191 protein-coding genes, 10 tRNA genes and 5 pseudogenes (2 of these 206 running past the window's edge) are annotated in these 230,686 nt (G+C 60.0%); 121 read left to right on the top strand and 85 right to left on the bottom strand.

Going from position 1 to position 230,686, the window contains the following annotated elements:
* The 3 genes from LJ360_RS12660 to sthA all read left to right on the top strand — a co-directional run.
* A protein-coding gene (locus LJ360_RS12660) for an FAD:protein FMN transferase (RefSeq protein WP_264994146.1) crosses the window boundary here: on the top strand, positions 1 to 505 show its 3' end. Its footprint begins 533 nt before the window's first position; 505 of the gene's 1,038 nt are visible here — the last part of the coding sequence; the start codon falls outside the window, past its left edge; it ends in the stop codon at positions 503 to 505.
* Positions 506 to 517: 12 nt separating this feature from the next.
* Positions 518 to 760: a (Na+)-NQR maturation NqrM gene (gene nqrM / locus LJ360_RS12655; RefSeq protein WP_264994145.1), complete on the top strand. Its 243-nt coding sequence runs from the start codon at positions 518 to 520 to the stop codon at positions 758 to 760.
* A gap of 102 nt (positions 761 to 862) precedes the next feature.
* The gene (sthA, locus tag LJ360_RS12650) at positions 863 to 2,257 is read left to right on the top strand and encodes a Si-specific NAD(P)(+) transhydrogenase (protein WP_091848538.1); all 1,395 of its coding nucleotides are present in this window, start codon (positions 863 to 865) and stop codon (positions 2,255 to 2,257) included.
* Positions 2,258 to 2,309: 52 nt separating this feature from the next.
* Here sthA and LJ360_RS12645 read toward each other — a convergent pair whose 3' ends face one another.
* From LJ360_RS12645 to dusA, 5 genes are all read right to left on the bottom strand, one after another.
* Positions 2,310 to 3,101, bottom strand: coding sequence for a glycerophosphodiester phosphodiesterase (locus tag LJ360_RS12645; RefSeq protein ID WP_264994144.1), 792 nt, complete (start codon positions 3,099 to 3,101; stop codon positions 2,310 to 2,312).
* Positions 3,067 to 4,224: a 3-deoxy-7-phosphoheptulonate synthase gene (locus tag LJ360_RS12640; protein WP_264994143.1), complete on the bottom strand. Its 1,158-nt coding sequence runs from the start codon at positions 4,222 to 4,224 to the stop codon at positions 3,067 to 3,069. The genes LJ360_RS12645 and LJ360_RS12640 overlap by 35 nt, the downstream gene beginning before the upstream one ends.
* 73 nt (positions 4,225 to 4,297) lie before the next feature.
* Positions 4,298 to 4,756, bottom strand: coding sequence for a TerB family tellurite resistance protein (locus tag LJ360_RS12635; protein ID WP_264994142.1), 459 nt, complete (start codon positions 4,754 to 4,756; stop codon positions 4,298 to 4,300).
* Between the two features lie 18 nt (positions 4,757 to 4,774).
* Positions 4,775 to 5,740 carry a transaldolase gene (tal, locus tag LJ360_RS12630; protein WP_091848534.1) on the bottom strand — a complete coding sequence of 322 codons (966 nt, stop codon included), beginning with the start codon at positions 5,738 to 5,740 and terminating at the stop codon, positions 4,775 to 4,777.
* 186 nt (positions 5,741 to 5,926) lie between these two features.
* A complete protein-coding gene (dusA, locus tag LJ360_RS12625) occupies positions 5,927 to 6,886 on the bottom strand; it encodes a tRNA dihydrouridine(20/20a) synthase DusA (protein WP_264994141.1) in 960 nt (319 codons plus the stop codon).
* A 220-nt stretch (positions 6,887 to 7,106) separates the two neighbouring features.
* Between dusA and potA the strand changes: the two genes are divergently transcribed.
* From potA to LJ360_RS12600, 5 genes are all read left to right on the top strand, one after another.
* Positions 7,107 to 8,228 carry a spermidine/putrescine ABC transporter ATP-binding protein PotA gene (potA, locus tag LJ360_RS12620; RefSeq protein ID WP_264994140.1) on the top strand — a complete coding sequence of 374 codons (1,122 nt, stop codon included), beginning with the start codon at positions 7,107 to 7,109 and terminating at the stop codon, positions 8,226 to 8,228.
* Positions 8,221 to 9,081: a spermidine/putrescine ABC transporter permease PotB gene (potB, locus tag LJ360_RS12615; RefSeq protein ID WP_264994139.1), complete on the top strand. Its 861-nt coding sequence runs from the start codon at positions 8,221 to 8,223 to the stop codon at positions 9,079 to 9,081. The genes potA and potB overlap by 8 nt, the downstream gene beginning before the upstream one ends.
* On the top strand, positions 9,078 to 9,848 hold the full coding sequence (gene potC, locus LJ360_RS12610; protein ID WP_091848530.1) for a spermidine/putrescine ABC transporter permease PotC: 771 nt from the start codon (positions 9,078 to 9,080) through the stop codon (positions 9,846 to 9,848). Before potB ends, potC begins: the two co-directional genes overlap by 4 nt.
* Entirely contained in the window at positions 9,845 to 10,891 is a 1,047-nt protein-coding gene (locus tag LJ360_RS12605; RefSeq protein WP_264994138.1) for an extracellular solute-binding protein, read from the top strand. The genes potC and LJ360_RS12605 overlap by 4 nt, the downstream gene beginning before the upstream one ends.
* 107 nt (positions 10,892 to 10,998) lie before the next feature.
* The gene (locus tag LJ360_RS12600; RefSeq protein WP_264994137.1) at positions 10,999 to 11,922 is read left to right on the top strand and encodes an AEC family transporter; all 924 of its coding nucleotides are present in this window, start codon (positions 10,999 to 11,001) and stop codon (positions 11,920 to 11,922) included.
* Here the strand turns inward: LJ360_RS12600 and LJ360_RS12595 are convergent.
* Complete coding sequence (locus LJ360_RS12595; RefSeq protein ID WP_264994136.1) at positions 11,893 to 12,891, bottom strand: zinc ABC transporter substrate-binding protein; 999 nt, start codon at positions 12,889 to 12,891, stop codon at positions 11,893 to 11,895. The two genes, LJ360_RS12600 and LJ360_RS12595, sit on opposite strands and share 30 nt — an antisense overlap.
* Positions 12,892 to 13,067: 176 nt before the next feature.
* On the opposite strand from LJ360_RS12595, the gene gltX reads away from it, so the two are divergent.
* From gltX to LJ360_RS12580, 3 genes are all read left to right on the top strand, one after another.
* The gene (gene gltX / locus LJ360_RS12590) at positions 13,068 to 14,552 is read left to right on the top strand and encodes a glutamate--tRNA ligase (RefSeq protein ID WP_264994135.1); all 1,485 of its coding nucleotides are present in this window, start codon (positions 13,068 to 13,070) and stop codon (positions 14,550 to 14,552) included.
* Positions 14,553 to 14,664: 112 nt separating this feature from the next.
* Positions 14,665 to 14,740 (top strand) — tRNA-Ala (locus LJ360_RS12585).
* Positions 14,741 to 14,747: 7 nt separating this feature from the next.
* Positions 14,748 to 14,823, top strand: a tRNA-Glu gene (locus LJ360_RS12580).
* Between the two features lie 637 nt (positions 14,824 to 15,460).
* Here the strand turns inward: LJ360_RS12580 and LJ360_RS12575 are convergent.
* From LJ360_RS12575 to LJ360_RS12565, 3 genes are all read right to left on the bottom strand, one after another.
* A complete protein-coding gene (locus LJ360_RS12575; protein WP_264994134.1) occupies positions 15,461 to 16,309 on the bottom strand; it encodes a 6-pyruvoyl trahydropterin synthase family protein in 849 nt (282 codons plus the stop codon).
* 134 nt (positions 16,310 to 16,443) lie between these two features.
* Positions 16,444 to 17,457: a response regulator gene (locus tag LJ360_RS12570; protein WP_264994133.1), complete on the bottom strand. Its 1,014-nt coding sequence runs from the start codon at positions 17,455 to 17,457 to the stop codon at positions 16,444 to 16,446.
* Positions 17,458 to 17,559: 102 nt separating this feature from the next.
* Positions 17,560 to 18,033: a hypothetical protein gene (locus LJ360_RS12565; RefSeq protein WP_264994131.1), complete on the bottom strand. Its 474-nt coding sequence runs from the start codon at positions 18,031 to 18,033 to the stop codon at positions 17,560 to 17,562.
* Between the two features lie 255 nt (positions 18,034 to 18,288).
* On the opposite strand from LJ360_RS12565, the gene LJ360_RS12560 reads away from it, so the two are divergent.
* Complete coding sequence (locus LJ360_RS12560) at positions 18,289 to 21,213, top strand: insulinase family protein (protein WP_264994130.1); 2,925 nt, start codon at positions 18,289 to 18,291, stop codon at positions 21,211 to 21,213.
* An 89-nt stretch (positions 21,214 to 21,302) separates the two neighbouring features.
* Here the strand turns inward: LJ360_RS12560 and LJ360_RS12555 are convergent, their stop codons facing one another.
* Positions 21,303 to 22,118 (bottom strand): pyruvate, water dikinase regulatory protein, encoded by an 816-nt coding sequence (locus LJ360_RS12555; RefSeq protein ID WP_091848522.1) that lies wholly within the window; start codon positions 22,116 to 22,118, stop codon positions 21,303 to 21,305.
* 227 nt (positions 22,119 to 22,345) lie between these two features.
* Between LJ360_RS12555 and ppsA the strand changes: the two genes are divergently transcribed.
* The gene (gene ppsA / locus LJ360_RS12550) at positions 22,346 to 24,682 is read left to right on the top strand and encodes a phosphoenolpyruvate synthase (protein ID WP_413774426.1); all 2,337 of its coding nucleotides are present in this window, start codon (positions 22,346 to 22,348) and stop codon (positions 24,680 to 24,682) included.
* Between the two features lie 38 nt (positions 24,683 to 24,720).
* Positions 24,721 to 25,197, top strand: a complete 477-nt coding sequence (gene rraA / locus LJ360_RS12545; protein ID WP_091848520.1) for a ribonuclease E activity regulator RraA — start codon at positions 24,721 to 24,723, stop codon at positions 25,195 to 25,197.
* Between the two features lie 57 nt (positions 25,198 to 25,254).
* Here rraA and LJ360_RS12540 read toward each other — a convergent pair whose 3' ends face one another.
* The 3 genes from LJ360_RS12540 to LJ360_RS12530 form a co-directional block, all read right to left on the bottom strand.
* The gene (locus LJ360_RS12540) at positions 25,255 to 25,557 is read right to left on the bottom strand and encodes a PilZ domain-containing protein (RefSeq protein WP_245742400.1); all 303 of its coding nucleotides are present in this window, start codon (positions 25,555 to 25,557) and stop codon (positions 25,255 to 25,257) included.
* Positions 25,558 to 25,779: 222 nt separating this feature from the next.
* On the bottom strand, positions 25,780 to 26,487 hold the full coding sequence (locus LJ360_RS12535; RefSeq protein ID WP_091848519.1) for a TIGR04211 family SH3 domain-containing protein: 708 nt from the start codon (positions 26,485 to 26,487) through the stop codon (positions 25,780 to 25,782).
* Positions 26,488 to 26,671: 184 nt separating this feature from the next.
* On the bottom strand, positions 26,672 to 26,971 hold the full coding sequence (locus LJ360_RS12530; RefSeq protein ID WP_264994128.1) for a YciI family protein: 300 nt from the start codon (positions 26,969 to 26,971) through the stop codon (positions 26,672 to 26,674).
* A gap of 83 nt (positions 26,972 to 27,054) precedes the next feature.
* Between LJ360_RS12530 and LJ360_RS12525 the strand changes: the two genes are divergently transcribed.
* The gene (locus LJ360_RS12525; RefSeq protein ID WP_264994127.1) at positions 27,055 to 27,927 is read left to right on the top strand and encodes a PHP domain-containing protein; all 873 of its coding nucleotides are present in this window, start codon (positions 27,055 to 27,057) and stop codon (positions 27,925 to 27,927) included.
* Positions 27,928 to 27,956: 29 nt separating this feature from the next.
* Here LJ360_RS12525 and LJ360_RS12520 read toward each other — a convergent pair whose 3' ends face one another.
* Both LJ360_RS12520 and rne read right to left on the bottom strand, forming a co-directional pair.
* Entirely contained in the window at positions 27,957 to 28,496 is a 540-nt protein-coding gene (locus LJ360_RS12520; protein ID WP_091848516.1) for a YecA family protein, read from the bottom strand.
* A gap of 75 nt (positions 28,497 to 28,571) precedes the next feature.
* The gene (rne, locus tag LJ360_RS12515) at positions 28,572 to 31,937 is read right to left on the bottom strand and encodes a ribonuclease E (RefSeq protein WP_264994126.1); all 3,366 of its coding nucleotides are present in this window, start codon (positions 31,935 to 31,937) and stop codon (positions 28,572 to 28,574) included.
* Positions 31,938 to 32,767: 830 nt separating this feature from the next.
* Between rne and rluC the strand changes: the two are divergent.
* The 3 genes and pseudogenes from rluC to LJ360_RS12500 all read left to right on the top strand — a co-directional run bounded on the left by rluC (position 32,768) and on the right by LJ360_RS12500 (position 35,401).
* A pseudogene (rluC, locus tag LJ360_RS12510) lies at positions 32,768 to 33,662 on the top strand (23S rRNA pseudouridine(955/2504/2580) synthase RluC).
* Positions 33,663 to 33,684: 22 nt separating this feature from the next.
* Positions 33,685 to 34,332, top strand: coding sequence for an HAD family hydrolase (locus LJ360_RS12505; protein ID WP_091848513.1), 648 nt, complete (start codon positions 33,685 to 33,687; stop codon positions 34,330 to 34,332).
* Positions 34,333 to 34,372: 40 nt separating this feature from the next.
* On the top strand, positions 34,373 to 35,401 hold the full coding sequence (locus LJ360_RS12500; protein WP_264994125.1) for a S49 family peptidase: 1,029 nt from the start codon (positions 34,373 to 34,375) through the stop codon (positions 35,399 to 35,401).
* Here LJ360_RS12500 and LJ360_RS12495 read toward each other — a convergent pair.
* Positions 35,386 to 35,994, bottom strand: a complete 609-nt coding sequence (locus LJ360_RS12495; RefSeq protein ID WP_264994124.1) for a Maf family protein — start codon at positions 35,992 to 35,994, stop codon at positions 35,386 to 35,388. The two genes, LJ360_RS12500 and LJ360_RS12495, sit on opposite strands and share 16 nt — an antisense overlap.
* A gap of 193 nt (positions 35,995 to 36,187) precedes the next feature.
* On the opposite strand from LJ360_RS12495, the gene LJ360_RS12490 reads away from it, so the two are divergent.
* The 11 genes from LJ360_RS12490 (at position 36,188) to putP (ending at position 45,498) form a co-directional block, all read left to right on the top strand.
* A complete protein-coding gene (locus LJ360_RS12490) occupies positions 36,188 to 36,703 on the top strand; it encodes a YceD family protein (RefSeq protein ID WP_320108765.1) in 516 nt (171 codons plus the stop codon).
* Positions 36,704 to 36,758: 55 nt separating this feature from the next.
* Positions 36,759 to 36,938, top strand: coding sequence for a 50S ribosomal protein L32 (rpmF, locus tag LJ360_RS12485; protein WP_091848509.1), 180 nt, complete (start codon positions 36,759 to 36,761; stop codon positions 36,936 to 36,938).
* 57 nt (positions 36,939 to 36,995) lie between these two features.
* Entirely contained in the window at positions 36,996 to 37,997 is a 1,002-nt protein-coding gene (gene plsX / locus LJ360_RS12480; RefSeq protein WP_091848508.1) for a phosphate acyltransferase PlsX, read from the top strand.
* A gap of 120 nt (positions 37,998 to 38,117) precedes the next feature.
* On the top strand, positions 38,118 to 39,056 hold the full coding sequence (gene fabD, locus LJ360_RS12475) for an ACP S-malonyltransferase (RefSeq protein WP_091848507.1): 939 nt from the start codon (positions 38,118 to 38,120) through the stop codon (positions 39,054 to 39,056).
* Between the two features lie 62 nt (positions 39,057 to 39,118).
* On the top strand, positions 39,119 to 39,862 hold the full coding sequence (fabG, locus tag LJ360_RS12470) for a 3-oxoacyl-ACP reductase FabG (protein ID WP_091848506.1): 744 nt from the start codon (positions 39,119 to 39,121) through the stop codon (positions 39,860 to 39,862).
* Between the two features lie 121 nt (positions 39,863 to 39,983).
* Positions 39,984 to 40,217, top strand: a complete 234-nt coding sequence (gene acpP / locus LJ360_RS12465) for an acyl carrier protein (RefSeq protein WP_091848505.1) — start codon at positions 39,984 to 39,986, stop codon at positions 40,215 to 40,217.
* Between the two features lie 79 nt (positions 40,218 to 40,296).
* On the top strand, positions 40,297 to 41,130 hold the full coding sequence (locus LJ360_RS12460) for an aminotransferase class IV (protein WP_091848504.1): 834 nt from the start codon (positions 40,297 to 40,299) through the stop codon (positions 41,128 to 41,130).
* Complete coding sequence (gene mltG / locus LJ360_RS12455; protein ID WP_264994122.1) at positions 41,127 to 42,185, top strand: endolytic transglycosylase MltG; 1,059 nt, start codon at positions 41,127 to 41,129, stop codon at positions 42,183 to 42,185. Before LJ360_RS12460 ends, mltG begins: the two co-directional genes overlap by 4 nt.
* Positions 42,182 to 42,805, top strand: a complete 624-nt coding sequence (gene tmk, locus LJ360_RS12450) for a dTMP kinase (RefSeq protein WP_091848502.1) — start codon at positions 42,182 to 42,184, stop codon at positions 42,803 to 42,805. Before mltG ends, tmk begins: the two co-directional genes overlap by 4 nt.
* A 43-nt stretch (positions 42,806 to 42,848) precedes the next feature.
* The gene (locus LJ360_RS12445) at positions 42,849 to 43,622 is read left to right on the top strand and encodes a helix-turn-helix transcriptional regulator (RefSeq protein ID WP_264994121.1); all 774 of its coding nucleotides are present in this window, start codon (positions 42,849 to 42,851) and stop codon (positions 43,620 to 43,622) included.
* Between the two features lie 385 nt (positions 43,623 to 44,007).
* Positions 44,008 to 45,498 (top strand): sodium/proline symporter PutP, encoded by a 1,491-nt coding sequence (gene putP / locus LJ360_RS12440; protein WP_091848500.1) that lies wholly within the window; start codon positions 44,008 to 44,010, stop codon positions 45,496 to 45,498.
* A gap of 182 nt (positions 45,499 to 45,680) precedes the next feature.
* Here putP and LJ360_RS12435 read toward each other — a convergent pair whose 3' ends face one another.
* A complete protein-coding gene (locus tag LJ360_RS12435; protein ID WP_264994120.1) occupies positions 45,681 to 48,275 on the bottom strand; it encodes a bifunctional aconitate hydratase 2/2-methylisocitrate dehydratase in 2,595 nt (864 codons plus the stop codon).
* A 195-nt stretch (positions 48,276 to 48,470) separates the two neighbouring features.
* Here LJ360_RS12435 and LJ360_RS12430 point away from each other — a divergent pair, with 195 nt between their 5' ends.
* Positions 48,471 to 49,088 (top strand): tRNA-(ms[2]io[6]A)-hydroxylase, encoded by a 618-nt coding sequence (locus LJ360_RS12430; protein ID WP_264994119.1) that lies wholly within the window; start codon positions 48,471 to 48,473, stop codon positions 49,086 to 49,088.
* Between the two features lie 442 nt (positions 49,089 to 49,530).
* On the opposite strand, the gene LJ360_RS12425 is transcribed toward LJ360_RS12430, so the two are convergent.
* Positions 49,531 to 50,415 carry a LysR family transcriptional regulator gene (locus LJ360_RS12425; RefSeq protein WP_264994118.1) on the bottom strand — a complete coding sequence of 295 codons (885 nt, stop codon included), beginning with the start codon at positions 50,413 to 50,415 and terminating at the stop codon, positions 49,531 to 49,533.
* Between the two features lie 127 nt (positions 50,416 to 50,542).
* On the opposite strand from LJ360_RS12425, the pseudogene LJ360_RS12420 reads away from it, so the two are divergent.
* The 3 genes and pseudogenes from LJ360_RS12420 (at position 50,543) to LJ360_RS12410 (ending at position 53,286) form a co-directional block, all read left to right on the top strand.
* Positions 50,543 to 51,312, top strand: a pseudogene (locus LJ360_RS12420) (ferredoxin--NADP reductase).
* 188 nt (positions 51,313 to 51,500) lie between these two features.
* Positions 51,501 to 52,397: a sulfotransferase domain-containing protein gene (locus LJ360_RS12415; RefSeq protein ID WP_264994117.1), complete on the top strand. Its 897-nt coding sequence runs from the start codon at positions 51,501 to 51,503 to the stop codon at positions 52,395 to 52,397.
* A gap of 31 nt (positions 52,398 to 52,428) precedes the next feature.
* Positions 52,429 to 53,286: a hypothetical protein gene (locus LJ360_RS12410; protein ID WP_264994116.1), complete on the top strand. Its 858-nt coding sequence runs from the start codon at positions 52,429 to 52,431 to the stop codon at positions 53,284 to 53,286.
* 37 nt (positions 53,287 to 53,323) lie between these two features.
* Here the strand turns inward: LJ360_RS12410 and LJ360_RS12405 are convergent, their stop codons facing one another.
* Genes LJ360_RS12405 through LJ360_RS12390 form a run of 4 tightly spaced genes read right to left on the bottom strand, consistent with a single transcriptional unit; the run spans position 53,324 to position 58,240 of the window.
* On the bottom strand, positions 53,324 to 55,120 hold the full coding sequence (locus LJ360_RS12405; RefSeq protein WP_264994115.1) for a glycerophosphodiester phosphodiesterase: 1,797 nt from the start codon (positions 55,118 to 55,120) through the stop codon (positions 53,324 to 53,326).
* A complete protein-coding gene (locus LJ360_RS12400; protein WP_264994114.1) occupies positions 55,120 to 56,976 on the bottom strand; it encodes an LTA synthase family protein in 1,857 nt (618 codons plus the stop codon). The genes LJ360_RS12405 and LJ360_RS12400 overlap by 1 nt, the downstream gene beginning before the upstream one ends.
* A gap of 32 nt (positions 56,977 to 57,008) precedes the next feature.
* The gene (lpxH, locus tag LJ360_RS12395) at positions 57,009 to 57,734 is read right to left on the bottom strand and encodes a UDP-2,3-diacylglucosamine diphosphatase (protein WP_264994113.1); all 726 of its coding nucleotides are present in this window, start codon (positions 57,732 to 57,734) and stop codon (positions 57,009 to 57,011) included.
* Positions 57,731 to 58,240, bottom strand: a complete 510-nt coding sequence (locus LJ360_RS12390) for a peptidylprolyl isomerase (protein ID WP_091848490.1) — start codon at positions 58,238 to 58,240, stop codon at positions 57,731 to 57,733. The genes lpxH and LJ360_RS12390 overlap by 4 nt, the downstream gene beginning before the upstream one ends.
* A gap of 138 nt (positions 58,241 to 58,378) precedes the next feature.
* On the opposite strand from LJ360_RS12390, the gene LJ360_RS12385 reads away from it, so the two are divergent.
* The 3 genes from LJ360_RS12385 to LJ360_RS12375 all read left to right on the top strand — a co-directional run bounded on the left by LJ360_RS12385 (position 58,379) and on the right by LJ360_RS12375 (position 63,853).
* The gene (locus tag LJ360_RS12385; protein ID WP_091848489.1) at positions 58,379 to 60,055 is read left to right on the top strand and encodes a glutamine--tRNA ligase/YqeY domain fusion protein; all 1,677 of its coding nucleotides are present in this window, start codon (positions 58,379 to 58,381) and stop codon (positions 60,053 to 60,055) included.
* 75 nt (positions 60,056 to 60,130) lie between these two features.
* The gene (cysS, locus tag LJ360_RS12380) at positions 60,131 to 61,537 is read left to right on the top strand and encodes a cysteine--tRNA ligase (protein ID WP_245742399.1); all 1,407 of its coding nucleotides are present in this window, start codon (positions 60,131 to 60,133) and stop codon (positions 61,535 to 61,537) included.
* Between the two features lie 135 nt (positions 61,538 to 61,672).
* Positions 61,673 to 63,853 carry a malate synthase G gene (locus LJ360_RS12375; RefSeq protein ID WP_091848488.1) on the top strand — a complete coding sequence of 727 codons (2,181 nt, stop codon included), beginning with the start codon at positions 61,673 to 61,675 and terminating at the stop codon, positions 63,851 to 63,853.
* Positions 63,854 to 64,129: 276 nt separating this feature from the next.
* On the opposite strand, the gene folD is transcribed toward LJ360_RS12375, so the two are convergent.
* Positions 64,130 to 64,987 (bottom strand): bifunctional methylenetetrahydrofolate dehydrogenase/methenyltetrahydrofolate cyclohydrolase FolD, encoded by an 858-nt coding sequence (folD, locus tag LJ360_RS12370; protein ID WP_091848487.1) that lies wholly within the window; start codon positions 64,985 to 64,987, stop codon positions 64,130 to 64,132.
* A 192-nt stretch (positions 64,988 to 65,179) separates the two neighbouring features.
* On the opposite strand from folD, the gene LJ360_RS12365 reads away from it, so the two are divergent.
* The 4 genes from LJ360_RS12365 to LJ360_RS12350 all read left to right on the top strand — a co-directional run bounded on the left by LJ360_RS12365 (position 65,180) and on the right by LJ360_RS12350 (position 65,713).
* A tRNA-Pro gene (locus LJ360_RS12365) sits at positions 65,180 to 65,256 on the top strand.
* A 35-nt stretch (positions 65,257 to 65,291) separates the two neighbouring features.
* Positions 65,292 to 65,368: transfer RNA gene (locus tag LJ360_RS12360), tRNA-Arg, on the top strand.
* An 88-nt stretch (positions 65,369 to 65,456) separates the two neighbouring features.
* Positions 65,457 to 65,532, top strand: a tRNA-His gene (locus tag LJ360_RS12355).
* Between the two features lie 96 nt (positions 65,533 to 65,628).
* Positions 65,629 to 65,713, top strand: a tRNA-Leu gene (locus LJ360_RS12350).
* A 436-nt stretch (positions 65,714 to 66,149) separates the two neighbouring features.
* Here LJ360_RS12350 and LJ360_RS12345 read toward each other — a convergent pair.
* The 4 genes from LJ360_RS12345 to LJ360_RS12330 are packed head-to-tail and all read right to left on the bottom strand — an operon-like array spanning position 66,150 to position 69,821.
* Positions 66,150 to 66,497, bottom strand: a complete 348-nt coding sequence (locus LJ360_RS12345) for an AzlD domain-containing protein (protein ID WP_091848486.1) — start codon at positions 66,495 to 66,497, stop codon at positions 66,150 to 66,152.
* Positions 66,479 to 67,177: an AzlC family ABC transporter permease gene (locus LJ360_RS12340; RefSeq protein ID WP_091848485.1), complete on the bottom strand. Its 699-nt coding sequence runs from the start codon at positions 67,175 to 67,177 to the stop codon at positions 66,479 to 66,481. The genes LJ360_RS12345 and LJ360_RS12340 overlap by 19 nt, the downstream gene beginning before the upstream one ends.
* Positions 67,174 to 68,667, bottom strand: coding sequence for an amidase (locus LJ360_RS12335; protein ID WP_091848484.1), 1,494 nt, complete (start codon positions 68,665 to 68,667; stop codon positions 67,174 to 67,176). The genes LJ360_RS12340 and LJ360_RS12335 overlap by 4 nt, the downstream gene beginning before the upstream one ends.
* A complete protein-coding gene (locus LJ360_RS12330; protein ID WP_218144749.1) occupies positions 68,664 to 69,821 on the bottom strand; it encodes a ring-opening amidohydrolase in 1,158 nt (385 codons plus the stop codon). The genes LJ360_RS12335 and LJ360_RS12330 overlap by 4 nt, the downstream gene beginning before the upstream one ends.
* 111 nt (positions 69,822 to 69,932) lie before the next feature.
* Between LJ360_RS12330 and LJ360_RS12325 the strand changes: the two genes are divergently transcribed.
* Complete coding sequence (locus LJ360_RS12325; RefSeq protein ID WP_091848483.1) at positions 69,933 to 70,649, top strand: GntR family transcriptional regulator; 717 nt, start codon at positions 69,933 to 69,935, stop codon at positions 70,647 to 70,649.
* A 16-nt stretch (positions 70,650 to 70,665) separates the two neighbouring features.
* Here the strand turns inward: LJ360_RS12325 and LJ360_RS12320 are convergent, their stop codons facing one another.
* The 6 genes from LJ360_RS12320 to hpxZ all read right to left on the bottom strand — a co-directional run bounded on the left by LJ360_RS12320 (position 70,666) and on the right by hpxZ (position 75,714).
* Positions 70,666 to 71,925, bottom strand: a complete 1,260-nt coding sequence (locus tag LJ360_RS12320; RefSeq protein ID WP_264994112.1) for an FAD-dependent oxidoreductase — start codon at positions 71,923 to 71,925, stop codon at positions 70,666 to 70,668.
* Positions 71,925 to 72,692 (bottom strand): ABC transporter permease, encoded by a 768-nt coding sequence (locus LJ360_RS12315; protein ID WP_091848481.1) that lies wholly within the window; start codon positions 72,690 to 72,692, stop codon positions 71,925 to 71,927. Before LJ360_RS12315 ends, LJ360_RS12320 begins: the two co-directional genes overlap by 1 nt.
* Positions 72,689 to 73,549: an ABC transporter ATP-binding protein gene (locus LJ360_RS12310; RefSeq protein ID WP_218144748.1), complete on the bottom strand. Its 861-nt coding sequence runs from the start codon at positions 73,547 to 73,549 to the stop codon at positions 72,689 to 72,691. Before LJ360_RS12310 ends, LJ360_RS12315 begins: the two co-directional genes overlap by 4 nt.
* 4 nt (positions 73,550 to 73,553) lie before the next feature.
* A complete protein-coding gene (locus LJ360_RS12305; protein ID WP_091848480.1) occupies positions 73,554 to 74,558 on the bottom strand; it encodes an ABC transporter substrate-binding protein in 1,005 nt (334 codons plus the stop codon).
* A 4-nt stretch (positions 74,559 to 74,562) separates the two neighbouring features.
* Positions 74,563 to 75,048 (bottom strand): glyoxalase, encoded by a 486-nt coding sequence (locus tag LJ360_RS12300; RefSeq protein ID WP_091848479.1) that lies wholly within the window; start codon positions 75,046 to 75,048, stop codon positions 74,563 to 74,565.
* 288 nt (positions 75,049 to 75,336) lie between these two features.
* Entirely contained in the window at positions 75,337 to 75,714 is a 378-nt protein-coding gene (gene hpxZ / locus LJ360_RS12295; protein ID WP_091848478.1) for an oxalurate catabolism protein HpxZ, read from the bottom strand.
* A 338-nt stretch (positions 75,715 to 76,052) separates the two neighbouring features.
* Between hpxZ and tig the strand changes: the two genes are divergently transcribed.
* From tig to LJ360_RS12250, 9 genes and pseudogenes are all read left to right on the top strand, one after another.
* Positions 76,053 to 77,360 carry a trigger factor gene (gene tig / locus LJ360_RS12290; protein ID WP_264994111.1) on the top strand — a complete coding sequence of 436 codons (1,308 nt, stop codon included), beginning with the start codon at positions 76,053 to 76,055 and terminating at the stop codon, positions 77,358 to 77,360.
* Positions 77,361 to 77,472: 112 nt separating this feature from the next.
* Positions 77,473 to 78,108, top strand: coding sequence for an ATP-dependent Clp endopeptidase proteolytic subunit ClpP (clpP, locus tag LJ360_RS12285; protein WP_091848476.1), 636 nt, complete (start codon positions 77,473 to 77,475; stop codon positions 78,106 to 78,108).
* Positions 78,109 to 78,221: 113 nt separating this feature from the next.
* Positions 78,222 to 79,505, top strand: coding sequence for an ATP-dependent Clp protease ATP-binding subunit ClpX (gene clpX / locus LJ360_RS12280; RefSeq protein WP_264994110.1), 1,284 nt, complete (start codon positions 78,222 to 78,224; stop codon positions 79,503 to 79,505).
* Between the two features lie 198 nt (positions 79,506 to 79,703).
* A complete protein-coding gene (gene lon / locus LJ360_RS12275) occupies positions 79,704 to 82,118 on the top strand; it encodes an endopeptidase La (protein ID WP_264994109.1) in 2,415 nt (804 codons plus the stop codon).
* Between the two features lie 237 nt (positions 82,119 to 82,355).
* The gene (locus tag LJ360_RS12270; RefSeq protein ID WP_091848473.1) at positions 82,356 to 82,628 is read left to right on the top strand and encodes an HU family DNA-binding protein; all 273 of its coding nucleotides are present in this window, start codon (positions 82,356 to 82,358) and stop codon (positions 82,626 to 82,628) included.
* A 231-nt stretch (positions 82,629 to 82,859) separates the two neighbouring features.
* A complete protein-coding gene (locus LJ360_RS12265; RefSeq protein WP_264994108.1) occupies positions 82,860 to 84,707 on the top strand; it encodes a SurA N-terminal domain-containing protein in 1,848 nt (615 codons plus the stop codon).
* 254 nt (positions 84,708 to 84,961) lie between these two features.
* Positions 84,962 to 86,440: a glucose-6-phosphate dehydrogenase gene (gene zwf, locus LJ360_RS12260; protein ID WP_264994107.1), complete on the top strand. Its 1,479-nt coding sequence runs from the start codon at positions 84,962 to 84,964 to the stop codon at positions 86,438 to 86,440.
* Positions 86,427 to 87,146 (top strand): 6-phosphogluconolactonase, encoded by a 720-nt coding sequence (gene pgl / locus LJ360_RS12255; RefSeq protein WP_264994106.1) that lies wholly within the window; start codon positions 86,427 to 86,429, stop codon positions 87,144 to 87,146. The genes zwf and pgl overlap by 14 nt, the downstream gene beginning before the upstream one ends.
* Positions 87,147 to 87,174: 28 nt before the next feature.
* A pseudogene (locus LJ360_RS12250) lies at positions 87,175 to 87,830 on the top strand (bifunctional 4-hydroxy-2-oxoglutarate aldolase/2-dehydro-3-deoxy-phosphogluconate aldolase).
* 11 nt (positions 87,831 to 87,841) lie between these two features.
* On the opposite strand, the gene pyk reads toward LJ360_RS12250, so the two are convergent.
* Complete coding sequence (gene pyk, locus LJ360_RS12245) at positions 87,842 to 89,299, bottom strand: pyruvate kinase (RefSeq protein ID WP_091848468.1); 1,458 nt, start codon at positions 89,297 to 89,299, stop codon at positions 87,842 to 87,844.
* A gap of 94 nt (positions 89,300 to 89,393) precedes the next feature.
* Here pyk and edd point away from each other — a divergent pair, with 94 nt between their 5' ends.
* Entirely contained in the window at positions 89,394 to 91,217 is a 1,824-nt protein-coding gene (gene edd, locus LJ360_RS12240; protein WP_264994105.1) for a phosphogluconate dehydratase, read from the top strand.
* Positions 91,218 to 91,260: 43 nt separating this feature from the next.
* Positions 91,261 to 92,742: a glycerol kinase GlpK gene (gene glpK, locus LJ360_RS12235; protein WP_264994104.1), complete on the top strand. Its 1,482-nt coding sequence runs from the start codon at positions 91,261 to 91,263 to the stop codon at positions 92,740 to 92,742.
* Positions 92,743 to 92,764: 22 nt separating this feature from the next.
* On the opposite strand, the gene LJ360_RS12230 is transcribed toward glpK, so the two are convergent.
* The 4 genes from LJ360_RS12230 to LJ360_RS12215 all read right to left on the bottom strand — a co-directional run bounded on the left by LJ360_RS12230 (position 92,765) and on the right by LJ360_RS12215 (position 98,051).
* Complete coding sequence (locus LJ360_RS12230; RefSeq protein ID WP_091848465.1) at positions 92,765 to 94,015, bottom strand: ABC transporter substrate-binding protein; 1,251 nt, start codon at positions 94,013 to 94,015, stop codon at positions 92,765 to 92,767.
* 24 nt (positions 94,016 to 94,039) lie between these two features.
* Entirely contained in the window at positions 94,040 to 95,290 is a 1,251-nt protein-coding gene (locus tag LJ360_RS12225; protein ID WP_264994103.1) for an ABC transporter substrate-binding protein, read from the bottom strand.
* Between the two features lie 212 nt (positions 95,291 to 95,502).
* Positions 95,503 to 96,276 carry an SDR family NAD(P)-dependent oxidoreductase gene (locus tag LJ360_RS12220; protein WP_091848463.1) on the bottom strand — a complete coding sequence of 258 codons (774 nt, stop codon included), beginning with the start codon at positions 96,274 to 96,276 and terminating at the stop codon, positions 95,503 to 95,505.
* 17 nt (positions 96,277 to 96,293) lie between these two features.
* Positions 96,294 to 98,051, bottom strand: a complete 1,758-nt coding sequence (locus LJ360_RS12215) for a diguanylate cyclase domain-containing protein (protein WP_264994102.1) — start codon at positions 98,049 to 98,051, stop codon at positions 96,294 to 96,296.
* 171 nt (positions 98,052 to 98,222) lie between these two features.
* Between LJ360_RS12215 and LJ360_RS12210 the strand changes: the two genes are divergently transcribed.
* Both LJ360_RS12210 and LJ360_RS12205 read left to right on the top strand, forming a co-directional pair.
* Positions 98,223 to 98,552, top strand: coding sequence for a TraR/DksA family transcriptional regulator (locus LJ360_RS12210; RefSeq protein ID WP_091848461.1), 330 nt, complete (start codon positions 98,223 to 98,225; stop codon positions 98,550 to 98,552).
* Between the two features lie 100 nt (positions 98,553 to 98,652).
* A complete protein-coding gene (locus LJ360_RS12205; protein ID WP_413774363.1) occupies positions 98,653 to 100,107 on the top strand; it encodes an SLC13 family permease in 1,455 nt (484 codons plus the stop codon).
* Positions 100,108 to 100,157: 50 nt separating this feature from the next.
* Here LJ360_RS12205 and LJ360_RS12200 read toward each other — a convergent pair whose 3' ends face one another.
* The gene (locus LJ360_RS12200) at positions 100,158 to 101,177 is read right to left on the bottom strand and encodes a polysaccharide deacetylase family protein (RefSeq protein WP_091848460.1); all 1,020 of its coding nucleotides are present in this window, start codon (positions 101,175 to 101,177) and stop codon (positions 100,158 to 100,160) included.
* The gene (locus LJ360_RS12195) at positions 101,171 to 101,848 is read right to left on the bottom strand and encodes a DNA-J related domain-containing protein (protein ID WP_091848459.1); all 678 of its coding nucleotides are present in this window, start codon (positions 101,846 to 101,848) and stop codon (positions 101,171 to 101,173) included. Before LJ360_RS12195 ends, LJ360_RS12200 begins: the two co-directional genes overlap by 7 nt.
* A 186-nt stretch (positions 101,849 to 102,034) precedes the next feature.
* On the opposite strand from LJ360_RS12195, the gene ttcA reads away from it, so the two are divergent.
* A complete protein-coding gene (gene ttcA / locus LJ360_RS12190; protein WP_091848678.1) occupies positions 102,035 to 102,934 on the top strand; it encodes a tRNA 2-thiocytidine(32) synthetase TtcA in 900 nt (299 codons plus the stop codon).
* A gap of 25 nt (positions 102,935 to 102,959) precedes the next feature.
* Here the strand turns inward: ttcA and LJ360_RS12185 are convergent, their stop codons facing one another.
* The 9 genes and pseudogenes from LJ360_RS12185 to LJ360_RS12140 all read right to left on the bottom strand — a co-directional run bounded on the left by LJ360_RS12185 (position 102,960) and on the right by LJ360_RS12140 (position 115,439).
* Positions 102,960 to 103,712 carry a response regulator gene (locus tag LJ360_RS12185; RefSeq protein WP_264994101.1) on the bottom strand — a complete coding sequence of 251 codons (753 nt, stop codon included), beginning with the start codon at positions 103,710 to 103,712 and terminating at the stop codon, positions 102,960 to 102,962.
* A gap of 185 nt (positions 103,713 to 103,897) precedes the next feature.
* Positions 103,898 to 104,527, bottom strand: coding sequence for a sensor histidine kinase (locus LJ360_RS12180; RefSeq protein ID WP_264994100.1), 630 nt, complete (start codon positions 104,525 to 104,527; stop codon positions 103,898 to 103,900).
* Positions 104,528 to 104,605: 78 nt separating this feature from the next.
* The gene (locus LJ360_RS12175; RefSeq protein WP_264994099.1) at positions 104,606 to 106,258 is read right to left on the bottom strand and encodes a tetratricopeptide repeat-containing response regulator; all 1,653 of its coding nucleotides are present in this window, start codon (positions 106,256 to 106,258) and stop codon (positions 104,606 to 104,608) included.
* A pseudogene (locus LJ360_RS12165) lies at positions 106,255 to 109,766 on the bottom strand (NahK/ErcS family hybrid sensor histidine kinase/response regulator). Before LJ360_RS12165 ends, LJ360_RS12175 begins: the two are co-directional and overlap by 4 nt.
* A 26-nt stretch (positions 109,767 to 109,792) precedes the next feature.
* Positions 109,793 to 110,296 carry a hypothetical protein gene (locus LJ360_RS12160; RefSeq protein WP_091848454.1) on the bottom strand — a complete coding sequence of 168 codons (504 nt, stop codon included), beginning with the start codon at positions 110,294 to 110,296 and terminating at the stop codon, positions 109,793 to 109,795.
* A 151-nt stretch (positions 110,297 to 110,447) separates the two neighbouring features.
* The gene (locus LJ360_RS12155) at positions 110,448 to 112,217 is read right to left on the bottom strand and encodes a sodium:solute symporter family protein (RefSeq protein WP_091848453.1); all 1,770 of its coding nucleotides are present in this window, start codon (positions 112,215 to 112,217) and stop codon (positions 110,448 to 110,450) included.
* A 4-nt stretch (positions 112,218 to 112,221) separates the two neighbouring features.
* A complete protein-coding gene (locus LJ360_RS12150) occupies positions 112,222 to 112,488 on the bottom strand; it encodes a DUF4212 domain-containing protein (RefSeq protein WP_091848452.1) in 267 nt (88 codons plus the stop codon).
* Between the two features lie 317 nt (positions 112,489 to 112,805).
* Positions 112,806 to 113,513: a PolC-type DNA polymerase III gene (locus LJ360_RS12145; RefSeq protein WP_091848451.1), complete on the bottom strand. Its 708-nt coding sequence runs from the start codon at positions 113,511 to 113,513 to the stop codon at positions 112,806 to 112,808.
* Between the two features lie 12 nt (positions 113,514 to 113,525).
* A complete protein-coding gene (locus LJ360_RS12140) occupies positions 113,526 to 115,439 on the bottom strand; it encodes a putative nucleotidyltransferase substrate binding domain-containing protein (RefSeq protein WP_091848450.1) in 1,914 nt (637 codons plus the stop codon).
* Between the two features lie 175 nt (positions 115,440 to 115,614).
* On the opposite strand from LJ360_RS12140, the gene smrA reads away from it, so the two are divergent.
* The 6 genes from smrA to LJ360_RS12110 all read left to right on the top strand — a co-directional run bounded on the left by smrA (position 115,615) and on the right by LJ360_RS12110 (position 119,471).
* Positions 115,615 to 116,196, top strand: a complete 582-nt coding sequence (gene smrA, locus LJ360_RS12135; protein WP_264994096.1) for a DNA endonuclease SmrA — start codon at positions 115,615 to 115,617, stop codon at positions 116,194 to 116,196.
* A 43-nt stretch (positions 116,197 to 116,239) separates the two neighbouring features.
* Entirely contained in the window at positions 116,240 to 116,479 is a 240-nt protein-coding gene (locus LJ360_RS12130) for a membrane lipoprotein lipid attachment site-containing protein (RefSeq protein WP_091848448.1), read from the top strand.
* Positions 116,476 to 117,108: a methylthioribulose 1-phosphate dehydratase gene (locus tag LJ360_RS12125; protein WP_091848447.1), complete on the top strand. Its 633-nt coding sequence runs from the start codon at positions 116,476 to 116,478 to the stop codon at positions 117,106 to 117,108. Before LJ360_RS12130 ends, LJ360_RS12125 begins: the two co-directional genes overlap by 4 nt.
* A complete protein-coding gene (locus tag LJ360_RS12120; protein ID WP_091848446.1) occupies positions 117,105 to 117,662 on the top strand; it encodes a 1,2-dihydroxy-3-keto-5-methylthiopentene dioxygenase in 558 nt (185 codons plus the stop codon). The genes LJ360_RS12125 and LJ360_RS12120 overlap by 4 nt, the downstream gene beginning before the upstream one ends.
* Positions 117,662 to 118,360 (top strand): acireductone synthase, encoded by a 699-nt coding sequence (gene mtnC, locus LJ360_RS12115; RefSeq protein WP_091848445.1) that lies wholly within the window; start codon positions 117,662 to 117,664, stop codon positions 118,358 to 118,360. Before LJ360_RS12120 ends, mtnC begins: the two co-directional genes overlap by 1 nt.
* Before the next feature lie 64 nt (positions 118,361 to 118,424).
* Positions 118,425 to 119,471 carry a DUF3080 family protein gene (locus LJ360_RS12110; RefSeq protein ID WP_245742397.1) on the top strand — a complete coding sequence of 349 codons (1,047 nt, stop codon included), beginning with the start codon at positions 118,425 to 118,427 and terminating at the stop codon, positions 119,469 to 119,471.
* Between the two features lie 18 nt (positions 119,472 to 119,489).
* Here LJ360_RS12110 and LJ360_RS12105 read toward each other — a convergent pair whose 3' ends face one another.
* Genes LJ360_RS12105 through arsC form a run of 4 tightly spaced genes read right to left on the bottom strand, consistent with a single transcriptional unit; the run spans position 119,490 to position 122,675 of the window.
* On the bottom strand, positions 119,490 to 121,265 hold the full coding sequence (locus LJ360_RS12105) for a GspE/PulE family protein (RefSeq protein ID WP_264994095.1): 1,776 nt from the start codon (positions 121,263 to 121,265) through the stop codon (positions 119,490 to 119,492).
* 18 nt (positions 121,266 to 121,283) lie between these two features.
* The gene (locus LJ360_RS12100) at positions 121,284 to 121,634 is read right to left on the bottom strand and encodes a DUF2069 domain-containing protein (protein ID WP_091848442.1); all 351 of its coding nucleotides are present in this window, start codon (positions 121,632 to 121,634) and stop codon (positions 121,284 to 121,286) included.
* A gap of 39 nt (positions 121,635 to 121,673) precedes the next feature.
* Positions 121,674 to 122,279 carry an NAD(P)H:quinone oxidoreductase gene (gene wrbA / locus LJ360_RS12095; RefSeq protein WP_264994094.1) on the bottom strand — a complete coding sequence of 202 codons (606 nt, stop codon included), beginning with the start codon at positions 122,277 to 122,279 and terminating at the stop codon, positions 121,674 to 121,676.
* Between the two features lie 39 nt (positions 122,280 to 122,318).
* A complete protein-coding gene (gene arsC / locus LJ360_RS12090; protein ID WP_091848440.1) occupies positions 122,319 to 122,675 on the bottom strand; it encodes an arsenate reductase (glutaredoxin) in 357 nt (118 codons plus the stop codon).
* 81 nt (positions 122,676 to 122,756) lie between these two features.
* Here arsC and LJ360_RS12085 point away from each other — a divergent pair, with 81 nt between their 5' ends.
* From LJ360_RS12085 to rpoS, 17 genes and pseudogenes are all read left to right on the top strand, one after another.
* Positions 122,757 to 123,227, top strand: a complete 471-nt coding sequence (locus LJ360_RS12085) for a TlpA family protein disulfide reductase (protein WP_091848439.1) — start codon at positions 122,757 to 122,759, stop codon at positions 123,225 to 123,227.
* A gap of 65 nt (positions 123,228 to 123,292) precedes the next feature.
* Positions 123,293 to 126,322 (top strand): annotated as a pseudogene (gene dnaE, locus LJ360_RS12080) (DNA polymerase III subunit alpha); the annotation flags it as partial.
* Positions 126,305 to 126,772, top strand: coding sequence for an OB-fold nucleic acid binding domain-containing protein (locus LJ360_RS20040; RefSeq protein ID WP_413774425.1), 468 nt, complete (start codon positions 126,305 to 126,307; stop codon positions 126,770 to 126,772). The pseudogene dnaE and the gene LJ360_RS20040, both read left to right, overlap by 18 nt.
* Positions 126,773 to 126,972: 200 nt before the next feature.
* On the top strand, positions 126,973 to 127,926 hold the full coding sequence (gene accA / locus LJ360_RS12075; protein WP_091848437.1) for an acetyl-CoA carboxylase carboxyl transferase subunit alpha: 954 nt from the start codon (positions 126,973 to 126,975) through the stop codon (positions 127,924 to 127,926).
* Positions 127,910 to 129,229: a tRNA lysidine(34) synthetase TilS gene (gene tilS / locus LJ360_RS12070; protein WP_264994093.1), complete on the top strand. Its 1,320-nt coding sequence runs from the start codon at positions 127,910 to 127,912 to the stop codon at positions 129,227 to 129,229. The genes accA and tilS overlap by 17 nt, the downstream gene beginning before the upstream one ends.
* A gap of 104 nt (positions 129,230 to 129,333) precedes the next feature.
* Positions 129,334 to 130,959 (top strand): CTP synthase, encoded by a 1,626-nt coding sequence (locus LJ360_RS12065; RefSeq protein ID WP_264994092.1) that lies wholly within the window; start codon positions 129,334 to 129,336, stop codon positions 130,957 to 130,959.
* 35 nt (positions 130,960 to 130,994) lie between these two features.
* Positions 130,995 to 131,840: a 3-deoxy-8-phosphooctulonate synthase gene (gene kdsA, locus LJ360_RS12060; RefSeq protein WP_264994091.1), complete on the top strand. Its 846-nt coding sequence runs from the start codon at positions 130,995 to 130,997 to the stop codon at positions 131,838 to 131,840.
* A gap of 71 nt (positions 131,841 to 131,911) precedes the next feature.
* Positions 131,912 to 133,207, top strand: a complete 1,296-nt coding sequence (gene eno / locus LJ360_RS12055) for a phosphopyruvate hydratase (RefSeq protein ID WP_091848433.1) — start codon at positions 131,912 to 131,914, stop codon at positions 133,205 to 133,207.
* Between the two features lie 142 nt (positions 133,208 to 133,349).
* Positions 133,350 to 133,622: a septum formation initiator family protein gene (locus LJ360_RS12050; RefSeq protein ID WP_091848432.1), complete on the top strand. Its 273-nt coding sequence runs from the start codon at positions 133,350 to 133,352 to the stop codon at positions 133,620 to 133,622.
* A gap of 27 nt (positions 133,623 to 133,649) precedes the next feature.
* On the top strand, positions 133,650 to 134,360 hold the full coding sequence (ispD, locus tag LJ360_RS12045; protein ID WP_264994090.1) for a 2-C-methyl-D-erythritol 4-phosphate cytidylyltransferase: 711 nt from the start codon (positions 133,650 to 133,652) through the stop codon (positions 134,358 to 134,360).
* A gap of 24 nt (positions 134,361 to 134,384) precedes the next feature.
* Entirely contained in the window at positions 134,385 to 134,864 is a 480-nt protein-coding gene (gene ispF / locus LJ360_RS12040; RefSeq protein WP_264994089.1) for a 2-C-methyl-D-erythritol 2,4-cyclodiphosphate synthase, read from the top strand.
* Positions 134,861 to 135,907, top strand: a complete 1,047-nt coding sequence (gene truD, locus LJ360_RS12035; protein ID WP_091848429.1) for a tRNA pseudouridine(13) synthase TruD — start codon at positions 134,861 to 134,863, stop codon at positions 135,905 to 135,907. The genes ispF and truD overlap by 4 nt, the downstream gene beginning before the upstream one ends.
* 142 nt (positions 135,908 to 136,049) lie before the next feature.
* On the top strand, positions 136,050 to 136,799 hold the full coding sequence (gene surE, locus LJ360_RS12030) for a 5'/3'-nucleotidase SurE (protein WP_091848428.1): 750 nt from the start codon (positions 136,050 to 136,052) through the stop codon (positions 136,797 to 136,799).
* Positions 136,799 to 137,452 (top strand): protein-L-isoaspartate(D-aspartate) O-methyltransferase, encoded by a 654-nt coding sequence (locus LJ360_RS12025; RefSeq protein ID WP_413774362.1) that lies wholly within the window; start codon positions 136,799 to 136,801, stop codon positions 137,450 to 137,452. The genes surE and LJ360_RS12025 overlap by 1 nt, the downstream gene beginning before the upstream one ends.
* A 38-nt stretch (positions 137,453 to 137,490) precedes the next feature.
* Positions 137,491 to 138,405, top strand: coding sequence for a DUF368 domain-containing protein (locus tag LJ360_RS12020; RefSeq protein ID WP_320108802.1), 915 nt, complete (start codon positions 137,491 to 137,493; stop codon positions 138,403 to 138,405).
* A 333-nt stretch (positions 138,406 to 138,738) separates the two neighbouring features.
* Positions 138,739 to 139,491: a peptidoglycan DD-metalloendopeptidase family protein gene (locus LJ360_RS12015; protein ID WP_264996032.1), complete on the top strand. Its 753-nt coding sequence runs from the start codon at positions 138,739 to 138,741 to the stop codon at positions 139,489 to 139,491.
* Between the two features lie 287 nt (positions 139,492 to 139,778).
* Entirely contained in the window at positions 139,779 to 140,780 is a 1,002-nt protein-coding gene (rpoS, locus tag LJ360_RS12010) for an RNA polymerase sigma factor RpoS (protein ID WP_091848427.1), read from the top strand.
* A 165-nt stretch (positions 140,781 to 140,945) separates the two neighbouring features.
* Here the strand turns inward: rpoS and nth are convergent, their stop codons facing one another.
* The 8 genes from nth to metG are packed head-to-tail and all read right to left on the bottom strand — an operon-like array spanning position 140,946 to position 149,113.
* Complete coding sequence (gene nth / locus LJ360_RS12005; RefSeq protein WP_091848426.1) at positions 140,946 to 141,587, bottom strand: endonuclease III; 642 nt, start codon at positions 141,585 to 141,587, stop codon at positions 140,946 to 140,948.
* A 24-nt stretch (positions 141,588 to 141,611) separates the two neighbouring features.
* Positions 141,612 to 142,328, bottom strand: a complete 717-nt coding sequence (locus tag LJ360_RS12000) for an electron transport complex subunit E (RefSeq protein WP_264994088.1) — start codon at positions 142,326 to 142,328, stop codon at positions 141,612 to 141,614.
* Between the two features lies 1 nt (position 142,329).
* A complete protein-coding gene (gene rsxG / locus LJ360_RS11995) occupies positions 142,330 to 143,016 on the bottom strand; it encodes an electron transport complex subunit RsxG (RefSeq protein WP_264994087.1) in 687 nt (228 codons plus the stop codon).
* Between the two features lie 4 nt (positions 143,017 to 143,020).
* The gene (gene rsxD / locus LJ360_RS11990) at positions 143,021 to 144,067 is read right to left on the bottom strand and encodes an electron transport complex subunit RsxD (protein ID WP_264994086.1); all 1,047 of its coding nucleotides are present in this window, start codon (positions 144,065 to 144,067) and stop codon (positions 143,021 to 143,023) included.
* The gene (gene rsxC, locus LJ360_RS11985) at positions 144,064 to 145,866 is read right to left on the bottom strand and encodes an electron transport complex subunit RsxC (protein ID WP_264994085.1); all 1,803 of its coding nucleotides are present in this window, start codon (positions 145,864 to 145,866) and stop codon (positions 144,064 to 144,066) included. The genes rsxD and rsxC overlap by 4 nt, the downstream gene beginning before the upstream one ends.
* On the bottom strand, positions 145,866 to 146,444 hold the full coding sequence (gene rsxB / locus LJ360_RS11980) for an electron transport complex subunit RsxB (protein ID WP_091848421.1): 579 nt from the start codon (positions 146,442 to 146,444) through the stop codon (positions 145,866 to 145,868). Before rsxB ends, rsxC begins: the two co-directional genes overlap by 1 nt.
* A 14-nt stretch (positions 146,445 to 146,458) precedes the next feature.
* Entirely contained in the window at positions 146,459 to 147,040 is a 582-nt protein-coding gene (gene rsxA / locus LJ360_RS11975; protein WP_091848420.1) for an electron transport complex subunit RsxA, read from the bottom strand.
* Between the two features lie 33 nt (positions 147,041 to 147,073).
* Positions 147,074 to 149,113, bottom strand: a complete 2,040-nt coding sequence (metG, locus tag LJ360_RS11970; RefSeq protein ID WP_264994084.1) for a methionine--tRNA ligase — start codon at positions 149,111 to 149,113, stop codon at positions 147,074 to 147,076.
* A 161-nt stretch (positions 149,114 to 149,274) separates the two neighbouring features.
* On the opposite strand from metG, the gene apbC reads away from it, so the two are divergent.
* From apbC to LJ360_RS11950, 4 genes are all read left to right on the top strand, one after another.
* A complete protein-coding gene (gene apbC / locus LJ360_RS11965; protein WP_264994083.1) occupies positions 149,275 to 150,375 on the top strand; it encodes an iron-sulfur cluster carrier protein ApbC in 1,101 nt (366 codons plus the stop codon).
* A gap of 149 nt (positions 150,376 to 150,524) precedes the next feature.
* Positions 150,525 to 151,091 (top strand): dCTP deaminase, encoded by a 567-nt coding sequence (gene dcd, locus LJ360_RS11960; RefSeq protein ID WP_091848417.1) that lies wholly within the window; start codon positions 150,525 to 150,527, stop codon positions 151,089 to 151,091.
* 98 nt (positions 151,092 to 151,189) lie between these two features.
* Positions 151,190 to 151,804, top strand: a complete 615-nt coding sequence (locus LJ360_RS11955) for a YjaG family protein (RefSeq protein WP_264994082.1) — start codon at positions 151,190 to 151,192, stop codon at positions 151,802 to 151,804.
* A 37-nt stretch (positions 151,805 to 151,841) separates the two neighbouring features.
* Positions 151,842 to 153,107, top strand: coding sequence for a valine--pyruvate transaminase (locus LJ360_RS11950; RefSeq protein WP_091848415.1), 1,266 nt, complete (start codon positions 151,842 to 151,844; stop codon positions 153,105 to 153,107).
* 13 nt (positions 153,108 to 153,120) lie between these two features.
* Here LJ360_RS11950 and LJ360_RS11945 read toward each other — a convergent pair whose 3' ends face one another.
* The 3 genes from LJ360_RS11945 to purM form a co-directional block, all read right to left on the bottom strand.
* Complete coding sequence (locus LJ360_RS11945; RefSeq protein ID WP_245742396.1) at positions 153,121 to 153,879, bottom strand: DUF3108 domain-containing protein; 759 nt, start codon at positions 153,877 to 153,879, stop codon at positions 153,121 to 153,123.
* Between the two features lie 125 nt (positions 153,880 to 154,004).
* A complete protein-coding gene (gene purN / locus LJ360_RS11940) occupies positions 154,005 to 154,670 on the bottom strand; it encodes a phosphoribosylglycinamide formyltransferase (RefSeq protein ID WP_091848673.1) in 666 nt (221 codons plus the stop codon).
* Between the two features lie 5 nt (positions 154,671 to 154,675).
* Positions 154,676 to 155,740 (bottom strand): phosphoribosylformylglycinamidine cyclo-ligase, encoded by a 1,065-nt coding sequence (gene purM / locus LJ360_RS11935; protein WP_091848414.1) that lies wholly within the window; start codon positions 155,738 to 155,740, stop codon positions 154,676 to 154,678.
* A gap of 171 nt (positions 155,741 to 155,911) precedes the next feature.
* On the opposite strand from purM, the gene LJ360_RS11930 reads away from it, so the two are divergent.
* Genes LJ360_RS11930 through LJ360_RS11915 form a run of 4 tightly spaced genes read left to right on the top strand, consistent with a single transcriptional unit; the run spans position 155,912 to position 158,735 of the window.
* Complete coding sequence (locus LJ360_RS11930; RefSeq protein WP_264994081.1) at positions 155,912 to 157,069, top strand: DUF2066 domain-containing protein; 1,158 nt, start codon at positions 155,912 to 155,914, stop codon at positions 157,067 to 157,069.
* 27 nt (positions 157,070 to 157,096) lie between these two features.
* On the top strand, positions 157,097 to 157,651 hold the full coding sequence (locus LJ360_RS11925; RefSeq protein WP_264994080.1) for a CDP-alcohol phosphatidyltransferase family protein: 555 nt from the start codon (positions 157,097 to 157,099) through the stop codon (positions 157,649 to 157,651).
* Positions 157,648 to 158,343: a DnaA regulatory inactivator Hda gene (gene hda / locus LJ360_RS11920; RefSeq protein ID WP_091848411.1), complete on the top strand. Its 696-nt coding sequence runs from the start codon at positions 157,648 to 157,650 to the stop codon at positions 158,341 to 158,343. The genes LJ360_RS11925 and hda overlap by 4 nt, the downstream gene beginning before the upstream one ends.
* 56 nt (positions 158,344 to 158,399) lie before the next feature.
* Positions 158,400 to 158,735, top strand: a complete 336-nt coding sequence (locus LJ360_RS11915) for a YqcC family protein (protein WP_091848410.1) — start codon at positions 158,400 to 158,402, stop codon at positions 158,733 to 158,735.
* Here LJ360_RS11915 and LJ360_RS11910 read toward each other — a convergent pair.
* Both LJ360_RS11910 and nadC read right to left on the bottom strand, forming a co-directional pair.
* Entirely contained in the window at positions 158,722 to 160,800 is a 2,079-nt protein-coding gene (locus LJ360_RS11910) for a putative bifunctional diguanylate cyclase/phosphodiesterase (RefSeq protein ID WP_264994079.1), read from the bottom strand. The two genes, LJ360_RS11915 and LJ360_RS11910, sit on opposite strands and share 14 nt — an antisense overlap.
* Before the next feature lie 59 nt (positions 160,801 to 160,859).
* Complete coding sequence (gene nadC / locus LJ360_RS11905) at positions 160,860 to 161,738, bottom strand: carboxylating nicotinate-nucleotide diphosphorylase (protein WP_264994078.1); 879 nt, start codon at positions 161,736 to 161,738, stop codon at positions 160,860 to 160,862.
* Positions 161,739 to 162,030: 292 nt separating this feature from the next.
* On the opposite strand from nadC, the gene LJ360_RS11900 reads away from it, so the two are divergent.
* Positions 162,031 to 164,424, top strand: coding sequence for a DUF1631 domain-containing protein (locus LJ360_RS11900; protein ID WP_091848407.1), 2,394 nt, complete (start codon positions 162,031 to 162,033; stop codon positions 164,422 to 164,424).
* Between the two features lie 101 nt (positions 164,425 to 164,525).
* Entirely contained in the window at positions 164,526 to 165,104 is a 579-nt protein-coding gene (ampD, locus tag LJ360_RS11895; protein ID WP_177185960.1) for a 1,6-anhydro-N-acetylmuramyl-L-alanine amidase AmpD, read from the top strand.
* Between the two features lie 44 nt (positions 165,105 to 165,148).
* On the opposite strand, the gene LJ360_RS11890 is transcribed toward ampD, so the two are convergent.
* The 5 genes from LJ360_RS11890 to LJ360_RS11870 all read right to left on the bottom strand — a co-directional run bounded on the left by LJ360_RS11890 (position 165,149) and on the right by LJ360_RS11870 (position 172,032).
* The gene (locus tag LJ360_RS11890; RefSeq protein ID WP_264994077.1) at positions 165,149 to 165,706 is read right to left on the bottom strand and encodes a cob(I)yrinic acid a,c-diamide adenosyltransferase; all 558 of its coding nucleotides are present in this window, start codon (positions 165,704 to 165,706) and stop codon (positions 165,149 to 165,151) included.
* Between the two features lie 19 nt (positions 165,707 to 165,725).
* A complete protein-coding gene (locus LJ360_RS11885) occupies positions 165,726 to 166,682 on the bottom strand; it encodes a ketopantoate reductase family protein (protein WP_245742395.1) in 957 nt (318 codons plus the stop codon).
* Positions 166,683 to 169,535 (bottom strand): valine--tRNA ligase, encoded by a 2,853-nt coding sequence (locus LJ360_RS11880; RefSeq protein ID WP_264994076.1) that lies wholly within the window; start codon positions 169,533 to 169,535, stop codon positions 166,683 to 166,685.
* Positions 169,536 to 170,063: 528 nt separating this feature from the next.
* Positions 170,064 to 170,552 (bottom strand): DNA polymerase III subunit chi, encoded by a 489-nt coding sequence (locus tag LJ360_RS11875; RefSeq protein ID WP_264994075.1) that lies wholly within the window; start codon positions 170,550 to 170,552, stop codon positions 170,064 to 170,066.
* Positions 170,539 to 172,032 (bottom strand): leucyl aminopeptidase, encoded by a 1,494-nt coding sequence (locus LJ360_RS11870; protein WP_091848402.1) that lies wholly within the window; start codon positions 172,030 to 172,032, stop codon positions 170,539 to 170,541. The genes LJ360_RS11875 and LJ360_RS11870 overlap by 14 nt, the downstream gene beginning before the upstream one ends.
* A gap of 222 nt (positions 172,033 to 172,254) precedes the next feature.
* Between LJ360_RS11870 and lptF the strand changes: the two genes are divergently transcribed.
* The gene (gene lptF, locus LJ360_RS11865) at positions 172,255 to 173,364 is read left to right on the top strand and encodes an LPS export ABC transporter permease LptF (RefSeq protein ID WP_264994074.1); all 1,110 of its coding nucleotides are present in this window, start codon (positions 172,255 to 172,257) and stop codon (positions 173,362 to 173,364) included.
* On the top strand, positions 173,351 to 174,412 hold the full coding sequence (lptG, locus tag LJ360_RS11860) for an LPS export ABC transporter permease LptG (protein ID WP_091848400.1): 1,062 nt from the start codon (positions 173,351 to 173,353) through the stop codon (positions 174,410 to 174,412). The genes lptF and lptG overlap by 14 nt, the downstream gene beginning before the upstream one ends.
* Positions 174,413 to 174,420: 8 nt before the next feature.
* Here lptG and LJ360_RS11855 read toward each other — a convergent pair whose 3' ends face one another.
* Positions 174,421 to 174,963 carry an RDD family protein gene (locus LJ360_RS11855; protein ID WP_091848399.1) on the bottom strand — a complete coding sequence of 181 codons (543 nt, stop codon included), beginning with the start codon at positions 174,961 to 174,963 and terminating at the stop codon, positions 174,421 to 174,423.
* Between the two features lie 142 nt (positions 174,964 to 175,105).
* Here LJ360_RS11855 and alaS point away from each other — a divergent pair, with 142 nt between their 5' ends.
* The 8 genes from alaS to LJ360_RS11815 all read left to right on the top strand — a co-directional run bounded on the left by alaS (position 175,106) and on the right by LJ360_RS11815 (position 185,051).
* On the top strand, positions 175,106 to 177,736 hold the full coding sequence (gene alaS / locus LJ360_RS11850) for an alanine--tRNA ligase (RefSeq protein ID WP_264994073.1): 2,631 nt from the start codon (positions 175,106 to 175,108) through the stop codon (positions 177,734 to 177,736).
* A 192-nt stretch (positions 177,737 to 177,928) separates the two neighbouring features.
* A complete protein-coding gene (locus tag LJ360_RS11845; RefSeq protein ID WP_264994072.1) occupies positions 177,929 to 179,161 on the top strand; it encodes an aspartate kinase in 1,233 nt (410 codons plus the stop codon).
* A 184-nt stretch (positions 179,162 to 179,345) separates the two neighbouring features.
* Positions 179,346 to 179,546, top strand: coding sequence for a carbon storage regulator CsrA (csrA, locus tag LJ360_RS11840; protein ID WP_091848396.1), 201 nt, complete (start codon positions 179,346 to 179,348; stop codon positions 179,544 to 179,546).
* A gap of 172 nt (positions 179,547 to 179,718) precedes the next feature.
* Positions 179,719 to 179,808, top strand: a tRNA-Ser gene (locus LJ360_RS11835).
* Between the two features lie 162 nt (positions 179,809 to 179,970).
* A tRNA-Arg gene (locus LJ360_RS11830) sits at positions 179,971 to 180,047 on the top strand.
* Positions 180,048 to 180,361: 314 nt separating this feature from the next.
* Positions 180,362 to 180,438, top strand: a tRNA-Arg gene (locus LJ360_RS11825).
* 957 nt (positions 180,439 to 181,395) lie between these two features.
* A complete protein-coding gene (locus tag LJ360_RS11820) occupies positions 181,396 to 182,838 on the top strand; it encodes an alpha/beta hydrolase (RefSeq protein WP_264994071.1) in 1,443 nt (480 codons plus the stop codon).
* Between the two features lie 572 nt (positions 182,839 to 183,410).
* On the top strand, positions 183,411 to 185,051 hold the full coding sequence (locus tag LJ360_RS11815) for a choice-of-anchor F family protein (RefSeq protein WP_264994070.1): 1,641 nt from the start codon (positions 183,411 to 183,413) through the stop codon (positions 185,049 to 185,051).
* 76 nt (positions 185,052 to 185,127) lie between these two features.
* Here LJ360_RS11815 and LJ360_RS11810 read toward each other — a convergent pair whose 3' ends face one another.
* Entirely contained in the window at positions 185,128 to 185,574 is a 447-nt protein-coding gene (locus tag LJ360_RS11810) for a hypothetical protein (protein ID WP_264994069.1), read from the bottom strand.
* A gap of 178 nt (positions 185,575 to 185,752) precedes the next feature.
* Here LJ360_RS11810 and mrtJ point away from each other — a divergent pair, with 178 nt between their 5' ends.
* Positions 185,753 to 186,220, top strand: coding sequence for a JDVT-CTERM system glutamic-type intramembrane protease MrtJ (mrtJ, locus tag LJ360_RS11805; RefSeq protein WP_264994068.1), 468 nt, complete (start codon positions 185,753 to 185,755; stop codon positions 186,218 to 186,220).
* Between the two features lie 117 nt (positions 186,221 to 186,337).
* Here mrtJ and LJ360_RS11800 read toward each other — a convergent pair whose 3' ends face one another.
* Positions 186,338 to 186,877, bottom strand: a complete 540-nt coding sequence (locus LJ360_RS11800; protein WP_091848392.1) for a DUF2058 domain-containing protein — start codon at positions 186,875 to 186,877, stop codon at positions 186,338 to 186,340.
* Between the two features lie 101 nt (positions 186,878 to 186,978).
* Between LJ360_RS11800 and dbpA the strand changes: the two genes are divergently transcribed.
* From dbpA to LJ360_RS11780, 4 genes are all read left to right on the top strand, one after another.
* Positions 186,979 to 188,367, top strand: coding sequence for an ATP-dependent RNA helicase DbpA (gene dbpA / locus LJ360_RS11795; protein ID WP_264994067.1), 1,389 nt, complete (start codon positions 186,979 to 186,981; stop codon positions 188,365 to 188,367).
* A gap of 226 nt (positions 188,368 to 188,593) precedes the next feature.
* Complete coding sequence (locus LJ360_RS11790) at positions 188,594 to 188,845, top strand: OadG family protein (protein ID WP_091848390.1); 252 nt, start codon at positions 188,594 to 188,596, stop codon at positions 188,843 to 188,845.
* Positions 188,846 to 188,887: 42 nt separating this feature from the next.
* Positions 188,888 to 190,684 (top strand): sodium-extruding oxaloacetate decarboxylase subunit alpha, encoded by a 1,797-nt coding sequence (gene oadA, locus LJ360_RS11785; RefSeq protein WP_264994066.1) that lies wholly within the window; start codon positions 188,888 to 188,890, stop codon positions 190,682 to 190,684.
* Positions 190,685 to 190,697: 13 nt separating this feature from the next.
* Complete coding sequence (locus LJ360_RS11780) at positions 190,698 to 192,035, top strand: sodium ion-translocating decarboxylase subunit beta (protein WP_091848388.1); 1,338 nt, start codon at positions 190,698 to 190,700, stop codon at positions 192,033 to 192,035.
* 351 nt (positions 192,036 to 192,386) lie between these two features.
* Here the strand turns inward: LJ360_RS11780 and LJ360_RS11775 are convergent, their stop codons facing one another.
* The 5 genes from LJ360_RS11775 to LJ360_RS11755 all read right to left on the bottom strand — a co-directional run bounded on the left by LJ360_RS11775 (position 192,387) and on the right by LJ360_RS11755 (position 201,520).
* Positions 192,387 to 195,506 (bottom strand): error-prone DNA polymerase, encoded by a 3,120-nt coding sequence (locus LJ360_RS11775; RefSeq protein ID WP_264994065.1) that lies wholly within the window; start codon positions 195,504 to 195,506, stop codon positions 192,387 to 192,389.
* A gap of 11 nt (positions 195,507 to 195,517) precedes the next feature.
* Positions 195,518 to 196,930 carry a Y-family DNA polymerase gene (locus LJ360_RS11770; RefSeq protein ID WP_264994064.1) on the bottom strand — a complete coding sequence of 471 codons (1,413 nt, stop codon included), beginning with the start codon at positions 196,928 to 196,930 and terminating at the stop codon, positions 195,518 to 195,520.
* 3 nt (positions 196,931 to 196,933) lie between these two features.
* The gene (imuA, locus tag LJ360_RS11765; protein ID WP_264994063.1) at positions 196,934 to 197,626 is read right to left on the bottom strand and encodes a translesion DNA synthesis-associated protein ImuA; all 693 of its coding nucleotides are present in this window, start codon (positions 197,624 to 197,626) and stop codon (positions 196,934 to 196,936) included.
* Between the two features lie 95 nt (positions 197,627 to 197,721).
* Entirely contained in the window at positions 197,722 to 200,025 is a 2,304-nt protein-coding gene (locus tag LJ360_RS11760) for a putative bifunctional diguanylate cyclase/phosphodiesterase (RefSeq protein ID WP_264994062.1), read from the bottom strand.
* 16 nt (positions 200,026 to 200,041) lie between these two features.
* Positions 200,042 to 201,520: an ATPase domain-containing protein gene (locus LJ360_RS11755; protein ID WP_264994061.1), complete on the bottom strand. Its 1,479-nt coding sequence runs from the start codon at positions 201,518 to 201,520 to the stop codon at positions 200,042 to 200,044.
* Between the two features lie 189 nt (positions 201,521 to 201,709).
* On the opposite strand from LJ360_RS11755, the gene LJ360_RS11750 reads away from it, so the two are divergent.
* Complete coding sequence (locus LJ360_RS11750; protein WP_091848383.1) at positions 201,710 to 202,051, top strand: 4a-hydroxytetrahydrobiopterin dehydratase; 342 nt, start codon at positions 201,710 to 201,712, stop codon at positions 202,049 to 202,051.
* Between the two features lie 23 nt (positions 202,052 to 202,074).
* On the opposite strand, the gene LJ360_RS11745 is transcribed toward LJ360_RS11750, so the two are convergent.
* Positions 202,075 to 202,863: a universal stress protein gene (locus LJ360_RS11745; RefSeq protein ID WP_091848382.1), complete on the bottom strand. Its 789-nt coding sequence runs from the start codon at positions 202,861 to 202,863 to the stop codon at positions 202,075 to 202,077.
* Between the two features lie 45 nt (positions 202,864 to 202,908).
* Positions 202,909 to 203,769, bottom strand: a complete 861-nt coding sequence (locus LJ360_RS11740; protein WP_264994060.1) for an AraC family transcriptional regulator — start codon at positions 203,767 to 203,769, stop codon at positions 202,909 to 202,911.
* A gap of 341 nt (positions 203,770 to 204,110) precedes the next feature.
* Between LJ360_RS11740 and LJ360_RS11735 the strand changes: the two genes are divergently transcribed.
* Positions 204,111 to 207,185, top strand: a complete 3,075-nt coding sequence (locus LJ360_RS11735) for a YncE family protein (RefSeq protein WP_264994059.1) — start codon at positions 204,111 to 204,113, stop codon at positions 207,183 to 207,185.
* 77 nt (positions 207,186 to 207,262) lie between these two features.
* Here LJ360_RS11735 and LJ360_RS11730 read toward each other — a convergent pair whose 3' ends face one another.
* A complete protein-coding gene (locus LJ360_RS11730) occupies positions 207,263 to 208,009 on the bottom strand; it encodes a transporter substrate-binding domain-containing protein (RefSeq protein ID WP_143066551.1) in 747 nt (248 codons plus the stop codon).
* Positions 208,010 to 208,143: 134 nt separating this feature from the next.
* Here LJ360_RS11730 and LJ360_RS11725 point away from each other — a divergent pair, with 134 nt between their 5' ends.
* Entirely contained in the window at positions 208,144 to 208,575 is a 432-nt protein-coding gene (locus LJ360_RS11725; RefSeq protein WP_091848378.1) for an acyl-CoA thioesterase, read from the top strand.
* Here LJ360_RS11725 and ggt read toward each other — a convergent pair.
* A complete protein-coding gene (ggt, locus tag LJ360_RS11720) occupies positions 208,572 to 210,296 on the bottom strand; it encodes a gamma-glutamyltransferase (RefSeq protein WP_264994058.1) in 1,725 nt (574 codons plus the stop codon). The genes LJ360_RS11725 and ggt overlap by 4 nt on opposite strands.
* A 160-nt stretch (positions 210,297 to 210,456) precedes the next feature.
* On the opposite strand from ggt, the gene purU reads away from it, so the two are divergent.
* From purU to pyrF, 12 genes are all read left to right on the top strand, one after another.
* Complete coding sequence (gene purU, locus LJ360_RS11715) at positions 210,457 to 211,311, top strand: formyltetrahydrofolate deformylase (RefSeq protein ID WP_091848376.1); 855 nt, start codon at positions 210,457 to 210,459, stop codon at positions 211,309 to 211,311.
* Between the two features lie 84 nt (positions 211,312 to 211,395).
* Positions 211,396 to 214,014, top strand: a complete 2,619-nt coding sequence (gene gyrA, locus LJ360_RS11710) for a DNA gyrase subunit A (protein ID WP_264994057.1) — start codon at positions 211,396 to 211,398, stop codon at positions 214,012 to 214,014.
* Positions 214,007 to 215,089, top strand: coding sequence for a 3-phosphoserine/phosphohydroxythreonine transaminase (gene serC, locus LJ360_RS11705; protein ID WP_264994056.1), 1,083 nt, complete (start codon positions 214,007 to 214,009; stop codon positions 215,087 to 215,089). The genes gyrA and serC overlap by 8 nt, the downstream gene beginning before the upstream one ends.
* A 2-nt stretch (positions 215,090 to 215,091) precedes the next feature.
* Positions 215,092 to 216,189 (top strand): prephenate dehydratase, encoded by a 1,098-nt coding sequence (gene pheA / locus LJ360_RS11700; RefSeq protein WP_264994055.1) that lies wholly within the window; start codon positions 215,092 to 215,094, stop codon positions 216,187 to 216,189.
* A 56-nt stretch (positions 216,190 to 216,245) separates the two neighbouring features.
* Positions 216,246 to 217,367 (top strand): histidinol-phosphate transaminase, encoded by a 1,122-nt coding sequence (gene hisC / locus LJ360_RS11695; RefSeq protein WP_264994054.1) that lies wholly within the window; start codon positions 216,246 to 216,248, stop codon positions 217,365 to 217,367.
* The gene (locus tag LJ360_RS11690) at positions 217,357 to 219,606 is read left to right on the top strand and encodes a bifunctional prephenate dehydrogenase/3-phosphoshikimate 1-carboxyvinyltransferase (RefSeq protein ID WP_264994053.1); all 2,250 of its coding nucleotides are present in this window, start codon (positions 217,357 to 217,359) and stop codon (positions 219,604 to 219,606) included. The genes hisC and LJ360_RS11690 overlap by 11 nt, the downstream gene beginning before the upstream one ends.
* Positions 219,606 to 220,295 (top strand): (d)CMP kinase, encoded by a 690-nt coding sequence (cmk, locus tag LJ360_RS11685; RefSeq protein WP_091848371.1) that lies wholly within the window; start codon positions 219,606 to 219,608, stop codon positions 220,293 to 220,295. Before LJ360_RS11690 ends, cmk begins: the two co-directional genes overlap by 1 nt.
* A 173-nt stretch (positions 220,296 to 220,468) precedes the next feature.
* Positions 220,469 to 222,160, top strand: a complete 1,692-nt coding sequence (rpsA, locus tag LJ360_RS11680; RefSeq protein ID WP_091848370.1) for a 30S ribosomal protein S1 — start codon at positions 220,469 to 220,471, stop codon at positions 222,158 to 222,160.
* Between the two features lie 257 nt (positions 222,161 to 222,417).
* Complete coding sequence (locus LJ360_RS11675; protein WP_091848369.1) at positions 222,418 to 222,714, top strand: integration host factor subunit beta; 297 nt, start codon at positions 222,418 to 222,420, stop codon at positions 222,712 to 222,714.
* Positions 222,715 to 222,814: 100 nt separating this feature from the next.
* The gene (locus LJ360_RS11670) at positions 222,815 to 223,117 is read left to right on the top strand and encodes a LapA family protein (RefSeq protein WP_264994052.1); all 303 of its coding nucleotides are present in this window, start codon (positions 222,815 to 222,817) and stop codon (positions 223,115 to 223,117) included.
* On the top strand, positions 223,118 to 224,287 hold the full coding sequence (gene lapB / locus LJ360_RS11665; protein WP_091848367.1) for a lipopolysaccharide assembly protein LapB: 1,170 nt from the start codon (positions 223,118 to 223,120) through the stop codon (positions 224,285 to 224,287).
* Positions 224,288 to 224,366: 79 nt separating this feature from the next.
* Positions 224,367 to 225,071: an orotidine-5'-phosphate decarboxylase gene (gene pyrF / locus LJ360_RS11660; RefSeq protein WP_091848366.1), complete on the top strand. Its 705-nt coding sequence runs from the start codon at positions 224,367 to 224,369 to the stop codon at positions 225,069 to 225,071.
* 230 nt (positions 225,072 to 225,301) lie between these two features.
* Here pyrF and LJ360_RS11655 read toward each other — a convergent pair.
* Together LJ360_RS11655 and LJ360_RS11650 are read right to left on the bottom strand one after the other, a co-directional pair.
* A tRNA-Asn gene (locus LJ360_RS11655) sits at positions 225,302 to 225,377 on the bottom strand.
* A gap of 123 nt (positions 225,378 to 225,500) precedes the next feature.
* On the bottom strand, positions 225,501 to 226,685 hold the full coding sequence (locus tag LJ360_RS11650) for a pyridoxal phosphate-dependent aminotransferase (protein WP_264994051.1): 1,185 nt from the start codon (positions 226,683 to 226,685) through the stop codon (positions 225,501 to 225,503).
* A gap of 143 nt (positions 226,686 to 226,828) precedes the next feature.
* On the opposite strand from LJ360_RS11650, the gene uvrB reads away from it, so the two are divergent.
* The 3 genes from uvrB to LJ360_RS11635 form a co-directional block, all read left to right on the top strand.
* Positions 226,829 to 228,859, top strand: a complete 2,031-nt coding sequence (gene uvrB, locus LJ360_RS11645; protein WP_264994050.1) for an excinuclease ABC subunit UvrB — start codon at positions 226,829 to 226,831, stop codon at positions 228,857 to 228,859.
* A 119-nt stretch (positions 228,860 to 228,978) separates the two neighbouring features.
* Positions 228,979 to 229,782, top strand: a complete 804-nt coding sequence (locus tag LJ360_RS11640; protein WP_245742393.1) for a flagellar motor protein MotA — start codon at positions 228,979 to 228,981, stop codon at positions 229,780 to 229,782.
* Between the two features lie 6 nt (positions 229,783 to 229,788).
* Positions 229,789 to 230,686 carry the 5' portion of a peptidoglycan -binding protein gene (locus tag LJ360_RS11635; protein ID WP_264994049.1) on the top strand. Its footprint extends 170 nt past the window's final position, so only the first 898 of its 1,068 coding nucleotides appear in the window; the start codon lies at positions 229,789 to 229,791; the stop codon falls past the right edge of the window.

Raw genomic sequence — 230,686 nt, 5'->3', positions numbered from 1 at the left:
CGACCTCTCCGGCATTGCCAAGGGCTACGGGGTCGATGCGGTCGCCCGGTACCTTGAAAGTGAGGGTGTGGACCGGTACCTGGTAGAAATCGGGGGTGAGGTCAGGGTGAATGGGCGAAAGCCCGATGGATCTGCATGGCGGCTGGCGGTCGAGCAGCCGGACGTCCAGGGTCGGCAAGTAAACCGTGTCGTGGCCATGGACCGGAGTAGCATGGCAACATCCGGGGATTATCGTAACTATTACGAATCCAATGGCCAGCGATTTTCCCATACCATAGACCCTGCAACCGGACGGCCGGTTGGTCACAGGTTAGCCTCGGTAACGGTTATTCATGATTCATCGATGATGGCTGATGCCTGGGCCACAGCGTTTACCGTACTGGGGTTCGAGGAGGGTTATCGGCTGGCTTTGCAGGAAAACCTGGCGGTCTATTTTATCGTGCGTGAAGGTGAGGGGTTCGAAACCCGTTACACCCCTGCCTTTGCCACCTGGCTGATTGAGTGACTGGAGGTAGTCATGGGTACGTTCTTACTGGCGTTGTTGATTGTGGGCCTGCTGGTCGCCGCCATGTCCGTAGGGGTTATTTTCGGGCGCAAGCCCATCACCGGCACTTGTGGTGGTCTGGGCGCGGCGGGCATTACCGGGCCTTGCGAAATCTGTGGCGGTGATACCAGCAAGTGCGAGAACAGCGAAGAAGACCCGGCGAGCAACAACCTGGCCTATGACGCGGCAGACGCAGGCAAGCGTAGCGGGTCTTGATGCCGTACTGACATAACAAGAGGATCCCTGCTCCCGGTGGCCTGGGGTTGCCGGTGGGCTGTTTTTATTTTAACGACCACGCGATAAGGAGTGACCGTCCTGATGCCTGAACATCATTATGACGTCGTGGTGATTGGCGCAGGCCCCGCCGGAGAAGGTGCGGCCATGAATGCCACCAAGCATGGCAAGCGCGTTGCAATCATTGAAGACAAGCCCACTGTCGGGGGCAACTGCACCCACTGGGGCACCATTCCCTCCAAGGCCCTCAGGCACTCCGTCAAGCAAATCATTACGTTCAACACCAATCAGATGTTCCGGGACATCGGTGAGCCACGCTGGTTCTCCTTTCCCAGGGTCTTGCAGAATGCACAGAAGGTGATCGACAAGCAGGTCAAGCTTCGCACCCAGTTCTATTCCCGCAACCGGGTCAACCTGATCAATGGCCGGGCCTTTTTCCTGGACAAGAACCGGCTTGAGGTCCGCGGTGCCAAGACTTCAGAGGTGCTCAACTTCAAGCAGGCCATCATTGCCACGGGTTCAAGACCTTACATGCCACCGGATGTGAACTTCCGCCATCGCCGTATCTACAACAGCGACACCATTCTCAATCTGTCCCACACGCCACGCACGCTGATTATTTATGGCGCCGGGGTAATCGGTTCAGAGTATGCCTCCATTTTTGCGGGGCTTGGGGTCAAGGTTGATCTGATCAACCCGGGTAACCGCCTGCTGTCGTTCCTGGATGACGAAATTTCTGACGCTCTCAGCTACCACCTGCGAAACAACGGGGTACTGGTGCGCCATAACGAAGAGTACGAATCGGTGGACGGCGATGACCATGGGGTGGTGCTGTCGCTCAAGTCCGGCAAGAAGATCCGCGCGGATGCCTTCCTTTGGTGTAACGGACGCGCTGGTAACACCGACAACCTGGGGCTGGAAAACCTGGAGCTGGAGCCGAATAGCCGGGGCCAGCTGCAGGTGGATGAGCATTATCGTACCGCGGTTCCCAATATCTACGCTGCAGGCGATGTCATAGGCTGGCCCAGCCTGGCCAGCGCTGCCTATGACCAGGGCCGCTCTGCATCCTCGGACCTGGTCAAGGATGAGTACTTCCGGTTTGTGTCGGATGTGCCTACTGGTATCTACACCATTCCCGAAATCAGTTCCGTCGGCCCGACCGAGCGGGAGTTGACTGAGAAGAAAGTACCCTATGACGTGGGCCAGGCGTTCTTCAAGGACCTGGCGCGCGCGCAGATCACCGGCGAGAAAGTGGGCATGCTGAAGATCCTGTTCCACCGGGAGACCCGGGAAATCCTCGGTATTCACTGTTTCGGTGACCAGGCGGCCGAGATTGTTCACATCGGGCAGGCCATCATGAACCAGGAAGGGGAGGCCAATTCCCTGAACTATTTCATCAATACCACCTTTAACTACCCGACCATGGCGGAAGCCTACCGGGTAGCTGCCCTTAACGGCCTGAACCGGATTTTCGAATAAACCGGGGGCCGTACGGTCCGGATTCGGCTTGGGCCAGTGTGGCCTCGCCGGATCAGGCTGTCGTGGCGCCGTGTCCTTCCTCTTGCTCCGCCGTCGCCTCAGACGGTCGGGGTAGCCTCACCGCCCGGTTGTCGAAGTAGATCCGGGTGCTGGTGGGGAAGTCCGTGATAATGCTGTTCACGCCCATATCTTCCATGAGCAACATGTCGTGGATGCGGTTTACGGTCCAGACCGACACCTGCATATCATGCCGGTGCGCCTGGTTGACCATATCCGCTGAACATATCCGCCAGCTCGGAATCAGGTAACTGCACTCCAATCGCCGGGCCGTGAGGACAGGTCGGGGAAACCGCCGGCCTGCCACGTAACCCGTGTGAATTTTGCGGTTCCGTCGCTTGATCTGTTGCAGGAACCAGCCATCGGACGAGGTAACGACTACGGTTTCGAACAGCTTCCTGCGCTGAATCATCTCCGTTAGCCGGTTGCAGAGGATATTCAGCCGGTTGCGGCCATCCGGCTTGACTTCCAGTTGATAGTGGGCGACCTCGGGGCAGGCATCCAGTACTTGCTCCAGGGTGGGTACGCCCACCGGGTCCGGCCAGGGCACTGTGTTATTTCGGGCATCCAGCCGGGAAAGCTCGGCGACGCTCTGGTTGGCCACCTTGCCGGTCTTGCCGGTGGTGCGCTCAAGGGTCAGATCATGAATGACCACGGGGATACCGTCAGACGACAATTGCACGTCCAGTTCAAAGTGCCGGATTCCATGACGGTAGGCCGTGGTGAACCCGGCCAGAGTATTCTCCGGGGCTTCACCCCGGGCTCCGCGATGACCATAGATGATCATTTGCCCTGGCTTCTCCTGTGTTCCGGTAAAGCTGCTGGCGTTTCTTCCAGAGTTGGTGACATTCGCGGACGTCTTCAAGGTACGCAGGCAGCTCGTCCATCAATAGCGCCTGTGGGCCGTCGACCAGCGCTTTTTCCGGGCGCGGATGGAAGTCTACGAGCACCATGTTGGCACCGGCAACCACGCCCTGGGCGGTAGCGTGCATGACGTCGGGGATGCCATCCGGGGCCTTGTCTCGGCTACCGACGGAGTGGGATGGATCAATGCACACCGGCATACGGGTCAGCCGTTTCACGGTGGGCACATGGGCGAAGTCGACCATATTGCGATGGGGCTGGCCAGCGTCGGTTTTCATGCCGCGCAGGCAGAACACCACGTTGGCATTGCCCTCGCTGGCGAGGTATTCCGCCGCGTTCAGGGATTCGTTCAGGGTAATGCCGAAACCACGTTTAAGCAGTACCGGATAGGTTTTCTGGCGGCCGATGGCCTTGAGCAGCTCGAAGTTCTGGGTGTTACGGGTGCCCACCTGCAGCATGACGCCAGTAGGGCGCCCCAGTTTCTCCAGGCACTCGTCGATTTCCTCGATATGGCTTTCATGGGTAATTTCCATGGCCACCACACGGATATCGTGTTTGCCGGCGGTCTCGAATACCCAGGGCAGGCAGCTTTTGCCATGGCCCTGGAACGAGTAGGGGTTGGTGCGGGGTTTGTAGGCCCCCATGCGAGTGCAGTGCTGGCCCTGCTCACTCAGAGCCCGCATCATGATTTCCACGTGCTCGGGGGTATCCACCGCGCACAGGCCCGCGAACACGTTCAGGTTGTGCTGGCTGAATTCCACGCCGTTATAGGTGAATCCCGACTGGCGCTGGTCGTCCCGGTGCCGGCCCAGAATCCGGTAGTCATCGGAAATCCGGATAACCCGCTCCACTGCTGGCAGGGCTTCGATTTCGTCCTTGTCCAGGCTCTTGGTGTCGCCAAGCAGATAGATTTCGGTCAGTCGCTGACTGGCGCCTACCACTTCATGGACCTTGACCGCCACCCCGGGCAGTTGCTCAAGAAAGCTCATGGTCTGACGATAGCTGTCGCTGTCCAGCTGCGTGTCCGGATGGAGTATGGCGAGCATGTTGGTTCTCCTGAAGCAGGTAGACCCGGGCGACGCAGGGGCGGCCCGGGTTTTGAATGAGTGCAGCCGACGATCAGGCCGGCTCGTCACTGGCCCGGTGGCGGGCCTGCATGTATTCCCGATGATTAAGGTGCAGCAGTTCGGCCATCCGGCGAATCAGGTGTTCTTCGTACTTGTCGATACGGCCATCGGCCAGTGCTACCCGCCAGATACTTTCCAGAACCCGCTGCTTGGCATCCTGACTTAGCTGCTCGTTGAGCTGGCCGGTGAATTCATAGATCGAGGTGGAGTCATCGGCATGGTTCAGGGCGTCGTCGAGGATCTGCCGGGCCTCTTCCGGTGTCACCTGGTGAACCTTGACCGCACAGTCGACGATGGTTTCCAGCTCCCGTTCATCCTCGTGGTTGTCGATGCGGGAAAGCTGGACCATCAGTGCCGTGGCCGCCACTGCCAACTGGTGATGGTCAGGGTCGGCGGGTGCGCCCCTTGCACCGGTATCCGGAAACAACAATTGACGAAGTTGGTTGATCATCCAGCTATTGTCCTCCGGTCAGGCAGCCCGGGCGAGCTGACTGACCCTTTGTTCCAGTTCCACCTGGTCAGCGGCAAAGCGACGAATGCCCTCGGCCAGTTTCTCGGTCGCCATGGCGTCTTCGTTGGATTCCCAGCGGAACAGGTGTTCGTCGATAGCCATGGGCCGGTCCGCACTGTGGGCATTGTCTGGTGACAGTTGGCGGGGCAGCTCCCCGGTATCCTCCTTGAGTGCCTTCAGCAGGGCCGGGCTGATGGTCAGCCGGTCACAGCCGGCCAATTGCTCGATCTCACCGGTATTGCGGAAGCTGGCTCCCATAACCACGGTGTCGTAGCTATTGGCCTTGTAGTAATTATAGATACGGCTTACCGACAGCACACCGGGATCTTCTTCCGGGGCGAAGGCATCCCGGTCGCAGTGGGCCAGGTGCCAGTCCAGGATGCGGCCCACAAATGGTGAGATCAGGTAAGCCCCGGCGTCGGCGCAGGCTGCCGCCTGGACAAAGGAGAACAGCAGGGTCAGGTTGCAGTGGATGCCTTCCTTTTGCAGCTGCTCCGCTGCACGGATGCCCTCCCAGGTGGAAGCAATCTTGATCAGTATACGGCTGGTATCCACACCCTGACTGTCGTACAGCTCGACCAGGCGCCGGGCCTTGTCGATGGTGGCCCGGGTATCAAAGGACAGGCGGGCATCCACCTCGGTGGATACCACGCCGGGAATCAGGTCCAGTATCTGCTTGCCGGCCAGTACCGCCAGGGTATCGGTAGCCCAGCTCAGCTGTTCCTGGTCGGAGCCGCCCTGGCGGGCTGCGAAAGCAACCGCCTGGTCCAGCATGGGACGGTAGGCGTCTGAGCCTGCGGCCTTGAGCAACAGCGATGGATTGGTGGTGGCATCCTGTGGCCGCCACTCGGCGATGGCTTCCAGGTCACCGGTGTCGGCGACCACGGTGGTCATGGCTTTGAGTTGTTCAAGCTTGCTGATCATCGATGATTGTTCCTCGTGTCCCTGTTGTCGTCAGGCATGCTTCCTGTTGCGGCAAAGCGCGTGGGGCCTTCGGCAAAAACCGGGAAGGGCCGGAATCTGCTGGAAGGCTGTCGTCATATCGTTACGATAACCGGCTGGCGTGGCGGGAACAAGACAGCAAAGGCTTACCGGCTGGTCATGCAGAAGCTATGCAGGGTCTGGTTGAGGGAGAGGCTCCCGAACTTTGGCCAACGCATCAAGTACCACCTCTATGCCGCTGCCCGGACGATGGGCGTTCTCGCTGATATGTCGGCGGAACTGGCGCCCCCCGGGCTGGCCATGGAACAGGCCCATGATATGGCGGGTGATGTGACTGAGGTATACGCCTCGTTCCAGTTCTGCCTCAATAAACGGCAACATGGCCCTGAGGGCGTCGTGGCGACTGGACACGGAGGGCTCTTCGCCGAACAATTCAGGGTCAACACCGGCAAGCAGCCAGGGGTTGTGGTAGGCCTCCCGGCCGAGCATGACCCCGTCAGTGTGTTCAAGGTGCTGGTGACACTCCTCGAAGGTCTTGATTCCCCCGTTTATGATGATTTCCAGCTCCGGGTAGCGAGCCTTGAGGTCATACACCCACGGGTACTTGAGCGGCGGGATATCCCGGTTCTCCTTGGGGCTCAAGCCTTCCAGCACGGCAATGCGGGCATGGACAATAAAGGTCCGGCAGCCGGCCGCCGCCACGGTTTCCATGAAGTGGCAGAGATCTTCCCAGGACTCCCGCCCGTCGATACCGATCCGGTGTTTGACGGTGACCGGCAGGGAGGTGGCGGCGATCATGGACCGCACTCCGTCGGCGACCTTTTCCGGATGGCCCATCAGGCAGGCGCCGATCATGTTGTTCTGCACCCGGTCACTGGGGCAGCCGACGTTCAGGTTGACCTCGTTGAAGCCATACTCTTCCGCCAGGGCTGCGCATCGGGCCAGTTCGTCCGGGTCCCTGCCGCCCAGTTGCAGGGCAAGGGGATACTCCAGCGGGTCATGTTGCAGAAAACGGGCGGTATCGCCATGGATCAGGGCGCCGGTGGTGACCATCTCGGTATACAACAGTGCCCGCCGGCTCAGAATCCTGGCCAGGTAACGATAGTGGCGGGTGGTCCAGTCCATCATGGGTGCCACACAGAAGCGGCGGGACAAAGGAGCAGGGGACTTTAGAAGTGTCTCTGGCATAGACATGAACGTATGGCCTGATACAGCAGTGAATCTGGCAGGTATTGTACCTGAACCTACCATCGGCGATGTAGCAGAAACCCGTGAAAAAGCGCCTGTAGCCTTTGCCCGGGGGGGCATTTTCTGAAAAAATAGCCCGCTCATTTCAGGGGCGCTGCTGATGACACAGAAGACGCTGCTTTCTCTCCGAAATCTGGGCAAACAGTTCTCCGGCAAAACGGTGCTGGACTCCCTCGACCTGGATATCGCGGATGGCGAGTTCATCACACTGCTGGGGCCCTCAGGGTGCGGTAAAACCACCCTGTTGCGGTTGCTGGCTGGTTTTGAAATACCCGCCAGTGGCACCATTGAGCTCAACGGCACAGATATCACTGCCTTGCCGCCGGAGCAGCGACCTCTGAACACCGTTTTCCAGCACTATGCGCTGTTCCCTCATATGACGGTGTATGACAACGTCGCCTATGGCCTGAAGATGGAAAAACGGCCAAGGGACGAGATTCGCCAGCGGGTGGAGGATGCCCTCGCCATGGTGCAACTGGGTGACTTTGCCCGGCGCAAGCCCCACCAGCTTTCGGGCGGCCAGCAACAGCGGGTGGCCATCGCCCGGGCTGTGGTCAAGCGCCCGAAACTCCTGCTGCTGGATGAGCCGCTTTCAGCGCTGGATTACAAGCTGCGCCGGACCATGCAGATCGAACTCAAACGGCTGCAGCGGGAGCTGGGCATTACCTTCGTCTTCGTCACCCACGACCAGGAAGAAGCCCTGTCCATGTCAGACCGGGTTGTGGTGCTGCAATCGGGCAAGGTGCAGCAGAAGGGGACGCCGCGTGAAATCTACGAGCGCCCTGCCAACCTTTTCACCGCCCGCTTTGTTGGAGAAACCAATCTTTTCCCGGGTGTCCTGGAACAGGTGGATGAGCAGCGCATAACGGTGAACGTCTCCGGCTACCGGCGCACCATGAGGCGACCACGGTTCCCGGTTTCCGAAGGTCAGGGGGTGCATGTCCTGCTGCGACCAGAGGATATCCGGGTGCTGGAGCCGGACGCAGACCACGGCTTTGCCGGCAAGGTCGTGGAGCGCAACTATAAAGGCAGTACCCTGGACTCGGTGATTCACCTCGACGATGGCACCGAGGTGCTTGCCAGTGAGTTCTTCGACGAGGACGACCCCGCCTTTGACTACCGCCTGGGTGAGCCGGTTCGGGTCAGTTGGGTCGAGGGCTGGGAGTGGCTGCTGCCCCAGGAAGAAGTGCACGCTCCCGAGGACCAGGCAGCGAATGCTTAGGGGGTTGCGGCAACCCTTCCGGACCGGTGTGCTGGTACTGGTCTGGACTTGGCTGCTGGCACTGGTGTTGGCGCCCAACCTGCTGGTGATCGGTGCCAGTTTCCTGACCCGTGACCCGGGGACCTTCCTGTCGTTACCAGTGACGCTGGAGAATTATCGCAGTCTGCTTGACCCGCTGTACCTCGAGGTCTTCCTCCACTCCCTGTACATGGCCTCGGTAACGACCCTGGTTTGCCTGGTCATTGGTTACCCCTTCGCCTGGGCCCTGTCCCGGGTTGCAAAGGAGCGCCAGCTGCTGCTGATCTTCCTGCTGATCGTGCCCTTCTGGACCAACTCCCTGGTGCGTACCTACGCACTGAAACTACTGATGGCCACTAATGGACTGATCAATACCGGCTTGATGGAGATGGGGCTTATCGATGAGCCGCTGCGCATGCTGTATACCGAAGGCGCCGTTATCGTCGGCCTGGTCTATTTGCTGTTGCCGTTCATGATACTGCCCCTGTACTCGGTCTTTGATGACCTGCGCCGGGAGTTGCTGATGGCCTCCCACGACTTGGGGGCCGGGCGTTTCAGCACCTTTATCCATGTGGTGGTGCCCCTGACCCTGCCCGGCGTCCTGGCCGGTGTGATGCTGGTGCTTTTGCCGGCTATGGGGCTCTTCTTTGTCCCGGACATCCTGGGTGGTTCCCGTAACCTGCTGGTGGGCAATGTGATCAAGAACCAGTTCCTGGATGCCCGTGACTGGCCGTTCGGTGCCGCCGCTGCCATCATGCTTACCCTGGCCATGGCCCTGCTGTTGTTTACACACCGTCTCAGTCAGCGGCGCCTGGGTGAGGAGGCCGAGGTATGACTCGCTGGTTGCCAAGGGCCTACCTGGTGCTGGTGTACCTGGCCCTTTATATCCCCATCGGTGTGCTGGTGGTGTTTTCCTTCAATGATGGTCGCACCGGCTACCGCTGGGGTGGCTTCACCTGGCGCTGGTACGAGTCACTGTTCAGCAATGACGCCATGATGCAGGCCTTGTGGAATTCCCTGTGGCTCGCGGTATCGGCGGCCACCCTGTCGACCCTGATCGGTGCGCTGACGGCGCTGGCGCTGCACCGTTATCGGTTCCGGGGAAAGAAGGCCCTTCGGGGTATGCTGTTCGTGGTGATGATGTCGCCGGAGATTGTGCTGGCCATATCCCTGCTGTCGCTGTTCCTGCTGGTGGGGGTGCAACTGGGTTACTTCTCCCTGTTACTGGCGCACGTCACCTTCTGCCTGCCTTTTGTGGTGATTACTGTGATGGCCCGTCTCAGCGGCTTTGACGAAAGCTTGCCGGAAGCGGCCAGGGACCTGGGTGCCTCGGATTTCACCATGACCCGCACTGTGCTGCTGCCGGTGATCATGCCGGCGCTGCTGGCGGGCTGGCTGCTGGGCTTTACCCTCAGCCTGGACGATGTGGTGGTGAGCACCTTTGTTAGTGGCCCCGGATATGAAATCCTGCCGCTACGCATCTACTCTATGGTGCGAGTCGGCCTGAAACCCGAAGTGAATGCACTGGGTACGCTGTTGCTGGTGTTTTCACTGCTGATGCTTGTGTTGTCCCAATGGATTCTGATGAGGAGTAAACAATGAAGAAACTTGCCATTGCCGGTCTGGCAGCGGTCACCCTGGCAGGCTGCAGCGACCAGCAGGAAGAGGCGCAAGTGCTGAACCTGTACAACTGGTCAGAGTACATGCCGCAGGAAGTTCTGGACCGGTTCGAGGAAGAAACAGGCATCCAGGTGGTCTACACCACCTATGACAGTAACGAGGCCATGTATGCCCGCCTGAAGCTGCTGGATGACAGCAGCCAGTATGACCTTGCCGTGCCGTCCACTTACTATGTGAACAAGATGCGGAAGGAAGACCTGCTGATGGAAATCGACCACAGCCAGATCGAAGGTTTCGATAACCTGGATCCGGAGCTGGTCGACCAGAGCTTCGACAAGGACAACGCCTATTCCGTGCCTTACCTCTGGGGCACCACCGGCCTGGCCATCGACAGTGATGCGGTGGAAGAGGGCGAAGTAACCGGCTGGGCCGACCTGTGGGACCAGCAGTATGAAGGCCAGGTGATGCTGACGAACGACATGCGGGAAGTGTTCCATGTCGGCCTGCGCGTACTGGGTTACTCCGGTAACAGCACCAATCCGGAAGAAATCGAGGCTGCCTACGAAAAGCTCAGTGAGCTGATGCCGTCCGTTCGCACCTTCAACTCTGACGCGCCCCGTATGCCCTACCTGGAGGGTGAGACCGACATCGGCATGATCTGGAACGGCGAAGCCTTTATGGGCAAGGAAGATATGCCTTCACTGGAGTACATCTATCCTGAGGAAGGTGTCATCGTGTGGCTCGACAGTTTCGTGATCCCCAAAAATGCCGCCAATCCGGAAGCTGCCCATAAGTTCATCAGCTTTGTATTGCAGCCGGAGATCTCCGCGCTGATCAGCGAGGACATCGGCTACGCGACACCCAACCTGGCTGCCCGTGACCTGCTGCCGGAGGAAGTTGCCAGCAATCGCACCAGCTATCCCACCGCGGAAGACATGGAAAACGCCGAGTTCCAGGAGGACGTGGGGGATGAGGCCATGCAGATCTATAATCGTTACTGGGAACAGCTGAAAACCGGACGATAGGATCCGGCATCGGGGCAGGGTGCAAGGCCCGGCCCCAGTGCTCCCCGGGCAGACCCCGGGGAGCAATAATGATAGTATCCTCAGCTTTTCAGCCTTGAGGGACAGATATGTCAGTTGTGGTTCAGGCCCTGATACCGGTGTTTGTGCTGATCGTGATCGGGCACCTGTTCCGGCGCTGGCAGTTCCCCGGCGAGGGTTTCTGGATCCAGGCTGAACGCTTCACCTACTACGCCCTGTTTCCGGCCATGCTGATCTACAAGCTGGGACAGGCACGCCTCCCCGCGTCCGCCTACGGCGACATCCTGTTACTGATCGTCGCCATGCTGGTGGCCATGACGCTGATTCTCGTGTTGATCCAGCTGATCTGGCGCTGGCCGGGGCCTGTCTATTCTTCCGTGTTCCAGGGTGGTATCCGCTTCAATTCCTATGTGGGGCTGGCGGCGGCAGGTATGTTGCTGGGGGACGAGGGGATATCACTGATCGCGGTGGCCGTGGCGGTGAAGGTGCCGCTGCTGAACCTGCTGTGCATCCTGATGTTCTCGGTGACCTGTCGGCAGGGGAAGTTGCGCCTGGCACCAGTGATCAAGGCCATCGCCACCAACCCGCTGATTATCGGGTCGGTGATTGGCGTGATCTGGAGTTTCTTCCGTATCGGCTTTCATCCGGTGGTGGCCGGTATCCTGGCTCCGCTGAGCGACCTGGCACTGCCCATGGGTCTGATGTGCGTGGGTGCCGGGTTGCAACTGAAAGCCCTGCGTAATGCCTCGGCACCTTTCCTGGTGTCATCTTTCGCCAAGCTGGTGATCTTCCCGGTACTCACCCTGGGCCTGGCCATGCTGCTGGGTATGAGCGGCACCCTGGTGCAGGTCGCCATCCTGCTCGCGGCACTGCCCACCGCTACCTCATCCTACATCCTGGCTCGCCAACTGGGGGGCGACGCCCCCCTGATGGCCGCTATCATCAGCGGGCAGACCTTGTTGGGCATGGTTACCCTGCCGCTGTTACTCGGCGTTCTCTGGCAGGCAGCGTAGAACGGCATCTGCAAGGCTCTGCTGGAATTCCAGGTAACCTGTGGCGGTAGGCTCGATATCACCGGCCAGGGGATCCCAGGTGCTGATCGGTATCTCTACATCGGTCATCAACGACTCCCACCATTGCCGGTTGAACTGGGGTTCCGTCAGCAGACAGGGCTGGTCCGCCTGCTGCAACCGTTGCTGCACCTCTGCCAGGTGACGGGCACCCGGGCTACGCTCGGGACTGAGGGTCAGTACGCCGGCGATGGTCAGCCCGTAGTGCTCAGCGAAGCGACGGAAGGCATCATGGTAGGTGAACAGGTCCAGGTCCTTCGCCGGCTGCAGTTGTACACGGATAGCGGCCTCACGCTCTTTCAGCGCCACTTTGAAGTTCGCCAGGTTCCTGTCGACCTGCTCAGCATCGATGCCCTCAAGGTCTTCGATGCTGTGGGCGACCTTTCCTGCCATGTCCAGCGCCAGGGTCGGATCCAGCCAGATATGAGGGTCTTCGCCGTCGCCGTGGTCGTGACCATGACCGTGATCATGAGCGTCGGCGCTGTCGTGCTCTTGCCCATGCTCCGCTTCAGTATGGTCGCCCTGACGAACCTGGTCGTGATGCCCTCGGGCGTCATCGCCTGGTGAGTCGGCTCCCTGGGCCAGGGCCACACTCTGGTCGCGAAAATCCGGCCCCGTCAGCAAGCGTTCAAGGAAGCTCTCCATGCCCGGGCCAACCCAGAAAATCCGGTCAGCGGCGGCCAGTTGGCGGCGCTCGGAGGGACGTAGCTGGTAGGTGTGTGGGCTGGCACCGGCGGGCACCAGCGTGGAAACAGTCACCTGATCGCCCGCCACGGCCCTGACCAGTAGCTCGATCGGGGAGAGGGAGGCCACTATCTTCGGCTTTTCATCAGTGGCATGGGCAGTAACTGCCCCGAGGGTCAGAGCCGCCGACAGGCCGACTATCGGTAGTAAACGGGAGATCTGCTTCATGATGGAGACTTGCCCTGATCGTCTTAATGGAAATGTTATAATATTACATTAGGGGTGGAGTGGGAAGTTCCATATGCGTATGAACCCATAACGTCCTCAGCATTCATGGGATTTCCGTCGTGGCTCGGTATAATGGCGCCTTTTCATTCATTCACTGCGTCAGGCTGGATCCTTTAATGACTGTACGTACCCGAATTGCCCCGTCGCCCACCGGTGACCCCCATGTGGGCACAGCGTTTGTCGCCCTGTTCAACCTCTGCTTTGCTCGCCAGCACGGTGGCCAGTTTATCCTCCGCATCGAGGACACCGACCAGGCCCGCAGCACCGCCGAGTCGGAACAGGACATTCTCCGGGCACTGCGCTGGCTCGGTCTGGAATGGGACGAAGGTCCCGATGTGGGCGGCCCCCATGGCCCCTATCGCCAGTCCGAGCGCAAGGATTCCTATCGCCAGTACGCCATGGAACTGGTTGAGAAGGGCCATGCGTTCTACTGCTTCCGCACCCCGGAAGAACTCGACGCCATCCGTGAAGAGCGCAAGGCCCGGGGCGAAAACCCGGGTATCAAGGGCGACCTGGAATTGCCGGCAGACGAAGTGCAGAGTCGTCTGGATGCAGGCGAGCCCTATGTGATTCGTATGAAGGTGCCGGATGAAGGCGTCTGCAAGATTGACGATATGCTTCGTGGCGTGATCGAGATTGACTGGTCCCAGGTGGACTGCCAGATCCTGCTCAAGTCAGACGGCATGCCCACCTACCATCTGGCCAACGTGGTGGATGACCATCTGATGGGTATTACCCACGTGCTGCGGGGAGAGGAGTGGATCAACTCTGCGCCCAAACACCAGCTGCTGTATGAGTATTTTGGCTGGGATATGCCGGTGCTGTGTCACCTGCCACTGCTGCGTAACCCGGACAAGAGCAAGCTGTCCAAGCGCAAGAATCCCACCTCGATCAACTTCTACGAGCGTATGGGCTTCCTGCCGGAGGCAGTGACCAACTACCTGGGTCGAATGGGCTGGTCCATGCCGGATGAGCGTGAAAAGTTCACCCTGGACGAGATGATCGCGCACTTCGATATCAACCGGGTGTCCCTCGGCGGTCCGGTGTTTGATGTGGAGAAGCTGCGTTGGCTGAACGGCCTGTGGTTGCGGGAGGACGTTTCCGATGACCAGTTCGTGGAGCGCCTGCACCAGTGGTGGTTCAACGAAGATGCCCTGCGCGCCCTGGTGCCTCATGTAAAGGGCAGGGCGGAGGTGTTCTCTGATGTGGCGCCCATGGCTTCTTTCATGTTCTCCGGCATGCTGGAACTGACTCCGGAGGACTTTGCCCACAACAAGCTGGACGAAGGCCAGGTGAAGCGGGTGCTGCAGTTTGCCCTGTGGAAGCTGGAAGCCCAGCGTCACTGGAGCAAGGAAAATATCTTCGCGGACATCAAGGGTCTGGCCAAGGCTATGGAGCTGAAGATGGGCGACTTCATGTTCGCCATCTTCGTTGCGATTGCCGGTACGCCCAATTCCTGGTCGGTCATGGACTCCATGGCGCTGCTGGGTCCGGACATGACCCGTGCCCGTTTGCGCCATGCGCTGACTGTTCTGGGCGGTTTTTCCAAGAAGGAAACCAAGCGGGTGGAGAAGGAGTACGCTGCGCTGATCGCAGAATGAGCGATCTGGTGGTGTTTTGAACGGTCTGGACAGGGATGTCCAGAAAACTGAAAAAAATGCGTTTTAAGTGTTGACGCCCCCCGGGCGGATCCTTAATATACGCAGCCGTTGAGGGGCCATAGCTCAGCTGGGAGAGCGCAACACTGGCAGTGTTGAGGTCAGCGGTTCGATCCCGCTTGGCTCCACCAATTTCTAGTCCCCTTCGTCTAGTGGCCTAGGACTCCGCCCTTTCACGGCGGCAACAGGGGTTCGAACCCCCTAGGGGACGCCAATTTGGTAACACGGTTTAGTCCACCGGGTTATCAGCAAAAAACCGCCTTCGGGCGGTTTTTGTGTCTGCTTTCTTGTTTTCTGGTTTCTGGTTTCTGGTTTCTGGTTTTGGTCGGTTTTTCCGGCTGCACGGTTGGGGTTCTGGTTTAGGTGCCGGGGACCGGGGCCGGTGACATCTTTCAGGACACGCCCCGTGAATCCATCCATGGAGGGCTCCGTCGCGCCATCCTTGGCGCTCCAGGGTCCTGAAAGATGTCCCCAACCCCACTCCCTATGTACCTGCTCGATATCGCCGACACGTGTTGTTGGCACCTGAGCTTCGCAAAAATATTGGGCGCAGTGTTGGTTCTGGAACTAGACATAAACAGTCTTCACCTTGCGCAGATTGCCAGTAGACAGAGTTCTAGAAGTGGTTGTGTCGGTTTATCGTAGAGATATCAAAAAGCTTCGTAAGAGATGGGGTGGGAAGACTTTTCTGGACCCTGGAGCGCCAGGGATGGCGCGACGGAGCCCTACAGGGACGTACTTGCGAGGCGTGTCCAGAAAAGTCTTACCGCCTCAGCTCGACCACCCGGATACAGCAGGCTCCTAAATCAAATCAACAGGCCGCCTCCACAGTCAGAGTGGCAACTACCAACTCAGCGAACAGCAATAGCACCTTTCCCAACCCCCTCAAAAGCCCGCACGCGAACCTCATCAGTGGGATGTGACGCCTTGATCTGGTCAGCCAGGTAAGCGGCAATCAACTCAACGGTGGTATCGGTTTCCAGGAACCACACCCGCTGGCGGGGCAGGGTCAGCCGGAACTCACCCTGTTCGGCGTCGTAATGGAAACTCACATACTCGGTGCCATCCCCATCCGTCCAGCTCTGGCTCAGGTCTTCTCGGGTGCCGATGTAGATATCCTGCCACTGCCGAGCCCAGTGCTTCTCCAGCTCCGCGTCCCGCCGTCCGTTGATATCAATGCGGATCGGGGAACGGTGACCGTGGGCAATGCGTTGGCAGTTGCCAAGGTGCTTCTTCAGGCCATGGACGTAATGGTAATAGGCGCCCTCGATCAGTTCCTCCCGCAGGGTGACCTCAACATCCGTCACATTCGCCGGCAGCACAGCCTTCAGTTCCTGCTCCAACAGGCGCGCTACAGCGGATGGCACGACTTCCGTGTGGTCCAGGAATACTACGGACTGTTCCGGCCCCTCGTGGCGGATCTGGCTGCCGTCTGCCAGGGTCCAGGTGAGATGTCCGGGGCTGTCGCCCCGTGCAAGGCAACTTGCGCCGGCCGGTACCACGAGTCGGTGGTCTACCCGCTCGTCGATCACCCGTTTGATGGTGCGCTTCACGTTGCCGAAATCGAACACCATGCCCTGCTCATCCAGCTCGCCGCCCAGCACGATGTCGGCAATCCAGCTCTCGCCGACCAGGCCGCGGTGGTGGTCCAGGTAGGCAAAGTCGATAACGGTGAGGTTGTCGATAAACAGGTGATTCATGAAGGCATCCGGCAGGAAGACTGCGACCGTGGGTTGAGAACTGGTCGCATTCTATCAAAGTTCCGTACCGGTGGGTGAATGTGAAGGCGGCGTTCCCGGGTAGCAAATTCCGAAGTATGCAGGCCCCGGGCTGATTATATCGGCAGCAAGCCGTTCATCCAGGCAAGGCTCAGACCGACGACACCGAGACTCACCAGCAGGATGCCGAGATAAACGTTGCGGGCAGACTTGTGGCGACGGTCAGCTGCCAGCTCGTCCAGGTGTCGAGCCACTTGCTCCGCCTGATGGCGGGCGGCTTCCGTAGCCTGTTGCAGGGTGTCGGTCTGCAATGACTTCCAGAATTCCTGGTCCTGGTCACGCTGCCGGTCCAGTTCTTCGCGCAGGTGGGTGTTCCTGTCGGCAACCAGTGTTTCGATGGCCTTGACGGTGTCCCGCTGGTGTTGGCTGAGCAGCTTTTTCAGTAACTCGTTGACCTCCCGGGTCACCGTCTTTGCCACGGCTTTCTGGTGGACGTCCAGGATGGCTTCCAGGGCCGCCAGTTTTTCGTTGATCAGGGTTGTATTCAGGCTGTTGTGCTCGTCCATGCCCTGGCGGAGGTAGCCCACTTGCTCATCAAAGAGTTGGGTCAGGCGTTCGTGGAGCTGTTCACTGATCTGGGACTGGACTTCGGCCCGGGCCGCCATGGCGATCTGGTCTTCGGTCAGCAGGGGGATGTCCGGGTCGTTGGCCGGGGGTACCTGGCTTTCCTCGCTGACCGTTACCGGCTGGGCCTCGGGCATGGCCCGGAGTTTGTCGAGTACCCGAGTGACCCCATCCCGCTCAGGTGGCTTGGGCAGGATGACGTCCACGCCCATGGCACGGGCGGTTTGCTCGAACTCGGCGGATTTACCGGAGGTACACATCACGATGGGTATGTGGGCGGTGGCGGGATTGTTGCGGATGGCGCGGGCGGCCTCGACGCCGTTCATGCCCGGCATCAGATGGTCGATAAAGATTACGTCGGGGTGCTCACTGTTACTCAGCAGGTCCAGCGCCTCCTCGGCGGAGTTGGCAGTGCTGACCTCCATATTGCTGCCCTTGAGTAGCTTGCTGAGGGTAAAGCGGGCCACTTTTGAATCGTCCACCAGCAAGGCGTTCTTGATCTCCATCCGGATACTCTCCCCAGTCCGCTAACTTCTTGGGAGTGTATCCTGATACAGATACAAAAGTTTACAAAAAGACTTGGCTATTGTTGCCGAATCAAACCCTGTTCACACTTCGTCTGGTGGCACCAGTCCCTGGCTCTGTGACCAGGCCCGCATGTGAACGTCGGCCTCTTTCTGGAACGGCGAGCGAAACGGATTGATCACTACGTCGAACAGGAAGAAGAACAAACCGATCGACGCCCAGCCTGCGAGAACCGTACTGATCGAACGGGCCTGGACTTCCGGGTTTGCGGACACGAAGGCGTCCAGGTGGGGCAGCAGTGACTGCACCATCACTACAGGGTTGAATTCGGCCAGAACCAGGGGGACCCAGAAGGCCAGGATGATCGGAAAGAAACCGAACGACCAGGCGCCCCGCAGCAACAGATAACCAGCCAGGTTGCGCAGATACCGCTGGCGCAGGCCTGGGTTGCGGCGGGCCCGGGCGAGGTAGCGGCGCCGTTCACTGTGGTAGGCGCTGGCGTCCGGCATCCTGGGGCTGGTGGAGCGGAGGCTGCGCTCGGTAGATGTGTCGGTCATGATCATGGCTTACCTTGGTCTCTGGTTCTCCGGCGGATACCGCAAACCAGGCAGTGGCGGCATCAGGCATTTTGCGATATTCGTTCCGGGGGCGGGGTTTCAAAAGCTCCGCCTCGTCGCCATCATAGGTGAACTATTATCGGGGAAGTTCGCTCCCGGTCACAACTGGAGGTAGTCCTCCCGGTGACATCCACCGGCGTGTCGAGGATACCGTGATAAGCTACATAACACTATTTTGCCAGACAGGACGAATGCATGACCGTAACCAATGAGTCCATTGTACACCCGGCGTTCGAGCGCGTTCGCAGTCATCCCATTGCAGCCCTGAACCTCACCATGGAGGAGTATGTGCACCGCAAGACCGGCGCGCGGCACCTGCATATGGCTGCAGATAATGACGAGAATGTATTTTTCGTAGCCCTGCGTACCTTCCCAATGGACTCCACCGGTGTTGCCCATATCCTGGAACACACGGCGCTCTGTGGGAGCGAGCGTTACCCCGTGCGGGATCCGTTCTTCATGATGATCCGGCGTTCACTCAATACCTTTATGAACGCCTTCACCAGCAGTGACTGGACGGCCTATCCCTTTGCCAGCAAGAACCGCAAGGATTTCGACAATCTGCTGTCGGTATACCTGGACTCGGTGTTCTTTTCCAAACTGGATCCGCTGGATTTTGCCCAGGAAGGTCACCGCCTTGAATTCGAGACACCGGATGATCCCACCACGCCCCTGGTTTACCGTGGGGTCGTGTACAACGAGATGAAGGGTGCCATGAGTGCACCCACGTCCCAGTTGTGGCAGAACCTGTCCAGCCACCTGTTCCCCACCACCACCTACCACTACAACAGTGGTGGTGAGCCGGACCATATTGTCGACCTGAGCTACGACGACCTGGTGGCCTTCTATCGTCATCACTACCATCCCAGTAATGCGATTTTCTGCACATACGGCGACATTCCGGCCCGTGAGCACCATGAGCGATTCGAGGAGCTGGCCCTCGCCCGGTTCGATGCCCTGGAAGTGGACCTTCCGGTACGGGACGAGAAACGACTGTTCTCGCCATTGAGGGTGGAGCAGGGCTATGCCGTCAGCGCTGGTGAGTCAGTGGAACGCAAGACCCATCTGGTAATGGGCTGGCTGCTGGGGCACAGCTTCGACCTGCAGCAAAACCTGGAGGCCCAGTTGGTGGCCAGTGTATTGCTGGAAAACAGCGCCTCACCCCTGTTGCACGCCCTGGAAACCACAGACATTGCCGCGGCGCCATCGCCCATGTGCGGGCTGGAAGATTCCAACCGGGAAATGACGTTTGTCTGTGGCGTGGAGGGCTCTGAGCCGGAGCGCCGGGAAGACCTGGAAGCCCTGGTGGAAGGCGTCCTGGAAAAAGTTGCCTCGGAAGGAGTTCCCCGTGAACGCCTGGAAGCCATTCTTCACCAGCTGGAGCTGCATCAGCGGGAAATTGCCGGTGACAGCTTCCCCTATGGCCTTCAGCTGATCATGACCGCAATTTCTCCCATGGTTCATGGCGGCGACCCGGTGGAGCTACTGGACCTGGAGCCGGTACTGGAAGCCATGCGCGACAAGATCAGTGATCCGGACTATGTGCCGGGACTGATTCGTCGCCTGCTGATCGACAATCCCCATCGGGTAACGTTGACCCTGCGCCCGGACGACCAGCTGGAAGGTCGCCGTCAGCAGGCCGTACGCCAGGCCCTGGAGGCCCGCAAGGCCCAGCTGTCGGATGATGAGAAGCGGCAGATCGTGACCCGGGCCCAGGCCCTGGAAGCCCGTCAGCTGCAAAAGGACGATGACTCCATCCTGCCCAAGGTGGACCTTTCTGATGTGCCCCTGAAAATCCATGTCCCGGAGGGACGTAACCTGGAAGCCTTCCCGGCAGCCCTGTATGCCCAGGGAACCAATGGCCTGGTCTATGAACAGGCCATCTTCCAGTTGCCGGAGCTGTCCCAGGACGAGCTGCTTTTGCTGCCCCTGTACACCACCATTCTGACGGAAGTGGGCTGTGGCGACCTGGACTACCTGCGGATGCAGGACCGGATTTCAGCCTGTAGTGGCGGGATCGGTGCCAGCATCTCCGCCCGGGGCACCGTGGATGACGTGCAAAGTCTGAACGGTTATATGATCCTCAGCGGCAAGGCCCTGGCCCGTAATCGCAAGGCGCTCTCTGAGCTTTTGCGGGATGTCTATGACAACGCACGTTTTGATGAAAAAGGGCGTATCCGTGAGCTGGTGGCACAAATCCGTGCCCGCCGGGAGCAGGCCGTGACCGGCAGCGGTCATGGCCTGGCCATGGGGGCGGCATCCCAGGGGCATAGCCCCGGCGCCTGGCTTTCGTTCCGCCTGGCCGGCCTGGCAGGTATCAAGGGCACCAAGGAACTGGACGACCGCCTGGATGACAGCACAGCCCTGGATAAGCTGTGTAGTGACCTGGCCAGCCTGCATCAGAAGTTTCGCAGGCAAAAGCGACAGTTCCTGCTGGTGGCGGAAAGTGAGCACCTCGATGCCATGGCCGAGGGTGTGGCCGGACTGTGGCCCGAGGCTCCTGAAGTCAACGGTGAGCAGTGGCAGATGGAGCCGGTCAGCTATGACACCCGCGAGGCGTGGCTCACCTCTACCCAGGTCAACTTCTGCGCCCGTTCCTATCCCACCGTGGCTCCGGACCATCCGGATGCGGCAGCACTGACCGTGCTCGGTGGCTTCCTGCGCAATGGCTTCCTGCACCGGGCTATCCGTGAAAAGGGCGGCGCCTATGGCGGCGGAGCCGGCCAGGATAACGTCAACGGGACCTTCCGTTTCTTCTCCTACCGGGACCCGCGGCTGGTTGAGACCCTGGACGATTTCGATGCTTCACTGAAGTGGCTGGGAGCGGAGGCCCACGACCGGCAGTCCCTTGAAGAGGCTGTGCTGGGCGTGATCAGTCAGCTGGACAAACCCCGGTCTCCGGCCGGGGAGGCCCGTCACGCGTTCCATAGTCGTCTGTTCGGACGTACGCCGGAGCAGCAGGCCCGGTTCCGTGAGCGGGTGCTCTCGGTAACGGTGGAGGATCTGCAGCGGGTGGCACGGGACTGGCTGCGGCCGGATAAGGCCAGCACGGCGGTTATTACCAGCCACGACAACCGTGAAACGGTGGCAGGGCTCGGCCTGGACATCCGGGAACTGTAACTGCGACGCCCCCGTCCGGAGGAGTGTCCAGCAACAAAAAAGGGTGGCGGGGTCGTCTCGCTACCCTTTTTTGTTGCTGGACGGGTCTATCAGCGCAGTCGTTTCAGGCCGGTGGATACCATAATGCGAGTGGAGATTTCCTCGACAGAGTAGGCCGTAGTGTTCATGAAGGGAATCCGCTCCCGCCGGTACATGGTTTCTATTTCTTCCACCTCGTGCATGCACTGTTTGATGGACGAGTAACGGGAGTTGGGCCGGCGCTCGTTGCGAATCACTGCCAGGCGTTCAGGGTCGATGGTCAGGCCGAAGATCTTTTCCCGGTGGGATCGCAGTACCTCCGGCAGTTGCTGGTCGTCCAGGTCATCCTCGGTGATGGGATAATTGGCGGCTTTTACCCCATATTGCAGTGCCAGGTACAGGCAGGTGGGTGTCTTGCCGGAGCGCGATGCTCCGACCAGGATCAGGTCCGCCTCGTCGTAGTGGCGGGTACGGGCGCCGTCGTCGTTGTCCAGGGCGAAGTTGACAGCGTGGATCCGTTTCTCGTAGTTGCCCTCGTTATTGATCGAGTGGGACTTGCCCACGGTGTACGACGATGAGGCCTGCAGTTCCTGCTCCAGCGGGTCCAGGAATGTACCGAAGATGTCTACCATGAAGCCATCGGCCTCACTGATGATCGCCCGGATATCCTTTTTTACGATGGTATCGAACACCAGCGGACGCATGCCGTCTTCCCTTGAGGCCTTGTTGATGCGGTCGACCAGGGCCTCAGCGCGCTCCTGGTCATCCACGTAGGGAACCGTGACCCTTTCGAATTCGATTTTCTCGAACTGGGCCAGCAGACTGTTGCCGAGTGCCTCCGCGGTAAGGCCCGTGCCGTCAGAGATGAAGAAGACTGTGCGTTTCATGAGCAGAGGTTCCCTAGGTAATCTTCACAGGTTACAGTATGATACACGCCAAATTCGATAGTCGGGAGCAACCTTATCATCCCCGGGGCCCTGTCGTGGAGCCCTGTTCGCCCGTCAGGGGCATGATTTACAGGGGATGAGTGCTCCTCTATTCTTTGCAGTTTGCTCGACTGAACCAAGGGAGACGCGCTTTGGAAGATTACATTATCTGGTTTGAGAACCTGGGCATGTCAGATGTTGAGCGGGTGGGGGGAAAGAATGCCTCTCTCGGCGAAATGATCAGCAATCTGGCCAATGCCGGCGTGTCCGTACCAGGTGGATTTGCGACCACAGCCCATGCCTACCGGGAATTCCTGGCTAAGGACGGGCTGAGGGAGCGTATTGACGAAGCGCTGGATGCCCTTGATATCAATGACGTGAATGAGCTAGCCCGGGTTGGCGCGGATATCCGCCAGTGGGTACTGGAGCAACCGTTCCCAGCCGACCTGGAAAAGCATCTGGAACAGTCCTTCATCAAGCTCCAGGACGGCAACCGTAACCTGGCTGTCGCTGTGCGGTCCTCTGCCACGGCCGAAGACCTTCCCGATGCCTCGTTTGCCGGTCAGCAGGAAACCTTCCTGAACGTGGTTGGTTTCGAGCAGGTGAAAAAATCCGTCAAGGAAGTCTTTGCCTCCCTGTTTAACGACCGGGCCATTTCCTACCGGGTCCACCACGGCTTTGATCACAAGCTGGTGGCCCTGTCTGCAGGCATCCAGAAGATGGTTCGCAGTGAGACCGCCGCCAGCGGTGTCATGTTTACCCTGGACACCGAGTCCGGGTTCCGTGACGTGGTGTTTGTGACTGCTTCTTATGGGCTGGGCGAAACCGTGGTTCAGGGCGCTGTAAACCCGGACGAGTTCTATGTCCACAAACCGACCCTCGAAGCTGGTCGCCCGGCGGTACTGCGCCGTAACCTGGGTAGCAAGGCCATCAAGATGGTCTACTCAACTGACAAGGATTCCGATCATTTCGTCGATACGGTGAAGGTAGAGCAGGACGACCGCAACCGTTTCTGCATCAGCGATGCAGAGGTGACCGAGCTGGCCAAGCAGGCCATGATCATCGAGAAACACTACGATCGCCCCATGGACATCGAGTGGGCAAAGGACGGCGACGATGGCCGGATCTACATCGTCCAGGCCCGCCCGGAAACCGTCAAGAGCCGTGCGTCCGCCAACGTCATGGAGCGCTACCTGCTGAAAGAGCAGGGCAAGGTAATTGTTGAAGGCCGTAGTATTGGCCACAAGATTGGCAGCGGGGCCGTGCGTGTTGTAGACAGCATCAAGGATATGGACAAGGTCCAGCCAGGGGATGTGCTGGTCACCGACATGACGGACCCCGACTGGGAACCGGTGATGAAACGTGCCGCTGCGATCGTGACCGACCGTGGTGGGCGTACCTGTCACGCCGCGATTATCGCCCGTGAGCTGGGTATTCCTGCCGTCGTAGGCTGTGGCGATGCCACTGAGGTACTCAAGGACGGCCAGGCAGTGACGGTTTCCTGTGCAGAGGGCGACACCGGCCTGATCTATGAGGGCAGCCTGGACTTCGAACTGCGGGAGAATACCGTCGAGTCCATGCCGGCCATTCCGTTCAAGATCATGATGAACGTGGGCAACCCGGACCGGGCCTTTGATTTCCAGGCCCTGCCCAACGAGGGTGTGGGTCTCGCCCGGCTGGAGTTCATCATCAACCGGATGATTGGCGTACACCCCAAGGCGCTGCTGAACTATGACAGCCTGCCCCGGGATATTCGCCAGACCGTGGAGAAGCGCTTCTCCGGCTATGCGTCTCCCGTGGACTTCTACGTGGACAAGCTGGTTGAAGGTATTTCCACCCTGGCTGCCGCCTTCCATCCCAAGAAAGTGATCGTTCGCCTGTCGGACTTCAAGTCCAATGAATACGCCAACCTCATCGGTGGTACCCTGTACGAACCCGACGAGGAGAACCCCATGCTCGGTTTCCGGGGCGCGTCCCGCTACATTTCGGATACCTTCAGGGACTGCTTCGAACTGGAATGCCGTGCCCTGAAAAAAGTCCGTGACGAGATGGGCTTTACCAATGTGGAAATCATGGTGCCCTTCGTGCGCACGGTGGGTGAAGCCAGCCAGGTAGTGGACCTGCTCGCTGAGAACGGCCTCAAGCGGGGTGAGAATGACCTCCGCCTGATCATGATGTGCGAACTGCCGGCCAATGCACTACTGGCGGACCAGTTCCTGGAGCACTTTGATGGCTTCTCAATCGGTTCCAACGACCTCACCCAGCTGACCCTGGGGCTGGACCGGGATTCCGGCATCATTGCGCACCTGTTTGACGAGCGGAACGACGCGGTCAAGGCGCTGCTGTCCAATGCCATCCAGGCCTGCAAGCGTGCCGGCAAATACATTGGTATCTGTGGGCAGGGGCCATCGGACCATCCGGACCTGGCGAAGTGGCTGATGGATGAGGGCATAGACACCGTATCCCTTAACCCGGACTCGGTGCTGGACACCTGGTTTTTCCTGGCTGACGAATCCATTGACTGATACCGGCCTTAGAGGCTTGGGATAAGGAGACCGACAACGTGGACATCGTAACCCCCGATATTTGTGATGATCATCCCGAAGTCCAGGTGGTGGAGCCTGGCTTTCGTAACTTTGGCGGCGTCGATGCTTTTGGCGGTGAAGTGGTCACAGTGAAATGCTTCGAGGACAACTCCATCGTCAAGGAGCAGGTGGCCAAGCCAGGTAACGGCTGCGTCATGGTGGTCGACGGTGGTGGTTCGAAGCGGGCGGCCCTGCTGGGCGATATGCTGGCCGAGAAAGCTGCTGCCAATGGTTGGGCCGGGCTGATTATCTACGGTTGTATCCGTGATGTGGACGTTATCGGCAAGACTGAGTTGGGTGTCCAGGCGCTGGGGACACATCCCCGCAAGACTGAAAAGAAGGGCATTGGCGACCTGAATGTGCCAGTCACCTTCGGGGGCGTTACCTTCCATCCCGGGCAGTACGTCTATGCTGATAACAACGGCATCGTTGTATCAGAGACAAAACTGGGCTAAGCGCGGTTACTGCTGACTTCAAGAAAGCCCCGGTGGTTTACCATCGGGGCTTTCTTGTCAGTGGCTGACCCTCTCGATTACGACACCGAGCAGGAAAGCATCTCCGCTAGGCTCCGTGCGCAATACCCGAACCTCGGTCTCGAACGGCGGGAACTGATCACTGGTAGCCGGCAACAGGGTGTGCAGCACTGCGCCTTCAGGAATAAAGTCAGCGACCTGCAGTTGCATGCCTGTGCCACTAAGGTCGCGGCAAATCCCCGTGAATGAACGACCTTCACCGTCGGTAATCTGGATTTCAGAGTTTACCTGCATCCGGTGGAAATCGCGCTTTTCCGAGTAATCCCTCATGGTGATCGACATGACTAACTTTCCCTCTCTGGTCACGAAGGCTGTGGATTGGTCAGCCCCCTGTAAGTCCTTTTAGTGGTTATGCGTCGATTGGTCAAAGAATCTGACGTCATAACCACCATATAGAACCATAGATTTAGTGCCGGGAGAGTGAACGGATCCCCAGATCTGGTGCGTTGGAAGACTGTACGTAACACGACCGAATCCGGGGGGAGGATAATGGCCTGAGATGTATCAGGCCCAGGTGTCGTTCTTCTTGCTGGGTTTCAGCCAGGGCAACACAACGGCGAGGAACATACCCAGAATCAACAGACCAGCGCCCAGTAACATGAAATCGGACTCCTTGCGGGCTTCAAGGCGTTCGACTTCAGCAGTGAGCACTTCGACTTCGTTCTTCAGCTTCTGATTGCTCTCCTGAAGTTCCCGGTTGCGGCGGTCGAGGTTGAGGGCATTGGCGGATACTGAACGGATGTCTTCCAGTTCGGTGGTCACTTCGTCCACACGCTGCTGCAGTTGTTCCTCACGGGACGACAGTTCATCACGTTCTCCGGAGACCTCGCTCATGCGATCCTGGAGTTCCTGCAACTGGTTGCGGGCCTGCTCCAGCTCACGGTTGGCCGCCTCCAGTCGATCCCTGGCGATGGGCTGGTTGGTGAGGTAGCGAGTGGGTACCCAGCCTTCGATACCCTGACTTGTCCGTATTTTGCTGTAGCCGGAGTCCTCGGACTGTTCCAGCAGGGTTACAGCGGTTCCGCTGCGAAGGCCATTGTGGAGAATGCGGAACTGGGTGCCCTGACCGCTACGCACGGGTGCGTAAAGGGTATCATCTATATAGACAGTTCTGGCGTGGGCCAGGCTGCTGGCCAACAGCAATACCACCAGAGGTAGTACAAGCAGTCGAAGACCGACGAATGCGCGGGAAGAAGTTACAGCTCGAGCCATCACAGGGTTATTCCTGGCAGTTGGGGGTCCGGATCAGTGTGGTTCCGCCGATAAGGTGATCGTCCGGAAGTCGATCAGCTGCCCTCGGTCGCTTAGCCGGCAATTTTGTCATATCGTTACTGTTGATCAAGTCGTTGGCTATTACAAAATGCTCATGGAGTCCGGGGCGCGACCTGGTCCGCAGTCAGGGCAGAACGGCCTTGAACGGTTTGACGGTGACTGTGTGATAGACACCGGCCTCTACGTAGGGGTCTGCGTCGGCCCAGTTCCTGGCATCCTCCAGGGAATCGAACTCCGCGATCACCAGGCTGCCAGTAAATCCGGCTTCACCGGGTTCCGGTGTATCGAGTGCCGGGTGGGGGCCGGCGACCAGCAGGCGGCCCTCATCCCGCAGGGACTCCAGGCGTGCCAGGTGCGCCGGGCGAGCCTCGGCGCGCAACGGCAGGCTGTGTTCGATGTCTTCGCTAATGATGGCGTAGTACATAGAGTTGTCGTCCTCGTGAATTCCAGGTCTGCGGGAACGTGTTAGACTGGCGTTCAACGCTTTGAACCCGCTCAGGATAATTCGTGACTATACCCCAGGCCAGCCGCTATTGCATTGATCTCCATTGTCACAGTACCGCTTCTGATGGGGCCCTCAGTCCGGTGGACCTGGTTGCCCGCGCGGTTGAGCAGGGGGTCACGCACCTTGCACTTACCGACCATGACACCCTGGACGGAACCGGCGAGGCCCGGGAGGCGGCTTTGCAGCAGAATCTCGTCCTTATCAACGGTATCGAATTGTCCTGTGTCTGGCGAAAGCATACGATCCACGTGGTTGGGTTGGACATGAGAGAGGGCGACGCTGGCTTCGCTGCGCAGGTGGCTAACCAGCAGGCGAATCGGTGGAAGCGGGCCGCGGCCATTGCGGACAAGCTGGTCAGGCACGTCGCTGGCTGTGAACGCGCGGTTCTTGACCAGGCGACTACGCTGGCCGGCGGCGATGTCCCGGGTCGGCCGCATTTTGCCCGGGCACTGGTGGAAGCGGGCCTGGTGAAGGACCAGGCCCAGGCTTTCCGCAAGTATCTGGGTAGTGGCAAGCCAGGGGACGTCAAAGCCTTCTGGCCAGAGCTTGAAGAAGTCGTTCAGTGGATTACCGGGGCGGGTGGTATCGCAGTACTGGCCCATCCCCGTAAATACAAGCTGACCGCGACCCGGTTGCGGGCCCTGGTAGCTGACTTCATGGATGCGGGGGGAGAAGCAATCGAGGTGGTAACTTCCGGTCAGTCCAGTGGTGATCTTGGCTTTCTCGCCGAACTGTGCCGCAGGCATTCGCTACTGGCATCTCAGGGCAGTGATTTTCACTTTCCCGGTGCCAGCTGGTGCGAACTGGGACGTATCCCGCCCCTGCCTGATGGTCTTGTGCCGGTCTGGGAGCGGTTCCGGTCACCCCCTCAGTAATGGGCCTTGCGGCTCGTTACTGATTTTGGTCAGTCCGGGGCGTGAAAGTGAAGGTAGAGGTCCGTAAGTGCGTCAGGTAGCGCTTCAGCCATCTGTTGCGCTACCTTTTCGTCCTCCCGGGCCTTGCGGAAGTCCTCGTCATCAAACAGGCCAGACAGGGTCAGCATGGGCACCAGCAGTTCTGCTGTGCCGGCTTCGTCGTCCTGTAACCACTCATCTTCATACTCGAGGAAACTGTCCACAAAGCCGGCACACCAGTTTTCCAGCGCATTCATGGGGTCGCCATCTTCCGGCTCCGGGAGCTCCAGGGCTTGTCCCATATCGAGGGAGTGGGCGAGTCCCCGGGACAGCTGCTCGGTGAGGCGAGTGAACGCCTCAGGCACATCGGCCGGCGACACCGATTCCTGGCCGGTGGCGAGGCGGAATATCTCGGGGGTATCCAGTGGTCTGGGGCCCACTACACTGGCGCAGACCACCCCATGCAGCCCGAAGAAGTCCAGTGACTCCTCTCCCCAGGGTTCTGCGAAGAGGATGTCTTCCAGTACTTCGATTTCGTCGTTATTCAGCATTCAACGGCTCCTGGCACAAGGCCATGGTGAGGTATCACGGATACACCCGTGGTGTATCCGTGAGTCTTGCAACGCTTACTGTTCGGAGCTGTCAGCCCCGCCGCTGTCCCCGGCAGAGGGGTTGCCTTCAGACGCCTCGGCCTTCCTGGCGGCCTCCGCTGCCTTCCGGCGCTTGCGCACTTCCCGCGGGTCATTATAGGCACGGCCTGGCGTTACCGGAATCTGTGGCTCGGCCTTGCCATCCGCACTTCCGGTGGCCTCGTCTTTGCCACGGGGCCCGGCCTTGTCGCTTTCGCTGGCAGTCGCTTCGCCCTTGCCCTTATCGGCGGGCTCATTGGTCGCTTCTGCGGCCTGGTCAGTCGCTTTAGCCGGCTCGGCCGGTGTCGCAGGCGCCGCTGTTTCGGACTCGGCCGGCCTGGCTGCTTCGGGCTGCTCAGCGGTTGTGCCTTCCAAGGCGTTGGCGGCGGCTGGGGCAGCTTCGTCCGACGTTCTCATGCTGGTGGAAGAAGGTGTGTCGGACTTTTCCGGCCCTGCCTCAACTTGCTTGTCCGTTCCGGGACCCTTTTCCGCCGTTGGCTCCTGTTCGGTAGTAGTACCGGTTGGCGCAGCTGCTTCCGTTGCAGGCTTCTCAGCCCCGGCTTCAGACTGGGTGCTGCTTTCACTGTCGTTGGCGTTCTCAGTGGCTGCAGAAACCGTTGCTGCAGTCGCAGCAACCTTTGAACCGGCCCTGGCCCCGGGCGTCGACTCCCGGGTTTGAGCGCCGGTATCCGCGCTGGCCTGCTCAGCTGCGCCCCCTTCCTGGTTGTCGCGTTCGTCTTTGCCACCACTACGAGGTTTGCGACCACGGGTACGGCCTTTGCCAGACGACTTCTCGTCACGGGCTTCGCCAGTGGATTCACCATCAGCCCCTGCGGCGGTATCAGCAGCCGTTGCCTGGTCAGTTCCAGTCGGCTTCTCCGCTTTCTCCTCAGACTCTTGAGCCTTGGAAGCTGCCTGAGCGGCGGGCGTGCCCTTGGCTTCGCCCTCTGGTTTCGGCTCGGATGAGGCGGGCGATTTTTCCGCTATCTTTGCGCTCTCTGTCCTGGCGCCGGCTGCCTTTGCGTTTGGTCCGGTTTCACGGTCAGCAAGCTCGCTCTGATGCTTTTCAGTGCGCGCGGCCTTGCGGCTGGAGGGAGTGCTTTCCGGAGCATCAGCAGGTGAACCGTCACGGTTGCGGTTCCGGCGGGCTCGCTTGGGCCGGGAAGGTTTACTGTCCTGGGATTTCTCCTGGACGTTGTCCCGTGCCTTGTCTGCAGGCTTTTCCTCGCCCTTGCTTTCAGGCTGAACCTGGCGATCCTGGGGTTTTCCCCCTTTGTCGTCGTCCTTGGCCCTGGTGCCTTTCTGGCCCTGGCCGCCGCGGCGGCTGTCCGGCCTGGAGCTGTCTTTCTGGGTACTATCCCGGTTGTCGGAGCGGGACTGGCTGTCTTGCTGATTCTGCCGGTTGTCGCCGGAGCGCCGGTTGCGACCACCACGGTTGCTGCGGCTACGGCCACTACGGTCGTCTTCGCGGCCCTGGCCGGACTGGTCGCGGCGTTCGCCGCCCTGACGATTGTCCGGTGTGCTGCGATCATCGCGGGCTACCCGTGTCTTGCGGCGGTCCTGGCGGCCCGGCTGGTTACGGTTACTGCCGGAGCCCTGGGCACCTTGCTGGCCGGCCCGGCTTGCTGTCTCATCAGCGGCCTCTGCACCGAAGAAACTGGCAAGCTTGCGGGACAGCTTGCGGAACATGCCTTCCTCGGCAGGCTCTTCGGCTTTTGCGCTGGCCGTGGGTGCTGCAGGCGTTGGGGCAGGGGCCGCGGGGCGAATGGATTTAACGGCCGCCTCTTCCCGGGGCGGTGCCTCGCGGGTGACATGTACTTCTGCCTGTTCTTCTTCCTGGGCAGCGTACTCTTCGGCCATTCTGTAACTGGTCACCTTCTCGCCGGCTTCGTCGTCTCGAACCCGCAGGATCTCGAAATGGGGCGTTTCCATATGGGCGGCCGGTACAACCAGGATTTCCACCTGCTGCCGGGCCTCGATGTCTGCCAGTTGCTTGCGCTTTTCGTTCAGCAGGAAGGTGGCGACGGAAACCGGCACTACGGCACGTACTTCACCGGTCTTGTCCTTGGATGCTTCCTCGAAGATGAGGCGCATGATGCTCAGGGCCAGCGATTCAATGCCGCGAATGGTGCCCTGGCCGCTGCAGCGGGGGCAGACTTCACTGCGGGTCTCGCCCAGGGACGGGCGCAGGCGCTGCCGTGACATTTCCAGCAGGCCGAAACGGGAGATCTTGCCCACCTGTACCCGTGCCCGGTCCAGCTCAAGTGCCTGGCGCATACGCTGTTCCACTTCCCGCTGGTTGCGGGCGGGAGTCATGTCAATGAAATCGATAACGATCAGGCCGCCCATATCCCGCAGACGGAGCTGGCGGGCGATTTCGTCGGCCGCTTCCAGGTTGGTCTGGAGGGCGGTTTCCTCGATATCCTGGCCCTTGGTGGCCCGGGAGGAGTTGATATCGATGGAGACCAGTGCTTCGGTAGGATCAATCACGATGGAGCCGCCGGAAGGAAGCTTCACTTCCCGCTGGAACGCGGTCTCGATCTGGGCTTCGATCTGGTAGCGGCTGAACAGTGGAATTTCGTCTTCGTAAAGCTTGATCTTGTTTTCGAAGGTGGGCATCACCTGGCGTACGAAGCCGAGCACGTTCTCGTAGACTTCCGCCGAGTCGATGAGCACTTCACCAATGTCCTGGCGCAGGTAATCCCGCACCGCCCGGATAATCACGTTGCTTTCCTGGTGCAGCAGGCGCGGTGCCTTATGCTCCTTGGCAGCCCCGGTAATGGCTTCCCAGGTGGCGACCAGGTAGTTGAGGTCCCATTGCAGCTCTTCAGCGGTGCGGCCTATGCCGGCGGTGCGGACGATGATGCCCATGGACTTGGGTACGTCCACCTCATTCAGTGCTTCCTTGAGTTGGGCCCGCTCTTCGCCCTCGATGCGGCGGGAGATGCCGCCTGCACGTGGGTTGTTGGGCATCAGGACCAGGTAGCGGCCGGCGAGGGAGATAAACGTGGTGAGGGCGGCGCCCTTGTTGCCGCGCTCCTCCTTGTCGACCTGGATGATCACTTCCTGGCCTTCGGAGACAACTTCCTTGATGTTGATCTTGCCTTCGATCTGCCCGGGGGGCTTGCGGAAGTATTCCTTGGAGATTTCCTTCAGGGGCAGGAAGCCGTGGCGGTCGGCGCCAAAGTCAACGAATGCCGCCTCAAGGCTGGGCTCGACCCGGGTGATGCGGCCCTTGTAGATGTTGGCTTTTTTCTGTTCGCGGGTGGAGGATTCGATATCGAGGTCAAACAGCCGCTGGCCATCAACCAGCGCGACGCGCAACTCTTCGGGGTGAGTTGCATTAATGAGCATTCTTTTCATGGAAAAGACGATTCCTGTCAATTAGTTAGACAGAAAACCGCGGGTCATCGCGAAGCGCAGCTGCCGGCGGCCGGGCAAACCCGGTTCCGGCGGGGGTCAGGCCTGTAAGGCCGGCCTGTGTCCCGGTCCTTTCAGGTCACTGCATACGCTCTTCCTGTGGTTTGACAGGGAAGGGCGGTATGGAGTCAGTCTCTGTGGACGCATGCTACGTATCTTTCGGTTCACACGGGTACCTGGGTCTCACGTCGTATTGGTCAGCTGACGGCCCGGCCCTGCGTGGTGGTAAAAATCTTCGCGTTACCCGCAGGGTTTCCTGCGTGGTTACTGTCATGTGCCCGGTCTGAACCTGTGAAACTCCGCGTACACGGTTTCCGGTACTGGAGCAGGTGGCTTGCCTTGTCCTGGCGCGCGCTCCGGGCCTGGCTTTGCCAGGATGCCCGACCGGCTGATAGCCTGGCTCGATCGGGTTGCGGGTGCTGGTCTGCCTGGCAGCTATGACTGCCGAGAGGACACCCGGGTTTCTCTGTCTGCTTCTGCCGTGTTGGTTGCCCGCGGGAATGCCCGGTTGTCAGGGCTTCGGGCATTCAAACTCCCGGTCAGTCTCTGTATACTTTCACCGCTCCGGCGGTCGGCGTGTTGGCCGGGCCGTAGACAAACGGAAAAGCATGCCGGAATATAGCAGTAAAGCCTCGTATCATCAATCCCGCATCCTTCAGGAATCAGCCCCTTCTATGGCGTCACCAAAGCGTAGTCAGTCCACGGTTTCCCGGCAGCGCCCGGGGGCGGCCGGCGTCTCCGCAGGTGTGCAATGGATAACGGTCGATCCGGATATGGCCGGCCAGCGGCTGGACAATTTTTTGATGGCCCGGTTGCGCGGCGTGCCCAAGGGCAAGATATACCGCATCGTGCGCAAGGGTGAGGTGCGGGTGAACAAGGGGCGCGTGCGCCCGGACACCCGCCTGAAAGCGGGTGATGAGGTGCGTATCCCTCCGGTGGTCCGGCCTGAGAAGCCGGTCAGCGCCGTCCCGGGACCGCGTACAGGCGGTGATGGAAAACGCAGTGGTCTTCGAGAACGACGACCTGCTGGTTGTCAATAAACCCTCGGGCATTGCCGTACATGGTGGCAGTGGTCTCAGTTTTGGTCTCATCGAAGTGCTCAGGGCGGCGCGCCCGGACGCCCGTTTCCTGGAGCTTGTCCATCGCCTGGACCGGGATACTTCCGGGTTGGTGATGATCGCCCGAAAGCGTTCTGCGTTGCGTTTCCTGCAGGATGAGCTGCGCCACCGCCAGGTTCGTAAGCATTACCATGCCCTTGTCAGTGGACATTGGCCTGCCTCTGTCACCGAGGTGAGTGAGCCCCTGCTGCGTTACGAGATGCCCAACGGCGAGCGGCGGGTGAAGGTCGATCCCGAAGGCAAGCCTTCCCTGACCCGTTATCGTGTTCTCGACACCTGGCAGGGTTATAGCCTGGTGGAGGCGTCCCCGGTGACCGGGAGAACCCATCAGATTCGTGTCCATTGTGCCTGTACCGGTCATCCGATTGCCGGCGATGACAAGTATATGGATGCGGCCGGCCTGCGTGCTTTCCGTAGTATGGGCGGAAATCGCCTGATGCTTCATGCCCGGGCATTGGAGTTCCGTTTGCCGGGTGCGGGCGAATGGCTTCGCCTTGAGGCGCCCTACGATGAGGCGTTCCGTCAGGTGCTGGCGAAACTGGCCGGCTGAAGTAGTCAGGAGATGAGCGGTTATGACCTATAAGGTGGTGATATTCGACTGGGATGGAACGCTGGTCGACTCAGTGGAGCATATCGCGGGCAGCCTGCACCAGGCAGCCGTTGAGCTGGGTTTTCCCGCCAGGGAGCGGGAGGCTTATCGGGACATTATCGGTCTCGGCATGGTCGAGGCCCTGGAGGCGCTGTACCCGGGTATCTCCCGGGAAGAAATGCAGGCCATCCGTGAGGGTTATGCCCGTTATTTCTTTGCCAGGAAAACCATGCCGCAGAATGTGTTTGACGGGATGGCGGAAGTGGTTGCTGATCTCAAGCTGGATAGCCGCCTGGTGGCGGTGGCCACCGGGAAAAGCCGCCGGGGTCTCGACCCGGCCCTGATATCCAGTGGGCTCGGGCCACACTTTGACGTCACCCGCTGCGCTGACGAGACCCGGTCAAAACCGGATCCGCGGATGCTGGTGGAAATCCTGGAGCATTTCGAAGTTGAGCCCTCCGACGCAGTCATGGTTGGTGACACCCGTTATGATCTGGACATGGCGCGTCGTATCCGCATGCCTGCCATCGGGGTGGAGTGGGGTGTCCACAAGCGGGACGAGCTCGGCAAATATGATCCGGTCTGCGTCGCTACCAGTGTGACGGAGCTTCGCGAGGCGCTGGGTCTGTAATCTCAGGGGCCAGTGACCACATCAGGCAAAGGGGTAATACATGTCAGAATGGAATTCGTCGGGAGACTGGAATGGTCCCACCCAGCGCAGGGCCGGGAGTGAACCAGCGCCGCAGGCGCCTGAGGCTGGCTCCGGGGCTGTCGACTCCCGCGTGCTGGAAAAGCTGGTCGGTGCCCTGACTGCAGAACAGCGCCGGAGCCGGCGGTGGGGTATCTTTTTCAAGCTGCTGACGTTTGCCTATCTGATTGCGTTGCTGTTCCTGTTCCGGGCGCCCCTCACCGGAGGGATCGACAGCGGCAAGGCGTCGGCTCATACCGCGGTTGTCGAGGTTACCGGTGCCATCGCTTCGGATACCCATGCCAGCGCCGATAACCTGGTCGGGGCGCTCCGGCGTGCCTTTGAGGCGGAGAACAGCCGTGCTGTCGTGCTTCGCATCAACAGCCCGGGTGGCAGCCCGGTACAGGCCGGCTATGTCTATGATGAGATTGTGCGGCTGCGGGACGCCTATCCGGACAAAAAGGTGTACGCAGTAATCAGTGATATTGGTGCGTCCGGTGCCTACTATATAGCGGCAGCTGCCGACGAGATCTACGCCAACCGGGCCAGCCTGGTGGGTTCTATTGGTGTGGTTTCCGGCGGATTTGGCTTTACCGGGCTGATGGATAAGGCCGGCGTCGAGCGGCGGCTCTACACCGCCGGCGAGAACAAGGCTTTCCTTGACCCGTTCTCACCGGAGCAGCCGCAGGAGGTGGCCTTCTGGGAGAGTGTCCTGGAAAACACCCATGACCAGTTCATCGACTATGTCCGCAAGGGGCGTGGCGATCGCCTGGCGGAGGATGAGCGCCTGTTCAGTGGCCTGGTGTGGACGGGTGAACAGGCTGTGGGCCTTGGCCTGGTTGACGGGCTCGGCAGTACATCCTGGGTGGCTCGGGAGTTGGTGGGTGCCGAGGAAATCGTGGACTATACCCCGCAGCCATCGCCTTTCCGCCAGTTTACCGATGCCCTGGGTGTCTCTATTGTCAGCGCGCTTCGCACGGAAATGGTGGGCTCCCGCTACGACCTGCGCTGATGCGCGAGGATATTGACGCCCGATGCCTTCAGCAGGTCGGTCAATGCCATCAGTGGCAGGCCGACCAGGGTATTGGGGTCCCGCCCTTCAAGCCGGTCGAAGAGGACAATGCCCAGCCCCTCCATCTGGAAGCTGCCAGCACACTGGTAGGGCTGCTCAGCTTGCAGGTATTGGTCGATCTCTTCCCCGGTCAAGGTCCTGAAATGCACGTAAAAGGGTTCGCAGAGACTCTCGGTTTGACCTGAGCGCGTGTCGTGCAGGGCCAGCCCGGTATAGAAGGTGACGATCCTGCCGCTGCATCTGGCCAGCTGTTCACAGGCGTTTTCATGATTGCCGGGTTTGCCCAGGATGGTGCCGTCGTCCAGCGTGGCCACCTGGTCTGAGCCGATAATCAGGTGTGCCGGGAAGCTGGCGGAGAGGGCCATCGCCTTGGCCCTGGCCAGGCGCTCTACCAGCTCTGGACCGGTTTCCCCGGGTAGCGGGGTTTCGTCAATATCTGGCGAGGCGCACTCAAAGGGAACGCCGAGGCGTTCCAGCAGGGCTCTGCGCCAGGGTGAAGATGAGGCCAGTACCAGCGGCGGGGTCGGTTCCATAGTAGGGCTCCTCATGGACAGGTCCTGAACCTTATCGGTTTGCACAAGCCCGGTCCATGTGCGCAGTTTCCGTGATCCGGGCCCGTTATGGTGGTGGTGATGCAAGGAAGTCTTTGACAGGGCGCTGCTGCGTCCCTAAAATTGCGCGCCTATGTCAAACGCCGAGTTGCCCAGGTCTGTCGACCCACATCGCATGGCGGAAACCGGAGCCGAGCTTACGGGAACCATTCCCCTGGCGGAGCTGACCCGTTTCCGGGATGCGGTATTGGCTGTTCCCGAGGGCGGTGTTTGCAGGGTACACCTGGTGTTCAGCGCTGACAGTCAGCGTCGCCGCATTGTCCGCGGCGAACTGGAAGCGGATGTTGAACTCCAGTGCCAGCGCTGTATGGGGAGCATGGGCAAGGCCCTGAGATCGTCCTTCGAGCTGGGGCTCGTGTCCACTGATGAGCGGGCCCGGCAGTTACCTGCCGAACTGGAACCCTTCATTACTGGAGAGGATTCAGCGGACCTCTGGCCCCTGGTGGAAGACGAATTGCTGCTGGCTTTGCCGTCCTATCCGCTTCACGAGCGCGAGGAGTGCCCGGCAACATCGGAACTGGAGGCCCTGGAGCCCGGTTCCGGCGAAGATGACAAGGCAGGGGCTGAATCCGGCGAACATCGCGAAAACCCTTTCAAGGTGCTGGAAGGGTTAAAGAAAACCAGACACTAGCATTTATTTTCACGTGCCCGAGTGCACACACAGTTAAAAGGTCAGGAGTACAGTCATGGCTGTCCAGCAAAACCGAAAAACCCGCTCCAAGCGCGGCATGCGTCGCTCTCACGACGCCCTGAGCAAACCGACCCTGTCTACCGATACGACCACCGGTGAAATTCATCGTCGTCACCACGTGTCTCCGGACGGGTTTTATCGTGGCAAGCAGGTCATCGAAGCTCGCGACGAGTGAGTGTGATGTCGGGGCGCCCTGAACGGCATTCCGGCTCATGCACGGTGAGATAGACTGGTGACTTCAGTAACACTTGCGATCGATGCCATGAGCGGTGATCGTGGTCCTGAAGTTGCCGTAGCGGCAGCCCTCGAGGCTGTTGCAGAAAACGAGGCCTTGACGCTGATCCTGGTGGGAAACCAGGCACAGCTCAAGGCCTTGTTGCATTCCGGCCATCCGCGTATCCGGGTAGAGCCCGCAGCGGATGTGGTGCGCATGAATGAACGACCCTCCCATGCGTTACGCCACAAGCAGAATGCCTCCATGGCTGTTGCCTTGCGCCTGGTTCGCGATGGTGACGCACAGGGCTGCGTAAGTGCTGGTAATACCGGTGCCCTTATGGCGTTTGGTCGCTCGTACCTCAAAATGTATCCGGGTATCGAGCGACCGGCTATCACCAAGCTTATTCCTTCGTTGCGTGGTCAGTGCCATGTGCTGGATCTGGGGGCCAATGTCGACGCCTCCGCCGAAAACCTCTACCAGTTTGCCCTGATGGGCTCTTTGATGGCATCGGCCGTCAGCGGTATACCAGAGCCCAGGGTGGCCCTCCTGAACGTCGGAGAAGAGGAGATCAAGGGCAACGAACAGGTCAGGCTCGCCTCCCATATGCTGGCGCAGTGCGAGACCCTGAACTATATCGGGTACGTTGAAGGCAGTGACTTGTTCCGCGACGTGGCGGATGTGGTGGTGTGCGACGGCTTTGTTGGCAATGTTGCACTGAAAACCGGCGAGGGGGTTGCCGGACTGTTGATCGAGTTACTTGAGCAGGCCTTTACCCGCGGCCTGTACAGTCGTCTGGTGGGCTTTCTTGCCAAGCCCATTATCGGTCGCCTGCTGCGGGATATGGATCCCACCCGCCACAATGGCGCCAGTTTGTTGGGATTGCAGGGTGTGGTGATCAAAAGCCACGGTAACGCCAATGAGCTGGCCATGAAGGCCGCTATTCGCCAGGCTGTACGGGAGGTGCAACTGGAAGTGCCCCGCCGCATCAACGAACGGCTGGACGACCTGGTGTTGTAACACCTGCGGTGAGAGTCCTGTAAGTCGACGCTCGTCACGGTGCCTTCATGGTCCTGGCAGGCGATTGCTTGTACTATTGGCTAATCTTACTGAACCACCAACCACGGTAAAATTTTCGTCATGAAAACAGCTTTTATATTTCCGGGACAAGGGTCTCAGTCAGTGGGTATGCTCAAGGCCGCGTCTGACGCCTGGCCGGTGGTCGAGCAGACCTTCACCGAAGCCTCCAATGTGTTGGGGTATGACCTGTGGGAGCTTTGCCAGAATGGCCCGGCGGAAGAACTTAACCAGACCATGGTGACCCAGCCGGCCCTGCTTACCGCCAGCATCGCCCTGTGGCGTCAGTGGTTTATTGCCGGTGGCCCCGAGCCTGACTACCTGGCAGGCCATAGCCTTGGCGAGTACAGTGCCCTGGTGGCGGCTGAAAGCCTCGATTTTTCCGATGCAATTCGCCTGGTTCGCCTGCGCGGCGAGTTGATGCAGACTGCGGTACCATCCGGTGAGGGCAGCATGGCGGCCATTCTCGGCCTGGATGACGAGCAGGTTATTGCCGCCTGTGAAGAAGCGGCTGAGGGGGATGTTGTATCAGCGGTGAACTTCAATGCCCCCGGCCAGGTGGTTATCGCCGGCAACAAGGCTGCGGTTGAGCGGGCCATTGCTGTTTGCAGTGAAAAGGGTGCCCGCAAGGCAATGCCGCTGCCGGTGAGTGTTCCGTCCCATTGCGCGCTGATGAAAGGGGCCGCAGAGGAGCTGGCAAAGGCCCTGAACGATGTCAGTTTCGGTAATGCCCTGACACCGGTAGTACAGAACGTGAGTGCCGAGCTGGTACAGGATGCTGACCAGCTCAAGGCGAACCTTGTGCAGCAGCTCTATTCACCGGTTCGCTGGACGGATTCCATGCGCCTGTTGGTGGAAGAAAATGTTGCCGTTGCGGCCGAGTGTGGCGCTGGCAAGGTGCTTGCCGGCCTGGCCAAGCGCATCGATCGCAGCCTCAAAGTGTTCAGCCTGGAGTCACCGGAGAGTCTGGACGGCGCCGTTGAGGCATTCCGCAAAGACTGAATCAGAAGACGCGCCGGCCGTTCTGGCCGGTGTTATCCAACATTGATGGAAGGGAGCATTCCATGTCTCTTGATGGCAAGATCGCACTGGTCACCGGTGCCACCCGCGGTATTGGTAAGGCCATTGCCGAAGCCCTTGGCAAGCAGGGCGCGACGGTTGTAGGTACTGCGACTTCCGAAGGCGGTGCAGACACCATTACCACCAATCTCAAGGATGCCGGCATAGAAGGCTTCGGTATGGTAATGGATGTATCCGATGCCAGTAGTGTCGAGGCCGGCCTGAAGAAAATGGCCGACGAGGTCGGAGCCCCGGTTATCCTCGTGAACAATGCTGGTATTACCCGCGATAACCTTCTGCTGCGTCTCAAGGAAGATGATTGGTCCGCCGTTATCGACACCAATCTTTCCAGCGTCTACCGTTTGAGCAAGGCTGTGCTTCGTGGCATGGCGAAGGCCCGCTGGGGACGCATCATCAACATCAGTTCGGTCGTGGCCGGTATGGGGAATGCCGGGCAGGGCAATTACTGCGCTGCCAAAGCCGGTGTTGAAGGATTTACCCGAAGCCTGGCGAAGGAAATGTCCAACCGCGGTATAACTGCCAACTGTGTAGCACCGGGGTTTATTGACACCGACATGACCAGGCAACTGGATGAAAACCAGCGTGGAGCCATGCTGGAAAATATCCCTGCGGGTCGCTTCGGTGCTCCGGAAGAAGTCGCTGCCGTGGTGGCATTCCTGGCCTCGGATGCGGCAGGTTACGTGACGGGTGATACCATCAACGTGAACGGTGGCATGTACATGGGGTGAAGGTGCTTGCTCCGGCCCCTTAATCCGAAAGGGTTTTATCTTCGTCCCTGCTTGTCTGCAGGTAGGGTTTACCATAAACTGGCAATCTTTCATTGCCTGGTCGACAAAAAGTGAGGAAATTATGAGTACAGTTGAAGAGCGCGTTAAGAAGATTGTTTGTGAACAGCTGGGCGTCAAGGAGTCCGAAGTTCAGAACTCTTCTTCTTTTGTAGAGGACCTGGGCGCTGACTCACTGGACACTGTTGAGCTGGTCATGGCTCTCGAAGAGGAATTCGAAACTGAAATTCCTGATGAGGAAGCCGAGAAGCTGACCAGCGTTCAGGATGCGATTGATTACATCAACGCACATAGCTGATCGTCTGTAAGCCAGGCAGAAGCCGTCCTGCTCCCGAGCAGGGCGGCTTTTTTGTATCTGCCGGAGTGACAGAGGCCTCATGGTGACGATCCATCTCGCAGATAATGAACCAGGGGACCTGGTGGTGCCCGCTGATGATCGTGGGCTTGCCTACGGGGATGGTTTGTTCGAGACCATCCTGGTTCACAATGGGGTGCCTCAGTTGCTGGAGGCTCATTGCTGCCGGCTGCTGGAAGGCGCCGCTCGTCTGGGTATCCCGCTGACGGCAGAAGAATTGCAGCAGGCGTTGGCCCGGGTGAGCCACCGGATGTCTGCGGTTCCTGCCCGGCAGGTGCTGAAGCTCTTGCTTACCCGTGGCAGCGGTGGCAGGGGTTACCGTCCGCCGGCAAGTCCCGGCCCCCGGCTCATTACCTCGGTAATGCCTGCACCGCCAGAACCGCCCGAGGCCGGTGTCGCTGTGGTGATTTCCGAAATCCCGTTGACCGTGAATCCTCGTCTGGCGGGTATCAAGTCACTCAATCGCCTGGAACAGGTCATGGCCAGCCGGGCCATGCCCGATGATTGCTATGAGGCGCTGATGTGCGGGGAGCAGGGTGATCTGCGGGAGGGTACCAGGACTGCTCTGCTGTACCTGTGGCAGGGCCGCTGGTTTACGCCCCCCCGTGACCGGGTTGCTGTGCGTAGCATCATGCTGTCCCATGTGGAGTATGGCCTGTCCCGGGAGGGTGTGCCGGTCAGCGAAGGGGAGCTCTTCCCGGCGCAGTGCTGGCAGCCGGAGTTTGGCGGGCTGTTTCTGCTGAACAGCGTTATCGGGGCAGTGCCGGTTCAAACTCTGGACGGTCGCAAGTTGCCTCGCCCGGAACAGCTTGCGACAATCGTCAGCCTTGCCAAACAACCTGAGGAGTTCCGTTGATCAAGTCTTTCCTTGTTGCCGTTGTCGCTTCGGTACTGGTGGCTGTTGCCGGCGCCGGATTGTGGGGCTGGCAGGGTATTGAGTCCCTGGAGGCTGACGCCGGGCTTGAAGAGCCAACGCTGTACATGGTCCCCCGTGGGTCGTCCTTTAACGCCGTTGCCCAGGACCTGGAAGAAATGGGTGTGGTGGACAAGGCGGTCTGGCTTAAATTGCTCGCCAGGATTGAACCTGAGCTGGCGTCCATTCGTGCCGGGGAATACGAGTTCCAGCCAGGCATGTCGGCCCGTGACATGATTTCGCTGATGGTCAGGGGTCAGACCAAGCCCCGCTTCGTGCAGTTTATTGAAGGCCGTCGCTTCCAGGATGCCCGGGCAGCCCTGGCTGATGCCGAATACCTTGAGCAAGTCACGGCAGACTGGTCGGCTGAGCAGATCATGTCGGAGCTGGGTGATGAAGGTGCACATCCGGAAGGCCGCTTCTTCCCGGATACCTACTCCTACCGACGGGGTGATTCTGACCTTGATATTCTCAGGCGGGCCTACGTGCGAATGAACAACGTGCTGGCCGAAGAGTGGGCCAATCGGGCCGAGGACCTGCCGTATGAAAGCCCCTACGAGGCCCTGATTATGGCTTCGATTATTGAGCGGGAAACCGGTGTTCCGGGGGAGCGCCGGGATATCGCCGGGGTTTTCGTACGTCGGCTGGAAAGGGGGATGAGGTTGCAGACCGATCCCACCGTTATTTACGGAATGGGTGACAGCTACCAGGGGCGCATTACCCGCCGCGACCTGCGTACCCATACACCTTACAATACCTACCGAATCTCCGGACTCCCTCCTACTCCAATCGCGCTACCAGGCCGGGCGGCTATCAATGCAGCGGTTAACCCGGCGGATGGGGATACATTGTTCTTCGTCGCCAAGGGCGACGGAAGCCATCAGTTCTCCCGGACGCTGGAAGACCACCAGCGGGCCGTCAGGGAATACCAGCTTAACCGTCGTGAGGACTATCGTTCGTTTCCGGCGCCAGCGAACGACAGCGAGGCCGGTAAATGACCCGCGGTCGCTTTATTACGTTTGAGGGCACCGAAGGGGTTGGCAAGTCCACCCAGCTGGAAACCGCCCGATCAGCCCTGGAGGCAGCCGGCATCGGGGTGCTGGTCACCCGGGAGCCCGGCGGCACGCCCATGGCGGAAGCTATCCGTGAACTGCTGCTGACACCACGGCAGGAGTCGGTCAATTCGATGACCGAGCTGTTGCTGATGTTCGCGGCCCGGGCCCAGCATCTCCATGAGCGTATAGTCCCCGCGCTGGAGCAAGGCACATGGGTGCTGTGTGACCGCTTTACGGATGCCACATACGCCTATCAGGGCGGTGGCCGTGGTGTCCCGCAGGAGCAGATTGCGGCGCTGGAACAACTGGTCCAGGGCGACCTGCGGCCCGACCATGTCATACTGCTTGACGCACCGGTCGAGGTAGGCATGGCAAGGGCACGAAGCCGCAGTGCGCCGGATCGGTTTGAACGGGAACAGGCAGCGTTCTTTCAGCGTATCCGTGATTGCTACCTGGAGCGGGCGCGGCTACAGCCACTGAGCTACCATGTGGTGGATGCGGCACAGCCCCTTTCGGATGTCAGCCGCCAGGTGTCGGGGCTGATAACGGGCCTTCTGGCCTGACGCCTCCGGAACTTCCTTACGGGCAGGCAAAAGAGAACCCACCATGCTGTCAGCGCGCCTCCAGACACTGCCTGAATTCACCCACCAGCACACCCATGACCACCATCAGGCAGTGATCGGCCTTTACGGGCGGGCGGAAGTGAACGTTGCCGGTCGGGAAGGCCGCCTGGATACCTGGCGAGCCTGCCTGGTGCCGGCCAGGATACCCCACGAATTTTCTGGCGGTCCTGAAAACCAGGTGCTGGTGATCAATGTGGATGCCTGGCACCCCCAGCCCGGGGAGGCGCATTGCCGGGACTTTGCTGCCATCAGGCGACTGTTCAGCAAGACCGTGGTAGTCGGGCTTGATGCCCATCTGCAACAGCTGGTACAGGTCTCGGCCACCGAGATACGACGGCCCTGTGCTGAACAGGGTATCCGCAACCATCTTGCCACGGCCATTTTGCTGGCGTTATCCGACCGGCTTGCCCGGGGAGCGGAGACCGTACCTCTGCGGCGGCCGGGGCTTGATCCGGAAAAGTTGCGGCAGTTTGTTCTCGAGAACCTCAATGAACGGATTACCGTCGAAGACCTGGCCGCCCAGGCCTGCCTGAGTCAGAGCCGGTTTCACGAGTTGTTCCGTAAGACCATGGCCACCAGTCCCTACCGGTTTTTGCTCAACACCCGTCTTGACCAGGCCTGTCAGATGCTCCGCACCACGTCGCTCCCGGTGGCGGATATCAGCGCCCGAACCGGGTTTTCCAGCCAGTCCGCTCTCACCACCGCCTTGCGTAAACACCGTGGCCTTACGCCGACCCAGCTTCGTAGTCACGCCTGAAACTGCCTGATTCCGTGAAACATCGTAGGAATTTGTAAAGTCTCAGAAGGAATTCGGAAGTGTCCCTGTCGGTGTAAGGTTAAATTAAACGATTATTAATCCGCAGCAGGTTTTCTGTTCGGTTGTGGCGCGCGATCAAGGGAAATGCGTGCTTCCAACAAGGTGCAAGTGGAATTTTTCGTTGAGCATCTATACTGAACAGTACTGATTAATCCTGTCGGGGGCGCAATTATGGCCCTCCGCTGCGGATCAGGAGGAACAAGGCAAAAGGAATTGGCCACGAAGTGATAAAAAATAACAGGTATTGCCCGCTTGTCCGTCGTGCGGCTCGCGGTTTGCCTGACGGTCGCTATTACCGGCCGTATCAACAAACTGGAGGAATTACATGGCTACGGGTGTATGGATTAGTCTGTTTGTCTACTTCGGGCTGATGATTGTCATCGGGCTCTATGCGATGCGCACGTCGACATCGTCCTCGGAGGACTACATGTTGGGCGGTCGGGCGCTGAGTCCGAAAGTGGCAGCGCTGTCTGCCGGTGCATCGGATATGAGCGGCTGGTTGCTGCTGGGGCTGCCAGGGGCTCTGTTCGTATCGGGGCTGGCGTCTGCCTGGATCGGCATCGGCCTGTTCGTGGGGGCGTTTATCAACTGGGTTATCGTCGCTCCACGTTTGCGGGAGCAGACGGTCCATTATGGTAATGCCATCACCATTCCCGCCTTCCTGGCCAACCGGTTTCCGACCCAGGCGCTTTCACTGCGAACGGTTTCGGCGATCGTCATCGTGATTTTCTTCGCCGTCTACACGGCATCAGGCCTGGTGGCCGGTGGCAAGCTGTTCGAGAGCGCGTTCTCTGAAATCATCAACGTACCCGGCATGAGTGACTATGCGGTCGGCATCCTGATCACCCTCGGTGTCGTCCTGGCTTATACGGTTGTTGGTGGTTTCCTGGCAGTGAGCATGACTGACTTCGTACAGGGCTGCATCATGATGCTGGCACTGGTCATCATGCCGGCCGTCGTGCTCTTTGGCGAAGGTGGTGGCGGCTATGCCCAGGCATCCCAGACCCTGAACGAAGTGGATCCGACACTGCTGTCCTGGACCGAGGGACTGACCATTATCGGCTGGCTCTCTGCGGTAACCTGGGGGCTGGGCTATTTCGGCCAGCCACATATCATCGTGCGTTTCATGGCCATCCGTACCCTCAAGGATGTACCCATTGCTCGCAACATTGGTATGACCTGGATGGGGATCTCGCTGATTGGCGCTATCTCACTGGGCATCTTTGGTCGGGCCTACGCCGTACGTAATGGCCTGGATGTCGCCGACCCGGAAACCATCTTCATTATCCTGTCAGACCTGCTGTTCCATCCGCTGATTACCGGTTTCCTGTACGCAGCGTTACTGGCTGCGGTGATGAGTACCATTTCCAGTCAGCTGCTGGTGTCTTCGTCATCACTGACTGAGGACTTCTATCGCTTGTTCCTTCGCAAGGAGGCAACAGACCGGGAGTGTGTGAACGTAGGTCGCGCCTGCGTAGTGGCTGTAGGCCTGGTGGCAGCGCTCATTGCGTCTGACCCGGAATCCCAGGTACTGGCGCTGGTCAGTAACGCCTGGGCCGGCTTCGGTGCGGCCTTCGGCCCGCTGATCATCCTGTCCCTGATGTGGCCACGTACCAACGGTGCGGGCGCCATTGCAGGCCTGGTGGTTGGGGCGGCAACGGTGATGATCTGGATCTCCCTGGGCTGGAACGGCTCGTTCATGGGCGGCCCCGGCGTCTATGAAATCATCCCCGGCTTCATTGCCGCCTGGGTTGCCATCATGGTGGTCAGCCTGGCGACTTCCGACGCAGGTGAGTACCAGCATATCGAGCGGTAACACACCGGTGTCACGAACCAGTGATTGACAGGGCTCCTTCGGGAGCCCTTTTTTACAGGTGCTTACGGAGCCCGGCCGGCGCACCACCAGGTGAGCCAGCCAGCCTCCAGCCATAAAAAAAACGCCAACCCGAAGGCTGGCGTTTTCGATATTCAGGGGCCCGATAACACCGGGCCCTGAAATCAGGCTACCCGAGCGGACTTCGCCTTCTCGGAATACTCTTCCATCTGGTCGAAGTTCATGTAGCGGTAGATTTCCGCCGACATGCTGTTCAGGTCCTTGGCGTACTCCATGTACTCTGCCGGTGTCGGCAGTTTGCCCAGTACCGCACCCACAGCCGCCAGTTCCGCAGAGGTCAGGTACACATTGGCACCATCGCCCAGGCGGTTCGGGAAGTTACGGGTCGAGGTGGACAGAACCGTGGACTTGGCAGCCACACGTGCCTGGTTACCCATGCACAGGGAGCAACCCGGCATCTCGGTGCGAACACCGGCGGTGCCGTAGGTGTTGAAGTAGCCTTCGTCCATCAGCTGCTGCTGATCCATCTTGGTGGGAGGAGACATCCACAGACGTGTTTTCAGAGGCTCTTTGTTCTGCTCCAGCAGCTTGCCGGCTGCACGGAAGTGGCCAATGTTGGTCATGCAGGAGCCGATGAACACCTCGTCCACCTTGTCGCCTGCGACTTCAGACAGGAACTTGGCATCGTCCGGGTCGTTGGGACAGCAGACGATGGGCTCCTTGATGTCGGCCAGGTCGATTTCCACCACGTGGGCGTACTCTGCGTCCTTGTCGGCGCGCATCAGCTTCGGATCCTTCAGCCATTCTTCCATCTGCTGGGCGCGACGCTCCAGGGTGCGCGGGTCGCCGTAACCTTCGGCAATCATCCAGCGCAGCATGGTGATGTTGGAGCGCAGGTACTCAGCCACGGACTCTTCAGACAGGTTGATGGTACAACCGGCTGCAGAGCGCTCGGCGGAGGCGTCAGACAGCTCGAACGCCTGCTCAACAGTCAGGTGCTCCAGGCCTTCGATCTCGAGGATGCGGCCGGAGAATTCGTTGATCTTGCCCTTCTTCTCGACGGTCAGCAGGCCTTCCTTGATGCCGTACAGCGGAATGGCATGGACCAGGTCACGCAGGGTGATACCCGGCTGCATTTCGCCCTTGAAGCGAACCAGCACAGACTCAGGCATATCCAGCGGCATAACGCCGGTGGCCGCAGCAAAGGCTACCAGGCCGGAACCGGCCGGGAAGGAGATGCCCATGGGGAAGCGGGTATGAGAGTCACCGCCGGTACCAACGGTGTCCGGCAGCAGCATACGGTTCAGCCAGGAGTGGATGATACCGTCACCCGGACGCAGGGATACACCGCCACGGGTACGGATAAAGTCCGGCAGGGTGTGCTGCATTTCCACGTCAACCGGCTTCGGATAGGCAGCGGTGTGACAGAAGGACTGCATGACCAGGTCGGCCTGGAAGCCCAGACACGCCAGGTCTTTCAGCTCGTCCCGGGTCATCGGGCCGGTGGTGTCCTGGGAACCCACGGTGGTCATGTGAGGCTCGCAGTAGGTGCCCGGGCGAACGCCCTGGCCTTCTTCCAGGCCGCAGGCCTTGCCAACCATCTTCTGGCCCAGGGTGAAGCCCTTGGTGCCGGCTTCCGGGTCCTTCGGCAGGCGGAAGATATCGGTGGCGCCCATGCCCAGTGCCGCCCGGGCCTTGGTGGTCAGGCCACGACCAATGATCAGCGGGATACGGCCACCGGCCTGCACCTCGTCCAGGATCACGTCAGACTTGAACTTGAACTCGGAGATGGTCTCGCCAGCCTCGTTCAGGATCTTGCCTTCATAGGGACGGATCTCGATCACGTCGCCCATGTTCATGTCGTCTACGGGTGCTTCGAAAACCAGGGCGCCTGCGTCTTCCATGGTGTTGAAGAAGATCGGGGCAACCTTGTTACCGATGCATACGCCACCGGCACGCTTGTTGGGAACGCCCGGGACATCTTCGCCGAAGAACCACAGTACAGAGTTGGTGGCGGACTTACGGGAAGAACCGGTACCTACCACGTCGCCGACAAAGGCAACCGGCAGGCCCTTGGACTTGATTTCATCGATCTGGCCCATCGGGCCAGTGACGCCAGGCTCTTCCGGCTTCAGGCCATCACGCTCCATTTTATAGGCGGCGCGTGCGTGCAGCGGAATGTCCGGGCGGGACCAGGCATCCGGAGCCGGGGACAGGTCGTCAGTGTTAGTCTCACCGGTTACCTTGAACACTACCATTTTGGTGCTCTCGGGAACCTTCTTCTTGCTGGTGAACCACTCGGAGTTGGCCCAGGATTCGACCACCTCTTTGGCGACGGCATTGCCGGCGTCCATCTTTTCCTTCACGTCGTTGAAGGCGTCGAACATCAGCAGGGTTTTCTTGAGCTTCTCGCCGGCCAGCTTGGCCAGCTCATCATTGTCCAGAAGCTCAACCAGGGTAGCGATGTTGTAGCCGCCCTGCATCATGCCCAGCAGCTCAACCGCTTTTTCCTTGTTCAGCAGCGGGCTGGTAGCCTCGCCCTTGGCGATGGCAGACAGGAAACCGGCCTTCACGTAGGCGGCTTCGTCAACGCCCGGCGGAATGCGATTTTCCAGCAGGTAAACCAGGAACTCTTCCTCACCCTTGGGCGGGTTTTTCAGCAGTTCCACCAGCTCGGCGGTCTGCTCGGCGTTCAAAGGCTTGGGGGGAATGCCCAGAGCTTCGCGCTCTGCAACGTGTTCACGATATGCTTCTAACACGATATAGACCCTCATCAGTTGGGGAAACCCGCGCGGGCCCGTGAGCTGGCGGGCGTTGTTGTGTGGAAAAGGCCACGAATCGGCGCTGCATTCTATAGGAATCAGGGGGTAAAGTTAAGCTGGCCTATGGTCGGAGACTGAACATATCCTGATGTATACTCCCCGCGCCAATCGAACCTTCAGCCGGATTCCGTTATGTCTGATACCAGCGCCGCCCTTGCCGAAATTCACGATTTCCTGCCCTGCCGCACCCCTCAACTATGGATCGACAATGCCCTGGCGAACCAGGACCTGATGTTGATTGACCATGCCCATTGCGAGAAGAAGGCGGCGTCGACGGCATTGAGTCTGATGTACCGTTACGTGGACAACACCGATTTGCTGAACAAGATGTCCCGGTTGGCCAGGGAGGAGTTGCGGCACTTTGAGCAGGTGCTGGCGATCATGAAGAAGCGGGGGGTCGAGTACGGTCATTTGTCGCCGGCCCGCTATGCCGCGGGGCTGCGGTCGCTGGTTCGTAGCGAGGATCCTGGCCGGCTGGTGGATGTATTGATTGTTGGTGCAATTATCGAGGCGCGTTCCTGCGAGCGGTTTGCGGCGCTGGCGCCGTTTCTGGACGACAAGCTGGCGGATTTCTATAACAGCCTGCTGAAGTCCGAGGCCCGGCATTACCAGGATTATCTGAAGCTGGCGGAGCAGGCGAATGGTGGGCCGGTGGAAGATCGAGTGGCGGAGTTTCTCGCCATCGAGAAGGAGTTAATTGAGGCTCCTGATGATGCGTTCCGTTTTCATAGCGGCCCAGTAAATACTTGAGGCCAGGGTTCTACGGGCGGTATCGCTGTAGTTGCAGCGAGTCGGGTTGGGAACGCTTTTCCGGACCCTGGAGCGCCAGGGACGGCGCGACGGAGCCCTACAGGGATGTATTCACGGGGCGTGTCCGGAAAAGCGTTACCGGCCCGGGTCGCCCGGCAGCACATTAACAGGCTGGTTACTGTACCTCAACGAAGCGGGCAAAGGCTGAGCCTTGCCTCCCATGTAAACTTGTTTCTTGAACACGGTCTGCGGAACCTGTGCAAGGGGAGCCGGTCCGGAGAGGTCTGTCCGGAAACGCCTCGCAAGTACATCCTTGTAGGGCTCCGTCGCGCCATCCATGGCGCTCCAGGTTCCAGACAGACCTCTCCGGCCCGTCTCCCTTAATCCTGGGAGTTACCGCCAGTTTGGTGGAGGTTCGTTTGGAAGGTACGGTTATTGGTGACTATCCGAGATTTCTACAAAGCTCCATCCACCGATCAATACCGGCACTTTTGTACTTCTGCTTGTGCAGGATGAAGTAGAACTGCCGGTCAAAGCGGCGGTGGGCTGCGGCTTGCAACGGCACCAGTGAACCTCGCCGGAAGGCATCCTCAAGGCAGACCTTCGACAGACATCCGATACCCAGATTGGCCTCGACGGCCCGCTTGATGGCCTCGGTGTGCTCCAGTTCCAGCAGGATGTTCAGTTTCGGTAACAGCCCATGCATACCCCGCTCGAACGTCTGGCGGGTGCCGGATCCGGGCTCCCGGGCGATCCAGGTGGCGGAGACCAGGTCCTCGTCGGTCAGGCCGCGCTTTTCGGCCAGGGGGTGGTCCGGGGAACAGAAGATCACCAGTTCATCATTGCGCCAGGGGATGACCTCCAGTTCCGGTGCCTGGAGTTCACCCTCAATTAATCCGATGTCCAGTTCAAAGTCTGAAACCCGTCGGGCGATGGTGCTGGTGTTGGCCACCTCCAGTGAAACCCGGGGCTGTGTAGGGGAATTCATGTATTGGGCCATGACCCCAACGGCCAGATAGTTACCTATGGTAAGCGTGGCGCCGACCTTGAGGGCGCCCACTTCCGTGTGGTGGCTGAACGCCTGCTCCAGTTCACCGGCCTGCGCTAGCAGGCTTTCGACCTTGGGGCGGTAGAGACGGCCCAGTTCGTTGAGTTGCAGGCGCTTGCCGACCCGGTCGAACAGCTTGATATCAAACTGGTTTTCCAGTTCCTTCAGGGCGCTGCTGGCAGCCGACTGGGACATGGCCAGTGATTCGGCCGCACGGGTAATGTTCTGGAAGTGGGCAGCGGCCAGGAAGACCTCGAGTTGGCGGAAGGTGTACTTCATAATCGGTTTTCCCGAATAACGTTATGAAAATATCCCATTTCATCGATAGGTTACACGTCGGTTACCATGCACACAATGCAGTTAACCTTTCCATAAGGCATTCAGATATTCAGGTGGATTGACGACCATGAGCAAGATGAACGTAGAGACGGTGACCAGCGTAAGGCACTGGAACGATACCCTGTTCAGCTTTACGACCAGCCGTGACCCCGGGTTCCGGTTCAAGAACGGTCATTTCACCATGATCGGGCTGGAGACCGACGGCAAGCCACTGATGCGAGCGTACAGTATTGCAAGCGCCAACTATGAGGAAGAGCTGGAGTTTTTCTCCATCAAGGTGCCGGATGGCCCGCTGACTTCCCGTTTGCAGAAAATCCAGGTAGGCGACGAGATCCTGGTCAGCCGCAAGCCGACCGGTACGCTTATTCTTGATAACCTGCTGCCCGGAAAAACCTGTGGCTGATCAGCACCGGCACCGGGCTGGCGCCCTTTATGAGCATCATCAAGGATCCGGAAGTATACGAAGCCTTCGACAAGGTGATCCTGACCCATGGCGTTCGCTATATTTCCGAGCTGGCGTACCAGGACGAAATTGAAGGTCTGCCCAGGAACGAATTCTTCGGTGAAATGGTGGACGGCAAGCTGATGTACTATCCGACCGTGACTCGCGAGCCGTTCCGTAACGAAGGCCGTCTCACCGACGCCATGAAAAACGGCAAACTGACCAGCGACCTGGGCCTGCCGGAGTTTGACCTGGAGAATGACCGTTTCATGGTCTGCGGCAGCCCCAGCATGCTGAAGGATACCTGCCGTATCCTGGATGACATGGGCTTTCGTGAAGCCCGCGCCGGTGACCTGGGTCATTACGTCATTGAGCGTGCGTTTGTAGAGCAGTAGGTGTTCCAGGCCCCTCGCCTTGTACCCCGGCCCCACGCCGGGTTTTTTATGTCTGAAAGGGTGAACCTGTAAAATAATTACACTCTTGTTGCCGGAGGAGGTATTGGTTAGTTTCTGCAAATGTTACGGGGGAACACACCATGCTACCAGGCAGTTGGAACCTGCCGGGCGCCAGACAGGAGGCCAGGATGCCAGGGAATATACCGTACGACGGTCACCTGATGATCATTGGGGCCATGAAATGCGGTACCTCATCCCTTTATGATTATCTGTCCGGCCACCCACAAATCTGTCCTGCCATGACCAAGGAACCGGAATATTTTTCGTCCCTGCAGCGTCACGGGACGGGTGTCGGTGACTACGACGAGCTGTGGAACTTTGACGCAGGCGTCCATCGCTACGCCATGGAGGCCTCGACCGGTTATACCAAGTACCCGCGGGAAACTGGGGTTCCTCAGCGTATCCATGGTTACGGAATCCGGCCGAAGTTTCTCTACATTGTTCGTAATCCACTGGAGCGCATCGTCTCCCACTACAACTACATGCTCCGGGATATGGCATTCAACGACCGGATTGTGGATGATCATCTGATCAATACCTCCAGTTACCACTTGCAACTCACCCAGTTCCGGCGGTTTTTCCCGGAGCGGGATTTTCTGGTGCTGGACTTCGACGACCTGAAAGTCTCCCCGGATCAGGTCGTGGCAAGGGTCTGTCGTTTCCTTGGTATCGATGACCGTTACCGGCCGTCGTCGTTTGAAGTGGTCAACCAGACCCGGGTTCAGAGCACACTGGAACGTTGGGTCAAACGTTCGCCCCTGGGCCGGGTGACCCAGGGCATGCCGGCTGCGGTGAGACGTTCCGGGCAGCGGATTCTGGCTTTGGTATCACCCCGGCGCCCACGCTTGCTGGCTCCGTCCGAGCAGGCCTATATCATGGCTCAGCTCGCGCCGGACATGCAGCGGTTCTACCAGGCCTACGGATTTGATATACGCCGCTGGGGATTCGAGCTGCCAGTCACGCCGACATCGGGTCCGGGTAGCCCTGCACTTGAGCGTTACCGTGCGGAACCCGGCGCTCATTGACGCAGTGCCACAGAGAGTATGGATCTATCCAATGAGACGTTATTGCGCCTTCAGGCGCACCGTAGTCCGGGTATTGTTGGTTGGGGCGCTGTTAATGGCTACCACGGGTTGTGCCGTCGGCAAGCGGCTATCTGGTTTAAATGAACAGCCACAGCTGGACCTGTCAGAAAAACAACTGGCCTGGATAGGCCAACAGGTCTACCGCAACGAGTGTTCCTCCCGCCGGCCCTGCCTGGTGCACTGGAACCAGGGCGAAGCCTTTCCTTCCCTCGGTATTGGTCATTTTATCTGGTATCCCGAAGGCGTGGACGGCCGTTTTGTGGAAAGCTTTCCGGCACTGGTGGGTTTTCTGGAAGGGCAGGGAGTGGAACTGCCCGCATGGTTAAAAGCGCAAATCCTGCGCGGGGCACCGTGGCCGGACCGGCAGGCTTTCCTGCGGGCCGAAGGGCGTGATGGCCGCATTGAGGAACTGCGACGTTTGCTGGAGCGCGAGCAGGCAGGGCAGACTGCTTTCCTGCTGCAGCGGGCGCAAGCTGGCCTAGAACAGATTGCATCCGCCTCCGGTGACCCGGCCGCTACTCGTCGCAAGATTCGCCTGCTGACGGAAACGCCGGGTGGCGCCTATGCCCTGATTGACTATGTCAACTTCAAGGGCGAGGGGCTGGCCGAGTCGGAACGGTATGATGGTGTTGGCTGGGGCCTTCTACAGGTGCTGGAGACCATGGAGTCCCCAGGTGCGCAGGAGGCACTGCCGACGTTCCGGCAGGCGGCAGCCGCAGTGCTGGCGGCCAGGGCCCAGCGGGCAGAAAACCCGATAGAAAGGGAGCAGTGGCTGCCGGGCTGGCTGAACCGGGTGGACACCTACCGTGAGCCTGCGGAAGCCCTTTGAAATCCCTGCCCACAGCCATTCCCGACCAAAGGGGCGGCTATCTCAGCCAGTTCCGCAATTTTAGCGCCAGGCGTTCCCCATCGGTAAGCTCTTTCCGGGCTGACAGCAGCCGGGCCAGGACATCCGGCCGGTCGGTGATGATGTTGTCGACACCCATGTCGATCATGCGGGACATCTCTGCCGGCTGATTGACGGTCCATACGTGCAGTTCATAGCCCAGCTGCCGGGCCCTTGCGACAGCGGCGGCACTGGCCTGGTTATAGCGCAGGCCGAGGATGTCGAACTGCCCGTTATCCAGAGGACCGATCACGAACTGGGCCAGCAAGGCCGTGCGCAGGGCAGGCTCCAGGGCCCTGGTTTCGTCCAGGACATGCCGCTGTGCGGCAGCTATGATGGTGCCCGCCACGGCATTTTCCCGCTGCAGGAGCTCAACCACCTTTTGTGCCAGGTCGCGGCTGTTATGGTCTGGTTTCAGGTCCAGGAACAGTCCTGCCCGGCCCCTCGCGATGTTTATCAGCTCTTCCAGGGTGAGAATGGGTTCCCCCGCGAAATCCGGAGAGAACCAGCTGCCGGCATCCAGTTCGCGAATCTCGTCCCAAGCGAGCGCCGAGATCCGCTCTGGCCGTCCCAGGAGCCGCTCAAGGTTCGCATCGTGCCATAACACGAGCTTGCCGTCCCGGGTCATCCGCACATCCACCTCCAGGTAGTCAGCACCATCGCTGATAGCTCGGTGGATCGCGCTTGCGGAGTTCTCGGGGGCAACAAAGGCATTGCCCCGGTGGGCAGTAATCGTGACCTGTTCTGCTGTGTCAAAGGCCTTGACGACCAGGCCCGCCTGTACCAGCACGGCAACGATCAGTACGCCCTCAACCAGCCAGGCCTTTGCGCCGGTATGGGCCGGCGGCGGAACCGTATGGTGCTTTCGGGAGTGGCCGCTGGTGGCGAGATAGACCCGGTAAATCAGCACGCTGTAACCGGCAGATAGTGCGAAGGTCACGGCAACCATCAGCAGCAGGTAAAGGGCAATATAGGCGGTTATGGCAGGCAGTAACGCCCGGGGGCTGGCGGGCATGAGTGCCAGGTAAGGTGTACCGAGCAACTGGAACAGCCAGGTGAAGAGTATCGGCAGGGCGAATAACAGCACTGCGCCGACCGCCAGCGGGGTGATCAGGGCCCTTTTGCTACCGTGGATTCGCTTGCTGCTGGCGGCCAGTGCCCTGATGGCGGTTGTTCGTTCCAGGCTGACGATGGGTTCGGCCAGGCTCCAGCGCAGGAACAGCCAGCCATTGCAGGTGACCATTCCCGCGACTGCGATTCCGGCAACGGCTAGGAACCACCAGAGCTCCGGCGGTCGTGTCAGGCGGATAAAATAGACTTCATAGGAAGACAGCAACCACCACCAGGCAAGGGCAATGACCAACAGGAAGGGCAGGGCGATGGCTATATGACCCAGCACCTGGAGCACTGTGAGCCAGAGCAGCTTTCCCGATCGCAGGGCTGTTTGCCAGAGTGCGGCCAGGGTAAGCCGGTACTCGCCGGTACGCTCCACTGAGGAGGCGATAACGGTCATGCCGGCCTGTTCCAGGGTCAGCGTAGCCATGAGGCCGGTCAGGGTCGCCGCCATCCAGAGAATCCCGCCCGGAGACAGCAGGAAAGTGGCTATGCCGCCGGTGCTGATTGCACCTTCTCCGGTCACAGGCTCCAGCGCCGCCAGCAGGGCGCCGACAGCTGGGCCCAGGAGGGCCAGCGTCAGGCCGGTAAAAAACAGATGGTAAAGCAGCAGGCTGCGACGGTGCCGTCGCAGAATGCCAAGCGAATCAACAAATAGTCGCATTACTCACTGCTGACAGAAGGGCCTGTGGGCATTCTGGCGGATTCGCCGAACAGCCGCAGCCGTTGTGCCAGGGTCAGAAAAGGCTCGCTGTCGGTTGGTGACAGGGTACCGAACAGGCGCCCGGGTTCAAAGGTCCATGTCTCGCAGCGTAACAGGCTCTCGGTGCAGGCCAGCAGTTCGCCGCTCTCCCGCAGAAAGAATTTCATGCCGGTGTAGGTGTCTGCCAACAGCAGATCCCGGGGGTTTGAGGTTTCCCCGCTCAGCAGGCTGCGCCCTGTCATCGCGATCATCGGCTTACTGGTACCGGTGGCATCCAGAATGGTCAGCGGGATATCCAGCTGGGCGACAATGCGATCGCGATCCGCATACTCGTCCAGTGCCTCGGGCCGGGGCGGCTTGACCGCCAGTACACCGGTGTTGCCGTTGAGGGGAAAGGACTCCTGGTCCTGTCGGACAAAGCCGCCTGACTCGTCAGAGGTGAGTATCACCAGGGTATTGTCCAGGACACCAGCCTGGTCCATTTCATCGAGGAAGGCAATCAGGCTCTGCTCCATGACCCGCATGGCATTACGCCGTGCCTGTAACGGCTCGGTGGGCAAGGGGGGCTCGCCTTGTTCACTGCTGGCCTGTTTGCCGCCGGTATCGAAGGGGTGATGGGTGCCCACGTTGAGCAGGGTAACCATCCATCGGGGGGCTTCCTGGTCCAGTGCCCGCAGGCGCTTTGCCACATTGGCAAAGTAGATCGGGTCGGGCGGCCCCCAGCCCTCAGGGGTTTCACCGTCTCGCTCGAAGGCTTCCGAACCGGTAACCCGTATAAATCCGGCGCGCGGCATGAAGCGGTCCTTGCTCATGTAGCTGAGCGGGGCGGCCTGCCAGTACGCGGTGGTGTAACCATGTGAACGCAACAACTCCGGCATGCACAGGGGGAAGGCCTCACCGTCGGCAACGTCTTCCATTTTTGTCGACAGACGCCTGAAGTCAGGGTACTGGCCACAGAGGATGGCAAATGTGCCCCGGTCTGTCTGGCGCTCCATGCTGAGGGTGTTGCGGTACAGCCGGAAGCCGGTCTCGGCAAGCTTGTTTTCCAGTTCCGGCAGGGAAACCACGGGTGTCAGTCCATGGTACTTGCTGACAGACGGAAAATAGCCTGCGGAAAGGCCTTCCACCATGATCAACAGGACATTGGGGGGCTCCGGTACATCCGGGCTTGCGACGTCTGCTTCGAAGAACTCACGTTCAGCTTGTGATCGCTCCGGAGCGGTGGTGTCGGCGACTTCCTCTCCCACCAGGGCACCTGCGGGCGCCATCAATGCCATGGGTATTTGTGCCAGGAAACTGGCCACCAGGTTATTCCGGGAGGTGGTCAGGCTATGGGAAGCGGCGAGGTAAAGACCCGTGGTTACGACAATCAGCAGGGTTGCAAAGGTAATACGGCGCGGCGGGATAGGAACCAGCCATCGATAGATGCGTACGAGCAGCCAGGCCAGGCCCAGATAAAGGGGGAGCATCAGCAGCTGGCTGTTGAAAACCGATGATGCCAGGAAGACCGGGTCAGCCCCCTTGCTGATCATGGAAAGCCTGGGGTAGGTGCCGTGGGCTGCGAGGTGCATGGCGGAGGCCGTCATCAGGCAGCCCAGCGCCACAACCAAAGCCGTTCTCAGCCAGAAGGAGCGCGCCAGGATCAGCAGTCCGGCAACCGTGACAGCGCCTGCGGCATCGCTAAGGAGCAGCCAGCCTGTTTCCGGCCAAACACCGCTTTGCAGGAACAGGCACAGCCGAACCACCAGCAGCCAGAAAAAGGCCAGCAGCACGGTAAGCCCGAGCCGCTGGTCCTGGAGCGCTCTGTAAACCGACATGGGAAGCTCCTGTCGCAGGCAATGGAACCTGCTTAAAGCGGCCGCTTGTGAAGGGCGGGCTCCTGGTCATCGGTGACATCAAGCCACCAGGCATGGGTGTCCCAGTCTCCCAGCACGATACGCCACGCTGGTTGGCCGCTGGCGGTCAGCGGGTGGATCGCCGGCCGATGAGTATGGCCGTGAATCAGTCGTTGCACCCGATGATGCTCCATTTCCCGGACCACTTCTTCCGGCGTTACGTCCATGATGGTTTCAGCCTTACCCTGATTCTTGGCCATGCTGATTTCCCGCAGCTGGCGGGCAACCATCTGCCGGTCTGCCAGCGGGCGTTGCAGGAACATCTGCTGCCATTGCTCATTACGCATGTTGGCACGGAACTTCTGGTATTCGACGTCAGCCGTGCACAGGCTGTCACCATGCATCAGCAGGGTCGGCGTGCCGTGCAGATCTACCACCGTGGGGTCCGGCAGGAGTTCTGCACCACAACGATTGCAGAAATCCTCGCCGATCAGGAAATCCCGGTTGCCGTGCATCAGGTACAGGGCGGTGCCGCTGTCGCTGACTTCCCGCAGGGCGTCTGCCACCCGGTTTTGCAGCGGGGTCTGCTCGTCGTCGCCGATCCAGGCCTCGAAAAAGTCGCCAAGGATGTACAGGGCTTCGATGCCCATGGCCTTGTCCTTCAGAAAGGCGAGAAAGGCGTCGGTGATATCCGGGCGTGACTCTTCAAGGTGCAGGTCGGAAATGAAGCGAATGGTCACGCTTCGCCCCCATCCTCCAGCACCTCGGCTTTTACGATCACGACGTTCTCTGACGGGACATCATCGTGAAAGCCCTGGCTTTCGGTGCGCACGGCACGGATGCGGTTCACCGTGTCCATGCCTTCCACCACCCGGCCGAAGACACAATATCCCCAGCCCTCGGCGGTCTTGGCGGTATGATCAAGGAAGCCGTTGTTTTCCACATTGATGAAAAACTGGGCGGTGGCCGAATGGGGATCCATGGTGCGAGCCATGGCTACGGTACCCTGCATGTTGCTCAGGCCATTATCGGCCTCGTTCTGGATCGGGTCGCGGGTCTTGCGGGGCTGCATGCCTGGCTCGAAACCGCCGCCCTGAATCATGAAGTTGCTGATTACACGGTGAAAAATAAGCCCGTCATAGAAGCCGTCACGAACGTACTGTTCAAAGTTCTTCGCGGTTTCGGGGGCCTTGTCGTAGTCCAGTTCCAGCTTGATATCACCGTGTGTGGTTTGCAGCAGAATCATTGAAGCTTCCTGTATTGAGGGATCGGTCATCGATATAACGTTTATTGTACGCAAGACTTGGCCGCCATGCATGAGTCCGACCGCCTTTTATGCGTATAATAGGCCGTTTAAGATCCACCTCTTTCATTCCGAGACCCTATGAGCGCCGAGTCGAAGAAAGCCCACAATTTTATCCAAAGCCTGATCGAAGACGCCATTGCCAAAGGTGACCACACCGGCAAGGTGGTGACCCGTTTTCCGCCGGAGCCCAACGGCTACCTGCACATCGGTCATGCAAAGTCTATCTGCCTGAATTTTGGTATTGCCGAGACCTTCGGTGGCGAGTGCAACCTGCGCTTTGACGATACCAACCCGGAGAAGGAAGAGCAGGAGTACATCGATGCCATCAAGCGGGATGTGAAGTGGTTGGGGTATGACTGGGCCGATGACGTCCATTTTGCATCCGACTATTTCGATACCATCCATGATTTCGCGGTGGAATTGATCGAGAAGGGCAAGGCTTATGTCTGCTCCCTGTCTGCCGAGGAGATGACCGAATACCGCGGTACCCTTAAAGAGCCGGGCCGCAACAGCCCCTACCGGGATCGCCCGGTGGAAGAGAATCTGCAGTTGTTCCGTGATATGCGGGACGGCAAGTTCGGCAACGGTGAGCTGGTGCTGCGGGCGAAGATCGACATGGCATCGCCCAATATCAACCTGCGGGACCCGATCCTCTATCGTATCCGCTATGCTGAGCACCACCAGACCGGTAACAAGTGGTGCATTTACCCGATGTACGACTTCACCCACCCGATTTCTGATGCCATGGAGGGTATTACCCACTCCCTGTGCACCCTGGAGTTCGAGGATCACCGCCCACTGTACGACTGGGTGATCGACAATATCTCGGCGCCCTGCAAGCCCCGGCAGATCGAGTTTGCGCGACTGAACCTGAATTACACGGTCACCAGTAAGCGCAAACTCAAGCGGCTGGTGGACGAAGGCTACGTGGACAGCTGGGATGATCCTCGCATGCCGACTATCTCCGGCATGCGCCGCAGGGGCTATACGCCTGAGTCCATTCGCGCGTTCTGTGACATGATCGGCGTCAACAAGGCCGGCGGCACGGTTGATGTGGGCATGCTGGAACACGCCATCCGTGAGGACCTGAACACCCGTGCGCCCCGTGCCATGTGCGTCATGCGCCCGCTGAAGGTGGTGCTCACCAACTATCCTGAAGACAGCTCTGAAACCCTGGAATTGCCGGTGCACCCCCAGAACCCGGATATGGGCACCCGTGAAGTGTCCTGGACCCGGGAGCTGTATATCGATCGGGAAGATTTCGTGGAGGAGCCTCCCCGCAAGTGGAAGCGGCTGGCGCCGGACCAGGCGGTGCGGTTGCGTGGCGGTTACGTGATGACCTGTCGTGAGATTGTTCGGGATGATAGCGGCGACATTGTCGAACTGCGCTGCGAATACGATCCGAATACTCTCGGCGTTAACCCGGAAGGCTACAAGCCCAACGGTGTGATTCACTGGGTGTCCGCAACGGACTCGGTTGAGGCGGACATCAATGTCTATGATCGCCTGTTCAACCATGAGAGCCCGGACAGCGACAAGGAAGGCGACTTCGTTGACCATATCAATCCGGAATCCCTGGTTCGCCTGGAAAAGGTCCGCGCCGAGAAGAGCCTGGGGCAGCCCCGTGCCGACCTGCCTTACCAGTTTGAGCGGGAGGGATACTTTTTCTTCGACGAAGAGGCCTCCGAGTCCGGTCGACTGGTCTTCAACCGGACAGTAACTCTGCGGGATTCGTGGGGGAAGGGTAAGGCGTAAACCCCGCCGGATTCCTTCACCCGGTGTCCGAATGGCTTACGCTGAAGCCTTTTATTCTCGCGATTTGTCAAACCTATGCACAAAGCGAATGCCTTAACCGTGATCAGAATCTACAACACCCTCACCCAGCAAAAAGAAGAGTTCCAGCCTATCCAGCCGGGCAAGGTGCGCATGTACGTCTGTGGTATGACGGTCTACGACTACTGTCACCTGGGGCATGCCCGGGTGCTGGTGGCCTTCGACGTGATTACCCGTTACCTGCGCCACCGGGGCTACGACGTCCACTACGTGCGCAACATTACCGATATTGACGACAAGATCCTGCGTCGGGCCGACGAGAACGGTGAGCCGTTTGACGCCCTCACGGACCGCATGATCCAGGCCATGCATGAGGACGAGCAGAAACTGGGTGTGCTGGCCCCTACGGAAGAGCCCCGGGCGACCGATTATATTGATGAGATTATCGCCATGATCCGCGTGCTGATTGCCAAAGACCACGCCTACGCGGCGGATAACGGCGACGTTTACTTTTCGGTTAACAGCTTTGACGGTTACGGCAAGCTCAGCAAGAAGAAACTGGAAGACCTGCTGGCCGGTGCCCGGGTGGATGTGGAACAGGCCAAGAAAAGCCCGGCGGACTTCGCGCTTTGGAAAGCGGCCAAGCCTGGTGAGGTCAGCTGGCCGTCGCCCTGGGGGGATGGCCGGCCGGGCTGGCACATCGAGTGTTCCGCCATGTCCACCCGTTGCCTTGGGGACACCTTCGACATTCACGGTGGCGGCCCGGACCTGTTGTTCCCGCACCACGAAAATGAGATTGCCCAGTCCGAGTGTGCCACCGGCCATCATTTCGTGAACACCTGGATGCACGCCGGAGCGATCCGGGTGAACAAGGAGAAGATGTCCAAGTCCCTGGGCAACTTCTTCACCATTCGCGAGATTCTCGACAAGTATCCGCCCGAAGTGGTGCGCTACTTCCTGGTGTCCAGCCATTACCGCAGCCAGGTGGACTACTCCGAGGATAACCTGGCGGAAGCCGGGCGTACCCTCGAGCGGCTATACCATGCGCTGCGGGGTGTGGTGCCGGCCAAGAATGTGCCGGAAGGGGAGTTCGACCGCCAGTTCCACGAGGCCATGGACGACGACTTCAACACTGCGGGGTCCATCAGCGTACTGCACGGCGCGGCGAGCGAGCTGAACCAGGCCCGCCGCGATGGTCATGATGACCGGGCGGCTGAGCTGGCTGCCGTGCTGGTTCGTCTGGGCGCAGTGCTCGGGATCCTCCAGCAGGACCCGGAAGCCTTCTTCAAGGCTGGAGTGGAGGGTGATCTCTCTGCTGAACAGATTGAGGCCATGATCCAGGCCCGGGCGGATGCGCGCAAGGCAAAGAACTTCGCCGAAGCCGACCGCATCCGTGATGAACTCCAGGAAAAGGGCATCATACTGGATGACAGCCGTGAGGGTACCAGCTGGCGCCGTGGGTAAAATCGAACGGCGGTATGAAATGACCGGGGAGATGGCGTAAACTATCGCGCCCCGAGGTATGAGTGAGAGGCAATACGTGGAAATCGTAACCACCTTGCTTCTCAGGGAATACAGACAACATTGAGGCAGACAACGATGACTGAACGCGTGCAAGTCGGCGGCCTGCAGGTCGCTAAGAACCTGTTCGATTTCGTGAACAACGAAGCGATCCCGGGAACCGGCGTCGACGCTGACAAATTCTGGGCGGAATTTGACAGAATCGTCCACGAACTGGCGCCCCGTAACAAGGAGCTGCTTGCCAAGCGTGACGATATCCAGGAAAAAATGGACGGCTGGTACCGCAATCACAAAGGTCAGCCATTCAGCATGGACGAGTACAAGTCCTACCTGAAGGAAATCGGCTACCTGGTGGATGAGCCGGGCGAGTTCAGGATCTCCACTTCTAACGTGGATCCGGAAATTGCCACCATGGCCGGCCCGCAGCTGGTTGTGCCGGTAATGAACGGCCGTTTCGCCCTGAACGCCGCCAACGCCCGCTGGGGCAGCCTGTACGATGCCCTTTATGGCACCGATGCGATCTCAGAGGAAGGTGGCGCCCAGAAAGGGCCTGGTTACAACCCGGTGCGTGGTGCCAAGGTCATCGAGTTCGCCCGCAACCTGCTGGATGAGTCTGCGCCACTGGCTTCCGGCAGCCACAAGGATGCCGCGAAGTACCAGGTTGAGGGTGGCAAACTGGTGGTCAAGCTGCAAAACGGTGACACCACTGGCCTGAAAGACGAGTCCGGCTTTGTGGGTTACACCGGTTCTGAGAGCGAACCCACCGGCATCCTGCTGGTGAAAAATGGTATGCATTTCGAAATCCAGATCGATGCCAGTCATCCCATCGGCCAGGATGACGGCGCCCACGTCAAGGACGTGCTGATGGAGTCTGCCCTGACCACGATCATGGACTGCGAAGACTCGGTTGCCGCCGTCGATGCCGACGACAAGGCCCTGGCTTACCGCAACTGGCTGGGTCTGATGAAGGCTGACCTGGAAGAGAGCTTCCAGAAGGGCGGTGAGATGATGACCCGGCGCATGCACGCTGATCGCACCTACACCGCAGCGGACGGTAGTGAGCTGAGCCTCAAGGGGCGCAGCCTGATGTTCGTGCGCAACGTTGGTCACCTGATGACCAATCCGGCCATCCTGCTCAAGGACGGCAGTGAAGTGCCGGAAGGGCTGATGGACGGCCTGATCACTTCCCTGATCGCGATCCACGACCTGAAGGGTAACGGTCAGTATCAGAACAGCACCACCGGCTCGGTCTACATCGTGAAGCCGAAGATGCACGGCCCGGAAGAAGTGGCGTTCACCAACGAGTTCTTTGGCAAGGTGGAGGACGCCCTGGGGCTGCCGCGCTTCACCCTGAAAGTGGGCATCATGGACGAAGAGCGCCGTACCACGGTGAACCTGAAGTCGTGTATCCATGCCGCCAAAGAGCGTGCCGTGTTCATCAACACCGGCTTCCTGGATCGCACTGGTGATGAGATTCACACCTCCATGGAAATGGGGCCGTTTATCCGCAAGGGGCAGATGAAGCAGGCAGCGTGGATCCAGGCCTACGAGCAGTGGAACGTGGACATTGGCCTGGAAACCGGTTTCCGGGGCGTCGCCCAGATCGGCAAGGGCATGTGGGCCATGCCGGACCTGATGGCAGGCATGCTGGAAGCCAAGATCGGCCATCCGAAGGCTGGCGCCAACACGGCCTGGGTTCCGTCTCCGACCGCTGCTACGCTGCACGCGATCCATTACCACCAGGTGAGTGTGGCAGACGTGCAGAAGCAGCTTGAGAGCCGTCAGCGCGCGGCCCTGGAAGACATCCTTACAGTTCCGGTGATGGACGATCCCAAGTCCCTGTCCGAGGGCGAGATCCAGGAAGAACTGGACAATAACGCCCAGGGTATTCTTGGCTACGTGGTTCGCTGGATCGACCAGGGCGTGGGTTGCTCCAAGGTGCCGGATATCAACGACATTGGGCTGATGGAAGATCGCGCCACCCTGCGTATTTCGTCCCAGCTGCTATGCAACTGGCTGCACCACGGTATCTGCAGCGAAGAGCAGATTGTCAGCACCATGAAGCGCATGGCAGCGGTGGTTGATCGCCAGAACGAGGGTGATCCGGCCTACCGCAATATGGCACCGAGCTTTGATGACAGCGTGGCCTTCCAGGCTGCCCTGGACCTGGTTCTGAAAGGCCGTGAGCAGCCGAACGGCTATACCGAGCCGCTTTTGCACGCGTACCGCCTGAAGGCCAAGGAGAAGTTCGGGCAGTAATTGTCTGGGCTGATCCAAAAACCCCGCTCGGTTCTGCTGTGCGGGGTTTTTTATTGGATTCGCCCTTCGACAGGCTCAGGGCGAACGGTCGTTATGGCGGGGCTCAGGGCGAACGGTCTTTATGACGGGGCTCAGGGCAAACGGTCCTTATGGCGGGGCTCAGGGCGAACGGTCCTTATGGCGGGGCTCAGGGCGAACGGTCCTTGTGGCAGGGCTCAGGGCCTCTTTATCCCGTTCGCCCTGAGCCTGTCGAAGGGCGTTGCCAGATCCGTCTTATCAGCCGTCGTGCAGCACGTTCGCCGCATAAAGCGTGTTCTGCAGCAGTGTGGCAATGGTCATTGGGCCAACACCACCCGGCACCGGAGTGATATACGCCGCGCGTTCGCAAGCGGCCTCGAATTCCACGTCCCCGCGCAGCTTGCCGTCTTCCATCCGGTTAATGCCTACATCGATGACGGTGGCGCCGGGTTTGATCCATTCGCCCTTGATCAAACCGGGTTTGCCGGCCGCAGCGATAAGGATGTCTGCCTCACCGACAAACTTCTCAAGGTCCCTGGTAAAGCGGTGGGCAACGGTGGTCGTCGCACCCTTGAGCAGGAGTTCCATGGACATGGGGCGGCCAACGATGTTGGAAGCGCCCACGATAACGGCGTGCTGGCCCTTGTAGGGAGTGTTGATGGTGTCCAGCAGGGTAATGATGCCCCGGGGGGTGCAGGGGCGCAGGGCAGGCTGACGCTGGACCAGGCGGCCGATGTTATAGGGGTGGAAGCCGTCCACGTCCTTGTCCGGGCGGATGCGTACCAGGATGGGGTCGTCGTCCAGGTGGTCAGGGAGGGGTAGCTGCACCAGGATGCCGTCCACCTCCGGGTTTTCGTTCAGCTCGTCTATCAGCGCTTCCAGGGCCTCCTGGGAGGTGTCAGCGGGGAGATCGTAGGACAGGGAGTGAATGCCGGCGGCTTCACAGGCCTTGCGTTTATTACCGACATAGACCTGCGACGCAGGGTCGCTTCCGACCAGTACGACGGCGAGGCCGGGTGCGCGCAGGCCTTTCTGGCGCCGGGCTTCAACACCGGCAGCGACTTGCTGGCGGATACCCGCGGCGATCTCTTTTCCGTTTATGAGTTCTGCGGTCATGGGAATATCTGTCAGGTGAAAATGAAGGCGGCCATTCTCGCATGGAACCGTTCCTGCGCCAATTGCTGGCGCAACCCCGGGGCTTGTGTTCCGGCAGTTTCCGGAGAAAAATGGTGATGTGCTGGTTGACGCCCCCCGGATCCGCCGGTATTATTCGCGCCAACTTTGCTGAGGCATATGTTGTTCAGGTTACGGGGTATAGCGCAGTCTGGTAGCGCGCCTGCTTTGGGAGCAGGATGTCGGGAGTTCGAATCTCTCTACCCCGACCAACCCACACTGGATATTCAGGTGGGCAAGCGGTCAAGCGCCCGTAGCTCAGCTGGATAGAGCATCCGCCTTCTAAGCGGATGGTCGCAGGTTCGAGTCCTGCCGGGCGCGCCAACAGCCGTTCAGGTAGACTCGGGCACAGGGGCTTCGCAAGGTTGCTGTCAGTCGGTACCATCCGGCAGCAGTGTTTGAAATGATTATGGTGGACGTAGCTCAGTTGGTAGAGCTCAGGATTGTGACTCCTGCGGTCGAGGGTTCGAACCCCTTCGTCCACCCCATTTCCCTCTTTCTGATCTGTTCTCCCTATTTCCCGTGCTCGGCTCAAAGTCCCTTACAGGCCGGGAAAGATGTTGCAGGATGCGGCCACAACGTTTGCGAGAGTGGCGGAACTGGTAGACGCGCTGGATTTAGGTTCCAGTGGGGCAACCCGTGAGAGTTCGAGTCTCTCCTCTCGCACCACCTCTAATTCAACGACTTACGTAAGTTTTCAGAAAAGGACATTTTGAGTTTTATCAGAATGTGTCTTAAATGTGCCTGAATGGGTCACGACATTTTGTTTTCTACCGCTAGTCTAGAGTCAGTCGAAGGTATTCGCTCTGGCCCGGGAAAGCCTCTAGGGATGCCTTAGAGGCTTTTTTGTTTTAGGGGTGGCAGGGGTTGGGCTCAGCATTGAAGGGCTGGTCTAGTGGCTCTCAGGTGTCATGATGAGGCGTAAGCCTCCTTCCGTTACTGCCTATGATTTCCGTTCTGTCAGAAGGCCCCGTGTGCCCGCCAAGCTCAGCTAGCTTTATAAACAGCAGTTACCGCAGCTGGCAGGGGGCAAAGCAGGCATTGGCCCTGAACATCGTCGATGCTACAGACTGGCCGATCAGCCTCCTCGGAGCCGCGGGCACTTTTACAGGGCCAGCCACGACAACACCTGATACAACCCCACACCGGCGAACAGGGGCAGCAGGTTACCGCGCAACTTCAGGCATAAGGCAAAGGTGGCAGCTACAGTCATCAGGCCAACGACCAGCCGGGGATCACTGACCGCGCTGGTCAGTTCGCCGCCGCTGACTAGAGCACTGCCGATGATGCCACCGATGATCGCGTAGGTGGCGTAGTCGAAGAAGCGCAGCAGGTCGGAGCCACTGTCCACCAGGTCCAGCCGCGACATCACCAGCAGCGGCAGGCTGCGAAAGCCGTAGCTGGCCGCCGCGCCCGCCAGGATCACCAGCCAGATCAGATGGTTTTCGGACATGCTTTGGGCTCCAGCAGCATTAAAAGGGCGGCCACCGCCAGGGCTGTGACAATCAGACCAAACCCCGGCAGCAGGCTGTTGGCAACCGGGGTCAGCACCAGCCCCAGCACCCCGGCAGCCAGGAAACGGGTCCGGGGCCAGACTCTGGCAAGAAAGGTGACGAAGTAGATGGGCAGCACCATGGTCATGGTCTGTTGCAGCCAGGGCGGAATGGCGTCCTGCACCAGATAACCGGTGGCGGTGGCGATGACGGCAGTCGGGAAGGAGGCCGCGCAGACCCCCAGAAAATAGCTTAAAGGATACTGCAGGCTCCCCTCCCGCAACGGAATGAAGCTGGTGGCAAAGGTGCTGGCGCTGAGCATCTGCACCGAAGCCAGCAACCGGCCACGACCGGGTTTGCCCAGATAGGGCGCGATCGAGGCGGACATCAGCAGGAAGCGGAAGTTGATGACGATAATGGCCAGCAGCGCCGGAAGCCACGCACCCTGGGCAATCAGGTCGGTGGCGGCCATCTGCGCCGGTGCGGCAAACACCAGGGCGGTCAGGGCCAGGCCCTGTGCCAGATCCAGGCCACTGGCCTGGCTGTGGGCGCCAACCACCACGAACAACACGCTGAAGGTCAGCGTGACCGGAAGCGCGTTGCGGCAACCCTTGAGGAACTCACGGGCGGGGGTGGTCATGGGAGGCTCCTTTCCCGGTTGGCTGCCATATCCTGCGGCGGTATCTGGTGGCTGTGCTCCGCTCTGGCGGGTACCCCGCGATGGGGTGAGGCCAGCCGGAAGGGACCATTGTCCTCAATTCGTTGGGCCAGAGCCAGCGCACGGGCGTCCTGCCAGGGGCCGGTCATGATTTGCAGACCCACCGGCAGGCCACAGTCGGTGAACCCGGCAGGCACCGAAGCCACCGGAAACCCGGGCAGACTCCAGAGGAAGGTCTGGGCCACCCAGTCTATGTAGCTGGTCATGGGCCGGCCGGCAATGTGGCTCGGGTAGTTTTCCGCCACCGGGAATGGCAGTACGGTCGTGGTGGGCGTCAGCAGGGCATCGAAGTCGTCCAGCAGGGCGAGCAGTCGCTGTCGCAGGGCCGCACGCCGATGCTGGGCGTGGGCAATGTCCCGGGTGCTCAGGGCCAGTCCGGTTTCAAGGTTGGCCTGCAGGTTTGGCCCCAGAGCCTCCCGCTGATCAAGCCAGGGCAGCAACTGGCTGACGATCACCTGACCCCGCAGTGTCAGGTAGGCGGGAATCTCGGCCGCAAGGTCCAGCTCAAGATCGACCACCTCACACCCGGACGCGCTCAGGCGACCGGCGGCCTCCCGGCACAGGGTGGCAATGGCCGGATCGATGCCGAAGCCAGCGATGTCCGCAATATAGGCCACCCGGCGTGGCGCCGGTTGCAGCTCCAGAGGCAGGCCACGCCCGGGCAGGTCACCGGCGGTGGACAGGGTAGCGTGGCGACTGCTGCCCGCCATCGCCTGCAGCGCGAGCCAGGTATCGGCTGACGTACGCGCCATGGGGCCGTCCACCTGCAGACTGTCCCATGGGGCCGGATTCGGAGCGCTGGGCACCAGCCCGGGGGTTGGCCTGAGGCCGACCACACCGCAGAAGGCCGCGGGGTTGCGCAGGGAGCCGCCCAGGTCGGTGCCCTGGGCCAGGGCAATCATGCCGGTGGCCAGGGCGGCAGCGCCACCGCCGGTGGAGCCCCCCGCGCTGAGGGCCGGGTTCCAGGGATTACGGGTTGCGCCGAACACCGGGTTGACGGTGTTGGCGCCGGCCGCAAACTCCGGAGTATTGGTCTTGCCGATGACGATGGCGCCGGCCCGGCGCAGGCGGGCAACCACCTCGGCGTCGTAGGCAGGTACATGATTCCGGCACAGGGGTGAGCCAAACGTGGTGCGCAGACCGGCGGTGGCGGTAATGTCCTTGATCCCCACCGGCACACCGGCCAGTGATGGCAGCGGCTCGCCCTGCTGGCGCTGACGGTCCAGGCGGCGGGCATCGGCGATGGCGGCCCCGGTGTTGAGGGTGCACAGTGCGTTGACCACCGGGTTGCAGTCTTCAATGCGGGCGAGCGTGGCCTCGGTGACCTCAACGGCGCTGAGATCCCCTCGCCGGATCGCGGTGGCCAGGTCCGTCGCGCTCAGAGCGCAGAGCTCGTCGGCGAGCCGGCTCATGGGGCCAGCTCCGGTTTGCGGGCGATGGCGGTGACGGTGCCGCCACCATCCGGCCCCTGATGTTCGGCGCCGCCGGACACGAAAATCCGGGTGTCTGAGAAGACGGCGGCGGCGATGGCCCCGACCGCACCGCGGATATGCCGCTGGGGGTTGAGGTCACCGTCGTTGAGCATGGTGTGGGGTTGCCCGCGGATCAGTCCGCGCCGGTCCGGCTCGCATTTTACAAAGGCGGCGGCGATCTCAGGGGCTGCGGGATCCAGCCCGAGCTCATCGATCAGGTCGTAGATGGCCCGGATATCCAGTGCGTCCGCCATGGGCCGGTGGCCGATGCGGTAGTCGCTTTGCCAGTGTCGGCTGTTGCCGAGCAGCACGATTTCATTACAGGACACCTCGATACCGGAGGAACAACTGGCGACTCCGGACCACAGCCGGAAGTCGGTCAGGAAGGCCGCTTCCTCCAACTGGTCCTCCTGAATTTCACCCAGGGCCAGAGCGACGCCAAAGGCCGATGCGACCCGGCTCAGGGCCATGGACTGGTCGGCACTGGTGCCGGCAACGGCCAGACCCTGTGATCTGGCCTCAGCCATCTTTGCGGCGGTCAGGCAGGGGCCTTTGACCTGCACGAAGTGAACGTCAGCCGGGTCGTTGATGCCGGCTGCGGTCATGGCATTGCGCACCGCCTCCGCAGTGGCCAGCGCCTGGCCGTTGCGACCGATGGCATCCGGCGCCAGCGCCGGTGTGAAGGCGGTGGCGATGGCCAGGCCGGGTGAGGCGCTGGTATCGGCACTGGCGCTGTAAATAGAACTGGCCCTGGAACGCTCACCCGGCTCAGCGCAGAATACCGTGATGTGGGGCGTGAGCACGCCCTCGGTACCGCCGGAAAAAATGAACGGCACACGTTCCGTCACCTGCTGCCAGCTCTGACCGGTGTGGCTGCCAATCAGCAAGGCCAGGCTCTGGGTCAGGTAGCCACGGGTATAATCGTTGACCAGACCGTTGCCCGGCGTTTTGCCGATGACGGCCACCACCGTAGCCGGGTCCAGTTGCCCGCTCCGGAAGGCCTCAGCCAGCGGGCTGACGTTGCCGGGATCGGTCAGGGTAAAGCGATGAACATGGCTGCGCATGGTGATTTGATCTCGTTCTGTCTGGGCCATACGGCCCTGGTCGTGTCCGGTTGTGCATGGGCGGTTGCCAAGTGATGCCTGCGACCGTATGTTGTTGAGCAATGTGTCAGGAACCTGTTTCACAACCAGCGGATACCGCCCGTGACGCCTTCAGACTCCGCCTTTGTTTTCCCGGACAACGCCACCGAGGATGTGCATACCGGTCGCCGGTCCAGGCTCTCGGCCCAGCAACGGGCGGTCCAGCAGATCCGTGACCTGATCGTGTCCGGCGAGCTGGCCCCGGGGATTCGTCTTCAGGAACAGGCCCTGAGCGATTACCTGGGCCTTTCCCGGACGCCGGTCCGGGAGGCATTCCGGGTACTGGCCGCGGAAGGCCTGGTGGTTATCCGCACCAACCGCGGCGCAGAAGTCCGGCGTATGGAGCTGGCCGAACTGATGGACACCTTCGAGGTGATCGCCACCCTGGATGGCCATGCCGGCCTGCTGGCCGCCACCCGGGCAACCGAGGCCGACATTGCCGCCATCGCAGAACTGCACAGGCAGATGATCGGCTGTTATCAGCAGGGTGAGCGCCTCAACTACTTCAAGTGCAATCAGGCGATCCACCAGAAGATCATCGAGGCTTCCGGTAACCCGGTGCTGGTGCGTCAGCTGGAGGGGCTCAATGCCCTGGTCCAGCCCTACCGTTACAACGTCAACGCCCTGCCTGAGAGCTGGCGCCGGTCGGTGGAGGATCATGAACGTATCCTTGACGCCCTGCAGCGCCGGGACGGCCCGGCCCTGCAGGCGGTGTTGTGCCGCCACCTGCCAGACAAGTTCAGCGTGCTGAAGCAGCTGGAGGCCATGGCCTCCAGCTGACCACCCCTGCCGCTGCTCAGCTGGCCTTCCGTTGCTCGCCACCGGATTCCGGCGCCTGCCCCGGGGTCGTTGCCCGGAACAGCTCACTGAGCTGGCCCAGAAATTCTGACTGCGTTTTCTTGCGGGTCATAGCCACGGTGTCGGATCCCGGCAACATGGTGTCTGACGCGTCCCGGGACAGGTCCATGATGAACTGCGCCCGGGCCATGCGTGCTTCACCGATACGAGCGGTCAGCGCCGCTACCGACACCGGCCCTGCCCTGACCGCATCCCGTATCATGGCGGCCGCGACGCAGGCGTCTTCAATGGCACTGGTGGCGCCCTGACCGAGGGTTGGCACCATGGCGTGGGCGGCGTCCCCCAGTAACAGTACCCGGCCCCGCTGGTCGGTAAACGCCGGTTCGATCTCGGCCACCCGGGCCCAGTGAATGTCATCCACATACCGGCAGATGTTGTCGATCAGGAAGCGGGCCTGGTCGCTGGCCGTGCCCTGCTGCGGTGTGTACAGGGCCCGCAGGTGCTCAGCACTGCGGGCATCATCGTCGATACTGGCGCCGGGGGTGATCGGGAAGGAGCCGGCAATGTAGATGGCATTGCCCGGCACCCGGAAGGCCAGCAAACGGTAGGGACCGTTAAACCACTGCTCATAGTCATCAATCAGACCGTTGGCGGTGTCCGGCACCAGGACCCGATAGATCACCACCCCCAGGGGCCTTGGCCCTGGTTTGCCGAGAAAGGTTTCCCGCACGGCGGAGTAGCGGCCATCGCCGGCAATCAACAGGTCCACCTCATGGTCTTCGTGGCGGGTGCTGCCATCGGTGGCGGACCAGCTCACCCGCAACGGCGAGTCGCTGGCGTCGGAGGCATAGGCCATGTCGGTGACCTGGGTGTTGAAGTGAATCTGTTCCCGGGCGTGGCTGCGCAGTTGCTGATACAGGTCGGCCCAGCGGATGCGGATGCCGTCGTTGTCCGCCACCTCCGTCAGGGTGAGATTCATCAGCTCGGTGCCATCCGTGAGGGAGGTGCGCCAGCTCTGCCAGGGCAGACTGATGCCCGGCGCCCGCAGTTTCGCACACAGGGCCGGGTCCGCCTGGTGCAGCAGTTTCAGGGCGTTGGGGCCGATATTCAGGCCGGTGCCGGCATTGGAATGATCCTCGGGATCAACCCGCTCGAGGGTGGTCACCCGCACACCGGGCTCATTCTTGAGCAGGCCGGCGACAATAGCACCGGCGACCCCGGCACCACTGATGACAATATTCAGGGGCTTGCCAGACATTATTTACCTCCCCAGTGGACAATGCGTTTCTCGATCATCACCGAGCTCCAGTTAAGGCCGTAACCCAGGGCGCCGGCGGCGAAAATGGCGGCGTACATTTCCGGCATCCGGAACAGCATCTGGGCCTCCACCAGACGGTGGCCGAGGCCTTCGGTGGAGCCGATGAACATTTCCGCCACGATCACGATGACCAGGGCCAGGGAAATACCGTTACGCAGGCCGATGAAGGTTTGTGGCAGGGATTCCCAGAACATCACGTCCCGCAGGGTCTGCAGCTTGTTGGCGCCCATCACTTTAGCCGCCAGCAGGCGAGTCTGACGGGCGTTCATCACGCCATAGGCGACGTTGAACAGGATCACCAGTCCGGCGCCGAAGGCGGTCACCAGAATCTTGGAAAGGTCGCCGGTGCCAAACAGCACCAGAAACAACGGGAACAGCGCCGAGGCCGGGGTCGAGCGGAAGAAATCAATGATGAACTCCACCGATCGGTACAGGGGTACGGACGACCCCAGGAAAATACCCAGCGGAATGGCAATAACAGCTGCCAGGAGAAAAGACACGGTGGTCAGCCTGACGGTAGCCACGAAATCGTGCCACAGGCTGCCATCGGTCATGCCGGACCAGAGGCTGAACATTGTCGCCTGGGGCGATGGCAGCAGCACCGGGTCAGCCACTTTGATCTTCCACACCAGCCACCATACGGCCAGCAGGCCCAGCACGCCCCACAGGGGTTTGGCGGACTGGATAGAGCGTTCAATTGCGTTCATCGGACACTGGCCTCTTTCAGGAAGATTTCCAGGCAATGCTTCTGTACCCGCACGAACTCCGGGTCAGACACAGTGGTGGCGGTACGGGGCCGGTCGGCCTCAAAGGCCACCATGTCGGCAATCCGTGTCGGTTTGCGGGTCAGCAGCAGAATGTGGTCCGCCAGCCAGACGGCGTCTTCGAGGTTGTGGGACACCATCATCATGGTGGTGCCCCGTTCCTGGAAGATCTTCTGCAGGCGATCCCGCATCAGCAGGGTCATTTCGTAGTCCAGTGCCGAGAAGGGTTCATCCAGAAACAGCACCTCCGGATCCACCACCAGCGCCCGCATGATGCAGATGGTCTGCATCTGGCCGCCGGAAAGCTGATAGGGGTAGGCGTTGAAGTCGATGGGCACGTCAAAGCTCTCGATCAGCGCGTCGACCCGGCGTTTGCGCTCGGCAGCCGGCACCCCCATGAGTTTCAGGGGGTAGTGGATGTTGTCGATGGCCCGCATCCACGGAAACAGCGCTTCCCGGTAATTCTGGAACACATAGCTGATGTGGGTCTCGCTCAGGGACTTGCCATCGAACAGGATTTCGCCGCCATCGTAAGGTATCAGCCCGGAGATCATGTTGATCAGGGTGCTTTTTCCGCATCCATTGGGGCCGAACACCGAGGTGATCTTGCCCCGCGGAATGTTCAGGTCGAAACCTTCGTAGATGGTGGTGTCCCCGAAGGCCTTGTCGAGGCCGCGGATGGTGATGTGAGTATTGGGTGGAAACCAGCGCAGGCGCTCTTCCAGCTCCGGGTTGCGGCCGCGACTGTCCTCTGGCGGCGGGGCCATCGGCGGTTCGGGTTTGGCAAGCTTCAGGGCCATGGTGTCAGTTCTCCAGGTCTTTCAGGAAGGTGCTGGCAGCGACGTTCTGGCGCATCAGGCCCAGTTCAGTGCCCCAGTCGAGGAAGGTCTGGAAGTCCGCAAGATCCTGATCGTCCAGGTCCTTGATCATGGTGAATTTCGGCAGCGGCACGGTGGCGGCAATGTCATCCGGGGTAAAGGTGTTGCCTTTCAGGGACTCGCGGGCGCCCGGGTCATTGGCGATGTCGTCTACCGCCTTGCTCCAGGCCAGGGCAAAGCGTCGGGCAACATCCGGATTGGCGTCGATAAAGGCCTGATTGAGAGCAGCACCGGCGGCCCAGGCCTGGGCACCCTCACGCTGGATCACCCGGTTGGCGATGATGCCGGACTCAATAGCCACCAGGTTGCCGCGGCCCAGCATGACCGTGGCATTGGGTTCCAGCGTCATGCCCAGATCAAAGGTGCCCGCCAGCATGGCTTCGACGTGCAGGTTCATGGCCAGCTCGTTGAGGATGTAGTCCTGGCCTTCGGTCAGCCCGACGGCCGACAGACCCGCCCGGGCCACCGCCATATTGGCCGGCCCCGGTGCCGACATGACCCTCAGCGGACGCTTGTCCACATTGACGAGTTCTTCCAGGGTTTCGATGCCGAGCCGGCCATGGGCGACGTACTGCTCCATCGGGTACTCGGTGTTCTGGCCATTGATGGCAATGTAGGTGGCAACGCCGGCACGCAGCAGGTTGCCGTTCATGCCTTCCAGGGTGACCAGGTTGGCAGCCGCGTCGATCTGGCCCGAAATAAGAGCGCTGAGCAGAGCCGGGCCACCCATCAGACGGACCTCCTCGGTTTCAATGCCCTGTTCGGCAAAGTAGCCCCGGTCCTTGGCAACGTAATAGGGCAAGGATGATGCGACCGGGAAGGAGCCGACCCGGACCAGATCGGCGGCAGCGGCCATGCCGGCCGTCATCAGGCTGATACAGACAGTGGTTGCGAGTGCTGCGCGCTGCAGCGGGGGGAAGCGTTTGATCATGGGGTTAACTCCCGAGGTGACGGTAGAGGTCTGGGTTGAAAAAACAGGTTCCGGCGCGGTAGCACCGGTGTTCACTCATTTCTGGTGGCGGCCCTTCCTCCGTCCGGCCGTCGAAAGTCAGTTCCAGCTGCACTCCGCTGGGGTCGTAGATGAACAGTTGCCAGAGATCCGTGCCCGGCACGAGAAACTCCCGCCAGTCGAGGCCTGCGGTTGCGAAGGCGTCACGAAAGCGGTGATAGCCGGTGGCGTTCAGGGAAACGTGGTCAATGGCCGCCGTACCGGTGGCGACAATGCCGTCTGGTCCCAGCGCCGGACCTCCGGCGTAGACATGAATGATGGCTTCACCACCGGGGGTGGCGAGCCAGGCGCCGGGATAGCCGAAATCCGGACGTGTGACCGTGTGCAGGCCGATGAACGCCTCATAGAAGGCCACGGTGGCGGCCAGGTTCGACGTCTTGATGGCGATGTGGAATAGCCCGGTAATCTGCATGCCCGACAGACTCCTGTTGCAGGTAACTTGGATTGCATACAATAAGCACAAGTAATGCCAGGTATAATTTAATGCATAGAAACAGATAGATACTGTCATTATGTCCGTGAATACGGTCGGGCAGTGTTTGGAATGGAGTGGTTATGCACGGAGTTCGTGCAGGTCTGTCCTAAAACGATGCAGGCTCAGGCCGCCATCCATCACAGGATGGTGATGCTGACGACCTGATGAGATGAGGTGTGTACAGGGTTCAGTTCCGGGTTGGTTCCGGTGCCGACAGGGGATGGCTCAGGCGTCCATGAACGAGACGTGGGCGGCCACCACCCGCCAGCCCTCTGGCTGACGGGTCCAGACCTGGCTCTGGCGGCCGACCCGGTTCACGCCGGGCCGCAGGAATTCGGTCCAGACCGTCGCCAGGTCCGTGCCGTGGGTGGTGATGACGGTGTTGCGCAAAGTGCGCTCCAGCCCCTTCGAGGGCCGGGATTTACGGAATTCAGCAATCTGGTCGTAGCCGTAGAGGTTTTCACCGGCGCCGTAGCGGACCACTCGGGGGTCGTTCCAGAACAGGCCGTCGAGTACCTCGACGTCATTCTCGATCAGGGCTTTTTCATACTGCTCGAACACAGCAGTGACTTCCGCGACAACGTCGGGCAGGTTGATCTCCATAAGGTGCTCCGTGTAGATGGGGTATTAATTGCTTAGCTTAAGCAATTATGAGGCCATAAGCAGGGATGGGTGGCTAGCGTATGGGTGTGGGAGGTGGGGTGGGTTGGCTCCTGCACCTACTAATGCGGAAGTTCCTGACGCATTCTGCGATGCTGCGCCGGTTGATATGCGAATCCTAGGCCCTCTCCCGTATTCCGGTCACAAAATCGCTTTCCTGCCATTCGATGCCCGATTTCCTGCGTTCCAGGTGATTCTCTCCATTGTTTGTTCCGTGATAGACTACGCCTTTTAACCAAACCCAAATCCACTTAACTGATTCGGTAATTTGAGGAACTTCCATGCAAGTGTCTGTTGAAACGACGTCAAACATCGAACGTCGGATGACGATTGGTGTGCCCGCCCAGGAAATTGACAAGGCGGTTGAAAAGCGTCTTCAGGAAACCGCGCGCACCGTCCGTATGAATGGCTTCCGTCCCGGCAAGGTGCCCTACAAGGTAGTCAAGCGTCGTTTCGGTGACAGCGTTCGCCAGGAAGTGGTTGGCGAAGTCATGCGTGACAGTTACGTCAAGGCACTGGAAGAGAGTGATGTGTCCCCGGCGGGCTGGCCCCGTTTCGAGCCGAAGACGATGGAAGAGGGCAAGGACCTGGAGTTCGTTGCCATTTTCGAGGTTCTGCCGGAAATCGAACTCGGTGACCTGAGCAAGATCGAGGTCGAGAAGATGGTCGCCGAGGTGACCGACAAGGATATCGACAAGATGATCGATAACCTGCGTCGTCAGCAGGCCACCATGAAGGAAGTCAAGCGCAAGTCCAAGAACAAGGACACCGTAACCATTGACTTCAAGGGTTACATTGATGGTGAAGCCTTTGAGGGCGGCGAAGCCCAGGACCATCGCCTGGAGCTGGGTTCTGGCCAGATGATCCCCGGTTTCGAGAAAGGCATTGTTGGCGCCAAGACCGGTGAAGACATCGAGGTCGAGGTGACCTTCCCCGAGGACTACCATAACGAGGACCTCAAGGGTAAGCCGGCGAAGTTCGAAATCAGCGTCAAGAAAGTCGAAGAAGCCCAGCTGCCTGAATTGAACGAGGAGTTCTTCCAGCGTTTCGGTATCGAGGCTGACTCCGAGGAAGCCTTCCGCGAGGAAGTGAAGAAGAACATGGAGCGGGAACTCAAACAGGCCATGTCTGCCAAAGTGAAGAATGACGTGGTTGATGGCCTGCTGGAAACGACCGAGGTAGAGGTTCCGCAGGCGCTGATTGACCAGGAAATTGATCGTCTTCGCAATGACGCCGTACAACGTTTTGGCGGACAGATGGATCCGCAGCAGCTGCCGAAGGAAATCTTCCAGGACCAGGCATCTCGCCGTGTCAAAACCGGCCTGCTGTTCCAGGAAATCGTCAAGGCTAACGACCTGAAGGCTGATGATGAGAAGGTTGACGAGAAGATCCGCGAGATCGCCTCTACCTACGAGCAGCCAGAAGAAGTGGTTACCCACTTCAACAGCAATCCGGAGCAGAAGGCTCAGATCGAGTCTGTTGTACTGGAAGATGCGGTGGTTGACTTTGTCCTTGATCAGGCCAAAGTTAAGGAAAATAAAGCCAAGTACGACGACGTCATCCAGGCGGCCCAGCAACAGCGGGGCTAAGTGCCAGGCACTTGCCCCGGGCTGAGCGCCCGGAGGAGAAACAGCCGGTCCGCCCGGCTGTTTCTTTGTTCAGAACCATTCAGTCCGAATCCGATAAGGAGTGCAGGCACACATGTCCCAGAAACCTTTTGATGGTTCCTCCATGGACGCCAACGCGGCATTGATTCCGATGGTCATCGAGCAGACTTCTCGTGGTGAGCGGTCTTTCGATATTTACTCACGGCTCCTGAAGGAGCGGGTGATCTTCATGGTCGGTCCGGTAGAGGACCACATGGCCAACCTGATTGTCGCGCAGATGCTGTTCCTGGAGTCCGAAAACCCGGACAAGGACATTCACCTGTACATCAACAGCCCTGGTGGCTCCGTAACGGCTGGTATGTCCATCTATGACACCATGCAGTTTATCAAGCCCGACGTTGCGACACTGTGCGTTGGACAGGCTGCCAGTATGGGCGCATTCCTCCTTGCAGGCGGTGCCGCCGGCAAGCGGGCGTGCCTGCCCAATTCCAGGGTGATGATTCACCAGCCTCTGGGCGGTTACCAGGGACAGGCCACGGATATCGAGATCCATACAAAGGAGATTCTCAAAATCCGTGACACCCTGAACCGTATTCTGTCGGAACATACCGGACAGGACCTGGAGACGATCGCCAGGGATACCGACCGGGATAACTTCATGGATCCGCACCAGGCGAAGGAGTACGGGCTTATCGATACCGTACTTGATAAGCGCGTCCCGAATAAATAATACTGACGGTAGTCGAATCGGTGTGTGGCCGCGTACTCTTATAAGGTTCCAAGGCGGTAACGGTGCATACCAGGCCACACATTGGCACCGAAAACCAGACCAGAGGTAATTCAATGGCAGATGACAGAAACGGCAGGGGCGACGATAACGGCAAGTTGCTGTACTGCTCGTTTTGCGGAAAAAGCCAGCATGAAGTCCGTAAGCTCATAGCAGGGCCGTCGGTATTCATCTGCGACGAGTGTGTCGACCTGTGTAACGACATTATCCGGGAGGAAATCCAGGAAAGTGCACAGGAAGAGGCCAGTGACCGCCTGCCGACACCTTCGGAAATCCGCAACACCCTCAATGAATATGTGATTGGCCAGGACCGTGCCAAGGTGGTGCTGTCGGTGGCTGTCTACAATCACTACAAGCGTCTGCGCTATGGCGAAGGCAAGGGTGATGTGGAACTCGGCAAGAGCAACATTCTGCTGATCGGTCCTACCGGTAGTGGTAAAACGCTTCTGGCAGAGACCCTGGCACGTATGCTCAATGTGCCATTCACCATCGCCGATGCCACCACGCTGACCGAAGCCGGGTATGTAGGCGAAGACGTCGAGAATATCATCCAGAAGCTGCTGCAGAAGTGTGATTATGACGTCGACAAGGCCCAGCGGGGTATTGTCTACATCGACGAGATTGACAAGATTTCCCGCAAGTCCGACAACCCGTCCATTACCCGGGATGTGTCCGGTGAGGGTGTACAGCAGGCACTGCTGAAGCTGATCGAAGGAACGGTTGCCTCGGTACCGCCCCAGGGCGGTCGGAAGCATCCCCAGCAGGAATTCCTGCAAGTGGATACCGGCAACATGCTGTTCATTTGTGGTGGTGCCTTCGCCGGGCTGGACAAGGTTATCCGGGAGCGTACCGAAAAGAACAGCATCGGGTTCTCGGCGTCTGTCGCCAGTCAGGACGATACCAGGAATACCGGCGATATCATTCGTAATGTCGAGACCGAAGACCTGGTCAAGTATGGCCTGATTCCGGAGTTTGTCGGTCGCTTGCCGGTGGTTGCCACCCTGACGGAACTGGACGAAGAAGCCCTGGTGCAGATCCTGACGGAGCCCAAGAACGCCCTCACCAAGCAGTACCAGAAGCTGTTTGACATGGAGGGGGTTGAGCTGGATTTCCGGGACGATGCCCTGCGTGCAGTGGCCCGCAAGGCCATGGAGCGCAAGACCGGGGCTCGTGGGCTGCGGTCCATCATGGAGGCGACGCTACTGGACACCATGTATCAGATCCCTTCAGAACCTGGCGTGACCAAGGTGGTGATTGATGAAAGCGTGATCAACGGCGATTCCGAACCGTTCAAGATCTACGCAAGCAGTGATCACGCCAAGGCGGTTCCGGAAGACTGAAGTCAAAGGTACAGGGATCTTCCCGTGCACGAAGAAAGGGCGGCAACGCCCTTTTTTTGTGCCCGCCGCTCGCCGTTTTCGACTATTGCCTCATGGATGGATTTCTATGGGGCAAAGCCCTTGTAAAAACATTGCAATCCCGCGAATAACCCCAATGTTCGGTGGTATGCTGAAAGAAATGTCGTCAGAGGATTCCTTATGACCCCGACACCTGAAACCCGTACCGAATACCCTATGCTTCCCCTTCGGGACGTGGTTGTTTTCCCCCACATGGTGGTTCCGCTGTTTGTGGGGCGTGAAAAGTCTATCCAGGCCCTGGAAGCGGCCATGGAGGGTAGCAAGGAAATCCTGCTGGTTTCGCAGCGGGATGCAGGCACCGATGATCCTGGCCCGTCGGACGTCTTTGATGTCGGTACCCTGGCTACTGTCCTGCAGATGTTGCGTCTGCCGGACGGTACGGTGAAGGTGCTGGTTGAAGGCAACGCGCGCGCCAGCCTCGATGCCGTGGCTGAAGGTGAATACCTGACCGCTACGGCCAGTGTGCTCGAGACCGATTCCCTGCCAGAGCGGGAAGAGGATGTGCTGGTACGGACCCTCAGTGAAGAGTTCGAGAAGTACGTCAAAATGTCCCGCAAGGTGCCGTCGGAAGTGTCCAGCGCATTGCAGGGCATTGATGAACTGGAGCGCCTGGCGGATACCATGGCTGCGCACCTTGAGCTGAAAGTGCCTGAAAAGCAGGAGTTGCTGGAAGCGCTGGATATACGCAATCGCGTTGAATTGCTGCTGGGCCGGCTGGACAGCGAGATCGACCTGATCGAAGTGGAAAAACGCATCCGTGGTCGCGTCAAGAAGCAGATGGAGAAGAGCCAGCGGGAGTACTACCTCAACGAACAGATGAAGGCCATCCAGAAAGAGATGGGCTCCCTGGGAGAGGGTGGCGGTGACTTCGACGAACTTGAACAGAAGATCGAGGAAGCCGGCCTGCCGGAAGAGGCCCGCAAGAAAGTCGATGCCGAACTCAACAAGCTCAAGATGATGTCCCCGATGTCGGCGGAAGCCACCGTGGTGCGGGGTTATATCGACTGGATGCTCTCCATTCCCTGGAAGAAGCGAAGCCGGGTTCGCCACGATATCGAAAAGGCTCGCGAGATCCTGGACGAGGATCATTACGGTCTGGACGAGGTCAAGACCCGTATCCTGGAATACCTGGCAGTCCAGAGCCGTGTTAAGAAGGTAAAGGGTCCGGTACTTTGCCTGGTTGGCCCCCCCGGTGTGGGCAAGACCTCCCTGGGTCAGTCCATTGCGCGGGCGACCAATCGCAAGTACACCCGCATGGCCCTGGGTGGCGTACGTGATGAGGCTGAAATCCGCGGCCACCGCAAGACCTATATCGGTGCGTTGCCGGGCAAGTTGCTTCAGAAGCTGTCAAAAGTGGGGGTAAAGAACCCGCTGTTCCTGTTCGACGAGATCGACAAGATGGGCATGGATCATCGTGGTGATCCCGCCTCGGCATTGCTGGAGGTGCTTGACCCGGAACAGAACCACACCTTCAACGATCATTACCTGGAAGTGGACTACGACCTGTCTGATGTCATGTTCGTGTGTACTTCCAACTCCATGAATATCCCGCCGGCGCTCCTGGACCGGATGGAAATCATCCGTATCCCAGGTTACACCGAGGATGAGAAGGTCAACATAGCCCTGAAATATCTGCTGCCAAAACAGCTCAAGGCCAACGGCCTGAAAAAGGATGAGCTGTTGGTGCCGGAACAGACCCTGCGGGACCTGATCCGCTACTACACCCGGGAGGCTGGTGTACGGGGCCTTGAGCGAGAGTTGGCAAAGATCTGCCGGAAGGTGGTACGTGAGCATGTGCAGAAGGGTGAGAAGACCGCCCTCGAGCTGACCCCGGAAAAGCTCGAAGACTATTCTGGTGTCCGCAAGTTCAAGTATGGCCTGGCTGAAGAGAAGAACCAGGTTGGCTCGGTGACTGGCCTTGCCTGGACGTCGGTTGGTGGCGAATTGCTGACCATCGAAACCGCCGTCACCCCAGGTAAGGGACGTGTGGTCAAGACCGGCTCACTTGGAGATGTGATGCAGGAGTCCATTCAGGCGGCCCTGACGGTGGTCCGGAGCAGGGCACCGGGGCTTGGGATTCGTGACGATTTTCACGAAAAGCAGGATCTTCACGTTCACGTTCCGGAAGGTGCGACCCCGAAGGACGGGCCCAGTGCTGGCATTGGTATGTGTACTGCGCTGGTTTCCTCGCTCACCGGTATTCCGGTCAGGGCGGACGTTGCGATGACCGGTGAAATTACCTTGCGCGGCCGGGTCCTGGCCATTGGTGGGCTCAAGGAAAAGCTGCTGGCGGCTCATCGTGGTGGTATCAAGACCGTCATCATTCCTGATGAAAATGTCCGTGATCTCAAGGAGATACCGGATAATATCAAGGAGTCCCTGGAGATCCGTCCGGTGAAGTGGATTGATGAGGTACTCGATATCGCACTGGAGTACACCCCCGAGCCACTGACCGAGACCGCCGCCACCCAGGGCCAGGCAAGTGGTGCCCGGGATGACGAAGGTGATGCCGGAGAGCGAATCAACACACATTAAAAGCTGAGTGCTTTGTTGACATGCCGGAGAGCCCGTTGGTATAACTGTTTCGCCGTGAAGCAGCCAATACCAAGGGCTCCCGCGCAATCAAGACCTATTCCGTGGACCGGTTAACAACCGCAGGGAATAAAAAAAGCGAAGAATGGAATTCTCCGACCGCTTATGCGATAGTCGGAAACGTCCGAGAAAAATAAACAGACCGAGAACTTCTCCAACCTGAAATCGAAGGGGTTTAGTGTGAACAAGTCCGAACTTATCGATGCAATTGCAGAGTCTGCCGATATCTCCAAGGCCGCCGCTGGCCGTGCCCTGGATGCGATGACCAACTCCATCACCGGCGCTCTCCAGAAAGGCGATCAGGTCACTCTGATCGGCTTTGGTACTTTCTCTGTCAAGGAGCGCGCCGCACGTACTGGCCGCAACCCGCAGACTGGTGCCGAGATCAAGATCCCGGCCTCCAAGGTGCCCGGGTTCAAGGCAGGTAAGGCTCTGAAGGACGCCGTCAAGTAACGGACTCCTTCGGCAGGCGGTGCCGGGATCGAGTCACCTGTGCCGCCCTGCCCGAATTCAAGGCGCATTCCATTCCGGGTGCGCCTTTTTACGTTCAGTCAGTGTCCAAAGTTCCGGCCCCCTTGTTCCGGACCACCTTGCTGACTGTTTCCAGAGCAACGCTGAACGAGGCCTGACGCTGAACCTGGTGCCATCTGGACGGTACAGAGGGTCGAGCGATCCGGGAGGAACATGCTTCAAGATATTCGGGACAATGCCCAGGGCACCATCGCCAAGATAATCATCGCTGTATTGATCGTTTCCCTGTCAATCTGGGGTATGGACGCCATTGTCGGCGGTTTCCGCGGTGAACCGGAAGTCGCCACCGTCAACGGCGAGGATATTACCGAGCGTGAATACCTGCGGATGGTACAGATTGCCAGCCAGCAACGCCTCAGTGAGATGGAAAACCCGGATCCCACCCTGCTGGACGAAGACCGGATCCGCCAGGAAGTGCTGGAAAGCATGATCCAGGCAGAGGTGCTGGCCCAGGACGCTGGTAACCAGGGCCTGGAACTCACTGACCAGGGGGTCGACCAACTGATTGTCAGCATGCCCCAGTTCCAGGTAAACGGTGAATTCAACCAGCAGAGCTTTACCTCCTTTGTTCGTAACCTGGGAATGGGCGTTGGCGAGTTCCGGGAGTTGCTCAAGCGGGATTATGTCAGCAACCAGATTCGTACCGCGGTGATCCGTGGCGGTATTGCTCCGTCAGAAGCCGCCCGCCAGGTCCTGGCGATTCAGAGCCAGACCCGGGAGTTCAGCACACGGAGGCTTGAGGCGGCATCCGTTGCCGACCAGGTGGACATTTCCGACGCCGACATTGAGCAGTGGTATAACGAGAACCAGCAGCGGTTCACCCGTCCTGAATCGGTGGACGTAGCCTATATCGAGCTGTCACTGGAAGATGTAGCCAGGGAGGTTGACGTGCCTGAAGACGAGGTTCGTCAGCGCTATGATGAGCTGGTTGCCGAGCAAAGCTATGAGGAGCGTCGTTCCGCTCACATACTGATTGAGGATGGTGATAACGCCGCTGAACGTGTTGAGGCCGTACGGCAGCGCCTGGATGAAGGGGAAGAGTTCGCCGACCTGGCCCGGGAGTTTTCCGATGATCCACTGTCAGCGGAGCAGGGTGGTGACCTTGGTTACCTGAGAGAGGGCGACCTTGGTGGTGCCTATGATGAAGCCATGCTGTCGCTGGAAGAGGGCGAAGTGGCCGGTCCGGTGGAAACAGAGTATGGCATCCACTTCATCAAGCTGCTCGATATCCGTACCTCTGAGCCCGCCAGCTTTGACGAAATGGCGCCGGAAATTCGCAATCAGCTGGCCCGGGCCCGCGCCGGTGATGAGTTTGCCCGCCAGCGGACAGAGCTGGCCGACATGGCGTTTTCAGCTGACACCCTGGAGCAGCCGGCAGAGCAGTTTGGCCTTGAGGTAAAAACACGCTCCGGTGTCACCCGGGAGGGTAACGAGGCGCCGTTCAACCACGCCGGCCTGGTGCGTCAGCTCTTTTCCGGCGATGTACTGGAAGACGGGTTTAATACTGAGCTGATCGATGTGGACCAGGCGACCGCGGTTGTGGCACGGGTTACCGAGCATCATCCGGAAGCGCCGCAGCCGCTAGAGGAAGTGACCGGCGAGGTGCGTGATCGTCTGGAGCGTGAGCGTACGCTGGCACTGCTGCAGGAACAGGCTGATCAGTTGCTCGAGCAGCTCCGTAGTGGTGAGGTCAGTCCGGAAGGCGACGACTGGACAGTCTATGAGGGTGTGGCACGCAATCAGTCTGCGGTGCCTGCGCCGGTACAAGCGGTCGCGTTCTCGCTGCCCTCTCCGGACGAAGCTGGTTTCAGCTTTGGTACCGCTGAAGCGGGCTCTGACCTGTTCGTTATTGCCCTGTCCGGGGTGGCCGACGGCGAGGTGGACGCCGACAGCGAAGAAGTGCGCAACATGGCGCAGTTCCTGGCGCAGTTGAATGGGCAGCAGGAATATAACGCCTATGCCCGGACACTTCGTGACCAGGCCGAGATTGAACGTCCCTGATCGCTCCGTTACCTGAAACGGTGATCAACAAGGTCTGCCCCGGGTTTCCCGCGGCAGACTTTTTTGGGCAGAGTCTGGCTGCCCGGCCTCACTGGTGTCTCGTCTGGCTGATTCCTTAATCCAGTGCTTGCCTCTGAGGTCTCTGCCCCCTCGGAAACATTTCCGGGACACCACTGGCAATCCCCCTGGGGTATTGTCATGCTTTTTGTATGATTCTGTTAAAACCCGGTATCTGACCACCTGGAGGCACCAAAATGGGGAGTGGAGGACAAGCCTGTGACCTGGTCATGTTCGGAGCCATGGGTGACCTGGCCCTGAAAAAGCTGTTTCCTGCGCTGTACCAGTTGCATCGGGCGGAGCTGTTGTCAGACGACAGCCGGATCCTGGCGTTGGCGAGGCGTGACTATGAACCGGACGAGGCCCGTCGCCATATCCGCGAGAGCCTGGCCGGACAACTGCACGAAAGCAGCCTGGAGCCGGAGGTACTTGACGGGTTTCTTGCACGGGTAAGCTATCTGAAGCTGGACTTTACTGATGCACCGGCTTACCCGGAGCTGGGAGACTGGCACCGGCAGGGTCCTGGTACGAATACACTGGTGTTCTACTATGCCACGCCCCCCGGGCTTTACGGCAGGATCACCGCGAACCTTTTCAGTGCGGGTATCTGTGACGACCACACGCGGGTCGTGGTGGAAAAGCCCATCGGTCATGACCTCGCTTCCTCCCGGGAGCTTAATGACCAGTTGGCGAGGGCTTTCCTGGAGGAGAACATCTACCGGATCGACCACTACCTGGGCAAGGAAACGGTGCAGAACCTGATCGCCCTGCGTTTCGCCAACAACCTGTTTGCCTCGCAATGGGATCAGAACCATATTTCCCACGTGGAAATCACCGTTGCGGAAAGCGTGGGGGTAGAAGGGCGCTGGTCTTATTTCAACAGTGCAGGACAGCTGAGGGACATGGTGCAGAGCCATTTGCTGCAGTTACTGTGCCTGCTGGCGATGGACCCGCCCTCGGACCTGTCACCCGACAGTATCCGTGATGAAAAGGTGAAAGTTCTCAAGGCGCTCTCACCCCTGACGCCGGAGCGGATAAGCAGCCACCTGGTGCGGGGGCAGTACACCGCCGGAACGGCCGAAGGCATCCCGGTACCGGGCTACCTGGAAGAGGAGGATGCCGAGGGTCCCAGTCACACTGAAACGTTCATCGCCCTCAAGGTGGAAATCGAGAACTGGCGCTGGGCTGGGGTGCCATTCTATATCCGAACCGGCAAGAGGCTGCCCGAAAAGCGTTCAGAGGTAATTGTTCACTTCAAGCCGGCGCCCCATTACATTTTTGACCCGGACCAGAAACACCTGGCCAACAACAAGCTGATCATCCGCCTGCAGCCGGATGAGGGTATGGCCCTGCAAATACTCACCAAGGATCAGGGGCTGAGTCGTGGCATGCGGCTGCGCCAGGGGCCCCTGGAACTGACCTTTGCGGAGGCGTTTGCGACCGACAGGATTCCCGATGCCTATGAGAGGCTGTTATTGGAAGTCATGAAAGGCAATCAGTACCTGTTCGTCCGCCGTGATGAGGTGGAGTTTGCCTGGCGTTGGGTGGACCAGCTGCTTGCCAATTGCGAGGAATGCGGTGCCCACCCCAAACGTTACGCCGCTGGCACCTGGGGACCGGTAGCGTCTATCGCCATGATCACGCGGGACAATCGGAGCTGGTATGAAGACGCCTGAAGTGATCCCGGGGACGGGAGTTGCCCTGTACCGGGGTGAGGACTCCCGAACACTCGCCGAAGCGCTGACAGTAAGGGTTGTCGATCAGTTACGCCAGGCTCTGACTCAACACGGCGAGGCATTATTGGTGGTTTCCGGTGGCAGGACGCCAGAGGCATTCTTGCGTCGATTGTCGGCTGCCGACCTGGACTGGGCGAGGGTCCACGTGGTGCCGACGGATGAACGCTGGGTGGCGAAGGATGACCCGGCACGCAACAGCCGCATGATCCGGCAGTTTTTGCTGCAGCACAGGGCTGCAGAGGCACAGCTTCACGAGTTAGTGTCTGACGGGCAAGCTGATCCCGTGGCTGCCGCTACTGAGGCCAGCACCCGGCTGAGGGAGCTACCCTGGCCGGCCGCAGTTGTGGTTCTCGGGATGGGTGAGGACGGCCACACAGCCTCCCTGTTCCCTGGTGCCCCCGAACTGCAACAAGGCCTGGCAAAGGATGCGCCCCTGGTGATCGCCATGACACCATCATCGAAGGATACCAGGCGGCTCTCACTCAGCGCGAGCGCCCTCTCGGGGGCAAATGCAACCCTGTTGTTGCTTCAGGGTGAAGGTAAACGAAAGGCACTGGAGCTGGCCCTCGCCCAGCCGCAGGCGTTAAGTGAAAGGCCCATACGGGTGTTTTTCCAACAACCGCTGGAGGTTTTCTGGTGCCCCTGAGGGGGTCGGAAGCAGGAGAAATGCGCTCATGACAGAGTTATCGCACGAACAGAAACAGCGAATTGAAGCGGTTCTCGCGGCGGGTCCCATCATTCCGGTAATTTCCCTGCATCGGGAGGAGGATGCGGCGCCGCTGGCCGATGCGCTGCTTGAGGCGGGCATCCGTGTGCTGGAAATTACCCTGCGAACCCCCGCGGCCCTGCCAGCCATCGAATTGCTGAGCAAGCGGCTACCCGGTGATGTATTTATAGGTGCGGGAACCGTGACCGACCCGGCCGCTTATCGTCGGGCAGAGAGTGCCGGAGCCGGGTTTGTGGTCAGCCCCGGCATAACTCCACGGCTCCTGGATTACGGCCTGACGGCGAACGCGCCCTTGCTGCCGGGCGTGGCAACGGTTTCCGAGCTGATGCTGGGTTATGAGCTGGGTTACCGTTCGTTCAAGTTTTTCCGGCAGCCGTGTCCGGCGGGGTGAAGGCCCTTCAGGCCTTCGCAGGGCCCTTTCCGGATGTGACTTTCTGTCCGACGGGAGGCATACGCCAGAATACAGCCAGCGAATATCTGTCACTGGATAATGTCATGACGGTGGGTGGGACCTGGCTGACCCCGGAGTCCAGGGTCCGCACGGGGGACTGGGCTGGTATTGGCGAGCTGGCAAGGGAGAGCCTCGCCAGCTGCAAGGGTTAGGCAGACGTCGCTTAACGGATGTCGTCACCAACCCGCAGGATTTTCATGGTGTTGGTTCCGCCCTGCGCATTGACATAGTCGCCCTTGGTCACCACCACCAGGTCACCGGGGTTGACGATGCCCCGGTCCTGCAGCTGTTTGACCGCCAGGGCGTTGGTCTGGTCCGGCGAAACCTCTGCCGAGTCAAAGGGAACCGTCTGCACACCACGGTACAGTGCCACCTTGTGCTGGGTGGAGAAGTGTCGGGAAAAGGCAAAGATGGGCAGTCCGGACTTGATGCGGGACATTAGCAGGGGCGTGGCACCTGTTTCGGTGAGGCAGATAATGGCGGTAACCCCCTGCAGGTGGTTGGCGGCGTACATGGCTGACAGGGCAATGGCTTCATCCACCCTTTCCATTTCCTCGTGCATGCGGTGGCCTGACTGATGCATGGAAGGGTGACGTTCGGCACCCTTGCAGATGCGATCCATGGCTTCTACTGCCTGCACCGGATAATCGCCCACGGCGGTCTCGGCGGACAACATGACGGCATCGGTATAGTCCATCACCGCATTGGCCACGTCGGAGACTTCCGCCCGGGTTGGCATGGGGTTGTCGATCATGGACTCCATCATCTGGGTGGCGGTGATAACGACCCGGTTCAGGGCACGGGCACGACCAATGATGTGTTTCTGGACGGCGACCAGCTCGGCATCACCGATTTCCACAGCCAGGTCACCCCGGGCGACCATAACGGCGTCAGAGGCCAGGATTACCGAGTCCAGCGCTTCGGTGTCGTGGGCCAGTTCGGCTCGTTCGATCTTGGCCACCAGGGCAGCCTGGGAGCCAGCGTCCCTCAGCAAGTGGCGGGCGGTGTGCATGTCGTCGGCGGTGCGGACGAAGGAGACGGCCACATAGTCTGCTGCCAGCCGGGCCGCGGTTACAATGTCTTCCCGGTCCTTGCTGGTCAGGGCATCGGCGGACAGGCCGCCACCGCGTTTGTTCAGGCCCTTGTTATTGGACAGGGGGCCGCCGATCAGCACTGTGGAGGTGATGCTGTGGTCGTCTACCCCGGTGACTTCCATCTCGATCCGTCCATCGTCAAGTACCAGGATATCGCCGGGTACCACGTCGCGGATGAGCTGCTCGTAGTCGATGCCAACGGCCTGGTCATCGCCGGCTTCCTTGTCCATCGCGGCGTCCAGTACGAAGGTCTGGCCTGCCCTCAGGGTCACCTTGTTGTCTCGGAAGCGGGCAATGCGCAGCTTTGGCCCCTGCAGGTCCGCGAGTATCGCCACAAAACGGCCTGCCCGGGCGGAAGCTTCCCGTACCTGTCGCGCCCGCTCGCCATGCTCTTGGGCGCTGCCATGGGAGAAGTTGAGGCGGGTGACATCCACCCCAGCGCGGATAATGCGCTCAAGGGCCTCGGGTGCATCAGTGGCGGGGCCGAGGGTGGCGACAATCTTGGTGCGCCGCAGCTGCTCTGGCATGGTGTTGGGGTTCCTTGTATGGCGACAGTACGTATGGGTAACTCAGTAGTCATGGTACTGTCAGAGTGTAACAGAATGGTGAAGGAGCGCTTCGATGCACCCCACGGTTACCCGGGTTACTGAACGGATTATCCGGCGCAGTCGCGACAGCCGGCAAGACTACCTTCGGCGGATGGACGCCCTGGGCCGTCAGTCGCCCCACCGCGCTGCACTCTCATGTGGCAACCTGGCCCATGGTTTTGCCGCCTGCCAGCCTGGCGACAAGCAGACACTGAAGCTGATGAACCAGGCCAATGTGGCCATGGTGTCGGCATACAATGACATGCTTTCTGCCCACCAGCCCTACGCCACTTTTCCCGATGTGATTCGCCAGGCCGCCCATGGCATGGGTTCGGTGGCCCAGTTCGCTGGTGGTACGCCGGCAATGTGTGATGGCGTCACCCAGGGCCAGCCAGGAATGGAGCTCAGCCTGGTGTCAAGGGATGTGATCGCCATGAGTACGGCTGTCGCCCTGAGCCACAATATGTTTGATGCCGCCCTGCTGCTGGGGATCTGTGACAAGATCGTACCCGGTCTGCTGATCGGTGCGCTCAGCTTTGGTTATCTGCCCATAGTACTGGTGCCGGCCGGTCCGATGCCTTCGGGACTGCCGAACAAGGAAAAACAACGTATCCGCCAGTTGTACGCCGAGGGGAGGGTGGGCCGTGAGGAGTTACTGGAGGCAGAAAGCCAGTCGTACCACAGTCCCGGGACCTGTACCTTCTACGGCACAGCCAACAGCAACCAGTTGCTGGTTGAGGTGATGGGCCTGCACCTGCCTGGCGCGGCTTTCGTGAATCCTGGCACGCCGCTTCGGGAGGCACTGACCCGGGCTGCAACAGAGCAGGTCATAAGGCTTTCGCGGCCCAATGGCGGTGACCAGGGGCTTGCCCACATGGTTTCTGAAAAAAGCATTGTCAACGCACTGGTCGCCCTTCTGGCCACCGGGGGGTCCACCAACCATACCCTGCATTGGGTGGCTATTGCCCGGGCCGCGGGCGTCCATATTGACTGGGATGACTATTCCGAGCTGTCCCGGGCCACGCCGCTACTGACTCGCATTTACCCGAATGGCGACGCCGATGTAAACCACTTCCACCAGGCCGGGGGAACACCGCTGCTGATACGCGAGCTGCTCGATGCAGGCTTACTCCATGAGGATGTGGACACGGTCGTAGGCAAGGGCTTGAGTGCTTACACGCAGTCACCGGTGCTCGAAAACGGGGAGCTGCGGTGGCGGCCGGCGGCAACGGCAAGTGCGGATTCCAGCGTCCTGCGACCGGTATCTGCGGCCTTTGCAGCTGAAGGCGGGCTTACGGTCGTTGAGGGTAACCTGGGCCGGGGCATTATCAAGACCTCAGCGGTGGCGCCGGAACACCAGGTAGTGGAGGCGCCTGCCCGGGTATTCGATGATCAGTCTCAGTTGGCAGAGGCGTTCGAACGTGGTGAGCTGAACTCGGACTTCGTGGCGGTGGTGCGCTGGCAGGGACCGGTGGCCAACGGCATGCCGGAACTGCACAAGCTGACCCCATACCTGGGCAGCCTGCAGGACCATGGCTACCGGGTAGCACTGGTCACCGATGGGCGCATGTCCGGCGCCAGCGGAAAGGTGCCTGCAGCCATCCACGTATACCCGGAAGCGGCCCGGGGCGGCCCCCTGTCCCGTGTACGTGATGGTGATATGATTCGGGTGGACGCCACCCGGGGGCAGCTTTCCATCGCCCTGAGCGAGGATGAACTGGCCTCCCGTGAGCCGGCGGTCCCGGATCTCTCCGGCAATCAGTCCGGGCTGGGCCGAGAGCTGTTCAGCTGGTTCCGCCAAGGGGCATCGGAGGCGGAAAAGGGCGCCACCCTGTTTTTCCGGGACCACAATGACTGACGACCGAAAGCGGACACAACAATAAGAAGGAGCATGACCACCCATGACACAGTACCTGCTGGCCATTGACCAGGGCACCACGAGTTCCCGGGCCATCCTGTTCACCCGGGAAGGCCGGATCCATGCCGTGGAACAACAGGAATTTGACCAGATCTACCCCGACAGTGGCTGGGTGGAACATGACCCGGAGGCTATCTGGGACACGGTGGTTGCCACCTGCCAGGCGGTGCTGGACCACAGTGGTGTTACCGCTGACCAGATCCTGGGGGTGGGTATTACCAATCAGCGGGAAACGACCATTCTGTGGGACCGGGAAACCGGCAAGCCGGTGCACAATGCCATTGTCTGGCAGGACCGCCGTACCGCCGGCCTGTGCCAGCAGCTGAAGGAGGACGGCCACGAGCCGCTGGTGACCGAGCGTACGGGCCTGCTGATTGACCCTTATTTCTCTGCCACCAAGATCCGCTGGGTGCTGGATAATGTAACAGGTGCACGGGAGCGGGCCGAGCGAGGCGAACTTGCGTTCGGCACCGTGGACACCTTCCTGCTCTGGCGCCTCACCGGCGGCCGATCGTTTTTGACGGATGCCACCAATGCCTCCCGCACTATGTTGTTCAATATCCATGAACAGTGCTGGGACCCGGACTTGCTGAAGTTGTTCGACATTCCCGGGTCGCTGTTACCGGAAGTCCGCGATTGTGCCTCTGACTTTGGCACCATCGCCGATCATCTGCCCGCCGGTGGTGTGACGATCGGCGGTATTGCCGGGGACCAGCAGGCGGCCCTGTTTGGCCAGACCTGTTTTGCCGAGGGTACCGCGAAGAGCACCTATGGCACCGGCTGCTTCCTGATTCTCAACACTGGCGACCGTGCGCTGAAATCGTCCAACCGGTTGCTTACAACGGTAGGGTATCGGCTGAATGGAAAGACCACCTACGCCCTGGAAGGCAGCATCTTCATTGCCGGGGCGGCCATCCAGTGGCTGCGGGATGGCCTCAGCCTGATCCGCATGGCCGATGAGTGTGAAATGCTGGCGGAACAGACTCCGGTGGACCATGGCGTCTACCTGGTTCCCGCGTTCACTGGCCTGGGAGCGCCCCACTGGGACCCCAAGGCGAGGGGGGCAATGTTCGGCCTGACCCGGGATACCGGTATCAAGGAGATCGTCACCGCCGGGCTGCAGTCCGTGTGCTATCAGACCAAGGACCTGCAGAAGGCCATGGAAGACGATGGTGTCCGCCCGGTGGCGCTTCGGGTCGACGGCGGCATGGTGGTGAATAACTGGGTACTGCAGTTCCTGGCAGATATTCTCGGGGCCACGGTCGACAGGCCAGAGGTGATCGAGACCACCGCCCTGGGTGCCGCGTTTCTTGCGGGCCTGCAAGCCGGGGTGTACAGGGACCTGGACGACATCGAAAAGCTTTGGCGGTGCGAGCGACGTTTCGAGCCGACCATGTCAAAGGATGACCGGGACCGGCTGTACGCCGGCTGGCTGGAAGCGGTCCGGCGCCTGCAGCAAACCTGAGGCTATACAGGCGCCAGAGCCGTTATTGCAGTGTCAGTGGGGCACCGGCTTTGCGCCGGGCCTCCTGCCATTGCTCCAATGTTCGGGCAGCTTCTTCCCCGGGAACCGTGTCCAGGATCTCGTAGAATGCGCTGTAGTACTTGTCTTCAAGCACTTCCGCCCTCGGCTTCATACGCACCACGTAGACCGACTGCACGTTCTGGTGATCAAAAGCCCGCCACTCCTGTTCGTCTTTCAGCAGCGAATAGCGATGGCCCTCAAGCGCTTTGATCACGTCGGCGGTATTGGTGGTGCCGGCCCGTTCCACCGCGTCCTTGTACTGGTAGACAATGCTGTATGCCGAGGCCGCCGCCGAAGACGGCCGCATGTTGTAGGCATCCGAGAAGGCCTCGACGAACTCGATCCCCCGGTCATAGCCTTTCTCATAGGGCAGGTTCCAGAACCATGGGGCAGCACCGATAATGCCCTCCATCAGCGAGGGGCCCAGTTGCAGGGCCGTGCCCAGGCTGGTATTAGGCCAGACAATCTGCATTTTCTCCTTCAGGTCCATGTCATGGGCTATGTTCACTGCGCGAACCATGTCGCCCCCACCGAGAATCAGCACCAGCACGTCGGCATTACTTGCTTCCGCGGCCTCCAACGCGGCCTGGAAGTCCTGGGTACGGGCGTTAGGGAAGGGGGTCCGGGTAACCGGGTGGCGCTCGGTATCGTCAGTTCCGGACTGGGTGCGCATGGATTCCTCCACCGAATAGCCCCAGGAGTAATCGGCGGTAATGTAGAAGTACTTTTTGTCGCTGTAGTGCTCGGCCAGGTACTGTCCGATGGCGCTGGCCGTCATCCAGGCGTTATACGATTCGCGGAACATGTGGGTGTGGCCGGCGCTGCCGGTGGTGGCATTGGCGTATGTTAGGGTACCGAAGTAAATGCGGTCCCGTTCTTTCGCGGCCTTGCCGGAAGCAATTGCTACCGCGGATGAAACACCGCCGAAAATCATCTGGACATCGTGCTCGTCAATCATTTCCTGAACGTTGGCGACACCGCGTTTCGGGTTGAGCCGGGTGTTACGAATCACCATTTCAACGGGGCGTCCCAGGATGCCCCCTGACGCATTAATCTCCTCGACGGCCAGGAAAGCCCCCAGACGCTGTTGCAGGCCGAGGTACTCGTAGCGGCCGGACTGGGGATAGTTGAGCCCGATTTTCAGGGCCTCCTGGGCCACGCAGGACAGGCTTGTCAGCAGCAGAGCAAAGGCCAGGGCAAGGCGGCGTATCATGACGGTGGTTATCTCCTTTATGTGTTATTGAAGGGTTAGGGGCATTCCTGCCTTTCGCCGATCGCTCTGCCACTCCTCCAGAGTTCGGGCAGCCTCATTGCCGGGCAGGGAATAGACAATCTCGAAGTAATTGGCCGAGTATTCATCCGCCAGTACCTGCTCCCGGGGTCGCAGCTTGACTACATAAACAGACTGTACGTTCTGGTGGTCAAATGCCCGCCATTCCTGCTCATCTTTCAGCAAGCTGTAACGGTGGCCTTCCAGGGCCCGAATGACCGCAGCGGTACGGGTGGTGCCGGCCCGTTCCACCGCATCTTTGTATTGGTGCACAATGCTGTATGCGGATGCCGCCGCTGACGATGGACGCATTTCGTACCGGTCTGAAAAGGCCTTCACGAACGCTTCGCCCCGTTCATAACCCTTCTCTGCCGGCAGGTTCCAGACCCATGGAGCTGCACCGATGACGCCTTCCATAATGGTGGGGCCGACCTGTCGCGCCATTCCCAGGGTGATGTTGGGAACAACGATCTGCATGCGTTTATGTAGCCCCATGGAGTAGGCGATATTGATTGCCCGAACCATGTCGTCGCCGAAGAGTACCAGTGCCAGCACATCTGCGTCGCTGGCTGCGGCCTCATCCAGCGCGGCCTGGAAATCGCTGGTCAGGGCCGTTGGGAAGGGTGTGGTAATGCCAGGGTGGGCGCTGGTATCGGTGGTGCCGGTGAACTGGCGAAGGGATTCCTCAACTGACCATCCCCAGGTGTAGTCCGCGGTGATGTAGTAGTATTCGCTGTCACTGAACTCTTCGCTGAGGTATGCGCCAAGGGCCTTGGCTGACATCCAGGCGTTGTAGGGTTCACGGAACATGTGAGTGTGGCCGGCACTGCCCGTGGTGGCATTGGAGTAGGTCAGGGTGCCGAAGTAAATCCGGTCCCGTTCCTTTGCAGCCTTGCCAGAGGCAATGGCGACGGCAGAGGACACCCCGCCAAACACCATCTGCACATCGTGGTTATCAATCAGGTCTGCGGTGTTGCGAGCTCCCCGTTCAGGGTCACTGCGGGTGTTACGAATGACAAGCTCTACCGGTTGTCCCAGAATGCCCCCCTGCTGGTTGATCTCCTCAACGGCCAGGAAGGCTCCAAGCCGCTGCTGCAGGCCCTGGTCCTGGTAGCGGCCGGACTGGGGATAATTCAGGCCCAGCTTGAGCGTTTCAGCAACGGACGTCAGTGAAGCCAGTGACAGGCTCAGAGCGACCAGCAGCGTGCGGATTTTCATCTGTAAAACTCTCCTGCCAGGCGCAACGTATGTGCCGCCTGCATTTGTTGGTTTTGTTAAATGATGCAAAAGGGAATTGGCCCCGGCCAGTTTTGTCGCTGGCGTGGGTTTTGGCAATGGTCCCAGGGTGGAAAATTGTCAGGGAGCTGTAACTGGGCGTAATAAAGCGTTACCCGGGGAACTGGTTCACGCCGGGCAACGCGGTATGCGAATCAGCCGTGGGCGCCCATGCCACCGTCGATGCGATACTGGGCCCCGGTCACGAAACCGGATTCTTCCGACGCCAGGAACACGACGACGTTAGCGATATCGATGGATTCGCCGTAGCGGCCAAGGGGAATACTGGCGGTCAAAGCTGCCTTGGCCTCCTCTGCGTGACCCGGCTGAAAGCCTTCTTCCAGTGAACGCATCATCCGGGTATTCACGGGGGAGGGGTGTACCGAATTGACCCTTACACCATGGGGGCCCATCTCCAGTGCGGCCGACTTGGTAATGCCAACCACGGCATGCTTGGACGCCACATAGGGTGCGACCCCCGGGCTGCCCATCAGGCCGGCCACCGAGGACATGTTGATGACCGAGCCGGAACCCTGTTGCTGCATAACCCTCAGTACATGGTGCAGGCCCAGGAATACGCCGCGCACGTTCACGGCAATAACCTTGTCGAAGTCCTGGATTTTCTGGTCTGTGATGGGGGCAACCTTGCCCTCAATGCCGGCGTTGTTGAAGAAAACATCGATTCGGCCGAATTCATCCATGGTCTTCCTGACGTAGGCGGCGACATCTTCCTCCTGCGATACATCGGCAGCCACCGTCACAACCTTGCCAGCGTCTTTCAATTCCTCGGCGGCGGCTTTCAGGTCCTCTTCCCGGAGATCCACCAGCACCACCCGGGCACCTTCCTCCAGGAAACGACGGGCGGTTACCTTGCCGATGCCGCCGCTGCCACCCGTGATAATCGCTACCTTGTCTTTGAGTCTTGCCATGATTCCTTCCTCCTGATTCAGGCGTGGGGCAGGTTTTCTGCCATCCGCTCTGCCTGGTTGTCGTCAGTTTCCAGTCCGGTGAGCCGGAACTGGTTACGGCCTGCGGCCTTGGCCTGGTACATCGCTTCGTCTGCCCTCTCCATCAGGGCATCGGCGGTTTCGCCGTCGAGGGGGTACAGGCTGATGCCAATGCTGGAGCCCACCCTGAGCAGGGCATCACCGCAGCGATAGGGCCGCGCATTGGCCTCGATCAGGCGATGTGCAACCCGTATGGCGTGCTCGGAACTGTCCAGTTCGGGGAGAAGTACAATAAATTCATCGCCGCCCAGACGTGCCAGGGTATCGTCTTCCCGAAGGCAGCTTTGCAGCCGTCCGGCAATTTCCGTCAGCAGGTGGTCGCCGGCGGCATGTCCATGACTATCGTTGACGGCCTTGAAATGATCAAGGTCTACGAACATGACTGCCAGCATCTGCTGCTTCCTGTGGGCGTGGCGAATGGCATGCTGCAGGCGGTCTTCCAGCAGGCGCCGGTTGGGCAGGCCTGTCAGGGCATCGTAATAGGCCAGCTGGCGAATACGCTCTTCGTTCAGGCGGTGCTGGGTGATGTCGGTGAACAGGCCGGCGTAGTGCGTTACATTGCCGTCCTCATCGCGGATTGCGGTGACGGTGAGTAGCTCGAGGTAAAGCTCGCCACCTTTGCGCCGGTTCCAGACCTCTCCCCGCCACCGGCCGGTACTGCTCAGCGTCTCCCACATTTCCCGGTAGAACTCCGAGTCGTGGCGGCCGGATGAGAGTATGGCCGGTGTTCGGCCAATAACTTCTTCCGGCTGATAACCGGTGAGTTGGGTAAAGGCCGGGTTTACGAACTGAATGGTCAGCTGCGGATCCGTGATTATGATGCCCTCAAGGGAAGACTCGATCACCCTTTCGGCTAGCTGGAGGTGGCGGCGTGACTGGGCGAGGGCTGCGTCACGCTGCTCAAGGGTGGTCCTCAGGTCCTCAAGGTACATGTGTTCAGCACCGGCGATCAGGTCCGAGAAGCCCAGCAGGCCCATCAGCTCGCCGTCATGGTTGGTGACTCCGAGGTGTCGTATACGTTTTTCCAGCAGCAGGTCCCGGGCGCGGATCAGAGGCTCGCTCATGCCGATGGTCTGCAATGGGCGACTGGCCAGCGACGCAACGGGTGTGTCGCCGGGATAATTGCTGATAAACCGCAGCATATCCCGTTCGGTGATCACTCCGGGACCTTCGTCTTCACACAGGATAAGTGCGGCATCATGGTGGGTCTGGTGCATCAGGCGGGCAGCGGCGGAGAGCTTTACCTCGCCAGTGATCATCAATGGACGGTCGCCGAGGGCAGAGTGGACTTCCCGCAACCTCAGGTAGGGTTCCAGGCCCTGGTTCATGGCGATATCACTCTGGCTCAGAATGCCGACAATTTCGCCCCGGGCGTCGGTCACCAGAAAATGCCGCCGGTGTTCCTGCCGGAACCGCATGGCCGCCTCGGCTATACTGGTTCCGGTGATGAGGGTGGCGACCGGTGTGCTCATGACGTCGGCAATGGGACGGTGGAGCGAATCCGGGTCGGAGAAGTTCACCAGCAGTGCATCGTGCTCGGTCCAGATACCCAGCGGCTCCCCGCCGGCCATGACCACAATGGAACTACAGCCATGCTCGGCCATCAGCTGCGCCGCACGGTTCAGGGGTGTGTCCGGGGAACAGTGCACAGGAACGCCGGAGCGCATGATGCTCTCGATCGGTAGATGATTGGCCATGGTACTTCCGCTTGTGGTTATTGGTCCGCAAGGTATACGAGGCATTGTGTGTTGCCGGTCGCGGCCCGGTTTTGACGGACGTCAATTGCTCAGCCATTCTTTCCGATATCCTTACGGTTTTTTACATTTTCGCTTGTCAAAGCACGACGTCACCCCGGAGGTGGTTTTACTATGGCCAATACCCGTACAGAAGAACTTCAGCGCCTGAAGCAGGAACTGACTCGCCGCCTTGAGCGCTACGAGGCCCACCAGCATCGGGAGAGCGGCAAACTGGAAGCCGATTTCGAGGAACAGGCAGTGCAGTTGCAAAATGATGAAGTGGTCGACTCCCTTGAACAGGAAGTGCGGGAAGAGCTGCGCCAGGTCATCCATGCCCTGGACCGCATCGATCAGGGAGAAGGAGGTCTGTGTGAAAGGTGCGGCAACGAAATCAACCCTGAGCGCCTGAATATTCTGCCCTGGACGTCGCTTTGCGTTCGTTGTGCCGAAGCTGCAGAATAGTCCCGTCTTTTCTCCCCCTCACTAAACTCACCACCGGGTGCCGGCGACTTCAGTCTCAGGCTGGGTCGGCCTGTTGCCGATAGAAAAAGGACCGGACCCCATGACGCAGACAGTTGATGACACGTCCTGGAAGATGCCGAAGAGCCGGGTTATCGGATTGTTTACCGGCCTCGCACTTTTTGCCCTTACCCTGGTGGTGCCGCCGCCGGGTGACCTGGACGGGTCCGCATGGGCGGCACTGGGACTGATGATGCTCATGGCCGCCTGGTGGGCAACTGAAGCGATTCCAATTCCGGCTACGTCGCTGTTACCCATTGTGCTGATCCCGGCGCTGGGCCTGGGAACCGTCACGGATGCTACCGTACCCTACGCCAACCCCATCATATTCCTGTTCCTGGGGGGGTTTACCCTGGGGCTGGCGATGCAGCGCTGGAACCTGCACCGCCGTATTGCCCTGCACATACTGTTGCTGGTAGGGACAAGCCCACGGCGCCAGATTGCCGGGTTCATGGTGGCGACGGCCTTTCTCAGCATGTGGGTTTCCAATACGGCGACCGCCATCATGATGCTGCCGATCGGCCTGTCGGTATTGAGCATGGTGCACGCACCGGATGACGAAAGCCGCCGGCGCTTCGGCGTTGCACTGCTGCTTGCCATAGCCTATTCCGCCAGCGTTGGTGGTATCGCCACCCTGATCGGAACCCCGCCGAACGCGCTGTTGGCAGCTTACCTGTCAGATCAGCAGGACATTCCCCTGGGCTTCGCCCAGTGGATGATTATCGGCGTGCCGGTGGCGGCACTCATGCTGCTGGTGATCTGGTGGTGGCTGAGCCGTCGGGATTTCGGTATCGGCGCCTCAGCCGGTGCGGGAGAGGCAATCCGTGACGAACTCAGGAGTCTTGGCCCTATGGGCAAGGCTGAAATCCGCGTGGCGACCCTGTTCGGCCTGACCGCAGCAGCCTGGATCTGCAGGCCCCTGCTATCGGGTACGTTGCCGTGGCTTAGTGACACGGTGATCGCCATCTTCGCGGCGGTGTTGTTGTTCATCCTCCGTTCGGGCCAGCGGGATGGTAACGCCCTGATGGACTGGGACAGCGCCCGTGACCTTCCCTGGGGCGTCCTGTTGCTGTTCGGTGGTGGCCTGGCGCTGGCGGGTGTGATCAGCAGTTCCGGGCTGGCGGATGCCATTGCCGAAAGCCTGTCGTCACTGGAAACCCTGCCCATGTTGCTGATGGTGGGACTGGTGGTGGCAGTGATCATTTTCCTGACCGAGGTGACCAGCAATACCGCCACGGCAGCGGCTTTTCTGCCCTTGCTCGGCGCGCTGGCTGTGGGGCAGGGCATCTCGCCGGTGCTGCTGACGGTGCCAGCTGCGATCGCTGCCAGTTGCGCCTTCATGATGCCCGTGGCCACGCCACCCAATGCGATTGTCTTCGGCAGCGGGTATATGGCCATCAGCGATATGATCCGTGCCGGCTTTGTGCTCAACCTGATCGGTATCGTGCTGGTGACCCTGCTGGGTTACCTGCTGATGGGCGTGGCATTTACGGTGTGATCGCAGGGCCGGGACGGGAACCGGTCACGACAACCGGCTCCGCTCCCGTCTCAGTCTTCCGGTCTTGAGAGGTCTACCCACTGGCGGGAGAACCAGTAAAAGCGTCCGTCGCCGGCAGGATAGGTGCAGTTGTACCGAAAACGACGGCTGCTGAAAGGCTCCGGAGCACGGACAGAAACCGTCTGTTGGTCTGCGGTTAAAGGGATGCGACCCTGGCCGGAGGCAAAGCAGGTCAGTGCTCCGGTGCGGAAACCGTCGGGAAGGGTCAGGCTCAGTTCCGGTGGATTGTCCTGGACGATACTGTTACCCGGGGCATCGTCGATCACCGGTAGCGATCGGCTGCGCAGCTTGTGATCGAGGCCATCAAGCTGGCCATGGGCCGTGGCCAGGGGGAAGCGAGGCAACCGGCTGGTGTCCGAGGTTTGGCCGATGGCGCCGGACTGTTGTCCGTAGGCGAGCCAGCCGCGCTGATCGATCATCTCTTCCAGTGCTGAGTCATATTCACCATAGGGGTAGGCAAACAGTGGTGCCGTTGCCCCCAGTTTCTCGTCAAGGATCGATTGGGCCTGGTCCAGGCTGGCGGTGATTCGCTGGAGCCACGCCCCCTTCGGTTCGTCGGGGCGCCTGGCCAGGTGGCCATGGTCATGGCTGTGGTTGGCGATGGTGACGCCTTCCCGTTCACTTGCCTGTTCCAGTTGCTCCCAGGTCATATAGCCGCGGCTGCCTACGGCATCGGTGTTCACGAAAATGGTGTAGGGATAACCATACTCTTCCAGAATGGGGGCTGCGGTGGTCCACACCGAGGCATAGGCGTCGTCGAAGGTAATGGCGACCTGTTCCTGATCGCTCAGTTCGCCACTGAGGGCAGACCGCGTGGCAGACTCCAGCGGCGCCACGTCCAGCCCCAGTTCCCGGATACGGGACAGGTGGGACCGAAAGAGCTCAACCGTCGTGCTGGTACTTGGCGGTGTCTGGTCACTGACGTGGTGATATTGCAGTACCACCAGGTCGGACTGGGCTGTGAGTGGCGTAAGGGTGACCAGGGCAGCCAGCACGGTCCGGTTCAGCATCGGGACTCTCCGTGGCGGAAGTAGTGTCGCAGTGTCGTAAACGCGTCGTTCAGTTGCTGGACCTGGGCGGTATCACCGCCGCGATCAGGGTGGGCCTGCATGACCGCCCGTCGGAACCGGTGCTTGACCGAGGCAAAGTCCGCCGGCAGCGTTTCGAAGCCCAGTACCGCGGCGGCACTTTCAGCCGAGTCCGCCCCTGGGCCCTGGCCGGCACGTCCGGCCCAGAAATCATCCACCATGCGGTGGATGTCGGCCTCGGGCATTCGGTACTGGTCCAGGTCCAGGTAGAAATCCCGCAACGGGTCTATTTGGCCAGGGAGGCCGGTGCCGGCAATGACATCGTCATGTTGCAGGCTGATCGTAAGGGGTGAGATGACCAGCGTCTCACCGGTGGCAGCCAGGTCATCCCGCAGACGGTAAAGTACATGGAACAGCAGGAAGTGCACCGGGTACAGGGCAGCGGGGTCCGCATAATCTACCGGGCCGATCAGTTCCCAGGGCGGCCGTTGCAGTTGTCGGATCAACTCCAGCTCCGACAGGTTGCCTGCTTCACGCAGGCAGGACTCTGTGGCTGCGGTCAGTAACTGAACGTGGTGCTCAAGGGCCTGGCCCTGATGATCTGCAGGCTCGCCTTCGGTGGACGATTTATCTGAAATGGCATCCTCACTCATGCTGCCATGTTATGTCAGCGGGTGCGGTATCCCAAGCCCGAAAGGGTGAAGAATCGTACCCGGTTCGGCGGATGGTGGCTTGTACGCAGCCACAGGGCCTGACTTGGGTGGCGTAGCTCCGGTATAATCGCGGCCGATTGATTCACCCCATTCCATCATGGCCACAGGTTGATTATGTCAGACGTAATGACGCCGGAAGCGGTATCTGTCACACCCGACAGCGAGGCGGAGCGTGAGCGCAAGCTGGAGACCAACAAGCTCCAGAAGCGCCTGCGACGGGAAGCCGGCCAGGCGATCCAGGACTTCCGCATGATCGAGTCCGGTGACCGGGTCATGGTGTGCCTTTCCGGAGGCAAGGATTCCTATACCATGCTGGATATCCTGATGAATCTACAGAAAAGCGCCCCGGTACCTTTCGAGCTGATTGCGGTGAACCTGGACCAGAAGCAGCCGGGATTTCCGGAGCACGTGCTGCCGGAGTATCTCGCTGGTCTGGGGATTGAATATCACATCATCGAAAAGGACACCTACAGCATCGTCAAGGAAAAGGTGCCCGAGGGCAAGACCACCTGTGGCCTGTGTTCCAGGCTACGGCGGGGCATCCTGTATAACTTTGCCGAAGAGCATGGCATCACCAAGATCGCCCTGGGCCATCACCGGGATGACCTGCTGGAGACCCTGTTCCTGAACATGTTCTACGGCGGCAAAATGAAGTCTATGCCTCCCAAACTGTTCAGTGATGATGGTCGCAATACCGTCATCCGTCCCCTGGCCTACAGCCGTGAGAAAGACATTGCCCGCTATGCGACGCTAAGGGAATACCCGATCATTCCCTGCAACCTCTGCGGTTCCCAGGAAAACCTTCAGCGGCAGGTGGTCAAAGACATGCTGCAGCAGTGGGACAGGCAACACCCGGGGCGGATCGAAACCATGTTCCGGGCCATGTGTAATGTGGAACCATCCCACCTCGCCGATACCAGCCTTTATGACTTTGCCGAGGGCCGCTCACGCGCAGGTGGCGTGGCGCCGGTGCAGACCGTTGAGGCAGAGCCGGACTATGGTCGGCTGGACGTGCTGAATCTCTGATTCGTCAGCAGGCCGGGGCGGTGCATTAACCTCCGTCCCCGCCTCCACCAACCAGTTCCATCAGGCCGCCAATCATCTGACTGATCAGCGCGAGCTGGGTGTTCAGGCCATCTACCGTTTCCGAAAGGCTGTTGATCTGTAGCCCCAGAAACAGCGCCACCAGAACGAAGACCAGCGTTGTAAGCATCCACAATCGACGCACCTTGCCCACCCGGGACTCGAGTTCCTCCTGGAACCGGGCATCAACCCGAGCCATGTGCTGCTTCATCGCACGGATGTCCTCGTTGGCCTCTTCATAGGCAATTTCCAGGGTGGAAAGGCGGCCGGTGAGCTTGCGCAGGTAGGACTGGTCGGCCACGGTCTGGTAGGGGCTCAGTTCCGGTGCCGCAAAATCCGGTTCACTGTCGCCGTCTGCCAGGATGGTGTCGATCATCTGGATGAGCTGTTCACGTTCCACCTGCTTGCCGATCACGCCCGCGGCGCCCCGGGCCTTTGCGTCCTGGAGGTAGCGATCAGCGTTCTGGGAGGTGTACATGAACACCGGGATGTCCCGGCTCTCCGGTTGCCCCTTGAGCTTGTCCAGCGCCTCGAAACCGTTCATGCCTGGCAACAGGTGATCCAGGAAGATCAGGTCAAATTGCTCATGCTGAACCAGGCTCAGGGCTTCCTCGGCCGAGCCGACGCCCTTGCTGGTGAGATCGGCTTTCTCCAGCAGCCTGGCGAGGATGATCCTCGCGGTGGAGGAGTCATCAACAATGAGTGCGTTGCCACGGGGCATGGTGTTCTCCCTGTCTTTACGAGGGCCCTCGTTCCGCTTCGGTCTTGCCAGTCCCTGACCGATCCCTGAGGGCTCGCAACACGTTAGTCCCGGGTGGGGGGGTAATTCAAGTCAACCGTTAGCAAATTGTGGCACAGGTTGCCGAATCCAGCTTTGCTAACAATGATGTCTGCCTATCACACAACTCAAGGCAGCCAGATTTCGAACACACCACCGCCCAGTTTGCCCTCATTATGCAGGCGTATCGTACCGTGCTTGCCGTTATTCTGATGCAGGTGGGCTATGGCGGAGGCGAAGTAAAGCCCCAGGCTGGTAGAGCCGCTGCTGAAGTCCGGGGCCTTCAGGAGTTCTGCACCGGCTTCCCTCATATGTGCCGGGTAACCGCTGCCATCGTCTTCCACGGTAATAACCAGCCAGCCATCCTGCTCCCGGGCGCCAAGTTGCAGGCGACTACGGGTATAGCGAATGGCGTTGTTCAGGGTGCTGGCGATGACGCCCGAGATGAGCTCGTCGTCGAAAAAACCAACGACATCGTTATCGGCGTCAATGTCATAGTTGACCCCATAACCCTGCAGGAGTCGTTCATGGCGGGCCAGCTGTTGCTGCAGGAATTCCGCCACATAGTGCTCGTCGCTATGGGCAGAGAGCTTTTGTTCGCCCAGGCGATAGATTCCCAGTAGCTGCACCAGGTCACTGTGGACCCGCTCCGCTTCATACTGCAGGGTATTGAAGCGCGGGTTATCCCCCAGGACGCCCTCCTGTTCTTCCCGCAGGTCATCCAGGGTACTGAGCAGCATACCGAGGGAGTTCTTCATATCGTGCACCGCCGAGGCGATGACCATGGAAAATCCGGATTGTCGATCTTCCGGTCTGCAGCGGCTGGCTGGCGGTGGTCACTCATTCATAGACTCCATTTTTCTTTTCATGGCCAGGTAGCGGCGGTACTGACGGTGTTGCGGCGGCAGGTTTTCCAGGGCCTGGAAGCAGCGGTGGCACTGGGCGAGTGCATGCTGGCGTACCACTGAGCGGTCGCCATCCTGCAGCTGCTTCATGCGGGTCTGGACCAGGTTGAGGTTGAGCGCGGCGTGGTTTGGCACAATGTCCAGGGCCTGTTCGAAGAACCGGGCCGCCTCGGGAAGGCCGCCTTTTTCAAAGGCCTGGATACCTTCCCGGTTGAGCGTTCGGGCCTGCAGACGCTGTTGCAGGCCCACGGGTTCATCCATCAGGTTCTCGATCTGCTCAATGGTATCGGCCTCTCCCTCGAATCTCTGGGCCAGCGAGGCCAGCAGCTGCTCGGCCTCCCGGTTTTGGCCCACCCGGTAGAGTGTCTTGGCCAGGTCGAGTCCGGCGTCGGCCGAAAGCTTGTCTTCCGGCAGGGCTGCCCGGGCTTCCTCGAGGAATTTCATGGCCTTGGTGCGATTGCCCCGGGCAGCAACGATGCGGGCCCGCACCAGCATGGTGCGGGGGCCGATATCAGGTGCTTCCGGAAACCTGCGCTCCAGGTGCTTCAGCACCCGCACGGCTTCATCGGCGTATTCCTTGCCTTCGCCGCCAGGGTCGCCCTCACTCAGGTCCGTGAGAGACCGGCCAAGGGCCAGGTGATGGTCCGGGTTATCGTGAACGGACCAGGTGCCCAGGTTAACGGTGCGTCGCCAGGCGTCGGTGGCTGTGTCGATGTCGTGGTTCTGGGTCGCCAGTTTCGCAAGGTCCCGTTGGCGCAACAGGGCGTTGGGCGACAGTTCTGCGGCCCTCTGCAGGACTTTCTGGGCCTGGCCGGACTTACCATTGCGTTTGAGGCTTTCTGACAGCAGGTCGTAGGCTTCCAGGTAGTCCGGGTGATCCTCGACCAGGCGTTGCAGGGCAACAATCGCTTCGTCCAGGTGACCTTCGGCCAGCAGAACCCTTGCCTTGCCAAGCCGTGCCCAGGACAGGGAGCGCTGGCTGAGTATGTCATCGTAGATCTTGCGGGCCTGGCCATAGTCGCCTACCTGTACATAAAGTTCCGCGAGGGTCTTGTAGATCCAGGAACGATGCCGGGGATACTGGGACAGCAGCGAAAGGCATTGCTGAATGGCTTCCGGGTTGTCCTCCAGGTCCATTGCCCGGGTGACCGGAAGCAGGGCCTCCCGGCGCTCAGCCAGTGCGCCCAGGCGTTTTTCCAGCATCGCCCGGTTAATCGGCTTGGTGAGGTAGGCGTCCGGGTGATATTCCCGCGCCCCCATGACCATTTCCCGGGAGGTTTCGGCCGTCACCATCAGGAAAAGGGACGAGTGATGCAACAGCTTGCGGTGGCGCAGTTCTTCCAGCACATGCTGACCGCTCTTGCCTTCCCCGAGGTTGTAATTGCATAGCAGGACGTCGAAATGATCATAGGCACAACGTTGCACGGCGGCGGCGCCATTATGGACCAGTTCGATTTTTTCAGCCCCCAGGGAACGCAGCATCTGTCGCATGGAGTTGCGGAAGTTCTCGAAATCATCCACCACCAGAAAACGGAGTTTGCGGATGCTGGTGGAAAAGCTGTGTTCACCGGACGTATTGATCATGCGCGCTTCTTGATGAGTTTGTTGACCAGTGCCCGCAAGGCCGCGGGCTTAACCGGTTTATAGAGTACATGGTAGCCCCGCCGGATGGCATCTTCACGGACCTCTTCCCCAAGGTAACCGGTAATGAGTACTCCGGGCACAGCAAAACCAAGGTCGTCCCTAAGCGCGTCCATGGCGTCCAGGCCATTCTGGTCGTCGTCGAGCTGATAGTCTGCCAGGATAATGTCTGGCCGTTCACCGCCAAGGGCAGTACGGGCATCCTCCAGGCTGAGTGCCGTGGTGGTTTGGCAATGCCAGTTGCCCAGCAAGGCTTCCATGCCTTCGAGGATGTGGGCGTCATTGTCGATACAGAGTACTTTCAGACCCCTCAGGGTGGACAGGCCGCGACTGCCGTTACGCGTGGTGGCCGGCGGTGCATCCCTGACCTCGGCCTTTGCCAGCGGTACGGTAATGGTGAATGTGCTGCCTCGGCCGACACGGGAGTGCACGTTAACGGGATGACCCAGCATGCCACTGATACGGTCAACGATAGCCAGCCCCAGACCCAGGCCGTTCTTGTCGCGGCCCTGCCGCAGGCGGCGGAACTCCTCGAAGATGTACTTCAGCTGGTCGTCCGGAATGCCCGGGCCGGTATCCCACACTTCAATGCGCAGGTAGCCCTTCAGCCTCCTGCACCCCAGCAGTATGCGTCCGCCACTGCCGGTGTAACGAATCGCGTTGGACAGGAAGTTCTGGACCACCCTGCGTAACAGCTTGGCGTCTGACGTCACCCAGGTGGAGCTTGGGACTACCTTCAGGGACAGTTCCTGGTCTGCGGCAATGGCACTGAATTCGGTGGCCAGGTGTCGCAGCATGTCGTTAACCGGGAAGCTGCTGATATCAGGCTCCAGTGCACCCGCATCCAGTTTCGAGATATCCAGTAGTGTGCTGATGATTTCTTCCGCCGCGCCCAACGAGCTGTCCAGGTGACTGGCCAGTTCCCGGGTTTCCTCGGTGATGACCTTGTTCTGCAGTGCCGAGGCAAACAGCGCGCCGCATTCAGTGGTTGCAGAAGGTCATGGCTGGCGGAGGCCAGGAAACGAGTCTTGCTCTGATTGGCCTGTTCGGCAACGGACTTGGCCTTGAGCATCTGTTCGTTGATGACCTGTAGTTCCTGGGTGCGCTCCTTGACCCGCTGCTCCAGGTAAATATTGGTTTCCTTCAGGGCCTGCTCCGTGCGGCGCATGGCAGTAATGTCCTGGAAGGTGGTGACGTAACCACCGCCGGGAATAGGGCTACCTTCAATTTTCAGCACCGTGCCATCCGGCCGGTGCCGCTCATAGGACAGGGGGCGGCCCTGTTTCATCGCATCACAGCGGTCGCTGATAATCTCGTCGATGCGTCGTGCAGGCAGGTTGGCGCTGGTCAGGTTGTAGCGCATCAGGTCCTGCATGGGGCGGCCAGCCCGGACATAGCCTTTGGGGTAGGAAAACAGTTCAAGGTAACGGCGGTTCCAGACCACCAGCTGTTGCTGGTGGTTGACCACCGATACGCCGAGGCTGATGTTCTCGATGGCAGATTGCAGCAACTCCCGGCTGAAGGTCATGGCCTGGGAGGCCTCGTCGACGATGCTGACCACATCCTCGATCTGCATGTCACGACCGGTCAGGGTGGACTCCAGCACCACCCGCGCGGTGGAAGCACCGATGACCGAAGCCAGCTGGCGCTCGATGTAACGCATCAGGTGCGTACTGGCGGGGCGCTGGGGGGAGAGCCTCATGGCGTTACGGCGTTCGTAGTTGGTGAAGAGGGCCTCCGCACGTTCCTCACCCATGAACCGCTCTGCCAGGGCCTGCAGGTCGGCAGTAAGCACCTCGCCCTGCCAGACCTGTTGCTGGGACGTTTCCGCCCGTGGATGGGGGTCATGGAAGAACGAAGCAATCTGGATCTTCTCGCGAACCCGCTGGCGGGTGGTCATGGAGAGGAGTACATAGACCAGGGTGTTGATGCCCAGGGACCAGATGATGCCGTGGCTGATCATATCCAGTTCCAGCCCGAGCAGGGCCGTTGGCCGGGTCCAGTTCAGGCCCCACAGCCCCTGGTCGATAAGGGTGTCGCTGAGCCAACCGGTGGAGGCCAGCGCGGGGATCAGCAGGGTATAGCACCACATGGCAAAGCCGATGGCGAGGCCCCAGATTGCTCCGTTGTAGTTGCCCCTGCGCCAGAGAATTCCGCCAATCAGCGAGGGGCCAAACTGGGCGGCGGCCGCAAACGACAGCAGGCCGAACGCAGTCAGGCTGTAATCGGCCCCGGCCAGGCGGTAGAAACCATAGGCGGTCATCAGTACCAGGAATATGGTGACACGGCGTATGCTCAGCAGCAGCCGGCTGAGATCCGCCTGCCGGTTCATCCGGGGCCGGAAGAACTTGAGCAGGCCCGGCATGACGATTTCGTTGCTCACCATGGTGGCGATGGCTACTGAACAGACGATGACCATGGCGGCGGCAGCGGAGCCCCCGCCAAGGAAGGCCAGGATGGCCAGCCACCTCTGCTCTTCCATAATGGGGAGGGTGAGGGTCAGCATGTCCGGATTGACGCCTTCGCCGCCGGCGTTGAGCAGGCCGGCCGCTGCAATGGGCAGTACGAACGCACTGGCGATGATCAGGTAGGCCGGCATGGCCCACCGGGCCGTATTGAAGTCCCGGTACTCGGCGTTCTCCACGACCATGACGTGGAATTGCCGGGGCAGGCAGAGGATCGCCAGCATGGAGACGATGGTCTGGGTAATAAACGCTGGTGCCTGCACGCCGTCCCAGGTGAGCTGGCCTACCAGGTCCGCTTCCCTGACGCGGGTAAGCAGGTCCCCGAAGCCTTCGTACATGCCGTAGCCCACGAACAGCCCGACGGCGACAAAGGCGATCAGCTTGATCATGGACTCGAAGGCCACCGCCTGGATCATGCCCCGGTGGTGTTCGGTGGACTCAAGGTGGCGGGTGCCGAACAGGACGGTGAATGCGGCCAGAACCAGGGTGATGTACCAGGCGGAATCACTCCAGGCCGCCTGGTGGGACGTGCCCGAGCCGCTTTCCGACAGCACACTGAATCCCAGGGAGATGGCTTTAAGCTGCAGGGCGATATAGGGCACGCTGCCGATCAGCGCGAATACCGCTATCAGCGCAGCCAGGGACTGGGATTTGCCATAGCGGGAGGCGATAAAGTCGGCAATGGACGTACTGTTGCTGCGTTTGCTGATGTAGATGATGCGCCGCAGCAGCGGGGTGCCGAACAGGAACACCAGCAGGGGGCCAAGATAGATGGGCAGAAAGCCCAGACCCTCCTGGGTAGAGCGGCCGACGGCACCATAGAACGTCCAGGAGGTAAAGTAGACTGCCAGGGAGAGGGCATAGATATGGGGGCGTGCGAGCTTGTTCCGGTAAAGGCCCGGGTGCCGGTCACCGGCCCAGGCGATGGCAAACAGCAGGGAGATGTAGGCGATGGAAATGACTACCAGTAGCCAGACACTGATCATCTCCGGTTACTCCCTGACGGTCGGGTTCAGTCGCAGACTTGCCTGAACAGAGGGTCTTCTCCGCTGAGGCGACGGGCTTCCCGGGTATCGGGTTTGCCTTCGTCAGTCAGCGCAACCAGCTCTCCGCTCGGGCAGTTAAGCAGCCATGTGCCCTTGGAAACGCGGCCACCGTAGGTCTGCCGGAAGTGATAGAGCTGAAAGCGGGCTGTATCCCCGTTCGCGGGGTTGCGGGCGATACTGCTGGTATCCAGCACGGTAATGCGGTTGATCTGGGGAAAAAAGAAGCTCCAGGGACGCCAGAATTCGGCCTGTGACTCGGTAGCCACCACCACCGATTCTGACGGCATGCGTGCGGTCATCTGGTCGTACCAGTTGTATTCCATGTAGATCTGATAGCCCATCATGCCCAGCCCGGCAAACACCGGAATCAGCCAGCGGGGCGCCTTCTTGGCGGTTGCTGCGCGAATGCTCATGGCAATGCCAGCAGCGGCTAGGCCACAAATGATGGTGGCGACAAAGTTCCAGAACATAGTACTTCCTCTGGGAGCGTCTGAAAAAATCGGGGGAGCCTTGGCTTCCGGGACTTTTTGAGAGGCTCGGTAAAAAAACGGGCCTCCTGAAAAGGAGGCGTCCTGGATCAACCCGTTCAGATTCGCATCTGAATGCGGGGCGTATTATGTCTTAGTGATCCACTGCCTTGCCAGCACCCCGCGGATAGCGAACGCTTTCCACGAGTTCCTGGATCTCTACCGGCGGCTCCTCGGTGGCGTTGGACACCACGAAGGCCACGATAAAGTTCACCAGGGCACCGACGGCACCAATGGACAACGGGGAGATACCCAGTACCCAGTTGGCAGCGTTGTCAGGCAGGTTGGCGGTTCCCGGAATGAAGAGCCAGCCCTTGTACACGAAGATGTACACCAGGGTGAAGCTGAGGCCGGCCAGCATACCGCTGATGGCACCCACATTGTTCACCCGCTTGGAGAAGATACCCATCATCAGGGCCGGGAACAGGGAGGCAGCTGCGATACCGAAGGCCAAGGCCACCACCTGTGCCGCGAACCCGGGTGGATTGGCCCCCAGGTACGTTGCCACCGCGATCGCCACGGCCATGGAGATACGGGCCGCCAGCAGTTCGCCCTTTTCCGAGATACCGGGGTTGATCGCGCCCTTGATCAAGTCGTGACTGATAGCCGACGAGATGGCCAGCAACAGACCCGCCGCCGTGGACAGTGCCGCTGCCAGACCACCCGCTGCAATCAGACCGATGACCCAGCCCGGCAGGTTGGCAATTTCCGGGTTCGCCAGCACCAGGATATCCCGGTTGTAGGAGAACTCGTTGCCTGCCCAGCCGCGGGATTCGGCTTCGTCAGCGAAGTCGGCGTTGGCGTCATTGTAGTACTGGATGCGTCCGTCGCCGTTCTTGTCCTCATAGGTGATCAGACCTGTGACCTCCCACTCTTGGATCCACTGCGGGCGCTGATCGTATTCGATGGGCTCGGCCGCCGTGCCTTCCGGATAGATGGTTGTCATCAGGTTCAGACGCGCCATGGAGGCAACGGCCGGAGCTGTCAGGTACAGCAGGGCGATGAACACCAGTGCCCAGCCTGCAGACCAGCGTGCGTCAGCCACCTTGGGAACAGTGAAGAAGCGGATGATAACGTGGGGCAGGCCCGCGGTACCGATCATCAGCGACAACGTGAACAGCACCATGTTCAGCTTGTTGGACACATCCGCCGTGTAGGACCCGAAACCGAGGTCGGTGATGACCTGGTTCAGCTTATCCAGAACCGGCAGGCCGGACTGGGTGTGTTCGGAGAACATGGCCAGCGGCGGGATCGGGTTACCAGTCAGCTCGATGGCAATAAAGATCGCCGGAATGGTGTAGGCGATGATCAGTACGCAGTACTGGGCCACCTGGGTGTAGGTGATGCCCTTCATGCCACCGAGTACGGCGTAGATGAAGACCACAACTGCAGCAATGATAAGCCCTGTCGTTGCGTCCACTTCCAGGAAGCGGGAGAAGGCTACACCAGCACCGGCCATCTGACCGATTACGTAGGTTACCGATGCCACGATCAGGCACAGTACCGCTACCAGGCGGGCGTTACGGCTGTAGAACCGGTCACCGATGAACTCGGGTACGGTGAACTTGCCGAACTTCCGCAGGTAAGGCGCCAGCAGCATGGCCAGCAATACGTAACCGCCGGTCCAGCCCATGAGGAAGGTGGAGTTGGCGTAACCACCGGCGGCAATCAGGCCCGCCATGGAGATAAAGGATGCCGCTGACATCCAGTCTGCGCCGATAGCGGCGCCGTTGGTGATGGGGTGAACACCGCCACCAGCCACGTAGAAATCACTGGTGCTGCCAGCCTTGGCCCACACAGCGATAAGGATATACAGGAGGAATGAGCCCCCGACAAATATGAGGTTAATCGCAAACTGACTCATCGGATCACTCCTCCTCGGCCAGGCCGAATTGCTGATCCAGCTTGTTCATACGCCAGGCGTAGAAGAAGATCAGGGCAATAAAGGTCAGTATGGAGCCCTGTTGGGCAAACCAGAATCCGAGGTCGGTACCGCCCACCGGAATACCGGCAAGCAAGGGTCGTAGCAGGATTGCGAAGCCGTAGGATACGAGTGCCCACACGATGAGGCAGCCCAGTATCAGACGCAGATTCGCCTTCCAGTACAGAACAGCATTGCTGCTTGCGTCAGACATAACAGGTCTCCTGTTTTGTTTTTGTAGGATTTAGACGCTTGTAAGTGGGAGAAAAGCCAAAGCCAGCCAGGTCACTGTTCTGCCGTTATACGGCGGGCATTGACCAGTGCTGTCCTTGATGAGCAACCATGGGAAATTGTTATTCACGGGTTTTTCTCCTGCTGGTTACCATCTCTGACTTTACCTTTCGCGACGTTAATGGATATTGGCAAAAGGTCTAAGTGAGCTTTGCAACAATGTAAAAAGTTGTTTTGGCGGGGATTAATCGGGGGCCAGGGCGGGTGTTCGGGAACTTTCCGAACGGGATGAGAAATCCGTCACAATTGCCGCATGGTCTTTAGGCGCTGGTGATATTTCAGGCGCTGGTGGAGGTCGTCGAGCGTGACAACACCCTGTTCGCGAGCTTCCCTGAATGCGATCAGGGAGAGTTCGGCGGTGGCCAGTGCGTCGGCGGCGGCATGGTGCCGGGCTGAAATCTCAAGGCCGAAGTGGTCCGCCCAGTTGTCCAGCCGTTTGTTGCCTTCCAGGGCGTGGGGGAAGAAGGCGGGCATCAGTTCGGCGACATCGAGCCAGGTGTGCGTCTGGGAGTAGTTCAGTTGCTGGCGCAGGGCCTTTTCCAGGAACTTGCGATCAAACGCCGAGTGAAACGCCAGCACCGGGTCGCCGTTCATCCATTCCAGCAATCGCAACAGGGCGTCCTGGGTCTCATGACCACGGGTCAGGGCTTCCGGGCCGATACCGTGGATCAGTACCGTCTCGCGGATATCCAGTTCGGGCCGGCGAAGGATCAGGTCAAACTGGTCGCTCAGGGGGATGGCCATGCGATCGATGGCGACGGCACCTATGGCGATCACCTTGTCTTTCGCCGGATTGAGGCCAGTGGTCTCCAGATCCAGTACGATGAACCGGAGGTCGTCCAGGTGCTGGCCCCCTGCTGATTTTGGTGGCGGCAAATGGGCGACGTCGTGGTGCTCCGCGGTGCCGGTAAGTTTGCCATTAATCCAGTTCTTGAACTGATCCAGCATGGTTGTGTTTTCCTAGAGCTGGTAGGTGACTTCCAGCTTCTGCTGGAGGCGCTGGGCCTGCCGGAAAGACTCCCTGAGGATACGGCGGTCCAGCGGGTTCAGGTTGTCAGGGTTGATGTAGTTGGACAGTTCCTCTCCCTGCTGCAACTGCTCCTGGTGAGCACGCATGCGGATCGCCTGGATCAGGCTGTAGGCCTCCTGCCAGGCGTTGGCATCCTTGGCATCGAACACGCCCTTGCGAACCAGCTCCTCCATCCGTTCCAGGGTGTTGGCGGTTGCAACGCCGTTGGCCAGGGCGAACACTCGCACCGATTCCACAAAGGGTGACAGCCCCTGGCGTTTCAGGTCCAGGCTGTGGCGGTCGCCGTCAGGCGCATACCGGAAGCCGCGAAAGATGTTCAGCGGTGGTCGCCGTTGCAACGCGTTGCCGGCCAGCATTTTCTGGAAAAGTGCGTTCTTGCGGATACGGGTCAGGATCTTTTCCAGCAGTTCCTTTAGCGGCTCTATTGGTCCGTACACCGCCCGCATGTCCAGGAAGATGGACGAGTAGACAAGGTTCTGGGGGGTGGAGGCGTCGATGAACCTGAGGAACCAGTCGTCCCATTCCTCACCACTGAGGCACAGCTTCGGGTTGCTGGCCATGATATTGCCCTTGCACCAGGTGAAGCCACACTGTGCCAGCTCCTTGTTGATGGTCTCGGCAAAGGGCAGTAGCTTTTCCCGCACCTGGTCCGGGGTCATGCCTTCAGGGGTAGTGAACAGGATTCCGTTGTCCTGGTCTGTCAGCAGGGTCTGTTCCTGGCGGCCTTCGCTGCCAAAGGTGAGCCAGGTGAAGGGAATTCCGGGGTCGTTCTTTTTCAGGTTCAGTTCCAGAACCCGGCGCACGGTAATGTCGTTCAGGGTGGTTATGATTTTCACGACCTGACCCGAGTCTGCGCCATGGGCCAGCATGGCGTCCACCAGCCGGGACACATCCTCTCGCAACGCAACCAGCGACTGGAGCTGGGGCGCGGTGCCGATGGCCCGGGCCAGGTGCACCAGGTCGACCCGCTGCAGGGCAAACAGGTCCCGCTCGGACACTACCCCGATCAGCCGGTTGTCCTCATCCACCACGCAGATATGGGCAAAGTGGTGCTCGGCCATCAGCATGGCTGCCTCGAAGGCGTCCGCCGTGGCCGGCAGGTGGTGGGGGTCTGCTGTCATCACCTGGGCGATGGGTGTCTCCAGGGAACAGGTTTCCTCTGCCACCAGGGTGCGCAGGTCACGAAGGGTGAAAATGCCCTTGGGGTGGCGCTGGTCATCGGTGATGATGATGCTGCCCACGCTGTTGTCGTGCATCTTGGCTACGGCCTTGCGCACCGGCATGTCAGGGGAACAGACAATGGGGTTGCGCAGGGCATAGCGTTCCAGCGGCGTGTCCAGTGAATTGGACGAGCCCAGTGAGGCCATGGCCCCGGACTGGATGCGCTGGTTGACCTGGTCCAGCAGGCTGCTGACGCCGCGCAGGCAGAAGTCGCGGAAGGAATCGCTTTCCGAGAACAGGGTGACGAAGTCCTTGTGGTCCAGGCTCAGGCAGAAGGTGTCACCAGTGGCCCGGTGCAGGGTTTGCGTAGGTCGTTCCCCCACCAGTGCGGCCAGCGGGAAGCATTCGCCCTGGCTGATCTCGAAGGTGGTTTCCGGCTCGCCGGTTTTCGGGTTGTTACGCTCGCCCCGGATGCGCCCCTGCTTGACCACGTTGAAGGTGGTGACCGGGCCATCCTCGGGTGCAATCACCTTGTCGCCGTCGGCATAGAACCGCAGGGTGGCGTGTTCGGCGAACAGCGCCAGATGGGCGTCATCCATGCTTGAAAACGGCGCGTGCTCCCTGAGGAACGCCATGATGGAGCGGGTGTTCTGGGGCAGGGTGGCTTCCTGTTCCTGGGTCATGAACCTGGCTCTCTTTTTGTTGTCACTACCGTGAGTGTAACCCATTGTGGCACCGCTCCGGTTTCGGTCTTTGGTCGTATAATGATCAATTGGTCCGGCGCCGTGTCTGCTGCTTTATGCCGGTGATAGCCGGTGGTAAAGTGCCGGTTCAACCCTGCTCAGCCCGAAACGTACCATGACTTCCAAAGACGAGCGCCTGTTATTCCTGGAGCAGATGAAAGACGTCCAGCGGATCCGTCGGCCGAACCGTGCCGAGGTGGTGGCTCCCCGTGAGCTGACACCGGGTCACCTGGAGCGTCAGCGAGCAGCAGTGGATGCACCCTCCCGGGATGCGAACCCGCTGACCGCATCGGATGTAGACCCGCTGACGGCCCATGACATTCTCAGTTGGCAGCGTCCGGGCGTCCAGCACGGCGTTTTTCGCAAGCTGCGGTTGGGACAGTACCCCATCGAGGCGCGGCTGGACCTGCATCGAATGACCGTGGAAGAAGCTCGCCGGGAAGTGTTCGGGTTCGTGAAGGACTGTGTTCGCTATGGCCTGCGCTCGGTGATCATTCTCCACGGCAAGGGCGAACGTAACCCGGACGGAATCGCCCAGCTGAAGAGTTACCTGGCCCGTTGGCTGCCGGAACTGGATGAGGTGCTGGCGTTTCACTCTGCACAGAAACACCACGGCGGCACCGGCGCGGTGTATGTCATGGTTCGCAAGGGCGACCAGCAGAAGCAGCGCAACCGGGAAATTCACGGCTCACGATAACGAAATCGTTGTGGCCCGGACTTGGATGACACGAGGTATAACCATGAAAAAGCTGTTCGTTGCTGTACTGGCTACCCTGGTACTGGCGGGCTGTGAAGGCCGCGCCATATGGAATGACAATGGCAAGATCGATGAAGCTACCAGGGATCGAGAAGTCTGGGATGATAATGGCAAGGCAGAAGAGGCCACCAGTAATCGCGAGGTCTGGGACTCCAACGGCAAACTGGACACCGGGGACCGAGCGATCTGGAATGATCGTGAAGGCAATCCGGTAATCCAGTGAGCAGTTTCGATATTACCCGCTATAGCCAGGCCGCCAGGGAGATCTGTGCCGCTGGCGGGTTTCTCTATGCCAGCGGCTGGTCCCCTGCAACCAGCAGCAACTATTCCCGGCGAATCGATAGCGCCCATGTGGCCATCACGGTGTCCGGCCGCCACAAGGGGCGGCTGAGCCAAGCCGATGTCATGGTGGTAGACCTGGATGGGCAGCCGGTTCAGAGCGACTGTCGCCCATCGGCCGAGACCCTGCTCCATACCGTCATCTACCGGGACCGGCCTGATGTCGGCGCGGTGCTGCACACCCATTCGGTGAAGGCCACGGTACTCAGCCGGCTGATCCCTGACGGTGAGGCGCTGATACTGGAAGGCTACGAGCTTCAGAAGGCCTTTGCCGGGGTCAGTACCCACGAGGGGCAGGTAACCGTGCCCGTCTTTGCCAATACCCAGGATATCGCAGCGCTCGCTGGCGAAACCCGCCAATGGCTGGCCAATAACCCCGAGGCACCAGGCTACCTGATTCGTGGCCATGGTCTGTATACCTGGGGCCGAGACATGGACGAATGCCTGCGTCATGTGGAAGCCTTTGAATTCCTTTTTGATTGTGAACTTGAAACCAAGAGGGTCCGCCCATGACAACCCTGAGTATCTTTAACCCGGACAAACCGGAGTCTCCGGAACAGGTGGTAGAGAACCCCGCTGAAATCGCTCGGCTGCTGAAGGAGCAGGGCGTTCGGTATGAGCGCTGGCCCACACGTGCCTTGCCGGCGGAGGCCACCGGTAACGACATTCTTGAGGCCTATGCTGACGAGGTGGCGCACCTGAAAGAGGAGAGCGGCTTTGTCACTGCTGACGTGGTCAGCCTTACGCCAGATAATCCGGACAAGGAGGCTTTCCGCCAGAAGTTCCTGGACGAACATGTCCACAGCGAGGATGAAGTGCGTTTCTTTGTCCACGGCCAGGGCCTGTTCTATCTTCACCTTGGCGAAAAGGTCTACGCTATTATGTGTCGCCAGTGCGACCTGATCAGTGTGCCCAATGGAACACGGCACTGGTTCGATATGGGGCCGGATCCCGAGTTCACCTGTATCCGCCTGTTCACCAACCCCGAAGGCTGGGTAGCGCAGTTTACCGGTGAAGACATCGCCAGCCGCCTGCCCCGCTATGAGCAACTCGCCGGAGCCGCCTGATGATTCGCGTGATCCTGACGGATATTGAGGGCACCACCAGTTCGATTTCGTTTGTCCATGAGGTGCTGTTCCCCTACGCCCGTGAGCATATGGCGGAATTTGTCCGTGAATGGCAGCACGAAGACCTGACCGTGGCGGAGCAGCTCGATATTGTGGCCGAAAAGTCCGGCTGCGACCGGACGGATATCGACGGCCTGGTCAGGGTGCTGGAGCAATGGATCGACGAGGACCGCAAGGAAACCGCCCTCAAGACCCTGCAGGGCATGCTCTGGGAGCAGGGCTATCAGCACGGCGCCTTTGATGGTCATGTGTACCCTGATGCCGCCGAATACCTGCGTTTCTGGCATGACCGGGGGCTACGCCTGTATGTGTATTCCTCTGGTTCGGTGAAGGCCCAGAAGCTGATTTTTGGATTCTCCAGCGAAGGCGACCTGACGCCGTTCTTCAGCGGTTATTTCGACACCAATGTCGGTGGCAAGAAGGAAGCCGTGTCCTATCGTAATATCCTGGATCAGCTGGGCGTAGAGCCACAAACGGTACTGTTCCTTTCGGACGTGGAAGCCGAGTTGGTCGCCGCCGAGTCAGCCGGCATGAGAACCTGCTGGCTGGTGCGTGAGGGCGACCTTACGGAAACGGACAAGCGACCCGTAGCCCGGGATTTCCGTGAGGTTGATGATCAGTTGCTGCAACACCGGTAACCCAGTGCCCGGTAATGAGCCTGTTACCGGGCAGGAAAGCCTCTGTTCCGGGTGGTGCTCCGCTGTGAAAAAGCTTGTCTCTCTCGTCACTCCCGCACTGCCCGCGTTACTGGTTGGTTGCAATCCCTTCAGCGCCCCGGAATCCCTGATGGATGAATACACCGAGCGCACTGCCCGGGTGCTTGACCAGCCTTACGAACTGACGTCGATTCCTGCCACGGATCCTCTGCCGAGGCGCCGCGACCGGGTACTGGAGATGCCGGAAGTGGAGCTGGGTATGCTGGATTTCCTCTCCCTGTTCGGCTGTGAGCTGCAGGTGGTGGCAGGGGAGAAGGCATCCATCCTGGGTCGGGTGATGCAGCCGGCCAACCGGCTTCGGTACGAAGTCCGCTTTATCGAGGCAGCAGACGACTGCCTGCCCGGGATTGAGGATGAGGCACTCCGGGAAGCGGTGTCCGAAGCGGTGGCCAGCAAACGGGCGTCCCTCCCGACAGCGGCCTGGAACGCCACCTGGGGCGTTGAGGAAGTCGAGAACCTGTTCACCCGCACCGAAGGCCTGTACCCCCTCGAGCCTGGGCCTGGCACAGCCAACCTGGCCACAGACCTTAACACCCTGAACGCCGTGCTGGCGCCTTTGCTGGAGGGCGGAACGGATACCAGCCTGGCAAGCCTCGGTAATATCCACCAGCAGTGGCAGACCCACCAGGCCCCCGGCCAGCTCATCCTGACGGCACAGATGCTGATTACCCGCCTGAACGACGCCAGCGATGTCATCGAGTCCCGCCTGCGGGGCCGGCCCCTGTGTCTGGACGGCAAGCCCAACAACCAGTCGGATATTGTCCAGGGCATGTTTTTCAGCGTCTTCGTCGAGAAGGTGCAGCCGTACCTGGTCACGGTGCGACGCGCCCGGGACGATATTATCCAGCCGCTGGCGACCCTTGCAGAACAGCAGCGGGAGGTGATGCCGTCCACGTTCGAACAATGGTATTCCCGCTACCTGGCGCTCGAAGGCGAAGACTCGCTATGGGCGGAGCTGGACGCCAGCCAGCAGCGCCATATCGAACTATGGCAGCAGCAGCTGGAACAGTGTGGGATGCGGCCGGGTGCCTGAAGCTGTTTGCGCGCAACGCTAGCGCTGGCTCTCCGGCGTCACCCGCAGCACTTCCTCAATGGTGGTCAGCCCGGCAGCCACTTTCTGGGCACCGCTCAGTCGCAGTGATTTCATGCCGTCCTTGTAGGCATCCAGCCGAAGCTGTTCCAGTTCGCAGCGGTCGTTGATCTGGCCGGCGATGGCGCGGGACAGGCCGAGGATTTCGTAAACGCCGGCGCGGCCCAGGTAGCCGGTGTCCCGGCATTCCAGGCAGCCAACGGGCTGATAGATGCGTTTGGGGAGCGGCGCCTTCCAGGGGCGGGTCAGGCTGGTCCAGGCATCCTCTTCCAGGTTTGTCGGCTTTTTGCAGTGGGGGCATAACAACCGCACCAGGCGCTGGGCCATGGCACCGATGACCGTTGCCCGGATCAGGTAGGGCGGTATGCCCAGTTCCAGCAGGCGGGTAAAGGCGCTGGGGGCATCGTTGGTGTGCAGGGTGGATAGAACCAGGTGGCCTGTAAGCGCAGCCTGCACGGCCATCTCGGCGGTTTCCAGGTCGCGGATCTCACCGATCATGATGATGTCCGGATCCTGGCGGAGCAGGGCACGTACGCCGGAGGCAAAGGTCAGGTCGATGTTGTGCTGCACCTGCATCTGATTGAAGGCCGGTTCCACCATTTCAATGGGATCTTCGATGGTGCAGATGTTCAGGTCCGGTGAGGCCAGGTTTTTCAGGGTAGAGTACAGGGTTGTCGTCTTGCCGGAACCCGTGGGGCCGGTGACCAGTACGATACCATGGGGGCGGCTGGTCATGGTGTGCCAGCGCTCCTGGTCCTCCGCCGAGAAACCCAGTTGCTCAAAGCTTTTGAGCAGCACCTCCGGGTCGAAGATCCGCAACACCATCTTCTCACCAAACGCGGTTGGCATGGTGGCCAGGCGCAGCTCCACCTCACTGTTGTCTGGCTTGCGGGTTTTGATACGACCGTCCTGGGGGCGGCGTTTTTCGGCCACGTTCAGGCGTCCCAGGATTTTGAGGCGACTGGTGACGGCCACGCCCACCTGCTCGGGAAACTCGTAGACATTGTGCAGTACGCCATCGATGCGGAAGCGTACCCGGGTGACTTCCCGCCGGGGTTCGATATGGATGTCGCTGGCCCGTTGTTCGAAGGCGTACTGCAGCAGCCAGTCGACGATCTTTACCACGTGTTGGTCATTGGCGTCGTGGCTGGTGCCCTGTCCGAGGTCCAGTAGCTGCTCGAAGTTGTGCAGGTTGCCACCGGCGCGTCCCTGTTGTCCGCCGGCCTTACTGACCGAGCTGGCCAGCTGGTAGAACTCCACCGTGTAGCGGCGGATGGCCTCCGGGTTGGCGACCACACGCTTGAGTGGTCTTTGCAGTACGTGGCGCAGGTTGGCTTCCCAATCTGCCTTGAAGGGCTCGGCGCTGGCGATCAACGCTTCCTGGTCCGTCAGCTCCACCGCCAGGATGTGATGGCGCTGCGCAAAGGCATAGGACATGGCCCGGGCGATGGCCGGGGCGTCGATTTTCAGCGGATCAATGTGGTAGTAAAGCTGGCCGGACCATTCCGCGAGCCACCGGGTGAGCCGTTCCAGGTCCAGGGTGCGGCCATCCCGAAGGCTGGTGAGACCGGCAATGGCGATGACTTCGAGGGGGTGGCGGCTGCGGGATTCGGCCCCGAGGTTGGCGGCCAGTACCCGCTCGGCATCTTCCCGGTTGATCTCGCCCGTGTCCGCCAGGGCATTGCAAAGCTCCCGGAGGGTGAGGGGATGGTCGGGGCGGTAATCGGTGGTAGCCATAGTACTTCTCGTGAACCGTCAGGGGCGGTTGGTTTTCAGGTGAACCATGGCAGTCGTGAACAGCGCGAAGGTCAGCAGCGCCATGAACACAGCTACCGGCGCGCCTTCGCTGAGCCAGGCCGTGACCACCGCCTGGGTGAAGTAGAAGATCACGACAAAGCTCATCCAGATATAGCCCCGGTTGTGCCCACGGAAAATGACCCAGACAAAGGGGACCAGGGGTACCAGTTTGACGGTGAGCATCAGTATGACGGATACGTCCTGAACCGGGGATGGCCAGAAGGTGGTGACCACCAGCATGACCAGCAAGAGGGAATAGAGTGCCGCCGTGATGGCGCGGGTGATCCTGGCTTTTTCGGAGTACAGCATGGGCGTTCCTGGGAAGGTGACTTGGGTGACTGCGCCTGGTCAGTCCGCGAGTTTGACGGCAAAACGTGCCAGGCGTTCACCGAAGGTCTGGCAAATGGCTTTCTCGTGGTCGCTGACCTTGCCCCCCGTTTCGTTCCCGCCCCAGTGGGAGGGACCGTAGGGCGTGCCGCCGGTGCGGGTCTCTGACAGGGCCTTCTCGGAATAGGGCACACCACAGAGCACCATGCCATGGTGCAGCAGCGGCATCATCATCGTCAGCACGGTGGCTTCCTGGCCGCCGTGCAGGCTGCCGGTGGAGGTGAACGCGCCCGCCGGCCGACCCGCCAGGGTGCCGTTCAGCCACAGGTCTCCGGTGGTATCGAGGAAGTATTTCAGAGGCGCCGCCATATTACCAAAACGGGTAGGGCTGCCAATGGCGAGGCCCGCACACCCTGCAAGGTCCGCTTTGGTCGCCCAGGGCGCACCCTCGTCCGGTACCGCCGGTTGCGAGGCTTCGGTATCCGGTGAGACCGGCGGTACAGCGCGGATTCTCGCTGTCATGCCGTCTACCCGGCCGACGCCCCGGGCGATCTGGCTGGCCAGGACTGCCGTGTGGCCGGTGCGACTGTAATAGAGGATCAGAACGTAGGGTTCCTGGTCGGACATGCGACGGCTCCCGGGTGCAAGTAGAGGGTTGGATCGGTATCAGAAAATCCGGAGCACGTTTTCCGGTGGCCGTCCAATGGCGGCCTTGCCCTCATGGGTAACGATGGGGCGTTCGATCAGCTTCGGATGCTGGCTCAGTGCCTGCAGCAGGGCAGCGTCATCCAGCTCCGGGCTGTCCAGACCCAGTTCCTTGTATTCATTTTCCTTTACCCGGATGATGTCCCGCACAGAGCACCCCATGGTGGCAACCAGGTCAGCCAGTTCATCCGCCGATGGCGGTGTTTCCAGGTATTTTATGACCTGAGGATGCAGCCCCTTCTCCTCCAGTAGCGCCAGGGTCTGGCGGGACTTGGAGCAACGGGGGTTGTGGTAAATGCGGGTCGATTGATCGGCCATGTTGGTCTCGCTGCTTCTGGCAATGTTTGGTTATGGGCGACGGCCCGGCGTGCGGGCGGTACAAGTCTATCAGGAGGTGCCATGGGTAAGTACCCTGTTATGGTTGTGATGGTGTATGCAGCGCTGTTGGCGGGCTGTGGGGAGTCAGCCTCGGTGACTGGCCCTTCTGACCCGGAATTCTCCACCGCATCCGGCGACACGTTGGCCTGGGAATCCCTGAGGGGGGAGTGGGTGCTGGTCAACTATTGGGCCGAATGGTGCAAACCCTGCCTTAAGGAAATACCGGAGCTGAACGACGTCGATGGCCTGGAAAAGGTGACAGTGCTTGGCGTGAACTACGACGGGGTCACTGGCGAGGAGCTGGTACAACTCGGTGACCGCATGGGTATCGGCTTTACCATGCTGGCCAGGGACCCGGCCGCGGACCTCGGTTGGGAGGTGCCCCAGGGCTTGCCAGCAACCTTCGTGGTGGCACCGGACGGTTCCCTGAGTGACACCCTCATGGGCGCCCAGACAGAGGCGGATCTGAAAGCGGCCATCGGGCAGGACTGAGACGCCCCTTTCAGGTAGAATCCGGACTTCAGAACTGACCAGCACCAGGCGGGAATACGAGATCCATGAGCAGCAACTTTGTCCATCTCCGCGTCCACTCCGAGTACTCCATGGTGGACGGCCTTATCCGGGTAAAGCCGCTGATCAACCGGGTCAAGGAACTGGGCATGCCAGCGGTGGGCCTCACCGAGCAGTCCAACATGTGCTCCCTGGTGCGTTTCTACAAGGCGGCCATGGGCGCCGGCATCAAGCCGATCCCCGGCGCCGATCTCTGGCTGGAAAACCCGGATGAGCCGGATAACCCGTTCCGCCTGACCCTGCTGGCCCGCAACCAGAAGGGTTATCTGAACCTCACCGAGATTATTTCCCTCGGCTATACCGAAGGTCAGCGCTACGGCAAGCCCATCATTACCCGGGAGTGGCTGGAATCCCGCCCCGACGGCCTGATTGCGCTCTCTGGCGCGAAGATGGGGGATGTGGGCAGGGCCATCCTGGCCGGCAAACCGGAGCTGGCCCGGGAGCGGCTGCAGTACTGGATGGACCTGTACCCGGGCAGCTATTACCTGGAATTGCAGCGAACCGGCCGAGCCGGGGATGAAGACTGCGTTCACGGGAGCGTGGAGCTTGCCCTTGAGACTGGCTGCCCGGTGGTAGCTACCAACGATGTGCACTTCCTTCACCAGGAAGACTTTGAGGCCCACGAGGCCCGGGTCTGTATCGGCGAGAGCCGGACCCTGGCCGATCCCCGTCGCGAGCGCCGCTTCAGCGACCAGCAATACCTGCGCAGCGCCGACGAAATGTCAGAGCTGTTCGAGGACATCCCCGAGGCTATTGAAAATACCGTCGAAATCGCCCGCCGCTGCAGCGTGCCGGTGCGTATGGGTGAGTACTTCCTGCCGAACTACCCGATTCCCGATGGCATGACCATGGACGAGTTCTTCCGCAAGGTGTCGGAGGAAGGTCTGGAAGATCGCCTGGCAACCATCCTCAGCCCGGATGATCCGGAATATGACGAGAAGCGGGCAGCCTACTACAAGCGCCTGAACTTCGAGCTGGATATCATCATCCAGATGGGGTTCCCCGGGTACTTCCTGATCGTGATGGACTTTATCAAGTGGGCCAAGAACAATGGCGTGCCGGTAGGACCGGGCCGGGGTTCCGGTGCCGGCTCGCTGGTGGCCTACGCGCTGCTGATCACCGACCTGGATCCGCTGCAGTATGACCTCCTGTTCGAGCGATTCCTCAACCCGGAACGGGTTTCCATGCCCGACTTTGACGTCGACTTCTGCATGGAAGGCCGTGACCGTGTGATTGACTATGTGGCCGACAAGTATGGTCGCGAGGCGGTTTCCCAGATCATTACCTTCGGTACCATGGCCGCCAAGGCGGTGGTGCGGGACGTGGCCCGGGTCCAGGGCAAGTCCTACGGCCTGGCGGACCGCCTGTCCAAGATGATCCCCTTCGAAGTGGGCATGACCCTGGAAAAGGCGGTGGAGCAGGAGGAACAGCTTCGCGAGTTCCTGGAACAGGACGAGGAAGCCCAGGAAATCTGGGAAATGGCCCTGAAGCTTGAGGGTGTCTGCCGGAACGCCGGCAAGCACGCCGGGGGCGTAGTGATCGCGCCTACCAAGATTACCGATTTCTCGCCGCTGTACTGTGATGACGAAGGCGGTAGCCTGGTGACCCAGTTCGACAAGGGTGACGTGGAAGACGCCGGCCTGGTGAAGTTCGACTTCCTGGGCCTGCGTACCCTCACCATCATCGACTGGGCACTGAAGATGATCAACCCGCGCCGGGAAAAGCGGGGCGAACCGGAACTGGATATCAACGACATCCCGCTGGATGACGTGCCCTCGTTCACCATGCTGAAAAAGGCGGAGACCACGGCGGTTTCCAGCTGATCCCGGGGCATGAAGGACCTGATCCGTCGGCTGCAGCCGGATTCCCTGGAGGACATGATCGCCCTGGTGGCGCTGTTCCGCCCGGGGCCTCTGCAGTCCGGCATGGTGGATGACTTCATTGACCGGAAGCACGGACGGCAGCCGCTGTCCTACCCGCACCCCGACTATCAGTATGAAGGTCTGAAGCCTGTTCTGGAGCCCACCTACGGGGTCATCCTTTACCAGGAGCAGGTCATGCAGATCGCCCAGGTGATGGCGGGCTATACCCTGGGTGGCGCGGACATGCTTCGCCGTGCCATGGGTAAGAAGAAACCCGAGGAGATGGCCAAGCAGAAGGCCATCTTCCTGGATGGCTGCGCCAACAATGGCATTGACAAGACCCTGGCCGAGAACATCTTCGACCTGGTGGAGAAGTTTGCCGGCTACGGCTTCAACAAGTCCCACTCTGCGGCCTACGCCCTGGTGTCCTACCAGACCCTGTGGCTGAAAGCCCATTATCCGGCCGAGTTCATGGCGGCTGTGCTCACCGCCGATATGCAGAACACCGACAAGGTGGTCACCCTGGTGGAAGAATGCCGCGCCATGGGGCTGGACCTGGTACTGCCGGACGTGAGCATGTCGGAGTATACCTTCACGGTTAACGACGAAGGACAGATCGTCTACGGCCTGGGCGCAATCAAGGGGTTGGGTGAAGGCCCCATCCAGAGCATCGTGGAAGCCCGTCGGCAAGGCGGCCCCTACAAGGACCTGTTTGACTTTTGCTGCCGTGTGGACCTGAAAAAGGTCAACAAGCGTGCCCTGGAAGCGCTGATCCGGGCGGGTGCGGTGGATAAACTCGGCCCGGGCCGGGCCCAGCTGATGGCCAGTATCGACAAGGCCATACAGCAGGCGGGTCAGCAGTCCCGGAACGAGTCTGTGGGTATGACCGACATGTTCGGCGACCTGCTGGGCGGCGATGACGGCGGAGACCCGTTTGCCGATGTGGCGAATGTCCGGGAGTGGCCGGAAAAAGAACGCCTCAAGGGCGAGAAGGACACCCTCGGCCTTTACCTGACGGGCCATCCATTCGATGAATATGAGAAGGAAGTGCGCCGATTCGTGCGCTCCTCCATCGCTGACCTGCAGCCTTCCCGGTCGCCGCAGCGGGTCGCGGGTCTGATCGTCGCCCAGCGCACCATGAAGACCCGTACCGGCTCCACCATGTGCTTTGTGACCCTGGATGACCGCAGCGGCCGTATCGAGGCGACCCTCTTCTCGGAGGCCTTCAACGAGAACCGGGAATTATTGCAATCGGACCAGGTGATTGTGCTGGAGGGGCAGGTCAGCCACGATGACTACTCCGGCCAGATGAAAATGCGGGTAAGTTCGGTGATGGATGTGGCGACCGCACGGCAGTCCTTCAGTCGTGGCCTGCAACTGAAGCTGGAGGCCGGCCAGTTGCAGAATGGCCTGCTGGACAAGCTGGACAATACTCTCAGGCCCTTCCGTAACCAGGGCAGCCCGGTGTGGATCGAATACCGGGGCGAGGGCGCCAGTACCCGGATCGAGCTGGGAGAAAACTGGCGGGTGCAGCCCGATGATAACCTCCTGTTGGAGCTGAGATACCTGGTGGGCGATAACCGTGTGGAACTGGTCTATGATTGATGGATGTTCCGCCTGGCTGATGTTTAAGGCAGATGGTTCGTCAGGCCAGGTCACATTAATACCAAGGTCCGCTTTTTTACAAAGCCTTGCATTGGTATCTTTACACAAAATTTGAACCTGCTGCCCCTGCGATGGTTGGCCTTCCTGAAAGGCCGGGCTGGAAACTGGGCGGCGGAACAGACACAAGTTGATGGAATACCATGAACCCTAATTACCTGGACTTCGAACAGCCAATTGCCGACCTTGAAGCCAAGATTGAAGAGCTTCGACTGGTAGGTAATGACACCGAAATCAACATTACCGACGAGATCAACCGGCTGCGCACCAAGAGCATCAGCCTGACCGAGAGCATCTTCTCGGATCTTGCCTCCTGGGATATTGCAAGGCTTGCCCGCCATCCTCGCCGACCCTACACCCTCGACTATATCGAGATGATGTTCGACGATTTCGACGAGTTGCATGGTGACCGGGCCTATGCTGATGACCTCTCCATTGTCGGTGGCACCGCACGGCTGGAAAACCAGCCGGTGATGGTGATTGGCCACCAGAAAGGTCGCGAGGTCAGGGACAAGGTACGCCGCAACTTTGGCATGCCCCGCCCGGAAGGCTATCGCAAGGCCATGCGCCTGATGGAAATGGCCGAGCGTTTCCGCATGCCGGTGCTGACATTTATTGACACTCCGGGTGCCTATCCGGGAATTGGCGCGGAAGAGCGCGGCCAGAGTGAGGCCATTGCCCGCAACCTGGCAGTCATGTCCCGCCTGAATACGCCCATTCTGTCGACGGTAGTGGGTGAGGGCGGCTCCGGTGGCGCCCTGGCGATCGGTGTTTGCGATCATCTGTACATGCTCCAGTATTCCACCTACGCCGTTATTTCACCGGAAGGCTGTGCCTCTATCCTCTGGAAGAGCGCAGACTATGCCTCCCAGGCGGCCGAGGCCATGGGTGTTACTGCGGCGCGGCTCAAGGAGCTGGGCGTTGCTGATACCGTAGTGAAGGAGCCGCTGGGCGGTGCCCACCGTGATCCCCAGAAAACGGCTGACGCCCTTAAAGAGGAGTTGCTCAAAGGGTTGCACGAGTTCGGCAGCCTTAGCCAGGACGAGCTGGTGGCCCGGCGCTACGAGCGCCTGACCCGCTATGACACCGGGCGGTAATCATCGCCCGGAGACCTTTTTCCCGGAACTGCTGGCGCCCTTCCAGGCGCTGACGGTTACCGGTCATATCCGGGTCGCCCTCTCCGGCGGCCTGGACTCCATGGTTCTGCTTCACCTCGCTCACCAGGTCTTTGGCCACTGTGCCAACGGGCTTTCTGCCATCCACGTTAATCACCAGCTACAACCCGCCGCAGCCGGCTTCGAGGCTGCCAGTGTGGAGACCTGCCAGGCACTGGACATTCCCCTGGAAGTGGTGCCCGTGCGGATCAGAGCCGCCGGCAGTGTGGAAACGTCCGCCCGTGACGCTCGCTACCAGGTGTTCGCAGATCGCCTGGGTCCCGGAGATGTGCTCCTGATGGCCCACCACGGCGATGACCAGGTGGAAACCCTGCTGTTCCGGTTCCTGCGTGGTACCGGTGTGCGCGGGCTGGGGGGGATTCCGGCAGAGCGCCCCCTGGGCGAGGGCCGGCTGGTGCGTCCGCTGCTCGGAGCAGACCGTGAATTACTGCGGCGCCAGGCCCAGGCAGCGGGCATCGGCTGGCAGGAGGATCCCACGAACGCAGCCACCGATGTCGACCGCAACTTTCTTCGTCACCGGATCATTCCCCTGTTGTCTGCACGCTGGCCGGGCCTGGGTGCGCGCCTGGCTGCGACGGCTCGGGCCTGCCGGGAAGCGCAGGAACTTGCCGACCTTCTGGCCCGTTCCCATTTCGAGCAACTGGCGGACGGACCGCACCGAATTCGTCTCGAGGGGTTTGGCGAGTTGCCGCTATCGGCCCGTCGCAACCTGTTGCAGTGGTGGCTGGGTGATAGCCTGGATCGCACCCTGTCAGACCGTGAGCTCGATGGGCTGGTATTGGCCGCCGCCGATGCCATGCCGGAAATCCCCGTTGGCCCATTTGCCCTGCGTCGTTTTCAGGGCCATATTTACCGGGTTACCCGTTACCCCGATCCGGTAGCCGGGGATCAGTTCCTGGAGCCGGGCCGGACGATCCGGGACGGCGATTATACAGTCAGCCTCAAGGGCGAGGCTGGTTCCGGGGTCTCCCTGCTGCTCACACACCGGCGGGGTGGTGAGCGTCTGCGGGAGCGGGCTGGCGGCCCTTCCCGGCCCCTGAAGAAATGGCTGCAGGAACGGAGCGTCCCGCCCTGGGAGCGGGATCGTTTGCCACTGGTATTCCGGCGCGACGAACTGGTGGCCGTGGGCGACCTCTGGCAGTTACCGCAGAAGGAGCATACGACAGAGGCTGGCTGGCAACTGGATATTCGACGGGAGGAGGGCATTGTCTGCGATCGTAAATAGCAGGCTGTCCGGATTGAGCAGTGGGGGGCTTTCTGGTAATCTGGCGTCCCATCTTGAGATGACAATCTCCCTCCTTTACTGAACCTGATAATCACGGAATCTGCATGACGCGTTATATTTTCGTCACCGGCGGTGTTGTGTCCTCATTGGGGAAAGGGATCGCGTCTGCCTCCCTGGCGGCTATCCTTGAAGCCCGTGGCCTGAAGGTCACCATTCTCAAGCTGGACCCCTATATCAATGTGGACCCGGGTACCATGAGCCCGTTCCAGCACGGTGAGGTCTTCGTGACCGAAGACGGTGCAGAGACCGACCTGGACCTGGGGCACTACGAGCGCTTTATCCGTACCCCCATGACCCGTCGCAATAACTTCACTACCGGCCGGGTCTACGAAGAGGTTATCCGCAAGGAACGCCGGGGTGACTACCTGGGCGGCACCGTGCAGGTGATTCCGCACATTACCGACGAGATCAAGCGCCGGGTTGTGGAAGGCGCCGCCGGGGTGGACGTTGCTCTGGTGGAAATTGGCGGCACCGTGGGTGATATCGAATCGCTGCCGTTCCTGGAGGCCTGCCGTCAGCTCAAGGTGGAAGTGGGGCCGACTCGTGCGCTTTTCATGCACCTTACCCTGGTGCCCTACATCGCCACCGCCGGCGAAATCAAGACCAAGCCTACCCAGCATTCGGTGAAGGAAATGCGCTCCATCGGCCTGCAGCCGGATATCCTGCTGTGCCGTTCCGAGCATGAAGTGGATGCCAGTTCCTGCCGCAAGATCGCCTTGTTCACCAACGTGGAAGAGCGGGCCGTTATCCCGTTGCAGGATGCAAAATCCATCTATGCCATCCCCCGTATGCTGCACGGCTTTGGCCTGGACCAGCTGATCATTGAACGCTTCGGCCTGAAGGCCGGTGAGGCGGACCTGGGTGAGTGGGACGCGGTGGTCGATGCCATTATCAATCCCCAGCAGGAAATCACCATCGCCATGGTGGGCAAGTACATGGAGCTGCTGGATGCTTACAAGTCGTTGATCGAGTCGCTGCTCCATGCCGGTATCAAGACCCGCACCAAGGTCAATATCGAATACATCGACTCCGAGGATATCGAACGTAACGGTACCGGTGTACTGGAAAGGGCGGACGCTATCCTGGTACCGGGAGGTTTTGGCGAGCGGGGCGTGGAAGGCAAGATCCGCACCGTACAGTACGCACGGGAGAACAAGGTTCCGTATCTGGGTATTTGCCTGGGTATGCAGGTAGCCGTTATCGAATACGCCCGCAACGTGGCCGGTCTCGAAGGTGCCCATTCTACCGAGTTCCGTGAGAACTCCCCCGCACCGGTGGTCGGTCTGATCACCGAGTGGCTGGATGCCAGCGGCAAGCGGGAGGAGCGCACGGAAGAATCCGATATTGGCGGTACCATGCGTCTGGGCGCCCAGGACTGTGTGCTCACTGAAGGTTCTACCATCAACCAGTGCTACGGCAAGTCAGTGATTCGCGAGCGGCACAGGCACCGTTATGAAGTGAACAACCACTTTGTACCGCAACTGGAACAGGCCGGCCTGCGTGTCGCTGGTCGTTCCACCGACGGCAAACTGGTGGAAGTGGTGGAAGTGCCCGACCATCCCTGGTTCGTGGCCTGTCAGTTCCACCCCGAGTTCACATCCACGCCCCGTGACGGCCACCCGCTGTTTACCGGGTTTGTGGAGGCTGCCCTGAAACACGCCGGGCGCTGATCGCCCGGCCATAATCCGACAAGGACATCGCGGCCATGGCCCAACCGACTCTCAATGTTGCCGACCTGACTATCGCCAACGAACGGCCGTTTGTCCTGTTCGGTGGCATGAATGTGCTGGAATCCCGGGACCTGGCCTTTGAAGTGGCCGATGCCTACGTCGACATTACCCGCCGGCTGGGTATTCCCTATGTCTTCAAGGCCTCTTTCGACAAGGCTAACCGGTCCTCCATAAACTCCTTCCGGGGACCGGGCCTCGAAGCTGGCCTGCAGTTGCTGGCGGACATCAAGGACAAGTATGGGATGCCGGTGATTTCCGATGTGCATGAACCCTGGCAGGCGGAACCCGCCGCCAAGGTGTGCGACATCATCCAGCTACCGGCCTTTCTAAGTCGCCAGACCGACCTGGTGGTGGCCATGGCGAAAACCGGCGCGGTCATCAATATCAAGAAAGCCCAGTTCCTGGCGCCCCGGGAAATGGCGCATATCATCCGCAAGTGCGAGGAAGCCGGCAATGACCGGGTCATCCTCTGTGAACGGGGCACCAGTTTTGGCTACAACAACCTGGTGGTGGACATGCTCGGTTTCCGCCAGATGAAGGACCTGGGTGTGCCGGTATTTTTCGACGTAACCCATGCGCTGCAGATGCCTGGTGGCCGGGCGGACTCCGCTGGCGGCCGCCGTGCCCAGGTCGGGGACCTGGCCCTGGCGGGTATGTCCCAGGGACTGGCCGGCCTGTTCCTGGAAGCCCACCCGGACCCGGACAAGGCCCTGTGCGATGGCCCCTGTGCCCTGCGACTCAGCCAGCTGGAGCCGTTCCTGAAGCAGGTGAAGGCGGTGGACGACCTGGTCAAGGGCTTCGAGCCCCTCGATACAGCCTGAGGTTGTCTCTGGCACAGCTACGAATCGTGGAATGTTTCTTCAAGTCAGACACTATCCGGAGATAGAAAAGCATGACCAAGATCGCTGATATCAAGGCCCGTGAGGTCCTGGATTCCCGCGGTAACCCGACGGTTGAAGCCGATGTCATTCTCGAGGATGGCACCCTGGGGCGGGCTTGCGCCCCTTCCGGCGCTTCCACCGGCTCCCGGGAAGCCCTCGAACTCCGTGACCAGGACAAGGGCCGCTATTTGGGCAAGGGCGTGACCAAGGCCGTGGCAGCGGTGAATGGTGATATCCGTAACGCCCTGGTGGGCAAGGACAGCGCGGATCAGCGTTCCCTGGACCAGATCATGATTGACCTGGACGGTACGGACAACAAGGCCAATCTGGGCGCCAACGCAATCCTGGCGGTATCCCTGGCCGCAGCCAAGGCCGCTGCTATCTCCCTGGGCAAGCCCCTCTACGAGCACATTGCCGACGTCAACGGTACCGCCGGTCAGTACTCCATGCCGGTACCCATGATGAATATCCTCAACGGTGGCGAGCATGCCGACAACAACGTGGATATCCAGGAATTCATGGTGCAGCCTGTTTCTGCGAAGAACTTCGCTGAAGCCCTGCGTATTGGTGCAGAGATCTTCCATAGCCTTAAAAAGGTGCTTAAAGATCAGGGACTTAACACAGCGGTAGGTGACGAGGGAGGCTTCGCTCCCAACCTGCCTTCCAACGAGGCCGCGCTCGCTGCCATCAAGGAAGCTGTTGAGAGTGCCGGCTACAAGCTGGGTACCGATGTGACCCTGGCCCTGGATTGCGCTTCCTCGGAGTTTTACCGGGATGGCCAGTACCAGTTATCCGGTGAGGGCAAGAGCTTCGATTCCGCCGGTTTTGCTGATTACCTGGCAGGCCTGTGCGAGCGGTTCCCCATTGTATCCATCGAAGATGGTATGGACGAAGGCGACTGGGACGGCTGGAAGGTGCTGACCGAAAAGCTGGGCAGCAAGGTGCAGCTGGTTGGCGACGACCTGTTTGTGACTAACACCCGCATACTGAAAGAAGGTATCGAGAAGGGCATTGCCAACTCTATCCTGATCAAGTTCAATCAGATCGGCAGCCTGACTGAAACCCTGGATGCCATCAAAATGGCCCAGGACGCCGGTTACACTGCGGTGATCTCCCATCGCTCTGGCGAAACCGAGGACACCACCATAGCCGACCTGGCAGTCGCCACCCGGGCTGGCCAGATCAAGACCGGCTCGCTGTGTCGCTCCGATCGTGTGGCCAAGTATAACCAGCTGCTGCGTATTGAAGAGGCGCTGGATGGGAAGGCACCGTACCGCGGCCTGAAGGAAATCAAGGGCCAGGGCTGAAAGGCCTGTCTGCCGGTCCGTGCATCATTGCGCGGACTGGGCTAGACTCTGGGTGCCTGCGGTGGGTGGCAGCTCCTTGCACCGGTATCCGTCGCAGGCTTCGTGGTCTGACCGCGACCCAAAGGAATAATGGAATCGTTTCATGAAAGTGCTCTGGTCCGTCATGGTGATACTGATTGTCCTGCTGCAGGTGCGCCTGTGGGTGGGGGAAGGCAGTTACGCCCAGGTCTGGAGTCTGGACGAGACTATTGCCGAGCAGCGAGCGGAAAACGCAAAGCTCGCTGCCCGTAACGAGCGCCTGTACGCCGAGGTTCGCAACCTGGGCTCAGGGCAGGGAGCGGTTGAGGAGCGTGCCCGCAAGAACCTGGGCCTGATTCACCGTGACGAAACCTTCTTCCTGGTTGTGGAGCCCTGAGTTCCCGGCCACTGTTGCTGCCACCCTATGAGTTCTCCGCGCTTCTGGCTTGTTGTTCCCGCCGCCGGCATTGGCCAGCGCATGCAGGCTGACCTTCCCAAACAATACCTCACCCTCAATGGGCGCTTTGTGCTGGACGTGACGCTGGAACGCCTCCTGTCCTGTGGGGCCTGGGCAGGCTGTGTGGTTCCCCTCCATTGCGATGATCAGTGGTGGCCGGCCAGCGCGAGCGCCGGTGATGCCCGGATAGAGCCGTGTCCCGGCGGTGCCGAGCGTGCCGATTCCGTACTGGCCGCACTGAAACATCTGCAAGGCCGGGCCGCTGCCGATGACTGGGTGCTGGTCCACGACGTGGCCCGCCCCTGCATTCACCCGGATGATGTCGCCCGGCTCAGGTCCACCCTTGCGGACGACGCATGCGGCGGACTGCTGGCAGCGCCGGTCTCCGACACGGTCAAGGAAGTGGCACCTGGTTCAAACCAGGTTCTGGTAACCAGGGACCGCCGACAGCTCTGGCGGGCCTTTACCCCTCAGATGTTTCGCTATGGTGACCTGGTCGCAGCCTTGCAGCGGGGTGTCTGCGAGCAGCCCGGGGCCATTACCGATGAGGCCTCTGCCATGGAGCAGATGGGCTGGCACCCCAGGGTGGTGACAGGGCGTACTGACAATATCAAGATAACCGTTCCGGAAGACCTGGCGCTGGCGGAGTTTATCCTTGCCCGCCAGGCAGCTGGATAAACCCTTTCGTACCAGGCGGGTATTATGAGAATAGGACAGGGTTTCGATGTCCACGCGTTCTGCGAGGGCTCGGAAATTATTATCGGCGGTGTACACATTCCCCATGACCGGGCACTGAAAGCCCATTCAGACGGAGACGTATTGCTGCATGCCGTAGCGGACGCGTTGCTGGGTGCCGCTGCCCTGGGAGATATTGGTCACCTGTTCCCGGATACCAGTGACGAATGGGCCGGCGCTGACAGTCGGGTGCTGCTGCGTGAAGTACGGCGGCAGATCGCTGAAAGGGGGCTTGAAGTTGTCAACGTGGACAGCACTATCATTGCCCAGTCGCCGAAGATGGCACCCCATGTGGCGGCCATGCGCCAACACATTGCGGAGGATCTGGGAATTCCCATGGACCGGGTCAGCGTCAAGGCCACTACAACCGAAAAGCTTGGCTTTACCGGGCGGCGGGAAGGCATTGCCTGCCAGGCCATCTGTCTGCTTGACGGGGGCCGTCCGTGAGCCGTTGGCGACTGGACTGGCCATGGCCTGATGGCGAGCCTGTGGGCACCGGGACGCTCAAGGCATGTCCGGAAGACTTCAGGGTGACAGAGCTCCTGGACGTGGGCGGGCCCGTGCTGGAACTCGATCCCGGGACGCTTCCAGGCCAGCTGGCCGTACCCGGAGAGGGTGAGCATTTGCTGATTTACCTGGAGAAAACCGGTGACAACACGCCCTGGGTGGCCAGTCAGTTAGGCAAGCTTGCGAGGTGTGGTGATCGCGGAGTCGGCTACAGCGGTCTCAAGGATCGCCATGCGATTACCCGGCAGTGGTTCAGCGTCCAGCGTCCAGGGCTGGAGGCCGACGATGCCTCCTTCCTGCGGAACATTCAGCAGGTGCAGGATCAGTGGCGTGTACTGGCCGTTGTCCGTCGGGGCCGCAAACTTCGAACCGGGGAACACCAGGCCAACCGTTTCGAAATACGGCTGCGTGATCTGAACGGTAACGCCCAGGCCATCACCGATCGGCTTGAAGCGCTCCGCCAGCGCGGCTGCCCCAATTATTTTGGTCTGCAACGTTTTGGCCATGAAGGCGGTAACCTGGACCGCGCTGTCGCCATGGCGGGAAACACCGGTGGCAAGCGCCGTAATCGCCGCGCCGGCAGCAACCGTGAGGGGCTTTACTTTTCAGCGGCCCGCTCCTGGTTGTTCAATGAGGTGTTGGCAGAAAGGGTGCTCCGGGAAGACTGGGACCAGATGCTGGATGGTGAGCCAGCGTCGGAGCCCACGGGTCCACTGTGGGGTGATGGGGGCACCCGCGCCACCGGACAGCAGGAAAGCCTTGAGCGGGGGGTGGTTGCGCGTTATCCCGACGTGGCGCAGGTGTTTGCCAGCACCCGCATGTCGCCTGATCGTCGCTCGCTCAGATTATTGCCGGCGGATCTGGAATGGTCGTTCCCGGCCGAAGGTGGTGGTCGATGGCTGGACCTGTCATTCACTCTCCTGCCGGGTCAATATGCCACCACCTTTCTTTCTGCGGTTGTCTCTCCAAAGGACGTTGACTGAGTTCTGACGGTATTCTGGCGCCTGAAGCTTGCAGAACTTCCGTACCGTGACAGAAATAACACGTTTTATCCGTTAGAATTCCTCATCGCTTTCAAAAATGGCGGCACATACCGCCAGGACACTTTCGGAGAGACTGAAAATCGTGCGTATCTTGCTGTCCAACGATGACGGGGTTCACTCCCCGGGACTGGTGGCCCTGCACGCCGGCCTGGAAGGGCTGGCCGAACTTGAGGTGGTCGCCCCGGACCGGGATCACAGTGGCGCCAGTAATTCCCTGACCCTGAACCGGCCATTGACCGTGGAGAAGCACCCAGGGGGCTTCCACTCAGTGGATGGCACTCCCACGGACTGCGTACACCTGGCCGTTAACGGGTTGTTTGATAAACCCTTTGACCGGGTCATTTCCGGTATCAACACCCATGCCAACCTCGGCGACGACATTATCTACTCAGGCACAGTGGCTGCCGCTACCGAGGGCCGCCACCTGGGCCTGCCGGCCATTGCCGTTTCCCTGGTCAATGATGGTCACTTCCATTACGAGACGGCGGCGAAGGTAGTGCGCATGCTGGTCGAGCGGGAAGACTGGCCGGATCTCGGCGGCCGCTGCATCCTCAACGTTAATGTGCCGGATGTGCCCTGGGACGAGGTCGCCGGCTTCCGGGTAACCCGCCTGGGACATCGTGCGCGGGCCGAGGGTGCCGTGCCCATGACCTGCCCGCGGGGCAAGTCCCGCTACTGGATCGGGGCGGCGGGTGAAGGTGCCGACGCCGGGGCGGGAACGGACTTCCATGCAATCAGCCAGAACTACGTTTCGGTAACACCAGTCCATATCGATATGACCAAACACGACGCCCTTTCATCGTTAAGGCAATGGGTGGAGGCCGGACGCTGATGGTTGCCATTGACGGAATCGGAATGACTTCACGGCGCACCCGGCTGCGGCTGATCCAGCGCCTGCGGGAGGCGGGCATCCGGGACGAGCGGGTGTTGGGCGTTATGGAAGAGATCCCCCGCCACATTTTCCTGGACGAGGCCCTGGCCCATCGTGCCTACGAGGACACCGCGCTGCCCATAGGTTACAGCCAGACCCTGTCCCAACCCTACATCGTCGCCCGGATGACGGAAGTGCTCATGAGTGCGAGTCCGAAAAAGGTGCTGGAGCTTGGCACCGGGTCCGGTTACCAGACCGCTATCCTGGCCCGCCTGGGCGACGAAGTATACAGCGTAGAACGTATCAAGCCGTTGCAGGACAAGGCCCGGGAACGTATGCACCTGCTGAAAATGCGCAACGTCATGCTGCGCCTGGCGGACGGGCCCATGGGCTGGCCTGAGCACGCGCCCTACGATGGCATCATCGTTACTGCTGCCCCAAGGGTGGTCCCCCAGGAGTTGCTGGACCAGCTGGCGGACGGTGGTGTCATGGTGATTCCCGTGGGCGAGGAGCATCAGATGCTGGTCAGAATCACCAGGGATGGCGACCAGTTCCATACGGAAGATATTGAACCTGTTCGCTTTGTGCCTCTCCTTGGAGGAGTTGTTCGTTGAAGGGATTCAAGCACTATGCCGGGGTGTTCATCCGGGGCATGGCCATGGGGGCTGCGGATGTCGTGCCCGGGGTTTCAGGCGGGACGGTCGCGTTTATTACCGGCATCTACTTTCGCTTGCTGGGCGCTATTGCGGCGGTGCCCTCTGCCATTATCAACGATCTGTTCCGGGGGCGGGTTCGCCGGTTCTGGAACCAGGTAGACGGTACCTTTCTTGTCGTACTTCTCACTGGCATCCTGGTCAGTATTGCAACGCTTGCCAACCTCATTACCTGGGCCCTGGACGCCTACCCGATCGCCCTCTGGAGTTTCTTCTTCGGTCTGATCCTTGCGTCCGTATGGCACGTGTTTCGTCAGTTGAAGGCACCTGCGGCCTGGCTTGCCATGCCCGTGGCAGGCGGTGCAGTTTTCGCCTGGTGGGTGACGACTCTGTCGGCCGGGCAGGTGGATCCGGGGGCGCTGGGTTTCTTCCTGTCCGGGGCGGTGGCCATCTGTGCGATGATCCTTCCGGGCCTGTCAGGCAGTTTCATATTGTTGATACTGGGTATGTACGCACCGGTGCTTGCAGCGGTGAGGGAACTGGACATAGCGCTCATTGGCCTGTTCATGGCAGGGTGTGTGCTGGGGCTGCTGAGTTTCGCACGTTTGTTGGGCTATGCCCTCCGCAAGGGCCATGATGCGGTGCTGGCAGTGTTGACCGGTTTTATGATCGGTGCCCTCAACCGGGTATGGCCCTGGCAGGAAGTACTCAGCTGGCGGATAGACAGCGGTGGCGCCCGGGTGCCAATGGAACAGGTGAGTGTTTTACCCGTGCGTTATGCGGAGGTTACGGGAGAACCTGCGCAGGTACCGGTGGCTATCATGGCCCTGATTGCCGGAGTCGGGCTGGTCCTGGTTGGTGAGTGGCTGGCCGGACGTTCAGAGCGTCGGCAAAGCGCGACAGCTGATGTGTGACGAAACTGGCGGTTTGAGGAGTATTACCGAAAGGTATTGAGGGATTAATCACAGGACGTGTGAGATGAGTGTTACTTTTTGGGGCTATTTGTTTCCTGAGGTAACAGCCCATGGCGCCAGGTAACCCGGATATGTGCATAAAAGATGCAATAAATTAGTGGGTTAGGGGATTAACTGGTAAATCATGTTAAGCTGAAAAGATAATTTCGAGATAAAAACGATATCAATATATCTGTGAATTATAGGTCCAGTCAGCACCAAGCGGCTTCCGCCCCCCGTTCCCGGGTCCACCAGGATCTTGGGAGACTGGTCCTTTTGCTGTTGCTGACCGTGATGGCGCTCCCCTCCCTGGTTGGTTGTAACACCTCGGCCATATACGGTGACAGTGCCTATAACCCGCCGGTTTACTGGGGCCGCCATGTGGTCGAGCGGGGGGAGACACTGTACAGCATTGCCTGGCGCTATGGCCGGGATTACCGGGAACTGGGCGACGCCAATAATATCGCCCCTCCTTACCGTATCTACCCTGGCCAGGTCATCCGGCTTGACCTTCGGGGCAGCCGTCCCGCCGGTTCCCCAAACGTGGCATCGTCACCTCCACCACCCCGCAAGGCGGCAAAGCCCAGGCCCGCCCCCAAACCCCAGCCTGCACCAAAGGTGACCCGAAAACCCGACACCAGTGTGGATGTCTCGCGACAAACCCAGACTGTGTCCAATATCAATTGGCGCTGGCCACACGTTGGTACGGTAATTGCAAAATATTCAACATCGGGAAAAGTCAATAAAGGTATTGATATTGCCGGAAATTCCGGGGATCCCGTCAAGGCCGCAGCGGATGGGAGTGTGGTCTATGCGGGTAATGGGCTGCTGGGTTATGGCAACCTTATTATCATCAATCACAACGAGCATTATCTTAGTGCCTATGCGCACAATCGGCGCATACTGGTGAAGGAAGGGCAGGAGGTCAAGCAGGGGCAGACAATCGCCGAGCTTGGCAGCACCGGCACCGATGGGGACAAGCTTCATTTCGAGATCCGCCGCAATGGTAATCCGGTTGATCCGCTGCCCTATCTACCAGGACGCTGAGGGTGTTCCGTACAACGCAACCATCGGTAAAAAATGCAGGGAGGCGCAGGAACGACAAATCAAACCACGCATTGTCATCAGACCGACGTTGAACTCGGATAACAATAAGAACCACATAACCGGTCATGGACTGGCCAGAACAAGAAATGACCTGATGCTCGATCAATAAGAAAACGGTCCCACAACAAGAAAAAACCGTGGGAAGACATCCGGCAGAGCCCGGGGACGTCCAGACCCCTGAGCCCGGAGCGTGCCGACAGGATCATTTGAAAGGCGGGGCAAGAGTTATGTCTGCAGAAGAAGAGATGATAATCGATCGTGTTGCTGATGTAGAAGAGACCGAAGATGATACACAGACGCCGGAGGCGTCTACTACAGATACCCCCCCTGACGCTGCAACGACAGCGACAGAAGAGTCGGGGTTCACTCCCCACGACCGTTATTTTGGTACCCAGAAGCAGCTGGATGCGACTCAGCTGTATCTCAATGAGATCGGCTTTTCGCCATTGCTGACCCCTGAGGAAGAAGTCTATTTTGCCCGCCTGGCCCGCAAGGGCGAGGAGTCCGGTCGCAAGCGGATGATCGAGAGTAACCTGCGGCTGGTGGTGAAGATTGCCCGGCGCTACGTAAACCGCGGTCTGACTCTGCTGGACCTCATCGAGGAGGGTAACCTTGGCCTGATCCGCGCGGTGGAAAAATTCGACCCGGAACGGGGCTTCCGGTTTTCCACCTACGCCACCTGGTGGATCCGCCAGACCATCGAGCGGGCCATTATGAATCAGACCCGCACCATTCGCCTGCCCATCCATGTGGTCAAGGAGTTGAACCTCTACCTGCGTGCTGCCCGGGAGCTGACCCAGAAACTGGATCATGAGCCGTCAGCGGAAGAAATTGCCCGTATGGTGGACAAGCCAGTCAGTGACGTTGAGCGCATGCTGGGGCTCAACGAGCGGGTGGCCTCCATGGATACACCCATCGGTGCCGGTGGCGAAAAATCCCTGCTGGATACCGTCGCTGACGAAGGCGCCACTGACCCGGCCGACCTGCTTCAGGACGACAACCTGTGTGCCTGCCTCGAGCAGTGGATCGACCAGCTCAGTGACAAGCAACAGGAAGTGCTTGCCCGTCGTTTCGGTCTGCGCGGTTACCCCACATGTACCCTGGAAGAGGTGGGCCAGGAAATCGGGCTCACCCGGGAGCGGGTACGCCAGATACAGGTGGAAGCCCTGCGCCGCCTGCGGGAAATCCTGGAAAAGGAGGGGCTGTCCAGCGGCCTGCTGTTCAAATAGCCCTGTGGAATAGCCCGCCAATCCAGTGAACGAAGCCGGCCCCTGTAGGCCGGCTTTGTCATATTTCGTGAAAGTGTGATCCCGTCCTGAAGCGTCGTGCCGGCAAAGTCATTATCTTCGGTAGTATCCGACATCCCCGGCTCAGACGCGGGGCTGCCCCAGAGGTTATTCCAGGTAATCCCTTTTCTGTTTGAATTCACACAGGTCTTCGATAATACATGACCCGCACCTGGGCTTGCGGGCTGTACAGGTATAGCGCCCATGGAGGATAAGCCAATGGTGCGCGTCCATCAGGAATTCCTTCGGTACCAGCCGCATCAGTCGTTTCTCCACTTCCAGTACGTTCTTGCCAGGAGCAATGCCAGTACGGTTCGATACCCGGAATATATGGGTGTCCACGGCCATGGCCGGTTGCCGGAAGGCCGTGTTGAGAACCACATTGGCAGTCTTGCGGCCTACGCCGGGTAGTGCTTCCAGTTCCTCGCGGGTGTCCGGCACTTCGCCGCCGTGTTTGTCGATCAGGGCGCGGCAGGTCTTGATGACGTTTTCTGCCTTGCTGTTGAACAGGCCAATGGTCTTTATGTACTCCTTGAGCCCGTCCACCCCCAAAGCCAGAATGGCTTCCGGGGTACTGGCTACGGGGTACAGCCGTGCGGTGGCCTTATTGACCCCCACATCCGTTGCCTGTGCAGAGAGAATCACTGCAATCAGCAGTTCGAACGGGGTGCTGTAGTTCAGTTCGGTAGTGGGCTCCGGATTAGCATCGCGCAGGCGACTAAAAATTTCGATGCGTTTCTGTTTGTTCATGGTTACCGGTTGCTTGGTGTGTTATCAGGAAATATTGCCGGTGACCCGGACCCGCTTGCTGCCAGTGGTCACGGTCTCTGTGGATCGGGCCTTGCGGCGTGCTTCCAGCTGGCTGTCGATGCCATTCTTGAGCGCAATCAGTAGCCCCAGGCCAACGAACGCACCTGGAGGCAGCACCATGAACAACATATCCGGGTAGTCACGGAACACATGCAGGGTCCAGTCAGCGGCGACCGGGCCCAGCAGCAGGTGCATGTCGGTGAACAGGTTACCCTGGCCGATCAGCTCCCTCATGCCGCCAAGCACCACGAGCACCGCCAGGAAACCGAGGCCCATCATGGCACCATCCAGCAGGGCCGGGGCCGGGCCGGTCTTGGATGCAAAGGCGTCGGCGCGGCCCAGAATGGCGCAATTGGTGACGATCAGTGGAATGAAGATGCCCAGAATCTGGTAAAGCTCGTAGGTGAAGGCCTGCATCAGCAGTTCGGCGCAGGTTACGAAAGAGGCAATGATCATTACGAAAGCGGGCAGGCGAACCGAGTCCGATACGAAGTTGCGGATCAGGGATACCGCCAGGTTGGAGCCCATCAGTACCATCAGGGTGGCGATGCCCAGGCCCAGTGCGTTCACCACGGTACTGGTCACGGCCAGTAACGGGCACAGGCCCAACACCTGGACCAGGGCAGGGTTGTTGGTCCACAGCCCGTCTCGGATGATTTCCCGGCTGCTCTTGGTGCTCATGTCAGCGTTGCTCCCTGTTGTGCTTTCGGCGGCCAGCCCCCTGCCGTTGGCCGGTAGTATCGGCGCCGATGGCTTCGAGGATTGCCGGTCGGTTCTGGCGGAAGTAGATCAGCGTATGCTGCACCGCCTTGACCACGGCCCTGGGGGTGATGGTGGCGCCGGTAAACTGGTCGAACACTCCGCCGTTCTTCTTCACGTTCCAGTTGCGGGGCTCCGGATTGCCCAGGGACCGCCCTTCAAAGGACAGCACCCAGTTGGATTTTTTCAGCTCGATCCGGTCGCCAAGCCCGGGCGTCTCCCGGTGACTGGTGACCCGCACGCCAAGCACCTCGCCTGACAGGTCTATACCCACCAGAAGCTGTATGTCGCCGGAGTAGCCGTCAGGGGCAACGGCCGGCAGGATCAGGCCTGTCGGTTCCCCAGCGCGGCGGGCGACCCGCGCGGTCACCGGACCCTGGATCGCAATCCGGTCACTGGCAGGCAGGGTGACGGTATCATTCAGCAGGTCGTTATCATGCTCCGATTCCGGAATGATTTCGTAAAGGGCGGCGGCCTCGGCACGGGCCCGCTGCTCCTTAATACGGTCCGCTGTCAGCTGCTGGGTGAAGGCGATGGTACCGCCAGTGATCACCGCAAACAGTCCCAGACCAATAGCGCTGCGTCGGATGGATTGGGCCAGTGCCGCCATAGCTCTACCCCGCCTTGCCCGGAATACCGCGCCGGGGCTTGTGGTGCCCGTAGGTCCGCGGTGGTGTGTAGTGATCGATAAAGGGCACCGCAAAGTTCATCAGCAGCACACTGAAGGCCACCGCGTCCGGGTAGTTTCCCCAACTGCGGATGGTATAGATCAGTACCCCGATACAGGCGCCGTAGATCAGCTTGCCCTGATGGCTGGTCGCCGCTGACACCGGGTCGGTAGCGATAAAGAAGGCTCCCAGCATGGTGCCGCCGGCCAGCAGGTGCAGTGACAGCGGTGCATACTGGTCTGCATTGCTGCCAAAGGCCAGGCTCATCAGGCCCAGCGATGCCAGCAGGCTGACCGGAATGTGCCAGGTGATAATGCGCAGGGCGACCAGCGCCAGCCCCCCCAGCAGGAAGGCGCCGTTGACCCACTCCCAGCCTTGTGCAACGCCGGCACCGAAGGTGGGGTGCTGCAGCACTTCGGTTGCCGTGTGGCTGGCAATCTTGTGCTTGTACTCGTCGAGCGGGGTCGCCATGGTCCAGGCATCGATGGCGGCTTGCTGTCCGCCAAAGATGGTATTGAGGGTTTCGCCGAACCCGGGGGCATCGGGCAGAGTGACGGCGCCGGCCCAGTTGGTGGTCATGGCCACCGGAAACGAGACCAGCGCCAAGGCATAGCCGACCATGGCGGGGTTGAAGGGGTTGGCCCCCAGGCCGCCATAGAGTTGCTTGGCCAATACAATGGCGGAGATGACCGCAACCGCCGATACCCACCAGGGCGCGAACTGGGGCAGCGACAGGCCCAGCAACAGGCCGGTAACTGCGGCGGTGTTATCCCGCAGGAAAAAGGCGACCGGCTTGTGCCGGAGTTTGAGCATGGCGGCTTCGGCGCCGAGGGCGAGCAGTACGCACCAGACCACGTTGATCAGGTTGCCCCAGCCAAAGAACCAGGTCTGGGCCACCAGGCCAGGCAGGGTCGTGAGGATCACGACCAGCATGACCCGGGAGGTCGGACGCGCACCATGGGCGTGGGGCGAGGACTGTTGTACCAGGCTCATTGGCCGTCCTCCGTCTCAAGTTGCTTACGGGCCTCGGTGAGGGCATCTTCTGCGCGCTTTACCCGATCCAGGTTCTTGGCAACGGCGCGTTCCAGCTTCTCAACATTATCAGCCTGGGCGGCCCTGGCGTCGTCCAGCATACTTTCCATGGTCTCGAGTTTGCCCTTGGCCTGGTTGAGCTGTTTTTCCAGCGACTCGATATCGGGCTTTTCGGTCGAGGCTTCCGATGTGGCTGCCGCAGCCGGTCTTGCCTTCTTGCGCTCCAGGGCCTGTTGTACCATGGCTGCCCGGGCAGAGCGCTCATCGGTGGCTTCGCCTTCGGCAACCGCTTTCTCTGCCTCTGCCTCCTTTTTCTTCTGGGCCTCGGCTGCTGCCCTGGCCCTTTCCTCGCGGCGGCGTTCTTTCTCTTCCTGCTCACGCTCCAGCCGTGCCTGGCGGGCCTCGAAACGTTCCCGGGCCCGGTCTGCCTTGATCTGTTCGGCCCTCTGGGTGCGGATCTCGCCCTTGGCGTAGCGATAGTACTGAACAAGGGGAATCGAGCTGGGGCACACAAAGGAGCAGGCCCCGCATTCGATGCAGTCGAACAGGTTCAGGTGTTCTGCCCGATCAAAATCCTGGGCCCTGGCGTGCCAGAAAAGCTGCTGTGGCAAAAGCTCCATGGGACATACCTCGGCGCACATGCCACAGCGAATACAGGGTTGCTCCGGCGGAGGCATGGGCAGTTCGTTTTCGGTGGCGGCGATCAGGCAGTTGGTGGTCTTGATCACCGGAACCGAGGTGTCTTCCAGGGTGTAGCCCATCATCGGGCCCCCGAGGATCAGGCGATTGACCCGCTCTGGGTGAAAGCCAGCCTGGTCCAGCAGGTGCCGGGTCGGCGTACCGATCAGGGCTTCAAAGTTGCCCGGGTCGTCCACACCGGCGCCGGTTACCGTGGTAATGCGGGAAATCAGCGGTTCCCCCCGGTTGATCGCCCGGTAAACAGCCATAGCCGTGCCCACGTTCTGGCACATGACGCCAATATCGGCCGGGATACCGCCGCTGGGTACTTCCATACCGGTAAGAATCTGGATCAGCTGTTTCTCCCCGCCGGACGGGTATTTGGTGGGGACGACAACCACTTCTGCCTGGGTGCCTTCGGAAGCCTTGCGCATGGCTTCGACGGCTTCCGGCTTGTTGTCCTCAATGGCGATCACACAACGTTCCGGGCGCAGGATCCACGACATGATCTTGATGCCGCCATGGATCTGGTCGGCGCGCTCTCGCATGGCCATGTCATCTGCAGTGATGTAGGGCTCGCATTCCGCGCCGTTGATGATCAGGGTGCTGACCTTGCGGTCACTGGGGGGCCTGAGTTTGATATTGGTGGGAAAGCCGGCGCCGCCCATGCCACTGATGCCGGCTTCCCGGATCAGGTTCAGCACGTCATCGCGATGCAGCTTGCGGTAATCCGCGATCGGTGACAGCTCGCACCAGGCGTCATCGCCATCCGGCTCCAGCACAATACACCAGTCCGACATACCGGAAGGGTGGGGGACCGGGAGCAGCTCGATGCCCACGATGGTGCCGGATGTGCTGGCGTGGACCGGTACGCCCATACCGGAGGTGACATCGGCGAGCTTCTGGCCCTTGAGCACCTTGTCGCCTGGTTGCACGAGGGGCTCCGCCGGTGCCCCGATGTGCTGTTGCAGCGGTAATATCAGCCGTTCGGGAATACCTGCCTTGCGGATCGGGCGGGCAGTGGACTGGTGCTTGTTCTCGGGCGGATGGATGCCACCGGGGAAGTTCCACAGTTGTGTCATCAGGCACTGGCTCCCTGGCGGTCGGTGGCAATAATGGTCGGCTGCGGGGGCTGCCAGCTCCAGCTGCGTATGTCAGGCTCAATAGTCACCATGTCGATGCAGTCAACCGGGCACGGCTCCACACACAGGTCGCAGCCGGTGCATTCACTCTCGATGACCGTATGCATGTGCTTGGCAGCACCGAGGATGGCGTCCACAGGGCAGGCCTGGATGCACTTGGTGCAACCGATGCACTCGTCCTCCCGAATAACGGCCACGCGGCGGGCCTGTTCCACACCATGTTCGGCATCCAGGGGCTGGGGTTCCACGTCCAGCAGGTCGGCCAGGGCCTTGATGGTGGCCTCGCCGCCAGGTGGGCACTTGTTGATGGCATCGCCATGGGCAATGGACTCGGCATAGGGGCGGCACCCCGGGAACCCGCACTGGCCGCACTGGGTCTGGGGGAGTAGGGCGTCGATCTGATCGACCAGGGGGTTGCCCTCAACGCGGAAGCGCTCGGCGGCGAAACCCAGCAGGGCACCGAACACCACCGCAAGGGCCAGCAGGACTGCGACTGCAATCAGGATGCCTGTCCACATAGCTTCAAGCTCCGTCAGACGCTGACCAGGCCGGTAAAGCCCAGGAATGCCAGTGACATCAGCCCGGCGGTCACCATACCGATGGCCGCGCCCCGGAAAGCGACCGGCACGTCGGCCACGGCGATGCGCTCACGCATGGCGGCGAACAGCACCAGCACCAGCGAGAACCCGGCGGCGGCGCCAAAACCGTACAGGACTGATTCAACGAAGTTGTTGTTCTTGTTGATGTTGAGCAGCGCCACACCCAGCACTGCGCAGTTGGTGGTAATCAGGGGCAGGAAGATGCCCAGAACCCGGTAGAGCAGGGGGCTGGTCTTGCGCACCACCATTTCGGTGAACTGGACCACCACCGCGATCACCAGGATAAAGGTGATGGTCCGCAGGAAGGTCAGGTCCAGCGGCTCCAGCAGCCAGGTATAGGCCAGGTAACTGCATACCGATGCCAGGGTCAGCACAAAGGTGGTGGCCAGGGACATGCCCATGGCAGTCTCCAGCTTCCCGGACACGCCCATGAAGGGACATAGCCCGAGAAACTGCACCAGCACAAAGTTGTTGACCAATATGGTGCTGACCAGGATCAGCAGGTATTCCGTCATCGGTACGCGTGCTCCGATTGGTGGTGCGCGGTGCTACATCACCCGCATGCCGGGGGTGGCGCCGGAGTCAGGGGAGAGGATAAAGATATCCTTGCCCCCGGGGCCTGCGGCCAGGACCATGCCCTCGGAAAGTCCGAATTTCATCTTGCGCGGCTTGAGGTTGGCCACCATGACGGTCAGCCGGCCCTCAAGATCCTCCGGCTTGTAGGCGGACTTTATACCGGCGAACACATTGCGTTCGCCATGCCCTACGTCAAGAGTGAGGCGGAGAAGCTTGTCGGCGCCTTCCACGTGCTCTGCCTTGACGATCCTCACCACCCGCAGGTCCACCTTGGCGAAGTCCGGGAACTCGATTTCATCAGCGATGGGCTCCAGGTCAGCAGCTGGTGCCTTTTCCGCTTGCTGGCCGGTAGCGGCCGGCAACTCTTCCTTTGAGGCCTCGATCATCTTTTCGATCTGGGCCATGTCCACCCGGTTCATCAGGGGCTTGAACTTGTCGATGGGGTGGTCTTCAAGCAGTTGGCTGCGCTCGTTCCAGTCCAGGCGAGCGTTGAGGAAGCTCTCGGCGCCTTCGGCGGTTTTCGGCAGTACCGGCGCGAGGTAGGTCATCAGCAGGCGGAACATGTTGATGGCGTTGGTGCAGATGGCCTGGAGTTTTTCGTCCTGGCCTTCCTGCTTGGCAATGACCCAGGGCTGCTCGTCGTTCACATACTGGTTGGCGATGTCTGCCAGCTCCATGATGCGACGCATGGCTCGACCGAATTCGCGGGCCTCGTACAAGTCAGCAATGTCTTCGCCGGCTTCGATAAAGGTGTTGAGACGGTCGGTCTCGGTAACCTGGCCCAGACGCCCGTCAAAGCGCTTGGTGATAAAGCCGGCACTGCGGCTGGCAATGTTCACCACCTTGCCGACCAGGTCCGAGTTTACCCGGGCGGCGAAGTCTTCCAGGTTCAGGTCCATGTCGTCCACGCCGGCGGTCAGCTTGGCGGCGAAGTAATAGCGCAGGTATTCCGGATTCAGGTGATCCAGGTAGGTGCGGGCCATGATGAAGGTGCCCCGGGACTTGGACATCTTCTTGCCGTTCACCGTCACGAAGCCATGGGCCCAGACTGCCGTCGGCGTGCGGAAGCCGGCGTCGTGGAGCATGGCAGGCCAGAACAGGGCATGGAAGTTGATGATGTCCTTGCCGATGAAGTGATAGACCTCGGCGGTGGAATCCGCTTTCCAGAAATGCTCGAAGTCGATATCGGTCCGGTTGCACAGGTTCTTGAAGCTGGCCAGGTAGCCGATGGGGGCGTCCAGCCAGACATAGAAGTACTTGCCCGGGGCGTCAGGGATCTCAAAGCCAAAGTAGGGTTTGTCGCGGCTGATGTCCCACTCCTGCAGGCCTGCATCCAGCCACTCGGCCAGCTTGTTGGCCACCTGCTCCTGCAGGGTGCCGCTGCGGGTCCACTCTTTCAGGAAACTGTCGAAATCCGGCAGTTTGAAGAAATAGTGCTCGGACTGCTTCTCCACGGGGGTGGCGCCGGATACGGCAGAACGGGGGTTGATCAGTTCCGCCGGGGTGTAGGTGGCGCCGCAGGCCTCGCAGTTGTCGCCGTACTGGTCTTCTGCCTTGCACTTGGGGCAGGTGCCCTTGATGAAACGATCCGCCAGGAACATCTCCTTCTCCGGGTCGAAGAACTGGGTAATCTGGCGGGTGGCGATGTGGCCGTTTTCCTTGATCTTGCGGTAGATATACTTGGAAAACTGCTGATTCTCCTCAGAGTGGGTGGAGTAATAGTTGTCAAAGCGGATGTTAAAGCCCGCGAAGTCCTCCTGGTGCTCGTCCCGGATGCGGTCGATCAGCTGTTCCGCAGAGATACCTTCCCGCTCGGCCCGTAACATGATGGCGGTGCCATGGGCGTCGTCAGCGCAAACGTAGTAACAGTTGTGGCCACGCATCTTCTGATAGCGCGCCCAGATATCCGTCTGAATGTACTCCAGCAGGTGACCCAGGTGAATCGGGCCGTTGGCATAGGGCAGGGCGCTGGTAACCAGAATATCGCGCTGTTTGTCGCTCGCTTGCGTCATGGTGATGTCCGAACCTCGGTGAACTTGTCGGAGAAGCCGCCGTCGGGGCAGCTCCTTATGGTCAGAAACGGGCACAAATGATACCTTCCAAGCCAATACTTTTCATCTTCCCGGGCGGCGTTTTGCCGTATTCCACCGGATATCTGATTCACGGAGCAACCATGGCCGAGATTTCCCGGGCAGCCCTCGAGGCCGCCGTGCGCGAATACCGCGATCCCTACCTGGACAAGGACCTGTACGAACTGGACGCCGTCAAGGCCCTGGACGTGGATGCGCAGGGGCGGGTCAGTCTCAGCGTTCAGCTGCCATACGCCAGTGCCGGCATCGCCGGTGCCCTGCGGCAGATCGTTAGCAATAGCCTGGAAAATGTAGACGGGGTGACCGGCGCCGAGGTGGCCGTCAGCCAGAAGATCCACGCCCACAAGGCCCAGCGGGACCTGGAGTCCATGGGCGGGGTTAAGAACATTATTGCCGTGGCCTCCGGCAAGGGCGGTGTTGGCAAGTCTACCACCGCAGTGAACCTGGCCCTGGCGCTGGCCGCCGAGGGGGCCCGGGTGGGTATCCTTGATGCCGATATCTATGGCCCCAGTGTCGGCATGATGCTGGGCATTCCGGAGGGCCAGCGCCCGAAAACCGAGGGTAACAAGTATTTCCTGCCGGTGGAGGCCCATGGCATCCAGGCCATGTCGATGGCCTTCCTGGTGACGGACAAGACGCCCATGGTCTGGCGCGGGCCGATGGTCAGTGGCGCCGTTCAACAGTTGCTCACCCAGACACTGTGGAACGACCTGGACTATCTGGTGGTCGACATGCCCCCGGGTACCGGGGACATCCAGCTCACCCTGGCCCAGAAGGTGCCTGTTACCGGTGCGGTTATTGTCACCACACCCCAGGACATCGCGTTACTGGACTGCAAGAAAGGCATCGAGATGTTCCGCAAGGTGGATATCCCGGTCCTGGGCGTCGTGGAAAATATGAGCATCCACATTTGCAGCAACTGCGGCCACCAGGAACCCCTGTTCGGTCAGGGAGGCGGCGAAAGGGTAGCGGAAGACTATCAGACCGAACTGCTGGGTCAGCTGCCGCTGCACCTGACCATTCGCGAGCAGACCGATGGCGGCCGTCCCACCGTGGTCGCCGAACCGGATTCGGAAGTTGCACGCCGGTACCGGGACATTGCCCGCCGGTTATCTGCAGGCCTGTCGACACGGGCTCGCAATGACAGCGCCCCGATTCCCAGTATCTCGATCAGCGACGACTGAAAACCGCCATTACGGCTTCGGCTGTGCAAAGTGACCGTGCCGGGAGAGGGCGCGGCTTTGCGACAATGGCTCGTCGCGGGTAAACTATGGCGCCCCGAATTTCAACCGGTGCGCGACCGACGCCGACGGACCAACGAGAGATCACATCAATGAGCATCAAATCCGACAAGTGGATTCGCCGCATGGCGGAACAGGAAGGCATGATCGAGCCCTTCGAAGCAGGCCAGGTCCGGGAAACCTCCCGTGGCCGTGTGATCTCTTACGGTACCTCCAGCTACGGTTACGACGTGCGCTGCAGCAACGAGTTCAAGATCTTCACCAACGTGCACTCGGCCACCGTGGATCCGAAGAACTTCGATGAGAACAGCTTCGTCAACTACACCGGCGACGTCTGCATCATTCCGCCCAACTCCTTTGCGCTGGCCCGCACGGTGGAATATTTCCGGATTCCACGCCAGGTACTGACCATCTGTCTTGGCAAGTCCACCTACGCCCGCTGCGGTATCATTGTTAATGTCACCCCCCTGGAGCCGGAATGGGAAGGGCAGGTGACGCTGGAATTCTCTAACACCACCAATCTGCCGGCCAAGATCTACGCCAACGAGGGTGTTGCCCAGATGCTGTTCTTCGAATCCGACGAGGAATGCGAAACCAGCTACAAGGATCGGGGCGGCAAGTATCTGGGGCAGACCGGAGTGACGCTGCCCAAGACCTGACAGGTTGTGTGCAGACAGGCGGGACACTCGTGTCCCGCTTTTTGGTTGTTGGGCCCTCAAACGATGGTCTTTACCGGGAATAAACGCAGGAGCCGTACGTGAACGCCAACCAGTTTCTCAAAGCGGTCGAACAGCTCCAGGGGTGGCGCCAGACCGCCTTTCTGCTGGCCCTCGCCGAGCGGGCCTTCCCCAACTACGCCCTGTTCAGCGATGCCATTGGGGCCAAGGCCGGTGGCAAGATGCGGCAGTTGCTGGACACCGGCTGGAACCTGTTCGAAGACAAGGCCACCGAGAACCATATCCCCCAGTTGCTGGCGAAGCTCGAAAGCCTGAGCCCGGATGTGGATGCCTACGATGCCTACGGGGTCTATCCCGCGTTCGATTTCTGCCGCTTGCTGGAAGAAGCCCTGCTGAGCCGGCTGAACCCGTCGAAGCACCGGGCCCTGGAAGCATCCGGTATTGCCACCGGCACGGTTATGAACTTCATTACCTTCTCCGAGGGTGAGGGCCTGGACGAGGATGAAATCGTCAGGCTGCTGGACAGCCATCCGCTGATGAAGGAAGACAAGATGTTCCAGCGGGACCTTATTCTCAGTCTCAAGCGACAGCGGGTGCCAAAAGAGCGCTATATTGCGGAGCTCCAGGGCCTGTCAGCCAATGATGGGGTGAGCAACCTCGGTATCACCCTCGCGGATGACGAACCGGAGGCCTGAGGGCCTCCACAACCACTGAATACCAGACGACCCAGCCATGAAACTCTCAGCTTTTGGACGCAAGTTTACCGCCGATGCCGGCATTACCTCCCTGATGGATGATCTGGGCAATGCCCTCGCCAGCGGCGATGACATGATCATGATGGGAGGGGGTAATCCCGGGCAGGTGCCGGCCATCCAGGAAAGGCTGACCGAAGTGCTGGGGGATATAACCCGTGATCCGGAGGCGATGAAACGGCTGGTCGGTATCTACGACCCACCCCAGGGGGAGAAACGGTTTATTGCCTCGTTGGCGGAGCTGCTCAACCGGGAGTATGGCTGGGGTCTCACGGAAGACAACATCGCACTGACCAACGGCAGCCAGGCGGCATTTTTCATGTTGTTCAATATGTTCGCCGGGGACTTTGACGATGGCAGCCAAAAGCACATCCTGTTGCCGCTGGCACCGGAGTATATCGGTTACGCCGATGCCGGCATCGCGCCGGAACTGTTCCGGGCAGTGCAGCCGGAAATTACCTTTACCGGGGCCCATGAGTTCAAATACCGGGTCGATTTCGATGCGGTGGATGTTACGTCGGATACCGGTGCAATCTGCGTTTCCAGGCCTACCAACCCGACCGGTAACGTGGTTACCGACCAGGAAATGGAACGCCTGGAGTCACTGGCCCGTCACCACGACGTGCCTTTGATTGTAGACGGCGCCTATGGCACGCCCTTCCCGAGCCTGCTTTACGTGGATGCGCAGCCGCGCTGGAACGAACAGATCGTTCTGTGCCTGAGCCTCTCCAAGCTGGGCATGCCGGCGGCCCGCACCGGCATCGTGATTGCTGCGCCGGAGATTATCCGTGCCTTGTCCAGTATCAATGCCATCATGAACCTGGCCACTGGAAGCTTTGGCGCGATGCTGGCGGAGCCACTGGTACGCAGCGGAGAAATACTGTCACTGAGCCGCGAGGTGGTTTGCCCTTTCTACCATCGCAAAATGGAGAACGCGGTGAAGGTGTTCACGGACGCCATGGGAGAGGGGTGCCGCTGGTATGTGCACAAACCGGAGGGCGCCATGTTCCTGTGGTTCTGGTTCCCGGATTTGCCAGTGAGCAGCCTGGAGTTATACCAGCGCCTGAAGGCCAGGGGCGTGCTGGTAGTATCGGGTCATTACTTCTTCCCGGGACTGGCAGAGGATGGCTGGCGGCACCGACATGAATGCATACGGGTGACCTACTCCCAGGACGATGAACGGGTGGCGGAGGGGCTGCGGCGCATCGCCAGCGAGGTGCAGGCCATCTGGGCAGAGCAGGGCTGACGCAACTGCCGGCTCAGTCGGTCAGGTCCGCGTCATCCAGCCGGACTTCGTAGCGACTGCCGTCCGGTTCCACCTGGATCAGCCGCACCAGCAGGTAGTCCAGTGCCGGAGCGAACCACATCAGTGTTTCTCGCTTGCTGTCGTCTTCACGGACTTTTTCGACCTTGACGGTCTGCAGTTCCCCGAAACGGGTGGACTCGACTTCTTCGCCAATAACCCTGAACTGGTCCTCGTCGAAATCGTCTTCATCTGCCACCGTGTAGTGCATTTCCTTTTTGCCGGCCTTCAGGTCCTGTCGGAGCTGGAGCTGGAAGCCGAGAGGGTCCAGCGCGTTGGCGGCCAAAGGCACGGTAAAGCTCTCACCATCGTAGCTGCCACTCATGCTTTTGGCCGGCCAGTTAAAGTTCAGCGCCCGGCTGCGGTCCCGCACCATCAGTCCGTCCAGGCGATAACGGTATTCGATTGGTACGACGCGACCCTCGTCCCAGCGAAAGATAACGGATTCGTTGATATCGGCGATGAAGGAATCCACATTGAAATCATATTTCCAGCTCCCGTCGGGCTGTTGTTTGAGCGTACGCTGGGCAGAACCATTAATGGAGAGGCCTTTATCCATACTGGCGCTGTAGCTGGCGGCGATTGGATTCAGCTCTGAGGGCGTAGCGTTGGCCTCCCCGGTGAGGGAGGCGGCACTGAGCGTCACCAGGGCCAGGGCGAGTAACCCGGGCAGGCTGACGAGTTGGCGGAGGCTGGCTGAGCGAATAAGGGTCACTGGATGTCTCCCGTTACAGCGGTCACTGGGTCTGAGTGTAACCGGCCCGGGCAGGGCCCCGTATGACGATTCCTTTAGTCGTGGTCATTCCCGGCCTGTCCGGACATTCCGTCGGCCTGGGAATCTCAGGCTGCCGGCAAGGTCATGACGGCCGGCATTGGCTGGCCGTCAAACAGTATGCGGTCGTGTCCGGCCAGTTGCAGCCGTCCCTCACAGAACCACCGCACCACGATGGGGTAGAGCACGTGTTCCTGTTGCTGAACCCGTTCGGCGAGGGTTTCGGCGGTGTCATCCGGCAGTACGGCCACTTCCGCCTGGGCGATCACCGGTCCTCCATCCAGGTCCTCGGTCACGAAATGGACAGAGACGCCATGGACGGGGTCGCCGGCGTCGATCGCCCGCTGGTGCGTGTTCAGTCCCCGGTATTTCGGAAGCAGGGATGGATGCACGTTCAGCATGCGCCCCTGGAAAGTCCGCACCAGCTCGGGGGTAAGGATGCGCATAAAACCAGCCAGTATCACCAGGTCGGGCTGCCAGCGTTCCATCTCCAGCCGTAATTCGGCGTCGAAGGCTTCCCGCGAGTCAAAGCGGGTATGATCAACGGTAAAGGTTTCAAGGCCGGCCTGGGCAGCGCGCTCGAGGGCGAAGGCCTGGGGGCGGTTGCTGCCCACGGCGACGATCTCACCCGGGAAATCACGTTCCCTCGTTGCGTCAATCAGCGCCTGCAGGTTGGTACCACTGCCCGAGGCGAGTACCAGGATGCGGGGTTTGTCGACCGGGTCTGCCTGCATGCCACTCATCCCCGGATCAGCCCCGGTGCGTACCGCACATCCGGTGAGGAAGCGGGATCATCCTGTCCTTCAATGGCACCAATCTGCCAGGCAACTTCGCCCATGGCACTGAGGGTGTCCAGGGCAAGCTCTTGCTGGTCAGCCGGTACGCAGATAACCATGCCTACACCGCAGTTAAAGGTACGGTACATCTCTTCGTCGGCAACGCCGCCCTGTTCTTTCAGCCACTGGAATATGGCCGGCAACTCCCAGCTTTCTGTGTCGATGGCAGCGCGGGTGCCATCCGGCAATACCCTCGGAATATTCTCCGGAAGTCCGCCACCGGTGATATGGGACATAGCCCTGACGTCAATTGTTTTAATAAGTTGCAGAAGGTTCTTGACGTAAATTCTGGTGGGCGCCATCAAACCTTCTGCCAGCGTGGTGTCTCCTACGGACTCGCTGAGGTCGGCACCGGATACTTCCAGGATCTTGCGGATCAGGGAGTAGCCGTTGGAGTGGGGTCCGGAGGACGCCATGGCAATCAGGGCATCGCCAGGCTGGACACGACTGCCGTCGATTACCTGGTCCCGCTCCACCACGCCCACGCAGAAGCCTGCGAGGTCGTAGTCGTCACCTTCATACATGCCCGGCATCTCCGCTGTCTCGCCCCCCACCAGGGCACAGCCCGCCAGTTCACAGCCCTTGCCGATACCTTCCACTACGTTGGCGGCCACATCCACGTTGAGCTTCCCTGTGGCGTAGTAATCCAGGAAAAACAGCGGCTCGGCACCGCCCACGACCAGGTCGTTCACGCACATGGCCACCAGGTCGATGCCGATAGTGTCGTGGCGCTGCAGTTGCATGGCCAGCCGCAGCTTGGTGCCCACCCCGTCGGTGCCGGATACCAGTACCGGTTCGCGGTAGCCGGTGGGCAGCGACACCATGGCGCCGAAGCCACCCAGACCGCCAAGTACCTCGGGCCGGCGGGTGCGCCTGGCAGTATCCTTGATACGGTTCACCAGTTCATTACCGGCGTCGATGTCCACGCCAGCGTCACGGTAGGTGAGGGAGGGCTTTTTATCACTCATGTCGGGGTCAGCCATGTTGGTGGGTAGGGTTGGTCTGAAGCGCGGGATTTTACCAGTTGCCGGTGGGCGCTCCAAATGTGTTTCACGTCGTGTTCTGGTGTGGGCGGGTTGCTACTCACTGTCAGGACCATCGTGTATCCTAGGGCGGCCTGCAGAAACAGTGGATTAATCATGGCTGTACAAACCCGAAGCGACGTGCGACTGACAATGGCAGCGGCCCTGGTATCGCTGCTTCTCACCCTGCTGCCAATACCCCATGCCCATGCCGTGGTGGTAGACGATCTCTACCATGCCACAGTGCCGGTCTCCGGCGAAGGTGAGGACGCGTTGGCGGAGGGCTACCGGCAAGGGCTGTCCCGCGTGCTGGTTAAAGTCTCCGGAGACCGGTCGGTGGCCGACCTGGACGGACTTGCCCCGGTACTGGACGACGCCGGCTCCCTGGTGGATGGCAGGCAGCTGGAAAAGGGCCGGGACGGAGGTGATGAGCTCACACTTCGGTTTTCACGTGCAGCCGTCAACCGGGCCCTGGCCGACGCCGGTGCGCGGGTGTGGGGGTTGAATCGCCCCCTGACCCTGGCCTGGGTGGCCGTCCAGGATGGTGGTGACCGGGGCTTGCTGGTGCAAACCGGTGAAAGCTCTGATCAGGGCTGGTCAGCCCTGATCCTCGAGCAGACGGCCAGCCGTGGGCTTCCGCTGGCGCTGCCACCGGCCGACCGGGCGGGCGACAGGCGCCTGCTTTCCGAAGTTTGGGGACAGTTCATGGGGCAGGTGTCCCGGGCATCCTCGGGGCTGGACCATGACCTTTTGGCGGTTGTGCGAATAAGCCGCCGCGATGATGGCTGGCAGGCCAGCTGGAATTACGAGGGGGCGGGTATTGATCAGTCCAGGTCGGTCACCGCAGAAACACCGGAAACCCTCATCAGCGAAATGGTCGAGAATTGGGTCGCTGAGCTGGCATCCCGCTATGGTGTCAGTGGTGGGGCCATCGAGACCGGACCCCGGGTCAGGTTAATGCTGGAAGGGGTTGCTTCGCCTGGCGATTACGCGGCCGCCAAGCGGGCGCTGGGGCAACTTAACCCGGTGAAGTCAGTTGGTGCTGTGTCAGTATCATCCGACCATATCGTGTTCGAGCTGGAATACGAAGGGGAGCTCCCCCAGTTGCGGCAGAACATCGCGCTGGAAGAGCGGTTCAGGGCGCTGGATCAACCAGGTACCGGGGCTGGCAACGCCGGGGATGAAGAGGATTTCCGGACCGTCCGACAGACCCTGTACTACCGCTGGCAGCAACAGGTAGCAGCACCGCCGTCATCGGACAATGATGCCCGCTAACTGGCCACTGGCAGAAGGAATGCGACTGTGCAGCACTGGCGATGGATACCCAACGGCCTGTCCTTTCTGCGGATGCTACTGGTGATACCTTTCGCCTGGGCCCTCGCCAGTGGTCGCTATCGTGAGGCATTGATATTGTTTGTTGTAGCGGCCGCTACCGATGGACTGGATGGTTTCCTGGCCCGGTTCTTTGGTTGGAAGAGCCGGTTGGGGGCAATTCTGGATCCCCTGGCGGACAAGCTCCTGATGGTGACCACCTACCTGGTGTTATCCATTACGGGTGTGTTCCCGCTATGGCTGTTTATGCTGGTGTTGGGACGTGACGTCGTAATCGTGGTTGGCGGGTTGCTGTTCCATCGGTTTGTTGGCCGGTTCGAGGTTGAGCCAAGTGCCTTTGGCAAGCTCAATACACTGGTTCAGATCCTGGCGGCGCTCGCGGTCATGCTTCACCAGGCCGGGTTCGAGCTGACAACCTGGACGCAGCCTGCCGCACTGTGGGCAGTCACCGTAATGGCACTGATCAGTGGAGGCCATTATGTCACTGTCTGGGGGTTGCGGGCCCTGAGGGGAGGCGTGTCATGAGTGGCACCCAGCTGGCCCTCGGGGTGCGCCTGCGGGATGATGCCCGCTGGGCGAATTTTCATGGCGGGCGCAATGCTACGGCTGCGGGCATGGTCCGCAATGCCTGTGGAGATCCCGCCCACCCGCTGGTGGTTCTCTGCGGTGATGAGGATACCGGCAAGAGCCACCTGCTGCAGGCAGCCTGCCATGAGTATGAGCAGCGCGGCCAGAGTGCTGTCTGTTTCAGCCTGGCGGAGCTGGAACCCCTGGGGCCGGATGCGCTTTCCGGTGTCGAGGTAATGGACCTCGTTGCGCTGGACGATGTGCACCGGGTGCTGGGCAAGCCCGCGTGGGAAGAAGCCCTGTTCCATCTTTATAACCGGGCCCGGGACCTGGGCCACCAGGTCATGCTTACGTTGAACGATACGCCGGTGAGGCAGTCGTTTGTCCTGCCGGACTTGCGCTCCCGGTTCCAGGAAGGGTTGCTGGTCCAGTTGGGAACCTATCGGGACGACGACCGAATTACTATCCTCCGGCTGCGGGCTGAGCAGCGGGGCCTTGTGCTCAGTGACGAGGTGGCCGGCTTTATCCTGCGTCGCTCCTCCCGCCGACTGGGCGCCCTGCTGGCGATACTGGACCAGCTGGACGAAAACTCCCTGCAGGCGCAGCGACGGTTGACCATACCCTTCATCAAGTCGGTTATGGGGTGGTAGACTCATCCCCTCCACATCGATGTCTTCTTCCATTCAGCCCTGAGGAGCCGATTCTGATGAGTGCGTCATCAGACATTTTCAGTGATGTAGCTGACCGTCTGCTGAGCATCGAGGCAGAAATGCGCCGTATCGGGGTCTGGTCCAGTGAGCCCCCTTGCGCAGAGGCCCTGGCCAGCACCCAGCCGTTCTGCATCGACACCCTGGCCTTTACTGAATGGCTCCAGTTTGTGTTTCTGGTGCGAATGAAGGTCATCGTGGAGCAGGGTTACGGTCTGCCCGATGTGTCGGGGATTGCTCCGATGGCCGAAGAGTATTTTCGGGTCCGCCCGGAACCGGGGGAAGGCCTGGCCCGGGAACTCGAAGCCATTGACCGACTGATCAGCGGTTCCTGATCGTCCCGGTATCCGGGAGTACCGGCAGTAGTTCCCGGCCTTCACGGAGTTCAGCAAACAGCTCTGGAAGCTCCTCCGAAGTCACTGGATAACAGAATCGGTGACCCTGCAGCATATGGCAGCCGGACTGTCGCAGAAAACGATCCTGTTCCTCGGTTTCGACACCGGCAGCAGCCACCTTGAGGTTAAGCTGGCGGGCCAGGCTGATAAGGGTATGGGTGATGGCGGCGGTATTCTCATCCTGTGGTGCCCACTGCATCAGCGGGGGATCAATCTTCACCTGGTCGAAAGGGAGCTCCCGCAACAGGGTGAGGGACGAAAGTCCGCTGCCAAAACGATCCAGCACCAACCCGATGCCTTTCTTTTTCAGGCTGTGCAGCACCGTCGCTGTTTCTCCCAGGCGCTCCGCCAGGATACGCTCGTCGATTTCCACCATCAGCAGAGAGGGATCCAGCCGGGTTTCGGCAATGGTCTGGCTCAGTTCCTCTGCCAGGCCGGGGTGATTATATTGCCTGGACGACAAATTGATGCTGATGCGTACCGGGGTGCCGCTCATGGCCTGGATCGCCCGGGCCTGCAGGCAGGCATTGTTGCAAATCCACTGTCCGATGGCATGGAGCTGGCCGCTCTGCTCGGCGACTTCCAGGAAGTCCGCCGGCGTCAGTAAGCCCCGTGTCGGATGGTTCCAGCGCAGCAGGCTTTCCAGTGCCACCAGCTGGCCTGAACGTGCGTCGAGCACCGGCTGGTAATGGAGCTGCAGCTCGCCGGCGCGGATGCCAGCGCGCAGTTCCTGCTCGAGACTCATGAGCCGCTGCATTTCCTGGTTCATATCCTCGCTGAAGAACTGGATATTGTTGCGGCCGGCCTTCTTGGCCCGGTACATGGCCATATCGGCGTTCTTGAGCAACTGCTCGTAGTGGCTGCCATCGTCCGGAGCCAGGGCAATACCGATACTGGAGGTGATCACCAGCTCGCTGCCGGGCACGGAAACCGGTTCGGTGAGCGCTTCCAGGATACTTCGGGCTACCTTTTCACAGCCGTCTGCACCGCTGACGTGGTGGAGGAGCACGGCGAACTCGTCACCACCGAGACGGGCGATGGTGTCCTCTTCGCGAACGCTGTCTTTCAGCCGCCGGGACAGGGTTTTGAGCAGGGCGTCGCCGGCATCATGTCCCAGGGTGTCGTTGATGCGCTTGAAATGGTCCACGTCCAGCGCAATCAGGGCGCAGTGGTGACCATGGCGGCTGGCACTGGCCAGGGCGCGCTGACAACGGTCCTCGAACAGGCGGCGATTGGCAGTGTCGGTGAGCACATCGAAATGTGCCAGGTAGTGGAGCTGGTCCTGGGTGCGCCGGATTTCCGAGATGTTCTGGCCAATCAGGATCAGCTGGTTCTGTTCATCTTCCTCATCCTGCAGCAGGTTCAGGTTCCAGAGCACGATGTGGTCGGTACCGTCATAACCCTGGATACCGGTTTCCAGGGTTTCCTGTAGCTGGCCTGCCCCGAGGGTTTTAAGAATCTTCCAGCTCATTTCATCCCGGTATTCCTCGGGAATGAAGGTTTCCACCAGGTTGCGGCCCACAGCTTCGTCCCGGCTGTAGCCGAAAAGTGCCTCGGCCGAGGCGTTCCATTGGCGGATACGGAATGATGAGTCGATCAGGATGATGGGAGACGCTGCCGTATCAAACAGCGCGCGGAAATGTCGCGATGAGCGCCGAAAAGAGCGCTCCGCCTGTTGGCGTACGAAGATTTCGTCCCGGAGTTCCTGGTTTATGGCCTGCAGTTCCCGGGTGCGTTCTTCCACCACGTCTTCCAGTCGGGTCTCGATGCGCCGGCGCTCCCTCAGCAAGTCACGCACGTATACGAAGGTGCCTGCGAGCACCAGCATGGCTGGCCCTGCGGAGCCGAAGAAACGGATCATGGCTTCACGGCCGATGGGCACTTCTGGTGTTGTCAGCAACAGTAACGGGCTGAGTGCCAGTGCCAGGATTACCAGGCTGACCAGGCTATCCGCCAGGATTGCCAGCCAGCGCTCACGGGTTTCGGTACTTCTGGTTTTTTCCACGTATCCCTGCCTGTATCGGGCGTGCTTTCACCCGCCCGGTCGTCCCTGTGATGAAGGGGTCAGCCCGGCGCGGGGCTGTTATCGACGTGCAACCGCATTGAAAGGTCAACGGCCTGCACGTCCTTGGTCAATGTGCCGAGGGAAATGTAATCGACCCCGGTTTCCGCAATAGCCACCAGTGTGGATTCATTGATCCCGCCGGAGGCCTCCAGCCGACAGGCGCCGTCAACTTTCCGGACGGCAGTGGCCATGTCTTCAAGGCTGAACTCGTCGAGCATGATGATATCGGCTCCGGCGTCCAGTGCCTGTTGCAGTTCGTTCATGTTTTCCGTTTCCACCTCCACGGGGCGTCCTGGCGCAATCTGTCGGGCCTGGCTGACAGCTGCAGCAATAGAGCCGCAGGCAGCAATGTGGTTCTCCTTGATCAGGAAGGCATCCCACAGTCCTGTGCGGTGGTTATAGCAGCCACCGCACGTCACTGCGTACTTTTCGGCCAGGCGCAACCCGGGCAGGGTCTTGCGGGTATCCAGCAGCTTCACGCCGGTGTGGGCGACCTGGTCGGCAAACTGCCGGCAGCGGGTGGCCACCCCGGAGAGCGTTTGCAGCCAGTTCAGGGCGGCCCGTTCAGCTGTGAGAAGGCTGCGGGCAGGACCTTCGCAAGTGAACAGCACCTGGTTTGCCGTTACCTGTTCACCGTCGCGAACCTCCCATTGGACCTGTACTTCCGGATCTACCTGCCGGAACACTTCATCAACCCAGGCCTGCCCGGCGATGACCGCTGGTACCCGGGTGATAACCCGCGCTGTACCCCGGCGGTCCCGGGGAATGAGGGCGGCGGTGATATCGCCATTGCCGATGTCTTCCCGGAGGCTGGTAGCGACAGACTCAATGCGGGATTGGCGTAACAGTTCGTTCAGTTCAGCGGACAAAGAGGCCATGCTTGGATCTTCCGGTCAGAATGGGTCGGGCCGGTGATTGTATCGGCAGGGGGCCACTACTGAAAATACCGTACCGGTCTGTGTGCCGGATCGCGAGGTGACGTTGTACGTCAGATCCAGGTGAATTGTGACCAGCCAGATCACTCCAGATCCAGCGAATTGCCCAAAATGTGCCAAAAATGTGACGCGGTTCGACGGTTCACAATCGGTGACAAAAACTGACACATATTGACGGAGCAAGGGCCTATGATAGCCGATGACTGTTAATAAATGTTAAACGGGGCCTGAAGCCATGGCACAGGAACGAAAGGTAGTGAGTCTCAGAGAGGCGCAGGGACCGCGCGTGGAGTTGCAGTTACCCGCCGCCCTTATCCGCCTGAGGGACGCCTCTGCCAGATCCCTGTCCACCATCCTGTCTGATTTCTTCGACAGTGCCGATGATGTGCTGTTCGGCATGGCCGACCGGGCGGGCTCCAACCAGGACCAGATCGCCTATTTCGATGCCATGCGGGAACTGCGGTTACGTCGCAAGACCATGGCCAATACCATGCTGGCCTGGGTGACGCGGGCGTTCAATGAGCTTGGTCAGTTTGATCCCATGCCGCGTAGCCGGGGCCTGGAGGAGGTTGAGCAGGACTCCCTCTCACTGGTCGATGACAGCGAACTGGAGAAGCGGGTAGCCATTGATAGCCTGGTTACCAAGCTCTCCAACCGCTATGCCGAACCGGTGCGGCTACTGGGGGCGCGGATTGCCCATGTCTCCGGTCACCGGGAGCTGGCTGAGCGGCAGATGCCACTCAGCCCGGAAGTAATCTGTACCGGTCTGGGGCGGGCCAGCGAGGACCTCGATATTGATATCCGGGCTCGCCTGGTGGTGATCAAGCTGTTCGACCGCTTGCTGGTAGACCGGCTGACGACACTGTACCAGGAGGCTAACCGGCTGCTTATTGCAGAAGGGGTGCTTCCGGAGCTCAAGCATGTCCCGGTGGGCGGCCGGAAATCGCAGGCATCGATCCGCAAGCCGGTACCAACCGCCGGGGCTCCAGTGGCGCAGCCAGTCACAACGGGCGGTAGCGAAGCCCCGGACGGGCAATCAGCCGTTACCTTCTCCGAGCTCACCGAGCTGTTACACCGCAGTGATGGATTGCGCTCCGGTTCACCGATTGCGCCGGGAACTCCCCAGGGCAATGCTCCGGTACTTGCTACTGGCGATCTGATGCACAGGCTCGCGGGTCTGCAGAACTCCACCATGACCAGCGAGAATGGCCAGGTGCTCCCGTTGTCGGTGCTGCTAAGCCGCGTTCTCAGCCAGGGGCCCGACCAGCGCCTGCCAGTGAACCAGGTTGATGGCGATGTCATCAACCTGGTTGCCATGCTGTTCGAGTTTATCCTGGACGATCGTCAGTTGCCGGCCGTGATGAAAATGCTTATCGGGCGTCTGCAGATACCGGTGCTCAAGGTGGCATTGCTGGATCGCAGTTTCTTTAACCGGGGTGGTCACCCGGCTCGCAAGCTTCTCAACGAGTTGGCCATGGCCGGCATTGGCTGGACGCCCCGTTCTGATAACCAGCGTGACCCGCTGCGGGACAAGGTGGAGTCAGTCGTCGAGCGGTTGCTGAACGAATTTACCGATAATGTCGGGTTGTTCGATGAGTTGCTGAAAGACTTCCAGCATTTCATGGACCTGGATCGCCGTCGCCGGGAGCTGGTCGAGCAGCGGTTGCGTGATGCCGAGGAGGGCCGTGCCCGTCACGAGCTGGCCAGGGAGAGGGTCCGCGGACTGATCGATGGCCTTCTGGATAGTCGCGAGTTACCGGACAGGGCCCTGGTGCTGATCAATGAGCCCTGGCGCAAGTACCTTGAGTGGGTGTTCCTGCGTGAGGGTGAGGAGTCGCAAGCCTGGCAGTCAGCGACGGAACTTACGGACCGGCTGGTCTGGAGCCTGGATCCTGAACCGGTTGGTGAAAGCACTCGGGACGAGTTGCTGAGAGCTATTCCCGGTATCACCGACGCCCTGCGCAGTGGCCTGCACGAGATCTCCTGGGATCCCTTTGCCATTGATGCCGCCATCCGCGACCTGGAACTGGCCCATGTAGACGTACTCCAGGGACTGGTTACCCGTCGGCATGCGGCGCCGGTGCCTGATGAGTTGCCTGCAGGGCCTGCGGATGTGCTGGGTGCCCCGGCCGAATCGATGGCAGGGGCAGCAGGAACGGATCCCTTGCAAGCAATTGACGTCGCGGCCGGCCCGGAAGCACCGATACCCGGTGCCGAAGCCTCCCCGCAAGTTGCCGACACCGGTTCGGTGATGCCGCCTGAGGAGAGGAAAGAGCCTGTCGCAGGGCCGGTTGGTTCCGTATCGGAAGACAGCAGCGTTGCGGCCCGGGTGTCCGAGCCGGAAGTCAGTGAAGACTGGCTTGAAAAAGCCGCTGGCCTGCGGGTTGGCTGCTGGGTGGAGATGCCCCGGGACAATGGCCGTCTGCGGTGTAAGCTGGCCGCGATTATCCGCGCCACCGGAAAATACATCTTCGTCAACCGCAATGGTGCCAAGGTGGCGGAATACCAGAAGGGTGAGCTTGCCCTGGCGCTGTCAGAAGGGCGAGTTGTAATGCTGGATGATGGCCTGATTTTCGACCGGGCCCTGGAATCCATCATCGACAATCTCCGCCACAACCGTCGGGACTGATCCCGGCCTCAGTTGGCGGCACGGCAGGGTGCCGTCAACTGGTTCTGCCCCCGCCAATATGGTTCAATTCGGGCACATGCCCGATCGCCTGCAGGAACACCGTGTCTGAATCCGAAATCCTTCACCTTGGCTCACCCCTGAGACAGTCCGGGCGCTTGCCCGCCGCACGCTGGTGCCCGTCACCCAATTTCGGCCCACGGCCGGATGAGAATGACATCTCGCTGCTGGTGGTGCACAACATCAGCCTGCCACCGGAGCAGTTTGGTGGGCCGTGGATCGAGGACTTCTTCTGTAACCGCCTGGATGTCTCGGCGCACCCCTACTTCCGGGAGATCGGTGGCATGACCGTTTCGTCTCACCTGTTGATCCGCCGGGACGGGGAGTTACTGCAATTTGTCCGCTTCCAGGACCGGGCCTGGCACGCCGGGCGTTCGGCTTTCTGTGGCAGGGAAGAGTGCAACGATTACGCGATTGGTATCGAGCTGGAGGGGGCGGACGAGATTCCCTACACCGACGCCCAGTACCGGCAGCTGGCGGCGGTAACCCGGCAAATCCAGTTCGCCTGGCCTGCCATTACCGAAGACCGGATCACCGGACATAGTGACATCGCTCCGGGGCGCAAGACCGACCCGGGCCCGGCCTTTGACTGGCTTTACTTTCGGCAGTTACTGGCGGGCTGAGTATTCTGCCAGCTCCGCCGGAGCTTTCTCGGGAGACTAGCGGTTCAGATTGTTGAGCGGTGTTGCTCCCACAACACTTCCTCGCCGCCATTGCGACGGGCCAATACCCGGGCCACCACGAACAGCAGGTCTGACAGCCGGTTGAGGTAGTGGCGGGAGTTCGGATTGATGGAGTCTTCCTGACCCAATGCCACGACGACTCGCTCTGCCCGGCGGCAAACGGCCCGGGCCAGGTGGCACTGGGCGGCCGCCGGAGTGCCACCTGGCAGGATGAAGTTCTTCAGCGGCGGCAGGTCGGCGTTGAACTGGTCCAGCGTCTCCTCCAGCCACTGGATGTGCTGTTCATTGATCACGTTGCTCCCTGGGATGGCGAACTCCCCCCCCAGGTCAAACAGGTGATGCTGGATCCGTCCCATGGCAGTGGCGATTTCTGCCTCGTCGTTCAGGTGTTCGACCAATACACCGATGTGGCAGTTAAGCTCATCGGCGGTGCCCATGGCTTCTACCCGGCGTGCGTTCTTGGCAATACGGTTGCCGTCCGCCAGGCCTGTTGAGCCATCGTCCCCGGTACGTGTGTAGATCTTTGATAGTCGGTTGCCCATGAGAGTGTCTCCGGCTCGGTCAGTTGGAAGGATGAGGTACCAGCTCTTTTACTCGGTCAGTGAGCATCTGGTTCACTGGCGCAGTCAGCCCCAGTTCCCGGGACCGGTTGGCAACGTAGCCGTTGATATAGTCGATTTCCGTGGTGCGGCCGCTTTGCACATCACCCCGCATGGATGACGTATTGGAGGCGGTGTTCCGGGCGACCCGTTCGATATCGTTCCGCAGTATCCGGGGCGAGTGGGGTGGCAGGCCCTCAGCGGCGATCAGGTTTGCCAGTTCCTCGCACAAGGCATCGATGGAGTCCAGAAACAGCCGGGATTCCAGAATCTCTCCATTGGGGCAGTCCAGCAGTGCCGTAAAGGGGTTGATGCCGGCGTTGATGGCAAGCTTGCCCCACAGACGCTCAAGGATGCGAACTTCGCCCCGCACATCAAGCCCTGACGGTGACAGTTGGCGGATGATGCCGGCAACGAGGTCTGTGGCGGGCTCTGTCAGTGCGCCAATCCAGGTATGCCCCCGGGCAGCATGTACAACCCGGTCAGGCGCCGGGCGATTGGCGGCTTCGGTAGTGCTGGCGGCCAGTATCGGTCGCGCCGGCCATCGCGCTGCGACGGCCTGTTGACTGCCAAGTCCATTCTGGAAAAGCACGACCGGGCAGGATTCAGGAATACGCCCGATCACCTGCTCGAGGGCCTCAAGGGTATCTCCTGCCTTGGTGGTAACCAGTAAAAGCGTGACATCAGACAGGGTGGTCAGCCAGGGGCGGGTAACGGCGTGCTCCCGACCTTCGCTGTCCCGGAAATGGTAATGGAGTCTGAACGAGGACAGCGCAGAGGGGTTTCTGGGCACAAAGCCCGAGGCAGTCGGTGGCAGGCGGGCGGCCCAGAGCCTTCCCAGTGCACCCGCCCCGAGGATGGCAATGCCGCCACCCTCGGGATCGGACGCTGACGGCCTGGCAGACCGCTGCGAACTCACTTACATGGCCTCGATTTCGGCGCGTTGTTCGCCAAGACGCTTCTGGCTGCCCTGGGCATCGCGGAGTTTTTCCTTTTCTTTTTCCACCACTTCGGCGGGGGCCTTGGCGGTAAATTTCTCGTTGCCCAGCTTGCCTTCCAGTCGACTGATTTCCTTGTCCAGGCGTTCCAGCTCCTTATCCAGGCGCTTGAGCTCGGCATCCTTGTCAATCAGGCCCGCCATGGGTACCAGCACTTCCATTTCACCCACCAGCTGGGTGGCGGACATGGGAGCCTTGTCGCCCTCGAACCATTCCAGTTTCTCCAGCTTGGCCAGGGACATCAGGAACTGACGGTTCTGGTCCATGCGGCGCTGGTCTTCTCCGTCGTTACCGCGCAGCAGCACCGGAATCTGCCTGGCGGGGGAGATGTTCATCTCGCCGCGAATGTTACGCACCGCAACGATAACGCCCTTGAGCCATTCAATATCCTTCGCAACGTCCGCGTTCTGCTTGCTGGTATCCGGCACCGGGAAGGGTTGCAGCATGATGCTGTCGCCACCCTTGCCAGCCAGGGGCGCAATACGCTGCCAGATTTCCTCGGTGATGAATGGCATCATCGGGTGCGCCAGGCGCAGTACCGCCTCGAGTACCCTGACCAGTGTACGACGGGTGCCGCGCTTGTACTCCGCGCTGGCGCTGTCGTCGTTCAGCATCGGCTTGGACAGTTCCAGGTACCAGTCGCAGTACTCGTTCCAGATGAACTCGTACAGGGCGTAGGCCGCCAGGTCGAAACGGTACTGGTCCAGGTGACGGATCACTTCGCTTTCGCAATGCTGCAGCTCACTGATGATCCAGCGGTCGGCCAGGGACAGTTCCACCGGCTCATCGTTGACGCCGCAGTCTTCACTCTCGGTGTTCATCAGTACATAGCGGGCGGCGTTCCACAGCTTGTTGCAGAAGTTGCGGTAGCCTTCCAGGCGCTTCATGTCCCAGTTGATATCACGGCCAGTGGTGGCCATGGCCGCGAGGGTGAAGCGCAGGGCATCGGTACCGTGGGCGGCGATGCCTTCAGGGAATTCCTTTTGGGTCCGCTTGGCGATCTTCTCTGCCAGCTTGGGCTGCATCAGGTTACCGGTGCGTTTCTCAAGCAGGGTATCGAGCTCGATGCCGTCGATCATGTCCAGGGGGTCAATGACGTTGCCCTTCGACTTGGACATCTTGTCGCCGTGCTCATCCCGGATCAGGCCGGTGACGTAGACGGTTTTGAAGGGAACCTGGGGGGTGCCGTCTTCATTCTTCATGAAGTGCATGGTCATCATGATCATGCGGGCTACCCAGAAGAAGATAATGTCGAAGCCGGTTACCAGAACATCGGTAGGGTGGAAGTCCTTCAGACGCTCGGTAATTTCCGGCCAGCCCAGGGTGCCGAAGGTCCACAGCGCGGAACTGAACCAGGTATCCAGCACGTCTTCGTCCTGGCGCAGCTCCAGGTCCTCCGCCAGGCTGTACTTCTGACGCACCTCGGCTTCGTCCCTGCCAACATAGATATTGCCTTCGGCGTCGTACCAGGCCGGAATCCGGTGACCCCACCACAACTGGCGGGAGATACACCATTCCTGGATGTCCCGCATCCAGGCGAAATACATGTTTTCGTACTGCTTGGGCACAAACTGGATACGGCCGTCTTCCACTGCTTCGATAGCCGGTTTGGCCAGGGTCTTGGCGTCCACGAACCATTGATCTGTCAGCATCGGCTCGATGATCAGGCCGGACCGGTCACCCCGGGGTACACTCAGTACGTGGTCTTCCACCTGGTGCAACAGTCCGGCGGCGTCCATGTCAGCCACGATCTGCTTGCGAGCCTCTTCCCGGGTCAGGCCGGCGTAGGCCTCCGGCATGGTGCCGTCCAGGTCAGTGTTTTCGGTACCATCGGCATTGAACACCTCGGCCACGGCCCGGATGTTCGCATCCTCGGTCATGACGTTGATCATGGGCAGGTCGTTGCGCTTGCCCACCGCGTAGTCGTTGAAGTCATGGGCCGGGGTGATCTTCACGCAGCCGGAGCCTTTCTCCGGGTCCGCGTGGTGGTCGGCCACGATTGGAATGCGACGGTTTACCAGCGGCAGCATCACATGCTTGCCCACCAGGTGCTGATAGCGCTCATCGTCCGGGTGAACCGCTACGGCGGTGTCGCCCAGCATGGTTTCCGGGCGGGTGGTGGCTACCACCAGGTACCCTTTGCCGTCCCTGGTCTGCTCACCGTCAGCCAGCGGGTAGCGCAGGTGCCAGAAGTAACCCTTCTCTTCCTTGTTCTCCACCTCCAGGTCGGAAATGGCGGTGTGCAGCTTCGGATCCCAGTTCACCAGCCGCTTTCCACGGTAGACCAGGCCATCGTCGAAAAGGCGGATGAAGACTTCCTGTACGGCTTTATAGAAGCCATCGTCCATGGTGAAGCGCTCGTTGCTCCAGTCCACGGAGTTGCCCAGCCGGCGCATCTGTCCGGTGATGGTTCCGCCGGACTGTTCCTTCCACGCCCAGATGCGCTTGATAAATTCTTCCCGGCCCAGGTCGTGGCGGGTTTTGCCCTCTTCGTTGGCCAGTTTGCGCTCCACCACCATCTGGGTGGCAATGCCGGCGTGGTCGGTACCCACGGTCCAGAGGGCATTGCGGCCCTGCATGCGCTTGAAGCGGGTGAGGGTGTCCATGATGGTGTGCTGGAAGGCGTGCCCCATGTGCAGGCTGCCGGTCACGTTGGGTGGCGGGATGGCAATGCTGTAGGACTGTCCTTCACCGCTGGGGCGAAAATACCCTTTGGCTTCCCAGTTTTCGTACCACTGGCGCTCGATGTTTTCTGGCTGGTAGGTTTTTTCCATGGGTTCTGCTGGTGACCGTTTGGTTGATTCGCAAGGGAAAATGAGAGCGTCCGATTATACATTGTCGTGGGGGATGCAGCGAATGTGGACGCTTGCTTGACGAGCTTAATGCACAGCCGGGCTTTTCAGCGGTCCGCACAGCTGTTGAGGCGGGTGGGGCAAGACCTTTTGCCGGGACCTTCAAAAACAGGGACGTTTTTGAAGAGCCTCCATGGATGGATTCACGGCGTGTCCCGGGAAAGGTCTTGCCCCGCCCGCCTGGCACGTGCTTCGCCGGCCTGGGCATTTGGAGCTGGGTGCCGGGCGCCCGGAGCGATACCATTATTCAGGACACGCCCGCAAGTACGTCCATGTAGGGCTCGACGAGCGCCTTCCCTGGCGCTCGACGGTCCTGAATAATGGTCTCCCACCGGACGCTGCAACCAAGGTGCAGGCCTCGACCTGAATCACTGCGGAATTGCTTGAGGATATCCGGAGTTGGCCCTGCTACTTTCGGCGGATTATAGGCGCGAGGGCGAAACAGTTGCGTTATCGCCGGCTCTTCCGCTGATCATGCACCTTCGGCTCGATCCCCAGGGTTCTCAGTTGCCGGAAGTGGGACCGGGCAATATTCAGAACCTCGGGGTCGTTGTGGGCCACCAGGGCCAGGCGTTTGAAACGGTCAGCGTCCGCCGGCAGCTTTGAAGACAGAATCACCACCGTGTCCCAGTCATCCGCCGCCGGCTCGCAGAGCAGGATACCCACCGGGTCCGGGCACCGGGTGGTGGCGTCCGGAACGATACTGTGGGGAATGAACGCATCCGGCATAAACGTCCACAACAGGTCGTCGAGTTCCTCGGCCTGGTTGTGCTGATCGCAGACGATGCACACCCTGTCGCCCTGTTGCCAGGCCTTGTCCACCAGGCGGACCGCGTGGAGATTGCGGTCCGCAGGTGTAGCCCCGGCCAGGATATGGAACCAGTAGGACCTGGACTGATTGCCTTCAGGGCGGGGAGAGTCGCCGTTACTTTCCGGCATGGGACATCAGGTAATCTACCAGCAGCGGAACTGGCCGGCCGGTGGCACCTTTCGCCTTGCCGGAAACCCAGGCGGTGCCGGCGATGTCCAGGTGGGCCCAGCGGTATTCCTTCGCAAACCGGGACAGGAAGCAGGCGGCGGTGATGGTGCCCGCCGGTCGTCCGCCAATGTTCTGCATGTCGGCGAAGTTGCTGTCCAGCTGGCTCTGGTACTCGTCCCACAGGGGCAGGCGCCAGGCCCGGTCACCGGTCCGTTCGCCGGCAGCAAGGAGTTCCTCTGCCAGGTCATCGTTGTTGGACAGCAGTCCGGTGGCGTGGTGGCCCAGGGCGATGATGCAGGCGCCAGTCAGGGTGGCCATGTCCACAACCACCTCCGGGTTGTACTTCTTCACGTAGGTGAGGGCGTCGCAAAGTACCAGCCGGCCTTCGGCGTCGGTGTTCAGGATTTCAATGGTCTGGCCGGACATGGAGGTGACAATGTCGCCCGGCCGGGTGGCGGTACCGCTGGGCATGTTCTCGGCGGCGGCGACGACGGCCACCACGTTGATTTTCGGCTTCGTCTCGGCGATGGCCTGCATGGTACCAAACACGGCCGCGGCGCCGCCCATGTCGTATTTCATCTCATCCATGCCTTCACCGGGCTTGAGGCTGATGCCACCGGTGTCGAAGGTGATGCCTTTGCCCACAAGTACGTAGGGTTTGTCCTTGGCCTTGCCACCCTTGTACTCCATCACGATCAGGCGTGCTGGCTGGGCACTGCCGGCAGATACAGACAACAGGCTGTTCATGCCCAGTTTCTTCATCTGCTTCTCGTCCAGTACCTCGGTCTTGATGACGTCGTGGTCCTTGGCGAGTTGCTGCGCTCGCTCAGCCAGCCATGTGGGGTGACAGATGTTGGGCGGAGTGTTGCCCAGGTTGCGGGTGAAGTTCATGCCGCGGCCAGTGGCCAGACCCAGGTCGAATGCATCCTTGAAAGCCTTGCCGGTGCCGGAGGCGAGGACGGTAACCTTGCTCAGCTTGCGCTTGGAGGGTTGCTCGCTCTTGAACTCGGTAAAGGTATAGAACTGCTCTTCCAGGGTTCGGCCAATCAGGCGGAGCTTGCTGGCCTCGGAGGTGACCGCGTCGTCTCCGTTGAGTGTTGTGTCTGCAAGGGCGATGACCGCATTCCTGGCGGCGCTATCCTTCAGCACATTCGCCATGGCGATCAGGGCCTTGCGGTAATCAGCCGGCTTTCGATCCTTGTCCGAGCCAGTGCCAACAACCAGTACCCGGCCCCAGGGGGCGTCGTTTACTGGAATCATCAGGGTGGAGCCGGGCTTGCCAGTCAGGTCGCCGTTCTTGTGCAGGGCCTTCAATTGCCCTCCCATGGCTTCGTCTGCCTGGGTGGTGCTGGCCGGCCAGTCGCCTTTCTCGGGGACCGCCACGACCAGGCAATCGGTTCGGGAACTGCTGAGGGCTTTGCTGCTGAGCGTGAAATTCATGGCAACTCCTGGGTGTCATTGGCAGGTGCCGGAGGCACCGGGATTGAATCAATGGTTATAGCATCGGGGTCTGGTGCCGATTTATCAAGCGGGTAGCTGCAATTTGCGCTGCTTCGCGGGGCCGCCGGAATCTGTGCCGAACCCTGTCATTTGGAAGCGAGGTTCCATAGAATAGCCCGCATCAGACGGGACACTAGCCGTGCAAGCCCTGAGAGGCCGTTCTTGAGTATCATCTTTCGTTATCTGACCCGCCAGACCCTGACCACAATGGCCGCCGTTTCCGGCGTGTTGTTGCTGGTGTTCATGAGCGGGCGCTTTATCAAGTACCTGGCAGAAGCTGCCGCCGGCGAACTGTCCGGCGATGTGTTGTTTGCCATCATGGCCTACCGCTTTCCGGGCTTCCTGGAACTGATCCTGCCGCTGGGGTTTTTCATTGGCATTCTGCTGGCGTACGGCCGGATGTACCTCGAAAGTGAAATGACTGTGCTGTTTGCCTGCGGGGTCAGCGACCGCCAGGTGCTCGGGCATACGCTGATTGCCGGTTTCCTGGTGATGCTGCTGGTGGGTGCCATGAGCCTCTGGATTACGCCCTGGGGTATGAAGAACGTCGAGCGCATCTTTGACGAGCAGAGCCAGGCTACCGAATTTGAAATGCTGGCGCCGGGGCGTTTTCAGACCCTGGGGTCCGGGGGGCGTGCCACCTATACCGAATCCCTCAGTGATGACAAGCTCAGGTTGCAGGGGGTTTTCATTGCCGAGTATTCGGAGGCTGACCAGTCCCTGAGTCTGGTGGTGGCGGAAGAAGGCTCACAGTTTATTGACGACGACACAGGCAGTCGTTTCCTGGTACTTGAGCGGGGTACCCGCTTCCAGGGGTTGCCAGGTGAACTTGATTACGACATTACCGAATTTGAGGCCTATGGCCTGAAGGTCGCTGAGTCGCCGGTGATGGGCAGTGAAGACGAGGAGGGTATGTCGACGCTGGCGCTGATGCGCTCGGACGACCCTGAGCTGCGGGCGCTGCTGCACTGGCGCGTCTCGTTACCGCTGATTGTGCCGGTAGTGACCCTGCTGGCCGTCCGGCTCAGTCGTGTGAACCCGCGCCAGGGCCGTTTTTTCCATCTGCTGCCTGCCATGATGATCTACATCCTCTACCTTGGCCTGCTGATTGTGGCCCGGGACGCGCTGGCCTCCGGCCATATACCGGAATGGATCGGAATGACCTGGGTGCACCTGCTGTTCCTCGGCCTGGGCCTGTGGTTGCAGTTCGGCCCTGTCTGGATGCGAAAACGCCGGCTGGAGCGTAAGGGAGGTACCCGTGCGACTACTTGACCGCTACATCATGGGCAATGTCGGCGGAGCCATGTTCCTGGTGATGATGGTGGTGCTGTCGCTGGATGTGGTGTTCGGCTATATCGCGGAACTGGAAGATGTCCGTGCGGATTACCAGGCATTGCAAGCCGCCCTGTACATGCTGCTGACCCTGCCCAGGCGCATCTATGACTACCTTCCGCTGGGGGCATTTATGGGCTGCCTGGTGGGGCTTGGGGCCATGGCCAGTTCGTCTGAACTGACGGTGATCCGTGCAGCCGGTGTCTCCATACGCCGTATTGTCTGGTCCGCCATGAAACCGGCCCTGGTGGTGGTGCTGTTCGGGCTGGTTATCGGTGAGTACGTGGCCCCGCCTGCCGAGCGGCTGGCCCAGAGCCAGAAGGCCGTTGCCCGGGGTGGCGATGGCAGTATTGCCAGCGCCGAAGGGGTCTGGCACCGGGAAGGGGATACCTTTATACATCTGAATGCGGTGACCCCGGACGGTGACCTTCAGGGGGTCGCACTGTTCCGGTTCGACGACGACCGCTGGCTGGCGACCGCGAGCTTCGCCAGCCGTGCAACGTTTCAGGGGGATCACTGGCTTCTGCAGGATGTCAGGCGGACCCGATTGTCCCGCGAAGGCACCGAGCGGGAGGTCAGCGCCCAAGAGCGGTGGGATAGCGGTCTGACTCCCGACGTTCTGAGTGTGCTGGTGGTCAAGCCCGAGAATCTGCCGCTGACCGGTCTGTATACCTATGCGCGCTACCTGGATCAGCAGGGGCTTACGTCTGCTCAATACTGGCTGGCGTTCTGGAAAAAGGTGCTGATGCCGGTGGGTACGGCCGTCATGGTGATCGTCGCCATTTCCTTTATCTTCGGGCCGTTGCGTTCGGTGACCATGGGCTTCCGTGTGTTCACCGGGCTCATTGTCGGCCTGCTGTTCAAGTACATGCAGGACCTGCTCGGCCCCATGAGTGTGGTGTTCGGTTTCAACCCGGTGCTTGCCATCCTGATACCTATTGCCGTTAACGGGCTGATCGGTGCCTGGCTGATGCGCAGGGCCGGGTAGGTGGTGGCTCAGGACTTTTTGCGAGCCTCCCTGGGCACCTGGACCACTACGCTGCCGGAGACCCGGTCAGTCACTGACAGGCCATTGATAGGGTAGAACAGGGCGATCACCACTGGCACGGTCAGAAACAGCGACACCGGACCAAGATAATAACCGGCCAGCAGGGCGACGAAGATGGCGGCCCCCGCAGTACCATAGCGAAGCAGTGCCTGGGTCCAGCTCACCGAGGTGCCGTCCAGGTTCTCAATACGAATGCGCCATACCTGCATACCCAGGGTCTGGCCGATCCGGGTCCAGAAGTAGGCAAAGAAAAGATAGAGCACCAGGAACAGGACGAAGGTCAGCCCGGGATCGCCGGAAAGCTCGCCTGCTTCAGCCATCTGTTCGTACTTGTCCCAGCCAGTCAGCCAGCCCGCGATCATGGTATAGATCCAGGTGGCGACCAGGAGCACGGCGATACTGATCAGGCCATCGTAGATAATAGCGAGCGCGCGCTTCAGTACGGTGGCCGGTGGGAAGAGTTCCTCGGCGTCATGAAAGCGTCGGGGCATGGGGTCTCCTGGCTGGTTACACGTTTTTCCTGATTTTCGGCGTGTGCTAGAGTAGCGGATTTGCACACGCATGTAAGTATCCGACTTCAATCGTGGACCCGCCGGATTCCTCGGCGGGTTTCTGGAAAGGTATCAAAGGTCTATGAAAACCGCAGAGTTGCGTCAGGCGTTTCTCAAGTATTTCGAGCAGCAGGGGCACACCATCGTACCGAGCAGTTCGCTGGTACCCCACGATGATCCCACCCTGCTGTTCACCAATGCGGGTATGAACCAGTTCAAGGACGTTTTCCTTGGGCGGGAACAACGGGACTACGTTCGCGCCACCACCTCCCAGAAGTGTGTGCGTGCCGGTGGCAAGCATAACGACCTCGAGAATGTCGGATATACCGCCCGGCACCACACGTTCTTTGAAATGCTGGGCAACTTCAGCTTCGGTGATTATTTCAAGCGCGAGGCCATCAACTTCGCCTGGACATTCCTGACCGGTGATCAATGGCTCAAACTGCCAACCGGGAAGCTCTGGGTAACCGTCTACGCCGATGACGACGAAGCCTATGATATCTGGAACAAGGAGATTGGCGTGCCGGCGGACCGGATTGTCCGTATTGGTGACAACAAGGGCGCCCGGTATGCATCTGACAATTTCTGGCAGATGGGCGATACCGGTCCCTGTGGCCCCTGCACCGAGATTTTTTACGACCATGGTCCGGAGGTAGCCGGGGGCCCTCCCGGGAGCCCGGAAGAAGACGGTGATCGGTATATCGAAATCTGGAACGTGGTTTTCATGCAGTACAACCGCCAGGCGAATGGCGACATGCTGCCATTGCCCAAGCCTTCCGTGGATACCGGTATGGGCCTGGAGCGTATTACTGCGGTGCTGCAGGGTGTTCACAGCAACTATGAGATCGACCTCTTCCAGGACCTTCTCAAGTCAGCATCCGAAGTGCTGGGCGGCGCAGCCACTACCGAGGCCTCCCTGCGGGTCGTCGCTGACCACATTCGCTCCTGCGCCTTCCTGATTGCCGATGGTGTCATGCCTTCCAATGAAGGCCGGGGCTTTGTTCTGCGCCGTATCATTCGCCGCGCAGCCCGCCACGGTAACAAGCTGGGCGCGACGCAGCCCTTCTTCTACAAACTGGTTGATGCGTTGGTATCACTGATGGGCGAAGCCTATCCGCAGTTGCGCAGCAGTCAGAAGCAGATCGCAAAGGTGTTGCTGCAGGAAGAAGAGCAGTTTGCCAAGACCCTGGACAAGGGGCTGCGTCTGCTGGAGCAGGACATTGCTGACCTGGAGGGTACCGAAATTCCTGGTGAGACCATCTTCACCCTCTATGACACCTATGGCTTCCCGGTAGATCTGACCAACGACATTGCCCGCGAGCGTGGCCTGACCCTGGACTACGAGGGCTACGAAAAGGCCATGGAGCAGCAGCGGGAGCGCGCCCGGGCGGCCAGCAAGTTCGGCATCGACTACAACGCTGCCGGCATTCGTATTGAGGGTACCACGGAGTTTACCGGCTATGAGCGTATTGATGGTCACGAGACCATCCGTACGGTATTGGTCGGTGGTGAGGAGAAAGCGGCCGAAGCCGGCGATGAGGCGGTGATCGTACTCGAGCGTACACCGTTCTATGCCGAATCCGGTGGCCAGGTGGGTGACACTGGCCTGCTGACCTGGAGCGGTGGTCGCTTCCAGGTCAATGATACCCGCAAGGAAGGGGACAACCACCTGCATATCGGCACGGTAGTGGAAGGGGAGTTCTTTGCTGGCCTTGAGGTTGATGCCCGTATTGACCACCAGCGTCGGGAAAACACCAAGAAGAACCACTCCGCCACCCACCTGATGCACGCCGCCCTGCGCAACGTGCTGGGTGAGCATGTGGGCCAGAAAGGTTCATTGGTGGATCCGGACAAGCTGCGGTTCGATTTCTCCCATTTCGAGCCAGTCAGCCAGGATCAGCTCCGGGAAATCGAGCGCCAGGTCAACGAACAGATCCTTTCGAACACCCCGGTCCAGACTGACCTGATGGACATGGACAGCGCGAAGGAAAAAGGCGCCATCGCCCTGTTCGGGGAAAAGTATGGTGATACGGTGCGGGTACTCAGCATGGGGTCCGATGACTACTCCGTGGAGCTTTGCGGTGGCACCCACGTAGCCCGTACCGGGGATATCGGCCTGTTCCGTATCACCTCCGAGAGCGGCATCTCGGCCGGTGTTCGCCGTATTGAGGCAGTGACCGGGTTTGGCGCACTGCGCTGGGTGACTGAAACGGAAAATACCCTGGATCGCGTGGCAAAAATGGTTCGCGGCACCCGCGATTCCGTAGTGGAAAAAGTCCAGGGTGCCCTGGATCGCAGCCGTCTGCTGGAAAAGGAAGTAGAGCAGCTCAAGGGCAAGCTCGCCAGCTCTGCCGGTGCTGACCTGGCCGGTTCAGCCGTTGAGGTGGCCGGGCTTAAAGTGGTCGCAGCGCAACTGGAAGGAGCGGATCGCAAGTCCCTGATGGAGACCGCGGACCAGCTCAAGAACAAGCTGGGTGAAGGTGTGGTTGTCCTGGCCAGTGTTGAAGACGGCAAAGTGACCCTCGTAGCCGGCGTGACCAAGTCAGCCACCGACCGGGTCAAGGCTGGTGACCTGATGAAGCACCTGGCGGCGCAGGTTGATGGCAAGGGGGGCGGCCGACCTGACATGGCGCAGGGTGGTGGCAACGATGCGGCTGCCTTGCCCGCAGCCCTTGAGGGCGTGGCTGGCTGGGTTGCGTCGCAGGCTGGCTGAACCGATACAGTAATTGCATTTGCGCTACTGTTATCTGCTTATGATGTAGGGGTATAATTCCGCGATTTTTCAGCCGGGACACGAGTGTTGTCCGGTGTCTGATATGGGAAGGCCCGTCGTCGAAGCTTCGTCGCGGGTCGCTGGTCATCTCCCGGGGTGCAAAAGGCCCCCGCCAGGAAATTTGGGAAGATCATGGCACTGCTGGTTCAGAAATTCGGAGGTACGTCCGTCGGCTCCACCGACCGGATAGAAGCAGTTGCGGACAAGGTGTGCCGGTTCCGCGAGCAAGGGCACGATGTCGTGGTTGTGGTTTCAGCCATGAGCGGTGAAACCAACCGTCTCATCGCCCTGGCGAAAGATATTATGGAAGAGCCGACCCCCCGGGAAATGGATGTGCTCGTTTCCACCGGTGAACAGGTGACCATTGCCTTGCTGTCCATGGCCCTGCAGAAGCGGGGCTGTGATGCTCGCTCCTATACCGGTTCCCAGGTGCGTATTCGCACCGATAGCTCTCACACCAAGGCCCGGATCCAGGAAATCGACGAGCACAACATGCGCGGTGACCTGGAAAAGGGTCGTGTGGTTGTTGTGGCAGGTTTTCAGGGTGTGGACGAAAAGGGCAATATCACCACCCTTGGCCGCGGTGGATCGGATACCACCGCAGTGGCCCTGGCGGCTGCACTGAAAGCGGACGAATGCCAGATCTATACCGATGTGGACGGGGTGTATACCACCGATCCGCGTGTTGTGGACTCCGCACGCCGCCTTGACCGAATTACCTTTGAAGAAATGCTTGAAATGGCGAGCCTTGGCTCCAAGGTTCTGCAGATACGGGCCGTCGAATTCGCCGGCAAGTACAATGTTCCGTTGCGGGTGCTATCCTCCTTTGAGGAAGGCGAGGGCACCCTGATTACCTTTGAGGATGAAAGCGCCATGGAACAACCGGTTGTTTCCGGAATTGCATTTAACCGAGACGAAGCCAAGCTGACCATTGCCGGTGTACCTGATACACCCGGCATTGCCCTTCGCATACTCAAGCCGGTGAGCGATGCCAACATCGAAGTCGACATGATTGTCCAGAACGTCGGTGCCGATAACCATACTGACTTTACCTTCACAGTGCATCGCAATGACTTCCGGCGTACCCGGGAGATCCTCGAGCAACTGGCGAATGAATTGGGTGCCCGTGAAGTGAGCGGGGACGACAGGATTGCCAAGGTGAGCATTGTAGGTGTGGGCATGCGCTCCCACGCCGGTGTGGCAACCCGCATGTTCGAGGCGCTGTCCAATGAAGGTATCAATATCCGGATGATCTCCACCTCTGAAATCAAGGTGTCGGTGGTGATCGATGAAAAGTATCTTGAGCTGGCAGTCAGGGCGCTACACAGTGCCTTTGACCTGCACAAGGCCGAGACAGAGGCCTGAAACGGCGGATAAACAGGTCGGTCCGCCAGGGTCTCGCCACAAAGCGGGAACCAAACCGGTTCCATGGTCGTCTCATGATTGCCTGTAAGGGATTATTCGACTGCTGGTTTGGTAAATCCCGTTATATAGTTATAACTAATTGTTCAAGTCGGAACAGGTAGCTCTGGAATAGGGAGTAAAGGACATGTTGATCTTGACCCGCCGTGTAGGCGAAACCCTGATGGTTGGTGACGAAGTCACCGTAACCGTGCTGGGTGTAAAAGGTAACCAGGTACGTATTGGTGTGAATGCCCCGAAGGAAGTGGCTGTCCACCGTGAGGAAATCTATCAGCGTATCCAGAGTGAGAAAGGCGAACCGGAAGGCCCGGAGCCCGGTAATCACTAAGTAAGTAGCAGTTTCTGTCTTCGCTGGTGGAAACTGACTGAAAAACCGCTGCAACCGTCTGGTTTGGCGGTTTTTTTGTGGGCGTAAAGCCAGTTCATAAAACCGGTCAGAAAAATTCCCTGTCAACCCTATGAAAACAGAAAAATTATGGTAGTATACGCGCCGTTGTCACGGAGAGGTGGGTGAGTGGCTGAAACCAGTTCCCTGCTAAGGAACCGTACGAGCAATCGTACCGAGGGTTCGAATCCCTCCCTCTCCGCCATTTTCTTCGCTATAAATAGAAGGGAAGTGGCGACAGGTCGGGGTAGCGCCTAACCAAAAGTTTGATGCGCGGCTGTAGCTCACCGGAGCGCCGGCCGGCTGGATAAAGCACCTGGCTACGAACCAGGCGGTCGAGAGATTGACCGAGAGTAAAGTTTGATGCGCGGCTGTAGCTCAGCTGGATAGAGTACCTGGCTACGAACCAGGCGGTCGGAGGTTCGAATCCTCCCAGCCGCGCCACTTATTGCAAAATCGCATCGTAAACCCGGAGTATGCGACAAGTCCCGGAGTACGATGGGATTCGAACCGGAAGAGGTTCGACCGGAGTGCGCAGAGCGCACGGAGGAACGTCGACGCAACGCGACGACGACCCCGAAGGGGCGAGGGCCACAGGCCCGAGTAATCCTCCCGGCGGAAGGCAACGCCAAACGTTGCCCGGAGTTGTCCACCAAGTTTTTGCGCGGCTGTAGCTCACCGGAGCGCCGGCCGGCTGGATAAAGCACCTGGCTACGAACCAGGCGGTCGAGAGATCGACCGAGAGTAAAGTTTGATGCGCGGCTGTAGCTCAGCTGGATAGAGTACCTGGCTACGAACCAGGCGGTCGGAGGTTCGAATCCTCCCAGCCGCGCCATTTATATAGAAACGCCGCAGTCTGGAGCACCCCTCTGGCTGCGGCGTTTTTCGTAGTGCACTGGGAGGATTTGAACCGATAGAGGTTCGACCGGAGTGCGCAAAGCGCACGGAGGAACGTCGGAGCAACGCGACGACGGCCCCGAAGGGGAAGGGCCGCAGGCCCGCCTAATCCTCCCAGCCGCGCCATTTATATAGAAACGCCGCAGTCTGGAGCACCCCTCTGGCTGCGGCGTTTTTCGTAGTGCACTGGGAGGATTTGAACCGATAGAGGTTCGACCGGAGTGCGCAAAGCGCACGGAGGAACGTCGGAGCAACGCGACGACGGCCCCGAAGGGGAAGGGCCGCAGGCCCGCCTAATCCTCCCAGCCGCGCCATTTACATAGAAACGCCGCAGTCTGGAGCACCCCTCCGGCTGCGGCGTTTTTCGTAGTGCACTGGGAGGATTTGAACCGATAGAGGTTCGACCGGAGTGCGCAAAGCGCACGGAGGAACGTCGGAGCCACGCGACGACGGCCCCGAAGGGGAAAGGCCGCAGGCCCGCCTAATCCTCCCAGCCGCGCCACTTACAACGAAACGCCGCAGACTGGAGCTCCCCTCTGGCTGCGGCGTTTTTCGTAGTGTACTGGGAGGATTTGAACCGATAGAGGTTCGACCGGAGTGCGCAAAGCGCACGGAGGAACGTCGGAGCCACGCGACGACGGCCCCGAAGGGGAAAGGCCGCAGGCCCGCCTAATCCTCCCAGCCGCGCCACTTACAACGAAACGCCGAAGACTGGAGCCCCCCTCTGGCTGCGGCGCTTTTCGTTGTGCCCCCTTAAATTGAATGAAAAAGACAATAAATGCCGTCTTGCCCCTTTAACAAATCTGCCCTACTTTGTTACATACGGATACAAAATAATGTTCCGCACAGTGAAATAGTTAAGGGTTGAAGCATAAAAACAAAGTGGAGAGATGGAATGAGTCATAATAAAACTATCCTGACAGTCGCCTGTGCTGCCGCAATCGGACTTGCAAGCCCTGTTCTGCAGGCAAAAAACTCTGTTGGAAACCAGGGTCAGGGTATTGGCTGGGGTGTCAACAAGGATCTCGTCCGGGAGCACGACAGCAGGGAGTTCACTGTTGCAGCAGAGCTGTCATTCGAAGCACTACCAGGGGCGTCGGCCTATTGGGGAACCTATACCGGAATTCAGGGACCAGCTGCCTATACGGCAGAATTCCCGCAGGACTGGCATGGCGGCGTCATCATGTACGCACATGGCTTCCGTGGTGAAAGCCCGGTGGTTACGCCTGAAGTGCCCAACCTGGCCTTCCGAAACACAGTACTTGCACTTGGTTATGCTTGGGCAGCGTCATCCTATTCTGCCAACTACTACGACGTCAGGGCAGCCGTAGAGGATACCAACCGGCTTGCAATTGAGTTGACAGACATATTACGCAACGACTGGAGTGTCGATCACGGAGAGATCAACCAATATCTCATCGCCGGTGTTTCCATGGGTGGCCACGCTGCAGCAGCGGCGGTGGAGCGCGAAACGCTTGAAACGGCGCGTTATCCGGTGGCCTACGAGGGCGCGTTGCCGCTTTGTCAGGCTGAGCAGAATCAGTTCTATTGGTTAGGTGATTACAACCGGGTGGCGCAGGAGCTCGCGGGACTGGGGCACTTGCCTTATGAAGATTTTCAGCAGAACCTGCCATCGATCGTTTCAAATCTGTTTGTAGCCACCAGCGGTGAAGATGCGTTTGTTCCCAAGAATGAAGCGGGCCAGCGTCTGAAAGATATTGCGATGAACCTGACGGGCGGCGAACGGCCAATATTTGACGAAGGTTTCAGTAGCCCCGTATGGCAGGGTGCTGTATTGGGAACCGGGGGAGCAGATGGCACTATTACCGGTATTCTTGCAAAGGACTTCTACGACAATACCGACCGGGTTTACCGGTGGACGGATGGACCGCGTTTTACCGGTCAGGAGAGGGCTTTAACGGCAAAAGTTGGTCGCTTCCTTGCGGACAAGGGTGTTAATCCCATTCAGGATGACAGTGTGCGCTGGATGCCGCTGGTTCAGGGCGACTTCGATGTCCCCGTTTTAACGATGCATACCCTGGGCGACTTTTTCGTTCCGTTCGTGCATCAACAGCTCTACCGTAAGGGCGCTGAAGCGAATGGCAGTCAGGATCTTCTCGTTCAGAGGGCCATTCGTGCTCCCGGGCACTGCGGTTTCTCCGGTTCGGAGTTCTCCACAGCGCTTGTGGACCTTGTGACCTGGGTGAACTTCGGTATCAGGCCAGGTGGTGATGACGTGCTCGATCCGGAGGTCGTTGCTGACGATCAGTATGGATGTGACTATACGATCAACGATGCTTCAACACCTTCACGTGCGGCTCTGCCACAGTGTGACTGAGAACCGGGTACTGTAAGCTGATAGCAAGGTCCATTCTCAAGGGCCTTGTTATCTCATCTCGCCAGAATACCCAGCAGTCCGTAACCTGCATGGGCCACGCCCCAAGTTAATTCCTGATGGTTTTGCTGGTGCGAGAGACAGGCGCCAGACGTGATAACTTTCGTTGATCTCCCCCCTGATAAGCCACGCCCCTGAGGGCGCTTCATGCCTGCGTCAATTTGTCACACCCCTGTCCTGGTACTCTTCAAGCGGTTTGGGGTCTCCCGGCCCTATATGAGGGGTATTCCTTGTGCTGCGTCATAATGTGGCTAAAAGTTAATAAATCCGCGTTCTTTCGATTATTTAACGCTAACGGCGAGCAATGTCCGGTTTAAACCGATCTCGTCGCTATGAGTAATAAACTCATCTGAACCTTATCCGCTTGTCGCTTATTCCAAAACGTTATTTTGGTATTCATGCGAGTGCTATCTAACGTTAGTGCCGTGGTATCCGAAAAATCTGAACTCCCAAGGGTAAGCTCTATGACAATAATGACGAGACGGTTTGTGAGGCAACCGCTGGCCTGAGCGGTTATGTGTTCGGCTCTGGGTGTTGCGCCAGCAGCGTTCGCGGCAACGGTAGACAGCGTCAACACCGATAACCTCGCTGTCCCGCCAGTGGAAGGCAAGACATTGATCTATACCGATACAGCGGGTACTGCGAGCTTCGGCTGGCTCGACCCGGTTAACGACAGTGGTGAAATCGGGCTGGGGATCTCGGTCTATAACGAGGCCTTCAACGGCACCATTGATGAGCAGGTTTATCAGTTTGCGGGCTGCATCATGGCGCAGCCTGACCTTGAGGTTAATTGCCAGGCGCCTGGTGATTCCGGAAAGCGCTTCAAGCTGAAGACAACGGAAACCAACGGCCCGATTGATCTCGTGTTCAATGTATCCGCCGATGATGCCTCGAAACTGTATCGGGTGATCGGCAAGTTCTCCAACCTGACGGATACCACAAATTTGGTAGAGGGCGGCCTCAAGGCCTTCCGGATTGAAACCGGTTTTGGCGTGGGCAACGATTTCACACCTTCTTCAGCGGAAGATGGCCTGTCCTTCGGCATGGCTGCGGACGGGGCCAGCAAACTCTCTATTGGCCCTATCGGCAAGTACCCTGGTGGTCTGTTCGGCGGTAGCCGCGTAGAAGGCCTGCCATTCTTCAGTACCAGTATTGCGGCGTTCACAGAGGGCACCACGGCCTCTGATGAGGACACCATGGAAACGGATGGTGTGATCCCAGTCGAGTATTCGGAGCTGTTTGGTGACTGGAATGCCCTGGCCAACGTGCCGACGGGCTGGTTCATCGACCACGATGGCAACCCGGCCAACGATTCCATCTTGCTGGCCTGGAATGATGGTACAGACTGGCAGACCAACGAGAAGACCTTCGAGGCTGTGGATATAGAAGCGATACTTCTGGCAGGTGGTACAGAGACAGCGCCAGCCACCATCTATGATCCGAATGGCACTTCCTTCGATGCCGAAGGGGAAAATACAACCATCTACGATCTGAGCAACGTTCGGCCGGTAGTTGACACACTGGACGAAGGTGACCCGGACAATATCGTTCCTGCGGCCCTGTCGCTGTCGAAATTGCTGGCGTCCGAGCTTTACGACGGCACCTTCCGGGTGTTGATCGACGGTGAAGCGGTAACCATCGCTGACTTCGAAACCTGGGCGGATAATCCCCCAACCGTTGAAGACACCACCGATGGTTCCACCCTCGCTACCTGGCTTCCGGATGCCGGCGATGAAGGTCTTTACGAGTTGGCAGACGGCTCAACGATGACCCTCGAAGACATGAACGAGATGATTAACGCCTCGGAGGGTGAGCTGGTGCGTGTTGCCGGTTACGTGCAGGGTCCGGTTGAGGACCTGGCCAACGTGAACCTGAATACGACCATCAGTGTTGCCGATACGGCTTCCTGGCCGACCTGTACCAGTGATGGTACCGAAACAAGCTGTACGTTCACGATGCGAGTCACCGGTCTGAACGAGCTTGTTGATGATCCGGCTATCCCGGCAACACCCGCAACACCCGCATCTCGCTCCAGTAGCAGTGGTGGTGGCTGTACCGTTGGTGGACCGGGCTCGCCGTTTGATCCGGTACTGCCTGGCATGGTGCTGCTGGCGCTGGCGGGTCTGTGGGCGCGGAAACGTCGTGCTGATGCCTGAGTCTGCGACAGGTCAGTAAAGGCATAAAGGAAAACGGGGCTGGAGATCAGCCCCGTTTTTTTATGGTTGGCGAGGTTTACCGGTTACCGCCACCCTGGCCGGAACCTTTTGGCTGGTATTCCTGGCCACCGCCAGAACCTTGCTTGTTCTGGCGGTTACCCTGGTCTGTCCCCATGCCTTGCTGGTTGCCCTGGCCCTGGCCTTGACCTTGACCTTGACCCATGCCCTGTCCCTGACCGGCTCCCTGGCCTTGGCTCATGCCCTGGCCCGGACCATTGCCGAGCTCAACGCCGCGCTCGCGGGCACGCTCCAGCATGCGTTCACGATGAAGCTCGCGGTACTGGGCGCGCTCTTCATTGGTATTGAAGCCGCGCATGGTCTGACGATGTTCCCGCAATTCCTGCTGGGTCATCAGTTGCTGGCCAAATACCGGTTCGTCGTCCTGTGCCGCAAGGGGCAAGCTGGTCATGCCGACTAGCAGGGCTACGCCGGCAGTACGCACGAATGATCTTTTGATGTTCATGGTTCGGCTCCTTTGCCTGTTACACCCCTTTGAGTCTAGATCAACCTGCTGGGCAAGGAGCGTTGGCATTCATACCTATTCGCCACCTGAGTCCTGGCATGGCCAGCCTGGATTGTAAACGTTGTCAATGGGACAGGATTCCCTGAAACTGGATGCCCGAAATAAAGGGACCTGTTAAATGACCTGGTATGGCGTAATTGACGCTGGAGCTCCCAGGCCCTGGCGAGATGGCCAGGTCCTGGTACTGCTTGTTGTCACCGCAGTAACCGGTGTGTTGATGCACTGGCTGTTACCGGATGGTTTTGCCGCCGGCTATTTCGGTGATGCAATGACACTTTCCGCATTCCTAGTGATTTACCCTCTGGTGGAGGAGGTGCTTTTCCGGGGCGTTATCCAGGGGGAGCTTCTGCGGTGGCCATTTTTTGTCCAGTCATTCGGTGGTATCAGCGCGGCAAACGTGGTGACAAGCGCGTTGTTTGTCCTGCTCCACCTTATTCACCAACCTTTGGGGTGGGCGGTGGCGGTGGCGGTGGCGCTGCCTTCATTGGCGCTGGGGTATTTTCGGGAGCGTTATCAGGGGGTCGGGATGCCCATTCTGTTACATGTACTTTTCAACGGGACGTTCCTCGTAGCTGGTATGCCCTGAACGGGACCTGGAATAACTGACTTCCAGTGACCAGTAATCACCAGGGTTCGGTTCGACCCCGGAGTGATGGCCGGGGCAGGCGGCCTGAGACGGTCTCCCGGAGCCGTCCGCAGCCATTTACCACATCAGGTCATCCGGGATCTCATACCCGGCATAGGGATCGTCTTCATCCTTGTCGGCCTGGCTGTTGCGATCATGCAACACCACAACTACTTCTTCGTCGCGTTCCATGATCTTGCGGGCGACCGCTTCCGGCACCACCTCATAGCTTTCATTGACGATAACTACGGCCAGGCGGCCACGGGCCAGCTGGTCCGTCATGGTATCGTCCACCAGGATCTTCTTGATCTTCTTGCCGTGGACAAACTGGTAGTCCACATCGCAGCGGCTTCGGTCCAGGCGATTGGTTTCCACCAGTTGACGGATCTGGGCGGTTATGGCCTTCCGGCGGGCTTCCTCGTTGCGTTGCTGGTTGAGTTGCCGGTCCCTCTCGGCCTTCTCCTGGCGGGCCTGCTGGGCCCGCAGCTTGCCTTCGTCAGTCTGGATGGCGCCCTTGGGTTGCTGTTTGCGCTGCTTTTTCTTTTCCTTCTGCAGCTGTTTGAGCTTTTTCTCATCGGCCAGGCCGGCCTTGAGCAGTTGGTCCTGTAATGAAGCCATGGTGGGTCCTGCTGATGTTTCTGAATCTGGTTCGTAGTTACGGTATTATACGGGGCTCATGGCCTCCGCCGTAACCTCCCGTCTTTCCGGATTCCTCCACTATGTCTTTTCAGATTTCCGGCCTGTCTCAGGCCATGCTCGACAATCTCGGGAACCTGGGCTTTACCGAGCCAACACCTATCCAGCAGCAGGCGCTGCCACCAGTTCTTGCCGGCCAGGACGTAATTGCCATGGCCCTGACCGGGTCGGGCAAAACAGCCGCCTTCGGTATAGGCCTTGTCGAGAAACTGGACGTCCGCCGGTTCGCGGTCCAGGGGCTGGTGCTGTGCCCGACACGGGAGCTTGCTGACCAGGTTGCGCGAGCGATCCGTGAGCTGGCTCGCAGCAGGCATAACGTCAAGGTGCTTACCCTGTGTGGCGGTACGCCAATCGGTCCCCAGATTGGCTCGCTGAGTCATGGTGCCCATATTGTTGTGGGTACGCCCGGCAGGGTAAAGGACCATCTTGACAAGGGCACGCTGACGCTGGACCGGTTGCAGACATTGGTACTGGACGAAGCAGACCGGATGCTGGATATGGGGTTTGAGGAGGCTGTAAACGCGATCGTGGCGAGGTCTCCGGAGCGTCGACAGACGCTTCTTTTCTCTGCGACCTGGCCGGAGCACGTTCGGCGGCTGAGCGAACGCTATCAGCAGACCCCGGTTTCCGTCACCGTTGAGGCCGGTGCTGAGGCTTCGGCCCTGGCGATCAGGGAGGTCTTTTACGAGGTTCCCGAGGGCCAGGCGCAAAAGGCGCTTGCGGGTCTATTATCAACGCAGCAGCCGTCCTCCTGCCTGGTGTTCTGCGCCACCAAACAGCAGTGTGGCGACGTGGTCTCGTTCCTCACTCAACAGGGCTTTGGGGCAGCGGCATTGCATGGGGACATGGACCAGAAAGACCGGGACCAGGTCCTGATCCTGTTTGCCAACCAGAGTTGCCCCATCCTGGTGGCAACGGATGTGGCCGCCAGGGGGTTGGACATCGATGACCTGCCGTTGGTGGTGAATATGGAGCCAGCCCGCTCCCCGGAGACCCACACCCACCGGATTGGTCGGACGGGCCGGGCCGGCAACCAGGGGGTCGCCGTCACTTTTTTCAGCCCGTCCGGGGCGCACAAGATCGCCCGCCTGGAGCAGGTTCGGGGGCATGGAATCGAGCCACTGGATGCCAGTGACCTGGTTTCGGCCACCCCTGCACCATGGCGTCCTGCACGGGTAACGCTCTGCATTGCCGGTGGCCGCAAGGAGAAAGTCCGTCCCGGCGATATCCTGGGTGCACTGACCGGCGAGGCGGGACTGCCCGGCGGAGTGGTGGGAAAGATTACCATTCAGGATTATCAGAGTTTTGTGGCCGTGGATTCGGCGGTGGCTGACAAGGCCCTCAAGCGCCTTGAGCAGGGGCGAATCAAGGGTCGCCGGTTCCGCGTGAGGGCGCTCGGGCCGGGCCTTTGAGAGGCCTGGCAACGGTGTAAAGCTGATACGTGGTTTTGCCCATTGTTTTTTTGGGAATACTGAAAAAATGCGGGCTTGCGAGGGGTTGTTTAGTTGCTCCCCTATGGATAAAACGGTAAATTACGCAGGATTTTGCCTCCGACAATGGTCTAAGTTCCAACCGTTGTAAGGGCTGAATACCGCTGTCAGAGGAAAGTCATTTCATTCAACACAGGTAGCACATGTTATGAGTGAGCTGATGTCACAGGCGATCGACCTGATGATCGCAGGCATGGGTTTCGTGTTCGTATTCCTGATTATTCTGGTATTCGCGACACTCCTCATGTCCAAGATGATTGGTCGATTTGCACCGCCCGAGCCGGCTACACCGGCCAGGACGCCACGTGCCAAAGCGTCTGCACCCGCTGCGGTTGATCCCGACACGGCGGAAGCAATAAAGAAAGCGATTGCACAATACCGGTCACGCCACAAGAAGTGACCGGCGCAGAACACTAGAACCTTTTAACAGAAGGCTGACACGATGACTGACACCAAGAAACCACTGGGGATTACGGATGTTATCCTGCGGGATGCACACCAGTCCCTGCTGGCCACCCGCATGCGGCTTGACGACATGCTGCCGATTGCCGAGAAGCTCGACAAGGTTGGCTTCTGGTCATTGGAATCCTGGGGTGGAGCCACATTCGATTCCTGCATTCGCTACCTGGGCGAAGATCCGTGGGAACGGATCCGCGAGCTGAAAAAAGCCATGCCCAACACCCAGCAGCAAATGTTGCTGCGCGGCCAGAACCTGCTGGGTTACCGTCACTATGCAGACGACGTGGTCGACCGGTTCTGTGAGCGTGCCGCCGAGAACGGCGTTGACGTGTTTCGGATTTTCGACGCCATGAACGATCCCCGTAACATGGATCGTGCCATCAAGGCTGTCCGCAAGACCGGCAAACATGCCCAGGGCACCATTGCCTACACCACCAGCCCGGTGCATACCGTCGATATGTGGGTAGAGCTGGCCAAGGAAGTCGCCGACATGGGCGCCGACTCCATCGCCATCAAGGACATGGCTGGCATCCTCAAACCGTACGTAGCCTATGAGCTGGTCAGCCGCCTGAAGAAAGAACTGGATGTGCCCATTCACATGCAGTGCCATGCGACCACTGGTATGTCCACGGCTACCGCCATCAAGGCCGCCGAGGCCGGTATCGATAACGTGGATACCGCCATTTCCTCCATGTCCATGACCTATGGCCACTCGCCCACTGAGGCTGTCGTTGCCATCCTCGAAGGCACTGACCGCGACACCGGCCTGGACCTGGAACTGCTTGAAGAAATCGCCAGCTACTTCCGCCAGGTGCGCAAGAAGTACGCGAAGTTCGAAGGCAGCCTGCGTGGCACTGACTCCCGTATCCTGATTGCCCAGGTGCCCGGGGGGATGCTCACCAACATGGAAAACCAGCTTCGTGAGCAGAACGCGACCGACAAGTTCGATGAGGTTCTGGCGGAAATCCCCAAGGTCCGTGAAGACCTGGGCTTTATTCCGCTGGTTACCCCGACGTCCCAGATTGTGGGCACCCAGGCAGTACTGAACGTACTGACCGGCGAGCGCTACAAGTCTATCTCCAAGGAAACCGCCGCTATCCTCAAGGGTGAATACGGCGCAGCCCCTGCAGAGTTCAACAAGGAACTGCAGGAGCGTGTCCTGGACGGTAAGGAGCCTGTGACCTGTCGTCCGGCAGACCTGATCGAGCCGGAGATGGACAAGCTGACCGACGAACTGAAGAAATTGGCGGAAGAGAAGAACATCAGGCTGGCGGACCAGGAAGTGGACGATGTCCTGACCTACGCCCTGTTCCCGCAGATCGGCCTGAAGTTCCTCGAGAACCGTGATAACCCGGATGCATTCGAGCCGGTACCCAGTGCCGACGACGTCGCCCCGGCTGCAGCGAAGAAAGCTGACGGCCCGGAAACCTACACCGTGAACGTGAATGGCAAGGACTACGTGGTTGCCGTGAACGAAGGTGGTGAGATCAGCCAGATCGAAGCAAAAGGTGGCGCGGGCGGTTCATCCGCACCGGCGGCTTCTGCTCCGGCCCCGGCTGCTGGTGAGGGCGAGCCCCTGCTGGCACCGCTGGGTGGCAACATCTTCAAGGTTCACGTGTCCCCCGGGGATCAGGTGGAAGAAGGTGATGTGGTGATCATCCTCGAGGCCATGAAAATGGAAACCGAGGTTCGCGCCAACAAATCCGGCACGGTCGGTGAAGTCTTCGTCAAGGTCGGTGATGCCGTTTCCCCTGATGATGAAATGCTGACAATCGCATAAGGGCCAGCATTCCATGGATAAATTACTAACGCTGTGGACAGGCAGTGGCCTGTTCAACATAACCGCGGGCCAGACGATCATGATCCTCGTCGGTCTGCTGCTGCTGTTCCTTGCGATCCGCAAGGGCTTTGAGCCGTTGCTGCTGGTGCCGATTGGCTTCGGTGGCATCCTGGCGAACATCCCGGAGGCAGGGCTTGCCCTGACTGCGGCGGAAAATGCCATCCACTTTGCACTGAAGGACGGTGGCAGTACTCAGATCCTGGCTGCGCTGGCAGCGCCGCTGGATGTGGCCTATCAAGCTGGGCAGGCAGTTACACCGGAGCTTAAAGAAGCATTCAAGGTGGCTGTGAAAGAGGCCAGCTATTCCGAAATGGCATTGGCCAACTCCATTGCCCAGGATTTCGGGTATGGCAATGGCATGCTCTATAACTTCTACTCGGTTGTTATCGGCAGCACCATCGGGCCGCTGGTTATCTTCATGGGTGTTGGTGCCATGACCGACTTCGGTCCACTGCTGGCCAACCCGAAAACCATGCTGCTGGGCGCTGCCGCGCAGTTCGGTATCTTCGGTACGGTATTGGGCGCTGCACTGCTCGACTGGCTGGGCATCCTGGACTTCACCATCCTGGAAGCGGCTGCTATTGGTATCATCGGTGGTGCAGACGGCCCGACGTCTATCTACGTGTCCAGTGTGCTGGCTCCCCACTTGCTTGGTGCGATTGCGGTATCGGCCTACGCCTACATGGCGATGGTGCCGATGATCCAGCCGCCGATCATGAAGGCCCTGACTTCCAAGGAAGAACGTGCCATCAAGATGACCCAGCTGCGTCCGGTGAGCAAGAAGGAGAAGATCGTCTTCCCGCTGGTCGTACTGATTGCCGTGGTTCTGTTCCTGCCGGATGCAGCGCCGCTGCTGGGCATGTTCTGCTTCGGTAACCTGATGAGGGAATGTGGCGTGGTCGAGCGTCTGAGCGATACTGCCCAGAACGCCCTGATCAACATCACCACGATCTTCCTGGGTCTGTCGGTTGGTTCCAAGCTGATGGCGGACAAGTTCCTGGATGCCCAGACCCTGGGTATCCTGGCGCTGGGTATCGTCGCCTTTGGTGTGGGTACCGCCTGTGGTGTTCTGATGGCCAAGCTGATGAACGCCATAGTGAAGGAGAAGATCAACCCGCTGATCGGTTCTGCCGGTGTATCGGCGGTGCCGATGGCAGCTCGGGTATCCAACAAGGTTGGACTTGAGGCCAATCCGCAGAACTTCCTGCTGATGCACGCCATGGGCCCGAACGTGGCCGGCGTTATCGGCTCTGCGGTAGCTGCCGGTGTCATGATCAAGCTGCTTGGCTGATTGTTGTAGCTGGTAGTCTGAAAACCCCGAAAGACTTTGAGTCTTTCGGGGTTTTCTTGTTTTTGGCCTGGCTTTATTTAAAGCTTTCGGACACGAGTGGAGTTAGTAAGGGCAGTAGGGTGGGGGATGCTTTCGTCGCAGCGCCATGGATGGCGCGGAGCAAGGCCGGCCCAGGGATGGGCCGTGAATTGCGGCAGAGAAAGCATCCCCCACCCTGGTGCCCCTCCACCAAAACCTGCAAGCTGGGGCCCACAGCCCACAGCCCACAGCCCACAGCCACAGCCCACAGCCCACAGCCCACAGCCCACAGCCCACAGCCAACACTAGCAGTAACTCAAGAAGCCGTAGGAGCTACTGAAAGTCCCGCGAAGGCACCGGCAAGGTCTGAATCAGGTGGCTGAGGTCGGTAAGCTTCCCGGCCATGACATGAACAATGTCCCCCTCCCGTTCCACAATGCCTTTCACATGCAGTAACCGTGAAGTCAGCAACGGCTTGCGTTGCTGCCGGGCCGTATTGAGCCAGACCACCACATTGATGTTGCCGAACTCGTCCTCCAGGGTAACGAAGGTGACACCGGAGGCGGAGCCGGGGCGTTGGCGGCCGGTGACCAGGCCGGCGACCTGGACCGGGCGATTGGGTTCAGCGGTTTTCAGTTGCAGGGCGTTCAGGCAGTTACGCAGGTGCCCCTGCTCTCTCAGCAGGGCCAGCGGGTGACGCTGCAGGGTAAGCCCCTGACTGGCATAGTCTGCCAGAACATTCTGGCCTTCTGACGGAGCCGGCAGGTCAACCCTGTCACTGCCGGGCAAATACGACTGATCTTCCCCGTCTTCCGAAACCCAGAGAGGCGCCGCCTCTTCATGACCCAGCAGCTCCCAGTAACTCTGGTGCCGGTGACCGCTGATGGCAGCAAGGGCATTGGCCCCGGCCAGCAGTTCAAGGTCCCGCTGCGGCAGGGCAGTGCGCTGGCGGAGTTGCTGCACGCTGGTATAGCCGCCAGGTGGCCGTTGCCGACACAAGGTCTCGGCGCTTTGGTGGTTCAGTCCGCGTACTTGCCGCAAGCCGACCCGGAGGCGGCCATCGGAGCCTTCCAGGGTGTAGTCCCAGTGGCTGTGGTTAACGTCCACCGGTAAAACCACAACGTCATGCCGGCGGGCATCCTGGATTAGCTGGGAGGGGGAGTAGAACCCCATGGGCTGACTGTTCAGCAGGCCGCAATAGAAGGCCGCCGGGTGATGACGCTTGATCCAGGCCGAGACATAGACCAGCAACGCAAAACTGGCGGCGTGGGACTCGGGAAAGCCATAGCCGCCAAAGCCACAGATCTGGTGGTACAGGCGTTCGGCAAAGTCTTCGTTGTGGCCCCGTTCCCGCATGCCACTGATCAGCTTTTCCCGGAACACCGTCAGGTCGCCATGGGACTTCCACGCGACCATGGCACGTCGTAGCTGGTCGGCTTCGCCGGCGGTAAAACCGGCGGCCGCCATGGCCAGCCTGATCACCTGTTCCTGGAAAATGGGTACGCCCAGGGTCCGCTCCAGCACTGCCCGGACTTGCTCGTTGGGGTAGGTGACCGCTTCCAGCCCGTGTTTGCGTTTCAGGTAGGGGTGGACCATATCGCCCTGGATGGGGCCGGGGCGCACTATGGCTACCTCAATGACCAGGTCATAGAACTTCTCAGGCCTCAGCCTGGGCAGCATGTTGATCTGGGCCCGGGATTCCACCTGGAAGACACCGATGCTGTCGCCGGTGGTGAGCATGTCATAGGTGGCCTTGTCTTCCCGGGGCACATGCTGGAGGGTAAAGGGCTCGCCTTGCGCCTCACTGATCAGGGTCAGGGATTTGCGGATGGCGGTCAGCATGCCCAGGGCCAGCACGTCCACTTTCATGAGCCCCAGGCTTTCCAGGTCATCCTTGTCCCACTGGATGACGGTACGGTCAGCCATGGCTGCGTTTTCAGTGGGTACCAGTTGCGACAGGGGGCCGGAGCTGATGACGAAACCACCCACATGCTGCGACAGGTGTCGGGGAAAACCCAGCAGGGTATTTACCAGGGTAAAGAACTGGTTGGCAACCCGCTTGTGGCGGGTCAGGCCCTTATCGAGGATCTGGCCTCGCCAGTCGGTTTCCCGGTCCCGCCAGTCGATGCCGTTGAGCAGTTGCTCCACCTGGGCGGGATCAAAACCCAGGGCCTTGCCCACGTCCCGGATCGCGCTACGGGGGCGGTAGCGGATAACAGTGGCCGCCAGGGCTGCCCGTTCCCGGCCGTAGCGCTGGTAGATGTACTGGATGACTTCTTCCCGGCGTTCGTGTTCGAAATCCACGTCGATGTCCGGTGGCTCGTCCCGGTCCTTGGAAATGAACCGCTCGAACAGTAGCTCGATCTGGCGGGGATCTACCTCGGTAATGCCCAGGCAGTAGCACACCGCCGAGTTGGCGGCGGAGCCCCGGCCCTGGCAGAGGATGCCCTGGCGACGGGCAAAGCTGACGATGTCATGGATGGTGAGAAAGTAATGCTCGTATTCCATTTCACGGATCAGGCCCAGTTCCTTTCGAATCAGGGCCTGTATGTGTGCCGGGGTACCTTCCGGGAATCGTCGTTGTTCCCCCTGACGGGTCAGGGCTTGCAGCCAGCTGGCGGGGGTTTCCTCCGGTGGCACCAGGTCGCCGGGGTACTCATAACGCAGTTCGCCGGGGCGAAAGGTGCATCGTTCGGCAATGGCGAGGGTTTCGTTAATCCACTCCGTCGGGAACAGTCGTCGAATGACCGGTATGGGCCTCAGGTAACGCTCGCCATTCTGGAACAGCCGGTGCCCGGCCTGCTCCAGGCTGGTGTTATGGCGAATGGCGGTGAGAACGTCCTGCAGGGGTTGGCGTTGCCGGTCATGCATGTGCACATGGCCTGTGGCTGCTATGGGGCGTGCCAGTTGTCTGGACAGGGCACGTATGCGATGAAGTTGCTGCTCTTCACCGGACTCCAGGGTGCGGCTGGCGGCAAGCCAGAAGCGGTTGGGGAACCGGTCGCGGAGCCATTCTCCGGCTTGCAGTGCACCGGTAAAACTGATTTCGCGGGTGGCTGGGGGTAGCCACAGGCACAGGCAGTCGTCCAGGTGCTGTGTGTCCAGGTCTTCCGGAAACAGCTGGTAATGTCCCTTGGGGGCCCGGCGACGCCCGAGAGTGATCAGCTGGCAAAGCTGGCCGTAGCCCTGGCGGGTGCAGGCCAGCAGGATCAATCGAAGGCCGGGGGCATCCGGGGCTGAGGGTTCCAGCTCAAAATAACTGCCGGTAATCAGGGCCAGCTTGCTGTTTCTGAGTGCCTGCCAGGCCCGGGGGATGCCTGCTACGGAGCAGGCATCGGTGATGGCCAGGGCACGGTAGCCGTTTGCCAGTGCCTGTTCGGCCAGTTCATGGGGGTGCGAGGCACCGGTCAGGAAGGTGAAGTTGCTGAAACAGTGCAGTTCGGCGTAGCTCATGGCCTTGCAGGTCATCCAAACCAGCCATGGACAAACCAGCCCTGCTGGTTGTGCCGATAGATCCAGGCCAGCTGGCCTGCGGGCAGCCGGGCAATGTAGTAATCCCGCAATACCCGCTCGCCGTCCCACCAGCCACCGCTGATTCGTTCCGGTCCGCTCAGCCACTCTTCCGGAGCCACCTGCAGGGGTGCGGGCTGGGACAGCAGCCAGAGGGGGCGAAGGGGCAGGTGCTCCGGCATTGGTTCCCGCTGCTGGCGTGCCAGGCTGCATGCGCTCCAGGCCCTTTCCGGGCGATGGTCCGCCGCCGGGGCCAGGTGCTTCAGGGCCTGCTCACCTAGCCGGGCCTGCAGCCGGCTGACCAGGGTGTGCCAGGCTTCCCCTGTGTCCCGGGTTTCACCCAACAGGTCTGTGGATGTGGCCGTGTGCCGGTGGAGAAAGCGGGTTACCCGCAGTTCCAGGGTCTCTACCGGGGCCTGCAAGGGGTGTTGCTCCAGTCGAATCCGCAACAGGTTGAGAAAGGCCTCGGCGCGGTGTTCCGGGCCAGTGGTCCGTACTTGCAGGTGGCTGGGCTCCTGGCGGTAATGGTGCAATATGAGTAACAGGCTGTCAGTGTCCTGCTGTCGCCACTGGAGGTCACTTTCCAGGTCCGCAAGGATGCGCTGCAGGGCAAACAGGAGCCCCTGGGCTTTCTCGACTGGCAGGCCGAAATCCGCCCTTTGCCGGAATTCATGGGGGGGCTGCCAGCTGGTTTGGGGGTCAGGCCGCTGGCCAAGGATGCGCTGGATATGAACCAGGGTTTCCGGGGCCAGGCGGCGGGCGAGTTCGGCCGCCGGCAGTTGTTGCAACTCACCCAGTGTGGTCAGCCCCAGACGGGTGAGGCGCTGCAGGGTGCGCTGCTCAAGTTCGGTGGCGGCCAGGGGCAGGGTAGCCAGGTTAGTGGCCATCTCCTCAGTGCCTTCTGTAAAACAGTCAGCGCCGGCCCGGGCCAGCAAGCGGGCAGCCAGCGGGGTAGTGCCAGTGGTCAGGGTGGCATGCAGCTGGCGCTCCCCCAGGGCTTTCTGCAACGCTTCCCTGAGTGGCTGCAGGCCACCATACAGGCGCCTTACACTGCCGGCGTCTGCCAGCAGGCCATCCGGCGGGTACAGGGTGATCCGGTCCATATAGCGATAAAGCCAGTGGGCCTGCTGTTCCAGGATACGGGCCTGGCGATTGTCATCGGCGTGGACCATGACCAGCTCCGGCGCCAGGTTGAGAGCGGTTTTGAGGGCAGTGCCTGGCTGGACGCCCCGCGCCATGGCCCGGGGGCAGGCCTGCAGGACGCGCCGCGATCCCTGGCAAAGAACGGCCAGAGGGGCACTGGCCTCCCGGGCACGGGCAATATGGTCCAGCAGCAGGTGCTGGAAGTGCAGGTACAGCCAGGGCATGGTCTATCCGCTCTGATGATCAGGCCAGGGGCCATGAATAACGGTACTGGCTTCGGTCATGTCCTGCTGGACCCGGGCGGCCATGGCAAGTCTGCAACCCTGGCCGGGCCAGCCCCCGCGGCGCTTGAGGATGTTCACCTTCAGGCCGAGGCGGTCATCTGGAACCAGTTCCAGCCGGAGTGCTGCCGGCGAACTCTGGCAGGCCTCTTGCCGGCTGCGGAACAGGATGCAGGTGCTTTGACCGGCCTCGGCGGCCAGCTGCAGGCGGCGGATATCCCGGGCGGCCAGGCTGTCAGGCCAGGCCAGTACCAGTCCGGTAGCCTGTGAGCGCAGGCAGTTTTCCAGGGTCCACAGAAGGTCAGGCTGGTTTTCGGTCCGCACCAGGACCACCTGGCCCAGGTCGACGTCCGCCCGGGCGAGGGCAGGAGCATAGGGAGTAAACGGCGGGTTAACCCAGAATACGCACTGCTGCCTTTTGGTCATTCTCTGGAGCAGGGGCAGAACCAGTTGCAGTTCGCCAATGCCTGGGCCGTCCAGCAGGCATTCGCTGAGGGCACCCCGGGGCCAGCCAAGGCCCCCGAGTTCTTTGTCGAGGGTGGCAAAGCCGGTGTGCTCCGGGGTTGGCTCTGTTGCAAGCTGGCGGTGCCCGCGCCAGAGGCGGGCGTCGTCGAGCAGGGAATTCAGCAGGTCACTCATGGCCTTTTCCGATACTGTTTAAATATACAGTATTCGGGATGCGCCCGAATTTCAAGCCCGGAGACCAGTCACTGGCCCAGTGAGTGGCTTGCCCGTCAGGCCATGGGTCTGTAGGGGGTGGTCTGTTCCTTGCCAGGCAAGCTCAGGTAGGTGAGCAGGTCTTCCGACGACATGGGGCGAGCAAACAGGAAGCCCTGTCCGAAGTGACAGTCCGCCTCTGCCAGGACCTGCAACTGATCTTCCGTTTCGATGCCTTCAGCCACCACTTCCAGGTCCAGGCTGGTGGCCATCTGCAATATGGCCCTGACCATCTCCATACTCTTGCGGTCCCGGGGTATCCCGTCCATGAATGATTTGTCCACCTTGAGCTTGTTGACCGGCAGGGAGCGCAGGCGGCTCAGAGATGAATATCCGGTGCCAAAATCGTCAATGGCAATCTCGAATCCCCGGCCATGCAGCGCTTCCAGGAACTGCTCGGTTTTTACGATATCCGTCATCATCGAACCTTCGGTCACTTCCAGCATAAGCGCGCTGGCCGGAAGGTGATGCTGAGCCAGCATCTGTTCCAGCTGATCGATCAGATCGGCCTGCCAGAGTTGGTTGACGGACAGGTTCAGCGAAAGGCGTAGTTCCGGGAACAGGGTGCGCCAGGAGGCGAGGGTGCTGCATGCCTGCTCCAGCATCATCTGTCCGGAGCGGGAAATCAGCCCGGTTTCCTCCAGGGTCTGCAGGAAATGCCCCGGGGTCGTCACCGTGCCGTCCGGGTGAATCAGCCGCATCAGGGCCTCGACATAGACCACCTTGCCGGTGCGGATGTCGATAATCGGCTGATACCAGGCATCAAAGGCATTGGCATCCACCGCCCGGTGCAGGTTGTTTTTCAGGGTCAACTTGTGACGGTTCCGCACGGAAAGCTCTGTGTAGTAGAAGCGGAAGTGCCCACTGCCGGCGGACTTGGCTTCGTACATGGCAATATCCGCAAAGTTGATCAGGTCGCTGGCACGGGTGGTGTCTGCCGGATACAGGCTGATACCGACGCTGGCGCCGAGGTGGTGCTCCAGTGCGCCATGGTGAAACGGTTGTTTCATGGAGCGGGTCAGTCGCTCTGCCAGGTGGGCGGCCGCCTCGGCAATGGCTGCAGTGGGGTCTGCCGCCTGGCTGATAATGTCGTCAGATTCATCAAATCGCATCAGGATGAGGAATTCATCACCCCCCAGCCGGGCCACGAAGTCTTCTGCGCGGGCCACCTGGGTCAGTCGTTTTGCCACGTCATGGAGCAACTGGTCGCCGACTTCATGACCCAGGCTGTCGTTGATACGCTTGAAACCATCCAGGTCAACGAAAAGCACAGCGGCGACCCGCCGGTGCCGGTTGAATTCCGCATCCAGCTGTTCCAGCTCCTCCATCACCCATTGGCGATTGGGGAGGCCGGTGAGGGTGTCCCGGTAGGCGCTGTTCCAGGCCAGTGTGCGTTGTTCCTGCAGATGATCTCGCATGCGCAGTGTTTCCACGCCAAAGGAGACATTGGCGGCGAGACGCTCGAGCAGGCTGACCTCGTCATCTGTAAAAGTGTGTGGACGGGCGCTGTAGATGGCCAGTACACCCAGATCGTTCTCGCCGAAGGCCAATGGTATGGCCACCGATGAGCGGATGCCGTGTTCCCTGGCCAGACTGCGCCAGGGTCGGACCATGGCGTCCGTTTCCACATCTTCGCAGACAAAGGGCATGCCGGTTTTAATGGCACGTCCCGCTGGCCCTTGGCTGAAGCGGTCTTCCTGCCAGCGTACCTGAAGGTTATGGATGTATTCCTGGGCGTCTCCGGACCATGCCAGTACCTCGACCGAGCGGTTATCATCGTTTTTCGCCCGTCCGATCCAGACCAGGGCGTAGTCACTCAGGCGTATCAGAGTGTCGAGGACTGACCGGAACAGCTGGGTTTCGTCTTCCCCCCGCAAGACCACCTCGTTGCCTGCGGCCAACACGCGGTAGGCCCGGTCTGTGCGAACCCGGCTCCGTTCTGCGAAATCCAGCTGCACCTGTTGCTGCCGGGACAGGTCGTGGAGTTTGAGCAGGTTGTCAATACGCGCCGAAAGCTCCACACGGGAGGAGGGTTTAACCGTGATGTCGTGAATCTCGCTGCCGAGAAGCTCTCGCACACGGGTTGTCTGGGCCTGTTGCAACAGCACCATGACTGGCATAAGGGCAGGGCTGAGGGTTTGTCTTCTCTCCCGGAGACTTTCCCGAAGACGCAGGAAGCTGGCCAGGTCCAGGATGGCCAGGTCGAAGAGAGTGTCCGGCAGCTGCCCCTGTTGCGTCTCCAGGATCTGGTGCTGCGACAGGGCTTCCCTGAATACCCGTTCATTACCGGGTTGGCTGAACGATACGAATAAACGAGCCAATCCGTTGCCTCCTCTGTCAGCTGAGCGACTGCGTTGGTGTCTTGTGATTCCGGGGGGACCATGGCAGGCCCCGGAGTATGCCCTGCAGATGATGCAGGGGAGCACCCACCCACAGGCCGGTGGGCGTGACTTCGAACTCTCGCAGGCTTTTTTCGAAATCCCCCGTCCTTTTTTTAAGTACCCCCACGGTCTTGCGGACCTCGCCCTGGAATTCCAGATAACGCAGCAGAATCAGGGTGTCGCCCAGATGGCTGATGCGGGGATCCGTTGGCTGGACATTTTCCGACGCTATCATGGGGGTTTCGTTGATGATGAGCACCGTTACCCCCATGCCGGTCAGATAGCGACACAGAGCATGCAGGCGCTCAATGATCTCGTCGCCGGCCACGGAAAGGCGGGAGACAGACATCTGGTAGCCGGATGAGCTGTCCAGCATGACCGTGCGGGCGCCGCGCTGCTCCACCTCCTGGCGTACCAGCAGGGCAAGCTCATCCGGCGAGTACCGCATGGGTTCGATGGGAGTGACGTTCAGGTCGTCCCTTTCCAGCAGTCGATCTACCGGCATACCAATGCTGCGGCACCGGGCAAGCATTGTCTGGGCGTCTTCCTCGAAGGTATACACCACGCTGCGCTCACCCCGGCCTACCGCTGCCATGACAAACTCCATGCCCAGCGTGGTCTTGCCCACGCCGGTGGGGCCGGCAATGATCGTAACCGTGCCCCGGTTGATACCGCCATGGAGAATCTGGTCCATCTCCGGAATACCGCTGCTGAGCAGGTCCGGGCTGAAGGCCTGTGAATGGTCCTCCGGCACCAGTCGGGGGAAGACCTGCATGCCTTCAGGGCTCAGCCTGAGAAAATGCACTCCGTCGGCAAAGCCTGACCCCCGGAATTTGCTGACACTGATGCTGCGCCCCTCCCGCATGCTCTGTAACTCAATAACGCCGTCACAGATGAACCGGAGATCACCATCGGCGTCACCGGGGATCTGACCGGCTTCCGCTGTGAACAGAACGGTGGCCCCGGTACCCGTCAGGTAATCAAACAGAGCGTGGCACTGGCGGCGAAACTGGTAACGGTCCGGTGCCAGGTAGAGCAGGGAAGACAGAGGCTCGATCACGATCCGGGCGGGCTGATGTTCCGAAACAGCTTCCCGGATACGCTGCAGCACCGGTCTTATGCCCAGTTCAGAACTGGGCAGCAGGTCAAAGGCTGCTTCTACCTCGTCGTCGATATCGCCGGGGGACAAGTCGACAAAATGGAGGTTGGGGGACGTCAGGCCAAGGGTGTCCGCCAGCCATTCAATGGTGCTACTGTTCTTGTCGAAGGTGATGTAGAGAGTGTCCTGGTCCTGGCGCTGGGTCAGGAAGTGCAGGCTGAGAGTGGTTTTGCCACTGCCTGCGTCACCATTAACCATGTAGGTGCGCTGGGCAATCATACCGCCATGCATGATTTCGTCCAGCCCGGGTATGCCTGTGGAGACGCGTTCTGCCACAAGGGCTCCTTGAGGTTTGCCGTTGCCGGCGTGCATAACCGGTTAATTCCATAAGGAAATGGCCGGAGTGAGGTATCCGGGGCAGGCGATTAGCGACTTGACCCCACGCTCACCGTACAGGTGTCGCCGAAACAATCCCTTAACATAGGTTTACATAAGCGAAATTATTCAGTGTTTCATGGAGGAGCTATGAAGAGACTGGGCGAACAGAATTGCGAAGCCTGTCGTGCTGATGCGCCGCAAGTATCGGCCGAAGAGCAGGACAGCCTGCTAATGGAGCTGCCGAACTGGGAAGTGGTGCATCAGGAAGGGGTTCCGCAGCTAAGGCGAGTGTACTCTTTCCGTAACTTTGTCCAGGGGCAGGCCTTCACCAACCGGGTGGCGGACCTGGCAGAAGCGGAGGGTCACCACCCGGCTATCCTGCTGGAGTACGGCAAGGTTACGGTGCGGTGGTGGACCCACAAGATTGGCGGCCTGCACCGCAATGACTTCATCATGGCAGCACGTACGGACGCTATTTACGAAGTGTAAACGGGTCGGAAAGCCGCCTTGCGTCAGGGCACCAGCAACACCGGGCTGAGACTTTCCCGGACAACGGTCTCGGACGTATGCCCAAGGGGCAGCTGTTCCACTGGCGTGGTCCCGCGCTTGCCGATCAGGGTGAGCGCCGGCCGACTTTCGCTGATCAGCTCCAGCAGCTCCCGGGCGGGCTGGCCGTTGAGAATCCGGGCATGCACCGACGATTTGCTGTTGGCGATGTCATGGACCAGCTGGTCGACACGGTCTGCCTCCTCGGGGGCATCGTCAGGCCGGACCCAGACCACCCGCCCTTCCTGGCCGTCATTGACCAGTTGCCGGAACAGATCGAGCGCCCGGTCCGCGTTCTCGGAGCCATCTGTTGCCAGGAATACGGGCGACTGGCTGGATGAGGGTTGTCCCTCCGTGGGCAATATCAGCAGCGGGCGTCGGGCCATTCGAGCCAGGTTCATGGTGATATTGCCCATGAACAGTTCGCGGCCGGCAGAGTGGTGGGTGCTGCAACAGATAATGCCATCGGCTTTCAGGTGCCGTGCCAGCTCCACCATGCAGGAAGCCACAAAGCCGTGGCGTACCGCGATATCGGTTTCCACGCCCCAGTCATCCGCGTATTTGCCGGCCAGGTCCCTGAGCTTGCTCTCTACGGCCCCTTCGCTGTCCTCGATATGTTTCCGGGTATGAGGTTCGATGACGTAGGTCAGGGTCAGCCTGCTGACGCCCAGGCGCCTCAGCAAGGGGGGAAGCTGCCGGATGGCCAGCTCCCAGCCGTCGGAGTAATCCACACTCAGAATCATATGGCTCAGCATACAAACACTCCCCGAAAGAATGGTGGGATGACTTTGTCTTTAAAGCTAGCACAAAGTGCTGTTAGTGCTATTGATTCCGGTCAGGGTGCTGAACCCCTCACTGGCGAGTTGGGGGTCGACGTGGAACTGGACGCCATTCCTGGCGCGCAGCAGGCTGGTGGGCATGATGCCGAGCATGCTGTGAAAGGTATTGGAGAAGTGTGCCAGGTCCGAAAAACCCGAACCCACGGCCGCCTGGGTAAAACTCTGACCCTGGGCAATGGCCAGGGTCGTGGCGTGGAGGCGGTGCCACTGTCGGTATTTGCCGGCTGAAATTCCGAGATACTGTCGAAACAGTTGAATGACCCGGGGAACCGACAGGTTGACGGCCGAAGCGAGGTCTTCCGTGGTGATATTGTGCATGCGTTTGCTGCGAAGAAGGCCCACCGCCCTGGCGACCCGGGGATCAATGCTGCCGGGATCAAGCCGGGATGAGTGGCTCAGCCCGAGTCGGGCAAGCATTGCCAGGACAACCTGTGGTGGTGGCCGCGATGTGCTCACCTCGTGCCCCATGGCAGCCAGCTGTTCCTGGTTGTCGAAATCCCAGAGTATCCCGTGGGACTGACGTAAGGCGTGGCGTTGAAGTGCCTTCAGATCGTGGAGGAAGGGGTCCAGAAACAGCACCAGCAGGCCCGGACTGTCGGACTCCAGGTAAACCGGGAGTCCCGGGGTAATCACGCAACACCGGGTAGTTACCCCTTCAGTTGCGTGGGTCTGGCGATGCAGTTGCAGCATGCCATCGATACCGATGACCAGCGCGGCACTGCCATAGCACCGGTAACGGGGCTGGGTGTCCGGGCCGGTATAGAGTACCCGGTTGTCCCAGATATAGAGATGGGTGGATGACTCGCCGGCGCTTGCTCGCACTGTGTTCCCTCCGTGGGATAAATCCTTCTCGGCACCGACGTTCGGCACTCTCCTATCCTAACCGGTAATTGCTGGAAGTGAGGTCACATCGCCGTGATCAACTGCTCAGATGCCATGGAATTATCATTCCACACAAATGGGCGGCGACGGCCCGCAGGTATCCTGCAGGTGCCAGTCGGGGCGCCACCAGGGTGCCCCTTGCAGTATGGACGATGCGTCAAGCAATGAAGGTGGTCCATGGAGTAACGGGCCTCCTCTCAGGGAGAGATCAATGGAGAGTTCCAATGAATAAGAAGATCATACGACCGTTTAGCAGGTCATGTGTGCCCAGGAGCCGGTCTTTGGTATCGGGGCTTGCCCTGGCCATGGCTTCAGCCAGTGCGCCCGCAGCGGTCCTTTTTGAAGAAACGTTCGCTAATGGCCTGGGGGCCTTTTCCGACCAGGGCCGGGTATACACCATGACCGCCGGAGAAGTCTCCATGCGCGGTGGTGGTTCTATTGAGACGCTGGTCCGGTCCGGACCGATCACCGTGAATGGTGCCAGTGACCTGACCCTGTCTTTCTATCGTGATATCTCGGGCTTCGACAGTGGCGAATCCCTGACAGCCTTCGTGTCGGTCGACGGCAGTACCTTCCAGTCAGTGCAGTCCGTGAGCAGTGGTTCCGGCGTGGTGACGGTTGATATTGGCGATATGGTTGCCGGACAGGACCAGGTTTACCTCCAGTTTGCCATCAATGCCTCGAGCTTCTTCGAGCGCGCCGGGCTGGGCAGCATCCTGCTGGAAGGGATCACGAGCAGTGATCCCGGAGATCCTGGCGACCCCGGTGATCCCGGTGACCCTGGAGACCCCGGTAACCCGGGTGGCGATGACGAGCCCATGCCGGAGGCCGGTGACTTCGTGACTTTCGAGTCTGGCCATGTCCGGCCAATGGCGCTGTCATCCGACGGCAATCGTCTGTATGTGGTGAACACGCCCGATAATACCGTCCAGGTGTTCGATGTTTCCGGGGAAACCCCCACGCCTGTGGAAACCATTCCTGTGGGAATGGAGCCGGTTGCGGTCAATCTACGGAATGACGGTGAGCTGTGGGTGGTCAACCACCTGTCGGACAGTGTGAGTGTCGTAGATGTGTCAAGATCCCCGGCCCGTATTCGCAATACCCTGCTGGTAGGCGATGAGCCAAGGGACATTGTCTTTGCCGGTGACAACGACAAGTGGGCGTTCATCACGGCTGCCCACCGCGGCCAGAACGTGCCCCTTGACCCGCAACTGACTAGTCCCGGTGTTGGCCGGGCTGACGTCTGGGTGTTCGATACCAACAACCCGGGCTTTCAGCTTGGTGGCGAGCCTGTCACCATCCTGAACATGTTCGGTGACACCCTCAGAGGACTGGCTCGCAGCCCGGATGGTAGCAAGGTCTACACCGCCGTGTTCAACTCGGGTAACCAGACCACCGTGCTGGACGAGGAAATTCCTGACGGTGGCCTCGACAAGCCCGGTCCCAACCGCGCGGCCGATGGCACCGAGCAGCCTCGTACCGGTCTGATTGTGCAATACGACGGCCGTAACTGGATGGGTCCGGGTGATCCTGTACGTGGTGAGGCGCCCCGGTCGTGGAACGAGTACGTCAAGCTGGAGCTGCCTGACTACGACGTTTTCGAGATCGACACCTCCGGTTCCGTGCCCAGGGTGGCGTCCAGGACATCAGGGGTGGGTACCACCCTGTTCAACCTGGTGGTTAACCCCGGCAACGGCAAGGTCTACGTATCCAACCAGGAAGCGAATAACCTGACCCGCTTCGAGGGGCCCGGCCTGAATGCCACCACCGTTAACGGTAACTTCGTACAGAGCCGGATTACCGTGGTGGATGGCAATAACGTACAGCCCCGCCACCTGAACAAGCATATCGACTACACCACTGAACTGGGTACTGCGTCCGAGAAGGAGAGGGCGGTAGCGACCCCGCTGCAGATGGCGGTGTCTTCCGACGGTAACGAACTGTTCACGGCTGCCATGGGCTCCAGCAAGCTGGTGCGCTATGACACCCGCGCGCTGGAGAGCGACAGCTTCCAGCCCAACACTGAGGACCAGTTGGTCGTCAGCGGTGGTGGTGCAACGGGTGTGGTCCTGGATGAAGCCCGCAGGCGCGCCTTTGTGACAACCCGCTTCGACAACGGGGTGTCGGTGGTTGATGTGGAAGGTGGGATGAGCGAGCTTGCCCACGTTACCATGGCGAACCCGGAGCCGCAGAAGGTCGTGGAGGGTCGTCGCTTCCTCTACGATGCTACCTACACTTCCAGCCGCGGTGATTCGTCCTGCGCCGGGTGCCATATGTTCGGTGATATGGATCACCTGGCCTGGGACCTGGGTAATCCGGATATTGCTTCCGAGGACAACCCCAACGCCTATAATGACAACGTCCCGGCAATTGGGCGTAACCTGACCTTCCATGCCATGAAGGGCCCCATGGCGACCCAAAGCCTGCGAGGCCTCAAGGGAAATGGACCGCTGCACTGGCGGGGTGACCGCACCGGTGAGAACCGTAGCCGTGGCGAGAGCCTGGAACTGGCTGCTTTCAAGGAGTTCAACGAGGCTATTACCGGCTTGCTGCGTCGTGAGACTGAACTGAGCGATGCAGAAATGACCCGGTTTGCTGAATTTGCCCTGGAACTGACTTACCCGCCCAACCCAATCGCAGCGCTGGATAATAGCCTCAGCCCGCAGTTGCAGGAAGCGCTGGAGATCTACAACACGGTCAACTCAGATTTCGTGACCAACTGTAACGGCTGTCACGTTCTGGATCCGGACCGTGGCATGTTCGGTACCGATGGCACCATGTCCGTCGAAGGTGGTGACGTGGACGAGGATATGAAGATCCCTCACCTGCGTAACATGTACCAGAAGGTGGGTATGTTCACCAAGAATGGTGCCGACCGCCCGGAAACCGGCCCCCAGATCCGTGGTTTCGGTTACGACAACCAGGGTGCGTCTGGTTCCGTGGACAACTTCCTCAGTGCCCCGGTGTTCCTGTTACTGGGTGAGCGGCGTCGTTTGCTGGTACAGGACCTGGCGCTGGCTTTCCCGTCTGAGATGAATCCCATCGTAGGGCAGCAGGTGACCCTGACCCCGGACAACCGCAGCCGGTCTGATGTGCAGTCCCGCCTGGACCTGCTGGTAGAGCGTGCACTGGTCACCAATCCGCGGCCAGAGTGTGACCTTGTCGCCACAGCCGTGCTCGATGGCCAGAACCGGCGTTGGGTGTTCAACGCCAACGAGAAGTTTGTGCCGGGCGACCGGGCTACGCCGTCCCTGACCCGCAATCAGTTGCTGGACCAGGTAAGCGCACAGGACACCTCCGTGACCTTCACCTGCACACCTCCGGGCAGTGGTGTGCGTAACGTGGCCAGCCGCTGATAAGCGATCGGCAGTAAAGGTAAGAACCCCGGCTTCCATACCGGGGTTTTTATTACCTGGACATTGAACGACTGGCTTCAGTTGTCCGGAGGGGCGGTCGTGTCGTCACCCTGTAGTTCCTGCCACGCCTGGTTGAACCTGCGGGCCATTAATCGGGTGCCCGGGGCCGAGGCTGAGAAAATAAAACTCAGTGGCCAGCTTAACAGGTTGGTGTGCGCCAGGTCGGGCAAGGGTGACCGTTCGATGGTAACTTCCATGGGAGCCTGGAAATTGACCAGGTAATCGCCGCGACGGAATGCCAGCATGCGGATCGCCGACTGATGGTCCGGGGCGAGGGTGACATAGGTGTTTGGGTCGACCTTGAGCTCATCCAGTAGCCGGAAATAAGTGTAGCCGCGAATCAGGATCAGCCGTTTTCCCTGCAGGTCTTCCAGGCTCTTTACTGGCGGCGTATCCCCCCGGTGATAGGCGTTGAGTCGAATCTCGCCAGGACGAAAGTCGGTTTCGTGTGTGAATCCGGCGAGTTCGGGAACGCCCGCTGAGCCGGGCCAGAGGTCAATATCACCCCTTTCAAGATAGAGATATACCCGTTCAATCGGCAGTCCCTGCCACGCCACTTCGTAACCGGCCCGTCGGGCCAGTTCCTCGGTGAAATGAATGAAACTGCCTTCTGGATGCCCGTCAGCGCCGCTGTAGGCCAGGGGAGGAAATTCGATAAAGGCAGCCCGAATGGTTTTTCGGTCCGTTGCAGCGGCGCTTGCAGCCATCACGAGGGTGCCTGCCATGATTGCAAGGCTGAGTGTTTGCAGGAATCGTTTCATCACCGAGGGTTTTTCATTGGAATTGTTATATCGCTAGAATGGCGCGAATCCCGCTGACTGTAAAGTCGCCCCTCCATCCAGCAACACACGGTGTGAAGGGGTTGCGTCAGCGCCCGCAAACCATCCGGAAACCAGGTATGACCACAGACAATATCAGGCATCGTGGCCGCTTTACGGCCTTTGACCCCATCACGACCCGCTGGGCGGACAATGACCTCTATGGCCATGTCAATAACGTGACCTACTACGCCTGGTTTGATACCAGCGTGAACCGTTACCTGATTGAACAGGGCGGGCTGGATATTCACCAGGGGCAGGAGATTGCCTACGTGGTGAGTTCGTCCTGTGACTATTTCAGTCCGGTAGCCTACCCGGAAAGGATCGAGGCCGGGCTTCGCGTGGAGAAGCTAGGAAACAGCTCGGTTACCTACAATATCGGCATCTTCCGGGAGGGTGAAGAACAAGCCTGTGCCGTCGGGCGCTTCGTACACGTTTTTGTCAACCGGGACACCGACCGGCCGGTGCCTATCCCGGCCGGTGTGCGAGAGGCCCTGGAGCGGCTGGTTTAGTAACCCTGGGCCGTAGAGGTGCTGCGGCGGGGGTCGGCGGCCCCCCAGCGGCGCCCGTCAGCGTCGATCAGTACGCTCTGGATAGCCCCCATGGCGGATCGCGTTTTTACGGTATGGCCCATGGATTCAAGCAGGTCAATGGTGTCCGGGCTGATGCCCTGTTCGATACGAATCTCATCCGGCAGCCACTGGTGATGAATCCGGGGCGCCTCCACGGCGGACTGGATGTTCATACCGTGGTCAATCACGTTCATGAGAACCTGCAGGGTGGTGGTAATGATCCGCGAGCCGCCAGGGCTGCCGGTGACCAGGTAGTTCTGGCCATCCCGCCGGACGATGGTTGGTGACATGGAGCTGAGCATGCGCTTGCCCGGCTCGATTTTGTTGGCTTCGCCCCCAATCAGTCCGTAGGCGTTGGCTACGCCGGGCTTGGCACTGAAATCATCCATCTCGTTATTCAGCAAAAAACCGGCACCTTCCACGGTAATACCTGAGCCGTAACTGAAGTTTATGGTGTAAGTGTTTGAAACAGCGTTACCCCAGCGGTCCACAATGGAGAAGTGGGTGGTTTCATTGCTTTCATAGGGTGTGGGGTTGCCGGGCCCGATATTGTTCGAGGGGGTAGCCTTGTCCGGGTCGATTTCCTGTCGCAGTGCATCGGCGTAGTCCTTGCTGGTGATGCCGTCCAGCGGCACCTCAACATAGTCCGTATCCCCCAGGTACTCGGAGCGATCGGCATAGGCCCGCTTCATGGCCTCAGCCATCAGGTGGATTGTTTGGGCGGAGTTGTGGCCATAATCGCCAATGGGATAGTCCTCAAGGATATTGAGGATCTGAACGATATGCGCCCCCCCGGAGCTGGGGGGAGACATGGAAAAGATCTCGTGTCCCCGATAGGTGCCCCGGACCGGCTCGCGCATGACCGGCTGGTAGCCGGCCAGGTCGTCCAGTGTAATCAGGCCCCCGCCACGCTCCATTTCCGCGACGATCAGATGGGCGGTCTCTCCTTCATAGAAGTCCGCAATACCATGATCGGCGATGCGCTGCAGGGTGGCTGCCAGTTCCGGCTGGCGAAAGCGGTCGCCGGGTCGGGGCGGGGCGCCATCCTGGTTATAGAAGGTAGCCCGGGTGGCCGGCCAGCGGGTAAGGCGCTCCCGTGCCTGCTCAAGGCCCTCAGTGAATCGGTGAGGAACCTCGAACCCGTCCCGCGCCAGGGCAATGGCAGGAGCCAGCGCCTCTGCCAGGGTGATGGTCCCGTATTCCTCCAGGGCGAGGGCAAACCCGGCAACGGTACCCGGTACACCGGAGGCAAGGTGGGTAAAGCGACTGCGCTCCGGCACCACCTCACCATCCTCGTTCTGGTACATGGTTTCGGTAGCGGATGCGGGGGCCGTCTCACGGTAATCAATCGCCTTTACCGCGCCGCCATTCCCGGGTGCGTAGAGCATGAAGCCGCCGCCCCCGATATTGCCTGAGCGGGGCTGGGTGACCGCCAGGGCGAAACCCGCCGTCACCGCCGCGTCCACCGCATTGCCGCCGTTGCGAAGCACCTCCAGGGCTACGGCGGTAGCATGGGGGTGGCTGGTTGCCACCATGCCATGGTTTCCGGGTACGGGGTGGTGGCGTTCTCCCTCAAGGATTGCCTGGGCATTGGCCAGGCCTGCTAACAGGCTGAACAGGGCCAACCAGAAAATTCGCAGATACCAGGGCAGGGCGGGCATGGGTGCTCCTTCTGTGTCGGGGAGATTTATGGCGAAACGGGGTTCATCACCTTCGTTCCGGAAACGGTTTAAGCTATGATAGCCGGTCATTTTCAGTTGCGGGGCCGGTAACGGTAAATCATCGGTCGCGCATCTCCCAGTCGTTTTACAGGACAGGTCCATGGAACACACATACCGTCTGGTGATTTCCTGCCCGGACCGGGTGGGTATTGTTGCAAAGGTCAGTAATTTCTTGTCCACCTACAATGGCTGGATAACCGAAGCCAGCCACCACTCGGACAACCAGGCCGGGTGGTTCTTCATGCGGCACGAGATCAAGGCCAGCTCCATTCCGTTCGGCCTGGACCAGTTCCGCACCGCGTTCGAGCCCATTGCCCGGGAATTCGACATGAGCTGGCATGTGGCCGATTCCGCCCGGCCCAAGAAGGTGGTGCTCATGTGCAGCAAGGAGTCCCACTGCGTCGCGGACTTGCTGCACCGCTGGCACAGTGGCGAGCTGAACGTGGATATTGCGGCGGTTATCTCCAACCATGAAGACCTGCGCCGCATGGTGGAGTGGCACGAGATTCCCTATCACTGCATTCCGGTCAGCAAGGAAAACAAGGCCGAGGCGTTCGCCGAGATTGAGGGGTTATTCCACACCTATGAGGCTGACGTGATTGTACTGGCCCGGTACATGCAAATCCTGCCAGCGGAGCTGTGCGAAAAGTATGCCGGCAAGGTGATCAATATCCACCACTCGTTCCTGCCGTCCTTCGCCGGTGCTCGTCCCTACCACCAGGCCTACAGTCGTGGCGTCAAGCTGATCGGTGCCACCTGCCACTATGTGACCCAGGACCTGGACGAAGGGCCCATCATCGAGCAGGACGTGATCCGCATCAGTCACAGCGACACCATCGAGGATATGGTCCGGCTCGGCAAGGATGTGGAGAAGAATGTGCTGGCCCGGGGACTGCGTGCCCATGTGGAAGACCGGGTCATCACCTATGAAAACAAGACGGTGGTTTTTGACTGAGCCGGTTACCCGAATGTGGTAACATCGATAGCTTGTTTATAACCACCAAAACGACTTCCAGCAAATTCAAAGGAACCATTCTCGATGGGTGAGTTAGCCAAAGAGATCCTGCCGGTCAATATCGAAGACGAGCTCAAGCAGTCCTACCTGGACTATGCCATGAGTGTCATCATCGGCCGGGCGCTTCCCGATGTCCGCGATGGCCTCAAGCCGGTACACAGACGTGTTCTCTTCGCCATGTCCGAATTGGGCAACGACTGGAACAAGTCGTACAAGAAATCCGCCCGTGTGGTGGGTGATGTTATCGGTAAGTACCACCCCCATGGCGACTCTGCGGTCTACGACACCATCGTTCGGATGGCCCAGCCGTTCTCCCTGCGATACCCGCTGGTGGATGGGCAGGGTAACTTCGGTTCCATTGACGGTGACAATGCGGCGGCCATGCGTTACACCGAAATCCGCATGGAAAAGATTGCCCATTCCCTGCTGGCGGACCTCGACAAGGAAACGGTGGACTACGTCGATAACTACGACGGTACCGAACGGATTCCGGAAGTACTGCCTACCCGCGTACCCAATCTGCTGGTGAATGGTTCCTCCGGTATTGCGGTAGGTATGGCGACCAATATCCCGCCCCATAACCTGACGGAAGTGGTCAATGGGTGCCTTGCCCTGATCGACAACCCCGATACCACCATTGATGAGCTGATGGATATCATCCCCGGGCCGGACTTTCCCACCCAGGGTATCATCAACGGCCGGGCCGGCATCGTTGAGGCCTACCGGACCGGGCGCGGGCGTATCTACGTCCGCGCCCGTCACGAGATCGAACATGACAACAAGACCGGCCGTGATGCCGTCATCATCACTGAGCTGCCTTACCAGCTGAACAAGGCCCGCCTGATCGAGAAGATCGCCGAGCTGGTGAAGGAGAAGCGCCTGGAAGGCATTACCGAGCTGCGGGACGAGTCCAACAAGGAAGGCATCCGGGTGGTCATCGAGCTGCGCCGGGGCGAGAACCCGGACGTCATCGTCAATAACCTGTTTGCCCAGACCCAGCTGGAAACCGTCTTCGGTATCAACATGGTGGCGTTGCTCAACGGCGAACCCAAGACACTGAACCTGAAGGAAATGCTGGATGCCTTCGTGCGGCACCGCCGGGAAGTGGTGACTCGTCGTACTATCTACGAATTGCGCAAGGCACGGGAGCGGGGCCATATCCTCGAAGGCCTGACGGTTGCCCTGGCCAACATTGATGAAATTATCGAGCTGATCAAGGCGTCCCCCTCTGCGGCGGAAGCGAAGGAAAAGCTTATCGACAAGGGCTGGGCGCCGGGTGACGTGCTCGCCATGCTGGAACGCGCCGGTGAAGATGCCTGTCGTCCGGACGACCTGCCGGAAATCTACGGCTTGCGTGACGGGCTCTATCACTTGTCACCGGAGCAGGCCCAGGCCATCCTGGACCTGCGCCTGCATCGCCTGACCGGCCTGGAAACCGAAAAGCTCCAGAACGAGTACAAGGAGATTATCGAGAAGATCGCCGATCTGCTGGATATCCTGGGTAACCCGGAGCGCCTGTTGCAGGTTATCCGTGACGAGCTGGCCGCCATCGTCGACGAATACGGCGATGAGCGCCGTACCGAGATTGTCAGCTCTCGCCGTGACCTGACCGTGGCGGACCTGATCGACGAAGAAGACCTTGTGGTGACCATCTCCCATAGCGGTTACGCCAAGACCCAGGCCGTGGAAGATTACCAGGCCCAGCGCCGTGGTGGTCGGGGCAAGGCCGCTACCTCGATGAAGGATGAAGACTTTATCGAGAAACTACTGGTTGCCAACTCCCACGACACCATTCTGTGTTTCTCGAACCACGGCAAAGTCTACTGGCTGCGGGTCTTCGAGATTCCCCGGGGTAGTCGTGGCTCCCGTGGCCGGCCCATGGTCAATATCCTGCCGCTGGACGAGGGTGAGCGGATCACCACCTTCCTGCCGGTACGGGATTACCCGGAAGATCACTATGTATTGATGGCCACCTCCAACGGTGTGGTCAAGAAAACCCCGTTGCCGAACTTCTCCCGGCCCCGGTCCAACGGCCTGATTGCCCTGAACCTGGATGAAGGTGACACCCTCATTGGTGCCGCCATTACCCAGGGTGATGCGGAAGTAATGCTGTTCTCCACCGCTGGCAAGGCTGTTCGCTTCAACGAGGAGGCAGTGCGTCCCATGAGCCGCACTGCCCGTGGGGTTCGTGGTATCCGTATGCCGGAAGGCTACCATGTGGTCTCGCTGATCATTCCCCAGGAAGGCGGCGTTATCCTGACCGCCAGTGAGCACGGCTATGGCAAGCGCACCGCCATTGAGGAGTTCCCCACATACAGCCGTGGCAGCCAGGGCGTGATCGCCATGCAGTGTTCAGAGCGTAATGGCAACCTGGTTACTGCGTTGCAGCTGTTTGACGGTGACGAAATGATGCTCATCTCTGACAAGGGCACCCTGGTGCGTACCCGGACCGATGAGGTCTCGATTCTCAGCCGTAACACCCAGGGTGTGCGGTTGATCCGTCTCAGCCAGGAAGATGAGCGCCTGGTGGGTGTGGAGCGGATCGCAGAGAGTGACGATGAGGACGAACAGGCGGAAGCTGGCGAGGATTCCGTGATGGAAAACGGTAGCGACGATAACAGCGGGGAGTCAGCCGATGAGTAGGGCGTACAATTTCTGCGCCGGCCCGGCCACACTGCCGGAGCCAGTGCTCCGGCAGGCCAGGGACGAAATGCTGGACTGGCGGGGTACCGGCATGTCGGTGATGGAGATGAGCCATCGCAGTGACGAGTTCGTGGAGATCGCTGAAACCGCCGAACAAGACCTGAGGGAACTTGCCGGTATTTCAGATGATTACGCGGTACTCTTCATGCAGGGTGGAGCTTCCAGTCAGTTTGCGACCATACCCTTGAACCTGTTGGGGGAAAATGGTCGGGCTGACTATGTAAACACTGGTATCTGGTCAGAGAAAGCCATTGCCGAGGCGAGCCGGTACGGCGACATTCAAGTGGCTGCCTCAAGCGAGGCCAGTGGCTTTACCACGGTTCCCCTGCAGGAAACCTGGAATACCCGCCCGGATGCGGCCTACCTTCATTACACGCCGAACGAAACCATTGGTGGCCTGGAGTACGACTTTATTCCCGAGAGCGGGAATGTTCCGCTGGTGGCCGACATGTCCTCCACCATGCTGTCCCGTCCGCTGGATGTGTCCAGGTTTGGCCTGATCTACGCTGGTGCCCAGAAGAATATCGGCCCTTCCGGGCTGGTCGTGGTCATCATTCGCAAGGATCTGCTGGGTAAGGCGCGGTCGGAAACCCCGACCATGATGAACTACCAGGTCATCGCCGAGAACGGTTCCATGTACAACACGCCGGCAACCTATTCCTGGTACCTGGCGGGCTTGGTTTTCAAGTGGCTGAAAGAGCAGGGTGGTGTCGATGCCATGGCGGCGGTGAATCGTCGCAAGGCCACCAAGCTCTATGAGTTTATTGATGGCAATGACTTCTATGCCAATCCCATTGATCCCCGCTTCCGTTCCTGGATGAACGTGCCGTTTACGTTGGCAGATGACGCCCTGAACGGCACCTTCCTGAAGGGGGCAGACGAGCGTGGACTGCTGAACCTGAAAGGGCACCGTAGTGTGGGTGGCATGCGCGCCAGTATCTACAATGCCATGCCCGAGGCCGGCGTCGATGCCCTGATCGACTATATGGCCGGATTTGCGAAGGAGCATGGCTGACCATGAGTGACGAGCAGATCCGTCTGGGGGAACTGCGGGACGAGATCGACAGCCTGGATCAGCAGATCATGGACCTGATCAGCGCCCGTGCCCGTTGTGCCCAGGAAGTGGCCCACGTGAAGATGGCCGCCAACCCGGGGGAAGATGTGTTTTTCTATCGTCCGGAGCGGGAAGCCCAGGTACTGCGCAGAATCAAGGAGGCCAACCCGGGACCGCTGGCAGATGAGGAAATGGCCCGGCTGTTCAGGGAGATCATGTCGGCCTGCCTGGCGCTCGAACAGCCCATGCGCATCGCCTTCCTTGGACCGGCCGGAACCTTTACCCAGGCCGCAGCGCTTAAGCACTTCGGGCACTCGGTGATTTCTGTTCCCATGCCCGCAATTGATGCGGTGTTCCGGGAAGTGGAGTCCGGCGCCGCACAGTACGGCGTGGTGCCGGTGGAAAATTCCACCGAGGGTATGATCAATCACACCCTCGACATGTTTATCTCCTCGCCGCTGAAGATCTGCGGAGAGGTACAGCTGCGCATTCACCATCACCTGATGCGCTCCCCGGAAAGCGGCGACCAGCCCCTGAGCCGCATCTATTCCCACCAGCAGTCCTTTGCCCAGTGTCGGCAATGGCTGGATGCCCATCAATATGGCGTCGAACGGGTTACCGTCAGCAGTAACGCGGAAGCCGCCCGCCGGGCAGCCAGTGAGCCGGGCACGGCGGCCATCGCCGGTGATATGGCAGCGGAACTTTACGGTCTGGAGATCATGGCAGGCAAGATCGAGGACCGGCCGGATAACACCACCCGGTTCCTGATCGTGGGTCGTGAATCTGTCGGCCCCAGTGGTCAGGACAAGACATCCATCCTGGTATCCATGCGTAACCGGCCAGGGGCGCTGTATCAATTGCTGGAGCCGTTTCATCGTTCCGGCATCAGCCTGACCCGTATTGAAACCCGTCCTTCTCCCAGCGGCACCTGGGCCTATGTCTTCTATATTGATTTCGAGGGCCACATGGACGACACCAATATCAGTAAATTGCTGGAAGACCTGGAAGAAGACGCCGTTGAACTCAAGCGCCTGGGGTCCTATCCGGCCGGCGTGCTCTGACGGTCAGGAGTGCAGCGGTTGTCTGTCCCGGCGATCAACCAGGAGGTTTTTGGTTTATGTCTATCGACTATCAGTCACTGGCGGTTGAGGGTGTTCGTAGTCTGACGCCTTACCAGCCCGGCAAGCCCATCGAGGAGCTGGCCCGGGAGTATGGCCTGGAGCCGGATGAAATCGTAAAGCTGGCCAGCAACGAGAATCCCCTGGGGCCCAGCCCGGTGGCTATGGAGGCTGCCCGTGAGGCCCTTGAAGAAATGTGCCGTTACCCGGACGGCAATGCCTTTACCCTGAAGCAGGCGCTGGCCCGCTATCTCCAGGTGGCGCCCAGCCAGCTCACCCTGGGTAATGGTTCAAACGATGTGCTGGAAGTCATTGCCCGCTGTTTTGCCGGTCCGGGTGATGAGGTGGTCTATGCCCAGCATGCCTTTGCGGTCTATCCCCTGGTAACCCTTGCCATCGGCGCGAAGGGCGTTGAAGTGTCAGCAAAGGACTGGGGCCATGACTTGCCTGCCATGGCGGATGCCATCTCCGATCGAACCCGGCTTGTCTTTATTGCGAACCCCAATAATCCTACCGGTACTGTGGAGGGTGAAACCGCCATCCGGGCTTTCCTGGACCGGGTGCCTGAGCGGGTGCTGGTGGTGTTGGATGAAGCCTATTGCGAGTACCTCGCGGGTACCGACGATGACGTAGACGGAATCAGCCTGCTGCGCGACTATCCGAACCTGGTGGTTACACGAACCTTCTCAAAGGCCTGGGGGCTGGCGGCTTTGCGGGTAGGCTATGCAGTTTCATCCCCCTCCATTGCCGATATCCTTAACCGCGTCCGCCAGCCGTTCAATGTGGATACCGTTGCCCAGGCAGCGGCCACTGCGGTGCTGGGTGACCTGGAATACCTGGAGCGGTCGAGGGAGGTCAATCGTAAAGGGCTTGAACAATTGACTGCCGGTTTTGCCGATCTGGGCCTGGAGTGGATACCCTCGGCAGGTAACTTCGTGGCGGTGGATGTGGGTGCCAACGCCCAGGAAATATTCCAGGGGCTGCTGGAACAGGGAGTGATAGTCCGACCCGTTGCCGGTTATGGTATGCCTCGCCATCTGAGGGTTTCCGTGGGGCTGGCGGAAGAGAATGAGCGATTCCTTGAGGCCCTGAAGCGGGTACTGGAACGCCGTGAAGCCTGACCTGCAGGCGCAGCCATCAGCTCGCAAACCTCTGTTCAGGCGGGTCGCGGTCATCGGGTTGGGGCTGATCGGTGGATCCCTGGCCCTGGCTGCGAAGCGTTCCGGCCTGGTCGGGGAAATCCTGGCGGCAGATCGCAGCGATGAAGAACTGGCCCTGGGCGTGGAGCTCTGTGTCATCGATGGATACGGCACCGTAAGCGAAATCGTGGCCGGCGCTGACCTGGTCGTGATTGCGGTACCGGTAAGGGCTACGGTAGCTGTGCTTCAGGCCCTTCAGCCTCACCTGGCACCGACCGCCATTCTGACCGACGTGGGCAGTACCAAGGGTAGTTTCGTCAAGGCGGTGCGGGAGGTTTTCGGCGATTTGGGTCCCAGGGTCATTCCTGGCCACCCTATCGCCGGCTCGGAAAAAAGTGGGGTGAGGGCGGCCCGCGGAGACCTGTTTGAAGATCACAAGGTGATCCTTACGCCTCCGGATAACGTTGACGAGGCAGCACTGGAGCAACTGGCCAGGCTCTGGACTGCCTGCGGCGCTACCGTGCTGACCATGGAGGTTAACCGACATGACGAAGTACTCGCCGCCACCAGCCACCTTCCCCACCTGATCGCGTTCTCGCTGGTGGATACCCTGGCCGGCGAAGACCAGAATATGGAGATCTTCCGCTATGCGGCGGGGGGGTTCCGGGATTTTACCCGGATAGCCGCCAGTGACCCGGTCATGTGGCATGACATCTTCCTGTCAAACCGGGAAGCGGTACTGCGGGTGATTGACCATTTCACCGAGGACCTGGCCGGTTTGCGACAGGCCATCGAAGCACAGGATGGCGCCGCGTTACTGCGGGTATTTACACGTGCCAGGGCGGCACGCAATCATTTTTCCAAAATGCTATCAGGACAGGCGTACGTGACAGACATGAGTCAGAAACCCGTGAGGTTCCGGCTGCAGCCGGGTGGCAGTATTAATGGCGATATCCGGGTACCCGGCGACAAATCCATCTCCCATCGGTCGATTATGCTCGGCGCGCTCGCTGAAGGGGTGACTGAGGTTGATGGGTTCCTGGAGGGGGAAGACAGCCTGGCCACCCTGCAGGCCTTCCGGGACATGGGCGTTACCATCGAAGGCCCGGATGACGGCCATGTTCGCATTCACGGGGTCGGTATGGGCGGCCTGCAGGCACCCCGTGGCCCGCTTTACCTGGGCAACTCCGGCACCGCCATGCGCTTGTTCTCCGGTCTGCTCGCAGCACAGCCCTTCGATTCCGAGCTGACAGGTGACGACAGCCTGTCCCGCCGCCCCATGAATCGGGTGGCAGACCCCCTGAGGGCCATGGGTGCAGTCATCGATACCGCTGAAGGCGGCAGGCCGCCCCTGAAGATCCGTGGCGGACGTAAGCTATCCGGTATCCACTATGACATGCCGGTAGCCAGTGCCCAGGTCAAATCCTGTCTGCTGCTGGCTGGCCTGTATGCAGAAGGTATGACGTCGGTGCATGAGCCCGCCCCGACCCGTGACCATACCGAGCGGATGCTGGAAGGTTTTGGCTACCACGTACACCGTGATGCCGCTACCGCCAGTGTTATCGGCGGTGGCAAGTTGACGGCTGGCCATATTGATGTGCCTGCAGACATCTCGTCAGCAGCGTTCTTCCTGGTGGCCGCCAGCATCGCAGAAGGCTCCGACCTGACCCTGCGCCATGTGGGCATGAACCCCACGCGAACCGGGGTCATCAATATCCTGAAGATGATGGGCGCGGATATCGAAGTGTCCAACGAAAGAGAGATCGGTGGTGAGCCCGTTGCTGATCTTCGGGTACGCAGTGCACAGCTGAGCGGCATTGATATACCGGAGGAGCAGGTCCCGCTGGCGATCGATGAGTTCCCGGTCCTGTTCATTGCTGCCGCCTGTGCCGAAGGGCGCACGGTTCTGCGCGGTGCGGAAGAGCTGCGAGTCAAGGAAAGCGACCGTATCCAGGTGATGGCAGACGGTCTCAGGGCCGTTGGGGTGGAAACCACGGTAACGCCTGATGGCATCATCATTGACGGTGGCCAGGCCATTGCCGGGGGAGAGATAGACAGTCATGGTGATCACCGGATTGCCATGTCTTTTGCCGTGGCGTCCCTGTGTGCCACCGGCGAAATCGTAGTCAACGACTGTGCCAACGTGGCGACCTCGTTCCCGGGCTTCGTCGAGCTGGCAACCCGTACGGGTATCCGGATTCAGTCCGAGGAGGGTGAGTGATGCAGGGGGTGGCGGATAACTCGGTGCCCGTGGTTACCGTCGACGGGCCAGGCGGTTCCGGCAAGGGAACGGTGACACAGATGCTGGCGCGCCGGCTCGGCTGGCACCTTCTCGATAGCGGTGCACTTTATCGGCTGACCGCCCTTGCAGCCCGTCGGCAAGGCGTGGACCTGGCAGATGAGGCCGGGCTGGTGGGCGTGGCGGCCGGCCTTGATGTTTCCTTCCAGCCGACACCCGAGGGCGAGCCGGTGCGGGTGTTCCTGCATGGCGATGATGTCACCCGTGAAATCCGTACCGAGGAAACCGGGGACGGTGCCTCCCGGGTGGCGGTGATCCAGGCGGTGCGGGATGCGTTACTGCAGCGCCAGCGGGATTTCCGCCAGGCGCCTGGCCTGGTGGCGGATGGCCGCGACATGGGCACGGTGGTTTTTCCCGATGCGCCGGTCAAGGTCTTCCTTACCGCCAGCGCCGAGGAAAGGGCTCGGCGACGCTACCTTCAGTTGAAGGAAGCGGGTATGGATGTTAATATTCAGAATCTTTTAGACGAGATCCGGGCCCGCGACGACCGTGATATGAATCGTTCGGCGGCCCCGCTTAAACCTGCAGATGATGCGCAAGTCATTGATTCTACGGGTTTAAGTATAGAGGAGGTGCTATCGAAGGTTATGGCTCTTGTGGGTCAGGCCTGACTGCACCTTTTTGCTATTTCTGCTGTATTTTTGAGCAGTTCTGCGGCGGAAATGGTGGTTGAAGGATCCGGCAATGGCGCGAAAGCCAGCCCCTTGCCATAACCGGATTACTACTAATAGACCGTGCTGCTGGCCGCACGGATGAAACTTGCGTTGAACACATAGGACACATAATGAGCGAGAGCTTTGCTGATCTTTTCGAAGAAAGCCTGAAAGAAATTGACATGCAACCGGGTTCCATCGTCCAGGGAACCGTGGTGGATATCGACAACGACTGGGTCACCGTTAACGCCGGACTGAAGTCCGAGGGCGTTATCCCCGCCTCCCAGTTCCTGAATGAAAAAGGCGAGTTGGAAATTGCTGTCGGCGATGTTGTCGATGTAGCTCTCGACGCGGTTGAAGACGGTTTCGGTGAAACCCGTCTGTCCCGCGAAAAGGCCAAGCGTGCCGAAGCCTGGAAGGTACTGGAGAAGTCCTTCGAGGCGGAAGAGGTTGTCAAGGGCATGATCAATGGCAAGGTCAAGGGTGGTTTCACCGTCGACCTGGCTGGCATCCGTGCCTTCCTGCCAGGCTCCCTGGTAGACGTTCGTCCGGTTCGCGACACCGCGCACCTGGAGAACAAGGAACTGGAATTCAAGGTTATCAAGCTGGACCAGAAGCGTAACAACGTGGTGGTTTCCCGCCGCGCCGTTCTGGAAGCCGAGAACAGTGCCGAGCGTGAAGCGCTGCTGGAAACCCTGACCGAGGGCATGACCCTGCAGGGTATCGTCAAGAACCTGACCGACTACGGTGCGTTCGTTGACCTGGGTGGCGTTGACGGCCTGCTGCACATCACTGACATGGCCTGGAAGCGCATCAAGCACCCGAGTGAAATCGTCAACGTGGGTGACGAGATCACCGTCAAGGTCCTGAAGTTTGACCGTGAGCGTAACCGCGTATCCCTGGGTCTGAAGCAGCTGGGCGAAGATCCCTGGGTGGACATCAAGGGTCGCTATCCGGAAGGCAGCAAGGTTACCGCCCGCGTAACCAACCTGACTGACTATGGTTGCTTTGCTGAGCTGGAAGAAGGTGTTGAAGGTCTGGTTCACGTATCTGAAATGGACTGGACCAACAAGAACATCCACCCGTCCAAGGTGGTCCAGGTAGGTGACGAAGTTGGCGTCATGATCCTGGATATTGACGAAGAGCGTCGTCGTATCTCCCTGGGCATCAAGCAGTGCGTACCCAACCCCTGGGAAGAGTTCTCTGCGAACTACAACAAGGGCGACAAGGTTTCCGGCAAGATCAAGTCCATCACCGATTTCGGTATCTTTATCGGTCTGGACGGCGGCATTGACGGCCTGGTGCACCTGTCTGACATCAGCTGGAACGAGACAGGCGAAGAAGCCGTCCGTGAGTACAAGAAGGGTGACGAAGTTGAAACCGTTATCCTGTCTGTTGATCCCGAGCGTGAGCGTATCTCCCTGGGTATCAAGCAGCTGGAAAGCGATCCGTTCGCCGAGTTTGTTCAGCTGAACGACAAGGGCTCCATCGTCAAGGGTACTGTGTCCGCCGTTGACGCCAAGGCAGCCACTATCGCCCTGAACGACGAGGTTGAAGCGGTACTGAAAGCTTCTGAAATCAGCCGTGACAAGGTGGAAGACGCCCGTAACGCGCTGAAGGAAGGCGAAGAAGTCGAGGCCAAGATCATCAGCATCGATCGCAAGAACCGCGTAATCAACCTGTCTGTCAAGTCCAAGGACGTTGAAGACGACAAGCAGGCGCTGGAAAGCGTACGCAGCAAGGCCGCTGAATCTTCTGGTGCGACCACCATTGGTGATCTCATCAAGGAGCAGATGCAGCAGCAGAACGCCAACAAAGAGTGATTCATTCCTCTTGAAGGCAAAAAAACGGGCTCTAAGAGCCCGTTTTTTTGTCTTTTTTCAGTTTTGGCTAAACTAGCAGTGTCCTCGTTGTCTGGATCAGCCGCCGCTCGGGTTAGCTGGAATCTGAAGGACCGGCGCGGACGGGGAGTTGAGTAGCCGAATCCCGGCGTCTGTGCAGTCTGCTTCGCAGTCCCGCGTTGGCAACGTGCACAACGATGGCCAGGGCTTGGTAATAAAAACGAAAAGGGATGGGCCTCATGACAAAGTCTGAACTGGTCGAACTGATTGCTTCGAAACAGACTCAGCTGTCTGTGAAAGACGTGGAACTGGCGGTTAAAACCATTATCGAACACATGTCGCAGTCCCTTGCGGACGGCCAGCGGATCGAGATCCGAGGGTTTGGCAGTTTTTCTCTCCATTATCGTGCAGCGCGTACCGGACGAAATCCGAAGACTGGGGAGGCGGTGCAACTGCCGGCCAAGTATGTGCCACATTTCAAACCGGGCAAGGAATTGCGTGAGCAGGTCAATGACAGCATGAAGAAGGGCTACTGAGCGCTTCCGGATTGATTCTGCTCAGAAAGCCCGGACTCCGCTGCGGGTTACAATGAGCGTCATTGGCAAGTCAATTCCCTATTCCTGGAGCAGGGGTGCTATGGCAGGGTTTCAGAAGATCATCATCCTTCTGGTGGTCATACTGGTAGCTATTATGGTGCTGGTGTTTTCCATGAACAACCAGATGGCGGTATCGCTCAATTTCCTGTTTTTTGAGACCCAGCCTCGCGGGGTCGCCGTCTGGCTGATCCTGGGCTTCGTCTTTGGCATTCTGCTGGGAGTTATACTTACGCTGATGGCGACGGTTCGTGTATCCGTCTCTCGCCGTCAGCTGCGCAAGCGCCTCGATAAGGCTGAAAAAGCCCTGGAGCAGAATAAAACCCCTGAAGACCGGGCTATCTAGATGGATATGCTTTTTCAGTGGCTGCTGCTGACAGCTGCGGTTGCCGCTGGCTGGTTTGTGGGGCGCTATTTCCGGGCTGAGCGCAGTTCGGTCAGGGACATATCCGATGAGTCTTCGGTCCGCGAACGGCTCCAGTTCCTGTTTACCAATTATTCTGACCAGGCTGTCGAAAACTTTGTTCAGTCACTCGCGGTCAACAGGGAGACGGTTGGCCTGCACCTCTCCATCGGTGCGCATTTTCGCAACAAGGGTGAAACCGACCGCGCCATCCTGATTCATCAGAACCTCCTTGCTCGCCCGGAATTGCCCGGGCATTTCTCGCCCCAGGTTACCTTCGAGCTGGCCCGGGACTACCTGGCCGCAGGCCTCCTTGATCGTGCCGAGGCGCTCTTTCACCAGTTAATGGATGATCGGGGTTATGGTGAGCGGGCCGCAGCCGAGCTTATCGAGCTGTACCAGCAGGAAAAGGAGTGGGGCAAGGCCGCCCAGGTTGCCCGCACCCTGATGAAGAGTCGCCTTGATCCTCAACTGGCACGGCAACTGGCGTATATCACCTGTGAGCTTGCAGACGATTGCCTGCATCGGGATGACCGTTGGGGTACCCAGAAACTGGTCAGGGAGGCGCTTTCCATCGATGCTAACTGTGTCCGCGCCAGCTTTATTCTGTCTACCCTGCAGGCCCGTCAGGGGAACTACCGGGAGGCGGCTAATCAGTGCCTGAAAGTGTTCGACCAGAATCCCGAGTTTGGACCCGAGGCCGTGGATCGTTTCATGAAGCTGGAGCGCTCCCATGGTGATGTCGGACGCAATGCGAAAAAACTTCGCAAGCTCTATGAGCAGCATCCCGGAACCAGCCTCCTGCTCGCCCTGGCAGAGGCGGTGGAGCACGTGTCCGGGCGCCAGGCCGCCATTGAGCTGCTGCGTAACGAACTGGAAACCCGTCCCAGCGTCGGGGGGCTTTTAAGGCTGGTAGAGCTGTCGGGCTATGAACGGGGGCTCGCTACCGGTGAAGGCCGCCTGGTCAGTCGGATCGGTCAGCTCATTCTCACCAACCGTCCGGTATATCGTTGTGTCAGCTGTGGGTTCTCCGGTCAACAGCTGCACTGGCTGTGCCCCAGCTGCAAGGAGTGGGAAACCGTACGTCCGATTCAGGGTGTAGAGGCAGAGTAGGGCGTTTTCTGCCATAATCCCCGCCCGATCGCCTCCGGCAAAGCCGGATTCCCCCGTTCGGACACAGGAGTCTCTCCCCATGCAGGATTCACTCGGCCCACGCATCATCGTTGCCCTTGATTTTCCCTCCGAGGCCCCGGCCCTCGCCCTGGTAGATACCCTTGATCCCACCCTGTGCCGCCTGAAAGTCGGCAAGGAGCTGTTTACTCGCTCTGGTCCGGAGCTGGTTCGAAAGCTCCAGGATCGTGGTTTCGATGTGTTTCTGGATCTGAAATTCCACGATATTCCGAACACGACGTCGGCGGCGGTAGCCGCTGCCGCGGAGTTGGGTGTGTGGATGGTCAACGTGCATGCCTCCGGGGGTGAAAAGATGATGGTTGCCTGCCGGGAGCGACTGGAATCCTTTGGGGCGGATCGGCCTTTGTTGATCGCGGTGACGGTACTGACGAGTATGGGTGCTGAGGATCTTGCCGGTATCGGCATTACCGACTCACCGGCGGACCAGGTGAATCGCCTGGCGACGCTGACTCGCAACTGTGGTCTCGATGGGGTGGTGTGCTCGGCCCAGGAGGCGACCGCGCTCAAGCGTGATCAGGGCGCGGAATTCAGACTGGTAACGCCGGGTATCCGGCCGGCTTCCGCTGAGCGGGGTGATCAGCAGCGGGTTATGACGCCTTCTGCGGCCATTGCGGCCGGTAGCGATTACCTTGTGGTTGGGCGGCCGATTACTCAGGCTGCTGATCCTCTGGCTTCCCTGCGGGCCATTGTCGCTGAGATTTCTTGATCTGGCTTCTGTGACTGGCCGTGTAGTCTGATAAGCCGTGCCGGAGGGCTCAGGTCGATACCCTTTTCCGTGGGACGTACTTGCGGGGCGTCTCCCGAAAAACGTTATCGGCCTGCCGCTCCCGGCACCAAATCTGAAGGCTGCCAGGCCCATCATCAAAGTCAGATTCCAGGAGATCTGAGAACGAAAAAAGCCGCGTCTGCAAAACAGAGGCGGCTTTCCGGAATTAGTGGCTCCCCGACCTGGGCTCGAACCAGGGACAAACGGATTAACAGTCCGTTGCTCTACCAACTGAGCTATCGGGGAACAGTCGATGTCGACGAGGCGCGTATATTAAAGAGCCGGTACCCCCTCGTCAACCCTTTCAAAAGACTTTTTGATCCCCGCTGAAGAATCCCTCAGCGGGCACCGAAAGCCAATCGTCAACGCTTATGATAGCGCCTTCTTCAGGCGGGCAACCGCCTCCTTCAGAACATCCATACTGGTGGCGAAGCTCAGCCGCATATGGCCCGGGCAACCGAATGCCGAGCCTGGAACCAGTGCCACGCCGGCGCCCTTGAGCAGAACCTCCGCCATTTCCACATCGTCGGAAACGTTCGGGGTTTTCTCGATGGCGCCCTGGAAGCTCGGGAACACGTAGAAGGTGCCGTCACCCTCCAGGCACTCGACGCCTGGCAGCTCGTTCAGGGCCTTTACCAGGTAATCATGACGTTCCCGGAAAGCTTTCACCATTTCGCCGACACAGGCCTGGTCGCCATCCAGTGCTGCCTGGGCCGCAGCCTGAGAGATGGACGCCGGGTTGGAGGTGCTCTGGGACTGGATTTTCTTCATGGCGCCGATAACCTTGGCAGGCCCTGCGGCGTAACCGATCCGCCAGCCGGTCATGGAGTAAGCCTTGGACACCCCGTTGAGTACGAAGGTGCGGTCGTACAGCTCCGGTGTGGCGTTAAGGATGTTGCAGAAAGGCTTGCCGGTCCACAGGATCGGCTCGTACATGTCGTCGGTGGCGACCATGATGTTCGGGTGCTTCTTCAGCACCTCACCAATGGCCTGCAGCTCTTCCATGGAGTACGCCATACCGCTGGGGTTGGAGGGACTGTTGATAACGAACAGACGGGTGCGGTCGGTAATGGCGTTTTCGAGCTGCTCCGGGGTGATCTTGAACCGGGTGTCAGCGCTGGTTTCAATAATGACCGGCTTGCCTTCCGCCACCAGCACCATGTCCGGGTAGGAAACCCAGTAGGGGGCAGGGATAATGGCTTCGTCGCCGGGGTTCAGTGTGGCAAGTGCCAGGTTGAAAAAGCTCTGCTTGCCACCACTGGATACCAGTACCTGGTTCGGCTCGTAGTCCAGACCGTTGTCCCGCTTGAACTTGGCGATGATCGCTTTCTTCAGCGCGGGAGTACCATCCACTGCAGTGTATTTGGTCTGACCGTTACGTATGGCCTCGATGGCCGCTTCCTTGATGTGGTCAGGGGTATCGAAATCCGGTTCCCCGGCACCCAGGCCGATGATGTCCTGGCCTGCGGCCTTGAGTTCCGCTGCCTTGTTGGTGACAGCGAGGGTTGGGGATGGCTTGATGGCCTGTACACGGGTGGAAAGTTGAAGGTCCAAACTTGCGCTCCTTAAAGATGCGTCTGAGAGGGCTGCAGCGGGCATGTGGCGGCACAGAGCCGTCAACACGGGCTGTTTAACCCGTGGATGTTACCATGAGAGATTCGCAACGATAAGTTTCCCGCAAGGGTGGAGGTAAATCAGTGTCCAGGTTCAGAGTGGATTCTCCCTACAAGCCGGCCGGTGACCAGCCGAAGGCCATCGAGGGCCTGGTGGATGGCATCGAGTCGGGGCTGGCCCACCAGACGCTGCTGGGGGTGACCGGTTCGGGGAAGACCTTCACCATCGCCAACGTCATCGAGCGGGTGCAGCGGCCAACTATTGTCATGGCGCACAACAAGACCCTGGCGGCGCAATTGTATGGGGAGTTCCGGGAATTTTTTCCGGACAATGCGGTTGAGTACTTCGTGTCCTACTACGACTACTACCAGCCTGAGGCCTATGTCCCGTCCTCCGACACGTTTATCGAGAAGGATGCATCGGTGAACGAGCACATTGAGCAGATGCGCCTCTCTGCAACCAAGGCTCTGCTGGAGCGGGAAGATGCGATTATCGTTGCGACGGTATCCTCCATCTACGGCCTGGGTGACCCCCAGTCGTACCTGAAGATGATGTTGCACCTGGACCGGGGCGACCAGGTTGACCAGCGCACCATCCTTCGGCGACTGGCAGAGTTGCAGTACACCCGCAATGATGTGGAATTCCACCGGGCCAACTACCGCGTGCGCGGTGATGTCATCGATGTATTTCCGGCCGAATCCGAGAAAGAGGCCATCCGCACCGAGCTGTTCGACGACGAGGTGGACAACCTCAGCTACTTCGACCCGCTGACGGGGGAAGTGTTAAGGCGTGTGCCGAGGGTAACCATTTACCCCAAGACACACTATGTCACCCCCAGGGAAACGGTGTTGGGTGCTATCGAGCAGATCAAGGTAGAGCTGGATGAACGGCTTAAACAGTTGCGGGACAACAATCGCCTGGTGGAAGCCCAGCGGCTGGAGGAGCGCACCCGCTACGATATCGAAATGATGCTGGAGCTGGGTTATTGCAACGGCATCGAGAACTACAGTCGCTATCTCTCCGGCCGCAATCCCGGAGAAGCGCCGCCCACATTATTCGACTACATTCCGCCCAATGCCCTCTTGGTGGTGGACGAGTCCCACGTGACCATTCCCCAGATTGGTGCGATGTACAAGGGTGACCGCTCCCGCAAGGAAACCCTGGTTGAATATGGTTTCCGCCTGCCGTCGGCGCTGGATAACCGGCCCATGCGATTCGACGAGTGGGAGCGGATTGCGCCCCAGATGATATTCGTGTCGGCCACCCCGGCCAAGTACGAGGAAGAACATGCCGGACAGGTGGTGGAGCAGGTGGTACGCCCCACCGGTCTGCTGGACCCCGAGATCGAGGTACGCCCTGCCTCCACCCAGGTGGACGACCTGCTCGGGGAGATCCGCGAACGGGTAGCCGTTAACGAACGGGTGCTGGTTACCACCCTTACCAAGCGCATGGCGGAAGATCTCACTGACTTCCTGATGGAGCATGACGTGCGGGTACGTTACCTGCACTCGGATATCGACACGGTAGAGCGCGTGGAGATCATCCGTGACCTGAGACGGGGTGAGTTTGATGTGCTGGTGGGTATCAACCTGTTGCGGGAAGGGCTGGATATGCCAGAGGTTTCCCTGGTCACTATCCTGGATGCCGACAAGGAGGGCTTCCTGCGGTCGGAGCGGTCGCTGATCCAGACCATCGGCCGGGCGGCACGGAACGTTCATGGCAAGGCCATTCTCTATGGTGATGTGATCACCGGGTCCATGCAGAAGGCTATCGACGAAACCGAGCGTCGCCGGGCGAAGCAGGCGGCGTTTAACGAGGAGCACGGTATTACCCCGCAGGGCCTCAACAAGAAGATCGCCGATATCATGGAGGGCGCCGCCGGAGGCGGTGGACGTGGTCGCCGCAGGGCCGAACGGCCGGGTCAGAAGGCCGCCGAGGAGGCCGAGAAATACCAGGTGAAGGCCAAGGGCAAATCACCGGAGGAGCTGCTCAGGGAGATTACCCGGCTGGAGGACGACATGTACAAGGCGGCTTCAGACCTGGACTTCGAGACTGCGGCGCGTATCCGTGACGAGATCTCGGAGCTGAAGGAGGCGGCCGTTCGTCTGGGTTGAGATTGACGTCGCGCCGGATGGCCGTTATAGGCCTTGCATTCCCGGGGGCGGCTTGCCAGTCTTAGGAAGCATGCGCAGTCGCGCACCCGGCTCATCCACCTTTCACGCGGTATTCCTGCATGAGTAACCTGAAGCACACGCTTTTCTGGATGTCCCTTTTCCTGGCCATTGTGGTGGCAGTATGCGCGGCAATCTACCGGCCGCTGCAGACAGCCTTCATGGCGAACTGGGTATTCAACCTGCTGATCCTCCTCGTTCTCCTTGTCGGTATTGTGCTCACTTATCGCCAGGTGCTCGTGTTGTTCCCCGAGCTGCGCTGGGTAGCCCAGTTTCGGACCGGGCATTCCGGGCTCTCCGTGCTCCAGGAGCCTCGCTTGCTGAAGCCACTGGCCCGGCAGTTGGGAGAAGACACCAAGCGCGACCAGTTCCGCTTGTCCACCCTGTCCCTGCGGACGGTGCTCGATGGCATCCACAGCCGGATGGACGAGCAGCGGGAAATTACCCGGTATTTCATCAGCCTGTTGGTCTTTCTCGGCCTGCTTGGTACCTTCTGGGGCCTGCTTGGCACGATTAACGCGGTTGGAGCGGTGATTGGCGACCTCAATATGGATCAGGGCGATTTTGGTGCCGTGTTTGCAAACCTCCAGGGTGGTTTGCAGGAGCCACTCAAAGGCATGGGGACCGCGTTCAGTTCCTCGCTGCTGGGTCTTGGAGGCTCCCTCATCCTGGGGTTCCTTGATATCCAGGCCGGGCATGCCCAGAACCGGTTTTACGACAACCTGGAAGAGTGGCTTACCGGGGTGACCGACCTGGTGGGTGGTGTCGACAGCATGGAGGCCCAGCCGGCCCGGGCGTCTGATGACCTGGAGCGACTGGCCGTCGAAAACCAGCGGCTCAGAGACCAGTTGGCGGACCGGGAGTAAGCGCCCATGATCGGCTATCGACGCCGCAACCGCAGTGCGGTCAATATCTGGCCGGGCTTTGTTGACGCCCTCTCGGCCCTGCTGATGCTGGTTATCTTCATGTTGCTGGTGTATGTGGTCAGCCAGCTTTACCTCTCCCAGACCCTGTCTGACCGGGACACGGAGTTGGCCCGCCTCAACAGCCGCTTGCAGGAAATTTCTGCGTTACTGGGCCTGGAACAGGGCCGAACCGAGGCACTTGAGCGGGAGATGCAGCGGGTCCAGGACCAGCTCGGGGCGTCACTGGCCCTGAATGATGAACTGGAAGTGGAGCTGGAAGAGGCCCGGGACGAGTCGCTGGGGCGTCTCAATGATATCGAGGCCCAGTCCATGCAGATCGCAGAGCTGGAGGATTCAGTGGCCCAGGCCCGTGAACAGCTTGACGAGAAGGAGCTGCTTTCGGCCACCCAGCGGGCCATGTTGCAGCAGCTGTCCAACCGTATTGGCCAACTACAGGCCCAGTTACAGCAGATCGCCACTGCACTGGAGATGCAGGAGGTTGAGACGGCTGAGAAAGAGGCGGAATTGCAGGAAGTCAGCCAGCGGCTGAATACCCTGCTGGCGGAGCGGGTCAACCAGTTGCAGCGTTACCAGTCTGAATTCTTCGGGCGCCTGCGGGAAATCCTGCAGGATAATGAGAACATCCGGGTGGTGGGTGACCGCTTCCTGTTGCCCTCGGAGCTGCTGTTTGGCTCCGGTTCGGCAGACCTGGGGCCATCCGGCCGGGCTGAGCTGGACAAGCTGGCAAACGTGCTGCTCGACGTGGCTGGGCGCATACCAGACGATATCGACTGGATTCTTCGAATTGATGGCCATACCGACCGGATTCCCATCAATACCGCAGAGTTTCCCTCCAACTGGGAGC

The sequence above is a fragment of the Marinobacter sp. AN1 genome (assembly GCF_026013985.1).
In the GTDB taxonomy this organism is placed as follows: domain Bacteria; phylum Pseudomonadota; class Gammaproteobacteria; order Pseudomonadales; family Oleiphilaceae; genus Marinobacter; species Marinobacter segnicrescens.
The sequence above is the reverse complement of the archived record's forward strand: the minus strand, read 5'-3'. Positions and strand labels throughout refer to the sequence as shown.

What these genes read in the sequence shown, in the direction of transcription:
- LJ360_RS11875 (WP_264994075.1), bottom strand. Translation starts at nt 170,552, where the DNA reads ATGCCGGAAAGTAACGGCGACTCTCCCCGCCCTGAAGGCAATCAGTCC.
- zwf (WP_264994107.1), top strand. Translation starts at nt 84,962, where the DNA reads ATGGGGAGTGGAGGACAAGCCTGTGACCTGGTCATGTTCGGAGCCATG.
- cmk (WP_091848371.1), top strand. Translation starts at nt 219,606, where the DNA reads ATGCAGGGGGTGGCGGATAACTCGGTGCCCGTGGTTACCGTCGACGGG.
- LJ360_RS12015 (WP_264996032.1), top strand. Translation starts at nt 138,739, where the DNA reads ATGGCGCTCCCCTCCCTGGTTGGTTGTAACACCTCGGCCATATACGGT.
- wrbA (WP_264994094.1), bottom strand. Translation starts at nt 122,279, where the DNA reads ATGTCCGACCAGGAACCCTACGTTCTGATCCTCTATTACAGTCGCACC.
- LJ360_RS12530 (WP_264994128.1), bottom strand. Translation starts at nt 26,971, where the DNA reads ATGTACTACGCCATCATTAGCGAAGACATCGAACACAGCCTGCCGTTG.
- LJ360_RS12160 (WP_091848454.1), bottom strand. Translation starts at nt 110,296, where the DNA reads ATGTTCTGGAACTTTGTCGCCACCATCATTTGTGGCCTAGCCGCTGCT.
- nadC (WP_264994078.1), bottom strand. Translation starts at nt 161,738, where the DNA reads ATGGCCTCTTTGTCCGCTGAACTGAACGAACTGTTACGCCAATCCCGC.
- LJ360_RS12345 (WP_091848486.1), bottom strand. Translation starts at nt 66,497, where the DNA reads ATGTCCGAAAACCATCTGATCTGGCTGGTGATCCTGGCGGGCGCGGCG.
- LJ360_RS12555 (WP_091848522.1), bottom strand. Translation starts at nt 22,118, where the DNA reads ATGAAACGCACAGTCTTCTTCATCTCTGACGGCACGGGCCTTACCGCG.
- LJ360_RS12405 (WP_264994115.1), bottom strand. Translation starts at nt 55,120, where the DNA reads ATGCGACTATTTGTTGATTCGCTTGGCATTCTGCGACGGCACCGTCGC.
- LJ360_RS12205 (WP_413774363.1), top strand. Translation starts at nt 98,653, where the DNA reads ATGACGCAGACAGTTGATGACACGTCCTGGAAGATGCCGAAGAGCCGG.
- hda (WP_091848411.1), top strand. Translation starts at nt 157,648, where the DNA reads ATGAGTGGCACCCAGCTGGCCCTCGGGGTGCGCCTGCGGGATGATGCC.
- LJ360_RS11890 (WP_264994077.1), bottom strand. Translation starts at nt 165,706, where the DNA reads ATGGGCAACCGACTATCAAAGATCTACACACGTACCGGGGACGATGGC.
- rpoS (WP_091848427.1), top strand. Translation starts at nt 139,779, where the DNA reads ATGTCTGCAGAAGAAGAGATGATAATCGATCGTGTTGCTGATGTAGAA.
- LJ360_RS11775 (WP_264994065.1), bottom strand. Translation starts at nt 195,506, where the DNA reads ATGAGCTACGCCGAACTGCACTGTTTCAGCAACTTCACCTTCCTGACC.
- lon (WP_264994109.1), top strand. Translation starts at nt 79,704, where the DNA reads ATGACCCCGACACCTGAAACCCGTACCGAATACCCTATGCTTCCCCTT.
- LJ360_RS12500 (WP_264994125.1), top strand. Translation starts at nt 34,373, where the DNA reads ATGTCAGAATGGAATTCGTCGGGAGACTGGAATGGTCCCACCCAGCGC.
- rsxC (WP_264994085.1), bottom strand. Translation starts at nt 145,866, where the DNA reads ATGACACAACTGTGGAACTTCCCCGGTGGCATCCATCCGCCCGAGAAC.
- LJ360_RS12575 (WP_264994134.1), bottom strand. Translation starts at nt 16,309, where the DNA reads ATGAATCACCTGTTTATCGACAACCTCACCGTTATCGACTTTGCCTAC.
- LJ360_RS12000 (WP_264994088.1), bottom strand. Translation starts at nt 142,328, where the DNA reads ATGAGCACCAAGAGCAGCCGGGAAATCATCCGAGACGGGCTGTGGACC.
- fabD (WP_091848507.1), top strand. Translation starts at nt 38,118, where the DNA reads ATGAAAACAGCTTTTATATTTCCGGGACAAGGGTCTCAGTCAGTGGGT.
- LJ360_RS12105 (WP_264994095.1), bottom strand. Translation starts at nt 121,265, where the DNA reads ATGGCTACCACCGATTACCGCCCCGACCATCCCCTCACCCTCCGGGAG.
- purN (WP_091848673.1), bottom strand. Translation starts at nt 154,670, where the DNA reads ATGCAGGCAGACCCGGTCGACAAACCCCGCATCCTGGTACTCGCCTCG.
- serC (WP_264994056.1), top strand. Translation starts at nt 214,007, where the DNA reads ATGAGTAGGGCGTACAATTTCTGCGCCGGCCCGGCCACACTGCCGGAG.
- LJ360_RS11780 (WP_091848388.1), top strand. Translation starts at nt 190,698, where the DNA reads ATGGATAAATTACTAACGCTGTGGACAGGCAGTGGCCTGTTCAACATA.
- LJ360_RS11800 (WP_091848392.1), bottom strand. Translation starts at nt 186,877, where the DNA reads ATGGCTTCATTACAGGACCAACTGCTCAAGGCCGGCCTGGCCGATGAG.
- putP (WP_091848500.1), top strand. Translation starts at nt 44,008, where the DNA reads ATGGCTACGGGTGTATGGATTAGTCTGTTTGTCTACTTCGGGCTGATG.
- LJ360_RS12430 (WP_264994119.1), top strand. Translation starts at nt 48,471, where the DNA reads ATGTCTGATACCAGCGCCGCCCTTGCCGAAATTCACGATTTCCTGCCC.
- LJ360_RS12120 (WP_091848446.1), top strand. Translation starts at nt 117,105, where the DNA reads ATGACAACCCTGAGTATCTTTAACCCGGACAAACCGGAGTCTCCGGAA.
- LJ360_RS12050 (WP_091848432.1), top strand. Translation starts at nt 133,350, where the DNA reads ATGAAAGTGCTCTGGTCCGTCATGGTGATACTGATTGTCCTGCTGCAG.
- LJ360_RS12155 (WP_091848453.1), bottom strand. Translation starts at nt 112,217, where the DNA reads ATGAGTCAGTTTGCGATTAACCTCATATTTGTCGGGGGCTCATTCCTC.
- gyrA (WP_264994057.1), top strand. Translation starts at nt 211,396, where the DNA reads ATGGGTGAGTTAGCCAAAGAGATCCTGCCGGTCAATATCGAAGACGAG.
- LJ360_RS12300 (WP_091848479.1), bottom strand. Translation starts at nt 75,048, where the DNA reads ATGCAGATTACCGGGCTATTCCACATCGCCATCAAGACGTCGAACCTG.
- tig (WP_264994111.1), top strand. Translation starts at nt 76,053, where the DNA reads ATGCAAGTGTCTGTTGAAACGACGTCAAACATCGAACGTCGGATGACG.
- fabG (WP_091848506.1), top strand. Translation starts at nt 39,119, where the DNA reads ATGTCTCTTGATGGCAAGATCGCACTGGTCACCGGTGCCACCCGCGGT.
- ggt (WP_264994058.1), bottom strand. Translation starts at nt 210,296, where the DNA reads ATGCCCGCCCTGCCCTGGTATCTGCGAATTTTCTGGTTGGCCCTGTTC.
- nth (WP_091848426.1), bottom strand. Translation starts at nt 141,587, where the DNA reads ATGAACAAACAGAAACGCATCGAAATTTTTAGTCGCCTGCGCGATGCT.
- LJ360_RS11745 (WP_091848382.1), bottom strand. Translation starts at nt 202,863, where the DNA reads ATGCTGAGCCATATGATTCTGAGTGTGGATTACTCCGACGGCTGGGAG.
- LJ360_RS12225 (WP_264994103.1), bottom strand. Translation starts at nt 95,290, where the DNA reads ATGAAAATCCGCACGCTGCTGGTCGCTCTGAGCCTGTCACTGGCTTCA.
- mrtJ (WP_264994068.1), top strand. Translation starts at nt 185,753, where the DNA reads ATGACCTGGTATGGCGTAATTGACGCTGGAGCTCCCAGGCCCTGGCGA.
- LJ360_RS12265 (WP_264994108.1), top strand. Translation starts at nt 82,860, where the DNA reads ATGCTTCAAGATATTCGGGACAATGCCCAGGGCACCATCGCCAAGATA.
- metG (WP_264994084.1), bottom strand. Translation starts at nt 149,113, where the DNA reads ATGACGCAAGCGAGCGACAAACAGCGCGATATTCTGGTTACCAGCGCC.
- LJ360_RS12490 (WP_320108765.1), top strand. Translation starts at nt 36,188, where the DNA reads ATGGCGGAAACCGGAGCCGAGCTTACGGGAACCATTCCCCTGGCGGAG.
- LJ360_RS12595 (WP_264994136.1), bottom strand. Translation starts at nt 12,891, where the DNA reads ATGAAGCAGATCTCCCGTTTACTACCGATAGTCGGCCTGTCGGCGGCT.
- LJ360_RS11950 (WP_091848415.1), top strand. Translation starts at nt 151,842, where the DNA reads ATGAAACTCTCAGCTTTTGGACGCAAGTTTACCGCCGATGCCGGCATT.
- rsxA (WP_091848420.1), bottom strand. Translation starts at nt 147,040, where the DNA reads ATGACGGAATACCTGCTGATCCTGGTCAGCACCATATTGGTCAACAAC.
- LJ360_RS12605 (WP_264994138.1), top strand. Translation starts at nt 9,845, where the DNA reads ATGAAGAAACTTGCCATTGCCGGTCTGGCAGCGGTCACCCTGGCAGGC.
- cysS (WP_245742399.1), top strand. Translation starts at nt 60,131, where the DNA reads ATGCACAAAGCGAATGCCTTAACCGTGATCAGAATCTACAACACCCTC.
- LJ360_RS12560 (WP_264994130.1), top strand. Translation starts at nt 18,289, where the DNA reads ATGACCGTAACCAATGAGTCCATTGTACACCCGGCGTTCGAGCGCGTT.
- LJ360_RS12215 (WP_264994102.1), bottom strand. Translation starts at nt 98,051, where the DNA reads ATGGCCAATCATCTACCGATCGAGAGCATCATGCGCTCCGGCGTTCCT.
- LJ360_RS11855 (WP_091848399.1), bottom strand. Translation starts at nt 174,963, where the DNA reads ATGCCCCGACGCTTTCATGACGCCGAGGAACTCTTCCCACCGGCCACC.
- LJ360_RS12065 (WP_264994092.1), top strand. Translation starts at nt 129,334, where the DNA reads ATGACGCGTTATATTTTCGTCACCGGCGGTGTTGTGTCCTCATTGGGG.
- LJ360_RS12535 (WP_091848519.1), bottom strand. Translation starts at nt 26,487, where the DNA reads ATGGCTCGAGCTGTAACTTCTTCCCGCGCATTCGTCGGTCTTCGACTG.
- potB (WP_264994139.1), top strand. Translation starts at nt 8,221, where the DNA reads ATGCTTAGGGGGTTGCGGCAACCCTTCCGGACCGGTGTGCTGGTACTG.
- LJ360_RS12460 (WP_091848504.1), top strand. Translation starts at nt 40,297, where the DNA reads ATGGTGACGATCCATCTCGCAGATAATGAACCAGGGGACCTGGTGGTG.
- clpP (WP_091848476.1), top strand. Translation starts at nt 77,473, where the DNA reads ATGTCCCAGAAACCTTTTGATGGTTCCTCCATGGACGCCAACGCGGCA.
- LJ360_RS12310 (WP_218144748.1), bottom strand. Translation starts at nt 73,549, where the DNA reads ATGGCCCTGAAGCTTGCCAAACCCGAACCGCCGATGGCCCCGCCGCCA.
- LJ360_RS12330 (WP_218144749.1), bottom strand. Translation starts at nt 69,821, where the DNA reads ATGGCCCAGACAGAACGAGATCAAATCACCATGCGCAGCCATGTTCAT.
- potC (WP_091848530.1), top strand. Translation starts at nt 9,078, where the DNA reads ATGACTCGCTGGTTGCCAAGGGCCTACCTGGTGCTGGTGTACCTGGCC.
- LJ360_RS12230 (WP_091848465.1), bottom strand. Translation starts at nt 94,015, where the DNA reads ATGATACGCCGCCTTGCCCTGGCCTTTGCTCTGCTGCTGACAAGCCTG.
- LJ360_RS11750 (WP_091848383.1), top strand. Translation starts at nt 201,710, where the DNA reads ATGAAGAGACTGGGCGAACAGAATTGCGAAGCCTGTCGTGCTGATGCG.
- LJ360_RS12305 (WP_091848480.1), bottom strand. Translation starts at nt 74,558, where the DNA reads ATGATCAAACGCTTCCCCCCGCTGCAGCGCGCAGCACTCGCAACCACT.
- LJ360_RS20040 (WP_413774425.1), top strand. Translation starts at nt 126,305, where the DNA reads ATGAAGACCCGTACCGGCTCCACCATGTGCTTTGTGACCCTGGATGAC.
- LJ360_RS12600 (WP_264994137.1), top strand. Translation starts at nt 10,999, where the DNA reads ATGTCAGTTGTGGTTCAGGCCCTGATACCGGTGTTTGTGCTGATCGTG.
- LJ360_RS11675 (WP_091848369.1), top strand. Translation starts at nt 222,418, where the DNA reads ATGACAAAGTCTGAACTGGTCGAACTGATTGCTTCGAAACAGACTCAG.
- tal (WP_091848534.1), bottom strand. Translation starts at nt 5,740, where the DNA reads ATGATCAGCAAGCTTGAACAACTCAAAGCCATGACCACCGTGGTCGCC.
- tilS (WP_264994093.1), top strand. Translation starts at nt 127,910, where the DNA reads ATGACACCGGGCGGTAATCATCGCCCGGAGACCTTTTTCCCGGAACTG.
- LJ360_RS12200 (WP_091848460.1), bottom strand. Translation starts at nt 101,177, where the DNA reads ATGCTGAACCGGACCGTGCTGGCTGCCCTGGTCACCCTTACGCCACTC.
- imuA (WP_264994063.1), bottom strand. Translation starts at nt 197,626, where the DNA reads ATGAGTGACCTGCTGAATTCCCTGCTCGACGACGCCCGCCTCTGGCGC.
- LJ360_RS12185 (WP_264994101.1), bottom strand. Translation starts at nt 103,712, where the DNA reads ATGCCCCGTGGCAACGCACTCATTGTTGATGACTCCTCCACCGCGAGG.
- rpmF (WP_091848509.1), top strand. Translation starts at nt 36,759, where the DNA reads ATGGCTGTCCAGCAAAACCGAAAAACCCGCTCCAAGCGCGGCATGCGT.
- LJ360_RS12640 (WP_264994143.1), bottom strand. Translation starts at nt 4,224, where the DNA reads ATGCTCGCCATACTCCATCCGGACACGCAGCTGGACAGCGACAGCTAT.
- pheA (WP_264994055.1), top strand. Translation starts at nt 215,092, where the DNA reads ATGAGTGACGAGCAGATCCGTCTGGGGGAACTGCGGGACGAGATCGAC.
- rne (WP_264994126.1), bottom strand. Translation starts at nt 31,937, where the DNA reads ATGAAAAGAATGCTCATTAATGCAACTCACCCCGAAGAGTTGCGCGTC.
- LJ360_RS11670 (WP_264994052.1), top strand. Translation starts at nt 222,815, where the DNA reads ATGGCAGGGTTTCAGAAGATCATCATCCTTCTGGTGGTCATACTGGTA.
- LJ360_RS12400 (WP_264994114.1), bottom strand. Translation starts at nt 56,976, where the DNA reads ATGTCGGTTTACAGAGCGCTCCAGGACCAGCGGCTCGGGCTTACCGTG.
- LJ360_RS12570 (WP_264994133.1), bottom strand. Translation starts at nt 17,457, where the DNA reads ATGGAGATCAAGAACGCCTTGCTGGTGGACGATTCAAAAGTGGCCCGC.
- sthA (WP_091848538.1), top strand. Translation starts at nt 863, where the DNA reads ATGCCTGAACATCATTATGACGTCGTGGTGATTGGCGCAGGCCCCGCC.
- LJ360_RS11870 (WP_091848402.1), bottom strand. Translation starts at nt 172,032, where the DNA reads ATGAATTTCACGCTCAGCAGCAAAGCCCTCAGCAGTTCCCGAACCGAT.
- LJ360_RS12415 (WP_264994117.1), top strand. Translation starts at nt 51,501, where the DNA reads ATGCCAGGGAATATACCGTACGACGGTCACCTGATGATCATTGGGGCC.
- pgl (WP_264994106.1), top strand. Translation starts at nt 86,427, where the DNA reads ATGAAGACGCCTGAAGTGATCCCGGGGACGGGAGTTGCCCTGTACCGG.
- LJ360_RS11725 (WP_091848378.1), top strand. Translation starts at nt 208,144, where the DNA reads ATGACCACAGACAATATCAGGCATCGTGGCCGCTTTACGGCCTTTGAC.
- LJ360_RS12520 (WP_091848516.1), bottom strand. Translation starts at nt 28,496, where the DNA reads ATGCTGAATAACGACGAAATCGAAGTACTGGAAGACATCCTCTTCGCA.
- edd (WP_264994105.1), top strand. Translation starts at nt 89,394, where the DNA reads ATGCACCCCACGGTTACCCGGGTTACTGAACGGATTATCCGGCGCAGT.
- LJ360_RS12445 (WP_264994121.1), top strand. Translation starts at nt 42,849, where the DNA reads ATGCTGTCAGCGCGCCTCCAGACACTGCCTGAATTCACCCACCAGCAC.
- kdsA (WP_264994091.1), top strand. Translation starts at nt 130,995, where the DNA reads ATGGCCCAACCGACTCTCAATGTTGCCGACCTGACTATCGCCAACGAA.
- LJ360_RS12145 (WP_091848451.1), bottom strand. Translation starts at nt 113,513, where the DNA reads ATGCTGGATCAGTTCAAGAACTGGATTAATGGCAAACTTACCGGCACC.
- folD (WP_091848487.1), bottom strand. Translation starts at nt 64,987, where the DNA reads ATGACCGCAGAACTCATAAACGGAAAAGAGATCGCCGCGGGTATCCGC.
- dusA (WP_264994141.1), bottom strand. Translation starts at nt 6,886, where the DNA reads ATGATGGACTGGACCACCCGCCACTATCGTTACCTGGCCAGGATTCTG.
- potA (WP_264994140.1), top strand. Translation starts at nt 7,107, where the DNA reads ATGACACAGAAGACGCTGCTTTCTCTCCGAAATCTGGGCAAACAGTTC.
- LJ360_RS11915 (WP_091848410.1), top strand. Translation starts at nt 158,400, where the DNA reads ATGAGTGCGTCATCAGACATTTTCAGTGATGTAGCTGACCGTCTGCTG.
- LJ360_RS12130 (WP_091848448.1), top strand. Translation starts at nt 116,240, where the DNA reads ATGAAAAAGCTGTTCGTTGCTGTACTGGCTACCCTGGTACTGGCGGGC.
- csrA (WP_091848396.1), top strand. Translation starts at nt 179,346, where the DNA reads ATGTTGATCTTGACCCGCCGTGTAGGCGAAACCCTGATGGTTGGTGAC.
- rsxD (WP_264994086.1), bottom strand. Translation starts at nt 144,067, where the DNA reads ATGAGCCTGGTACAACAGTCCTCGCCCCACGCCCATGGTGCGCGTCCG.
- LJ360_RS12375 (WP_091848488.1), top strand. Translation starts at nt 61,673, where the DNA reads ATGACTGAACGCGTGCAAGTCGGCGGCCTGCAGGTCGCTAAGAACCTG.
- LJ360_RS12175 (WP_264994099.1), bottom strand. Translation starts at nt 106,258, where the DNA reads ATGATCAATACGTCCGGTGAACACAGCTTTTCCACCAGCATCCGCAAA.
- LJ360_RS12425 (WP_264994118.1), bottom strand. Translation starts at nt 50,415, where the DNA reads ATGAAGTACACCTTCCGCCAACTCGAGGTCTTCCTGGCCGCTGCCCAC.
- LJ360_RS12220 (WP_091848463.1), bottom strand. Translation starts at nt 96,276, where the DNA reads ATGGCAAGACTCAAAGACAAGGTAGCGATTATCACGGGTGGCAGCGGC.
- dcd (WP_091848417.1), top strand. Translation starts at nt 150,525, where the DNA reads ATGAGCATCAAATCCGACAAGTGGATTCGCCGCATGGCGGAACAGGAA.
- lapB (WP_091848367.1), top strand. Translation starts at nt 223,118, where the DNA reads ATGGATATGCTTTTTCAGTGGCTGCTGCTGACAGCTGCGGTTGCCGCT.
- smrA (WP_264994096.1), top strand. Translation starts at nt 115,615, where the DNA reads ATGACTTCCAAAGACGAGCGCCTGTTATTCCTGGAGCAGATGAAAGAC.
- LJ360_RS12645 (WP_264994144.1), bottom strand. Translation starts at nt 3,101, where the DNA reads ATGATCATCTATGGTCATCGCGGAGCCCGGGGTGAAGCCCCGGAGAAT.
- LJ360_RS11900 (WP_091848407.1), top strand. Translation starts at nt 162,031, where the DNA reads ATGGCACAGGAACGAAAGGTAGTGAGTCTCAGAGAGGCGCAGGGACCG.
- LJ360_RS12410 (WP_264994116.1), top strand. Translation starts at nt 52,429, where the DNA reads ATGAGACGTTATTGCGCCTTCAGGCGCACCGTAGTCCGGGTATTGTTG.
- arsC (WP_091848440.1), bottom strand. Translation starts at nt 122,675, where the DNA reads ATGGCCGATCAATCGACCCGCATTTACCACAACCCCCGTTGCTCCAAG.
- rpsA (WP_091848370.1), top strand. Translation starts at nt 220,469, where the DNA reads ATGAGCGAGAGCTTTGCTGATCTTTTCGAAGAAAGCCTGAAAGAAATT.
- LJ360_RS12100 (WP_091848442.1), bottom strand. Translation starts at nt 121,634, where the DNA reads ATGCTGTACTCCGAAAAAGCCAGGATCACCCGCGCCATCACGGCGGCA.
- ppsA (WP_413774426.1), top strand. Translation starts at nt 22,346, where the DNA reads ATGTCAGATGTTGAGCGGGTGGGGGGAAAGAATGCCTCTCTCGGCGAA.
- rsxG (WP_264994087.1), bottom strand. Translation starts at nt 143,016, where the DNA reads ATGGCGGCACTGGCCCAATCCATCCGACGCAGCGCTATTGGTCTGGGA.
- LJ360_RS12140 (WP_091848450.1), bottom strand. Translation starts at nt 115,439, where the DNA reads ATGACCCAGGAACAGGAAGCCACCCTGCCCCAGAACACCCGCTCCATC.
- tmk (WP_091848502.1), top strand. Translation starts at nt 42,182, where the DNA reads ATGACCCGCGGTCGCTTTATTACGTTTGAGGGCACCGAAGGGGTTGGC.
- LJ360_RS11880 (WP_264994076.1), bottom strand. Translation starts at nt 169,535, where the DNA reads ATGGAAAAAACCTACCAGCCAGAAAACATCGAGCGCCAGTGGTACGAA.
- LJ360_RS11820 (WP_264994071.1), top strand. Translation starts at nt 181,396, where the DNA reads ATGAGTCATAATAAAACTATCCTGACAGTCGCCTGTGCTGCCGCAATC.
- LJ360_RS11845 (WP_264994072.1), top strand. Translation starts at nt 177,929, where the DNA reads ATGGCACTGCTGGTTCAGAAATTCGGAGGTACGTCCGTCGGCTCCACC.
- LJ360_RS12180 (WP_264994100.1), bottom strand. Translation starts at nt 104,527, where the DNA reads ATGAAGAACTCCCTCGGTATGCTGCTCAGTACCCTGGATGACCTGCGG.
- LJ360_RS11810 (WP_264994069.1), bottom strand. Translation starts at nt 185,574, where the DNA reads ATGAACATCAAAAGATCATTCGTGCGTACTGCCGGCGTAGCCCTGCTA.
- mtnC (WP_091848445.1), top strand. Translation starts at nt 117,662, where the DNA reads ATGATTCGCGTGATCCTGACGGATATTGAGGGCACCACCAGTTCGATT.
- LJ360_RS12495 (WP_264994124.1), bottom strand. Translation starts at nt 35,994, where the DNA reads ATGGAACCGACCCCGCCGCTGGTACTGGCCTCATCTTCACCCTGGCGC.
- ispF (WP_264994089.1), top strand. Translation starts at nt 134,385, where the DNA reads ATGAGAATAGGACAGGGTTTCGATGTCCACGCGTTCTGCGAGGGCTCG.
- purU (WP_091848376.1), top strand. Translation starts at nt 210,457, where the DNA reads ATGGAACACACATACCGTCTGGTGATTTCCTGCCCGGACCGGGTGGGT.
- pyk (WP_091848468.1), bottom strand. Translation starts at nt 89,299, where the DNA reads ATGCCAGAGCAGCTGCGGCGCACCAAGATTGTCGCCACCCTCGGCCCC.
- LJ360_RS12320 (WP_264994112.1), bottom strand. Translation starts at nt 71,925, where the DNA reads ATGTCTGGCAAGCCCCTGAATATTGTCATCAGTGGTGCCGGGGTCGCC.
- hisC (WP_264994054.1), top strand. Translation starts at nt 216,246, where the DNA reads ATGTCTATCGACTATCAGTCACTGGCGGTTGAGGGTGTTCGTAGTCTG.
- LJ360_RS12150 (WP_091848452.1), bottom strand. Translation starts at nt 112,488, where the DNA reads ATGTCTGACGCAAGCAGCAATGCTGTTCTGTACTGGAAGGCGAATCTG.
- gltX (WP_264994135.1), top strand. Translation starts at nt 13,068, where the DNA reads ATGACTGTACGTACCCGAATTGCCCCGTCGCCCACCGGTGACCCCCAT.
- clpX (WP_264994110.1), top strand. Translation starts at nt 78,222, where the DNA reads ATGGCAGATGACAGAAACGGCAGGGGCGACGATAACGGCAAGTTGCTG.
- LJ360_RS12385 (WP_091848489.1), top strand. Translation starts at nt 58,379, where the DNA reads ATGAGCGCCGAGTCGAAGAAAGCCCACAATTTTATCCAAAGCCTGATC.
- LJ360_RS12540 (WP_245742400.1), bottom strand. Translation starts at nt 25,557, where the DNA reads ATGTCGATCACCATGAGGGATTACTCGGAAAAGCGCGATTTCCACCGG.
- LJ360_RS12315 (WP_091848481.1), bottom strand. Translation starts at nt 72,692, where the DNA reads ATGAACGCAATTGAACGCTCTATCCAGTCCGCCAAACCCCTGTGGGGC.
- apbC (WP_264994083.1), top strand. Translation starts at nt 149,275, where the DNA reads ATGGCCGAGATTTCCCGGGCAGCCCTCGAGGCCGCCGTGCGCGAATAC.
- LJ360_RS11770 (WP_264994064.1), bottom strand. Translation starts at nt 196,930, where the DNA reads ATGCCCTGGCTGTACCTGCACTTCCAGCACCTGCTGCTGGACCATATT.
- LJ360_RS12505 (WP_091848513.1), top strand. Translation starts at nt 33,685, where the DNA reads ATGACCTATAAGGTGGTGATATTCGACTGGGATGGAACGCTGGTCGAC.
- hpxZ (WP_091848478.1), bottom strand. Translation starts at nt 75,714, where the DNA reads ATGGAGATCAACCTGCCCGACGTTGTCGCGGAAGTCACTGCTGTGTTC.
- LJ360_RS12020 (WP_320108802.1), top strand. Translation starts at nt 137,491, where the DNA reads ATGGCCATGGGGGCTGCGGATGTCGTGCCCGGGGTTTCAGGCGGGACG.
- LJ360_RS11790 (WP_091848390.1), top strand. Translation starts at nt 188,594, where the DNA reads ATGAGTGAGCTGATGTCACAGGCGATCGACCTGATGATCGCAGGCATG.
- LJ360_RS12565 (WP_264994131.1), bottom strand. Translation starts at nt 18,033, where the DNA reads ATGACCGACACATCTACCGAGCGCAGCCTCCGCTCCACCAGCCCCAGG.
- ttcA (WP_091848678.1), top strand. Translation starts at nt 102,035, where the DNA reads ATGACGCCGGAAGCGGTATCTGTCACACCCGACAGCGAGGCGGAGCGT.
- acpP (WP_091848505.1), top strand. Translation starts at nt 39,984, where the DNA reads ATGAGTACAGTTGAAGAGCGCGTTAAGAAGATTGTTTGTGAACAGCTG.
- pyrF (WP_091848366.1), top strand. Translation starts at nt 224,367, where the DNA reads ATGCAGGATTCACTCGGCCCACGCATCATCGTTGCCCTTGATTTTCCC.
- LJ360_RS12210 (WP_091848461.1), top strand. Translation starts at nt 98,223, where the DNA reads ATGGCCAATACCCGTACAGAAGAACTTCAGCGCCTGAAGCAGGAACTG.
- LJ360_RS12195 (WP_091848459.1), bottom strand. Translation starts at nt 101,848, where the DNA reads ATGAGTGAGGATGCCATTTCAGATAAATCGTCCACCGAAGGCGAGCCT.
- dbpA (WP_264994067.1), top strand. Translation starts at nt 186,979, where the DNA reads ATGTCTTTTCAGATTTCCGGCCTGTCTCAGGCCATGCTCGACAATCTC.
- LJ360_RS12390 (WP_091848490.1), bottom strand. Translation starts at nt 58,240, where the DNA reads ATGATTCTGCTGCAAACCACACACGGTGATATCAAGCTGGAACTGGAC.
- LJ360_RS12085 (WP_091848439.1), top strand. Translation starts at nt 122,757, where the DNA reads ATGGGTAAGTACCCTGTTATGGTTGTGATGGTGTATGCAGCGCTGTTG.
- accA (WP_091848437.1), top strand. Translation starts at nt 126,973, where the DNA reads ATGAACCCTAATTACCTGGACTTCGAACAGCCAATTGCCGACCTTGAA.
- oadA (WP_264994066.1), top strand. Translation starts at nt 188,888, where the DNA reads ATGACTGACACCAAGAAACCACTGGGGATTACGGATGTTATCCTGCGG.
- LJ360_RS11930 (WP_264994081.1), top strand. Translation starts at nt 155,912, where the DNA reads ATGGCTGTACAAACCCGAAGCGACGTGCGACTGACAATGGCAGCGGCC.
- LJ360_RS12635 (WP_264994142.1), bottom strand. Translation starts at nt 4,756, where the DNA reads ATGATCAACCAACTTCGTCAATTGTTGTTTCCGGATACCGGTGCAAGG.
- LJ360_RS11815 (WP_264994070.1), top strand. Translation starts at nt 183,411, where the DNA reads ATGTGTTCGGCTCTGGGTGTTGCGCCAGCAGCGTTCGCGGCAACGGTA.
- rsxB (WP_091848421.1), bottom strand. Translation starts at nt 146,444, where the DNA reads ATGTGGACAGGCATCCTGATTGCAGTCGCAGTCCTGCTGGCCCTTGCG.
- eno (WP_091848433.1), top strand. Translation starts at nt 131,912, where the DNA reads ATGACCAAGATCGCTGATATCAAGGCCCGTGAGGTCCTGGATTCCCGC.
- LJ360_RS12335 (WP_091848484.1), bottom strand. Translation starts at nt 68,667, where the DNA reads ATGAGCCGGCTCGCCGACGAGCTCTGCGCTCTGAGCGCGACGGACCTG.
- LJ360_RS12025 (WP_413774362.1), top strand. Translation starts at nt 136,799, where the DNA reads ATGGTTGCCATTGACGGAATCGGAATGACTTCACGGCGCACCCGGCTG.
- nqrM (WP_264994145.1), top strand. Translation starts at nt 518, where the DNA reads ATGGGTACGTTCTTACTGGCGTTGTTGATTGTGGGCCTGCTGGTCGCC.
- alaS (WP_264994073.1), top strand. Translation starts at nt 175,106, where the DNA reads ATGAAAACCGCAGAGTTGCGTCAGGCGTTTCTCAAGTATTTCGAGCAG.
- LJ360_RS12340 (WP_091848485.1), bottom strand. Translation starts at nt 67,177, where the DNA reads ATGACCACCCCCGCCCGTGAGTTCCTCAAGGGTTGCCGCAACGCGCTT.
- ispD (WP_264994090.1), top strand. Translation starts at nt 133,650, where the DNA reads ATGAGTTCTCCGCGCTTCTGGCTTGTTGTTCCCGCCGCCGGCATTGGC.
- glpK (WP_264994104.1), top strand. Translation starts at nt 91,261, where the DNA reads ATGACACAGTACCTGCTGGCCATTGACCAGGGCACCACGAGTTCCCGG.
- purM (WP_091848414.1), bottom strand. Translation starts at nt 155,740, where the DNA reads ATGAGTGATAAAAAGCCCTCCCTCACCTACCGTGACGCTGGCGTGGAC.
- LJ360_RS11640 (WP_245742393.1), top strand. Translation starts at nt 228,979, where the DNA reads ATGAGTAACCTGAAGCACACGCTTTTCTGGATGTCCCTTTTCCTGGCC.